Source organism: Ruminiclostridium papyrosolvens DSM 2782 (genome assembly GCF_029318685.1).
GTDB classification, from domain to species: Bacteria; Bacillota; Clostridia; order Acetivibrionales; family DSM-1351; genus Ruminiclostridium; species Ruminiclostridium papyrosolvens.
In genome coordinates, this window is record NZ_CP119677.1 from 1211099 (window position 1) to 1441784 (window position 230686).

Sequence of the window (230686 nt, forward strand, 5' to 3'; positions counted from 1 at the left end):
GAACCACAATTTCATTATTGCAATGTATTAACAGAATGGCATGAATACTGTGTACCCATTTGGGATGGTTATAAGAAACTATATGTATCTTTAGTACGTGCAGGTCATCCCATATCAAGTGCTTTAAAAGGATTTGTAGACTTAGTAGCAAAAAATATGTGCTGTACAAGCTACACTCAAGGAATTTCCGGTACTAGAAATGATTTGACTAAAAAATTAACGCAACAGCATAAGCTGATTTTAAAAAGGATAGCAGAAGGTATGACTGACGAACAGATAGCGCATGAATTAAATATATCGTTATCTACTGTCAGATTTCATACTCAGAATATTTTTAAAATCTTTAATGTGGGGACGAGGATTGAAGCTGTTCTAAAAGCAATAATTCAAAACGAGATTTTTATAAGTGATTTATATGGCTGATTCTACTAAAAGGTCTGGTGAAATCGAAGGCTTTGCGAAGGATTAGTCACTGATGCAAGCTTGCAGAAAATAGTACAAGGGGAGGTAGTTATGGCACTTATTATGGTTAACAATTTAGTTAAGGATTATAAGATTAATGTAAGAAAGAAAGGAATCTTAGGTGCAGTACAAGGTCTCCTTATGCCTGAGTATAAGATAAAACGGGCAGTAGATAATATCAGCTTTGAAATCGCAAAGGGAGATATGGTAGGTTTTATTGGTCCAAACGGTGCTGGAAAATCCACAACTATTAAGATGCTCGCTGGCATTCTATCACCTTCTTCAGGTGCAATAAGCGTAGGAGCCCTGTCACCATATAAAGACAGGAAAAAAAACGCTTCAAAAATTGGAGCAGTTTTTGGACAACGCACCCAATTGTGGTGGGATTTACCTGTTATAGATACTTTCGAATTATTGAAGTACATATACAAAATTCCAGAAAAAAGATACAAAGAAAACATGGATATATTTAACAGTATGCTGGGACTTAATGAATTTATATCCCAACCGGTGAGGCAACTGAGTCTTGGTCAGAGGATGAGGGCGGATATAGCAGCATCGCTAATACATGACCCAGAAATAGTTTTTTTTGACGAGCCGACAATTGGCCTTGATGTTGTTGCAAAGGAAAAGATAAGAGAATTTATAAAATGTGTTAACCAAGAAAAGAATATTACAATGCTCTTTACGACCCACGATATGCTGGATATAGAAAAAACCTGTAAGAGAATGATAATAATCGATATGGGTGTAATAATCTATGATGGTACCGCTGATCAGATAAAGAACCAGTATGGAAAATACAGAACCTTGGTTGTGGAGTTTAATCAACTATATAGGGATATTGAGCTGCCTTCAGGTGTACAACTTGCAGATCAACAGGGCAATAAGAAATGGCTCAGGTTTGATAAGGAAGAAGTACAAGTCTCTGGTTTGATAGCAGAGTTGACCTCTAAGTATGGGATACTTGACCTAACCATCAAAGAACCGGAAATAGAGGCTATAATAAGAGAAATTTATGAGGGAGGTATCAATATTAGTGAGAAAATATCTGGAGATTGCAAAAAAATCGTTTCAGAACAATATAGTGTACCGCGTTGATTACTTTGCCGGCGTGATTAATACACTATTAATGATATTTGTCAATATCGCTATCTGGAAAGCAATATATGAGGAAGAAGAAGTTCTCGGTGGTGTACAATTTAAGGTTGTTATGACCTATATTATACTGGGGTTTCTTATGCAGAGTATATTCATGATGGAAGAATACCTGATAGAAAGCAAAATAACCAGTGGCTTGATATCTTCCGACCTATTAAAACCTCTAAGTTTCAGGATAAATATATTTTCATACAATATAGGAGCTCTTGCTTTCAGGGTAATTATGCAGCTTACTCCGGCTTTAATTGTTTCAATTGTATTATTCAAGCTACTGTCACCATTTAACCTGAAGTCGGGAATCCTCTTTTGTATAAGTGCAATACTTGGATATCTTGTTTTGTACAGTATTAATTTTATTGTATGGTTAAGTTCTTTTTGGTTCTATTGGACATTTAGCATAGTAACTATAAAGGATGCAGTGATATCAATAATGTCAGGGGCGCTTTTTCCACTATGGTTTTTGCCAGAATGGCTACATACCTTTACTAAAATTACTCCCTTTGAATCAATTTATTTTGTACCAATATCCATTTATTTAGGACTACTGCCTTATGATGAGATAATATTCGGTATAGTGAAGCAGGTAATATGGTTAGCTTTGCTTACGATAGTCGGACACATAGTTTGGAAAATGGCGACAAAAAAACTAGTTGTACAAGGAGGTTGATTTTTATGCAGCAAAATAACTCTTTCAGTTCCATGATGGCATTGTTTTTCCGGTTCTCCAAATTAAATCTGAAATCAGCTTTGGAGTACAAGTTTGACAGGTTTTTTCTAGCTTTTGCAGTGTTCTGCAGGGAAATGGTGAGTATTATAGTCATATATCTTATCCTCACCAGGTTAATAAGAATAAAGGGTTGGGAAATGAATGAGATGTTTTTCCTATACAGCTTTTTATTCCTATCTTATAGCCTCTTCATTTTTCTTTTTACCGGAATACGGGACTTTGACAATATGGTCTACTCCGGCGAGCTTGACAGGTATCTTATAAGGCCCTTGGGATTGATGTACCAGATTGTTGCCTCCAGAGTAGATTATTGCGCAACAATAGGGCATGGGGTAGTTGGAGTAATACTTTTTATAAAGACAGCTTTTAATGTTGGAATTGACTGGAACTATAAAAATATAACATATTATATAGCGGCATTGGTCGGAGGTGCTATTATACAGGCTTCACTTTTTATGATTTCCTCCTGTTTTAGCTTCTGGGCTGTCAAGACGATCAACTTAAGGAATCTTATATTCTTTAATTCCAGAAGGTTTGCGGGATACCCAATAAGCTTTTATCCGGGAATCATACAGAAAATGCTCATTTTTATAGTTCCCTTCGCATTTGTAAGCTATTTCCCGGCACAATTTTTTCTTAGGAAACCTGATTTGTCTATGTTCTGGAGCGGCTATCTTTATATGACGCCAGTTGTAGGGGTTATTATGTTCGTACTTGTATATAGATTCTGGTTGTTTGGCCTTAAACACTATTCAAGCACCGGGAATTCTATGTTCTGATAATCAAAATTTTATTTTTGGGGTAAAAATATTATGAAAAAAAAATATACCAACCTAATAATACTTGGCCTATTTATTATTGCAGTAGCAGTATATCTTGTAATCAAATATGTAAGCTTCGACCAGATACTTTTTAGGGTCGGATACTATGACAGTAAAATCACAATAGCCAATACCGCAGATATCCATGGACACATGGTCTATGATAATGAAACCGGTACATATTATACCTTGGACGAGTTAAGTACCATTATGGGGCTTCCTCTTTTAAATTCATATGTAAAGGAGGAACGTGCAAAGGATAAAAACACTTTGCTTTTGGACTGCGGAGACATGTTCCATGGTACAAACGAAGCGAATATAGATCAGGGGAAAGGCGTTGTAGAATGTGTCAATTTAATGGACTATAATGCGATGGTGCCGGGAAACCATGATTTTAACTTCGGTTTTGACAGGCTGCTAGAGATAAAATCGCAGCTTAACTTTCCGATTCTTTCAGCTAATATATACAAGGATGGAAAGCAGGTATTTGATGAATATAAAATCTTTGAAGTCAATGGCAAAAAAATTGGTGTATTCGGACTTACAACTCCTTTTTCTTTAAATTTCGTTCACGATAATTCAGTTACGTTTGATGATCCCATTAAATGCGCAGCGAGAGTTGTTTCAAAATTAAAAGGTAAGGTTGATGCAATTGTATTACTCTCACATTTAGGAGACGATGTTGACAAAAACGTTATCCAAAAAGTTGACGGAATAGATCTGGTTTTATGTGGACATTACCACAACTTGTATAAAACTGCAAAGAAAGTTAATAACACATACATGGCTGAAGCAGGCAGTTTTTCTACGCATCTTGGAGTGGCCGAAATGTACTTCAAGGGAGGAAAAGTATCAAAAATTGATTGGAAAGTAGAGGCGACAACTGACCGTTCGAAGGAAGATTCTGAACTCAAAAAGGTTTCTGAAGCATATCGTACCAAAGCATTAAAAAGTGCCAAAATAAAAGTGGGAAGCTCAGATGTAGTCTTAAACGGAATAAGAACCCAGGTAAGGTCTAAGGAAACAAATCTTGCGAATTTATTGACTGATGCACTAAGAGAAGCCGGGGATGCGGATTTGACACTAATGAACGGAGGTGGAATAAGAGAGAGCCTGCCTAAAGGTGAATTAAACATGTATCAAATCGGTAAAATGCTGCCTTTTGTAAATTCCCTTGTGGTTGTTGAAATGAAGGGAGATATGATATATAAGGCTCTTGAAAGAGGGTTAAGGGGGTATCCTACAGTTTTTAACGGTGGATTCCTGCAGGTTTCAGGAATGAATTATGTAATAGATGCATCAAAGATGGCAGGGGAAAGACTTGTAAGCGTAACAAAGGACGGAGTTCCATTAGATAAAGAAAAGATTTACAAAGTTGCGACAAATGATTATCTGTTTTACGGAGGAGACGGGTATGAGGAAATTCAAAAATCTAAGCTGTTAGGCACATATGGGTTATTGAAAGATATATTGGGAGATTACATAAAAAGAAAAGGAACAGTCTCGCCCGAAGAGGAGGGCAGAATAAAAATTATTAATGAGCGCTACAAATAATTGTAGTTAGTAAGTAATATAGTAGCTTAATTTTTAAGGAGGATTCTCAAATGAATGATATTAAGGAAAGAGTAATGAAAGTTATTGCTAAAAGCGCATTACTAAATGCCGACAATGTTACAGAAAAATCATGGATTGGAAGGGATCATGGTATTGATTCAATAAGGCTGGTTGAGATGATTATAAATCTCGAAGACGAGTTTGATATTGAGGTGGACACCAGCTCACTCAGCCATCAGAACTTTGCTAACGTTGATTTAATAACAGAGTATGTCACAAGTAAGCTGGAATCGAGGTAACTGCCATGAATATTTATGATACTCTGGTTAAGTCTGAGTCTGAATATGGTATAAAGGCAGCTGTAACTGATTCGGCCGGTTTTACATATACTTATTCCGAGATCCTCAGTTATTCAAAGAAAATAGCCGAAAAGCTTCTTGACATTGGGCTGAAGCCGCGCAGCAAGGTTATTATATACCTGCAGGATTCTGTGGACGTTGTTGCGGCAATCTATGGGGTAAATATGGCAGGAATGGTATTTGTACCGGTATCGCCTCAAGCAAAGGATTTAAAGCTGCAGGAAATTATCAGGCACTGCGGTGCAGAAGCTATAATTACCAAGAGTGACTTAAGTGAATTCATAGCTGGAATCAATTCTTATACAATACCATCTGTAAAAAGCATCCTTTTTTGCAATGACAGTACAGAGGTGCGTAATAATGCCTGCAATCAAGCTGCATATTTTGTGAAAGATTGCGACCTACCTGAAATTTTTACGGCCTCAATATGGCTTAAGGACGAAATGGCTTCTATTTTCTATATGTCGGACAAGCATGGGAGGCCGAAGGGGATTATGCTGTCCTCGGGAAATATCCTTTCTAATATGGATGCAATTATCGAATACCTTAAAATGTCTGATAAAGACAATATACTTATTTTAAAGTCAATGGCATTAGTTGGCACTATGACAGGAGAGATAATTGCCGCTATTTCCGTAGGGGCTAAGATTGTAATTCTAAATGGTATCATTCATGCAGGCATCATACTTAAAGCAATACAGGATCATAATGTTACAGGCTTTTTTGCTGTACCGGTAATGCTTCACCAGATTGTTGAGTACAGAAGGAAAGAAAAATATTCTACATCCAGCTTAAGATATATCCAGACCGGGGCTGCAAAGCTAATAAAAGAAGATGTACAGCAGCTCTTGGACATGTACAAGGGGGTAGAATTCTATTATATTTACGGTCTTTCAGAGGCATCGCCGAGGGTGCTTCATTTAAAGCCCGAGGATATGTTGAGAAAAGCAGGTTCAGTAGGAAAACCGGTTAAATACTGTACTGTAGAGCTTCTTGATGCAAACGAAAATAAAGTCAAAGCGGGCGAAATAGGTGAAATCTACGTACAAGGCCCTAATGTTATGCTTGGTTATTACAACTCGCCTGAATTAACCAGTGAAGTTATTACTACTCATGGCTTAAAGACCGGCGACTTGGCATATATGGATGATGAGGGATACATATATTGGGAAGGTAGGGCTGACAATATGATAAACCAGGGAGGCTTTCACGTTTATCCTGCCGAGATAGAAAAAGTTATCCTAAAAAACGAAAAAGTGCAGTCCGTTAAAGTGGACGGAGTTCAGGATGATATATTAGGACATAAAATAAGGGCTACCGTTACACCCAAAGCTGGTTTTGGCATAAGCGAGGCAGAAATTTATGAATTTTGTTATACGCATATGGAAGGAGTAAAGATACCTAAAGTTATTGTGATAGCTAAGGTTTTATAAGGAAGTGAAAATAATGGGTAAATCATATTTGATAATTGCGAAAAATACAGGTCAAATGATGCTGGTTGATAAAATAATGCGTGATAACGGAATAAAGACCGAGATTGTTCCGGCCCCGCCAAGGCCAGGAATGGCATGTACAAAAGCTGTAAAAATCAGAGATTCCGATTTATCTTTGGGAAAGCAACTTTTATCAGGAAAAAAAGTTGAAGTACATAGTATAGTCGCTGAGGAGGCACTAATGCTAGGAGAGTTTCTTAATAGTAAATTGAATTATCTATAGCTACACATTAACACGGAGCGAATTTTCTTGATTAGAATAGGAGGCGTATGTCGTAATGGAGTTTAGAAGGAGTGACATTATAAACATATTATCCAAGGCTTTGGATGTGGATATTAATGTATTATCACAAATAGGAGATGATGAGGATATTGGTCAATATGGACTTGAGTCTATAAGGGGAATACAAGCAATGGTTTTGCTTGAAGATGAATTCGATATAGAGTTGATTGATGAAGATTTATTGTTTGAAAATATTAATACCATTAATAAAATTAAAAAAACTTTTGAAAAATATATCTAAATTTTTTTGTATTGAAGGTGGTGAATGAATGAAATCTTATCTTCACATGGAATATTCAGAAGTGGTTGATAAACTAAATAGTAATAAAAATAATGTACTGCCGACACTGAATATTTCTGTGCTTAGGAATATCACTTTAGAGCCAATTTTAGATACATTTCTAAGGTACTTTATGTTGGAAATAGGATATAAAGCTAATGTGATGTTCGGAGATTATGACAACATACTCCAAGAGGCGGTGGGCAAAAGACCTGACTTGCTAAATAATAATGTTGATTGCGTTTTAGTATTTTCACAATTAGAAACGCTTTCAAATATTATAAGTAGAAACTATTTACAATGCAGTCAAAGCGAAATTGAAAATGAGAAAGAGCGCATTGTAAACTACATGACACAAACCCTGAATGGAATTAGAGAACAAACACAAGCATTAATTTTATGGTGTGGATTTGAAGTGCCAATCTATCCATTAGCTGGAATTTTAGATAAACCCAATAGTATGTATCAAATAAGTACAATAAATTGGTTAAATAATCAACTAAATAAAGTCCTTTTTGGCAATACTAATGCCTACTATATTGACATAAATTTATGTATAGCTAGAGTGGGGGCAAGAAATTTCTACGATAAAAGATTTTGGTATATTGGACATGCACCTTACAGTAAAGAAGCGTGTAGAGAAATTAGTTATGAAATATTTAAACATATAAAAACTTCAAAAAGTAAATGTAAAAAATGTATTGTATTAGATTGTGATAATGTTCTTTGGGGTGGAATAGTTGGAGAAGACAGCTTGTTAGGTATAAAATTGGGGAAAGACTATCCGGGATTAGCATATCATGAGTTTCAGCAGGAAATATTAAATCTTTATAATAGAGGTACAATTCTTACTATTTGCAGCAAAAATAATGAGGAAGATGTCTGGGAAGTATTTGAGAATCATCCTTATATGGTCTTGAAACGAGAGCATATTTCCGCAAGTAGAATTAATTGGGATGATAAAGCAACAAATATTAGCTCGATATCAAAAGAGTTAAATATTAGTTTAGATAGTATTGTATTTGTAGATGATAGCCAACACGAAATTGAGATGGTTAATTATGCATTACCACAGGTCGAGACAATTCACTTACAAAAAAATAGAGCTTTTGAGTATAGAGATATACTTGCTTCTTGTGGACTGTTTGATATTTTGAGCATTACTAACGAGGACAAGCTTAGGGGACAAATGTATAGAACAGAAGCACAGCGAAACAAATTTGCACAAGAATTTACAGATATGGAATGTTATTACAACTCTTTAGAAATGGAAGTGTCCATTTATTTTTCAAACAGTTTCTATATTCCACGCATTGCACAACTTACTCAACGAACTAACCAATTTAATTTAACTACAAAAAGATATAGTGAAGATGACATCAAGATGCTTACCGAGAGCAAAGACTATGATGTGATATGTATTCAATTAAAAGATAGATTTGGCGATTTGGGGATTGTAGGTGCTAGTATTTTAAAATATGAGAACGACCAAGCATTAATCGACACTTTTTTACTTTCATGTAGAGCTTTAGGAAGAAAAATTGAATATGTTTTACTAATGGAGTGTATGAAATTATCCAAATTAAGAAGTAAAAAAGTTATTTTTGGACAGTACATCTCATCAAATAAAAATATGCAGGTAAAAGATTTCTATGAAAGCAAAGGATTTTCAACGATACAAAATAGTGAAGTATCTATTTACAAATATGATTTAGAGTCTTATACATACGAAATACCTAGTTTTTTCAAAAATATTACAACAGAAGTTGAATTATTATAATTGTATTGTAATAAATGGAGTATGTTAAGGGAGGTTATGTTCAAATGATATACTTGGATAATGCCGCGACTACTTACCCTAAGCCCGATAAGGTGTATAAGGAAATGGACAGGTGTATGCGTGAATATTGCGCAAATCCCGGTCGTGGTGGGCATTCAATGTCAATACAGTCAGGACAGGCTGTAATGGAAGCGCGTGAGAAAGTAAGCAAGTTCTTTAATATCAGTAATCCTATGCAAATATGTTTTACAAAAAATGCTACTGAGGCTTTGAATATAGCTATAAAGGGAAGCCTTAAAGCTGGAGACCATGTAATAACAACAAGCCTTGAACACAACTCTGTTATGAGACCACTTAAGCTGCTTGAAAGAAACCTTGGTGTTGAAGTCACAGTTGTCAGCGGTGATGTATTCGGTGAAATTGACCCTGATGATATACAAAAAAGCATCAAAAAAAACACCAGGCTAATAGTAGCTACCCTTTCATCAAATGTAAACGGAATACTTCTGCCTGCTAAGGATATTGGCAAAATAGCCGGTGAAAACGGGATAATGTACTTGCTTGATGGATCACAGGGGGCGGGAACAATAAACATTGATGTTGAGGATATGAATATAAGTATGTTGGCATTTCCAGGGCATAAAAGCTTGATGGGACCTGTTGGGACAGGGGGCTTGTATATCAGGGAAGGACTGAAAGTTAAATCTATCCTGCAAGGTGGAACTGGGAGTAATTCTGAGAATTTTACACAGCCTGAGTTCATGCCTGACCTTATGGAAAGCGGAACCTTGAACACACCGGGTATAGTGGGTCTGGGCTATGGTATTGACTTCATAAATAGCAAAGGCATTGAAAATATAAGAGCACATAAATACCAACTTGTTAAAATGCTCTTTGAAGGTGTCCGAGAACTAAAAAATGTAAAGCTGTACAGTAAAAATCATATAGAAAAAAATTCTGGTATTGTGGCACTTAATTTCGAGGGTGTACCCTCCAGTGAAATAAGCTATGTTTTGGACAAGGTCTATAACATAGGGACGAGGGCCGGTATGCACTGTGCTCCTATAGCACATGATACATTAGGTACATCAATTACAGGAGCAGTAAGGTGCAGTGTTGGCGTATTCAATACAGCTTCTGAAATAGAAGCAACAATAAATGCACTTAAAGAAATATCATTAAACGTAAACAAGCTGTAAACACTTCAAAAATATGCTAATTCCAAAAATATATTAACTCAAGGGGGGACAAAAGGACTTCCACTTACCAGATTGATAAGTTCAGGTGAAAAGTATCAAATTAGAGGGGGAATATAAAATGCCACAAATTGTAAATGAATTGACAAAGGAAAGACAATTGGTATTACTATGCTCGAGAGGAGTATTAAAGGAAGAGCACATAGAAGAAATTAAAACTATCATGGATGGAAATCTAGATTGGAAAGAGATATTGTACCAAGGGATAACCCACAGAACATTAAATATCATGTATTACCATTTAAAGAACCTCAGGCTTACGGACAAAATCGAAGAAGAAGTTCTCAAAGCCATGAAGACGCAGAGCAAGGTATATGCAATCAGGAATAAATCGTACTTTGAAGAGATAAAGGTTATCTTTGACAAACTGAATGAAAATGGTATTCGTTTAGCAATTCTGAAAGGAAATTTTCTGGCTTCCAAGGTGTATCCTTCAGTTGAGACCAGAACATTTAATGATCTTGATTTCCTCATAGATGTAAGGGATGGAGACAAAATAGTAAATATATTGGAAGAATTAGGTTATATTCAAGGTGAAGTAAATGAAAATGGAGATATTATACCTAGTACAAGAAAGCAAAAAATGCTTCAACAATTAGCCTCAAATGAACTTCAGGAATGCCTTAAAAAGACAGATAACCCATTCACACCAATGTTCCAAGTGGATTTAAACTTTGATGTACTCTGGAAAGGAAATTGTCCTTGCAAAATAGATACGCCTGAATTGCTTGAAAGAGCAATAGAAGTTGACATTGACGGTGCAAAGACACTTATTCTTGGTTATGAAGATTTCTTGATACAACTGGCATGCCATCTGTATAAGGAAGCTGCTTTGCTGCACTGGGTCAGTGATCTGAGAGATCTTAAAATATACAAGTTTGCAGATATATTAATGTTCGTTGAAAAATTCTCAGACAAGATCAACTGGGACAAGCTGGTGTCCTTTAGTAAAAGGGTAGGATGTGAAAGCATAGTTTATTACGCATTCTATTACGTAAATCTTATGTATGGACAAGTAATTCCAGAGGGCGTTATGAAAGCAATAGAGCCTGAAAGCAAGGAATATCTTGATGAGTACGGTATTGAGAATGAAAAGCCATCTAAATGGCAGTTTGATTTCTTTACCAGAATGTTTGAGACAAGCAGGGTATTGGATGTAAGTGAGGAGATGCTTTCAAACAAAAAAAGATTTTGGGATACAAAGAAACAGTCAACCTAATTTTATAAAGGGAGGATTTTGTGTGGATTACAGACAGGTTTTAAGGGATTTAATATTTAAAATTTCATATGAGGTTTCAGATGACTGCCGATGCCTTCTAAACAAAGCAGTTGAAATAGAAACAGATGAATCGTCGAAAATGATACTTGAAACAATTATAGAAAATGTAAGTATTGCAAGGGAATGCAAACAAGCTTTGTGCCAATCTCCAGGATATCTTACTACATACGTAACCTTTGGAGATGATTTCTTTATTTCGGATTTGGAGCAAATATTAAAGGAAGCTGTAATAGATGCAACAAAAGCAGGTTACTTGCGCCCAAGTATGGTTGACCCTCTTACACGTGTAAACAGTGGCGACAACAGCGGGCGTGGTGTGCCAAATATGGAGTACGAGTATAAGAAGGGTATTGATTACATCGAAATCATCCCAAGCATAAAGGGTTGCGGTATAGAATTGTACAATAAAGTTAAAGTATTCACTATTGCTGAAATAGGTGACAATTTTGAAGGCATCAAGAAATTCGTACTGGAATGTGTTGTTGAAGCCGGGGGTACAGCATGTCTACCATCTGCAATAGGTATAGGCATAGGTGGTCAGTTGGACGTTGCTGCAAAACTTAGCAGAAGAGCTATGAGTCTGAGAGGTTGGATGCAGAGGAGTGAGGACAAGCGCTTGGCACAACTGGAAGATGAGCTACTTGAGGCAATAAATTCGCTTAACATTGGTTCGGGTGGTACAGGCGGCAAAGTAACTACACTCGGAGTCAATATTGAGACTGCGGCCACCCATACAACACTCTGTCCTGTTGCAATCAATTTTCACTGCTGGGTTGCGCGAAGGGCGGGCATAAGGATATATAAGGACGGAAGAGTGGAAGAATTGAGCTTTATGTAATGAAAGGGGGGATTTACATGAAAACCTATTATTTGAAGACTCCTCTAAAAGATGAGGACATTGCAAAGCTTGAAGCTGGAGACACAGTCTATCTGAGCGGGAAACTATATACGGCAAGGGATATGGCTCATTATAAACTGAAAAAGCTCCTTGACAGTAATGGAAAATTTGATGAAGACCTTAATGGCCAGGCTATATTTCATGCAGGCCCAATCATTAGTGTAAATAGGGAAAGTGGGGAATATAAAGTAATTTCAATTGGTCCTACCAGTAGCATAAGAATGGATCCATACACTGACATGGTTGGTGAAATGGGTGTCAAAATACTCATAGGAAAAGGCGGTATGAGTGATTCGACTACTGAAGCGATGAAAAAGCACACTATGGTATATCTTCTTGCTGCCCATGGTTGTGCTGCTGTACACACTCAAAGGGTTACCAAGGTCACTCATCAGTACTGGATGGATAAAATAGGTATGCCTGAAGCCATGTGGGTCATGGAATGCGATAATCTTGGTCCACTGATTGTAGGTATTGACTCCAAAGGCAGAAATCTTTTTGAGGAAACAAGAAAAAATTCCAAAGACATGATTGAAGCTATAAGTAAGCAAACACATTGTAAAAGTAAATAGGTCCGTTATGGATAAGCATAATTATAAAACCAATACTCAAAAAGGTGTTTTAATAGTCTGTGAAGGAATCAGCGGTTCAGGAAAAAGTGAAAGTATTGCAAAGATATATAATCACCTAAGTGCGCAATACAATGTGCAAATTGTTGAGTGGAATTCAAATGAAAAAATCAGAAAAATTGTTAAAGCACTCTGCAATTTAAAAATGCTTACATCAACTATATACAGTATTTTGCAGTGGATTAGCTTTTGCATTGACTACTTTACAAGGATATTACCAGCTCTAAACAAGGGCAACATAGTTATAGCAGACAGGTATGTATACACAGCCTTAACCCGTGATATAGTTAACGGCTCAAGTGTGCTACCCGGTAAATACCTTTGTACCCTGGTAAGAAAGCCGGAGATGCTATTCTTCTATGACACAAATTGTGAATTGTGCTATGAAAGAATACTTACGAGAGGTAAGGCTTTATTTCATACAAATAAATACATTAAGCGCAACAAGCTTCTGAAAAACAAAAATTTGTATTATCTAATGAAGCTCAGGGGTGAATATATGAAGATTTTGCGAAAAAGTAACCTCCTTGGTCATACAAATGTTGTTATCATAAAAAATGATGAGGTTAATGTGATTAAAATGTTGGATCAATATTTAATGTTAAAATACGGAGATACCAATAAAAGTCAGGAACAGTTTATCAATAAATAGATAGAAATTATACAGTAAGGGGGAGTTAAAGTGTATAAAGTTTTAAAGCCATGTGCTGAAACATATAAATTAGCCGGCGAGGCGATAAAGAGGGGAAAGGTCATTGTTGTACCCACAGATGCAGTGTATGCAGTGGTCTGTGATGCTTTCAACAAGGAAGCTGTTGAGAGACTTAGAGAAATCCGAAAGAGTCCTCAAGATAAGCCGTTATCATTGATTATAGATAAAAAGGATATAGATAAATATTGTCATATAAAAAATGAAACTTATAAAAGTATTATCGATGCATTACTTCCGGGTAAAGTCAGTTTCCTTATAAATAAAAAAGGTGATATTTTTACAGATGCAGTTCCAAATAGTGATGCTATATGTGTTTTCTGGCAGGATAATGAGACTAAAGACGTTTATGAGGAAAGCGGCACTGTGCTTGCCATTTCATCGGCAAACAAGGCAGGGTTTCCTGAAGCTACCACGCTTGAGCAGGCCATAAGCTTTTTTGAAGATGAAGTTGAACTATTTATTGATAGTGGAGAGGAACGGGGCAACAAAGGCACAACGCAGTTGGATATAAGGAATGACAGCATCAGTATTATGAGGGAATCGCCAATGTTTCCGCTGGTTGAAATAAACAAGGTTCTGGATGCAAAAGGGATACCAGCCTTAAGGAAGGTATGATATGAGTTTCTATAACTATAATGGTGTATACATATTTTATGAAGTTACAGGAAATGGTGGAGAATGTGTACTACTTATCCACGGGTTAGGTTCATCTAGCAGGATTTATAGTAATATTTCAAAATATGATTTCTTTAGAAAGAATTACAATGTTTTGTTTATAGACCTTGTTGGATACGGTAACTCAGACAAACCGATGGAATTTGACTATTCCATCAAATCTCAAGCCGTAGCATGTCTTCATTTAATTGACTACTTAGGTATAAATACCACTCATATAATTGCACATTCAATGGGAGGAGTTGTAGCCCAGTATATATGCGAAAGTATGAAAGTAAAGTCATTTATTAATTGTGAGGGCAACCTTACCTTGGACGATTGCAAGCTATCAGCATCTATTTATAATATGGGGTATGAAGTTTTCAACCGGGGAGGCTTCAAATTCCTCAAAAAAAAATATCACACAATTCCATTTTATGAGAGTCTATGCATGACAAACGCTTATGTTATGTATGAGTCCTCAAAAAGTCTGGTAGAAGTATGTCAAACCGATAATATCCTTGAACGATTCATCATGCTTGACACTGGAAAAATGTATGTTTACGGTGAGCAAAACCTTGGAAAAAGGAAGTCTCAAGATTATCTGCGTGATACGGGCATACCAATAAAATATATTAAAAACAGTGGACATAATATGATAGAAGAAAACCCGCACAATTTTTATGAAACACTTATTAAGTATTTCTCCAATGCAAATTCTAAAGGGGGGAGAGTATGAAATTTATCATACCTGAATTAGAAACGTACATAAAAGACGGTGTGTTTTGCTTGTATTCAGCCATAGAAGACACATTAAGACATCAAAAATATGACTTATCGTGTGTTGATATATTTATGCTGTGCAATGGATTTAATGTCGTATACGAATCAGACTTGAATCGTATAGGATACAGCGGTCTTGACGATGTTATAGAAAATATGGCAAGAGAAAACCTTTTTAAAATAAATATGTGTTACATGCAGCAAGATAAGGATGAGCTTTTCCAAAAGGTTTGCAATGCGGTACTTGATAACAATGTTGTCATACTGTTTGTAGGAACTGCGAACTTGAATTACAGTAATGTCTTTAGGGAGATAAGCGATGAAAATAGAGGGCATTGTATTCTTATGTATGGTATAGACTCCGAACAAGGCATCGTGTATGTTGCGGACGCATATTTCAAAGATTCTTCAGGAAGGATGAAAAAATATCAAGGGCCTGCCTCAATTGAGGATATTAGGAAAAGCATTTTTGGATTTGTATGGTTTGATACTGATAAAACATCAAACCTTATAAGTAAGAAGATGGTTCTTGATACCACTATAAATAATTTGAAAGCCTTTATGGAAGGAGCTATGACAGGAAATAAATTTTTCGGAAATCTTGCTTTTAAAAGGTTTGTTGGCGACCTGAATAAATTGGAGGCCCTTGATGAAGATTCATTTGCAAAGACTTGTGAAAACATAAATTTCACTATTAAAATTAGGAGTGCAATGGTAATTATTGATAATATGATAAGCTTCATCAGAAATAATGCTAATTTCCAAATAGAAGGCTACGATACGGTGTTGGAATCACTTCAGACTCTGAGACGGGAATGGGACAAGCTTGCTCTTAATGTAACTAAAGCCGGTTTGACCAAGAGGAAAAGAATGATACCTGCTATATGCGAAATAGCAAATAATACAATACAGTTACAGGATAAGACATTTAGTAACTACTTGCAGTATCTTGAGAAAGTAAAGATTACGTGAGTTTGATGGAATTACAGAAAACATTACAAATATACAACGAGGCGAGAAAATAGCAAAATCTATGTGTGAAGTTTGAGTCAATAATAAATATAGAAAGGGTTTATTATGAAAAAAGTACTAGAACCAATGAAAGCATTTTATGGAATGAAGGACATGTTAGGAATTGAGGATCCTTATGGTGATTGTATGAGTATGTCCGATTTAGCTACACTAAACTATTTTGGTCTATGCGGTTTGGAAATTATATATAATTTTTACTTTGTCTATAACTTCGCGGATGATGATCGAAATCTTTTCGGATGCCCAGTATTTTGTATAGATACACTTTTATTTGATAAACGAGAAAATATATTGAAAGGCTTAGGAATAGATATTATAGAAAAACAGCCTAAAATGGATTTATTAGTTGAAAGTATAAGAGAATCCATAATGAATAATAGGCCCATTTTTCTTTTTGTGGATTTATTCTATCAGAAAGGAAGATTTTTTTATTATAATAACCGACATGCACCTCATGCTTGTCTTGTATATGGTTTCGATGATGAAAATCAAGTTGTATATACTATTGACGATTATAATGGATATAAGACTTACATAGTTTCCTATGATATGATTGTACAGTATTGCAAAGGTATATTTGAATATTGCAATTTTAGAAAAGATTCACTATACTTTCGTGAATACTGCTTTGAAGGTACTAATCTGAAGTTTGATGAAGAATATAATTCTAAAGTTCTGAGGAAATTTTTTAAAAATTCATTATCTAAAGCAGAAGAGCGATATAAAAGTTTAAATTTAATTAAAGTTCTTAGTGAGGATTTAGAAAGTTTTATAAATGTATCATCCTTTGAAGCAATCCTTTCCAGCGTAATATATAAAAGAGGTTCTGAATGCTTTATGATTAAAAATCTTTACCAATATGATACTTTTGATAAAAATATACAATCAGAAATTGATAGCAAACTAAATACAATTTTACAAAATTGGACACTCATTAGAAATACGGTTTGCCATTATAATTTGAATAAAAAAAACATGGATAAAAAATGCAACAAAATCAAGCAGATATTAGATACTATTTACGAGGACGAAACCACATATAGTGATTTATTATATAGCCAATTTAGGCAGTTTATCGGATAGGGTATTCAATATTCTTATGACGCGCTATCACTAGAAAGGACTTTTATTCAAATCTGCTAACTCAACAAGCAATAAAAAATGTAATGGATGTATTTGAAGAATACGGGTAGTGTTAACTAAGTTATGAAAAAATGATTTAAAAGTATAGCACATTGAAAAGTGAAGAATATACCCAGAAATTGTAATTTAAAGTAGTGATTTCCACATTTATTCCACGGTTCTTTTGCTAACAAGCCTCTTACGGCATGTGTGAAGGCATCACAAGCACACCCATTTTCAAACGAATGGATGATGCGCATGGCAAAACAGCCTAACATGCCGTAGCCTCATTAACAAGAGACTTTCGCGGCATAACGCTACTATACAGATTGCTTTGACAAGGTCAGTTGTTGTGATAATTCAATTAGTTTCTGCCACTTAGCAGGCATATTTGGCAGCTTATCAAGCTCAGGTATTGAGTTGAGCGGCTGCCAGTAGGTGTAAGGGTGAGGTCTTAAAAAGTTGTAGTAAGCCACGAATAATGCAACATGGGTTTTTGAGCCTTCTCTGCTTCCATAGCCGTTAGTTACTTGATAAGAGAACTTGAAGGTACGGTTAAAACGTTCAATAATCTGCTTTAGCCAGCGGTATTCAGTTGAAACAGGATCAGCGTTTGTAAGACCGATTACTTGGATTAGGTTAAAATCCATCCCCGTTTCGGAAAATAATTGTTGAGCGAGCTTGTAGGTGGTGTATCCATCAGCCGCGAATTTAAGAGTTTTTCCGGGGAACTGTTTAAACTTGCTGAAAGCCATACGCATAGCCAGAACGCAAGGACCTATGTCTCTGGTATAAGATATTTGATAGCCTAGAATAGACTTTTTTAGAGCATCCATGACAAACCAGACATAATGACGGTCACCTTTGACTTTAGTATAGGTTTCGTCAGCTGCAAGATGGTTTGAAGGCTTGTAATCAAAATTGTCAACGAAGGGTTTAGTTGATGCATTTGTGAATATTAAAATGCTTACGGTTTTTTTTAGCTCAAGTGTATGACCGCAGTGAGGGCAGATAAAGACAACGGGTTCATATTCAGCCAAAAGCTTTTTGTAATCGAAGCGATCAAAGTGCTTAATAATAGGAGCTTTGTCAACACTGTATTTGTTGTATTTGGGACTGGTAAAGTTGTTTTTAGGAGCATTAAGTGGTATGTTTTTCGCAATAAAAACAAGTAATTTATGTATTTGAGAAAGTAAAAATTGATTATATGCTATTAAAACTGTTATAATTGAGTTCACAATGACACTTTCCTTCATGGGATTTGTGATGTAGGAGTCTCAATTATACAGGAAAAGAGGGGGGCATTGTATTTTTATATCAAAAATTTCTGAATCCCTTGATAAATAGCATGTTCAATATAAACTAAGTGTAATTTAGTTTACACTAACCTATATAATGCCGGGGCTGGGCCATGAAAGCGGATACATTGCGGGACAAATGCTGCAAAGCCAGTATCATTGGCTTCCATGGTGTACCTTTGTGGAGGTTGACCCTTCATCAAGACTTTACGATACATTTGGGGGCTATGAGATTGCAGATGCGCAAAAACTCAGTCCCGAAGAACGTATAAGAAGGAACCGTATATACGATAATTATGTTGATAGTATATAAATAAAGCAATTAATACCCGTTGAAAGTAGGAGCTAAAATTGGATTATATTTGTTCTAAAATAAGATTGCCCCGTATCATCAGCGATGGCATGGTACTACAGAGAAACACAGAGGTAAAGGTTTGGGGATGGGCGCCTGCCGGAGAGGCTGTTACTGTATGCTTCATGAGTAAAGTCTACCATGCTTGTGCAGACGCAAACGGAGAGTGGTTTGTTATACTTGAAGCCGCAGAGGCAGGCGGACCCTATAACATGGATATTGAGAGTGCACAGTCCGGGGAAAAGCTGACTGTCAGGAATATTCTTCTGGGCGATGTCTGGCTTTGCTCAGGTCAGTCAAATATGGAAATGAAAATGGATTCTTTGAAGGATACATATCCGGAAGAAATCAGCAGTTGCAGCAATGATTCCATAAGGCATTTCTGCATTCCTGTCAGATATGACTTTGAAAATCCTCAAAAGGATTTGGAAGCAGGAAGCTGGGAGTCCGCTAACCCTGAAAAGATTTTGGATTTTACCGGAGTAGGCTATTTCTTTGCCTTAAAGCTGTTTGAAAAGTACCGGATTCCCATAGGCTTGATTAATGCCAGCTTGGGAGGTTCACCGGCAGAAGCCTGGCTCAGTGAAAATGCTTTAAAGGAGTTCCCGGAACATTATGAAGCAGCAAAACAGCTTAGTAACAGAGCTTATCTGTACAAAGTACTGAGCGAGGATCAGGCTTCCACCGAAGCTTGGTACGCTGATTTAAACAAAAAGGATAGGGGAATAGAAAACAGCAACACCTCATGGAAGACTATAAAAGTACCTTCATATTGGGAAGACGAGGGCTTGGGCAACTTCAACGGTGTGGTCTGGTTCAGGAAGGAAATCAATATTCCCTTTAATCCCGCAAATAAATCTGCAAGACTTGTACTTGGAAATATTGTTGATGAAGATATTGCCTACATAAATGATGTTGAGATAGGAACAACGCCAAATCAGTATATTAGCAGGAAGTATAATATTCAGGATGGACTGCTGAAGGAAGGTAAAAATACAATACTGCTCAGAGTGGTAAATACGTCCGGTAAAGGTGGATTTTACAAAGAAAAGCCCTACCAACTGGAAATCGGAGACAGCATTATTGATTTAGTGGGTGAATGGCAGTGTGTGATTGGTGCAAAAAGTAGTCCAATGCCGCCACAGGCCTTTGTTCAGTGGAGACCCTTGGGCTTGTACAACGGGATGCTTGCTCCTGTAACAAATTATGCATTAAAGGGTTTCACATGGTATCAAGGTGAAGCCAATACCAAGAATCCCGGAGAATATGAGAGCCTTTTAAAAGGATTGATTTCTGACTGGAGACAGAAATGGAATATGGGAGAACTGCCGTTTTTGTATGTTCAGCTGCCCAATTTTATGGAGGCCTCAGAAACACCTGTGGAAAGCGATTGGGCACAGGTGAGGGAAGCCCAGCGAAGGACACTGTCCGTATCTGGTACAGCAATGGCTGTGGCAATTGACCTTGGAGAATGGAATGATATCCATCCTGTAAATAAAAAGGATGTGGGAAACCGCTTGGCACTGGCAGCCATAAAAACTGTATATGGGGACGAAACCGTTGTTGCATTCGGACCAATGTATAAGTCCCACAGAATAGAAGGAAGCAAAATAATTATATCCTTCACTGATACAGGAAGCGGTTTGGTTGTTAAAAACGGAGAACATCCGGGAGCTTTTGCTATAGCAGGAGCAGACGGAGTATATGTCCGTGTTAATGCGGAGCTTATAGGTGATGATGTGGCAGTCTGGAGTGAAGCTATATCTCATCCGGTTTATGTAAGGTACGGCTGGGCCGATAATCCGGCAGATGCCAACCTGTATAACCGTGAAGGCTTGCCGGCGTCTCCTTTTACAACGGAATAGCTGATGCCGCAAAATTAATTTTTATTTTCTCAACATGTACTTCTGAGTATAAATTATATCAATGGAAGCTTGGGAGCAATCATTGATATAATTTTATACGGGAGTATCGGTGTTAAAAAGAAAAACTTCCTGTTTGCAGCAGACACTCCTTTTGTGACATCCTCTTTGACATTTTAAATTGTGTAAGGTAATATATTATTATAACCTGTAATACAGGTAGACAACTTACAGGTATTAAGAAATTTTTTGTAATTGAAAGGTGATATTAAATGCCAATTAAGAAGGTTACACGTCAAAGTGTAAGCGAACAGGTCTTTGAGCAGTTAAAGGAGCAGATTTTAAATAATGAGTGGCAGAAAGGAGAAAAAATCCCTTCTGAAAATGAATTGTCTGCATTACTGGGAGTAAGCCGTGTTACGGTACGGAATGCACTACAGAAACTGATATCCCTGGGCTTGATAGAAACAAGGTTTGGGGAAGGCTCATTTATCACCGATGCACTACCGGGAATAAGTATGAATTCATTAATACCAATCGCTTATTTAAAAGAAAACTCTCTGCAGGAGATTTTAGAATACAGAAGAGTAATGGAAGGCAATGTAGCTGAACTTGCCACAAAGAAAGCTTCTCCCGAAGACGTGGCAAAGCTTGAGGAGGCATATTTGGCTATGGATAAGGTTAAGGACGATTTGGAGCAGTTCTCCAAGGCAGATTTGAATTTTCATTTGCTCCTTGCCAATACAACTAAAAATTCTCTTATAATTCAAACCTTCTATATATTTAGTGATGTATTAAACAGGGCATTTTCTCAAATTGTTACAAAAAGGGGTAACAGTGCGGGAATCTATTATCACAAATTGCTGCTTGAAGCTGTTAAAGACGGTAATTCTCTTGAGGCAAAACGAATAATGGATGAACATATGGAAGACTTATACAATACTTTTGAAACTAATATGTAAGCAACCAAATACTTTATGTATGCCGAAAGGGATAGTTTGTCCGGCATAACGGGGGCAGGGAGGTTAATATGGATAAAATAAAACAAAAAAGCTCATCAGAGAGACTGCTCTGGGCACAGTTCGATGCACTCCAACTGGGTTCCGGCTGGGATGAGGAGGATATTAATAAACCTCAGATATTAATAGAAGATGCATTTGGAGACAGCCATCCGGGAAGTACTCATCTGAATCAGCTGACAGAACAGGCAAGAATCGGTGTCTACGAGGCAGGAGGCTGTCCTGCAAGGTTTCATACGACAGATATTTGCGATGGGTGTGCACAGGGACACAAGGGTATGAATTACGTACTGGCATCCCGTGAGGCTATTTGCGATATGGTTGAAGTGCAGGGAAGTATGGTTTCATGGGATGGGTTAATTTTATCCTCGTCCTGTGACAAATCTATTCCCGCTCACTTAAAGGCAGCTGCAAGACTTGATATTCCGGCTATTTTCATACCGGGGGGCAGTATGAGACCCGGCCCCAATATGACTACTTCATTGGCTGCAGGAGATATCTCTCTGAGGCAAAAACGAAAGGGAGAAATAAGCAGTCAGGAGATTCGTGATTACAAGCTGACAGGCTGCCCATCTGTAGGAGCATGTACTTTTCTGGGAACTGCCAGCACTATGCAGTGTATGGCGGAGGCTCTCGGAATGGCACTGCCGGGAAGCGCATTGGTTCCTGCAACCATGAGAGACATTCTGTCTTACTCAAGAAAGGCAGGCAGGAAAATCCTTGAGCTGGTTGAAAAAGGTATAACTCCTGACAGAATCATGACAAACAAGGCATTTGTAAATGCAATAATTGTCCATAGCGCAATCGGCGGTTCCACCAATGCAACACTGCATTTACCTGCTATTGCAAGGGAGCTTGGTATTATACTGACGCCGGATATGTTCGATGAAATAAACCATATGATTCCGCATTTAGGCAATATATTCCCAAGCGGAGAGCACCTTACAGAAGCCTTCTGGTTTGCGGGGGGAATACCAATGGTACAATTAATGCTCAAAGAATATCTGCATCTGGATGTAATGACTGTAACAGGAAAGACTTTGGGAGAAAACCTTGAAGATTTGGAAAGGGATAACTTTTTTGACAGAAATATCGGTTATCTTTCCAATTACGGTTTGAAGAGAGACGATGTTATTACACCTTTGAATGAAGTCAAGGAAAAGGGTTCTATCGCTGTCTTAAAAGGAAATATTGCACCGGATGGCTCAATAGTAAAGTATTCAGCTTGTACGGAAAGTATGCGTAAACACAAAGGTATTGCCAGAGTATACAATAGCGAGGAAGATGCCTACAGTGCAGTGGTGAATAATGAAATCAACCCCGGAGAAATTATAGTAATCCGCTATGAGGGCCCAAGAGGCAGCGGAATGCCTGAAATGTTGATGACGACAGAAGCTATCGTGTGCGACAAGCGGTTGAACGGCACGGTTTCTCTTGTGACAGACGGAAGGTTTTCAGGAGCCACACGGGGAGCGGCAATAGGACACGTTTCGCCGGAGGCTGCTGCAGGAGGGCCTTTGGGACTTGTTGAAACCGGAGACATTATAGAGTATGACATTGAAAACAGGAGTCTTAACGTTGTAGGTATACAGCAAAAGGAAATGCCTTTGGAGGAGATTCAGAGAATTTTTGACCAACGAGAAAAAAATAAGGAAGAAGTTCTTCCACCTGTAAGAAAAGGTTTACTGAAAAGATATACCGAATCCGCCCTTTCTGCTATGGAAGGTGCAGGCTACTAATAAAAAAAAGGAGATACAAAGATGAATTGTGAATACATTACCCCGGCAGTTACTATATTTGATGAAAATAAAAAAATTGATACCCAGTCACTCCATAATCTGTATGACCATCTGATAAAGGGTGGAGTTGACGGTATTTTGATTCTGGGAAGCATAGGAGAGTTTTTTGCAATTCCGGTGGAAAGCAAAAAGGAACTCATTCGATTTGCTGTTAAGGAAATCAACGGTAGGACAAAACTGCTGGTTGGAACTGCAAGCATGGATATAAACGAGACAATAGAGCTTTCCAAATATGCTTGCGAACAGGGTGCAGACGGTATAGTGGTGATTTCACCGTATTATTTCGGATTGAGCCAGGAAAGTGTTGAGGAGTATTACGACAAAGTAGCCGATGAATGCCCGGGTGACTTGTATCTGTATAGTTTTCCGGATCGTACAGGTTATGATATCTCTCCTGAGGTGACTTTAAATCTTTTGAGAAAACACAAAAATATTGTGGGATACAAGGATACTATACCGGGGATGGATCATACAAGGGAATTGATAAAATTAATCAAGCCGGAATTCCCGAATTTTAGAATCTACTCAGGATTTGATGACAACTTTGCTCATAATGTAATGTCAGGAGGGGACGGATGTATTGGCGGATTGTCAAATCTTGTTCCTGAAATTTGCAGTTCATGGGTAAAGGCTTTCAAAGAAAAAGATATAAGAACAATTTCAGATATTCAAAGGAAGATAGATTGTCTTATGGATATTTATCAAGTAGGAAAGCCTTTTGTTCCTTATATTAAAAAAGCACTGATGATTAAGGGTATCTCCGTAAAGGATTACTGTTCCTTCCCTTTGCCAATGGCAAATGAACAGGATATTTCAAAACTCAAAGCCATTATGGAAAAGTCAGGTTTAATCTAAGTTGCAAGCCTGTAAAAATAACACTTTTGCTCACACCGTGGGTATTTTGCTCTATTTATATGGTGAAGCAAATTTCGCAAAAGTTTAATTGACGTGATGGTTATAAATGGTATATAATTCAATTAAAATTTAATAATTAACGATATTGGTTTGCTCAAAATTATGAGTAACTAAGAGGGAATCAGGTGAAAATCCTGAACAGTCCTGCTGCCGTATGATGGAGCGGTTCTCTAAAAAAGCAAGAATTATTTTTGCTTATACATGCCACTGGGTGATTAGTCCGGGAAGGCGAGAACTTTGCTATGATATCTGAGTCGGAAGACCTGCCAGTATTTCTGCAGATGCCAAATATGCAGAGTACTATGACTTCACAGTGTATGAAGTGTGTAGTTTGTCAAAAGAGAAAACAGTATAAGACTATACGTTCTTTTTTACAAATAAAACCTTTATTACCAAAATAAATAAAGGTTTTATTTTTTTGGCAAATATTATTAAGTCGGAGGTTTATTATAATGAAACGTGTAAGAGTAAAGAACTACCTTGTTTGTCTTTTAATTGCGGTGTGCGCTATTTTTATTTTTCCTGCAAATGCATCTGCAATGCACATCATGGAAGGATATCTGGCACCGGGCTGGTGTATCAGCTGGGGAGTGCTTTGTATGCCATTTCTCCTGATTGGATTCTTCTCAATAAAAAAGAAAATCGAAATATCTTCAAAAAACCTGACTCTGTTAGCAATGTGCGGCGCTTTTGCTTTTGTGCTTTCAGCACTCAAGATGCCGTCAGTTACCGGAAGCTGTTCGCACCCAACAGGAGTGGGACTGGGCGCGGTTTTGTTCGGGCCAACTGCCATGTCCGTAATAGGAGCTATAATCCTGTTGTTTCAGGCTATTTTACTGGCACATGGAGGAATTACAACCTTAGGAGCAAATGTGTTTTCCATGGCTATAGTAGGGCCTTTGGTTTCTTTCGGAGTGTTCAAGCTATCTAAACGATTGGGTGCAAAAGCAGGACTTGCAGTATTTCTTGCAGCATTTTTCGGAGATTTGATGACATATGTGATAACTTCTGTGGAGCTTGCCATGGCATATCCTGACGCTACTGGAGGATTTATGGTCTCCCTCGGGAAGTTTATAAGTATTTTTGCTTTTACTCAAGTTCCGCTTGCTGTTTGTGAAGGACTTCTTACGGTAGTTATTTATAATGTTCTCGCAAAATACAGTGCAAAAGAGCTTAAGGCACTATCAGCAATTTATTAAAAAGGAGAGAATGTCATGAAATTATGGAAAAAGAATTTAATTTTGATAGCAGTAGTAGTAGTAATTCTTGCTGCACCGCCTATTTTTATAAAGAATGCTGAATTTGCGGGCGCAGACGGTCTTGCAGAAGAACAGATAACTAAAATAGCTCCTGACTACAAGCCATGGTTTGAATCACTATTTGAGCCTAAGAGCGGAGAAATAGAGTCACTGCTTTTTGCCTTGCAAGCTGCAATTGGCGCAGGAGTGGTAGGTTTTATACTTGGAAGAATGACTTCTGTTAAAGGAAAATCCGGAGCAGAAACATGATACTGATAGATAAATATGCATATGATTCAAAACTTGCCCATATCAGCCCCAAAGCAAAATTGATTTACACAATGTTCCCCTTATTATTATGTATTTCACTAAACTCATTTGTTGTAAGTGCAGCAACCATACTCGCTATGGCAGTTACTACGGTAGGGGTGGGAAAAATAAAGCTTTCGGCATATTTTAAGATGCTTTTTATCCCCTTTGGCTTCTTAATGGTTGGTACAATAACAATACTGATAAATCGGTTTGATTTAAATCATGTTTATTTGCTGGGTGTTAGAATCGGAAAATATGTTTACGGCATTGACCGGGTAACTCTTACAAATAGCTTGAAACTGGTACTCAACGCCCTTGGGGGAGTAAGCTGCATGTATTGCCTGTCCTTGAGCACCCCCATGACTGACCTGTTTCAGGTGCTTAGACAAACAAAGCTTCCGGCCGTTATTGTTACGCTTATGGAGTTGATATACAGATATATATTTGTGCTGCTGGATGAAATAGGGAGAATGAACGTAGCAAAAAATTCAAGACTGGGGAACTGTAATTTCAGAACTTCTTTGAAATCCACAAGTGAAATCATAAGTATGCTGTTCATACGTGCCTACAACCGCTCCGACAGGGTTTATGCGGCGCTTGAATCCAGAGGCTACAACGGACAATTTGTTACACTGGACGATGAATATATGAACGGCAAAAAGATGTATATGCTTTCAATCCTGTTATGCCTGTTGCTTTTAAGTGCAGGTCTTGCAGAAAGGCTTTTATTGTAGGAGGTAGCTCTATTGTACATAATTGAAACGAAGAATCTGAGTTATTCATATGACGGAGAACATCAAGCTCTGGAAAATGTCAGTATATCAATCAAAAAGGGTAAAACAACAGCAGTTTTGGGCGGAAACGGTGCGGGAAAGTCAACCTTGTTTTTGAACCTTAACGGTGTTTTGACACCTGACAACGGAAAAGTTTTTTTTGACGGCAGTGAGGTGGAATATAATAAAAAAGGTATAATTGAAATGAGAAAAAGGGTGGGTATAGTCTTTCAGGACCCAAATGATCAATTATTTTCCTCAAGTGTTAAAAAGGATATTTCCTTTGGAGCTATAAATCTTGGACTTGGTGTTGAGAAGGTCAGGGAAAGAGTTGAAAAGGCCGTTGTTCAAACAGGAATTGGGGAATATGTAGACAAGCCTACACATGCATTGAGCTTCGGGCAGAAAAAAAGGGTTGCCATAGCCGGGATTTTGGCTATGGAGCCTGATGTGATTATTCTGGATGAACCCACTGCGGGACTTGACTCCAAAGGGGCAAGTGATATTCTTAATCTGTTGACAAAGATAAAAGAAGAAACGGGAGTATCAGTTATATTGGCAACACATGAAATGGACATTGTTCCTTTATATTGCGACGACGTATTTGTCATGGACCATGGAAAAGTAGTTATGGGCGGAAATGTAAGAGAAGTACTTTCAAAACCAGAGCTTCTGAGGGAACATTCATTAAGGCTTCCAAGAATGGCACATCTGATGGAAATACTGAATCAGCGGGACAAGCTCAAGGTTGACACAACGGCAGCTACAATATCAGAAGCAAGGGCATCCATTTTAAGTCTTATAAACGGTGCAGGGTAAATATATGGAGGAATTTATTGTAAAAAACGGCAAGAGATTAAAGTGCGGATACACCACCGGAAGCTGTGCGGCAGCAGCCGTAAAGGCTTGTGCTGTAATGCTTTTAGGAAATACAACTGTTGATGAGGTTATAATTAATACTCCAAAGGGTATCCGACTAAATTTGCAAATAGGTGATATTTATAAACAGAAGGAAAGCATCAGCTGCTCAGTAAAAAAAGATGCAGGAGACGATCCTGATGTGACAAATGGTATCAAAATTTTTGCAAAGGTTGAAAAACTGGAAAAAGAAATATTGATTGAAGGCGGCAGTGGTGTTGGAAGAGTTACAAAATCAGGACTTCAATGTGCCGTTGGTGAGGCGGCCATAAATCCCGTACCAAGGCAGATGATACATGAGGTTTTAAGAGAGGTGTCCGGGACCTACGGGTATAAAGGTGGCTTTTGTATTGAAATATCAGCAGAAAATGGAGAAGAAATTGCAAAAAAAACCTTTAACCCAAGGCTTGGAATAACTGGTGGTATATCAATACTGGGGACTAGCGGGATAGTTGAGCCTATGAGTGAAAAGGCTTTAGTAGAGACTATTCATAAGGAAATTGATGTAAGAATTGCACAAAATAATAAATATTTTCTTATAACTCCCGGTAACTTTGGAAGGGATTTTGCACTGCAACGATTGGGGCTGGACATTGACAAAGGCTTAAAATGCTCCAATTATATAGGAGAAACTATTGATTATTCGGTTTATAATAATATTAAGAACATTTTACTTATAGGACATGCAGGTAAACTGTGCAAAATTGCCGGAGGTATTATGAATACCCATTCAAGGACAGCAGATTGCAGGTGTGAAATATTTGCGGCTCATGCAGCACTTTATGGTGCTTCCAAGGAGTGTATAAGTAAAATAATGCAGTCTATGACTACGGATGAAATAAATGTCATACTAAGAGAAGAAGGCCTTGAAGAGGCCGTTAATATCAGTATTCTTGAAAAAGTAAAGTTTCATCTTAATTATAGAGCAAACCATAAAGCCAATATAGAGGTTGTGATGTTTACGGATTTAAACAGACAACTGCAAGACAGAGTTTATTATCAGACCTCGGGTGCTGAAGATATGATTAAAGAATTATGTAAGGAATCAGAGAAGGGATAAATATATGAGGGGAATTTTATATGGAGTTGGAGTAGGGCCGGGAGATCCTAAAATGTTGACGCTTCAGGCGGTTGAAGTTCTGCAGATGGCAGATGTAATAGCTATACCAGATACAAAAGGCGAAAAAACTGCTATGAAAGTAGTGGGGGAATACATAAAGGACAAAGCGGTAGTATATTGTCCCATGCCCATGACAAGAGATACTGATTTACTTGAAAAGAGTCATGGCATAAGCTGTAGTTTGATAGAGGAGCAATTGTTAAAAGGTAGTAATGTAGCCTTCATTACATTGGGTGATCCCACAATTTATTCTACCTATATGAACATTCAGCGGATTATTGAGGATAAGGGCTATATTACACGGACAATACCCGGGGTTACTTCCTTTTGTGCTTCTGCGGGGGCACTGAATATTTCTTTGTGTGACAGAGGGGAAACTCTGCACATTATACCTGCATCCTACGGAGATACAGAAGAACTTCTGGATTTAAAGGGCACAAAAGTGCTGATGAAAAGCGGAAAAAGTCTTACTGATATAAAGGCTGCTTTGAAGAGGAAGGGTCTGTATCGTTATTCACTGATGGTAGAATGCTGCGGTATGGAAAATCAGAGAGTTTACAAAAGTCTTGATGAGGTATCTGATGATTCAAGTTACTTTTCAATTATAATAGTAAAGGATAAATAAGTATGGTGACATTTATAGGAGCAGGGCCCGGAGCCGTTGACCTGATTACGGTTAGGGGCAAAACACTGCTGGAGACAGCTGACATCGTTATTTATGCAGGCTCACTTGTGAATCCGGGCTTGCTTGATTACACTAAAAAAACATGTGAAATATTTAATAGTGCGGAAATGACATTGGAACAAGTGATAGCTGTTATGGAACGTGGAGAAAGAGAGCAAAAAAGCACTGTAAGGCTTCATACAGGAGACCCAAGTATATACGGTGCCATTCGTGAGCAGATGGATATGCTGATTGAACGAGGCATTGAATATACTGTAGTTCCGGGAGTCAGCTCTTTTTGCGGTGCGGCAGCTGCGTTAAAAGCAGAATACACATTGCCTGATGTAAGCCAGACTTTGATACTTACCAGAATGGAGGGACGCACTCCTGTCCCTGAAAGAGAAGAAATATCAAAACTGGCCTCACATAAGTCTTCCATGGCATTGTTCCTGAGTTCCTCATTGTTGGAGGAATTAAGCCGAAGGCTTGTAGCCGGAGGGTATGAAGCAAATACACCTGCAGCCATTGTATATAAGGCTACCTGGCCGGATGAAAAAATTGTACGGACATGCGTAGGAGAGCTTTATACAGCTGCAAAAGAAAATAATATCAACAAGACCGCATTAATACTTGTAGGAGATTTCCTTGGTTCGGAGTACTCAAGGTCAAAGCTGTATGATCCAACTTTTTCTCATGAATTCAGAGAGGCAGTCAAATAGTTATGAAGATAACTTTAGCAGCATTTACAAAACAAGGGGGCAAGCTGTGCCTGAATTTGCAGCAAAAGCTTAATACTCAGGGGTATGATGCTCGAGGTTACAGCAAGTATCAGCTGGAGGGAGCCCAAGTCTTGAAAGACAGTTTGGCGGAGTTTACCCGAAAGGCATTTGAGGTTAGTGACGCTATAGTTTTTATAGGGGCTGCGGGGATTGCCGTCAGGGCAATTGCACCCTTTGTAACCTCCAAGGACTGTGACCCTGCGGTACTGGTTATTGATGAAAGAGGCAAGTATGTGATTCCGATTTTATCAGGCCACATAGGCGGGGCAAACGAGTTAGCAAGTATTATAGCAAAAGTATTAAATGCACAAGCGGTGATTACGACGGCAACAGATATAAATGGGCGGTTTGCAGTTGATTCATGGGCAGTAAATGCAGGCTGTCAAATAATGAATATCAATATGATTAAAAAAGTGTCAGCTGCAATATTAAACGGAGAAAAGGTGGGGCTTCATTCGGATTTTCCCGTTGAAGGGAGTTTGCCTGATAATGTAATTATGTCAGACAGTACAAAGGTGGGAATTTGTATATCGGACAACTCAAAGCAGATTTTTTCAGAAACACTTCAGCTTATGCCCAAGCAATATGTTTTAGGTATTGGCTGCAGAAGAAATACAAAGTATTCTGAACTTTTGAATTTTGTGAATTTTATTCTTGATATAAACGGGATTTCACCCCATGCGATAGAAGCTATAGCTTCTATTGACTTAAAAAGTAATGAAAATGCAATATGTTCTTTAAGTGCTGATTGGAAAATTCCTTTTCATACATATTCGGCAAATGAGCTTGCAGAGCTTCCCGGGGATTTTTCAAAATCGGATTTTGTAAAAGAGATTACCGGAGTTGACAATGTTTGTGAACGGGCAGCAGTTAAGGCCAACAATGGAAGGCTTGTAGTTCCAAAATGCAGTTGGGACGGAATAACAGCGGCATTATCAAAAAAAGATTGGAGATGCAGATTTTGACTATTATATCAGCAAGTTTGGACTATAAATCGGCTGCCATTGATGTCCGTGAAAGATTCAGCTATACATCCACAAGAATCAGAGAAATACTTAGAAGTATAAAAGCCGTTGGGGGTGTTTCAGGAGCAGTACTTCTGTGTACCTGCAACAGAACCGAACTGTATATTTCAGGAGAAAACATTGATAATTTGAATCCTGCAATGCTTTTGTGTCAATTGTCGGGAGTGGAAGACCATAAATTATTAATGCCTTTATTCAGTATAAGATATGATTCAGAGTCCATATTTCACCTGATGGAAGTAGCTTGCGGACTTCAGTCAATGGTGCTTTTTGAGGACCAGATAATTACACAGGTAAAACACGCAGCTACTATTGCCCGGGAGGAGAAAACCATTGATTCAACCCTGGAGACCATGTTCAGGCTCAGTATTACAGCGGCAAAGAAAGCTAAAACGGAAATCAAAATAAAGGCAGTTCCTACTTCGGCAGCAGAAAGCGCAATATCAGAATTATCAAAAAAATATTGTTTTGCTGACAAAAGAGTTCTTGTAATAGGTAACGGCGAAATAGGACGATTGTGCTGCAAAAAGCTACTTGAACTTGGAGCAGATATAACAATCACACTCAGAAAGTATAAACACGGAGAAATAATTGTTCCAGTAGGCTGCAATACAATTTCATATGATGAAAGAGAAGAGTTTCTTGCTTGCTCAGATGTGGTTATAAGCGCAACGACAAGTCCTCACTTCACCATAACCCGTGATATGGTTGAAAAACATGAAAGAAAGCCTGAGCTATTTGTTGATTTGGCATTGCCCAGAGATATTGAGCCGGGTATTTCAAAAATTCCGGGAGTGGAAAGCTATAATCTTGACAGGTTCTACACCGATTTTTCGGTGCTTAATCATAAGGAAGTAATTAAAATCAAAGAGATAATATTTGGTTTTATTTTACAGTTTGAAAAATGGGAAAATTATCGTAAAGAGGCAGGGTTAATAAATTTTTAAAGAGTAATGGGAGGTTAACTTGAAACTATATGTTGTGGGCATAGGGCCGGGAGAGGATTGCCAGCTTACGGGAAAGGCAATCATGGCTATTGAGGAAAGTCAGCTGGTGGTTGGATATGACGTTTATATTGATTTAATAAAACATCTGCTGCCTGACAAGGAAACATTAACAACCCCCATGAAAAGAGAGGTTGACAGGTGTAAATTGGCCGTAGAAGCCGCTATAGCAGGGAAAAAAGTGGCGTTGATATCCTCTGGAGATGCAGGAATTTATGGTATGGCAGGTCTGATATATGAAGTTCTGGCGGAATATGAAGCAACTGACATACAGGTTGAAGTTATACCGGGAATCACCGCGGCTTCGTCTGCGGCCGCAGTACTTGGAGCACCTTTGACCCATGATTTTGCCGTTATATCCCTAAGTGATCTTCTCACACCTTGGGAGGTTATTGAAAAAAGGCTTAAACTTGCGGCTGAAGCGGGTTTTGCAATCTGCATATATAACCCCTCCAGCAAAAAACGAAGTGATTATCTTAAAAAAGCTTGCGAGATAATATTGTCGGTGGCAGACAGGGATACCCCCTGCGGATACGTACGGAATATAGGACGCGAGGGGCAGACCTCAAAAATATTGACTTTGGGAGAACTGGTAAAAGAGCAGGTGGACATGTTTACAACAGTTATTATCGGCAACAAAAATACCCGGGTAATAAATGACAGACTTGTAACTTCAAGAGGGTACAAAGGTATATGAAATCATTGAAAGGCGGAATACAGTTTGCATATGAAGGTACTTGTTTTTTCAGGAACAACTGAAGGCAGAGAAATATCACAATTCCTTGCAGATAAAGGAGCAGCCGTTACTGCCTGTGTTGCAACCGAATACGGAAATATGGTAATGCCTTCTGGCAGCGGGATAGAGGTAAGAACGGGGAGGCTGTCGGAAGAACAGATACTTCAAATGGTTCCGGATTATACATTTGTTATTGATGCAACCCATCCATATGCAGAACTGGTAACTAAAAATATTAAGTCTGCCTGCAACAGTGCAGATGTAGAATATATAAGGCTGCTGAGGCCGTCAATATCAGCCGGAAAAGTAATAGAAGTAAATGATACACAAGAAGCAGTAAAGTATTTGAATACGGTGGAGGGCAATATTCTTCTTACTACAGGCAGCAAGGAACTGGAGGCCTTTACAGGTGTGTCAGATTATGCTACCAGAATATTTGCAAGGGTACTGCCTAGTGCTGAGGTGGTAGATAAGTGCAATAAACTGGGTTTCAAAGGTAAAAACCTTATCTGTATGCAGGGGCCGTTTTCATATGAGATGAATACTGCCACTTTAAAGCAGATAAATGCAAAATATCTGGTAACTAAGGACACAGGCTCCGCAGGAGGTTTTCAGGAAAAAATTTCTGCGGCAGAAGCCCTCGGAGTTATCGTAATTCTTATATCCCGTAAGGCTGAAAGTGGCGGACTTACAATATCTCATTTAAAGACAGTAATTACGGAAAGACTTGGTTTACGTAATGAGACTCAACATGGAAGATTCCCTCTGTTTATTGAATTAACGGGAAAAAAGATTCTTGTTGTGGGAGGTGGAGAGATAGCAGCTCGCAGGGTAAAAACTCTGCTGAAATTCGGAGGGGATATTTTTCTGGTATCTCCCTATCTCACCCCGGAGCTTCAAGAAATGTTCAGCCAGAAGCTGTTTAATTACAGAAAAGGATATTATGAATCACGGGATATTCAAAATAAGTTTCTTGCGGTTACCGCTACAGATGACAGAGAAACTAACCATAAGGTATATCTGGATGCCAAGGAAAAGGGCATACAAATGAGTATAGCGGATTGCAGAGAGGAGTGCAGCTTCTACTTTCCTGCAATATTCGAATTTGATGATATAGTGGGGGGGCTGGTTTCCAAGAACGGAGATAATCACAGTCTTGTAAAATCTGTTGCGCAAAAGATTAGGAAAATCGGACAGGCTACACATTGAGGATTTCATCATAAGAAGGAAAGGCTATGGTATTTGACATGAAAAAAATCAGAATAGGCAGCAGGGACAGTAAGCTTGCAATTATACAATCCGAGATGGTAATGGCTGCAATCAGAGAATTTGACCCTGATATAGAGCTGGAATTGATTACAATGAAAACTACGGGAGATAAGATTCTGGACAAAACCCTTGATAAAATTGGTGGAAAAGGCCTTTTCGTCAAGGAGCTGGATTATGCACTATACAATAATGAGGTTGATATAACCGTACACAGCTATAAGGATATGCCTCTGGAAGATAATCCTGAGCTGCCTGTTGTAGCCGTGTCAAAGCGTGAGGACCCCAGAGATGCCTTTGTTTTGCCTCAAGGTGAAAATACAGAAAACAATGAACCTATAGGAAGTTCAAGTCAGAGAAGGCAGCTGCAGTTAAAAGCTTTATTTCCTAATCATAAAACAGCCCCAATTCGTGGAAATGTACAAACCCGCCTTAAAAAACTTGACAGCGGTGAGTTTTCAGCTATAGTACTTGCTGCTGCGGGCATTAAGAGACTTGGCCTTGAAAGTCGTATCAGCAGATATTTCTCAGTTGATGAAATTCTTCCGGCGGCAAGTCAGGGTATTATAGCTGTACAGGGCAGAGCCGGAGAGAACTTTGATTTTCTGAAGCTTTTCCATAGTGAGGAATCCCTATGTATTTCACATGCAGAAAGAACCTTCGTACGAGAAATGAATGGCGGTTGCAGTACACCAATCGCGGCTTATGCAACCATTGTAGAAAGTGAAATTATTCTCAAGGGCTTGTACCATAATGAAGCTACGGGGGAATCAAAGAAGGAATGTGTTTCAGGAAGCAGGCAAAATCCTGTGGAATTAGGCTATGAACTGGTAAAAAAGATGGAAAGCTGCAGAAGGATTTAAGGGGGGAGGCAGAGGTTATGAAACATGGATTTGTGGCATTAGTTGGCGCAGGGCCGGGAGATAAGGGGCTTATTACCTTAAGAGGAGCAGAACTTCTCTCTAAGGCTGATGTGGTAGTGTATGACAGACTGGTATCCCATGAAATTATAAAAATGATACCGCCTGAGGCGGAAAAAATAGATGTAGGAAAAGAGAATAAATTCCACCTTGTTAAACAGGAAGATATTAACCGGATACTCCTAAACAAGTCACTGGAAGGAAAAACTGTTATAAGGCTTAAAGGAGGAGACCCTTTTGTATTTGGGAGGGGAGGAGAAGAACTTGAGCTTTTACAGGAAAATGATATTCCCTTTGAGGTTGTTCCCGGAGTAACTTCAGCTGTGGCAGCACTGTGCTACGGAGGGATACCGGCTACCCACAGGGATTTTTGCTCTTCTATGCATATTATTACCGGACATGCCAGAGAGGGAGGACAGCTTTCTATTCCATTTAATGAATTAAAGGAATTAAACGGAACACTGGTTTTCCTCATGGGATTATCCCTACTTTCATATCTGATGAATGGGCTTTTAAATGCAGGTATGGATAAGGACATGCCCGCTGCAATAATAGAGAACGGTACAAGGCCTAACCAGAGAAAACTGGTAGCCACTGTGGGTACACTGGAGCAAAAGGCTTTGAAGATGGGAATAAAATCTCCTGCCATTATTGCTGTAGGTAAGGTTTGCACTCTCTCTGACAAATTCAACTGGTTCATGAAAAAGCCTCTCTTCGGTACAAAAGTACTCGTTACAAGACCTAAGGCGTCTTCAGGTACACTTGTGGAGAAGCTTCGCCAACTGGGTGCGGAGCCTTTAGAGTATCCCTGTATTGAGGTGGTACCAATACCTCAGAATGAAAAGCTTTGCAGTGTATGTGAAAAGCTAAGTGAATATGGCTGGATTTTATTTACCAGTAAAAACGGTATACAGATATTTTTTGATTACTTAAATTCCAAAGGGCTGGATGCAAGAGTTCTTGCAAACATAAAAATCGGTACGGTTGGAAGTCAGACAGCGAGAGCTCTAAAGGAAGTAGGGCTGATTTCGGATTTTACTCCTGAAATCTTTGACGGCAGCCATCTTGCACAGGGCGTTTCACAGCTTGTAGGAGAAAATGAAAAGGTTCTTATTTGTGATGCGGCAATAGCAAGTGACGATATTGTTAATATTTTCAATAACAATAATATAAAATTTGACCGGGTTCCCTTGTACCATACAAATTATATAAATGAGAACAGTGATGAAATCAGAAAAATGATTATTGATGGTGAACTGAAATATATAACTTTTACAAGTGCATCCACTGTAGAGGGTTTTATGGCATCTGTGAAAGATATTCCTTTAGGGAGTATGACGGCTGTTTGTATAGGAAATCAGACGGCGGAAGCAGCTAAAAAGTATAACCTGACATATGTAATATCTGAAAAATCTACAATTGATTCAATAACAGACAAGCTATTGGAAATAGGAGGCGGTAATATTAATGATTAACAGGCCAAGAAGATTGAGAACAGGTGAAGTGCTGCGAAAAGCAGTAAGAGAAACAAGACTGTCAACTGATTCACTTATTCAGCCTCTTTTCATAATAGAGGGTAATAATATAAAGAAGGAAATCAGTTCCCTGCCCGGACAGTACCATTATAGCCCCGATATGGTGGGGGAAGGGGTTGAAAATGCCCTGAAAGCAGGTGTAAAATCCGTACTTCTCTTTGGTCTCCCGGAGCATAAGGATGAAAAAGGTACGGAGGCATACAATGAAAACGGAGTATTACAACAGGGAATACGTGAAATAAAGCAGAGGTATCCACAGATGCAGGTAATAACGGATATTTGCATGTGTGAATACACATCTCACGGTCACTGCGGAATTTTGGAGGGTGAAAAGGTAGATAATGACAGAACTCTGCCCTATCTGGAAAAGATAGCTTTGTCCCATGCAAGGGCAGGAGCGGACATAGTAGCTCCGTCGGATATGATGGACGGCAGAATAAATGCCCTGAGGACGGCTCTGGATAAAAATGGATTCACAGACATTCCTGTCATGTCATATGCTGTAAAGTATGCCTCGTCATTTTATGGTCCCTTCCGTGAGGCAGCAGGCTCTACGCCTGCATTCGGAGACCGTAAAAGCTACCAGATGGATTATCATAACAGACGTGAAGCTGTAAAGGAAGCGCTGCTTGATGTTGAGGAAGGTGCGGATATATTGATGGTTAAGCCTGCACTGGCTTATCTGGATGTTATAAAGGAAGTCAGGGAAAAAACTAAGCTTCCTCTGGCAGCCTACAGTGTCAGCGGTGAATATGCCATGATAAAGGCTGCTGCCTCTCAGGGACTGATAGATGAATACGGTGTAATGTGTGAAAGTGCAGTCAGCATTTTCAGAGCCGGTGCAGATATACTTATAACCTATTTTGCTAAAGAAATTTCCGAAGCAATAAAGAAGGGGGATATTGGATGATATCAAGTAACGATTTGTTTGATAGAGCAAAAAAAGTCATTCCCGGTGGTGTTAACAGCCCCGTAAGAGCATTTCGTGCAGTGGGCTCAAACCCTTTATTTATAAGTCGTGCAAAAGGCTCAAAGCTTTATGATGTGGAAGAAAGAGAGTATATTGACTATGTCTGTTCATGGGGCCCTATGATTTTAGGCCATAGCAATGACCTTATACTGAAAAAGGTTGAAAAGGTATTGCATAACGGACTTAGTTTTGGAGCACCTGTTGAAACTGAGGTACAAATAGCAGAGTTGATAGTCTCCATGGTACCGGGAGTTGAAATGGTCAGAATGGTTAACAGCGGAACAGAAGCTGTTATGAGTGCTATCCGACTGGCGAGAGGCTTTACAAAACGGGACAAGATTATTAAGTTTGAGGGCTGCTACCACGGACACAGTGACAGTATGCTTGTAAAGGCAGGTTCAGGTGTACTGACTGCCGGAGTCCCTGATAGTCTGGGAGTACCACGGAACGTGGCAGGAGATACTTTAACTGCTGTTTACAATAATATTTCCAGTGTTCAACAGTTATTCGAGGAAAATAAGAATCAGATAGCAGCTGTAATTATAGAGCCTGTTGCAGCAAATATGGGAGTTATTCCTCCAAAAGAAGGTTTTTTGAAGGAATTGTCCGGTATTTGCCGTCAAAATTCCGCATTGCTTATTTTTGACGAGGTTATTACAGGTTTTCGTCTTGGAGCAGGGGGAGCACAGGAGTATTTCGGAGTTGAAGCTGACATTGTCACCTTCGGTAAAATAATAGGCGGTGGTATGCCTGTAGGGGCCTACGCAGGAAGAAAAGAAATAATGGAACATGTAGCTCCTTGCGGAGGTGTTTATCAGGCGGGAACCCTTTCCGGCAATCCCGTTGCAATGGCAGCAGGACTTGCACAGCTTGAGATTTTGAAAAGCAAGCCTGAAATATATGAAGACATTAATAAAAAGGCTGAAGTTTTAGGAAACGGACTTGAAAAAATAGTACAAAAATACAAGGCGCCAATTACATTGAACAGAGTTGGTTCTCTGCTTTGCGGGTTTTTCTCAAAAAACCCCGTTACCAACTATCAGGAGGCTAAACTAAGCAATACCAAGAATTATGCCGCTTATTTCAAGAGTATGCTAAGCAAAGGAATTTATCTTGCGCCGTCACAGTTTGAGGCCATGTTTGTAAGCTCCGCACATACTTATGAGGATATTGATGCTACCTTGAAATCGGCCGAAGAAACCTTGGTCGAAAATATTTCTTTAATGGAGGAACTAATATGAAGGCAATACTGATTCTTGCTCATGGAAGTCGTGAAACAAAAACTCTGGAGACTTTGCAAAAGATAACAGATATGACAAAAGCACAGCTTCCGGGAGTTATGATTGAAACTGCATATATGGAGTTTTGTGACATAAATCTGGAAAAAGGACTTGATATCCTTGTTAAAAATGGTGCTGATGATATAACAGTAGTACCGTATTTTCTTTTTGAAGGAATACATATCAGAGAGGATATACCCGGAGAGATAAAGGAATATCTTGAAAAACATCCCGGTATTAAAGTGAATTTAGGAAATACTCTGGGAGCTGACCCAAGACTTGCAGATGTTCTGGCAGACCGAATCAGAGAGGCATTATGAAAAAGAAACTGTATATAATCGGTGCCGGAACAGGCTCGGAGGATTTTTTGACACAGAGAGCCTTAAAGCTGATGAAAACCTGTGATGTTATATACAGTACTGCACACAGATTTTTATCCGGTTCAAAAAGGAAGGTTATAGAGTGCTCTGTGACAGAAATGCCACAGCTGATTGAGACTTCCCGAGGTCAGAATATCGCTTTGCTGGTTTCAGGAGATACAGGTTTTTTCAGTATTGCAGGAAGCCTGTCAGAAAAACTGGAGAATACAGTTGATATTGAAGTGATATGTGGTATAAGTAGTCTGCAATATTTTTGTTCAAAAACCGGAAACAGTTACGAAAATATAAAGGTTGTCAGTCTCCACGGACGGGAAAAAAGCATACTGGGGCTGATATCCTATAATCCAAAAGTCTTCGTGCTTACGGGAGGAGAAAATAAAGCCCATTCAATATGCAAAAGTCTTTCAGAACATGGCTTGACAGAGATAAAAGCAATCGTGGGAGAAAATTTGTCAATGCCTGAGGAGCGTATTGTAATGGGAACGGTGGAGGAATTGTCAGGATACACCTTTGGTAATCTCGCTGTTATGCTGTTGGAAAACCCTGATTATGTTAACTATTATATTCCACTTGTTGATGAGGATTTTCAACGTGGAGAGGTTCCGATGACAAAGGAAGAAGTACGTGCCGTCACTCTTGCAAAGCTGGCAATTGAACCCTGTGATACTGTGTTTGATATTGGAGCAGGAACAGGCTCAGTTGCCATTGAAATGGCAAGAAGAGCCTTTGACGGTAGCGTTTATGCTATTGAAAAGAATCCTGAGGCTCTGGAGCTGATAAGCAAAAACAGAGTTAAGCTTGGAGCCTATAATGTCAAGGTAGTTTCAGGTACTGCGCCGGATATATTTGAAGGACTTCCCGTACCTGACAAAGCATTTATAGGTGGAAGCAGCGGAAATATGGCTGATATTGTCCGACACCTTACAGAGGTAAATCCAGGAATACATATTGTAGCCAACGCAATTACTTTAGAAAGTCTCAATGCTGCCATTAATTCATTTGAAGAGAATGGTTTTGATGCGGAAGTGGTTTGTATTAATTCGTCTGTTTCCAAAAAGGTTGGAGGCTACCATATGATGAATGCAAACAACCCGGTATATATTATTACAGGAAAAAGCCTTTAGGGGGTGGCTATAATCGAGACAAGAAAAACTGCCAGAATTATGATAGCAGGAACAGGAAGCGGCTGCGGTAAAACCACTGTTACCTGCGGAATACTGAATGCACTGGTGGACAGAGGGGTTAGAACCTCTGCTTTTAAGTGCGGGCCTGACTATATCGACCCCATGTTTCACACTGAAATAACAGGTATCAAGTCCCGAAATCTGGACACATTTCTCTTGGGAGATAATAACCTGAAGTATCTTTTGGACAAAAATTCTGTCGGAAATGATATTTCTTTTATTGAAGGAGTTATGGGTTTTTATGACGGACTTGGAAATGATGGCAGGCATTCGTCTTATTCCATTAGCCGACTAACAGGGACACCTGTGGTATTAGTGGTTAACCCCAAGGGAATGGCTCTTTCCATAGCGGCAATAATAAACGGTTTCCGAGATTTTATGCCTGAAAACAATATTAAGGGTGTTATTATTAATTCAGTTTCACCCGGACTTTATCAGATGTACAAACCGATGATAGAGGAAAAGACCGGAATACGGGTATTGGGTTTTTTACCGCCTATGCCGGAGGCTGTTATTGAAAGCAGACATTTGGGGCTTGTTACAGCGGAAGAAATTAAAGATATCCGAAAAAAGCTGAATATAATGGCTAAAAATGCGGAGGAGTTTATTGATATTGACGCTCTTGTGGGACTGGCACAAACAGCAGGCGCTATGGAGTATGACAAGGTTTCCGTGCGAAAAAAATATAGCTGTAATATAGCTGTGGCAAAGGACAAAGCTTTTTGCTTCTACTATGAGGACAGCCTTGAGCTGCTGAGGGAAATGGGAGCGGAGCTTACATATTTTTCACCCCTTGAAGATAAAAGCTTACCTGAAAATATACAGGGTCTAATATTGGGGGGAGGCTATCCCGAGCTGTATGCAGAGAAATTAAGCTCTAATAAAACCATGCTAAAGAGCATAAAGGACACCCTTTCAGAAGGGTTGCCCACATATGCCGAGTGCGGAGGTTTTATGTATCTTCAGCAATCAATTTCAAATAAGCAGAACAACAAGTATCCTATGACAGGGGTTCTTGACGGAAACAGCACAATGTGTGAAAGACTGACCAGATTCGGTTATACAACTCTAATTGCAAAAGAAGACAATTTGTTTTGTAAAAAGGGTGAGAGTATTAATGCTCACGAATTTCATTACAGTGACAGTGATAACAACGGAAACGGTTTTGAGTCAGTAAAGCCGGAGGGCAAAAGAAAATGGAAATGCATTTTTGCATCAGATACTTTGTTTGCAGGATATCCTCACATACATTTTTATGGAAATACGAAGTTCGCAGAAAGCTTTTTGCAAAAATGCTGTAATTTTAGTAAACACATTTAGGAGATGATTTCTATGGCAAAACCAATTATGATTCAGGGAACCATGTCAAATGCGGGGAAAAGCCTGCTGACAGCGGGATTGTGCCGCATATTTGCACAGGATGGCTATAGGGTGGCACCTTTTAAATCACAGAATATGGCTCTGAATTCATATATTACGGCTGACGGTTCAGAAATGGGTCGAGCTCAGGTCGTACAGGCCGAAGCGGCAGGAAAGGCCCCTGATGTCAGAATGAATCCTATTTTACTAAAGCCTACAAGCGATAAGGGTTCACAGGTGATTGTAGAGGGAAAGTCAATAGGAAACATGACTGCTACAGAGTATTATGCCTACAAGCATAATTTGCTGCCCCAAATAAAAAGGGCTTATGAAAGCCTTTCAGAGGAAAATGATATTATAGTTATTGAAGGTGCAGGCAGTCCTGCCGAAATAAATTTAAAGCGTGATGATTTTGTAAACATGGGGCTGGCAAAGATGTTGAAAGCTCCGGTATTGATTGCAGGAGACATTGACAGGGGAGGGGTTTTTGCTTCTTTGTACGGAACGGTTATGCTGTTTGACGAAGAAGAGCGGAAACATGTCAAGGGTTCAATAATCAATAAATTCAGAGGAGATGTAGAGATTTTAAAGCCGGGCCTTGATATGCTCTGCGATTTGATACATGTTCCTGTTGTTGGTGTTGTACCATATCTTCAGGTTGATATTGACGATGAAGACAGTCTCACTGAAAGATTTTCCAGACAAGGTACCGTAGGCCTTATTGATATTGCGGTAATCAAACTTCCCAGAATCTCCAATTTTACTGACTTTAATGCACTTGAGCATATTGAATGTGCAAGTGTGAGATATGTATCAGGTGTCAGTGAGTTGGGAAACCCGGATTTGATAATTATTCCGGGCAGTAAGAATACCATGGGTGATTTGAAATGGATGAGAGAAAATGGACTGGAAGTATGTATCCAAAAGCACGCAGCAAAAAATAAGCCTGTATTCGGAATATGCGGAGGCTATCAGATGCTGTGTGAAAAGCTCAGTGACCCCTACGGTGTTGAGCACGGTGGGGAAATGAAGGGAATGGGGCTTTTAAAATCCGGAACTGTATTTGAAAAAGAAAAAACCCGGACAAGAGTTACAGGGGTTTTTGGTAAAGTAGAAGGAATATTCAAGGGCCTTAGCGGAAAAACCTTTGAAGGTTATGAAATACATATGGGTTATACTGCTTCTGAGGCAGGAAACGAAGGTAGTTCATCTCTTAGTAAACTGACTGAAATCAATGGTAATGAAAAGCCTGACGGTATGCAAAAGGGGAACATATACGGTACATATGTCCACGGAGTTTTTGACAGTGATGAAATACTTGCAGAGATTGCAGAGGCATTAATGAAGGATAAAGGTCTGGAATATGAGAAGCATACTTCCTTTAATTTAAAGGAGTATAAGGAAAAGCAGTATGATTTGTTGGCGGACGCTTTAAGAGAATCTCTTGATATGAAATATATTTACAAGGTTATTGAGGAAGGAATCTGACATGGAAATAATGAGACCAATGGAAATAGAAAATAAGAGCTTTGAGATTATCAGCCGTGAACTTGGAGACAGAGTTCTTGACAAGAATTGTGAGCCTGTAATAAAGAGAGTTATTCATACCACTGCTGATTTTGAATACGCAGACAGTCTGGTGTTTTCTGAGGGTGTCATAGAAAAGTCTGTGGAAATCTTAAAAGCAGGTGCTTGTATTGTCACAGATACTCAAATGGCCATGGCAGGAATAAATAAGGCTGCTGTTGCTCGCTGTGGTTGCGAAGTTATGTGCTTTATGTCAAATAGTGAAGTAGCGGAGCAGGCCTTGGCAGAGGGAACTACCAGAGCTGCCATATCCATGAGAAAGGCAGCTGAAATAGAAAAGCCCCTTGTTATAGTGGTCGGAAACGCCCCTACCGCATTAATTGAGCTTAATAATCTGATAAATGAAGATAAGGTTAAGCCTAAACTCATTGTTGGTGTTCCTGTGGGCTTTGTAAACGTTGTTGAATCAAAGGAATTGATAATGAAGCAGAATATTCCTTCTATAGTAGCCAGAGGGCGTAAGGGTGGCAGCAACGTGGCAGCAGCAATAGTTAATGCCTTACTGTATATGGCTTCTCCAAGAGATATTAATCAATAGGAGGCTATATGAAAATAATAATTGAAGTTGCCATTGGGTTTATGCTGGACATAATTTTTGGGGACCCTCCATGGCTGCCTCATCCAATAAGGCTGATAGGTTGGTTTATTTCAAAGGGTGAGAAGCTGCTAGGAAAGGCTTTTCCAAAATCACAAAAAGGCGAGTTTATGGCAGGAGCAGTTCTTGCCATATTAGTTACAGCAGGTACATTCATTATACCGTTTTTGCTATTGTATTTTCTAAGCAGGGTAAGTATATATGCTGAAGTGGCTGTTGCATCCCTGTTCTGTTATCAGATACTTGCAGCCAAAAGCTTAAAGACCGAGAGCATGAGGGTTTATTATCATCTCAAAAACCATGACATGGCAAACGCAAGGAAGTATTTATCGTGGATAGTGGGACGTGATACCCAAAACCTGACTGAAGAGGGGATAACCAAAGCTGCTGTTGAAACTGTTGCCGAAAATACCTCGGACGGAGTAATTGCACCTTTGATATTTCTGGTTATTGGAGGAGCACCTCTGGGGTTTTTATACAAGGCTGTTAATACAATGGATTCAATGATAGGTTACAAGAATGACAAATACCTTTACTTTGGCAGATTTGCAGCAAGGTTTGACGATGTTTTGAATTTTATCCCTGCCATTTTATCTGCATATATTATGATTGGGGCTAGTTTTGTCTGTGGCTTGGATTATAAAAATGCACTCATGATATACAGGAGGGATAAAAGAAATCATTCCAGTCCCAATAGTGCAAAGACAGAGGCTGTATGCGCAGGCGCACTGAATGTACAACTCGCAGGAGATGCATATTATTTTGGAAAGCTTGTAAAGAAGAAAACCATTGGCGATAATAACAGAAAAATAAAACCGGATGACATAAAAACAGCCAATAAGCTCATGTACGCAACTGCATTTATAGCATTTGTTATTCTATGCGGATGCAGGCTGGTTGTTTCAGGGGGAATTAAATGAAAAAGCTTGTTCATGGGGGAGATATTTATAGTAAAAAAAATTTACCGGAGAATTTAAAGCTAATTGATTTTTCGGCAAATATCAATCCTTTGGGATTGCCGGAGGGTGTAAAAAAGGCCATTATCAATGGTGTAGACGATTTTTGCAACTATCCTGATCCCTTATGCAGAGAATTGAAAAAGGAAATCTCAGATTATTTAAATGTACCGGAAGAGTATATAGCCTGTGGCAACGGAGCCGCTGATGTGGTATATAGAATTGCTTCTGCCATAAGGCCGCAAAAAGTACTTCTTACTGCACCTACTTTTTCTGAGTATGAAGATGCAGTAAAGCTGTTTGACAGTGATGTGGATTATTATTATCTATCAAAGGAAAAGAATTTTAGGCTTGAAATTGATATACTTGATAAAATAACTTCTGATATGGGGCTTATGTTTTTATGCAACCCCAATAATCCTACGGGTGTTCTTACAGATAAGGAAACTGTTTTAAAAATTGCTGAAAAGTGTAAGTCAACAAAGACTATTCTGGTAGTTGACGAATGTTTTATGGATTTTTTGGATAATCAACAGAAGTACAGTGTTATGGACAGTCTTGACACCTATAAGAACATAATTATCCTTAAAGCATTTACAAAAATATATGCTATGGCGGGAATCCGCTTGGGATACGGAATATGTTCCGATGCAAATGTCATAGAAGGGCTGAATAGGGCAGGCCAGCCTTGGAGTGTGTCTGTAGTTGCTCAGAAGTGTGGGATTGCTGCTCTCAAAGATACAGATTATATTAACAGAACAAGAGGACTAATTGAACATAACAGAATATTTTTGGTAAATAGTCTTATACAGCTTGGCTTTGAAGTTGTAAATTCAAAAGCAAACTATATTTTATTCAGAACAGAGGTAAAATCACTTCCTCATGAACTTGAAAAATTTGGCATATTGATACGTTCCTGCGGTAATTATAGAGGACTTGATGAAACATATTTCAGGATTGCCGTAAAATCAAAAGAAGATAATCAATATCTTATAAATTCTATAAAGAAAATCCTGTCGCCTTTACACTATTTATCACAATGTGGTAAAATTTAGTAAAGGCATTACTTTATCTTACTTTTTTCAAAAGGAGAAAATTACATATGTCGAAATTTGATAAATATTTTTTAATGAGTCCATCGGATGCGGCTGAATATGCAGCGGAAAAGCTCAGTATATTTTGCTGCGATTGTGAACTTGACAGTAAAGAAATAGGTGATGGAAATCTGAATTACGTATTTCGAGTATGGGACAAAAATTCTGATAAATCAGTGATAATAAAACAAGCTGGTTTTACTGCAAGAATTTCTGAGGATTTCAAGCTTTCGCCTGACAGAAACAGAATTGAGGCAGAAACTCTCAGATTTCAGGGGGATTTAGCGCCGGGCCTTGTACCGGTAGTATATAAATATGATGATACCTTGAGCTGCTGCTCTATGGAAGATTTGTCAGATTATACAATAATGAGACAAGCACTTCTTCAACATAAGATTTTTCCGAAATTTGCGGAACATATCACCACTTTTATGGTCAATACGCTACTCTTAACTTCAGACGTTTTTTTGAATCATCAGGAGAAAAAATCACTCGTAAAAAGCTATACAAACCCTGAGCTTTGTGAAATAACAGAGGATTTGGTGTACACGGAGCCTTTTAATGATTATAAGCATCGCAATGATGTTTTTTTGCCAAACCTTGATTGGGTAAAAAAAGAGCTTTATAACGATAATGAGCTGAAACTTGAGGTTGCAAAACTAAAGTTTGATTTTCTTACAAATGCACAAGCCTTAATTCATGGCGATTTGCACACCGGTTCTATCTTTGTAAATGAAAATTCAACAAAGATTATAGATCCTGAATTTGCATTTTATGGGCCTATGGGTTATGACGTCGGTAATATAATAGCAAACATGATATTTGCTTGGGTAAACGCAGATGCTACTATGGACAATGAGGAAGAGTGTATCAACTTCAAGAATTGGGTTGAGAATACCATTTGTGAAATTATTGATAAATTCAAAGCAAAATTCATGAAAGTATGGAAGGAAGAAGCCAAAGAGGTTCTGGCAAAAACTCCCGGATTTTCACAGTGGTATTTAAGTCAGGTAATACATGATACTGCAGCGGTTGCAGGGCTTGAACTATGCAGACGTATTGTGGGTATGGCACATGTTAAGGACATTACTTCCATAGAAAATGAAAGTGCAAGATTACGTGCAGAACGCATTTGCATAACTGTTGCAAAGGGTTACATAAAGAACCGTGAAAGCTATTTATTTGGAGAACAGTTTGTTAATACCTTAAAAGAGGTGGAATACGAATTCCCAAGATAGGAGAGGTTACTAATGACAAATACCACAAAGAATGTTTATGATTTGGAAACTGTTATGTTGGAGGATGCCACTAGTGAAATGGTAATTATAGACCAGACCTTACTTCCCTCCGAAACTGTTTTTTTAAGATTAAAAACTCAGAAAGAAATTTGGGAGGCCATATATAAGCTTCGTGTAAGAGGTGCTCCTGCGATAGGAGTTGCAGCGGCATACGGGATTTACCTTGGAGCCAAGGCCATAAAAGCTTTGGAGTATAAAGAATTTTATACTGACTTTATCAGTCTCAAAAAGTATCTTGCATCCTCCAGACCTACGGCGGTTAACCTGTTCTGGGCTCTTGACAGAATGGATGAATGTGTAAAAAGATACAAGGAAAAGACAGTGGAGGATATAAAGTTTGAGCTGTTGAAGGAAGCCCATAAAATTAAGGAAGAGGATACATGGGTGTGCAGAAGTATAGGCGAATACGGTCTTACACTTCTAAAGCCGGATATGGGTATTCTTACCCACTGCAATGCGGGACAGCTTGCCACGTCCAAATATGGTACTGCACTGGCACCGATATACGTTGGTCAGGAAAAGGGCTATAATTTGAAGGTTTTTGCGGATGAAACCAGACCTCTCCTTCAGGGAGCCAGATTAACCGCTTATGAATTAAATAAGGCTGGTGTGGATGTAACACTAATTTGTGATAATATGGCTTCTGCAGTTATGAAAAACGGATGGGTGCAAGGAGTCTTTGTGGGGTGCGACAGGGTTGCAGCTAATGGAGATACTGCAAACAAGATAGGAACTTCGGGGGTAGCCATATTGGCAAAAAACTATAATATTCCTTTCTATGTCTGTGCTCCGACTTCAACAATAGATTTGAATTGTGCTTCGGGGAAAGATATATGCATTGAGGAACGTAATCCAAAAGAGGTTACTGAAATGTGGTATGAAAAAAGAATGGCACCAAAGGATGTAAAGGTTTTTAATCCTGCTTTTGACGTTACAGATGAAAAATTCATTACCGGAATAATAACTGAGTATGGTATAGCTAAAGCTCCCTACAATGAATCACTAAAAGAAATATTTAAACGTAAAAGAGGTATGGTATAATGGCGGAGAAGAACAGCTCTAAATATCTTACCCATGAGGAAGCCGCACATGCCATAGTTGAAGTGGGAAAGAGAATGTACCTAAAAGGCTTTGTAGCTTCCAATGACGGTAACATAAGCATTAAGACAGGTGAAAATGAAATATTAACAACTCCTACGGGTGTTTCTAAAGGCTACATGACCCCCAAAATGCTGGTAAAAGTGGATTTAGAGGGACAGGTTATATCGGGCAGCACAAAACCTTCGTCAGAACTGAAAATGCACCTTCGTGTATATAGCGAGAATCCTGAAGTAATGGCTGTAACCCATGCACATCCTCCGGTAGCTACTTCCTTTGCAATTGCTGGGATTGAACTGGACAGGGCCATTTTGCCCGAAGCGGTAGTAAATCTGGGAACTGTACCCATAGCTCCCTATGCTACTCCGGGCAGTCAGGCTGTGCCTGACTCAATAGCACCCTATTGCAGGGAGTACAATGCGGTACTGCTGGCAAATCACGGAGCTGTAACCTGGGGGAAGGATGTGTTTGAGGCCTATCACCGACTTGAGTCTCTGGAGTACTATGCCACGGTATTAATGTATACCGGAAATATTATAGGAAAAGCCAATGAACTCAGTTCCAAGCAGATTTCACAGCTGGTTGAAATCCGACGTAAGCTTGGAATCAATACAGGTGGTACGCCAAAGGGAAAGGATTTGGAATATAAAATAGAAGATAATTCACCTGATGAATTTTTAATCCGTGATATAATTGAGCAGGTAACAAATACTGTGATGAAGAAGTATAAAAGCAAATAAAATTAAAGGGGCCTGAATTGTGAAGGATATTTCATTACAAGAAAAAGTAATAGGTATGGAAAAAAAGATGTGGGAAGCTTTTGCATCAGGTAATTCAGCTTCATTCGGAGAGATAGTTTCAGCAGATGCAATGATGATATGCGGAGGATTTAAAGAAATCGGCGCAGAATATGCAAGGATTGTGGAGAACGTAAACATAAGTAATTATGAGCTTAGTGAATTTGACGTAAAAGTAATTAACCCAAATGTGGTTTTAACTAACTACATTGTGAAAGTTGACTGTCAAGATTACACTTTGGCTGGGACATTCAGGGTTTCATCACTTTGGATAAATGAGGATGGTAACTGGAAAGTAGTATTTAATCAAGATTCAAATTTAGTATCTCAATAACATTTATCAATTTATACCGCAAGTTTTGGTAAATAAATCCGAACTGCGGTTTTTTTGTGCCTGCTGAGTAGCAACATGAGAAGCTTATGGAAATTTGACAACCGGAAAGGAGATATTTAAAATGGAAATCAAGGTTACCGATGAAATAAAAAAAGAAGATGAAGATATTGTATATAAAGGGTTATTAGAATATAATTCTGCTAGAATAGAAGATAAAAATCCGAAGGATTTAGGTGTTTATCTGCAAGATGAAACAGGAAAAACAGTTGCCGGACTAATCGGACATACACATGGTAATTGGGTGTTTATTAAATACTTATGGGTAAGCGAAGAACTAAGAAGATGTAATATTGGAAGCAATATTTTAAATCAAGCAGAACAAACAGCAAAAGAGAGAGGCTGCAAGTATTCTTTTTTGGATACTTTTAGTTTTCAAGCACCTGAGTTTTATAAAAAGCATGGTTACAAGGAAGTCTTTGTACTGGAGAATTTCCCTGTCACAGGAAGCCGTTATTATTTTACTAAAACCCTTTAAAATTTATGAGGTTATGAATATGAAACTTACATTAGTTCCACTTAAAGCAGAAAACATTGCAATGTTTAAACGAGATATGCAAGAGGCATTTCAATATGGATACGAAATCGAATGCGGGGCATCCCAGGAAATAATTTTACCGGAAAAGGACATAGATGATTCACTCAATGCCAAGGGTGCTGAAGCGTATCAGGTAATTATTGACGGTGAAGTTTCAGGCGGAGCAGTCATAACCGTTGATAACGCTACATATCATAATCATTTGGACTTTCTTTTTGTTAAAGTCGGATGTCAGGGAACTGGCGTTGGACAGGCAATTTGGAAGGCAATAGAAAATTTACACCCTGAAACAAAGGTATGGGAAACATGCACGCCTTATTTTGAAAAGAGGAATATTCATTTCTATGTCAATAAATGTGGCTTTCACATTGTTGAGTTTTATAACCCTCTCCACCGGGACCCCAATGTGCCGGAGAATTTGGGAGGAATGCCGGCTGATATAGGCAGTTATTTCTTTAGATTTAAAAAAAATATGATTTAGCCCATAACAGAGATTTTATCACCGGCTCAATGTAAACTGTACCAACCTTTGATTATAGTTGTACTCTCATCACTTGGATAATATCGCTTATCAGTACCATGCTCTCCAACAGCAAATACAGAAAAGCCAAGCAGCCAAGGCTCATTTTCAAAGGTTTGTCTATATGCTTCAAAGCAGTTAGCCTGTTCCATATTATTTGTAGTATTACTTTGATATGGATTCCATGGATGAACGGAAGCTTTAATGGTTTTTGGAAAGCCAAGTTCTCCAAGGAAAACAGGCTTATTCCACTTATTATGAAAGTTCTTTAATTCCTGTTTGACATTTTGATTTCTTGATAATATTTGGGTACTTTGTAATGAATTTACAAGATTCTTGACGGAATTTGTGTCTTTATCCGTAAGCTCAAAATATGCTGCTATAGAAATAAAGTCCAATTTAGAAAACAGCTTGTTATTTAGCTTGGCCTCATAGCTTTTAACCGAAGACGTATCCCACTTTGCTGTAATCCACCAACTGCTTCTGTAAGTTACTAATCCATTATAGTATTTTTTAACGAAATCTACAGTATCACACCAATATCCCTCTGCATATTCCATATGGTTAAAGCCTGTTCCTATATTCAACGCTTCTACATGATAAGGTACTGCCACATCATTTATTAATACTTTTAATACATTTGTTTTCCAATTCCAGAAGAAAGTATTTATGTCACCGGGATTCCACTCGGTTTCATATTTACTGCCATTTGCAATCCAAGGATATGGCTCTAATATTATATTAATATTCTTGTCTTTTAATTTTTTAATCAAGTCAATTGCTTTTCTTTCACTTTCTTTGTCAATGGTCATAGCAGATGAGGATAAATCCTTTATGTTTATCACAACCGGAACGTTTATGGTATTAAAGCCAAATTTACTAATTTCTCTTAAAGCCTCGTCAATTCGATAGTCTGTAGATAAATTTCCGGATTTGATTTTCACTGCAAAGTTTCTGTCTAATGTCCTGCCTTCAAGTTTATTCATATCATTGTTAACCAGATTTCCAATGCTGTTACTATTTCTAATAATAAAGAATGTACCGGTTAATATAATTATTAATATTATTGCTAAGACTATTTTATTATTCATTGTTTTCCTCTTTAAGTATGACCCAAAATTATGTAATTATTATATAACGAAATACAAATAAAATACCGGTTTAAACACATATATAGGAACTTAATCATGTAAAGCACAACCAGTAATGGAAATGCATTACTTATTAGTAACTTCTCTTTCATTGACAGAAAATAGTTTCATATTTATATTATGAGTGAGGCATGATAATTTTGTCCAGCTATATTATATAAAACATGAATTATACTTTGTTGCAATGGGAGATATTATAATGAATAAAAGAAACTTGGAAAGCTACGAGGCTTCTTACCTTGTTTTAATTACATTTATTGTTGTTCAATTGTTTTTGGTTTTTGTCAATATTTATATTACCCAAAAATTTTCTATTGATTTTTTCACTATAGTTGTTGTTGAATTAATTTCAATTCTATTTTCTTATTTTGCAGGAATTGTCCCGGCAGCAGTATTTTCAATTGTATATATTATGGGTTATATTGTGTATGCCGTTAATGGTAATAGTAATATTAATTTAGTAGGCTATATACTAATGTTCTTTGTTCCCTTGTCAACTGTTGTTGCCGGAAATATGAACAGAACAAGAAAGAAAGTAATAAATGATTTAATTAAGCTAAATGAACTGGAAGAAATGCAGCTAAAGATGGACCCGCATACGAACCTTGAAAATGAGATTGCTTTTAAAGAAGTCTTATCAAAACAGAGCAATCTGGCCTACAGATATCCTCAGTACAATTTTTCTGCAATTATGTTCCGTTTGGAATTTATTGATACTCTTAGAGCATTATTGGATGCGAAAGAGTTCAACTATTTATTGGAAAAGATAGCGGAAATTATCCAGAATTGTATCAGAGAAGAAGACTATAAATTTATTGTCAACAACAACAGATTTGTAATAATAACTCCATTGACCTCCAGTGAGGGAATTGCTCCGGCGAGAAGAAGAATACTGGAGGGGGTGGAACAGCTCAATATAAAGGATGAAAATGGAGAGGCCGTTAATATTGTTTTGAAGACTGGAGGAATAGACTATTCAAAGGACAAGCATGATATGTTCAAGGAATACAAAGGGGTGCTGCTTGCCTTGCAAAAGGCTACAGAGGTTGATATTTACAGTGAATATGCCAATTAAAATTGGAGTTTTCATATTAATATTTATGAATTTAAATAGTCCTATAGTCAATGCTGACAGTCAGAACTTAAAACAGTGTTTTTATATAGTATCTGAAAATAAGGACAGCAAGGATTTAAGTGAAGATTTGAAAGCTTTAGACAATATGAAAATTCCTGTTTTTGTAGTAATAAATCCAAATAGTAATATCCATAAGGAGATTATAGCAGTACTTGAAAGTCTCCAAAAGGAATCGAAATTAAGGATTCTCCTTGAGAATAATAATGGAATTGAAAAAAGTTATTTTGCTGTACAGGGCTATGCCAATAAGCTGAATCTATACGGATTATGTAACATACAAAAAAATAAGCTTTTATATATGGGACAAAATAATATTTCATTTAGTGCAATAAAAATAAAAAAAGACCCTTTGGAAACCATGTCAGAGGTTAACCTTGAAAAGGAGCAAAACCACAATTATGCATTGGTTATTAATGGAGACGAATTTAATATCAGTACTTTGCTTTTAGCCTGGAATGAACTTCAAGGATTAACCTTGGAAGTACCAGACTACAGATTTTATTTAGAAAGTCCTTCCTTGATTTATGTGATTTTTACTTATGTAGGCGATGTGACAGTTACTTTTTTTGCCATCAGTATAATTATATTTGTTTCAGCAATTATAATATTTAAGAAGTGGTCCCAAGAAATGTTTATAAATAGGGGAAAGTAAAATGCTTAATGTATATTATATTATTTTCATTGTATCAATATTTTCCATATGGACTTCAGTATTGATTAACATAATATTGGTTTTCGGCGCAATTGGATATGTTGCCCATGAAAGAAAAAACAAGGTTAATCTAGATAAATATAATGACAGGCTGCCGACTGTTACCATAATGATACCGGCTCATAATGAAGAAAAGGTTATAGCCTCTACATTGGAGAGAATTTTGGAATTAAATTATCCCCAGCATTTGATTCAAATAATTGTAATAAATGACAATTCTTCTGATGCTACAGGAGTTCAAATAAAAAAAGTACAGGATAATAGTCCCGAAAGAAGAATAAATGTAATCACTACCAATAAGGAAAACGGGGGCAGGGGAAAGGCACATGCTCTGAATCTTGCATTGAAACAAGCAAAAGGAGAATGGATTTGTATTTTTGATGCGGATGCCGCGCCGGAACGCAATACCCTCAAATTCCTTATTATAAAGAGCTTTGAGGACAAAAGATTTGCGGCGGTTTTTGGAAGAAATAAAGCCAGAAATAGAAATAGAAATTTTCTGACGAAATGTATAAACTTAGAGCTTATTGCTTCTCAGAGAATTGTAAACCCGGGTAAATGGTATCTGTTTAAGTTGGGGCAAATTCCCGGTACGAACTTTATAATCAACAGAACGATTCTGCAAAAGGTAGGAGGATGGGATTCCAGAGCTATTACGGAGGATACGGATTTGGGGTTCACAATAATGAAAAGGAATTATCTGATTGCATATGAAAGCAGAGCAGAGGCCTATCAACAGGAGCCGGAGAAACTCTCCGTATATGTCAAGCAAAGAACTAGATGGGCTAAGGGAAATCTGTACGTTGTTTTCAAGAATTTTCCAGATTTATTCTCAGGTCTGGCTTGGAGAATTAAATTTGATATTTTGTTCTATTGGATGACTTATATATGGTTTTTACTGTTTGTTTTAATTTCTGATGGGATTTTATTATTCAATATAGTTAGTGGAGTTATTGATTTCATATATCCGGGTTTGAATTTATTGGGACAAACCTCACTGGCTGTAAATTTTAACTTTAATTTGTCTTTCTTATTGATGTACGTAATATTTGTGCTGCAGATTAATGTGGGTTTGGCCAGTGATAAAGGTCAGAGTACCGCTGAAAATGTGTTAATTTCCTGTGTATCCTATTTTACGTACGCTCAGGTATTTATATTTATATCCTTGAAAGCAACATATTCCTATATTAGTGATCGTATTTTCAAAAGAGAAGCCAAATGGTACAAAACAGAAAGGTTTTAATTTTATGAAAAGCTATAAAAGATTCGTATTATTAACAATATCATTTATTTTTGCTATTACAGTTTTTTCAATATCAATGGTAAATACTTTAAAAGCTCAAGCCGTGAATTTGGATGCTGATACCTTCAGCTATAAATGGAAGGCTGACACTCTGGTAAGCACAAGCAAGCAAAGTGAAAAAAGCTTCTATATACCTCAGAATATGAGCTGTAATAATTTTGTTGTTGCTTTAAAGATAAAACAAAGCCAAACCCTTATTAAAGAAATATCTTCAATTTCAATTTTTATTAATAATAACAAGGCTTACTCAGTCATGCTGAATAAAATTGATGCTTCAGGAATAGTAACGGTGCGTGTTCCGGATTATTTAATATATAAGGGTAATAATACAATTGCCATTCAAGGCTTTTTAAAGTCAACCAGAGAAAAATGTGAATTTAATAATGATATAAATTGGGTTATTGTGGATAAAGATTCTTCTTTCAGCTTTAATTATACAAGAAAAGACAGTAATGATATAAAGAATATTTTTGAGGATACTTATTACTCAAATGGCTCAAAGGAAGAGGTAGACATAGCCTTGCCCGATAATTTAGCACAAGATAATTATTCCCAGATTTCCTCCATTTCTGCAATGCTTGGCTACATGCATAAGAATAAAGATACGGATGTAAACATAAAAACTCTCAAATATTCAGATTTAAAGGATATTAAAAGAGAGACAATAGTCATTGGTACAGCGGAGCAAATTAAAGCTTTAAATAGAGGATTACTCTCGCGAAAAGAATGGGAGGAGGCAGAAAAAAACGGATATATTGCTATAAGAAAAATAGGTACAAGAAATCATTTTATACTTATAACTTCAAATGAAGGGCAAATAGAAACACTATGCAGGATGTTACAAGCTAAATCATCCTTGTCACAATTAAAGGGAAAAGACTATGTTTTGAACAATAATAAAATAGTCATTAAAGAGAAGTTTAATACAAGGCCGACCCTAAGTTCCTTGGGCTATGAAAATGCATCTCAAATAGGCAATGGAACAAAGGAGTTTAATTATTATTTCACAATTCCTGCAAAAAAAACTTTAACTGAAAACAATATGTTTACCTTTGTATTTAATTATTCCTCATTAATAGACTATAAAAATGGTTATGTGACTGTCGCAATAAACGGAGAAAAATTCATGAGCAAGAGCTTGGTCAAAGGTAGTGTTCAAGATAAACTGGAATTTACTGTCCCTGAAAAATATTTTAACTATGCAGGCTTTAACATTTCTTTGAGGTTTAACTTAAAACCTGACGTTGAAAATTGCACAGCACAAAGCTATGGCGATATATGGATTGAAATTGACAGCTACAAGAGTAATTTTAATCTGGAATTAAAGGACAGAACAAAATATTCATTACTGAATTCTCAGGGACTGTTGCAGGATTCCAATGGAAATGTAGATGGAAGCATAACTGTTGATGATTTTAATAATTTATCTTTAGACAGCCTATGCCAAATAGCATCTTATCTGGGGCGGGTTTCGCAAGGAGTAAATAAGCTTAACATAAATGTGCCAAAGGATAATGCAAAAGCAGGTGCTATTTTCTGTTTGACATCAAGTTCAGTTATAAAAAAAGTGAATAGTAATTTGAGAATACCTATTTCAAATAATAATCAATTTGTTAATAGGGATTTGTTCATTCAAAATACACCTTCTTTAGGAGCAATAGAGTTATCACTAAAGGGAGAAGAGCTTGTAATTGCCGCTAATGATAAAAATCAGCTAAATAATACAATTCAAAATTATTCAAAAGCAATAGGTTCTTATGATACAGTACTGCTAAAGGATGGAAAAATAGTTGATACCTTCGGGGATACAAAAGCAATACCACGTGTTGAAGTAACTTTAAAAACAAACTATGAGATTATATTAGCGTTATTGCTATTGTTGAGTGCTTCCATTACTATTTTTATCTTGTATTTAAAAAAAGTGAAATAAGTTAAGTTATTCTTATTAGCACTTGTGCTTAAAAAACCTAATATTGGTAAAAAATTACAATATAATAATTTTGAAGGAGTACAAACAACATGGTAAAGATATTAAGCTTAAACATTGATGAAAACATTTTAAAAAAACGACAGAATTAATGTTTTCATTGACGAGGGGCCTGTAAAAGTTATTTCTCAGGCTTCTGACAGTCCGATTACTACCTTTGCAAGTTTTGGTGCACTAGGTAAAAAAATAGTTGCATCTCGGGAAGAAAAAAGGTTTTTACTAAATATAAGCTGCATCTTATATTTTTATTCCAATGGCAATGAAGTAAAAATGGTTGCAGATAATAATTTTACGTATATTGTGGCACATACACTCCAATTCTGGGAGAAAAAACTTGTGTCAGAGAGCTTTTTTCGGTGTCACAAGGGGTATCTGGTAAATATAAACAATGTATTAGAAGTAGTTCCTTACTTTAATTCAACCTTAGCATTAAAGTTTAAGGATAACAAAAATATTATTCCGGTAGGAAGAAAATATTTAAAGATGTTCAAGGAGGCAATAAGCTGGTAACCACCGGCTTATTTTTTTATACTCAAATTCTTGTACTTCATAACGCCAAATTTGCATTTCATCATTAACATCATATATGTTTTACAAAAACGCAGATAATGTTTTTGTACCAGATGATAAATTCATAAATCAATATGAAAAAATTAGATAAAAAAGGAGGAAATTACAATGCAGGATATTAAAGTAAAGAACCCTGATTCATTAGAAGTAGAAATAGAAGGTAGGGTATACGACCTAAGTAAAATACCGGAGTACAAGGACTTACTGGTTCAGAAGGAAGTTGCCAACGTGCTGAATCAATTAAGTCTCAAGGATATAACCGAGAATCTTTATCTTACGGTTGAATTGTTTTATGTTGCTTACAATGGTGTTGCAGGTGCGAGAGGGGGTACAATACAAGCGGAAATTGCATCTATTCAGAGTGACCTTGCCTTACTCTGTAATGAGTGCGTGGAGACAATGACAAGTTTTAATGAAGAAACAGGTAATATTCTAACCCTACTGTGTGATATGTACAGATGGCTTACACAAGGAAAGGAGAGCATAGCGATAAAAAAACTTGCTCATTGTTCCGAATCATCTTCAACAATGTCAGCTGCCGCAAACCGCCTGGCTGAAAAGTTCAAAGAACTGCAAATAAGATCAACCAAAGCGCGTTCAAATACTATTGAAGAAGAGGCAAGTGAGCAGGATAAGAAATTGGCAGCTGAAAAAGCTGAAAGAGAGCTGAAAGCAAAACAGGAAGCCGAAAAGGTAAATCAACAGGAGCTGGTGGCTCAAATCGGGGAAATGCAGCAGAGATATGACGAGGCAAAAGCAAGAGAAGAGAAGGAAGCTACAAAATCACTTGTACTGGGTATTACAACGGCCATCGCCAGTTGCGCAAGTGCGGGACTTGGTGCATTTGTAGCAGTAAAAAATCCTGTTTCTACAGCTATATCGGGTACTGTATCCAGTATGGAATTATCAAAGGCACAGAAGGAAGCAAATGATAAAAAAGCACTTTCAGATAAAGCACAGCAAGACTTGCTGACTGCCAAGGACGAGCAAACTAAGAAGAAAAACCGTGTAGACAGTCTTTCAACTGAAATAGCAGCATTAAATAAGCAAATATCAGAAAATGAGAAAAATCAGGATACTCTGGCAAAGCTTAAACAACAGCTTGAGACTAAAAACGGAGAACTTACAAAAGCAAAAGATGATATAAAAGCAGAAGACAGCAAGATTGAAGAACTTCAAAAAGTATCAAATAATTCTACAGCCGCCTATACGGCTGCAGCAACTTCACTTCAGAATTTGGCGAAAAGTACAGGACAAATGTCTCAGGCAGCTGCAAATGCAGAAGAATCCATCCACGCTGAAAAAATGAGCTATCTTAATCAGAAACTAAATCTTGAAAAACAAAAAAGAGAATCTCTTGTGGCATTGGCACAGTATGCAGAAACGGTAAAGAATTTAAAAGCCGATGAGAGTATGGCTACAGTATCCGTAAACTCTTTGCACGCTGCTGTTGAAGCACTGGGGAAAATCATTGCAACCCTTACAAATGCAAGTTTATTCTGGGACCAGATGTCGTCCTTTTGCAAAAAAATGACCGAGCAAAGTTTTCAGCAAACTATAAAGGACTTGACAGCACCGGATTCCGGCTTTAGTACCGAGGAAAGAATACAAGAATATAAATCACTACAGTTTATGAGAAAATTTTTGGGATATATGTGTCAATGGGTAGCCATAAATGGATTGTCCGGAGAATACTTGATTACTGCAGGTGAAGCACAAAAAAAAGCCGTGGAATACCTGAAACAGTCTCCTACGATTGAAGAAGCATTAAAAAAGGCGCCTGAACTGGCAAAAAACATGGAACTGATGTTAAACAAGAACTTACTGGAGTCTGGAAAAGTAATTGCTGACTTAGAACAGCAGAAATCACTAATTGAAAACAAAAAAAGTTAAGGCAGGCGGAGTATGGGTACAATTCAAAAAAACAACTTTATTACAGTAATTGAAGTATTGAAGAAATCAGTAGAGGAACTTAGACAACAAAAAAAAGAAGAAGCTACGAAGACAATACTGAGCATTTCGAAAGATATTCAATTCTTATTTGAGAGTTCTAAAAAACTAAAGGCATCAGCCGAGGAAGAACAACAGAAAATTTCTGATACTATCACTGAAATCATAAAAAGTGAAGCAGCTATCCGGGAAAGTTACCTCAGCACACAAAAAAGCATAGATGCTATAAATGTTTCTATCAGCACTAATTCCGTTAAAAAGGATGATTTATTAAAACAGATTGATTTATTCAGAAAAGAGTTAAGTGATGATGAGAGGCTGCTTAAAGAGCATCGTAGAAAGCTGGACGAACTTAATGACAGCTCTGCCATAAGTATTATAAGGTCAATTCTCTCTCTTGGACTGGACAGAGCCATTATGGGAGTTCAGTGTCTGATTAATAATGATGCCGGACGTATACAGGAACTGCAAAATAAAATTCAGAAATTTAAGGAACTACTCAATAATAATTCATCGGAAATACACAAAGCCGAAGAACTGTTAAAAAGCTTAGCTGAGAGTAAACAGGCATATGAAGTGAGTCTTGCCCAGCTTAGAGAAAAGGAAAATATCCTGAATACAAATGAGCAGTTATCCAGAAACAATCTGGCCTTTATTACAAATGCGGCACTTTTTTATGGCAGATTGTCTGTAATGCTGGTGCAAATAGACCATAGAATAGATGATGTTGTTGATATTGTGACCGAATTGGATGACAAGGTACCCAAAATAATTGATTTTGACAGCACCGGAAAGAGTCTGGTTTCTCTCAGAGAGGCAATGATTAAATACGATAAAGTTCTGGAGACCAGTGGTATGGCTTTAAAATAGTTTTTGTAACCCTATATATTTAAAGAAAGGATACGTGATGAGATATGGGTAAATTAATGAAAAAAATTGAGCAGGAAGTAAAAGGAGTATATATAACAAAAGAATGCTGTCAGGACCTTGTAAAGCAAAGATTCTCTGGACCACTAATTACAAAGTATTATGGTTACTGTCTGGCAGCAACGGGAAGATGGCTTGTTAATCCTAAAGATACAGAAAATGAAATAGCTGGTCAGAAATTTCAGGCAGAAACAATGAATTTGCAGAGCAGATATGAAGCATCAAGAATAGATGGTGATACATTCTTGGGGAAAGAATATCCTCGTGAATTGGGATTGCCTGTTAGAAAAGCAAATTATCAACTTACTTCAGAAAATCTTTATAACCAGATTATTTATCTAAAAGACAACATTCCGTTAACACAGGGCTATATGATGCTTTGTATAGGGGAAAAGCCAAACAAGTTTACACATGCCCTTGGCGTAATTATAAACGATGGGAATTACTATTTTTTTGATGCTAATGAGGGCTTTTGTTCAATGAAAGGTACAGAAACATTCTGGGGTTTTATTTATCACTACGTAACAAATCTGGATTACGGACTGTTAAAGCAAGGGTATACCCATTTTCTGGTTGCATTATATAACCATCAACCATCGTAATATACACCGGCTGTACGGGATGAGTCTGCGAAATAAAAGAGGTGAAAAACAAAATGCCGGGTGTCAAATTCAAATACCCTGACGAAACAAGTGTATTTCCAAAGCTTGTGTCGGCTATAAACGCTTTATGTGCTGAATATGGGAACAGCTGTATCTGTACCTCAGGATACAGAAGTCTGGAAAAACAAAAAATAATAAATGCACAAACACTGGCGAAAAGCAAAGACAACTACCAAAAGCCAAACGGGGCTGTTTACAACAAACAAGGCCAGTGTTTAGCAGCGGCATATGGCAAAAGCAATCACTGCTACTGTATTGCAATGGATATTTCGGATGTATGGTTTAAAGCACTTACTAATAAAGAAATAGAAAAATTCGGGCTGGTAAAGCCAATGAGCTATGAACCTTGGCACGTGCAATTGATTGAGCATACAGGACTTTCACTTTCACAGAAAGTTGCAATAAAGAAAAGTGTACTGGGGATAAAAAGGAGCTGAAAAAATGTATGGATGAATTTTACAGTTGGGATTATCTGAGTTCTTTTACGGGTATAGTTGCCTGTGTCACCCTGATTATACAGTTTACGAAGGTATCGATTGATAAAGTATGGAAAATACCTACAAGGTTTGTAGTTTGGATGTTATCCTATATACTGCTGGTTCTTGTAAGTTGGTTTACTACAGGAATAACTATAAATAAAATAATAATGAGTGCCTTAAATGCCATCGTAGTTACTTTGGCATCAATGGGTGCATATGAAGCGACTTTTAAAAAAGTTGATGAAAAAAGGTAGACAATAAAATACGGATTTGTATTATGTTAAATCTCTTGTAATAGCTGTTAAATGTTACAAGAGATTTTATTTTTCGTTTCTTTATGACAACTTTTATGTTAACAAATTGAATAATTATCATAAATTGACAGTAAAGGTTTTATATGCTAAACTTATTTCCGGGTTTAATAGATTAAACCATAATCTATTTATAAAATGCTTTTCAAAAAGGTATTAAGGTTGGTTTGGGCTAATTCCCGGATCAAGCTTTAAATACAAAATTTTTGTATTAAGGGAGGAATGTAAAATGAAAAAGTTTTTTGCTTGCTTGCTTGTATTGGCTATGATCGTATCGATTATACCAATAAATATCGCAAGTGCGGCAACAGGTGGGTATTATGCCACCGGAACCTACAGGAACGTCTTTGTTGAGACAGGAAGGACAGAGGCTCAGGTTCAAGACAAGTTGGCTGCTATGTACGATAAGTTTTTCAAAGGAGACACTAACAACCAAAGACTGTTTTATGAATCGGGAAGTGACGAGGCGTACATAAGGGATACCGGAAACGGTGACGTACGTTCGGAAGGTATGTCATACGGTTTGATGGTTTGTGTGCAAATGGACAAAAAGAAGGAATTTGATATGCTGTGGAAATGGGCTAGAAACCACATGTATCAGACCTCCGGTCAATTTAAGGGCTTTTTTGCATGGCAGTGTAACTATAGTGGCGGTATAATTGACGCTACTCCTGCTTCAGACGGAGATGAATACTTTGCTATGGCGCTTCTCTTTGCTGCACGCAGATGGGGCAACGGAACAGGTATATTCAACTATGAAGCAGAAGCACAGACTATATTGGATGCAATGCTGCACCAGTCAGATGACGGTGTTGGATATAATATGATAAATAAAAACGCAAATCAGGTGGTTTTCTGCCCAAGTGCAGGAAACTATGATTTTACAGATCCGTCCTATCATCTCCCTGCATTCTATGAATTATGGGCAATGTGGGGACCTGAAAGAGACAGGGCTACTTGGAGTACTGTAGCTGCCAAGAGCAGAGAATTTTTTAAGAAGTCTACTAATTCAACAACAGGACTGAATCCTGATTATGCTAATTTTGATGGTTCAGCAAAAGAAGTTTCATGGAGTTCAGGTCATGGAGATTTCAGATTTGACGCATGGAGAGCTGTTCAGAATTCTTGCGTAGACTATGCTTGGTGGCAAAAAGACAGTTGGCCTGCAACCACTTTTGCACCAAAAATTCAGGCTTTCTTTAAAAACCAAGGTTTATCCTCTTACGGTAACCAGTATACATTATCCGGTTCAAAGCTTAGCAGCGATCATTCTCCGGGATTGGTTGCTATGAATGCCGTAACATCTTTGGCGCAAGATGCAACAACTGCTAAGCCTTTTGTTGACGAATTATGGAATACTGCTGTTCCATCAGGTCAATACCGTTATTATGACGGCATGCTCTATATGCTTGGAATGCTTCATGTAAGCGGAAATTTCAAGATTTGGGGTGCAGAAACACCGGAACCTACTGTAACACGTGGTGATATTAACAATGATAAAACTATAGACTCTATAGACTTTGCATTGCTGAAATCTTATCTCTTGGGTAAGACAACTACATTGCCGAATATTGAAGCAGCCGACACAAATGGTGATGGAACTGTTGACGCAATGGATTTGGTCGCATTAAAGCAATATCTCTTAGGAATAATTAAAACGCTATAACACCTTGACATGTTATTTTTTTACAGGGCAGACCCCGTTATGGGTCTGCCCTGTAAATTTTGTGTAAAAACACCTTATTTGACAGACTTGGTGTAGTAAATTAAACTAAAAACTAGATTTAGTATAATTCACTACACTGAGGTAATATAATGGATGAAATAAAAATATTTGATGCAGAACTACGATTTATGAACATTATCTGGAACAATGAACCTATAAAAAGCACCGAGTTGGTTAGTATTGCAAGTGAAGAACTGGGATGGAAAAAATCAACTACATATACAGTCATAAGAAGGCTTTGCGAGAGAGGGATAATAAAAAATAAAAACACAAAAATAGAATCACTGGTAAAGCGAGAGCAGGTAATGAGGTACGAAACACAGGAGCATATAGAGAAGCTTTATTCAGGCTCTCTAAAGCTTTTTTTTACTACTTTTTTAAAAAGAAAAAAACTAAGCAAGGATGAAGTAGATGAGCTGAGAAAAATAGTTGATGAAAATAGTTAATTTATACAATTTCCTTATTATAGAACTCAGAGAAATTCATGGAATCATCAATATAAACTATTTCTCTGCTAAAATTATTTTTAAACAACACATTTTGAAAACTCTTTATTTTCTTAAACCTTGTTTCAATAAACGTGGAATTTACAAAAGAAGAGTCATTAAGATTTGTTCCGGCAAAGATTGAGTGGGAGAAGTTGCAGTTGTCCGACTTTGTGGTACTTAAATCTGTGCCGCTAAGGTCAGTAGAGGAAAAATTAATGCTTTTTAATTCAGATTTACAGAATACAGTACTATAAAGTTTAGCATTAGTATAGTGATTATTTGTTTGTTTAGTGTTCTCGAAAAAACAATGCTTAAGTTCACTAGTGGCAAAATCAGTGTCTTTTATGGTAGCTCCATGAAATTTTGCATTTACGCCCTTACTGGATATAAACGATGCATTGTCTATTTTTGTTGCAATAAAGTTGGTTTTATTAGTAACAGAGTAATCAAACTTTGTTTCCGATAACAAAGCATGGTTAAAATTTGCCCCCGTTAAATCTGTATTTGTGAAAACGGCTTTTTGGCAATTGGAAAAAGCAAATCTGGATCTTCTTAAATCTGCACCGTTAAAATTCCAGCCTGACAGATCGACACCCTCTAAAAATATCCCTCGTAAGCATGTCTGACTTAAATCGTACTTGTCACCAGATCTAGAAATTAATTCAATAATTCTAGATATAGCCTTTATAATTCTATCGTATTCTTCTGAAGTTGATATCCATTCACCAATCATCTGGTTTTTTTCCTCTTCAGTAATTTCTGAAATTGAAAGATTTTTTAGTTTCTGTGTAGAGTTTATTTTCCAATTTAGTGTTTTCTGAATCTGAATATTTCTATAATCATTGTTCCTGCTATTAACCTCATCCATATCAAAGAAGAAGTTTTCTGTTATTTCTTCCTTGGACATTCCAAGGTATAATAGCTTACTTGCCAGTTCGAATTGTTTTTCAAGTAAAGATTTACTTTCATCAAGTAAATATGGCAATGTTTTAGTGGGCATCTTTAACAAAGCGGCAAGACAGGTAGAAATAACATCGCTATTGTTATCAATTTTTAAGACATTTATCAGAAACTGAATAGAATTACTGTATTCACTTAGCGCTTGTATAGCAGACAATCGAATGGTGGTATCGGTGTTTCCCAATTCTTTAAGTAAATTTGAAACACGCTCCTTTTCGTTGTGCCTAATTTGATTAGAAAGACCTTCAGATTGTAATTTCAATGCCTTTGATGTATTTCTGGTTGTAATAATTAATGTTACAAAAGCGAGAATAATAGGTATAAACTGAATTAATAGGGAATAGATTCTTGAATCATACTCCTCCTTAAGCTTTTGAGTTTCTAGAAATATTTTCTCTTTTTCTATATCAGATTGCTGTACATTTTTTATAACAGGAGATATATTGAATGTACTTATATTAGCTTTACTATGGGGCAAACTGCACCCTGTAAGAAATACAAAAAGTACTATAATTAGGCTGGTTATTAGCATTCTTTTCTTAACCATTTAATCCCCCTTAATTGAAAAAATATACAAATTACTGCTATAATATTAGATATTACAACAATTAACTTTATAAGTAAATATTGCTGTATAAAATCTTAAATAAATAATAAATTATGTTAAAGTTTTCAGAAGTTATTGCAATTTAATTCATAAAAATTATTGGCAAATAAGGTGAATTTATGGGAATTGCTAAAATTGAAATATTAAATTATAAATCTATAAAAAAATGTAATATGGATTTGACTGACATAAATCTTTTAATAGGCGAAAATGGATGTGGTAAATCCAATATTTTAAGTGCTGTCAAATATTTTATCCAAAATTTAGGGTCTGATGAAGAAATAAATGATTGTGGCAATATTTTTGACATTAATAATCCATTCAGTAATTGTGTTAAAATAAGTATATATTTTGATATAAGTAAATTCAGATTGATTGCTTCAAATCAATTATTAAAAAACGAAGTTAAAAGATACAGAAGTTATTATCTTAAAATAATGAAATTATCTGTAAATAAACTATTAAAGGTATCTTTGACTAAAATAAAAGGCAAAAGGATTATATGGAATATACCTAGGGATGATAGAAAGATACTGAGTTCTATTTTTCCTGTCTATTTTCTAGATTCAAGAAGAATAGACTTATTTAATTGGTCTGAACTATGGCATTCTATAGGAGATTTGATAAAGCTAGATAATGATATACGTATCGAATTTCAAGAAGCTATTAGCAAGCATATGGATGAATGTAAAGATTCTAAATTCATATATACACTTAAAAATATTAATGACATTATCAAAACATCACCAGTACAGCTTTTACAATATTCACCTAAAGAATATTCTAATTCGCTTTTAAAAACATATTTGCAAGGAGATACATTTACTTATAAAACTAAAAAGCTTGCATATTTTTCCAATGGAACCAATGCATATAATTACACTATTTTTCTATTGGATATTCTGGAGCTGATTTCAAAGACAAAACTTAAAACGCCTACTATTGTACTAGATGAACCAGAATTAAGTCTGCATCATTCACTGATAGATAATCTTTCAAATAAGATATTTGAAAGCGGAAGTTATATAAAAACTATTGCTTCTACACATTCCCCAAGATTAGTTAAAAATGTTTTGCAAGATAGTGAGCAAAGAAAGCTAATTTATCATGTTAAATTTATTAATAGCTATTCAAAAATTAGTAAGATGAAGTTATTTACTGATATAAATTCACGTGAAAAGACCTTTATTACTGATGACCATTCAAATGCTTATTTTTCTAAAATTCTCCTATGTGTGGAAGGAGAATCTGATTTGGCTTTTTTCAGCAATAAATATATTAGGGATATTTATCCTATATTAAATTTTGTTGATATTTATAAATCCATGTCAAATAAAGTAATTGAAAACATAATACATCCACAAAAACGAAAATATTCAACTACTTGTATTACTCTATTAGATATGGATAAAATACTTAATTTTGATATTAAAAAATCAAAATTTAAACTCAACTCATTTTTCAAAAAAAGCGGTGAGGCTTACAAATACCAACTTTCTTATAATAGTGCTCCGCTTAATTACTTATATAAAAGAATAAGCGGGATTGTTAATAAAAGTCATATAAGTTATGATGATAAGTGGGGATTCTGTGATGATGCGCATTATATTACATTAGTAAAGTTGCTCAAAGAATACTTTGCAAGTCAATCAATCTTTATCAATGCTACTACGATTGAAGGAATGATTGTAAACAAGGATAATTTGCAGATTTTTACAGACTTTTATTTGAAAAAATTAAGTGACAGTGAGTTAATAAAATTTCACAGTATATATGATTCTTTTATAACTGTTACTGAAAAGTGCAATTTTTTAAGGCTTTTATGCAATGGGAAATCTGATACCATCTTAAATACTGACAAATTAAAATTACCCAAAACTGAAACTAAAAACATTGAAATATTGAGAAAAAGAAAGACTGACGGATGGATGAGTGAGTTTATTGAGTATTACCTGGAAAAACTGATTGAGCGAACAGGATTGGTATTCAGTAACTTTAAGGAGTACAAATCTCTGGTAAATAAGTATCCCGATTTAAAAAATTTTATAACGAATGAATTTAAAGTAGATTTTAAAGAACTTAACAGCTTAATACAATTGATTGAATTAAATAGTGGTGTTATAATATAATTGCTTAGGTAAAACTGGTAGCAAATCTATTAATTGTATATAATTAATAGGCCCTTGAGCGGGCGTGAGAACCCGATAAAACCAAGGGAACTTTATTACAAATTGATCATATGTTACATTGTTTACTATACTGTTATCTATGTATTGCACGCGTGCGCCGCACGCGTGCCGAGTCGCAAAGCGAATATTTAAGAGAGTACCAGTTTTTATTTAAGCTAAACTAGGGTGTTTATGAGAATTTATAAAGAAGAATATTTTTATAATAGTATATTACAATGTAATAAACAAAAAGTATTAAATGGTCTGGAAGCTAAAAGCGAGGCTTACTTTAAATACGAAATTCCAAAAGCAAATAATAAAAAAAGGACAATATCTGCACTTGATAAAGACAGTTTAATTTACGAGTTGCAGTCAAATTTATATAAGAACTTTTTTTCATTTCAGCCCATACCGGTATGTGTTAAAGGTTTCGTAAAAGGAAATAGCTATTTAGACTTTTTGAATGCCCATATTTACGATAATTATTCAACATATTTTGTTAGATTGGATATAAGAGACTTCTTTGATTCAATTAGCAAAGAGACGATGATTTCAACCCTACAGGAATTTATTAACATTGAAGATGTTATAAATGTCATTTATGATATTTGTACACTTGAAGATAAGCTCCCACAGGGAGCAGTTACTTCTCCTTTGTTATCCAATTTGGTTTTAAGAAGAATTGATCAAAGAGTAACACTATATTGCCAAAGCTTAGGCGTAGCCTATACTAGATATGCAGATGATTTGTTGTTTTCGAGCAATGAAATAGATTTTAGCCAGCAGAAATGGTTTGTTAAAAAGATAAAATACATATTAGGCAGTATAGATTTAAAAATTAACTACAATAAAATAAAGTATGGCAAAGATTTAATTTCCATAAATGGATATGTTGTTAATAGTAACGTTAATTTATCTAGGAAAAAGCTCTATAATTTAACATCGGTATTATACTTTTTCAATAAAAATAAAGGTAAATATAAAAAGGTATACAAAGTTGACAATAAAATATTTATGAATACCAATTGGTTGCACGACTTAAATACATATCTAAAAAACTCAACTTCAACAAATTTAGAATTTGTAAGTGTACATAAATTACAGAATTTTCTTATAGGGTATCGGGCTTATTTAATATCATGCATAAGTTATTCTAGTGAAAACAAAGTTAATCAATATAGTAGTAAAATAAAGCACATTGAGAGTATTATTAATAAACTTTTAGAGTTAAATCAATGAAATAATTTACCTTGACACTTAATACTTTAGAGTGATAAACTAGGTTATTATAAATTAAAAAAAGGCAGGAGCTAATATGTTAAATTTTCGGTTTATAAAACTGAATAATGGGTACAATATTTAGCACTTGTGGCTATGAGATAAAATCATAGGTGCAAGTGCTAAGACTTGTACCTGTGTGATACTGTAATAGTGAGAATCACATTGGTAGATTATAGACAAATTTACATGTGGTTCTTTTTTATATACAGAAGGGGCGTGGTAATATTTGGCATAAAGATAATGCCTGCATGAAAACACAAGAATTATAATTGAATTTAATGGCGATGACGAAGAGAAGTAACGCAACTTATCGTTCTCAGTGAGTGGGAGATAGTGTGAAACCCATAAAGTGAATTTGCGTGAATAACACTTTAGCAGCTGCAATCTGAACACCGCACAAGTAGTATTGTGTGATAAGTAGGAGAGCCGCAGGCTGTGCGAAAAACAGCAAGGTTTTTTGAACCGTTGAGTGACTGTTAGTCAGTAATTCAGGTGGTACCGCGGACATTATGTGTTCGTCCTGGACTTTTAAGTTTTGGATGAGCATTTTTTTATGCTCAAATATTGATTTTAAGGAGAATACTTATGAACACATCAAACATATATCGTAACAGAACAATGGACAAAATCAGCGAAAGCGACGTTGGCTGGGGATTAAAAATAGCAGGCTGGGTTGAGAATATCAGGGATCACGGAGGAGTTTCCTTTATAGATCTCAGAGATATGTATGGGGTAATGCAGGTTGTAATGCGAGACAAAGAGCTTTTAGCCGGAATCAACAAGGAAGACTGTATATGCGTTGAGGGTAAAATTGAAATACGTGACGAAGAAACATATAATCCTAAAATCCCTACAGGAACAATTGAAATGGAAGCACAATCCGTTGAAGTGCTTGGCAAGGTATACAAACAGCTGCCTTTTGAAATAATGACTTCAAAGGAAATAAGAGAAGACTTACGTCTTAAATACCGCTATCTTGACCTGCGTAATAAGAAAGTAAAGGACAATATAATTTTCAGATCAGAAGTTATCAGCTTTTTAAGACAAAAGATGACTGATATGGGCTTTCTGGAAATCCAGACTCCTATTCTCTGTGCGTCATCACCTGAGGGTGCGAGAGATTATATAGTACCCTCCCGTAAATATAAAGGAAAGTTCTATGCACTTCCACAGGCTCCTCAGCAATACAAGCAGCTTTTAATGGTATCGGGTTTTGACAAGTATTTTCAGATTGCACCCTGCTTCCGTGATGAGGATGCCCGTGCTGACCGCTCACCGGGAGAGTTTTACCAGCTTGACTTTGAAATGAGCTTTGCCACACAGGAAGATGTATTCCGCACAGGTGAAGAAGTTCTGACAGCTGCATTTAAGAAGTTTGCCCCGGAAGGCAGTTTTGTAACAGAGGCACCATATCCCATAATATGCTATAAGCAGGCAATGCTTGAATTCGGAACAGATAAACCGGATTTGAGGAATCCTCTCAGAATAGTAGATGTAACTGATTTCTTCCAGAGATGTACCTTTAAACCTTTCCACAACAAAACAGTTCGTGCAATCAAGGTACATGCTGAAATGTCAAAAGGATTTCATGAAAAATTATTAGAGTTTGCCGTGTCAATCGGGATGGGTGGTCTGGGATATCTGGAAGTAAATGACGATATGACATATAAAGGGCCTATAGACAAGTTTATTCCCGACGACATGAAGGGCGAGATTGCACAAATTGCGGGGTTGAATCAGGGAGATACAATATTCTTTATAGCAGATACAGAAGACCGTGCAGCGCTTTTGGCAGGACAGATTCGTACAGAACTTGGCAATCGTCTTGATATTTGTGAAAAAAATGCATATCGTTTCTGCTTTGTTAATGATTTCCCTATGTTCGAGTATGACAAAGAAGAAGAGAAGATTATATTTACACATAATCCCTTCTCAATGCCACAAGGTGGACTGGAGGCACTTAACAGCAAAAATCCTCTGGAGATTCTTGCATATCAGTATGATATAGTTTGTAACGGCATTGAGCTGTCTTCAGGTGCGGTCAGAAACCATAACTTGGATATAATGGTCAGAGCTTTTGAAATTGCAGGTTATACGGAAGAAGACCTTCAGCAGAAGTTTGGCGCATTGTACAATGCATTTCAGTATGGTGCTCCTCCTCATGCCGGAATGGCTCCTGGGGTTGACCGAATGATTATGCTGCTGAGAAACGAGGAAAATATCAGAGAGGTTATTCCATTCCCGCTCAATGGTAACGCTCAGGATATGATGTGCTGTGCTCCTAATGAAGTAACAGAAAAACAGCTTCGTGAAGTCCATATAAAAATAAGATAATAATTATTTGAGATATAAAAGTATAGCATTAATAAATGGGACTTTTAATTACCCCGTTTATTAATGCTATTTACTTACCTTGTTTAATCTGCCTTTATAATAGAGTATATTATGTAGAGAAAAGCTTTAAATGGTGTATTGCAGTCACTTTTAAACCACATTCTGAAAGCACCTACAAGGCCTGAGGTATAAAATTCAAGGACATATACGTTGGTAAAGTCTGTTTGGCTGGATGAGTAGTTTGTCAGCAGACCTTTAATAAGCTTCTGCAACTTTTTTTCAAAACCTGTATTGCTGCTGTCACTAAAAAATCTTTCTAGAAAGTCCTGGTACTCTTCGAACAAAGCTACTACTTTTTCGAGTAAAGTATCCTTAGAATTATTTTCTGAATCATTAATCAGATTATATAATTGATATTCAATATCAGACAATACTTTGTTTTCAAGACAATCAAGAGCATCATATATATCTTGAAAGTAATCATAGAAGGTAATTCGATTGTATCCTGCGGTATCTGTAATCTTTTTAATCGTAATTTTTTCTATATCATGATTTCTATATAATTTCCAGAATGCATCCAATAAAATTCCCAGTGTAAATTGTCTACTTTTTGACACATTAATCATACTTTACCTCAAAAACATACATTTGGTACTTTATTGTATGTTGAAATAGCACTCAACTGTTTTATTCTATTTATATAACATATTATGAAGGATTTGTAAAATGGAAACAAAAAGGGATAAAAATGGTACATATATAATTTTGGCCGTTTGCCTGCTTTGTGCGATATTTTTTCTAATGACTATGGCACAAAGTAATAGTGTTCCTGCAAATGGGGGGTTAAGTCCCAAGGATTTATCAGTCAATGCTATAAAGTACACTAAAACACTTTTTGATGATTCCAAAGTACATACTATTGATATTCAAGTTGATAATCGAATATGGAATAACATGATAGAAAATGCCACATATGAAAAATATATTCCTTGTACGATGGTTATAGATGGTGTCAGGATTAAAGAAGTTGGGATAAGGCCTAAAGGCGATACATCCTTAAAACATGTAATGGACATGAATTCTCAAAACTTCAGTTTTAAGGTTGAATTTGATCACTATAAAAAACAGAGTTTTGACGGACTTGATAAAATGATACTAAATAGCTGTTCTCAGGATACAACCTATATGAAGGATTACTTGGCGCAGCATATGATGAATTATATGGGAATAGCAGCTCCGTTGTCCAGCTATGTAAGTATAACATTAAACGGAAAGGCTTTTGGCTTTTATCTGGCTATGGAAGCTGTAGAAAAATCTTTCTGTGTGAGAAATTACGGCGTCATTGATGGAAAGCTGTATAAGCCTGATGCACTTGAGCTGCCCAAATATGACTATATAAAAATTATGGGCAGCGAGACGGAAGACGGTCAATCGGCAGTTGAGTATATGGCAAATGTTATGTCAGGCAATGCCTATAAAGGCCTTGACAGCAGCACAAGGGTTGACATGCTGGGGGATATGGCAAAAGTACTTATTCATTCAAATGAAATTAACACAGATGCCACAGGTTTGGCATATATTGATAATAATCCTAAGAGCTATAAAGCCATTTTGAAATCAGGAGTCTTCACTGTAGATGAAAGTGACGAAGGAAGATTGATTAAATCAATACAAAAGCTGAACAGCGGTAAAGATTTTGATAACACAGTGGATGTTGACTCTGTAATAAAGTACTTCGTAGTCCATAACTTTGTGGATAATTGTGATGGGTATACAAGTATCTTTTCACATAACTATTATCTTTTTGAGCGTGCCGGTAAATTGTCAATGATACCTTGGGACTATAACTTGGCGTTTGGTTCCTTTGCAGTTGATCCGGGAAATTCATCTTCCAACCTGTTCGGTAATTATATAAAAACAACAGATGCTCGATATGGAATGAGTTCTACCAAAAGTATGGTTAATTACCCTATTGATACACCTGTATTTAATGCTGATTTGGATAAAAGACCTATGATGAATGAGATACTTACAAAAAGTAAGTATTCAGATAAGTATCATCAGTATTTTAAAAAATTTATTACTGACTATTTTAGCAGCGGCTACTTTGACACGTTTTATGAAACCACTGTTGAAATGATATCTCCATATATCCAAAATGATAAGAAGGGGTTTTTTACATACAATCAGTTTGTGGAGGGGGTTAGTGATTTAAATAAATTCTGCAAGCTCAGAGCCAAAAGTGTTCAGGCACAGTTAAACAACATTTTACCGTCTACCTTAAAAGGACAAAAAGAGCACCCCGAAACACTTATTGATACACACAATTTGGATATGACCAAAACAATTACAATGTATTCTTTATTGGGAATTACCAACAAAGATATGGATGGGGTATTAAAAATACTTTTGAATTACCTTTCGGAAGAATACAAAACAGACGGTAAAATTGATCTCACCAAATTTAAGTCATCAGAGGATATTATATACCTGAAAAAAATCTTTGGAGTATTGGGGCCAATCGCTTACGAGGTTTCAAAAAGTGTCAGAGCATCAGATAATATTCAAGTAAATACAGGCTTATCAAAAGTTTTGATAATTATGTCCTCAATTGCAATAATCATATTTTCCATATTACTAAGCAGGTATTCACGTGTAAAGTATAAAAAAAGAAGAGCAAGGAGGGGGAGATTTGAAATTACGCCATGAATACAAGATATTTCTTAATTATTCAGACTATCTTACCGTTCGCTCACGATTAAGAGCAGTAATACCTCATGATAACCACGTTGATGAAACAGGTGAATATAAAATAAGAAGTCTGTATTTTGATAACATGTACAACAAGGCGTTATACGAGAAAATAAGCGGAGTTAGTATACGGGAGAAATTCAGAATTCGCTGCTACAACGACAATTATGACTTTATAAAACTTGAGAAGAAAAGCAAAATAAACGGAATGTGCAGTAAGGTATCGGAAACAGTCACAAAAGAAGAAGTAAGGCGTATAATTCAGGGGGACACAGAATGGATGCTTAATTCTGACAGGCAACTTGTTTCAGAGTTATATACAAAAATGAAAACAGAACAACTAAGGCCCAAAGTGATTGTGGATTATAACCGTGAGCCCTTTGTATATTCAGCAGGAAATGTGAGAATTACATTGGACAGGAATGTAAGGACAAGTATAAATAGTGTGGATATGCTTAATCCCAATGTTCCTACAGTTCTGGCAGAAGGTCAGACAATAATTTTGGAGGTCAAATATGATAATTACAAACCCACCATGATTTCAGACATAGTCATGGTTCAGGACAGGCTTGTATCTTCCTTTTCAAAATATGTAGCCTGCAGAAAATTCGGATAAACACATCTAGGGGGTAAAATAAAGTGGACAGTATCTTAAATTCGAGTTTTATAAAGAATGCCACAGCGGTAAGCGGTTTTGATATGTTTTTAGGAATTATAGTTTCATTTTTAATAGGATTTTTTATTTATATGGTTTACAAAAAGACATTTTCGGGGGTAATGTTTTCAGCAAATTTCGGGCTATCGTTAATAGGAATGGCAATGATAACATGTGCGGTTATACTGGCAGTTTCCAGCAATGTAGTACTTTCCCTCGGTATGTTGGGCACACTTTCAATAGTTAGATTCAGGACGGCACTAAAAGACCCCTTCGACATAGTCTTTTTATTTTGGGCAATTACATCAGGAATAATCGTTGGTGCCGGAATGATACCCCTTGCAGTTGTAACAAGTCTTCTAATGGGTATCGTTATGACTGTTTTTGTTAACAGAAAAAGCAGGACCACACCCTATATAATAGTAATTAATTGTGAAAACTCAAATGTTGAAGACGGCGTAATTGATTTAATTGAATCAAAATCGGCAAAGTCAACTATTAAAGGTAAGACGGTATCCAAAACAGGTATGGAGCTTACGGTGGAAGTTCAGTTAAAAGACGGATACAGCAAATTTGTTAATGATATAATTGAGATTGAGGGTGTTGTAAATGCCGTTATGGTCAGTTATAACGGAGAATACATGGGGTAATACACTACAATATGAAAGGAGATTCAATCATTGGCAAACAATATTATGACTGAATCAAATATGAAAAACAAAAATAATAAGATTTTAATAAATACTATATTTCTTCTGATATTGGGTCTTGCATTTGCAGGTCTGGTTCTGTTAATTAAGTCCGGTACTATAAATGGTTTTGACAGTACCGTTTATGATTTTTTGAGAAGTCTTAAATCACATACAACAAAAAAGATTGTTAAGTTTCTGGGAAATATAGGTGATCCACAGGTGAATCTTTATTTGGGATTGGCAACAGCAGCACTTGGTATTGTAGTTTTTGCTAACAAGGAAGGGTATTCCAGGTATATATCATATTCTGCTGCAATACTTGTTGTATCCTTTTTAAACCCTTTGCTAAAGGACATTTTTAACCGACCACACCCTGATGTGGAAGTGGACAAATTCTCCTTCCCGAGCAGCCATGCTGCAATGGCATTTATTTTTTATCTGGTGCTTTATCTTGTAATTAATAAACGTATTAAAATAAAAGCAGGCAGAATTTCACTTTTGGCTTTTTGTATAATAATGCCTCTGATAATCGGGTTTAGCCGTGTTTATCTTCAAAACCATTATGCAAGTGATATCATTGGAGGATATGTAGAGGCCGGAATAGTATTTACAATTGCGATGCTTTCCAACAGCATATATGAGAGTTTTACAGCAAAAAAATAATTTAAGTAAATAAAAAAGATTCTTCTTTACGTTAAAATCCTAAAGAAGAATTTTTTTATGTATCAATATTACACAAATATGAACTTTTTCTTAATATTTAACGTCAAAATTGATAATAATTACTAGTGTGTTATAATTGTTTAAAGAAAAAATAAGGAAAAAGCTGCTATATTATACTCGGCTGAAAGCGAGGAGAAGTACTAAATGTCAAAGAAGTTATTATCAATAATTGTTCCGGTTTATAATGAACAGGAAGTAATAAATGAAACCTTTAAAAGGCTTTCCGGAGTGTTTGAAAACTATTTTATGGATGTTGAGTACATTTTTATAAATGACGGAAGTAAGGATAATACATATTTAGAACTCAGAGAAATTGCCTTGGCAAATCCGTGTGTGCGGGTAATAAATTTTGCAAGAAATTTCGGACATCAGATAGCTATTACCGCAGGGATGGATTATGCAAAGGGAGACGCTGTAGTAATAATAGATGCAGACTTGCAGGACCCGCCTGAAGTTATTCTTCAAATGGTGGAGCAATGGGAGCAGGGCTTTGAAGTGGTATATGGAAAAAGGCTTCAAAGAGAAGGGGAAACCTTCTTTAAAAAGTTTACTGCCAAAATGTTCTACCGTTTCCTTGACAGTATGACAGATGTCAAGCTACCTGTTGACGTAGGTGATTTCAGGCTTATTGACAGAAAAGTATGCGATGCAATGAAATGTCTCCCGGAGCGTTCAAGATATGTTAGAGGCTTGGTGAGTTGGGTCGGCTTCAAACAGACAAGTGTAGAGTACAGACGTGAAAAGAGATTTGCAGGCGAAACAAAGTATCCCCTTAAAAAGATGCTCAAGCTGGCAGGAGACGGAATATTTTCATTTTCGTATAAACCCTTGAAGCTTGCAACATTTGCAGGAATGCTTGTTTCTATAATAAGCTTTATATATCTGATTGTTGTTTTGATACAGAGATTTGTAAAAAACGATATTGCCTCAGGCTGGGCTTCATCAATGGCGGTATCCCTGTTCTTAAACGGTGTGATGCTGATAGTCATAGGCATTATGGGGGAATATGTCGGTAGGATATACGAAGAAGTAAAAGCCCGTCCATTATATATTGTAGGCGAGTTATTAGGATTTCAGGATGGGACTGAGAGGAAAAGCGAAATAAAATGAAATTAAAAAACAGAGATGCATTAAATAAGACAATAATAATCCTACTGACAGCCTTTACAGCATATTTATTATATCTGAACTTTTTGTACTCTGTATATAATAATGCGTTTATATTTGCGTTGATGGTAATCCCGGCGGTACTAATAGTTTACTTGGTTTCATACAAGATAAATATATCACCGCTGGTATTTTTTGTGGTAATATTCCTCTTGGCATTTGCGGCTAAAGGTTTAGTCGCAATTACATCTGATGCACTGCCTATATCCGATTTTAACACATTCTATAATTGTGCCGTAAAGCTCAATAGCGGAGACAAGTCCTTCGGACATGGCTTTTATTTTAAGTCATTTCCATATCAGACAGGGCCGGTTATATACTATGCCATGATTATGAAATTATTTGGTACGGGGCTTCTGCCTTTGAAGCTTGTAAATTGCTTCTTTATGGCAGGCTCCAATTCCCTTATTTATCTTATTGCCAGAAAAATATCAAATGATTATACAGCAAGATTTGTGGCTTTATTGTATCTTTTGTATCCTGCGCCATATTTCCTGACTCCTGTACTTACAAATCAGCATTTTGCTGCATGTATGTTTATGCTTTCCATATATCTGCTTCTTGAAACCCGCATAAATTTTGCAATAAGAAGCGTTGCGTCCGGCATTTTTCTTTCCTTTGGTGATGCTGTCAGACCTCTTGGTGTGGTTATACTGGGAGGTGTTGTGATTTGGGCAGTTACACAATCCATAAGAGAAAAAAAGCTTATACGTATTGTTGCCGCAGTGGTTATGATTGCAGCATATTTCCTTATGAGTTTTACTTTTTCAAGCATAGTAAAAAAGGCGGACATAAACCCTGAAGGCTTGAGCAATAACTATCCTTTGTGGAAGTTTGTGGTGGGCTTCAATTACGAAACCAAGGGCTCATTCTCTTATCCTGACCAGTACAAAATATTTTATATACAGGATTTTAAACAGAGAAATGAAGTATCAAAGAAGGTGATCAAAGAACGCATATCCATAAGTCCGGGGAAAATGCTTGATTTGATTAATACAAAACAGGAGATTATGTGGAGTTATTTTGATACCATGAAGTGGGGCTTTTATAATAAGGAAAACAATACTCTTGTGGCTTCTGAAACCATGAAAAAATACGAACTCCCTATTCTCAAAATAGAAAAAATGTATTACGTCCTTGTATTTATACTCATGCTTGCAGGTTTATGCTTAACCCTCACACGGAAAAAAACAGGTACAGGCATTATGCTGATAGCTTCAATAATCTGCTGCTATTTTGCAGCTCATGCTTTGATTGAAATACAGGTCAGATACAGGTATTTTGCCATGATGCTTGTATTTGTTCTTGCAGCAAAGGGAAGTGAGCTGTTGATGACAGGTTTTTATGAATACAGAAAAAAATACAGACTGTCAGCCTGACAAAAAGGACAATTCATTATATAATATAAAAAAGTAATATCAATAATGTGTAAATAATATGCCGGAAATGGAGATATAATTCATGCAACAGTACCTAGATTTATGTAAACATATACTAAATAACGGTATTAAAAAGGAAGACAGAACAGGAACGGGAACTATAAGCACTTTTGGATACCAGATGAGATTTGATCTTCAAAAGGGATTTCCATTATTAACAACTAAAAAACTTCATTTAAAGTCAATAATACATGAACTGCTCTGGTTTATAAGCGGAGAAACAAACATAAAGTATTTAAAGGAAAACGGAGTTTCTATATGGGATGAGTGGGCAGATGAAAATGGCGACCTTGGCCCAGTATACGGACATCAATGGAGGTCTTGGAGTACACCGGACGGAAGAAGCATTGACCAGCTCAAGGGAGTTCTTGAGCAAATAAAGAACAATCCTGATTCCAGAAGATTAATAGTAAGCTCATGGAATGTATCAGATATAGAAAAAATGGCTTTGCCCCCATGTCATTGTTTTTATCAGTTTTATGTGATTAACGGGACACTTTCCTGTATGTTGTACCAGAGAAGTGCTGACGTTTTTATTGGTGTGCCCTTTAACATAGCATCATACGCATTGTTTACAATGATGATAGCTCAAAGCTGCGGACTCAAAGCCGGCGAATTTGTCCATACTCTGGGGGATGCGCACATTTATCTGAATCATATTGAACAGGTAAATCTGCAATTGAGCCGTGATACAAGGGCTTTGCCAAAAATGAATATTAATCCCGACGTAAAGGACTTATTTGACTTTAAATACAGTGATTTTACATTAACAGATTATGACCCACATCCAAATATTAAAGGAGCGGTGGCTGTATGATATCAATGATATGGGCTATGGGCCGTAACAATGCCCTTGGCTGTAAGAACAGAATGCCTTGGCACATACCGGCTGATTTTGCATACTTTAAAAGAATTACTATGGGAAAAACCGTCATTATGGGAAGAAAAACTTTTGACTCTCTGGGCAAACCCTTACCGGGCAGAAAAAACATAGTAATTACAAGAGCTACAGACTATAGTCCGGAGGGCTGTACTACGGTTCATTCAATAAAAAAAGCCATGGAGTACATAGGTGAAGAGGAAGCTTTTATAATTGGTGGAGCTGAAATATACAAAGAATTTCTTCCTAGTGCAGACAGACTGTATTTAACTCTGATAGAAAAAGAGTTTGAAGCAGATGTTTTTTTTCCTGAAATTGACTACAGCCAATGGAAACAGATATCAGGAGAGCTTGGCACCAAGGATGAAAAAAATCCATATGAATATAAGTGGCTTGTATATGAAAGAATAAAATAATAGGGGAAATAAGGATGTATAAAAATGTTGACAGAGTGAAGATATTTTGTTATCATATTTATGCAAAACAAGAAGAAGTTTTTCCACTTCTCACCTGAGCGGACAAGATTTGCCGGGTCAATATCGGTTTTAAACATATTTATATGTAATGGCTGAGATTTGAGATTATTAGTGGATACTTGCTTCTATCCACTTTTTTTATTGTTTAAATATTATATGGACTTGAAGAGAATCTTCTTGCCTATTAAATGCGGAGGTGTCAGTTATTAGCAAAAATGAATTAATGATCAATGAGGATATAAGGGATAAAGAAGTTAGACTTATCGATGCTGATGGTACTATGCTTGGTATATTAGCAATTAACGAAGCCCAAAAACTTGCCAATTCAAAAAATCTTGACCTGGTAAAGATCGCTCCACAAGGAGTACCGCCTGTCTGTAAGATAATGGACTACGGTAAATATATGTTCGAGCTTGCCAAGAAAGAGAAAGAAGCAAGGAAAAATCAGAAGATCATAAGCATAAAGGAAGTTAGAGTTTCCCCTTCTATAGAAGACCATGATTTTGAATTCAAAGTTAAGAATGCATATAAGTTCTTAAAGGATGGAGATAAGGTCAAGGTTTCCGTTAAATTTAGGGGAAGAGAAATGCATTACACCTCAATAGGCAACGAAATTCTAGGCAAGTTTGAAGAAGCAGTAAAAGATGTTGGAACAGTTGAGAAAAGACCAAAACTTGAAGGCAAAAGTATGATAATGATACTTAATCCAAAGCAGTAGGATAGGAGGAGAATGATATGCCAAAGTTAAAGACACATAGTGCATCTAAAAAGAGATTTAGAGTTACAGCTACAGGTAAGATCAAAAGAGGTCAGGCTTGGAGAAACCATAGACTTGTATCAAAGTCAAGAAAAGCTAAAAAGCATCATAGATTAGGTGCATACGTTTCAGCTGCACAAGAAGCTACTATCAAAAAACTTATTCCATATAAATAAGAAGGAGGACGAAGGTTTATGGCAAGAGTTAAAGGTGCGGTTAGAACCCGTGCAAGACATAAAAAGATATTAAAGCTTGCAAAAGGATATTTTGGTGCAAAGAGCAAGCTCTACAGAATGGCAAACCAAGCCGTAATGAAATCTTTGAATTACGCTTTCAATGACAGAAGAGCTAAGAAGAGAGATTTCAGAAAGCTTTGGATCGCAAGAATAAATGCTGCTGCAAGAATTAACGGTTTATCATATAGCAAATTCATCAGCGGTTTGAAGAAGTCAGGAATAGAACTTAACAGAAAAGTTCTTGCTGATTTGGCAGTAAACGATGCGGCTGCATTTGCTAAGCTTGCTGAAACTGCAAAAGCTGCTAAATAATAAATTTGACATATGCAGTAAATTTAGAATATAAGGAGTCCTCGTTGAGGCTCCTTTATTTGATTTCATACAATACCGGACAGTTTTCCTGAAAGGAGAAGGACAGATGGACAGAGTAGTTTTTCTAGTGGATATGAACGCATTTTTTATAAGCTGTGAAATGTCCAGAAACTCTGAACTGGCAGGAAAACCCGCTGCTGTAGCGGGTAATCCCAAAACCAGAACCGGGATAATTCTTGCTGCAAACTATGAAGCAAGAAAATTTGGGGTTAAAACTACTATGGTTATTCATCAGGCTCTGAAGCTTTGCCCTGATATGTTGCTTGTTCCGCCGGAGCACAGGTACTATGAAAAAAAGTCCATGGAAGTTATGGAGATACTTGCAAGATTTTCTCCGATTATAGAACAAAACAGTATAGATGAAGCGTGGCTGGATATGTCCGGTACAGAGACACTCTTTGGAAGCCCTGTAGAAGCTGCACAACAGATAATGGATGCAATAAATGACGAGTTGGGCTTATGGTGTTCTATAGGAATTTCTCAAAACAAGCTTTTGTCAAAAATAGCATCTGAAATTAAGAAGCCAATGGGAATAACCGAACTCTGGCAGAAAGACATTCAAACTAAATTGTGGCCTTTAAAAGTAACCGACCTGTACGGAATAGGTAAACAGACTGGACTGAAGCTTAGCAATTTAGGGATAAAGACTATAGGTGAACTGGCAAACTATAATTCACAGGCTTTGGTCAGTTTCCTTGGCAGACAGGGGCTGGAGCTTCAAAGAATGGCAAACGGGATTGATGAGTCAGCAGTTACGCCTCATGTGTCAGGTGAAATGAAGTCCATCGGGCGATCAACGACACTTTCGTCAGATATAACAGATATTGATGAAGTGAAGACGACCTTTATTGAAATGTGCGAAGAAGTCGGCTACGAAGCCCGTAAAAACAATAAAAAGGGACGTACTATTCAAATAACCATAAAGTACTCGGATTTTAAGACAATAACAAGACAAACAAGCATAGAGCCTACTTATCTCACAAAAGACATATATGAGACAGGTTTCTCTGTCTTAAATAAAAACTGGAACAGTTTAATGCCTGTCCGTTTAATAGGAATAAGCATCAGTGGCTTTGAAAATGACAGCCTTTCAGGACAAATGTCACTATTTGATACAATTGAATTTTGTGACAGTTCATCCCGAAAAGAAGAAAAGCTTGAAAAAGCCATTGATTCAATAAGAAGTAGATTAGGAACAAACTCTATTGGCAGGGCCATACAAATTAAGAACCCTAAAATAAAGTAATTATTTTTTTGATATAGGATTGTTTTTCAGCATAAGCCTCTGTTTTTTAAAAATGAACTTAGTGAGCGTAATTAAATCCTGAGGAGAGATATAAATAAAATTCATACCCACTTCGTGCTTCTTGTTTTCCACACTTGTTGAACGGATCACCTGTGCCAGCACCCGTATTTGTCCCATACTTTCAAGGTCGATGGAAATATCCGATATCATGCCGGAGTCAAAGGAATTATCCATAATCAGGCATATACCGCTTCCGCTGATGTTTTTGGTTAATGCATTCTTTAACTCATTTGAAGGTATTTCTTTAAATTCCGGCTTTTCCCCGATTAAGGGCTGGTCATCAACAGTAACATATTTACATTCCAAAACAGTATTGAGTCTGTAGTTCATTCTTCTTTGTATTTTTTTAAATTCACTGGTTATTAACGCATCAAAGGCTTCCAAATATCCTAATTTTTTATATTTTTTTACAGTGGCATTAAAGTGCATCAGTTCTTGTCTGTGACTTAAAAAGTACACAACAATGTTCAGCCCGGCAGAAAGATACTTGTAACGACCCTCACTCATTGGTGCAGCAATAGTTATGTTTTTTTCGTCTGCCACATCCAGCAACTGGCTGATATAGCTGGATGTCTGTGAGGGAAAACTTTTTATGTACTCTGGTATTTCAATTTCTAATTTGGTCCCGATTATAATGTCGTTTGCATTCATTAGAGTTCTCCGTAATAATTCATATTTAATTTTATAGTTGATATTTTTATTATATTCTAAATATTATAAATTTTAAACACTAAAGAATGATTTTCTGGAGAGTGGACACGGTATTAAATGTGAGATATAATTATCACTGGTATTATGGATGGATAATTTTATAATAGCGGAAGTGATGGATATGAAGAGATATTTTACAGGCAACAAATATGAAACTACAGAAAATAAGCGAAATATATTTGACAAGCTTTTTCTCAATTCGAGATGGTATTTTGTTTACGGCTATGGAAAAGTAGTTTTAAAAGGAAGAAACCTTGCTGTAAAGAATAAATATGATACAGAAGAGTGGGCGGATTCCAGCTATACTATAGTTGAATGTATTGAAAAGAGCGGTGGTAGACTTTTTATTGATGGTATGGATAATATTACAAAGCATGATGGGCCTGTTGTGTTTGTAAGTAACCACATGAGCACATTGGAAACTTTTGTATTTCCTTGTATAATTGCACCGTTGAAGGAAGTTACCTATGTTGTAAAGGATTCTCTTGTAACAATGCCAATATTCGGGCCTATTATGAGAAGCAGAAACCCTATAGTCGTTTCCAGAAAGAACTCAAGACAGGATTTACTAAATGTTATAAACAAGGGCAAGGAAATATTGGCTGAGGGAAGGTCCATTGTTTTATTTCCTGAAGGAACAAGACAGGAGCAATTCAGTCCTGAAAAGTTTAATTCACTGGGTATAAAGCTTGCAAAAGAGGCAGGCGTACCAGTAATACCTGTTGCAATAAAAACTGATTTTTGGGGAAATGGCAAGCTTATAAAGGATATTGGACCAATCCATAGAAAAGAACCCGTATGTATGTCTTTTGGCGAACCCATAACCATAACGGGGAACGGTAAGGCAGAACATAAGCAGATAATAGAGTTTATTACTGAAAAAACGAATGAATTTAAAAGCATCAAAATTTGAATAAATTCTCATTTTAGTCTTGTAAAATAAATTATTTACTAGTAAAATAATATAATGAGATTCGGGGTGTAGCGAAGCTTGGTATCGCGCTTGGTTCGGGACTAAGAGGCCGGAGGTTCAAATCCTCTCACTCCGACCATAAAAGGACTTGCTGATATATGTTGGCAAGTCCTTTTTATATTTTACTCACTCCTTAGTGCTTCAACAGCATCCTTTCTGGAAGCCATTTTGGCAGGAATATGACCACCAATTATAGTAAGAACTGTACTTAGTAGGACAAGCAGTAATGCATGAAGTATTTGCAGCTGGGCCACACCTTTGAGCTCTGTCATATTATATATAATCTTATTTATAGGTATCGTTAATAAATATGCAATTACTATACCAAGTATGCCTGAGAATACACCTATAATGCAGGTTTCGGCATCAAATACCCGGGAAATATCCTTTTTCCTTGCACCAAGCGAACGCAGTATGCCTATTTCCTTTGTACGTTCCAGTACTGAAGTGTAAGTGATAATACTTATCATAATCAGGCTTACCACAAGAGAAATTGAAGCAAACGCTAAAAGCACGATAGTAATACCGCGCATAATTCCTCCTGTCATCTGAGACATAGTTCCGGCAAGGTCGGTATAAAATATTTTATTATCGAGAGACTTGCCTTCATTATATGCATCCAGATAAGCCGTAACAGCATCCTTATCACTGAAATTGTCCGGATAAACCATTATCATAAATGGGGAGGCAGTTCCGCCCAGATATGCTAGGAACATAGATTTTTCGGTTTTATCCATATTCTGCATGGTAATGACATTTTTACTGCTGTCCGTCTGCTCTTTTACGATGTCGGAATCTTTAGAGCTGTTAATTACCAACTGGGTCAGTTTATCACTGTAAGCAATACCGGGAGCAAGAATTCCGATTTTAACGGTTTGCTTCTTTCTTACTACCCCTGTAATAGTAACGGGAATACTTTTTTTAGAAGAATACATGGCTTCATAATTATCGCCCGGAAGATATGTGCCGAACTCGGTTTTAACATAATAATCATTGTTTGATATTATCTTAAACTCGGTACCTACAATGTCATCAAAATTAATAGATTTTTTATTGTCGGTTAGAAAGCCCAGACCTTTTAGTATAGTATAGTTTATACGGTTTTTAGAATCTACTACAAGTACCATATCAGTAGGCTTGTCGGGATATTTACCTGCCATAAGCTCATAATTTTTCGAAAGATATGACTGGTCATCTTTTTTTAACTGCTGTGGATAAGACGAAAGGCCAACTCCTTCCATACTGGACGTGTTTGCTTTTTCCTTCAGGGCTTCCAGAGGGTTAAACAACGACACGGGGGAGGCTTTTCCGTTAATTTTACGCACCAGATTAATTCCTACTATTCGGGCATAGCCTATACTGCTACAAATTTTAGGATTAATTTTACCGATATATTCCAGATATTCCTCGGTAAAAATATTTCTATGATTAAATATGCTTTTTGACGAATCATACAAGTATACCTTGTCTGAAGCAGCATATTCAGCATTTCCGGTACTTGTTTTCTTTGTTTCACTTTTGAATGATTTTATATTTTCCGAATTCATATGAGAGGGAGTTTGCGTCAGTATTATGGGAAATTCAGCGAGGGCATCACTCTGAAATTTGTCAATCTGTTTCTTGAAACCTGCAGACAGGCTCAGAATAACCGCTATACCAATTATTCCAATACTTGAAGCCAATGAGGTAAGAAAAGCTCTCCACTTTTTTGTTTTAATATTGTTAAATGACAGTTTAAGGGCCGTAAAAAAGCTCATGCTGGTTTTTTTTAGGTGAAATCCGGCTGACGATTGAAGAGGCTCACAGGGATTACTGTCGGAAATAATTTTACCGTCTTTAAAATTAATGATTCTGTCGGCGTATTTTTCAGCAATAGCAGGATTGTGCGTTACCATAATAACCAGACGATTTTGAGATATATTTTTTATTAAGTCCATAATTTGAATACTTGTTTCTGAATCTAAAGCGCCTGTAGGCTCATCGCATAAAAGAATTTCAGGGTCATTGGAAAGCGCTCGGGCAATTGCCACACGCTGCATTTGACCACCTGACAGTTGGTTTGGCTTTTTATGAAGATGTTCCTTGAGGCCAACTTTATTCAATACCTCCAGAGATTTTTTCCTTTTTTCTTCCTGGGGAATTCCACTTAAGGTCATACCCAGTTCCACATTATCAATAATACTCAGATGGTTAATCAGGTTGTAGCTCTGAAATACAAAGCCTATGGAATTGTTTCGGTATGCGTCCCATTCTTTTTCCGTAAATTGGGATGTGTTTTTACCCCTTATACTCATTTCACCTGAATCGTATCTGTCCAGTCCTCCGAGAATATTTAAAAAAGTTGTTTTGCCTGACCCGCTTGTGCCCAAAATTGCAACGAACTCTTTTTTCCGAAAGCACACACTTATTTCTGACAGTGCTATAGTGTCCACATTTCCCACATGATAGGTTTTACTGATTCTAATTAATTCCAGCATAAGTCTTTGCTCCGATTTTATAAGAATACCTATAATATATAAGAGTATTTTGGTCAAATGCTGAAAAGATATTCAGTCAAATTTTAACGGAATAATAATAAATTCTTATTATTGTATAAATACTATAAAAGAATTATAAAAATGTATTACCATATGTACTTTGTTCTGCTATAATATTTTTTGGTACTCGAAAGATTATTTTGGTAAAAATCGGCTTTTAGCTGTATAGAATAACCGAGTTCTTTTTTTTTGCTATTTATAAATATTAGATATATCGGAGGAAAAAATGAGTGTTAAACTGTCGGATGCGTTATTGAAGAGTGTTGAGAAACCATCTAGATATACAGGAAATGAATGGAACAGCGTCATAAAAGACCCTAAAAGTGTAGACATACGTTTTGCATTTTGCTTTCCCGACTCTTACGAAGTAGGCATGTCCCATCTGGGTATGAAAATCCTATACCATTTGTTAAATGATAGAGATGACTGCTATTGTGAAAGGGTATTTGCCCCTTGGACGGATATGGAAGAGAAGATGAGGCAGAACAATATCCCGCTATATGGACTTGAATCTAAAAACCCAATCAGGGATTTTGATTTTGTAGGCTTTACACTTCAATATGAAATGAGCTTTACAAATATAATAAATATGCTTGATTTGGCAGGTATACCTCTGACCTCGGACAAAAGAAGTGACAGTGATTCATTTGTTTGTGCAGGAGGCCCCTGCGCATATAATCCTGAACCGTTAGCTGACATAATTGATTTCTTTATGATGGGCGAAGGTGAAGAAATAATCAACGAAGTAATGGATGCATATGCAAAATGGAAAGGAACAGGGCGTAACAGACAGGAATTTCTTGAAGATATAGTCAAAATAGAAGGTATATATGTCCCGGCATTTTATGATGTTTCATATAATGAGGACGGCACTATAAGAAGTTTTGAGCCTAAGAAGCCGGATTATCCCGTAAAAATTAAAAAGAGAATAATAAAAGATATGGACAAGGCTTATTTTCCTGAAAAAATTATTGTTCCATATACTGATATAGTACATGACAGAATAATGCTCGAAGTGTTCAGAGGCTGTACAAGAGGATGCAGATTCTGTCAGGCAGGATTTATATACAGACCCGTACGTGAAAAGAGTCACAAGAGGTTGATTGAGATAGCTAATAAGCTTGAGGAAAGCTCCGGATATGAGGAAATTTCTCTAACATCACTTAGTACAAGCGATTATACAGAGCTTCACGAACTGACAACAGGATTACTTGATGAAATGGAAGAGAAAAAAGTAAATTTATCTTTGCCTTCATTGAGAATTGATTCCTTTTCTCTCGATTTAATGGAAAAAGCCCAGAAGGTAAGGAAAAGCGGACTTACATTTGCTCCCGAAGCAGGATCTCAGAGACTAAGAGATGTAATAAACAAGGGTGTAACAGAAGAAGATTTGTTAAATGCTGTATCTATGGCATTTAATGGAGGCTGGAACGGTGTAAAGCTGTATTTTATGCTTGGTTTGCCTACTGAGACCATGGAGGATGTAGAGGGAATTGCAGATTTGGCGTACAAGGTAGTAAACGCTTATAAAACCGTTCCAAGGGAAAAGAAAGGAAAATTCCTCAATGTTACCGTAAGTACATCATCCTTTGTGCCAAAGGCCTTTACGCCATTTCAATGGGAGCCTCAGGATACCAGAGAAAACCTCAATGAAAAGCAAATGCTTTTAAAAAGCAAAATTCGCTCAAAGCAGGTAACTTATAATTATCATGAAAATCGTCTGAGCCTTCTGGAAGCAGTGTTTGCGAGAGGAGACAGAAAGACCTGTAAAGTGCTTCTGAAAGCATGGGAAATGGGCTGCAAATTTGACAGTTGGGGTGAACACTTCAAGTTTGATGTTTGGATGAAAGCTTTTGAAGAATGTGGAGTTGACCCATATTTTTATGCAACACGAAGAAGAGATTATGAAGAGCTGTTGCCTTGGGATCATATTGATATAGGAGTTTCCAAAAAATATCTTATAAGCGAATCTAAAAAGGCGCTGGAAGAAAAAATTACACCCAATTGCCGTGTAAACTGCGGTGGCTGCGGTGCTACAATATTTGATAGCGGTGTTTGTGGAGGTAATTAAATTGACTATTATACGTGTAAAGTTCAGGCGTGGCGATGAAGTAAAATTCATTTCTCACCTTGACCTCATGAAGGTATTTGAAAGGGCCATAAGAAGGGCAAGACTTCCCATAGCCTATTCTCAGGGCTTTAATCCTCACCCAGGCATGGTTTTTGGTCTGCCCTTGGGGGTGGGAGTTACAAGTGAAGCTGAGTACGGTGATTTCGAAATTACCGATGATGAAATGTCAGCGCAGGAATTTGCAGACAGGCTGAATTTACAGCTCCCTAAAGGAGTTGAAGTTCTTGCCGCCAAAAAGAAGGCGTCCAAGCAAAATATAATGGCTACCATAGCGGCGTCAGAGTATATTGTAATTGTTGGTACTCCTGTAGAATGTAACCAAAAGACCTTGAAAGTGTCTATTGACAAATATTTATCACAAAAAGAAATTGTCGTTAAGAAAAGAACAAAAAACGGGGTAAAGGATACCGATATCAGAGACATGATATTTGATTTGAATTTTGAGCTTCAGCCTTGTGGAGACTTCAACATAATTAGATTTACGGCTCTTGTCAGTGCAGGAAGTAAAGCGAATTTAAAGCCTGACCTTCTGATTGAGTCTTTATGCGGATATCTTGGATTTGAATACGAGATTGACAGGATTCATAGAACAAAGCTTTTTGTAAGGTCACAGGATCAGCTTCTGGATCCTATGGAAGAAGTAGTTTGAGGTGATTAGATGGTTAATGAGATTATAGTAGATGTTAGTCCGGGTGAAATTAGAGTTGGTATTCTGGAAGATAAGGAACTGGCTGAAATTCATATAGAAAGAACAAGTCATCAGGGGCTTGTAGGCAATATATACAGGGGGAAAGTAAGCAGTGTGCTGCCCGGTATGCAGGCCGCCTTTATTGATATTGGTTATGAAAAAAACGCATTTTTGTATGTGGGTGATGCCATTCCCAAAAAAGAATACTCCGATGATGAAACAGAAGTTTCCAGTAACTACGAGGAATACAATATTACTGATATCCTCAAAGTAGGACAGGAGATAACGGTACAGGTTATAAAAGAGCCTATCGGCACAAAGGGACCCAGAGTTTCAACTCATATAACTTTACCTGGAAGAAATCTTGTTTTGCTCCCAAATGCAGATTATATAGGAATATCCCGAAGGATTGAAAACGATACGGAAAGGCAGAAGCTAAAGAAAATAGCCGAAAAACTAAAGCCCCAAAACATGGGCTTGATTGTCAGAACCGTATCTGAGGGAAAAGAAGAAGCTGACTTTGTAGAGGATGTTTCTTTCCTTTTAAAGCTTTGGGCAAAAATAAAGGAAAGTGAAAATAAAGGCCCTGTTCCAAGGTGTATCCATAAGGATATAAACCTTATATACAGGTCTGTGAGAGATTTGTTCACATGGGATGTAAACAAATTTATTATTAATAATGAAAAAGAGTACTTAAAAGTACTTGAACTTGTGGAAATGATATCTCCGCTGCTCAAAAGCAGAGTAGAACTGTTCCAGAAGGATTACAATATTTTTGACTACTACCAGATAGAAACAAAAATCGAGCGGGCCCTATCCAGAAAGGTCTGGCTGAAATGCGGCGGATATATAATTATAGATAAAACAGAGGCTCTTACAGTAATTGATGTTAATACAGGTAAGTTTGTAGGAGAAAGTAATCTTGAGGAAACAGTACTTAAAACCAATGTTGAAGCAACAAGAGAGATAGCAAAACAGCTTCGGTTAAGAGACATAGGCGGTATTGTAATAATAGATTTTATTGACATGAACAACTCAGAGCATCAGCAACTGGTTTTGGATTCCCTGAAACAAAGCTTAAAGAGTGACAGAACAAAGACAATAGTACTGGGAATGACCGAACTTGGCCTTGTTGAGATGACCAGAAAGAAGATAAGGCAGGAGCTGTCAACCGTTATGAGCTGCGATTGTCCTGTATGTGACGGGGCAGGAAGAGTTTATACCGGAGAAACCAATGCCATGAATATACTCAGAGAGGTAAGGGAGCATATAAATTGTACTTCAGTAAAGAAATTCAAGCTGGAAGTACATCCTTCCGTGGCTCCTGTAATTGAAGATAATATTGAAAGATTTTTAAGGAATTTCACGGATAATAAGGACAAAAAAGTAAAAGTTACTGCCGTAAGTGATATAAGACCCGCAGGCTACAGAATTAAAGACGTTGACATGGATTAGTCCTTGTGCTAAAATATATCGGTAGCCGCACGGCCAAGGCTCCCAAAATATAATTCATTTGAATTATTGCCTGTGATGAATACTCCTGTTGATGTAGTATATACGTCATAAAGCCGGCGAGATTGATATTAGGAGGTGTATATATGTACGCAATTATTATGACTGGTGGAAAACAGTACAAAGTTCAGGAAGGCGATGTAGTTTTCATAGAAAAGCTCGCTGCTGAAGAAGGATCTTCAGTAACTTTTGATAAGGTTTTAGCTGTATCAAAGGACGGAAATGTTAGCTTTGGTGCTCCTGTTCTCGAATCAGCTTCTGTAAGCGGAAAGGTTCTCAATCACGGAAAAGGTGAAAAGATTATCGTTTTCAAATACAAAGCAAAGAAGAACATAAGAAACAAAAAGGGACACAGACAACCATATACAAAGGTTCAAATCGAAAAGATCAATGCTTAATTAAGGATAACAGTTAAATGATTAAAATTAATATAGGCAAGGATTCAGCAGGTACTATCAGTATGTTTGTAGTAAAAGGACATGCAGGGTTTGCCGAAGAAGGCAGTGACATTGTATGTTCAGCCATTTCCGCAATCGCTTATACTGCGGTAGGAGCTATTGAAGAGTTGATTGGTCTGAAAGGCTTTTTTAAACAGAAGGATGGGTTTATGTCATGCAAACTTGACATGGAGTTGTCTTCTGAAAAGAGGCATGATGCCAATGTAATCATGGCTACAGCGGAAATTGGATTCAAACAAATAGAATTTGCTTATCCCGACTATGTGAAGGTATTGGATGAGGAGGTGTAATCTCATGATAAAGGTTAATTTACAACTTTTTGCTCATAAAAAGGGTGTTGGTAGTTCAAGAAACGGACGTGACAGTGCAGCTAAAAGACTCGGTGTCAAAAGAGCTGACGGTCAATTCGTTCTCGCAGGAAACATTCTTGTTCGTCAAAGAGGTACAAAGGTTCATCCCGGTGTAAACGTAGGAATAGGTAAGGACGATACCTTGTTTGCATTAAAGGATGGAAAAGTTAAGTTTGCAAGACTTGGCAGAGATAAGAAGCAGGTTATGATAGTTACTGCTGCTGAGTAATAACAAAAAATTATCGCATTAAAAAAGGTAGAAAATGTGATACGCATTTTCTACCTTTTTAGCGTATAATAAAAGTTATTTTTTACATAAATTATTTGTTTCGGGTTAAAATAAACAGAGTTCTGGATTTGATAAAAAAGAATATTTGTTTTATGGAGAGAAGATAAATGTTTACAGATAGCGCTAAAATATATGTTAAGGCCGGTAATGGAGGAAACGGAATGGTTTCATTCCACCGTGAAAAGTACATAGCGGCCGGAGGCCCTGACGGGGGAGATGGCGGAAAAGGCGGAGATGTTATTTTTGTAGTCGATGAAGGACTTAATACTCTTATTGACTTCAGATACAAAAAGAACTTCAAGGCAGAGGCAGGACAGGATGGAGGTCCGTCAAACTGTTCCGGAAAAAACGGGGAAGATCTTATAATAAAGGTTCCTCTTGGCACCATGGTAAAGGACGAAACAACAGATATGGTACTTGTTGATTTGATAAAGCCCGGTCAAACATGTGTTATAGCAAAAGGCGGAAAGGGCGGAAAAGGCAATCAGCATTTTGCCACTCCCACAAGACAGGTGCCGAATTTTGCAAAAAGCGGTGATCTCGGTGATGAATACAGCTTGATTCTTGAAATGAAGATGATAGCTGATGTTGGACTTTTGGGATATCCCAACGTTGGTAAGTCCACAATACTGTCAATGGTTTCTGCTGCCAAGCCCAAAATTGCAAACTACCACTTTACAACTTTGGTTCCAAACCTTGGAGTTGTGCAGATAGAACAGGGAAAGAGCTTTGTAATTGCTGATATCCCGGGGCTTATTGAAGGAGCACATGAAGGTGTTGGACTTGGTCATGAATTTTTAAGGCATGTTGAAAGGACAAAACTACTTGTACATGTTGTAGATGTATCAGGAGTTGAGGGCAGGGATGCAGTAGAGGATTTTGATACCATAAACGCAGAACTGCAAAAATATAACGAGGTTTTGTCTACAAGGCCGCAGATTGTTGTCGCAAATAAAATGGATATACCCGGTGCAGAGGAAAACTACAAGGTTTTCAAGGAAACACTTGAAAAAAGAGGCTACAAAGTATTCGGAGTGTCTGCCGCAACAAATAAAGGGCTGAAAGAACTAATGTATGCTGTAGCAGATACATTAAAAAGTCTCCCTGACACTATTCTTCTTGATGAAACAAAGAATGAAGAGGTTGTATACAGAGCTAAGGAAGAGAAGCCTTTTGAAGTACGAATTGAAGACGGTGTATATGTAGTTGAGGGTAAGTGGCTGAGGAAGGTTATTGGTTCTACCAATATCACTAATTATGAGTCATTGCAATATTTCCAGAGAGCTCTTAAGAAAAAAGGTGTTATTACGGCACTTGAAGAGATGGGAATAGAGGAAGGCGACACAGTCAGAATTTATGATACCGAGTTTGATTATAGCAGATAGTAAGATTATGCATGGATATTTTCTATGCGGACATGGAGGGTGCAATGCTTACAGGTAAACAAAGAAGCTATTTAAGGTCCCTTGCAAATAATCTTCAACCTATTTTTCAGGTTGGAAAAGGCGGAGTAAGTGACAATATGATAAAGCAATTTTCAGATGCACTGGAGGCCAGAGAACTGATAAAGGCAACTGTCCTGAAAAATGCAGAATGTGATACAAAAACCATATGTGAAGAGATTGCAGAGCAGACAAATTCCCAAGTAGTTCAGGTTATCGGGAGTAAATTTGTTTTGTACAGGCCATCTGAAAAGAATTCCGTAATAGAGCTGCCATAGGGCGGCTTTTTAATTTATTGAGAAAATATGTAATAAATTTATACCATTGTGAATAATATAATAAGTATTTCGTTGAAAAAACTTATTAAAATTTTCAGGAGGGTATATGAAAGAAAACTACGCTACACAAAATCACACTTATGAATGTCTTGATAAATCATCAATAGAAAAACTCAACGACAAGGCACTGCTTGAAAAAGCTAAAGCTACATATAAATTTCTAAAGCTAAATGAGATTTACCTAAAAAATATTAGAGATGATTATGGAAAACAAAAAATAGCCCAGTTGAGAGTTCAGTTTATTCGTCATCAACTGGACCTGCTTATAAGAGAGTGTTTTGTCAGGGGGTTAAAACACGGATTAAGTAATTACTACTAAAAAGTCAGATGTTATTTTCCAAAGTTATCGCTACCTGTATCAGTAAGGGCTGATAATATTCTACTATACAATTTTTCTGAATTCTGAGCCCAGTTATCGCAGATTTTATTAGCGTCATTGCGGCTTCCAACAGACATTTTTAAATCTATATAGGTAAAGCTTCCTTCACAAATTCTTAAACTAACGATATACTCATTTTCTTTTACGGCGACAAAGTCTGACTGTATATTTATTTCATTTTTTTTGCTTTTTTTATATTTAATCAGAGCCTCATCAATTCTGGCTTTTATGCCGGCAGGAATTAATGAAGTAAAGTACTCCAGACTTTGTTTTCCGGCAGGAGAAATACTATATGACAGTTTTTCATCAGCGTCTATTTTGGCAAGAAACTTTCCCTCACATAGCTCATCAAGATATTGTTGAAGAAAAATATAATTCATCAGCTTATTTTCCAAAATAATTTTTGTTATAAGCAAATTGGTTACCGGTGACTCCAGGTTATGAATAATATATAATAATATCAGCTTGTTTTCGGCAAGTTCTCTGCTGTTTTCAATAGAACTCATAAAATACCTCCGTTCTTAGCTGTAATTTAGCTTTGAAATAATTCCCTTAAATATATTAAAATTATACCATAAAGGCTTATGGTTTACTATATTACCCCAAAAAGACTTTTTTTGCGGTCAAATTTGAGGTTTATTTCCCGTGTACCACCTTTATAGTTAATGATATAATATTTAAATAAGGCTTAAGCGGAAAAGGAGATATACGTGTCAGATAATTTATATAAAGAACTGGAAACAATAATATATGGCATGGGAGGAACCTTCTTTGGAACATCGCAAGTAGTTGAGCATTTACCTGAGAGATTACAAAGGTATCCTACTGCCATAACCTTCGGTGTCAGACTGTCGGATGCAATAATAGACGAGATAGGGGATATACCTACCTTTACTTATTTTAACCACTATAGATCTGTAAATGCCTTAATAGACCAGATATCACTGAGATTGGTGCTGTGTCTTCAGGCACATGGTAATAGGGCATATTCTATTGCTGCTTCACAAAGCATACCTACTTCGCCAATACCTTACAGCGGAATGTTTCCACATAAAACAGGTGCCGTTTTAGCAGGCTTGGGCTGGATAGGCAAAAACGGTTTATTTATTCATAAGGAATACGGCCCAAGAGTGAGACTTGGAACTGTTCTTACTGATATGGCGATTCCTTTTGAAAATAATATATTACAGAATAAGTGCTCGTCGTGCAACAGGTGTGTTAAAGCATGTCCTGCTCTTGCCCTTACAGGAAATCTTTGGGAGGTTGGGAAAGAAAGAGGGCATGTTGTAGATGCAAAAGCATGCTCCGAATATATGAGCACGAAATTAAAGCATATAGGCAGGGGTTCTGTGTGCGGTATTTGTGTAAAGGTATGTCCCAGCGGGGGAAGTAAGGCCTGACGGCAGTATAAAGAGATTTAAGAAAAAAATGTCACTGTGAATATATCTTCACGTTGACTGTGTAAAATACGTATACAGGGTGGGTTACATGTCTATAGATAGGAAAAAAGTTGAAGAGCACATCAGAGGTCTTTTGATTGCTATAGGAGAAGACCCCGACAGGGAGGGACTTAAAGAGACACCCTCACGTGTTGCTCGTATGTACGAGGAGATTTTTGAAGGAATCAGCTATACAAATGACGACATTGCTGATATGTACAATAAAACCTTTGAAGATGATTTGGTGATACCTAAAGACAATAAGGAAATGGTATTAGTTAAGGATATAGATATTTTCAGTTATTGTGAACATCACATGGCACTTATGTACAATATGAAGGTTGCGGTTGCTTATGTACCCAACGGCAAAATACTGGGCCTTAGCAAAATAGCCAGAATTGCCGACATGGTGGGAAAACGCCTTCAGCTGCAGGAAAGAATAGGTTCTGATATAGCTGAAATTATGCAAAAGATTACTGATTCAGAGGACGTTGCTATAATTATTGAAGGGCAGCACGCTTGCATGACTGCCAGAGGAATTAAAAATACAGGCTCTCGGACTACGACTACTACGTTTCGGGGAAAATTTAACACAGATTCAAATCTTACAAAAAGACTGATGATTTTATATAAGTAATTATACAGGGGACAACATGGAAAGTGTACAAAGAATAATAGACCATCCACAATTTAAAAAGTATATGGAGTTGAATTCTCAGGCAGAGAAGGACCGTAAATTTTGCCGACATGATATTCAACATTCATTGGATGTTGCAAGAGTTGCCTATATTATTGCACTTGAAAACAAATATAACCTTGACAAAGAAATAATTTATATAACTGCACTCCTCCATGATATCGCCAAATGGAAGCAATACAGACAAAAGGCGGACCATGCTGTCGAGGGGGCAGTTCTGGCTCAAGAAATTCTTGTTGATTTAAATTTAAGTAAAGATGACGCTGCAATGATTTTAGATGCAATTGCAAAACACCGTAAAAAGGAAGGACACAGTACCCCTCTAAGTAAGGTCTTATATGCGGGTGATAAATCTTGTCGCCAGTGTGTAAACTGCAATATGGTAGAGGAATGTAACCGGTTTATAAACGGGAGCACACCCGTACTCAATTACTAAATGATTAAGGATGAAACAATATGACAGCTGGATGTTTTAAAATTGGGAGAAGTACATGGGAATGGGGCAAGAAGACTTATATAATGGGTATTCTCAATATTACACCGGATTCATTTTCAGACGGAGGCAGTTACACTAACACGGAAATGGCACTTAATAAGGCATTACTAATGCAAGAAGAAGGTGCAGATATAATTGACGTTGGGGGAGAAACTACGAAGCCCGGTGCAATACCTGTGTCCGCTGAAATTGAAAAGCAGAGGATACTACCTGTCATAGAAGCTTTGTCAAAAGAGCTTACCCTGCCTGTTTCTGTAGATACCTACAGGGCAGACACAGCAGAACTTGCCATAAAGGCAGGTGCAGATATGATAAATGACATCTGGGGGCTTAAATATGACTCCCTCATGGCTCCAACAATAGCTGAGTATGGGGTACCTGTATGTATAATGCACAACAGAACTAACGGGACAGATTACGGACAAGACCTTATAGGACAAATATTGAGGGAGCTTGAGGAAAGTATATTAATAGCAAAAAAAGCAGGTATAAAGGACGATAAAATAATCATCGACCCCGGTATAGGCTTTGCAAAGACCTGGGAGCAAAACTTAGAGATAATGGGTAAGCTTGAGGTTTTTAGGACCCTTGGTTATCCCGTGCTTTTAGGGACCTCAAGAAAGTCCTTTATAGGCAAGGTACTGGACCTTGAAGTTTATGACAGGCTTGAAGGTACACTGGCCACAACTGCAACAGGGATTGCAAAAGGTGTCGATATAGTGAGAGTTCACGACGTTTTACAAAATGCAAGAGCAGCAAAAATAACTGATAGTATGGTGAGGTAAATGGATAAAATAATTATAGAAGACTTGGAAGTGTATGCTTACCACGGGGTAGCAGAAGAGGAGAAAAAACTGGGGCAGATGTTTCTGGTTTCGTTGGAAATATCGGCAGATTTAAGTACCGCTGCCCAAAATCAGGATTTAAGTGCTACTTTAAACTACGCAGAGGTATGCCGGGTTGTTGGGGATGTTGTAAGTTCAGACAAATATGATTTAATTGAAACCGTTGCATATAAAATTCTTGAGGGTATATTTATTAACTTTCAAAAGGCGGTATCAGTAAAAATACTGCTGAAAAAACCTTGGGCTCCAATGGGATATCATCTTAAGTATGCAGGAGTGCAGCTTGAGCGTACAAGAGGCGAAATAGATGTGTAATAATGCAGTCACTGCATATATAGGGTTAGGCTCAAATATAGGGGACAGGGAATACCAGTTAAACCGGGCGGTTGAACTTCTGAAGATAACTGAGAAAACTCAGGTTACGTTGGTGTCCTCTTATTATAATACTGCTCCGGTAGGATATGAGCAGCAACCGGATTTTTTGAATGCAGTGGTTGAAATAAGGACATCCCTGTCAGCAAGAGAGCTTCTTTCAGTTTGCTCAGGAATAGAAAAGGAGCTCAAAAGAGAGAGAATAATACACTGGGGGCCAAGAACCATTGATCTTGATATACTACTTTACGGATGTAATATCATCAATGACACTGATTTGGTAATTCCTCATCCAAGGATGCATGAAAGACGATTTGTACTGGAGCCTTTAAATGAAATTGCGCCTTTAGTATTGCATCCGGTTTTTAATAAAACAATAAATGAGATATTGGAGGGCTTTTATGAGTAAAAAGGGTTTGGTACACATATATACAGGCGATGGAAAGGGCAAGACTACAGCTGCAATAGGCCTTGGAGTGAGGGCCTGCGGAGATACTATGAAGGTTCTGATGGTTCAGTTTTTAAAAAGCAGAGATACCTGCGAACTTCATTCTCTAAAGAAGTTGGAGCCGGAGTTTACTGTAATAAGAGGTTTCAGCTGCAATAAGTTTGTCCGGAATATGACTGAGGAAGAAAAAGAAGCAGCACGTAAAGAGGCTGACGAAATATTTCAAAATGTAAAAAATCTAATTTTACAAAATAATTATGATTTGGTTATTATGGATGAGATTATAGGAGTTCTGAATAATGGGTTTATCAGTGAGGATGATGTTATAGCTATGATAAATGATAAACCCCAAGAAACAGAACTTGTATTAACCGGGAGAAATGCCGGAAAGCGTCTGATAGAAGCTGCCGACTATGTATCTGAAATAAAAGCCGTAAAACATCCGTATCAAAAAGGCATTTCAGCCCGAAAGGGAATTGAATTTTAGGGTAACAGTTACTTTTGCAAGGTTTTACGGTACATATTCATGTATTCGTGGGCTGATTTTTCCCAACTGAAATCTGAACGCATACCTCTTTGAACAAGAAGGCTCCAGATATCTTTTTTGTTGTAATAAAAATCTACCGCGCGCCTGATTGTGTCCAGCATATCGTGGGCATTGTAATTTGTAAAAGTAAAACCGTTACCTTCCCCCGTAGTCTCGTTGTATGAAAAGACGGTATCATTAAGACCGCCGGTTTCACGGACTATGGGAACAGCTCCATAGCGGAAACTGAAAATCTGGCCAAGACCGCAGGGCTCAAACAAGGAAGGCATAAGAAACATATCAGATGCTGCATAAATTCTCTGAGCCAGAGTATCACTAAAGGTTATATTTGCTGAAACCTTGTCCTTATGCCAATATGCTGCATTCTCAAAAATGTATTTGTAATGCTCATCGCCTTTACCCAAAATGATAAGCTGAATATCCATTTGCAGAATTTCTTCAAGCACACGTTCAATAAGGTCAAACCCTTTTTGAGAGGTGAGTCTTGAAATAATACTGATTACAGGTACTTCCGGCTTTATTGGGAGGCCTAAATCCTGTTGCAGTCTTCGTTTGTTTTCGTACTTTTGTGATATTTTGTCAGCCGAGTACGTAGCATACAATCTGGCATCATTTTCAGGGTTATTTCTTTCGTAATCTATACCGTTCAAAATTCCGTATAAATCATTTGAACGACTGATTAATACACCATTTAATCCCTCACCGTAAAAGTTATTTTTTATTTCATCAGCGTAAGTAGGGCTTACAGTACTTATTGAGTCCGAATAAACAAGGCCGGCTTTCAAAAAGTTTACACTTCCGTTAAATTCAATTCCTTCTGAGGTAAAGTAGCTCCAATCCAACCCAAGCAGGTTTGAAAGCACTTCTTTAGGGAAGATACCCTGATATTTGAGATTGTGTATGGTAAATATGGTTTTAATATTTTTATAAAAGGGATTACTTTTGTATGCGGCTTTTAATAGAAGACTTACAACTCCCGTCTGCCAATCATTACAATGTATAATATCAGCCTTGAACCCTATAAAAGGAAGCAATTCTAATAGTGCCTTGCTGAAAAAAGTAAACTGTTCTGCCTGATCAAAATCCCCATAGAGTTCCGGCCTGTTAAAGTAATATTCATTATCAAGAAAATAATATGTTATTCCGTCATATTTTAATCTAAAAATACCGCAATACTGATGTCTCCAGGATACATCTGCATAAATGAAGCCCAGATATTCCATTTGTGACTTATACTCCTCAGAGATTGCGTTGTATTTAGGCATTACTACACGAATATCACAGCCCAGTTTTGACAGAGCTTTTGGAAGAGAACCGGCAACATCGCCAAGGCCTCCGGTTTTTGCAAAAGGGAATACTTCTGAAGAAGCAAACAAAATATTTATGTTATTCACCTTGTTACCTCCTGTAAATGCTAGTGGTATAAATTTTCCAGATACTTAAAGTCTAACAGAAAATGTTTCAACCTACAACAAACAGGGAATAAAGTAATCATAAAAATGTTGATTGACACAATAAGGAGGTTAGATTATTCTTGTATTAAATATTTTGACAGTAATATGAACGGAGGGTAGTAAAATGCAATTCAAAACAAGAGGTACATGTTCAAGTCAGATAAGTTTTGATATTGAAGAAGGAAAATTAAAAAATGTTCGGTTTAGCAAAGGATGTTCAGGAAATCTTCAGGGCATCAGTTCTCTGGTTGAGGGTATGCCGGCAGATGAAGTAATTGCAAAGTTAAAAGGGATTGACTGTCAGGGAAAAGGTACTTCCTGTCCTGACCAGTTGGCTTGTGCCATTGAATCGGTCTTAAAAACACAGCAGGCAGTATGATATAAATTTAAATTATCATAAACCTATCTATCAATTTTAAATGTAAAGTCGTATAATGTTAATAATAGGTTTTTATTATCCATTATTTATAATCTAAATTACATACTTTATGAAGGAGGCTTTAACAATGGATTTAAAGGATTTACTCAAAAAGAATAAAAAGAAATCAACTAAAAAGCAGGCTGCTAAAAATGTTGCAATAGGTGCTGGAATAGGAACAGCAGTAGGTGTAGCCGCCGGAGTACTTTTAGCTCCCAAATCAGGAAAAGAAACAAGGGATGATATAGCTAAAGTAACAAAGGACACACTGGATAATGTTAAGGATGGCTTGAATACTGCAAAAGAGAAGATAGAAGATCTTATAAAAAAGGAAAAGGATTGCTGCTGTTGTACTGAAAACGAAGCTGCTGAAGAATGTGTATGCACTGAGGAAGAAAAGGCTGAATAAAAGCTTTTATACACGAAAGGAAGTTTACATATGTCTATTACTTTAGACCTGAGTGTTGTGGCATGGTTCATATTATTTTGTATAGCTGTTATAATAGGGGTACTTTTAATAATCGTTTTAAGAAATTGCTTAAAGATTACTGATAGGGTTAACAAAATTCTAGATGACAATGCTGACTCAGTGGGAAAGACACTGGAAGTTTTACCTAGCACTGTGGCAAATATAGATGAGCTGGCAAAAAGTGCAAAAGGGACTTTAGATAAAGCTACTTCAGTAGTAACAACAGTTGAGGATTCGGTATCTGAGACCATAGATTCGTTTTCTTTTAATGCTGAAAACATATTGAATATTATTAATATTGCAAGTTCTGTAGTTAAATCTATTATCAGTTCATTTTCTTCAAAGCACTAGTTCTGGCACAATGACTTTTAAGGGCACTCAAAGAAATATTTTTGAGTGCCCTTTATTATTAAACTAATAACTAATTTATTGTAAAAGCAAGTATTGTGTGATATTATTTACTTACAAATTCCTACCAATTAGTTGCATATTTTTACTAAAGAATTCAAATAACGTTACGAGGTGAAATACTGTGGATGGAAACATAAGGCTAAGTGCTACAGTTATAAGTTGTATGGGCAGCAGCTCAAACAAAGACGATTTTTATTTCAACGGCAGCTTCTCGAATTGCCATAATACACAGAGTATTCAGTGTTCTTTTGAAAAATCCTCAAGTAACTTCGTTTTTGCTGTTTCAGATTCTATGGGAGTTGATAATGGTGAAACGGATAGTATATCTGCTGTAAGAGAAATAAAAAGATATCACGAAACTGCCAAAAAGCAGCATTTTTCTCTTGAAGCTATTACCGAAAAAATATATGAGGCAGTTCAGCTTTCCAGTAATTTAATATATAGTAAATCCGTTATATCCAGCCAGAACAACCCAATATTAACAGGCTTTTCTTCGTTAATTATTGAAAACAACAGGGCTGTGATAATGAACCTTGGTAATAATGGCGCTTTTCTGTTCAGACACGGACTTCAAAAAGATATTTTTTCAAATGGCGAAAGCAGAAAAAACGAAAAGCTTAAATCACTTGGGATAACCCCAAACACCACAGAGTTATATAATGATACCGATAAGATTCTAAAAATAGCAGAGCAGGAATCTAAAACAAAAATAAAGCTATCCTCCAGCATAAATATAGAAGAAGGCGATGTCATTCTCCTATGCAGTGACGGAATTTTAAACAATTTAAACAGAAGCAGGATTGAAGCAGTTATTGATTCGGGCTTAGACCCTCAAAAAATGGCCAGTGTTCTTTTTCAGGAAGCATTCAAGAACGATATGGATGAAAGCTTAACACTTATGGTTGCTAAAGTTGAAGAGATAAGAAACATATCTTATGTACCTGTTCGAAAAATGGAAACCTTTGATATGGATGAAGATGAGGACGAAGACGAAATGTCCGATGAGCCGGACAAAAGCCATAATGCTGTTAACTATATATTGGGATTTATATGTGTTTTGATAATATCAGGAGTTTTATTTATGGGCTATCTCATAATTAGCAGCAAGGGCCTGTTTGCTTCTGACGGTAAGCAGGGGAATCCCACACAGTCAACCCAGACGGCAGCAAATACCACAGGCACACCGTTAGCTGCTGCAAATAGTACCGCAACAGCTTCGAACTCTCAATCGGTACCATCTAAAGATAGCGATAGTAAGGACATTGACAATAATGACAGTGACAGTAAGGTCAGCGATAAAAACGTTGATGATGGCAAGGTCTCGGATACAAAAACAGAACCTGTAAAACCTTCTAAACCTTCGGTTACAAAGTCTGAAACTAAACCCTCTAAAACTTCTGGCACTAAGTCAGAAACTGAACCATCCAAACCTTCCGGCACAAAGTCAGAAACTAATGAATATACGGTACACGTGGTTCAAAAAGGAGAGACTCTAAGCTCTATTAGCACCAAATATTACGGAACACCGTCAAAGTATACTGAAATATTAAAATTTAACAATATGAAAAATCCAAACAGCATTAACATTGGTGATGAATTGAAAATACCAAAAACAAAATAATGCATGAAATAAGAGGGAACAACCTGCGGTATAGGTTGCTCCCTTATTTTTTTATGTTAAAAAGGTTACAAAGCTGTTGGTTGTAAAATTATCCATACGAAAATAAAATAGTTATATAAAATATGGAACTTGAAAAATTTTATTGCGTCTAAGTTTTTGGTAGGATTTACATGCATTAAAATCAAATAAAAAACAAGAGGTGATTGTATTGAAAAAATTTATTTCAATGTTATTGGTGGTTGCTATATTAGCTGCTTTTATGATTCCTGTAATGGCAGCCGATAGTTCAACACAGGTAGACAAAGAGCTGCAAAACGCTATTAAGTTTGTAAAATCAAAGATTGACATTCCAAAAGAGTGCACTAAATTCAATTACAATATTTACAACAGAAATGACCAAATTGTATGGAGTCTTGGCTGGACTGATACGGAGTCACAAAAGAGTATTAATGTACAGGTAAATGAAGACAATTTTATATCATCCTACAATTCCTATGATAACCTGCAAAATGATAGTAAAAAAATACCTAAGTTCTCAAAAGAACAGGCAAATAAAGTAGCAGACGATTTTATAAACCATATGGATTCTACACTTCCGGGTAAGTTCAAACTTAATGACACAACTGCTAATGATTATAACGGAGGATATAGTGTTAACTATATCAGACAAGAAAACGGTATTAAGTTTAAGACTAACTTTATTAACGTAATAGTTAATTCGTATACCGGAAAAGTAACGGGGTATACATGTAATTACTCAAAAAACACAAAGTTTGAAGATGCTTCAAAGATAATAAGTCTCAATCAGGCTCAAAAGGCATTTGCTGAAAAACTTGGACTCAAACTTGTATACAAGGTTAAAACTGAGAAAGATAAGCCTGTAACATATCTTGTATATGTTCCAAAGACAACCAATAAGTACATAGATGCTATTACAGGAGACATTGAAACTTCAAATAGCAGAATGTATGAATACGGTGAGAGTGCCCTGGCAGAGAAAATGGCTGTGATGGATGCTGCAGGAGTAGTTTCCAATATTGCGCTTACCCCTGACGAACTGGATGCGGTAAACGGTATATCCAACCTTATTACAAAGGATGAAGCTGACAAGAAATTGCGCTCGATAGGCAACTTGAATCTTGACAGTTCATATAAATTGACAAATTCCTACTTAGGAAAAGATTGGAGAAACAGCAATTCACTTGCATGGACTTTGTCCTATTCTAAAGTATTGGACGAAAGTAAGAAGCTGACAAAATCAGTTCAGATTACTATAGATGCAAGAACAGGAGCGTTTATAGAATTCTGGAGCGATAATATGGCATCAGCAGGTGCTGTTCCTCAAAAGTCAGCAGAACAGGCAAAAGCAATATGTGACGAAGCATTAAAAACACTTTTGCCGGATGTTTATGCAAAAGTTAAATATGATAATTCTAATGTAACAAAGGATTCAAAGCTTGAAAACTCATATTCCTTCAGATATGTAAGAAACGAAAACGGATTGGAGTGTCCTGATAACTATATCTCTATTTCCTATGATAATCTGTTAGGAGAGATAAGAAGTTTTTATACTTACTGGGGAAAGGATTTGAAGTTTGCTGATCCTAAAAATGTAATATCGGTTGAAGAAGCAAATAAGGTATTGTTTAACAAAATTGGGTATGGAATACAATATATACCCGGTGATTCCGATTCAGATGATGATGTAAACATGGATTATAAACTTGGTGTATTAAATACTAAAAATGCTGTTCTGGGATATTTTTCAGACAGTTCAAAACCATGTAATATCAGTGCTGTTAACGGAGACATTCTGGATAATTCCGGTGAGGTATACAAAGACAACAAGATTGCTGACTATTTAGATATAAATGGAGTAAAAGCAGCTGATAAGGTAAGAGTATTGACACAGATGGGTATAAGATACGTTGAGGATGACCTTAAACCGACTAATTCACTGTTGCAAAAGGATTATTTTATTCTGCTTTCAAGATTGAACGATTTTTATTACATTGACAGATCAAGTAATGATGACAAAATGATTGAAAATATGTACAGCCAATTGATTAATCAAGGTATTATAACAAAGGAGGATAAAGCTCCGCTTTCAGTGATTACCAGAGAGGATGCAGCCAAGTATTTTATCAAATTCAAGGGTTTAAGTGATGTTGCTGAATTAAAAGGCATTTACAAAAGCAGTTTCAAAGATGCAAATAAAATAAACCCAAATCTTGTAGGATATGTGTGCCTTGCTACAGGGTTTAAAGCAATGAACGGCAGCAACGGAAACTTTATGCCAAAAAACAAAATGACAAGGTTGGATGGACTTATGACTATATACAACTTTTTGGCTGCTAAATAAATAAAAATACAAAAAAAAAGAGGGGACTGGCAAAATTGCCAGTCCCTTAAATAATAGGGATTTATCAAAAATATAGAAATAAGCATTAAAAATAACATGAATTAATACTCATGTTCATGTATAATTATACAACGATTAAAAACATAATTCAAGTAAAATTTTAATAATTTACCATAATAAATCACTAAAACAAAAATTACCAGAAAATGTAACAAATACTTTCTATTTTTATTTGACTATATTCTTTATGAAAGATAAAATTAAGGAAAATACATAAAATAAATACATGGAGGTATATAAAAAATGCTTACACACATTGTTTTATTCAAATTAAATGACAAGAGTGAAGAAACCATTCTAAAAACAAAAAACCTATTGCTTGGATTAAAGGAACAAATACCTTGTTTGAAATTTATAGAAGTTGGAGTAGACATTGTTCATTCTGAAAGGTCATATGATATAGCACTTTACACCAAGTTTGATTCAATGGCGGACATGGAGACGTATCAGGTTCATCCTGCACATCTTAAAGTCCTTGAGCATATAAAGCTTGTTAAGGAAGCAGCTGTTGCCATAGACTATGAAAGTTAAACAACTGCTGATTAATTAACTGATTAATTATGGGAGAAAAGAAATGAAAAAATATATTGCAACAGTTTTAGCATTGACAATTACTGCAGCGGTTGCTACAGGATGCGGGGTGAACAAATACTACTCGGGAAATAAGCATGCAAACTCAACAAACAGTACACCAGTAACTACTGCTACTCCTTCAAAGGCAGCTGTAGCTACACAAGCTCAAGCTGATAACTCTCAAAAACCCGAACCGATAAAAATTGACTATAATAAGGTTAAGCCCAACGAAGCGGGGCAAATAATGGTTGTTATGTTTCATAACTTTGTGGAAACATACCCAAAGGGGAAAAACGAATACACAACAACTTTTGCAGAATTTGAAAGCTTGCTGGACGAACTATACCAAAAAAATTACAGGCTCGTAAGCCTTGAAGACATGTTAAACAATAATATAGACGTCCCGGCAGGTTGTATTCCTATGGTTTTCACTTTTGACGACGGGACAGCAGGTCAATTTAATCTTGTTGAGCAGGACGGACAGCTTAAAGCAAACCCAAAGTCAGCGGTTGGTATAATGGAGGCATTTAACAGTAAACATCCTGATTTCGGATTGAAAGGTACATTCTATGTGAACCTTGGAGCAGAAACTTTTAAGGGTGGGGGGACAGTTCAGGATAGACTAAAATATTTGATTGATAAGGGTTTTGAAATAGGAAATCATACCAAGAGCCACGTATCATTGCCTGGTGTTAAAACTGCGGCAAAAATGCTTGAGGAAGTCGGGGGAAATCAGAAATTAATGGAAGAGTATGTACCCGGATACAAGTTTAAAGCATTTTCATTGCCATTCGGAAATGCGTCAAAGAGTTTAAAGGACTATGTTATTCAGGGTAACTACCAAGGTACGGAGTATAAACATAACTCCATAGTACTCGTAGGTGCAAATCCATCTCCATCACCCGTTTCGCCAAAGTTCAATCCTTTTGCTGTTCCAAGAGTAAGGTCTACGGGACAGGAGAAGGTGGACTGTGACCTTGCATGGTGGCTCAATGCCATGGAAAAAGGAAGTTCACAATATGTTAGTGACGGTAATGAGGCTACAGTGGTAGTCCCTGAATCAAAAAAGCAAAATGTTGATACTGCAAAACTAAACGGCAAGCAGTTGATTACCTACTAAAAGAATAGAATAGCTATAATTGATAAAAGCTGTCGGGCATTATGTCCGGCAGCTTTTTGCATGGAATAGGGTATAAAATTTGACTTGCCAAACCATACTTTATATAAATATTTATTACTTTATTTCCCTTGCTATATAAGCGATTAACTGGGCAAATACCCTTGATTTCCTTAGGGTTATGTATCTTAGCCAACTATAGACCAGATTTACAATAAAATACCAAATGTAGTATAATAGATGTAAATATATGGATAATATCTGCTGCTGTGTCACATAGAGAAGGAGTGAATAATTAATGGGTCAAAAACAAGTAAGAAAGATACAAACAGATATAGACGTAAAAAGAAAATCTGTAAAACAAGTGGTGCTTCATTTAAAGAAAAAGATTACTTCCGAATATATGGGGAGTGAGTATATAAAGGAATGGCTATTACAAATAGAAGAAATACTTGCAAAGGATGAATTTGATGTAAAGGAATATATTAAAGCAAGAAAGGAGCTGAATGACATAATAGAAAGAACCCTGGACGAGCAAATGAGGTTTAAACTCAGGGATTCATGGTTTAGTTTGGGTAGAGCGCTGGAAAAGAAGGTGAAAATTAACTAAACATATCAGTACTAAAGATAAATCGGAGGTGAAAATGTTTAGAAAAAGACGCAAATTAATTGCTCGCAAGGAAATGGAAGTAATAGACGTAATTAAAAGGGATATAGAAACGGAGTTATTAAAAAAAGGAGTACGTGTATCGTGTATGAATTTAAACATAAATTCGGACAGAATATCCATGAATATCTTACTTAACAGCAGCAGAAGGCTGGCATAGCCTATTATTGATATCGACAAATCGAAGTAGTAGGGGACAAGACAAGTTCTTTATTGACATAATATTGGAACTATAATATAATCTAATTTACAAATTAAACAAGCGCTTTCACTCATTACCGGATGAGTGACTATAAGGCATTCAAGACTTAATCGTAGGTACGGTGTTTCGACACTATAAGATTTAGTTTTGGATGCCTATTTTGTTGGAAAGGAAGAAGTATGGATATTAAAGTGTACGAACAATTACCAGAGGATACAAAATACATCCGCAGAAACGTGTTTATTGAGGAGCAAGGATTTGAAAACGAATTTGATGATATTGATGATATGTCTACACATATTTTGATATATGAATCATCTGATCCCGTTGCTACTTGCAGGCTTTATTATAATGATGAAAGGCAAAACTATGTCATAGGACGTATTGCAGTTCTGAAGAAATTTAGAGGGAAGAATTATGGAGATGAGTTGATTAAAATGGCAGAACAAGAAATTGTAAAAATGCAAGGGAAAACTGTCCATTTAGCAGCACAAGTCAGAGTATCTGCGTTTTATAAGAAAAATGGTTATATTGCATTGGACGAAGTTCATATTGATGAAGGATGCATGTCCTTCAAAGCAAGATGCTGCAGATGTAATTTATATAGTGCTAGGTTAATATGGATCTTCTGCTTTTGAATGAGCAAAAGCCTGAATGTAGTCTTTTGATAAAATGCACATAATACTGTATGATATATTTAACAACCTATGGAGAAATACGATGAATAGTAAAAAAATGCTGGCGGAGTCGCTAGAGAAACTGCTGATGAAAAAGAACCTTGATGACATTCCGGTCAGTGAAATTGTAGTAGGAACATCTCTCTCCCGTAAGACCTTCTACCGTCACTTTAGAGATAAATATGACCTTGCAAGCTGGTACTTTGCCCAATTTTACGAAGCCAGTTTTGGTCGTATAACGACTGGACTTACTTGGGAGGAGGCATTATTGCACTATCTCGACATTTATCAGGAAAAATATATTGTCTTAAAAAATGCTTATGCAAGCCGTGATGTTAACGGCCTTCGTGCTTATGATATTTCAGTTACGAAAAAAACATATGAGAAATATTTGACAATTAAGGGTGCTGATATCAATTCAGAGACAATGCGCTTTGCAATAGATATAGCTTCTTGTGGTGGTACTGACATGGTTATCAAGTGGCTGCTTAGCGGAATGAAAATGGAAAAGGGCAAACTGGTCTGCTTACTTAAACAAACTTTACCAAACGATATTTTAAAATATATTGATTGATAGAAAGTCACAAAATGACACATATGTGACTTTTTGTGACTTTACCTTTACTGATTCCTCTATTACAATTAAATAAAACTAAATTATGCAAAAGTTATGAAAGGAAGAAGTAGGTCAGTTTTAATCATTCAGAGAGCATCTGGTTGGTGAGAAGGTGCAGATGAACTGGTTCGAATACATCCTGGAGCTGCTACCTGAATTGATAGTAGGGTCTGATGGGTACGCCCGATACAGCGTGTGAGTGTCTTTGCACTCGATGAGGGGAATTTTGTGAAGAATTTCCGAGTCAGAGGTGGTATCGCAATGTCTGCCCTCTGTTCCAATTGGAGCAGGGGGTATTTATATTTTAAGCATTTGGAAAAGGAGATGTTATAATGAAAATTTACGATGAACTTGTAGCCCGTGGCTTAATTGCCCAAGTTACCGACGAAGAAGAAATTAGAGAACTTATTAATAGTGGCAAAGCAACATTTTATATCGGATTCGATCCAACTGCGGATTCTTTGCATGTTGGCCATTTTATGGCACTATGCCTTATGAAACGCTTGCAGATGGCTGGAAACAAACCTGTAGTCCTTTTAGGCGGCGGAACTGGCTACATCGGTGACCCGTCCGGCCGTACTGACTTGCGTTCTATGATGACACCTGAGACAATTCAGCATAATTGCGATTGCTTTAAGAAACAGATGGAAAGATTCATTGAATTCGGTGATGACAAGGCAATTATGGTTAACAATGCAGACTGGCTCTTAAAGCTGAATTACATTGAATTACTTCGTGATGTAGGAGCTCACTTCTCTGTAAATAATATGTTACGTGCAGAATGTTATAAGCAGAGAATGGAAAAGGGTCTGTCTTTCTTGGAACTCAACTATATGATTATGCAATCCTACGATTTCTATTATCTATATCAGAATTATGGCTGTAATATGCAGTTTGGTGGCAACGACCAATGGTCTAATATGTTGGGCGGTACTGAACTAATTCGCCGTAAGTTAGGCAAAGATGCCTATGCAATGACTATTACACTATTAATGAATTCTGAAGGGAATAAGATGGGAAAGACTGCAAAAGGTGCTGTGTGGCTTGATCCCAATAAAACCACACCTTTTGAATTCTACCAGTATTGGCGTAATGTTGGTGATGCTGATGTTCTAAAGTGCATACGTATGCTTACCTTCTTGCCACTTGAACAGATTGATGCAATGGACAAATGGAAAGGTAGTCAACTAAATGAAGCTAAGGAAATTCTGGCGTATGAACTGACTAAGTTGATTCATGATGAAGAAGAAGCCCAAAAAGCAAAGGACGCTTCTCATGCTCTCTTTGCAGCTGGAACTGATGATTCACACATGCCAACTACTGAAATTGAAGTAGAGCATCTTGTCGATGGTGTTATAGGTATTTTGGATTTGATCACGGCGTGTAGATTAACGGCTTCTAAGAGTGAAGCAAGACGTCTGATTCAACAGGGCGGTATATTTATTAATGATGCAAAAGTTGAATCCATTGATTGTAATATTACTTCGAAACAATTGAAAAACGGTGTTAAAATACGTAAAGGAAAGAAAACTTACCATAAGGTTTTGATAAAGTAAAGAATTAATGATAAATATTATAAGGTTTAGAAAACATTGAAATATCCAATTTACTATGCTTAATATGCCGAATAGGCAATTTGCAGTTATTTTAACTGAATATAACAGACCAGTCCACGTTGTTAGCAACACATGGTTTTTTGGATGAGAAGCATACTGCGGCGAAAATATTTATTTGTTTCGCCGCCCTAAAACTGCAGATTAGCGAATATAATCCATATTTGGTTTAGTATAGTTAATAAGCATTTTTATACGAATATAGATTAATCGCCTTTGTAAGAGGGCTATTTTTGGCAAAGAATAATGTTATGTATACCTTGTTAACCTTAGAAATTTTAGAAAACACAAAATTTGGGAAACTCCCATTTATCCTAAACGTCCTTGATACATAATTGATAATTTGCCATAAACCTTCTCCAAATTTCGTATTGGCATAGTCCATTTTTTCACAGGCTCTATCTTTACAAATTATTGATTAATCTTAATAGGGATAAACGTATTCGTTTTCTGGTTTTATTGTATTTTCTACTTTGTCAGCTTTAATTGCAGGAGTTTTTTGACCTTTATAATCAATTGCCTTTATAGTACCGGTTACTTTTATCCAGCTATCTTTTTTCAGCTCAGATGCTTTTACGTATTGGCACAATAATCCCATTGGCTGTAGGTCGGCGGTACAACATGCCATCATCAGCCTTGCCGGAACAAACTCGTTTTCTCTTAATTCTTTATCCTTAAAAACAAACCCTATAATCTCAATTTTTTTGCCTTCATATTTACTCATGTTGGTGTAGATTTCCTCTATCCATTGTACAAAATTATTATCCCTTACAAAAATAGTATCGTCTTGAAGCTTTAAAGCACTGTCCGTTGTATCAGGAACTGTTTGTACAAAATCTGTTGTGGAGGAACTTTGGCTGTTGTCTGTATTTGTTAATGTAACATCGCCAAAAGCCATAGAAGTTGAGTTCATTGATTTTGCGGGAAGTGAAAATGCCATGAAGAGGGGTAACAGAAAAAACAAATATGGTGTTAAGCTGACTTTCCTTCTGGGCTTAAAAATGTCCCGGCATAGGAATAATGAAATAATAACCATTACTACGATGCAAAATTTAACATATGGCACAATACGAGGATTCACATAGAGCTGAATCTTTCCAGTATGTATGATTATAAAGAAAAATAATGCAAACCCTAATAGAATAAATATTTTTAACACGGCATCAAGGTTTACCCTGTTTGAGCGAGATATGAGCATAAGAAATCATCCTCCGTAAAATAATACTGAAATTAATAGAAAAAATGAAAGAACAATTAAGGCCAATACAAATATAACAAAAACCAAATTTATGACAAACTGTTTTTTAAAGTTTCCAAGCAGCATCAGAAGGTTTTTTACATCAAGCATTGGCCCAACTATCATAAAGCCCATCACTGCCCCCATAGGAAACTGATTAACAAAGGTTCTGGCAATAAAGGCGTCCGAGGTTGAGCAAACGGACAGCAAAAATGCTGATAACATCATGATAATCAACGAAACTATATTACCGCCGCCTATATTTGATAATATGTCTTTAGGTAGTAATGTCTGTACCATACCGGATAAAAATGCACCTATAATGAGAAATCGCCCTACTTCAAAAAATTCTGCACCTGCATGTCTGAAAATTGCATCAACTTTTCCTGTAAAGCCGTTAGTAACAGTACTGTCCCCACAATAACCACATCGGCACATAATGCTATCTAAGCTATTTAAGGTTACTGACTTTTCCTCTGAGAAAAATAAAAAGGTCATTCCAACAGCTAAAGCAATAAAAATACCCAGAAACAGCCTGAAAAATACGATTGAAGGCTGTCCGGGAAAAGCATAAAATGTCGAGGCTATAACAAGGGGATTAACAATTGGAGCAGCAAGCATAAAGGTCAGTGCCGTGGGAAGGGGAACTCCCTTTTTTACAAGCCTTGCAGCTATTGGAACAATCGCACAGTCACACACAGGGAAGAGAAAGCCTGCAAAGATTGCAACTATAAAGCCAATTCCGTTTTTCTTGGGAAAAAATTTAACGATTCTTTCATTTGAAACAAAAACCTGTATGATTGATGAAATAATAACACCAAAAAGTATAAAGGGGAAAGCCTGAATTAAAATACTCAAGAAGACGGTATTAATCACTTGAAACCGTGAGAGGTCAATAGCTGCCAACTTAAAATCTAACGTCATTAAAACAGTATGGGTAAAGTATCCGACAACCAAAAAGAAAAATACCGCAAATAATATATCGGAAGGTTTTCTCTGTTTTATGAGTTTATGCTCCTTATGCTCTAAGGAGGAGTTTCTGACGATTTCCGCCGTTTTATTGATTGCTTTAAGCGTTCTTTCCACATTAGTTAACTGTGTTTTTGAATACCCTTCTGAATTATTCAGAATAATTGTATCAGAATTAGAGATTTGCTCAATAAGAATTGACCCCATATTGTTCATAAAAACGTCAAAGGTTGCAGCATCAATCATATGTACTATTGTTCCTATAACACAGTTCTTCCTGATGCTGCGCTCATTAAGTATATTTAAAAGGTCTTCAAGCTTTTCCATTCCATTATGCTCAATAATAATTCTTTGTGGCAGATGTTTTTTGATAACCTCACTGATATAATTGCTGTCAAAGCTGCTATTCTTAACTACGCTCTTTAAATATACATTTTTTCCCTCTATAATCTGATTATCAATTTCTATTTCTCCTGTTTCACATTGAAGGATTACAATCCTGCCTTTTGAAAGTCTGTAACTTTCAAGTAGCTCATTTATAAAAGTAGTTTTACCTGAGCCCAAAAAACCTGTAACTATGTCTATTTGTGTTTTCATAAAATAAACTCCTCTTAGGCTTTAACCTGAAACAGATTATAAAGTTCATCTTTTTTTAAGTTTTTTCCGATAATACACAAGCTCCCTGTGTAATTGGCTTTTGTGTTTTTTATATCAAATTCTCCGGGAACATAATCAAACTGAACCCATTTATTCTGAGCTAACTGCAGTATACCCTTAGCCCTTAATATTGCTCCGAAAAGCTTTTCATTTTCCAGAGCCTTAATTTTTGTATTTAATTCTTTTTCCTCAAATATTTTAGGTGTTTCTATTCCCCAGACATCAAAGACCTCGCTTGCACTGTGATTATGGGAGTGTTCATGGTGACAACCGCATTTACAGTCTTTGTGATGAACATGTGTGTCAGTTAGTTGATGTACTAAGGAAACCGATGTATCCTGCTCAGCTACAGATATGATATGCTCTGAAGGAAGAGCTTCCCAAGGTGTTGTTATAATATTTGCACTAGGATTTGATTCACGAATAGAAGCTGCAATAGCTTCCAGCTTCTTGTTATCTACCTTCTGAGACCTGCTTAAAATAATAGTTTTGGCATGATTAATCTGGTTTTCAAAGAATTCACCAAAGTTTAATTTATACATTTGGTACTTTAATGCATCTACAACGGCTATTAGCATGTTTATTGTTAATATTTCTTGTAGTTTTGGTGTATCGCAAGCTTTTATAACATCCGACAATTTACCTACCCCTGAAGGCTCAATAATAATCCTGTCAGGCGTATATTTCATAATGACTTCTTGGATTGCTCTGGTAAAGTCTCCGACAAGGGTACAGCAAATGCAGCCGGAATTAATTTCCCTGACTTCGATGCCGCTATTTTTAAGAACACTGCCATCAATACCCACTTCTCCAAATTCGTTTTCAATTATCACAACTTTTTCAGTATGTAATTTTTCTTCCAGCATCTTTTTTATAAGTGTGGTTTTGCCTGCACCTAAAAACCCTGAAATTATATCAACTTTTGATTTCATTATCTAATCCTCCATGGGCTAAAAGGTTTGCATAATTTAGACAAACCTTTTTATAATTCTATTATAAATTAATGAAATTTATTATTATTTTGCTTTAAAAGCTTAAGCATTTAAAAAATGCAAATGCAAATGGTTTGCATTTGCATAAAATTATACACCTTTTTTTGAAATAAAAAAACATTTCCGCAAAAAAATATATTTTTATATAAAGTTAAATAGAAAATGCTTTATACCATATTCTGTTATAATATATTGTGAAAAAGAATACTGTTTAGGAGAATGACTTATGCTTAAATATGAAGAAAAATTTCATTTTGATAAGAACTATAAAAAGTTGCAGAACGGTGGTTTTGTACATAAAGCAATTGCGCTTGTATGGGGAATAACAGGATATGTTCTGCTGTATTATCTTTTTAAATATATATTCAATTGTATTGGGGATTTTCAGCCTTGGAATAACTTCAAGATATTGCTTAACATTGGTGACGTGAAATTAATAAAAAGTGATTTGGCATACTTTGTATGGGGACTTATTATAGCCTGTTATGGCACAATAAGATTATCAAAAATTACATCTCAAAATCACAGTGCAAAAAATAAAGAAAACAGTATCCCCCACAAACTGCTGACGACGGGCTACTATACAAAAGTTCGGCATCCCATGTATGGAACATTTATCATTCTAGAGGCAGGTTTTCTGCTTTCACTTCGTTCATTTACCGGAATGATAATTGCACTGATAGTGGTTATGGTTCAATACGTAAATGCCGGTTTTGAAGAAAAAAAACGGCTCATCCCAATCTTTGGAGAAGAGTATAATCAGTACACAAAAAAAGTCAGCCACAGGTTGTTGACAAGGCCTGAGATTATAGTCTTAATATTAGCTTTACTACTGAGTGGGGCGGGATTCATTAATTAACCTTAAAAATAATTAGCTTATTCTTATAATGCATTGATATATTCATCCCGGAAAAGATAGCGACTTAGCATCTGTATCAGCTCTTTTATTATAGCTGCTTTATCATAGGGGATTTCATAAAACTGTACTTCATGTATGACAGCCTCAATGCATGTCTGCAGTATAAAACTGACTGTATCAAGGTTTGTTATTCTTAAATAATTCTCATATTTCTGCAACAATAAAAGTATTTTTTCTGTTGCAATGGCACGGTAATTATCATCCAATTTTCGAAATTCTGCATTTTGATAGGACAAGGAAGTTATTTCTCTCTGAAAATTGGTCATATATGTGTGTCCCTCCATAATCAGATTTACATATCGCTCTAGTAGCACAATAGGAGAATCAGAGGGAGAAAGAACTTCAGGCGTAATCTGACTGAGAATTTTCGTGTATAAGTCACCTACCAGCTCATCATAGATAGCTTTCTTATCAGAAAAATAGTTGTATAGAGTTCCAATAGAAATACTGGCGCTTTTGGCAATTTCGTTGGTACTTACATTATGGTATCCTTTTTCTGAAAAAAGTTTTATTGCCACATTTTTGATTTTTTCTTTTTTTTCTTGACTGCGCTTTTGTACAGGCTTACGTACTTCTCTTTCCATTTATAGTTTACCTTTCTAATTATCATGAAATATTTATTGTTGATAGTGTAGCATAGTACTATTAAAAAATAAATGAGTAATAACTCATATTTTTGTTGACAAGGCAGTTAGCCAATGCTAACATAAAACATGAGTACTAGCTCATGTTACTAAAATAATGGAGGTTTTATATGAGTTTTATTAATTTTAGTCATGTTACAAGGGAATATAAATCAGGGGTAAATGTAATAAAAGCATTGGATAATGTAAGTCTTTCCATTGATAGTGGCCACTTTACTGTTATTTTGGGGCCATCTGGTTCGGGAAAATCAACATTACTAAACTTACTTGGGGGAATGGATTATGTTAGTTCCGGGGAAATCCAGGTGGGAAAACGTCAGGTTTCTAGTTTGAATGAAAAGGAAATGACTATATACAGAAGGGAGGATATTGGATTTGTTTTTCAGTTTTACAACCTGATTCCAAACCTTACGGCTTTTGAAAATGTAGATATTTCCTCTAAGCTTTCAAAATCCCCAATACAAGCAAATGATGCGTTACAGGCTGTTGGTTTAAGTTCAAGGGCAAATAATCTGCCGGCTCAGATGTCCGGTGGTGAATTACAAAGAGTCTCAATTGCCAGAGCACTTTGCAAGAATCCAAAACTCTTACTTTGTGATGAACCTACAGCTGCACTAGACAGCCAGAATGGAAAAATGATATTGATAATCCTTCAGTCAATGGCAAAGAAATATGGTAAATCTGTTGTACTTGTCACACATAATGCAGCAATAGCACCCACAGCAGATAGATTAATCCGATTGAAGGATGGTAAAGTGCAAGAAATTGTAGATAATACCAATCCGTTATCAATGGAGGAGGTGGAGTTGTGATGAAGTATCTGAACAAGAAATTTATCAGAGACATAAAAATCTTGTGGCCACAATTCTTATCTGTCCTAATAATGGCAATGATATCAGTTACAATCTATTCGGGAATGAGTGTTGTGTGGACGGGGATGAACCAGTCTTATGAAGAGTATGCAAAGGATAGCCATTTGTCAGATGCATTTGTATCGGGAAGTAACATTAGCGAGAAACAGATGGGCAAAATACGTAATCTGAATTATGTAAATAAAGCAGAGCCTTCCATGGCAATAAAGGTATTGGTTAATAAAACAGAAGAGGAGTCAGATATTCTAATCAATACATTTTCATCAAATACTTTAAAAGTTATGAATCCTGTTATAAGAAGCGGGAAACCCTTAGCTTCCGGGGATGGAATATGGCTTGATGAGGATTATGCCAATACCCACGCATTAAAAGCAGGGGATAAATTAAAAATATACATAGGGAATACACACAGGGATATTAAGATTAATGGAACAGCGTTGCAGTCTGAAAACATTTTCTTTATTACTTCACCTACCGAAAGTATCCCGAATCACCTACAGCATGGATATGCATATATCAGTGAAACCTTCGCAAAAGAGCTATTTGGTGAGGTAGTATATAATCAGGCAAGAGTACAGGTGAAGCCATCCTATAACTTATCGAAAGAACAATTTCGAGATGACATGTCTGATATATTGGGTGCTGACATGTATTCTTCAACATTGAAGGAAGACAAGATTTCCATAGCGCAGGTACGGGATGAACAGGCTCAGATAAAAAAGATGGCAATTCTTTTCTCCGCAGTTTTTATACTGTTATCTATTTTATCAATGTATACAACAATGAGCCGGCTTGTCAATAATCAAATTGTTCAGATAGGTACGATGAAATCACTTGGTTATTCTAACAGTCAAATCTATTTTCATTATGGATTATATGGGTTTTTGGTTGCATTAATTGGAAGTATAGGAGGTATGTTGACCGGATATTTTGCAATTGCAAAAATGATTATGGGAATCAAACAATCAACTTTGACCTTGCCCCAATGGAATAAAGTAGTAGGCATAGATTGTTTAATCCTTATTCTGATTATCATCTTTATATGTACTATTTCTTCGTTGCTGACAGTGAGAAAAGTAACAAAAACTGTTCCGGCATTAACTATTCGCGGAATATTAGAAAATAAGGTTGAAAGTACAAAAGAGCTGAAAAAATCAAGAATGTCTTATAAGTGGCTGTGGACTTTTCGTGCAATTAAAGTACATCCGGTGCGTTACTTTATGGCTGTAATCGCTGTTATAGGAAGTATTGTGCTTATGGTTGCAGGTGTAGGAATATGGGATTCTCTATCCGATTCTTATAGTCAGGTATTTGAAAGACAATATGATTATCAATATGCAGGCAATATACAGGGACAGTCATATGAGCAGGTGAGAGCTGCTTTTGGCAAATACAGTGTACAGCTTGCAAAAGTTGATTCGGCAACCTTTTCATATAAAAATAAAGAAAAGGAAGGCGTGTTTTTAGCTTTGGATGCCGGGCATCAAATTAATTTATTTGAACACGGAACCGGGAAGAGGATTGATTTGTATCAGCAGGATGCAGTAATCACCTACAAGATGGCACAACTATTAAATATAAAAAACGGTGATGTTCTGGGCTATACAATTAGTAATACATCAGAGCTGAAGAAGATAAAAATTACTGCAATTGCGGATGCAAAATTACCACAGGGAATTTTTGTAGCAAAGAATAAGAGTGATGAATTTATACCTAATACAATTTATTTTGAAGATTCAGATGGATATTCCTTTGCAAAAGACCAGCCTTATATAAGTGGTCTTATATCCATTGACCAACAAAAAAATAATATGGATGATATGATGGAAAGTGTTCATTCTATTATGTACATTCTGATATTTGCTTCACTGGTATTAAGTGCAGTTATTTTATATAGTCTTGGTATTCTAACGTTTATCGAACGGTATCGTGAATATGCAACAATGAAAGTTCTGGGATTTTATGAAAAGGAGATTGTTGGTATGGTGTTTATTGAATGCTGTCTCAATCTTATTCCCGGATTGTTGATTGGTATTCCGCTGAGTATTCAATTTTTAAAGGTTTATGTAAATGTAGTTTCTATGGATAATATGGAATGGACTCCATATGTTTCAACGTTACATTTTGGAGTTATTTTAGGGGTGGTAATTATGTTTTCAGTTTTCATTAGCTTATTAGTTTGTGAAAGAATAAAAAGGGTTAATATGGTAGAAGCTTTGAAATCAGTAGAATAGTTCGCCGGAAACTGTGTTTCGTACAATCTATGGAATTGATGCACATAATAAAGCCCATTGGAAGGCATTTTAGCTTCTCAATGGGCTTTGAAATTACTAGACATGTTTTTTAGCTATTGAGACATGGCGATATTTGTCACTCCATTAACGACTTCTCCCATATTATTCATTTGATTACACATTATTTCAATATTATCAGTAGAGAGCGCTGAAATAACTGTAAAGGCTGTACGTTTAGCTACATTATGGGGTAAAAGAAAATATTTTTCAAAATGGTGACATACTATTTGATAATATTGACTGTATTGAGATGCTATAGCTTTTCCTTCTTCCATCAGAAAAACAGAACCAACCTTAGTTTTTTTGATTAACTTCATAGCACATAGTGTTTGCAGCATGGTGTGAACACTTGGCTTTGATATGCCGAGATTTTTTGCAATATCCACACATCTGATTCCTGTATTACATATGTCAAGATGATATATGGTAATCAGATATTTGATTTGAGAGGCAGTTAATGTTTGCTTTTTTTTAGTCACTATTTACCTCCGAATAAGAGTGCTTTCTACTTTTTTTATGACAGATGTCATTGAGTGGGCAGCTTAAACACTCGCAGCCGCAGGAGGATTATATAGTTTTTCCTCCTTACGGCTTAGGGTTTAAGCTTTAACATAGTCTTATGCTCTTATATTTGCTTTGTTTTTCAAGGTGTTGGGATCTTTATAAGGTTTAAGCAACATATACAGCATCAGTGTAACAAGGATAAATGCAGCAATTGCACCGATTATGCTGCCGTGACCTGTGAAAAGTGTTCCCAACTGATAGATAATAAGTGATACCACGTAGGCAAAAACGCACTGATAACTTATAGCAAAGAATGTCCATTTTGCACTGTTCATCTCCCGTTTGATAGCTCCGATAGCTGCGAAACATGGAGCACACAAAAGATTGAATACAAGGAAGGAATAGGCAGCAAGAGGAGTAAATACTTCACGCATGTTGGTCCATATCTGCCAGCCGTTTTCAGCTACTTCATCAAAGCCGCCGAATAGTACACCAAAAGTACCTACAACATTTTCTTTTGCGATAAGTCCTGTTATTGAGGCAACTGCACCTTGCCAGTGACCCCAGCCGAGAGGTTTAAATATCCATGCAATTGCGGAACCGATGGCGGCAAGGATACTCTTATTCATATCGACCATGCCAAAAGAACCGTTTTTCCAGCCGAAGTTAGAGGTGAACCAAACGAAGATAGTAGCAAGCAGAATAATTGTTCCGGCCTTTTTAATAAAGGACCAACCACGTTCCCACATGGAACGTAATAAATTTCCAACAGTCGGTAAGTGGTAGGCGGGAAGTTCCATAACAAATGGGGCAGGGTCTCCTCTGAACATTGTCATCTTTTTCAGCATGATACCTGAAAAGATAATAGCAGCAATACCAACAAAGTAAGCACTTGGAGCAACCCACCATGCACCTCCAAATAATGCACCTGCAATAAGAGCAATGATTGGGAGCTTTGCACCACAGGGGATGAAAGTAGTTGTAATTATGGTCATTTTACGGTCTCGGTCATTCTCAATTGTTCGGGAAGCCATGATACCCGGAACACCGCATCCTGTGCCGATGAGCATTGGTATAAAAGATTTTCCTGAAAGACCGAATTTCCTGAAAATTCTGTCCATAACAAAAGCAATACGTGCCATATATCCGCATGCTTCAAGGAAGGCAAGTAAGAGGAATAGAACCAGCATCTGGGGAACAAAGCCAAGAACTGAACCAACACCTGCAACAATACCATTCAGTATAAGTCCCTGTAACCAGTCGGCACAGTTTATACTTTCCAGCCAGTCCCCCAGCAATTTTGGAATACCGGGAACCCACACTCCGTAACTGGCCGGTTCGGGTTCTTCCATTGCGGCTACAGACATATATTTCTCATATGTAACCGGAATTTTTTCTTCAACCTTACCGTCATCATCATAAATATAGGCGGTTGTTGTTAAATCCTTTGCTTTATCGGCTTGAAGGCCGGAATCTTTTGCAGCGGACTCAAATGCACTCTTGATTGCGCCGGGCTCAGCATATTCTTCAACAGCTTGTTCATATGCCGAAGAGCCTACTCCCAACAGGCGCCAGCCGTCACTGAATAAACCGTCGTTGACCCAATTTGTAGCCCATGTACCTACAGTAGTAATAGAAAGAAAATACACTATAAACATGATGGTGCCAAAAATTGGAAGAGCTGCCCAGCGATTAGTTACAACCTTATCTATTTTGTCCGAGGTTGAAAGCTTTCCGGCATTCTTTTTCTTGTAGCAGCCCTTGAGTATGGATGCTATATAGATATATCTCTCGTTGGTAATTATGCTTTCAGAGTCATCATCCAATTCTGCCTCCGCCGCTTTAATATCTTGCTCAATGTGGCTGAATACTGATTTGTCAAGGTTAAGCTGAGCCAACACCTTTTCATCACGCTCAAAAATCTTAATAGCATACCATCTCTGCTGCTCGGCAGGCATATTGTGTACCGCAGCTTCCTCAATATGGGCAAGGGCATGCTCAACAACGCCGTTAAAGCTATGCATCGGAACAGTCTTTGTTGATTTAGCTGCCTCTATGGTTGCCTCAGCCGCTTCCATAATCCCGGTGCCTTTAAGAGCCGAAATTTCAACAACCTTACAGCCAAGCTGACGGGAAAGTTCTCCCACGTTAATCTTGTCACCGTTTTTATTTATGACATCCATCATATTTATTGCAACTACCACCGGTATACCAAGCTCAGTTAATTGGGTGGTTAGATAAAGGTTACGCTCAAGGTTGGTACCGTCTATAATGTTCAGTATAGCGTCGGGGCGTTCCTTTATAAGATAATTACGTGCCACTACTTCCTCCAGTGTATACGGTGACAGAGAGTAGATACCCGGTAAATCCATAATTATTACATCATTATGCTTTTTTAGCTTACCTTCTTTTTTCTCAACAGTTACACCGGGCCAGTTTCCCACGAACTGATTGGAACCTGTCAATGCATTGAACAGAGTTGTTTTACCACAATTCGGATTGCCTGCAAGTGCAATCTTAATTCCCATGTTATGCTCCTCCTTTTTTATGTTAGCGTCTGCTAACCGTGTTTTCAAAAAAAATAGGGTATACCCTAAAAAACTTACTCAACTTCAATCATTTCCGCATCGGATTTGCGGATGGAAAGTTCGTACCCTCTAACATTGATTTCAACCGGATCTCCAAGAGGTGCTACCTTACGAATATGAACGTCAACACCTTTGGTAATACCCATATCCATGATTCGACGTTTAAGTGCACCTTCACCGTGGAGCTTTACAACTTTAAGAGTTTCTCCGACCTTTGCCTGTTTCAGTGTTTTCATATTTATATCCTCCTTACATAAAATACGGATAACTAAATCATTATTTTAGAAGCCATTTCCTTACTGATTGCTACACGAGCTTCCTTTACATTAACTATTACATTTCCTCCAATGGTAGAAATGATAGTTACATTCCCACCAGGGACAAACCCAAGATTCTCAAGATGTTTTTTTACTTCAGGATTTCCGCCGACTTTTTTTATCAAATTTTCTTCTCCGGCATTTGCTAATGTTAACGGCATCATATGTCATCCTTTCTTATTCACTTATTACTTTAGTTAGCTTCAACTAACTAAAGCACTTAAAAAATGGTTAGTCGATGCTAACCGAATATAGAATACTGCTTTATGATTTATTTGTCAATAGGTTTATTTAAAATTTTAACGCCGTGGCATGAGTTTTAAGTTTTTATCATTCCAAAATGATATTGACAATCTTTATCAGTTAGGTTATACTAACTTTGCAAGTTAGCATAACCTAACTGGTTTGTTAATATATTAAAAAAGAGGTTACTATATATGACACTGAATAAGTTAATTACAGGTACGGCTGCGGTTATAACAAAAGTCGGTGGTGAAGGTGTTTTACGCTGCAGATTGCTTGATATGGGAATCATACCTAAAACCAAAGTGGTCAAAACCAAGGTTGCTCCTTTAGGTGATCCTATAGAAATACGGATTCGGGATTATACTCTTACAATTCGTATGGAGGATGCTGAGAAGATTGAAGTTAAGCAGTTAGTCGGGGAGGACTGATGGTATATGATATTTGCATTGGTAGGAAATCAAAACTGCGGTAAAACAACTCTGTTTAATCAGCTGACAGGATCAAATCAGCATGTCGGAAATTTCCCCGGTGTGACTGTGGACCAAAAAGTAGGCGAGATACATAATCAAAAGAACGTATCAGTGGTGGACTTACCGGGGATATATTCTATTCGTCCGTATACCAACGAAGAAATCGTAACTCGGGATTTTATTCTTAACAATAAACCTGATGGTATTATAAATATTGTCGACGCTACTAATATTGAACGAAATCTGTACCTGACGTTACAGCTTATCGAAATGGGCATACCTATGGTACTGGCCTTAAACATGATGGATGAGGTACGAGGAAATGGAGGAACAATTGATATCGGCAAAATGTCAGGTAAACTGGGGATACCAATTGTGCCTATAAGTGCTTCTAAAAACGAAGGAATAGATGAACTGATAGACAAAATTATATCTACTTCAAAAAACAAGATATACCCCAACAAAATTGATTTTTGCGAGTCAGGTCCTGTTCACAGGTGCATACATGCCGTATCGCATCTTGTAGAAGATCACGCAGAAAACTGTGGGATGTCATCCAGATTTGCAGCAACTAAAATAATTGAAGGCGATTCAGATATTATTTCAAAGTTGGAACTTAATCAAAATGAACTTGAAATGATAGAGCACAGTATTGTTGAGATGGAAACTGAACATGATATGGACAGAAATGCTGCTCTTGCTGATATGAGATATAGTTTTATTGAGAAAGTGTGTGAAAACACAGTTGTAAAGTGCAAGGAAAGCAAGGAACATGTCAGAAGTGTTAAGATAGATAACGTTCTAACCAATAAATTCCTGGCTATCCCTATTTTTCTGGGAATTATGTTCACCATCTTCTGGCTTACCTTCAATATAATCGGAGCTTCATTAAGCGACCTTCTTGCTTTGGGTATTACTGCTCTGACAGATATTGTCGATGCCGGATTGACCAAATACGGCATAAACCCCATAGTTCATAGTCTTGTAATAGATGGAGTATTTGCAGGAGTGGGAAGTGTTTTGAGTTTTCTGCCACTGATTGTTACATTGTTTTTCTTCCTCTCTATACTTGAGGATACGGGGTATATGGCACGAGTAGCGTTTGTTATGGATAAGCTTATGCGTAAAATAGGCTTGTCAGGCAGAAGCTTTGTACCGATGCTTATTGGTTTTGGGTGCACTGTTCCGGCAGTAATGGCAACACGAACACTGCCATCTGACAGAGATAGAAAAATGACTATAATGCTGACACCGTTTATGAGCTGTTCTGCTAAGATTCCAATATATGCAGTATTTACCGCTGCTTTTTTTGCCCGTTATCAGGCACTTGTGATGATTGGACTTTATGTCACCGGTATATTAACAGGAATTCTGGTAGCACTTATTTCCAACAGAACTGCATTTCGTGGAAAACCTGTTCCTTTTGTTATGGAACTTCCGAATTACCGTTTCCCTTCTGCCAAGAGTGTAGTGCTTCTAATGTGGGATAAGGCAAGAGACTTTATACAGAAGGCATTTACTGTTATATTTATTGCAACTGTAATTATATGGTTTTTACAGACCTTTGACAGCAGGCTGAATGTAGTTTCAGACAGCGCAAACAGTCTTCTTGCCATGGTAGGAAAGCTGATTGCACCGATTTTTACTCCTTTGGGGTTTGATGACTGGCGTGTTTCTACTGCACTGATTACGGGATTTACTGCCAAAGAGGCAGTTATAAGTACCATGAGCGTATTAACAGGTACAACCATTGATAACTTGAACACTACTTTGAGTTCATTATTTTCACCACTTACGGCAGTGAGCTTTTTGGTATTTACATTGCTGTATACACCGTGTATTGCAGCTGTAGCAGCAATCAGAAGAGAGCTGAACTCACGGCTTCAGACGGTTGCAATAGTTGTGTTACAATGCGGTGTTGCCTGGGGAGCAGCATTTATAATATATAAACTGTGCAGTCTGATTTTTTGAGGTGAGTCTATGAAATTTCTGGATTATATACTTATAGCATTAGTATTAATATGGCTTGTAGCTGCTTTTCGTCATATGATAATTCTGAAGAAGCAGGGGAAAAGCCTATGCTGCGGAAGTTGTGGCTCAAGTTGTAAAAAATGTAATGTTAAACAGAAAAGTTAAAGTTTCTCTATTAAAAAAGAGTGCTTAAATGAAAGGTTGCCAAAAATACCTCGGTTGACTTTTTTGTTAAAATCATGTAATATACCAAACAGAACATGTCATGAAGATATGGAATCGGGCAAGGAGCCTTAAAAAAATATTATGTTTGATGTTAGATATAAACTAGCTTAAAGCTAAAGTGAAAAGATGCCAAGAAGGTATGAAGTTATGCAGAAGCATATTCATTATTTCTTGGCTTTTTTGTGTGCAAAAATAAAAAATTTAAAGGGAGAGCAAAATGAACTTTAGAAAGTTTGCAGCAGCATTAATTATTTGTGCCATTACTGTTACCGGGCTTTCAGCATGTGGTGGCAATAAAGAAACATCTTCAAGAGAAAATAGAATTAAAAATAGCGAAATAGTTGTAGCGATAGGTTCGGAGCCCGAGTCGGGGTTTGATTCCACTACGGGGGGGCATGGCTCGATAACAAAGGTGCTTTTTTCCACACTATTCAAAAGAGACAAGAAGCTAGGATGGGAAAACGATTTGGCTGCCGGATACAAAGTATCCGATGACAAGCTGACGTGGACGGTTACTCTCAGAGCTGCCAAGTTTACTGACGGAACTTCAGTAAAAGCTGAGGACGTTGTTTATACATATGAAACAGCTAAAAAAGCAGGTGCTGATATTGATTTAACTATGATTGAAAGCATTAAGGAAGTTGATGCTAAGACGGTTGCCTTTAAATTAACCAGACCTTATTCACCTTTTCTTGAGAGGCTTGCTTACCTTGGAATAGTACCAAAACATGCACATGATGACAGCTTCAAGGACAATCCGGTTGGTTCGGGCCCATACAAGTTTCTACAATGGGATAAGGGACAACAGGTTATTGTAGAAGCAAACGATAAGTATTACGGAGAAACTCCCAAAATCAAAAAGCTTACAATGGTGTTCATGGAAACAGATGCAGCTTTTGCAGCTGTCAAAAATGGGGATGTGGATGCAGCACAAATAAATGGTACTTTGGCTAAACAAAACGTTGAGGGCACTCAAATAGTTGATATACCAAGCATTGAATGTTATGGAATTTGCTTTCCCATGATACCCAATGAGGGAAAGAAAGCAAAAGACGGTGCTGTAATGGGTAATAATGTTACCAGTGACATTTCTATCAGAAAAGCACTTAATACTGCGGTTGACAGAGAAAAAATAGTAAAAGGCGTGTTGAACGGCTATGGCAGCGTTTCTACAACCGGACTTGAAAAGATGCCGTGGCTAAATGAGGAAACTGTGTTAACAGCTAAGGAATATGCCAATGTGGAGGCCGCAAAAAAAATACTGGCTGAAGGCGGTTGGTCAGACAGCGATAAGGATGGCATAGCAGAAAAAGACGGAAAGAAAGCAGCCTTTGATTTACTTTATACTGATGGTGTATACAGACAGGAAATGGCCCTTGAGTTTGTCAATGTGGCAAAAGAAATAGGAATTCAAGTTAATTTAAAAAAGACCACATGGGATACTATTTTGCCTGACATCCATCAGCAAGCGGTATTCTATGGCTTCGGCTCAGGTGATCCGTCCGAATTGTATAACCTCTATTACGGCGGAATTGCCGGAGGCTCAGTAGCCTGGGATAATTCCGGCTGCTATGACAATACAGTAGTTAATGAAAACATAGACAAGGCACTTGCTGCTAAAAATGAAGCAGAAGCTATTACATACTGGAAAGCACTGCAATATAAGGCTTCAGCTAAGGAAGATGCTCCTTATTGCTGGCTTGCAAATGCAAACCACGTATATCTTGCTGCTAAAGGTTTTTCTTTTGGCAATCCAACAGTACAGCCTCATGGAGGAAGAATATTCGATAATGTAGCTGAGTGGTCATGGCAGTAAAGGTTATTTACTGACAGCTTGGACAGAGGAGGAGAAAAGTGGCAAAAAGTAATAGTATAGGAAGGTTCCTGACAAAAAAGATTATAAAATTCATTACACTTTTGGTAGCGGTTTGTCTGGTTACCTTTATACTTATGGAATTATCTCCCATAGATCCGGTTACAGCTTATGTTGGTGCAAGTACAAAAGTAGGAGCAGAGCAAAGAGCCTTGATAGCAGAGCATTGGGGGCTGAACAAGCCCCCTGTTGAACGCTTCTTGGCATGGTTTTCGTCAATACTTCAGGGGGACTGGGGAACGTCTATGATTTATAGACGCCCTGTTCTTGAGGTGATAGGACAAAAGTTTTTGTCTTCACTTGCTCTAATGGGTATAGCTTGGATTTTATCAGGGGTTGTGGGTTTTGTTCTGGGAATAGTAGCAGGCGCAAATGAAGGAAAAACAATAGACAAGATTATTCATACCTATTGCTATATATTAATCTCAACGCCTACTTTCTGGCTGGGAATATTATTCGTTATGATATTTGCTGTCTCACTGGGATGGTTTCCTGTTGCATTAAGCGTTCCAATTGGAACTGTTGCAAAGAATGTAAGCTTAGCTGATAAAATCAGCCATATTATTTTACCTGCCCTTACACTCAGCCTGATAGGAATATCTAATATATGTATGCATACAAGACAGAAGGTTATAGAGATATTTACAACGGATTATGTATTATTTGCAAAAGCACGTGGTGAGAACAAGAAAAGTATCATATTCAATCATGTTGTAAAAAATGTTTCATTGCCTGCAATCACTCTTCAATTTCTGTCTTTTAGCGAATTGTTCGGAGGAGCAATATTTGTTGAACAGGTGTTTTCTTATCCCGGACTTGGACGAGCCGTGGTTCAGGCTGGTTTGAAGGGTGATTTACCACTGCTTATGGGGATTGTTATTATCAGCCTGTTATTTGTGTATACAGGCAATACTATAGCAGATTTATTATACAGAGTAATTGATCCTAGAATCCGGGAGGCGCAGAGGGGTTGATGGAAAGAACAGACAATATTGAAATTACAGATAAGTCGGCACGGTTAACATTTGGAGTAAGAGAACGGATTATTGCATCCACAGCTGCTTTTGGAATACTCCTGGCAGTGGTGCTGATTGCAGGAAATCTGATAAATACAGACTCCCTGAGAGTAAATTTAGGAAACATATTTGCTTCGCCAAATACGGAGCATCCTTTTGGTACTGACTGGGTAGGCAGAGATATGCTGCTTAGAACAGTAAAGGGATTAAGTTTGAGTATGAAAATTGGTATGTTATGCTCTCTAAGCAGCGGATTTATTGCGTTGCTTCTGGGGGTAGCAGGACCAATGTTGGGCGGCAAAGTGGATTATGTCATCTCGTGGCTCATTGACTTAGTATTATCAGTACCTCATACATTAGTTGTAATATTGATTTCAATAGCTGTGGGTGGAGGACTAAAAGGTATTGTAATAGGAGTTACCCTTACACACTGGACTTCCCTGACCCGTGTAATCAGGGCGGAAGTAATGCAAATAAGGGAACTTGAATATACAAAGATTTCAAGACAATTTGGCAAAAGCAGTTTTTATATAGCCAAGGAACATATTTTGCCACACGTAATCCCACAGCTTGTGGTTGGAATTGTTTTGGTGTTTCCACATGCAATTTTACATGAAGCATCAATAACCTTCTTAGGCTTCGGATTACCTCCCCATGAACCTGCAATAGGTGTCATACTGTCGGAATCAATGAAGTATCTGACCTCAGGAAAATGGTGGTTGGCGTTTTTTCCGGGACTTAGCTTGGTTTTGATATCCATGATGGTAGACTGCATAGGCAAGAATATAGAAAAGCTGATAAATCCAAAGACTGCGTACAAGTAGGAGAATGAAATGGATAAAAAACCGATTTTGCAGGTAAGCAATCTGGGAGTGTCTTTTTCACAATATACAAAGGGACTTCGAAGACAAAATTTAAAGGTAATAACTAATCTTGATATAGAATTGTACCAGGGCAAAATATTGGCAGTAGTCGGTTCCAGCGGTTCGGGGAAAAGCCTGCTGGCTCATGCCATACTTGATATTTTGCCGGACAATGCCGTTACAGAAGGGGAAATAACCTATAAAGGCAAGCTTCTGACTAAAGAAGAACAGAAAAAGTTACGGGGTAAAGAAATAGTTCTCATACCACAATCTGTAAACTACCTGGACCCATTACAGCAGGTAGGAAAACAGGTAGGTATATCTGTAGCGGATAAGAAAAAGAAAGATAGTATTGTTTCAAATTTATTCAGTAAATATGGACTTGGAAAGAAAGTTGAAAGCTATTATCCTTTTCAATTATCGGGAGGAATGGTCAGAAAAGTGCTGCTGTCTACGGCACTGGCCTCTGATGCAAAAGTAATTATTGCAGATGAACCGACACCGGGGCTTGATGAAGAGGCATTAAGTGAAGTTCTAAAGGATTTCAGAGAGTTTGCTGATAAGGGCTGTGCAATACTTATGATTACTCATGATATACAGGCAGCTCTTAAAATTGCAGACAGTATTGCAATTTTTTATGCAGGGACAACTCTGGAAGTTGCAAGCGTATCTGATTTTGACAGAACAGGAGAAAAGCTGAGACACCCCTACACAAAGGCATTGAACAGAGCGTTGCCAAATAATGAGTTTGTGCCGTTGGAAGGTTCTCAGCCCTTGCCCAACGAGCTTCCAAACTGCTGCCTTTTTTGGGACAGATGCCAGAAAAAAGGAGTAAGGTGCGGCGAAGAAAAACCGGATTTTCAGGAAATCCGAGGTGGAAAGGTAAGATGCTTTTATGCGACTTAGAGCAGAGAAAATAAATTTTAAATATAACAAGGAAAAAAATATTCTAAAGGATGTTGATTTTTATGTTGAGAGTGGCGAAATCGTGGGCTTGGTAGCACCCAGCGGTTATGGAAAAACCACTCTTGCAAAAATTCTGGCAGGATATGAAAAGCCTCAAAGCGGAAAGGTTATATTGGAAGGCTGCCAACGCAAAAAAAGAGATTACAATCCTGTACAATTGATTTTCCAGCATCCTGAGAGAGCTGTAAATCCCTTGTGGAAAATGAGCAAAATCCTTAGTGAGTCAGGTGAACCCTCCAAAGAATTAATGGATGCTATGGGAATTAAAGAAGGATGGCTGAACAGATGGCCTACAGAATTATCCGGGGGAGAACTTCAAAGGTTCTGTGTACTTCGTGTATTAAATCAAAAGACCAAATTTATAATTGCCGATGAGATGACTACAATGCTCGATGCAATTACACAGGCACAGATATGGAGAATTGTTCTTAATTATGCCGGAGAAAATAATATTGGTGTAGTTGTTATAAGCCATGAACAAGCTTTAGTTGCCAAAACTTGTGAGAGAGTAATTGATTTAGGAAGGAGGTGAGCGCGTATGTGCGGACCTAACAGCGACAGTTTGATAACTGAAATTGTTGTCGCAGCTGTCAGTAATGAGAAGTTCTTTGAAAGCATGACAACCGAAGAAAAAGTTAAGTCGGTAGCAGAATTGTATAAGTTGTTACAGCATGCAATTGAAGAGCATGAGCACCATTAAAAAAGTCGTAATGCCTATAAAATTTTATTGACTTAAATTTTGGCGTTATGATATATTAATCTAGTAAATAAAGTCATGAAGACTTTTGAATGATTAATATATTTGTGTTTTGTTATTATAAACCTTGGGATGAACCCAAAAAAGAAGCTAAAGAACTAGCTCTTTTTTGGGTTTAATTTTTTCGAAATTCACTGTTTATTGAAAGGGTGGTTTTACTATGCATATTCCGGATAATTATTTAAGTCCGTCAACCTGTGCGGCTATGGGGGCAGCTATGGTTCCGGTGTGGACAATAGCAGTAAAGAAGGTGAAAGAGGAAGTATCAAAAGTAAAAATACCATTGTTGGGAATAGGAGCAGCTTTTTCATTTCTAATGATGATGTTTAATGTACCGCTCCCCGGAGGAACAACAGGTCATGCAGTAGGAGGAACCTTGATTGCCATACTGCTGGGACCATTTTCAGCCTGTATTTCGGTTACAGTCGCATTGCTTATTCAGGCATTAATGTTTGGCGATGGAGGAATACTCGCCTTTGGTGCAAATTGTTTTAATATGGCCTTTGTGCTTCCATTTATCGGTTATTTTATTTATAAATTCATTAAAGACAGGGTAAAGTCGGAAAAAGGCGAGTATATCGGAATTATACTTGCTTCATATTTTGGTATAAATATTGCGGCTTTATGTGCGGCAATAGAATTTGGCATACAGCCGGTATTATTCAAAAATCCGGCAGGTCAGCCTTTGTACAGCCCGTATGCTTTAGGAGTTTCAATACCTGCAATGACAATACCCCATCTGCTGGTTGCCGGTATAGTGGAAGCCTTATTTACTGTTGTAATATTTGCATTCATTAAGAAGGTATCTCCCGGTACAATATATGAAGGAGCTAAAAAAAAGACAAAAGCTATTTATGGCTTGATAATTGCATTAATCTGCCTTACGCCCCTTGGACTTCTTGCTACGGGAACAGCTTGGGGTGAATGGGGTGCGGACGAAATAAAGGATGTATTAACCGGAGGAAAATCCCTTGGATTTGTACCTGAGGGAATGAAAAACGGGTTTAATTTTGAGTCAATTATGCCAGACTATACTATAGGTGGGCTGCCTGAGATTGCCGGATATATTTTATCTGCTGTAGCAGGTGTTGCAATCTTGATTATTTTGTTTAAAATTATAGGTAGTATTAAGAAAAGCAAACCCGGGAGCAATAATGAATAATACACAGGACTTAGCAGGCGGAAATATGCCTGAATGGTTATTAACTGAAAATGTATATGTACCTAAATCTGATAAGGATACTTTTATAAACAAAAGTATCCTGTCTTTGTTGAGCCTGATTTCAAGAATCAGAAGTCAAGGGGGATATAATAAAGAAACGCTCAAAGTAAGTGCAGTTTTGAAAGTCGCATTAACTTTTTTTCTTATATTATTTTTATCACTATCACGCAGCTTCACATTTATAGTAATTGTAAACGTATATCTTCTGTCAGTATTAAGCATGATGAGGGCGGAAGATATTATTAAAATTCTGAAGGCTGGTTTTGTTGTTGCTGCATTTACATTTGTAATACTATTGCCGGCAGCTTTTTGGGGAAACTATTACAGCATAAAAATGATTACTCCCAAAGTTTTTGCAACAGTTATGGCTGTTAATATTATTTCACACTCAACGAAATGGAACAATATCACTAACGCACTGAAGGCTTTTTTCATACCGGACATATTTATACTGGTTTTGGATATAACAATAAAATATATTCTTCTTTTGGGAGAATTTTCACTGAATATGCTATATGCGTTAAAACTCAGGTCAGTAGGTAAAAACAGCAGCAAATACACGGCATTATCGGGAATTGTGGGGATAATGTTCATTAAATCAAAAGAAATGTCCGAAGATATGTACAGTGCTATGGAGTGCAGGGGCTTCACCGGAGAATACAAGGTCAATAGAAGGTTTAAAATCACTTTTTATGATATTATATATATTGCAATTAATACTATAATAGCTTTTCTATTTTTCTATATAAAATGAAATGTATAAATCAGTTTGGTATATATCCAGTAGCAGAGAGGTAAATTCTAATGATTGAGTTATCCAAGGTAACATATTCATATTCGGGTATCCCGGCATTAAATGATATAAGCTTAAATATAACAAAGGGTGAAGCAATAGCCTTGATGGGCCCCAACGGAAGCGGTAAATCCACTGTATTAAAGCTTATCAACGGTATAATATCTCCTAACAGAGGCAGTTACAGGTTCAATTCTGAAGAAATAACCCATAAAAAGCTTCAGGATGCAGAGTTTGCAAAAAGTTTTCACCAGAAAATTGGTTTTGTATTTCAGAACTCTGACACTCAGCTTTTTTGTGCAGATGTATATGATGAAATAGCCTTTGGCCCACGACAAATGGGCTTGAGCGAGAGTGAAACTGACAAAAGGGTCAATGATTGTCTGGATTTATTGAATATTCAGGATTTTAAGCACAGACCACCATATCAATTAAGCGGAGGAGAAAAGCGAAAGGTTGCTGTTGCTTGTGTGCTGTCACTGAATCCGGAAGTACTTGTACTGGATGAACCCATGAACGGCCTTGACCCAAGAACTCAGAGATGGCTGGTAGAATTCCTTGTAAAGCTGAATAAAGCAGGCAAAACATTAATTACATCAACTCATAATCTTGAACTTGTACAGGAAATTTCGTCCAGAGCCATATTATTTGATGAAAATCATAAAATAGCGGCAGATATGCCAACCGCTGAACTTTTGGAGAATATTGATTTGTTAAAAAGTGTAAATCTTGTTGATGAATATTATCACAGTCACGACGGGAAAGACCACAGGCATTTCCATATTCATAATCACAGCTTATAAGGCTTGGCATATGGAAGTTATTTAAATAAAGAGGGTAAGCTATAGGTCGGCATAAATGACTTGAAGCTTAGGCTCTTTTTTAATATCTTTTTGTAATAAGTACAATGCTAGGGTAAAATACTTTTAGCAGATAGGATTTATTTTATGAGTTAAAGAAACAGCATGGCTGACAAATATATGAAACACAGGTATAATTGAAATAAATAGTAAATAATCCTGTAATAAGATATTATTTGCTCAGTGGTAATTATAACAGGTAATAATTAAAATTTATCTAATGGAGTGGGCTGCAAATTGGATGAGACTTTAAAAAGTAAAATTAAATACTTTGAGAATATTCCTGCTGTTCCGAATAAAGACAGGATATTATCAAGACTGGGCTATCGGAACGGTGTTACTGAGCTAAAGGCAAGTGACTTATCCTTAATAGAGGACTGTATTAAACAGGGAACTTATCTTTGTCAACCGTCGGGAGCTTATATAAATATACCTATAAAGGAAAAGAGCGTATCCGGAGTTGTGCTGGACAACAACATTAGCTTAATGAGTGAAAGTCTGTCAAAGCTTTTAAAAGATAGTCACAGCGTTATTCTTATGGCAGCCACTGTAGGACATGAAGTATCAAAAAAAGTTTTTACTGAAATAGAAAAAGGCAATGCATCAGCGGGACTGATTCTTGACTCGGTTGCATCCCAAACTGCAGATGCTGCACTTGACTGGCTTGTTCAGATGCTGAACAAAATGCTTATAAGAGAAGGTAAAAAACTAACTAAACATAGATACAGTCCAGGTTTTGGGGATTTGCCGCTTTTATATCAGAAAGATATTTTTGAAGCTCTGGAGCTTTTCAGGCTCAATATGGCGCTTACCGAAAAGTTTATGCTTATTCCTGAAAAATCGGTTATTGCCATTGCCGGAGTAGAGGATAAAGGAGAATTGAATATATAATGGATAAAGTGCAATTTAAAAAACTTGTTTCACAAAAAATACAAATACTTGATGGTGCCACCGGGACTGAACTCCAAAAAAGAGGAATGCCCACAGGTGTTTGTCCTGAACAGTGGGTGATAGAAAACCCTAATGCAATAAAGGAAATTCAGAAGGCTTATATAGATGCAGGCTCAAACATAATTTATACTTGTACCTTTGGTGGAAACAGGGTAAAACTTGAGGAGTTCGGGCTGGGCGAAAGAACCTTTGAAATTAATCAGAGGCTTGCACAGCTTTCCAAAGAAACAGCAGCAGGAAAATGTCTGGTTGCAGGTGATTTAGCTTCCACGGGAAGATTTATTAAGCCTCTTGGTGATATGTCTTTTGAAGCATGTGTGGACATATATAAGGAACAGGTACAGGGGCTGCTGGCAGGGGGAGTTGACTTATTTGTTATAGAGACAATGTTGGATATACAGGAAGCCAGAGCTGCCCTATTAGCTGTCAAAGAGAGCTGTGACTTACCTGTGTGTGTAAGCATGAGTTTTGACGAAAGTATGAGGACACTTACGGGGACTGACCCGGTTACTGCCCTAATAACTCTTCAAAGTCTTGGTGCTGATGCAGTGGGCTGTAATTGCTCTACAGGGCCTGAACATATGGTGGAAATAATAACCAGAATGAAACCATACGCCAGAGTACCTCTTATGGCTAAACCAAATGCAGGCCTGCCAAAGCTTGTGAATAATGTAACTGTTTTTGACATGGGCCCTGAAGAGTTTGGCTCTTTTGCAGAAAACTTTATACAAGCAGGTGTAAATATCATTGGGGGTTGCTGCGGAACTTCGCCGGAGTATATAAAGGAGCTTTACCGGAACTGCGGAGATTTAAAACCACGACATTTTGAGTATAGTGAATATAGTGCAATAACATCATCCGCCAAAACGGTGTTTTTTGGTATTAATAAACCTGTTGCAATTGTTGGAGAGAGGATTAACCCAACTGGTAAGAAAAAACTGCAGGCAGAGCTAAAGGAAGGCTCAACTAACGAAATAAGAAGATTTGCACTTGAACAGATGGAAAAAGGTGCTGATATTCTGGATGTAAATGTAGGTATGCCCGGCATAGATGAGAAGGAAGTAATGCTAAATACAGTAAGACTGCTGGGGAGTGTTTGTGATGCTCCGTTGTGTCTGGATTCTTCATCTCCTGAGGTGCTTGAGGCTGCATTACGAATCTATCCCGGACGTGCTCTTATAAATTCAATATCTCAGGAAAAAGTAAAACTTGATAAATTATTGCCGGTAGCCGCAAAATATGGGGCAATGTTCATACTCCTTCCGTTAAATGATGAGGGAGTTCCCGAAAAGGCTATACAGAGACAGGTTATAGTTCAAGAGGTGTTCAATCAGGCTTCTGATTATGGCTATAAAAAAAGTGATATTGTGGTAGACGGACTTGTTATGACTGTTTCCTCAAATCAGGAGGCAGCACTGGAAACCTTGAAGCTTATACAATGGTGCAGAGAGGAATTCGGATGTGGAACCATTGTGGGACTTTCCAATGTATCTTTCGGTTTGCCTGAAAGAGGTTGGGTGAACGCCGCATTTTTGTCAATGGCTATTGCTAAGGGACTTACAATGGCAATTGCAAATCCCTCCAGTGATTTGCTTATGTGCATTAAAATGGCCTGTGATGTTATTATGACAAATGACGTAAACAGCAGAAATTACATTTCATATTTTAGCAGCATGGATAAGCCTGTTAAGGATGGAAATGAAAAAAAGGAAGCTGAGAAAAAAACCTGTGACAAAATTTTTGACGCAGTTTTAAATGGTGACAATGAAGGTATTGATAAGCTTATAGAAAAGGCAATAGCAGAAAAAACACCACCTCAGGATATTGTTGATATATATTTGATTCCTGCAATTAATCAGGTAGGAAAGCTATTTGATGAAAAGAAATATTTTCTCCCTCAGCTTATTCAAAGTGCTGAAACAATGAAGTCCGGCTTTACATTTTTAGAGCCTCTGCTAAAACAAAAAGGTGAAAAAGAAGAGAAAGAAGATATTGTTGTTGTTATAGCTACAGTAAAAGGAGATATTCATGATATAGGGAAAAACATAGTCGGATTAATGCTTCGAAACTATGGTTTCAAAGTACATGACCTTGGAAAGGACGTAAGTGCAGAGAGAATTATAGACGAAGCGAAGAAATTAAAGGCTCATATAGTAGGTCTTTCTGCCTTAATGACTACCACAATGGTAGAAATGGAGGAAGTGATTAAACTTGCAAAAGAGAAAAATGTAGGCTGTAAGTTTATGATTGGCGGAGCAGTAGTAGATGACGATTATGCAAAAACCATTGGAGCAGACGGATATTCGAAAGATGCCTATGAGGCAGTAAAGCTTGCAAAAAAACTTTCAATTAAACAAGCTGCAGAATGTAATTAATTATATGAACCTATACTACATCTATTAGTAAAAAATATCAAAAAAGATAAAATTTACATGACAAATTGCACGTAATATTATATAGTTGATATTAGAAACTATATGTGAGAAACTAAATATGTAAAAACTAAATATGAAAAACAGGTGTCGGTTGTGTTGAAAATACTGAACATGAACCGGTGAAAAGGGAAGTTGGGTTTAAAATCCCACGCGGTCCCGCCGCTGTAAAAGAGGAGTTTCTTTCAAAGTACCACTGGAAACGGGAAGGTGAAAGGAATAATGATGCTTGAGCCAGAAGACCTGCCTGTTATTTTGTACCATAGACTCTACGAACGATAGGGGGTGTACTTAATTGGTTGATTCCATGAGCCTGAAAAAGGATAATCCGAATGGTAAGCTGTCTGAAAAGGAAAAAAAGCTTGTAAGGATTCTTCGGGGGATTGACTATGGTGAAGTTAAAATTATTGTACAGGGTAATCAGCCTGTACGGATTGAAGAACTCACAAAGTCAATTAAGCTTTAGAAGTTGACGGATTATTATCTTAAAATTCATATGTTATTTTGCGCTTTATACCATATTTATTAATTTGAAAATGGGATAGCGAATGCAGAAATGTCGACAACTGCACGGTGCTGATCGAAAAACGGAAGCATTACCTCACAAAAAAAGAGGTAGTGTTTTTTTTATTGCTCCGTGGAAGATTTTTTGTAAAAGGGAGTGATATATCTGAAGGCAGAAAATTGCAGTCAGAAAATCCAATCTCAAGAGTCTTTAAAGTCAGAAAGCAGGGATTTAGAACTAGCCGGACGGCAAAAAGACTTATGCAGAGAATATATTAAGCTTTATAAGAAGAAAAGTGATGAGCAGCTTTATCAGTACCTTCGTGACATTGCTGACGAGCTTGGCAGGGTGCCAAAAAAGTCAGAGGTTCCGGCTTTCGGGTATATCAAGTCCCGTCTGGGAAAATGGCCGAGAATTCTGGAGGATGCAGGAATCAAGCCTGTTCGAAAAAAACTGCTTGAAGAAATAGAACCAGAGTAACTCTGGATAACAAACGTACCTACGTGGTGTAATGTTGATTGCGATGAACCATTGGCCGGTTAAGAAAACTAATGGAGGTAGAACAGTGAGAAAAAATTTCAAAAAAATATTATGTCTGGTTATGATGGCGGCTATTATTTGCACAATGCTTACAGGAATAGCATTTGCAGCAGATCCAATAACTGTAACAGTTAGAATTCAGGGCTACAGTGCAGGTGGAAACGGCGGCTCAATTTTAAATGAATATCAGGTAACACTTAACGATTCAACTGGCTTTACAGCATACGATGCGCTGAATAAGGCTTGCGGCGATAAAGCTATAAGCCATATTGCATTAGGAAGCGGTGCGAGTACATATGTATCCAGTATCGGAGGTCAGACAGAAGCATATTTTACACCTAATTCATCCTATTATTCGGGCTGGATGTTCAGGGTATGGAGGGGGGCTTCTCCTACAACCGATGAACTTCCTTCCTATAGCTGTGGAGCTTATACAATGCAGAATGGTGATAAAATGACCTGGTATTATGCAATTCCGGCGGAGTCTTTCTATACCTGTATGAGCAACTACACAAGTATACAATCCTCATATAATGAGGGGAGTTCTTTTAATGTAAATGTAAAGGCTCAGAAATTTACGGATATATATAATTGGATACTTACAGGCTTTAACGACCTTTCAGGGGCAACTGTTAAGCTTGTAAGAGCCTCAGATGGTGCGCTTATGGCAAGCGGTACTACAGGCACAAATGGTAATGTATCAATAAATGTGCCTCAGGTAACTGAGAATACCCCATGCTATTTATATGTAGATAACAAGTTTTTTACTACGGGAGCTTTAAACACCGGACTGCAATATGTCCACTCTTGGAGTAAAAGTGTAACTATTAATAATGTACCATAAAAATTAAGACTTAAACGACTGGCCAATGGGGAGCAGTAAAATTTTGAATATATATTAGTTTAGGAGGGCAAAATGTTTAAAAAAATTAGTTCATTAGTACTTTTACTTTGCATATTAATGAGTTCCTTCACGGGAATAAATTCTGTGTTCGCATACGACAATCCGTCTGATTTTAAAGTTAACTTTACGGAGATAAATACTAATCAAAAAGATACTTTTCCTGTTACAAGGCAAACAATTGCAGAAGCATTAGATAAAGCAACGGACAAACTCATTGAAAAGTTTGATGACTCCGGCTTCAACTATCAGAAACACTGGATGGCAATAGCCATTAATGGGCTTGGCAAAAAAGTTCCCGTCTCTTATTTGAATGATATTAATGGAGGAGACCTGCCGGCAGCAAATTCAGGACAATATGGAAAGTATATTCTTGGAATTCTTGCAGCAGGCGGAGACCCCACAAATATCAACGGAAAAAACCTTCTGGCAGAATTGTGTAATTTGAGAGATATGAAAAATGTTAATACCGAGGGAGGCATTTATACTACACCTTTCGGGCTTTTGGCTTTGGATGCGGTTAACTATGAAATTCCGGCCGACGCAGGTTTTACAAGAGATGATATTATTAATAAGCTTATTACACTGGCAAATCCCACAGGGGGAGAAGATGGAGTTGGTTTTGTTTTAACTGCATTGGGAAAATACTATAACGTGAACCCTGAAGTTAAAACAGCCGTAGACAAGGTTGTTACAGCATGGGCAGAAAGACAAGGCGAGGATGGAGGCTTTGGGGCCGGAGCCTGGTCTGCGGAGAATAATGTAAATACGGCTGCGCAGGTATTGATGGGGTTGTGTTTTAACGGAAAAGACCCCCAATCAGAACAATTTACCAAGGCAAAGGGAAATCTTATAAGCTTTATTTTGAGCCTGCAAAATGAGGATGGTACTTTTAACTGGCAAAAAAGTAATGCAGGAAGCCTTTCAATGGCTACAGAACAGGCTACCTATGCATTGGATGAATATCTAAGACAGCTGAATGGCGAGAAAAGCATATATGATTTTACAGAAAAAGTTCTTGAACCCATTGATATTACAGCACCGGAGATATCAACCGATTTGTCGGATAAATCTGTTAATGCATCTGTACTGACCTTTACGGCAGGTGCAAGCGATACGGTTGACGGGCCCGTTGTGCCTGTTGTCAAGCTTGGCAACAATGAGGTTGAAGGAATAAACGGAACCTACAAGGTTGACTTAAACGAGGGCTTAAATACAATAACCGTTAGTGCGTCAGATTCATCAGAGAATAAAAGTGAGAAGAGTTTTGCAATAGTTTATAATCCAAAAACACAGGAAATTCCGGACGGAGATAAGCCTAAAGTTGAAATCCCTTCAGATAATGATGATTATAAAGTTAACATAACCTCGGAGGACGGTAGCAGGGAAATTACTGTAGAAATCCCTGATAGCAAGTCCTCAAAGGTTTTGGCTGATTTACCTTTAAACAGCAGCCTGCCTGAAATAGTTGCAGTCAAGGGAAATGTTACGGCTTTGTTTCCAAAAGGAATAAAGGTAACCTCCGGAAATACATCACAAATTGAGCTGATAACATCAAAAGATACTGCCAATAATGATATAAAGAATAAAGTTAATGATATTATCCCGTCAGGGAAGAAGCTTGATTCAATCCTTCAGGCTTTTACAATGGGAGATAGTGCAGGAATAGAATTTGACGGTTATGTTGCTTTGACCTTCAAAGGAATGCAGGGGAAGGAAGCTGCATATATTCAAAGCGGAAAAATTCACCCTATTCAAAAATATGAAAGTGATTCCGCAGGATTGGCCGGAGATAAAAGTGAGTATGCCTATGACAGCGGAAGTGATTTGATTGTAAAAACAAAGCACTTTACTGACTATATTGCTTACTCGGCAAGTGCTGTTAAAGCTCCGGATAATGGTGAAACAAAGAAATATATAACATTGTCAGTGGACAAGCTTACCATTAATAAGGGTAATGTCATTTCACCTGTACAAGTGGAACTTCAATCAGGAGACACGGCATGGACATTATTAAAAAGAGAATTAGATAAACGGAACATAAGCTGTAAATACAGATGGACGGAAGCATATGGAAGCGTGTATATACAGTCAATAGACGGTGACGGAGAATTTGACCACGGCAGCGGCAGTGGGTGGATGTACAATGTTAATGGATGGTATCCTGATTATGGTGCAACTAAATATGTCCTTAAAGCAGGAGATACGCTTCAATGGAGATATACTACAAATTTAGGTGCAGATTTGGGAGAGGACTTAGGCAAGTGGGAAAATCCGGGAGGAACAACAACTTCAGGAGAAAAGACCACTGATACTTCCCAAAAGGATAAAACACAAAATAAAGAAGCAGAAGAAAAAACAAAAACCGATAACATTGATTTGAATAAAATCTATAAGGACGCAGATTCTGTCTCTTCATGGGCATATAAAGCAGTCGGATTTGCTGCACAGAAAGGTTTTGCAGGAGGAAATAAGGGCAATTTTAACCCTAAGGCTAACATTACAAGAGCTGAATTTACAAAGATAATGGTTTCTGTTCTTGGACTGGATATTAAGGCTAAAAATGTAATCAAGTTCAATGATGTCAATGAGGAAAATTGGTTTTATCCGTATGTTAATGCCGCATATAAAGCCGGAATTGTTTCGGGAAGCGGTAATAAATTTAACCCAAATGAAAAAATTACCCGGGAGCAAATGGCAGCAATCATTATCAAAGCATTAGGAGTTAAGCCAATCAAGCCGACTACTGCGATAAAAGATATTAATGAAGTAACTGCCTGCTTTAAAGAGGACGTTGAAACAGTTACAGCACTTGGATTATTGGTGGGAGATAAGGGACAATTTAATCCAAAAGGGTTAGCAACAAGAGAAATGGCAGCAGTAGTTGCCTTGAAGGTATATGAGTATAGAAATGGTGAATACAGCCAGAAAGCAGAAGTAAAGAAGTATATTGAAGAAACCGGGGCTTTGATGCAAAAAACAGTTTCAAACCCTGCTGTCGGCAGTATAGGGGGCGAGTGGACAGTTTTGTCCCTTGCCCGTTCGGGTATCAAGGTACCTGACAGCTACTATGCTAAGTATTACTCAAATGTAGAAAAGAAGCTTAAAGAAACATCCGGAAAGCTGCACAATACAAAATACACTGAATATGACAGGGTGATTCTGGCACTGGGCTCAATCGGAAAGGATGTTACCAAGGTTTACGGCTATGACCTGACAAAACCTCTGGCTGACTTCAATACCCTATTAAAGCAAGGGCTGAATGGGCCTGTTTGGGCATTAATTGCTCTTGACAGTAAGGGTTATCAAATACCTGTTGACAAGGAGGTTGCAGTACAAACTACCAGAGAGAAACTGGTTGAATACATATTATCAAAGGAAATCAAAGGTGGCGGCTGGTCATTGACTTCAGAGGCTCCTGCTGATACAGATATTACGGCTATGGCTCTGCAAGCACTTTCCGGATACCGTGATAATGAGAAGGTTGCGGCGGCTGTCCAAAGAGCACTTAGTTTCCTGTCAGCTGCACAGCAAAAGGATGGCAGCTATATAAGCACATGGAGTAATGAGGCAAGCAGTGAAAGTCTTTCTCAAGTTATAGTAGCTCTTACTTCACTGAACATAGACCCCAAAAAGGACAAAAGGTTTATAAAAAACGGTAATGACACGCTGACTGCTTTACTGGCATTCTATGCAGAGGGTGGAGGCTTCAAACATACTTTAAAAGGAGAACTTGACCCCATGGCTACTGACCAGGGAATGTATGCACTTGTTGCCTATGAGCGTTTTTCTAACGGTCAAAAGTCCCTTTACGACATGGTTGATGTAAAAAAGTAATTTTGAATAACCGGGGAGTTGTTGCAAATGAAAAATAAACGTTGGTTATTAGCTATACTGATACTTAGCATTTTAACAGTTGCGTTTTTTTGTAACGGAAACTATCAGAAAAGTACCACAAAAATTAATGAAGACAGCATTGAAACTCAGGCTGTAGCTGATAAAACTGTTTGTACCCAGAGTACGGAAATACGTCAAAATGATAAAAAAACACAAATTGAAACTGAAAAAAAACCAGAAGAAGTTATAAATAGAAAGGAAGCTGCTTCTTCTAAAAAGTTGAACACTGATGCTGCCACAAAATCAGTAGAGAATAAGACTGACAAATCAGTTTCGGATACTAAAAGCAAAAAGGACAAATACCTTACTGACCCGGTACCCAAGGGAAAACCTAAGCCAGTTGAATGGCAGTCTGCCAGAATTAATAAGGAGAAGAACTTAACCTGTACTTTATCTGTAACCTGCAAAACAATATTGGAAAATATGGATAAATTCAACAAAGATAAGCTTGAGGTACTTCCGTCGGACGGTACTATTTATAAAACCCGAAAAGTAATCTTCCATGAGGGGGAATCGGTGTTTGATGTACTGCTGAGAGAAATGAAAAATAACAAAATCCATATGGAATTTGAGATGACACCCATATACAACAGCAATTACATTGAGGGTATACATAATTTATATGAATTTGACTGCGGAGAGCTGAGCGGTTGGATGTACAAGGTTAATGGCTGGTTTCCAAACTATGGTTGCAGCAGGTATTTGCTAAAGGATGGAGATGTAATTGAATGGATTTATACCTGTGATTTGGGCCGAGACATAGGAGGAGGAATGAACGTGGGAGGTATAAAGCAATGAAGGATGCATTTTCAACCTTTCATCCCATTGTTAATTTTGCATATTTCACTGGGGTAATTCTTTTCGGCATGTTTTTTTTGCATCCCATACTGCTTGGAATTGCCATGATAAGTGCCTTTACATATTCGGTAATGCTAAACGGTAAAAGAACCATAAGGATAAACTTATTCTACATGATACCTATGATGCTGTTAATGTCGTTATTAAATCCTGCATTTAATCATGAGGGAAAGACAATACTTTTTTATCTGAAAAATGGTAATCCAATTACACTTGAATCCATACTTTATGGAATAGCAGCAGCCTGCATGTTCGTTACGGTAATATTATGGTTTTCATGTTATAACGCAGTGATGACCTCGGACAAATTTATTTATTTATTCGGCAGAATCATACCGTCATTATCATTGATTTTATCAATGGTTCTCAGGTTTGTGCCCCGATATGCGGCACAGATAAAAGTAATATCAAAGGCTCAAAAATGCATTGGAAGGGATGTTTCACAGGGAAATATCCTCAGAAGAGCAAAAAATGGAATACACATAGTATCTATTATGACTACCTGGGCATTGGAAAATGCTATAGAAACTGCGGATTCTATGAGGTCACGAGGATACGGACTGCCAAACCGCACCAGCTTTTCACTCTTTTGCTTCGATAATCGTGATAAAGCAGTGCTTACGGTTATCATGGGATTAGTAACTATTGTGCTGGCAGGAAGTGCAGCAGGAGAAAACACAATGCGCTTTTTCCCTTCAATAAAGGCGGCAAAGGTTTCCTTTTCAGCTATTATTGTCTATTGTGCTTATTTAATATTATGTATACTGCCTGCTTTCATAAATATTATGGAGGGTGTCAAATGGAGACATATAGAATCAAAAATTTGAGCTTTACATATCCTCAAAAGGATAAAGCTGCTCTTTCAAATATTGACCTAAGTATTGACAGTGGAGAGCTTATAACCATATGCGGTAAGTCCGGCTGCGGAAAAACCACCCTGCTGAGGCATCTAAAAACTGTCTTAACGCCCCATGGTATGCGAAAAGGGGAAATTCATTTTAACGGTAGGCCAATTGAAGCAATCGACCAGCGTATTCAGGCCACTCAGATAGGATATGTACTCCAAAATCCTGACAATCAAATTGTGACTGACAAGGTATGGCATGAGCTTGCTTTTGGGCTTGAAAGTCTGGGCTGTGACAATAAAACAATTCGTTTGCGTGTAGCTGAAATGGCAAACTTTTTTGGAATACAGACTTGGTTTCATAAAAATGTTACAGAGCTTTCAGGAGGGCAGAAACAGCTGCTGAATCTTGCAGCAATTATGGCTATGCAGCCGTTAGTGCTAATTCTTGATGAGCCTACATCTCAGCTAGACCCAATTGCAGCAATGGATTTTATAGAAACGGTGAAAAAAATAAATCGGGAATTAGGCACGACAGTTATTATGACAGAGCATCGGCTGGAGGAGATTATTCCTATGTCCGACAGGATTGTGGTAATGGACGAGGGGCGTATTATTACAGATGGTTCACCGCAAAGTGTGGGAGAAAAACTAAGCAAGATGGAGCATCCCATGTTTTTTGCTATGACTTCACCAATGCAGATTTATGCGGAGGTAAAAAATAATATGGCCTGTCCGGTGACAGTAAGGGAGGGGCGCAAATGGCTTGATGCCGTCACAGGAGACAGAGTTGTTGAAAACTTGCATCACAGTGTTCCTGACATCAAGGTCTCCGGTGATATGGCAATTGAAATGAAGGATGTATGGTTCAGATATGAAAAAAACGCTCAGGACATTATCAAAGGTCTGTCATTGGAAGTTAAACAAGGACAGTTTTTTTGTATAGTTGGAGGCAACGGTTCGGGAAAAACTACTGCATTATCTCTTATCAGCGGAATGTATAAACCCCATAGAGGAAAAATACTCATAGGCGGAAAAAATCTTGCAAAAATGAATACGGAGGAAAGGTATAAAAACAATTTGGGAGTTCTGCCTCAAAGTCCCCAGTCACTATTTGTAAAAAAAACAGTTGAACTGGATTTATATGAAATGTTGTCTGACGAAAATAAAGTAAACAAAATTATTGAACTTACCCAACTTGAGGAGCTTCGCAAAATGCATCCTTATGACCTTAGCGGAGGGGAGCAGCAGAGAGCAGCTCTTGCAAAAATACTCCTTCTTGAGCCTAAAATATTGCTGCTTGATGAGCCTACAAAAGGTCTTGACGGATGTTTTAAGGACACTTTTGCGGAGCTGTTAAAAAAACTGACTGTACAAGGTGTAACAGTTGTTATGGTGTCTCATGATATTGAGTTTTGTGCCAGATATGCAGATACCTGTGCAATGTTTTTTGATGGAAGTATAATAACGTCAAATACCGCAAAAAAATTTTTTGCGGGAAACAGCTTTTATACTACTGCGGCGAATCGTATGGCACGGCATATATGCAGTGATGCAGTAACAGTAGAGGATGTGATTAAGCTATGCCAGAGCATAAGCCGACAGACAAGCGCATGAGCCGCCGCACATTATTGGCAGCAATACTTATTCTATTTATAATTCCGGGAACCATTCTGTTTGGAGTGTTTTTCCTCAATGACAGAAAGTATTACTTTATCAGTCTCTTAATAATAATGTATACAATGCTGCCTTTTGTTATGGTATTTGAAAACAGGAAGCCTCAAGCACGGGAACTGATTATTATTGCTGTGTTGGCTGCCATTGCTGTTGCAGGACGTGCCGCTTTTTTTATGCTGCCTCAGTTTAAACCCGTAGTTGCAGTTGTAATAATTGCGGGGGTGTGCTTTGGCGGGGAAGCAGGTTTTCTTGTGGGTGCGGTTGCAGGATTTGTATCTAACTTCTTTTTTGGTCAGGGGCCTTGGACGCCATGGCAAATGTTTTGTTTCGGGATTATTGGATTTGTGGCAGGTATTCTGTATAAAAAGGGCATTCTAAAAAAAACAAGGCTCTCTTTATGCATTTTTGGAGGGTTGGCAACCTTTATTATTTATGGAGGTATTATTAATATAGGCTCACTGTTAATGTTTACATCTCAATTTTCATGGAAGGCCTTATTTGCCACTTATATTTCGGGCTTTTGGTTTGATATTGTACATGCAATTGCTACAGCTTTTTTCTTGTACATTATTTCTCAGACTATGATTGAAAAATTGGACAGAATCAAAATCAAGTATGGGCTTATTGAGGACGTGAATTGAAAAAGTTTTTTAAACGCAGTTGACTTTTGTGTAAAAATAATGTAATATACCCAAAAGACATGCTATGAAAGCATGAAATTAGGCAAGTAGCCTTTGTGAAAAATATATACACTGTGATTCTATGTGTGTTATATTTTTGTTAGTTGTAAGTTAGCTTAAACCAGAGTAAATAGTGCCAAGAAGGTATGAATTTATGCAGAAGCATATTCATAATTTCTTGGTTTTTTTGTGCTGAAAAAAAGAATTAGGAGGAAAATTATGATTAATGAAGAACAATTTTGGGAACAATGCGCAAAATTTCACGGGCATGTATGTGGAGGATTAACAATAGGTTATAAGGCTGCACTTTATGCAATAAAGTTACTTGAATTAACGTTCTCAGAAGATGAAAATGTAGTATGTATTTCTGAAAATGATGCATGCGGAGTTGATGCTATTCAGGTTATACTTGGATGCAGTGTGGGTAAAGGTAATTTATTATTCCATATGAGAGGAAAACAAGCTTTTTCTTTTATAGACAGAAGCAGCGGCAAATCGGTTCGCTTGGTTTTAAAGGACAGACCCAAAGGTATGACAAGAGAAGAATCCTTTGATTATATGCAAGGAAAATTGCCGGAAGAGCTGTTTGACATTACTGATGTAAAAGTCCAGATACCGGAACGGGCAAGAATTTTTCATTCTATTAATTGCGAATGCTGCGGAGAAGCAACTTCTGAAAATATGATTAGGGTACAAGAGGGAAAACATTTGTGTCTGGATTGCTGTTCAAATTATAACAGATTTGATTTATAGGTTAGTTAAATAACATAAGTTATGAGGGGTAAAATGAAAACAAAATTTAATAATTTTATAGTATTGACAATGTTTGTGATAATTATAGTTACATCTTTTGCAGGATGCGGAAATAGTGGGTTGAAGGAAGCCGAGAAATCTCATGTAAAAACTCGAATTGTAGTTGATGCTTTAAAAAGAAAAGTAGAAATACCGGAAAAAGTAGATCGAGTTGTACCTTTGGCGAATGCACTCAGAATGATGTGCTATGCACAGGCGCAGGAACTTGTTGTTGGAGTTGAAAAAGGTGAAAAAGAAAAGACTTTGGTAAAGGCCTATAACTGGGTGAATTATGATGTATGGAAGGGTCTGCCGGTGGTTGGTGAAGGAGGAAGCGGCGGCTACACTCCTTATGTTGAAGAAATTTTAAAAGTAAATCCTGATGTTATAATATGTGCTTATGCAAAGGAGGATGCAGAAAAACTTCAGGAGAAAACAGGTATCCCTGTAGTTGCTATCAATTCAGGAAATCTATTTGAAGATGATTACGATGAGTCCTTAAGAATTATCGGAGAGGTATGTCATAAGGAAGACCGCTGCAAAGAAGTAATTAAATATATACAGACAATTCAGGATGATTTGAACAACAGGACGAAAGATATAAAGGATGAAGACAAGCCATCTGTATATTCCGGTGCAGTATCTTTCAAGGGAGGACATGGCATTGAAGGTACATATCAGAACTTCCCGCCGTTTATGGCCATTAATGCTAAAAACGTATTCAAAGCCAAGGGCAAATCTTCAAAAGGTGTTGTTATTGACCCTGAATTAGTTCTGGAAATGAACCCTGATATTATTTTTCTTGATCCCAATAACTTAAAGCTTGTAAACGAAGATTACAAAAACAATACAAAGTTTTATAAATCATTAAAAGCCGTACAGAATGGTAAAGTATATACAATGCTTGGCTATAATTGGTATTACACAAATGTAGAAATTGCTTTGGCTGATTGCTATTACGCAGCATCGGTTGTTTATCCGAAACAATTCTCTGATGTTGATCCAGTTAACAAAGCTAAAGAAATCTTTTCATTTATGTTAGGCTCTTCTGATTATTATAAACAGCTGGATAAAGAAGGCTTTGGGTTTGGAAAAATAACCATTGGAGAATAGGTCATGCGAAAATTGTTAAATACACAATCAACCTATGAAGCTGTCTCAAGGAAAAAGATAGTCTTTATTATAGCTCTTTTTGTTTTTATGCTTGCTATAGCCTTGATTGCGATAAGTGCAGGTTCTTCCGGGATTTCATTTATTGATGTAATAAAAACATTGTTAGGAATGGGAACAAAAAAATCAGAAATAGTAGTATTTGATATAAGGCTTCCACGTATTTATACAGCAATGCTGGTAGGAGGGATTCTTGCAATGGCAGGAGCTGTTATGCAAAGTATTTTACGCAATCAGCTCGCATCAGCTTCCACACTGGGTGTGTCACAGGGTGCTGCATTTGGAGCCACCGTGGCAATTATTGTATTTGGAGCAGGCACACAGAATTCTACTGCTGCTGCTAATGCAGTATCCATAAACAATCCATATATAGTTACAATGTGTGCTTTTATAGGAGGCTCAATTTCAGCAGGTGCAGTGCTGTTATTATCCAGAATTAAGAGAATCGGGCCTGAAGCATTGGTTTTATCAGGTGTGGCACTTAGTGCAATGTTTTCAGGAGGAACAACTCTCCTGCAATATTTTGCTGATGATGTTCAGGTGGCAGCAGTAGTTTTTTGGACGTTTGGAGATTTAGGCAGAACTAATCTCAGAGAGATTATTATACTTCTTTTTGTTTTTGTAATAGTGTTTGTTTATTTTATGTTTAACCGTTGGAACTATAATGCATTGAACAGTGGGCATCATACAGCGAAAAGTTTGGGGGTAAATGTTGAATTTGTAATTCTATGCAGTATGATTATTGCATCTCTTGCATCTGCGGCAGCAGTTGCGTTAGTGGGAATTATCAGTTTTATAGGTCTGGTTGCACCACATCTGCTTAGAATATTTATCGGAAATGACTACCGCTATTTGCTTCCGGCTTCAGCTGTGGCAGGTGCAGTACTTCTGCTGTTGGCGGATACGCTTGCAAGAGTTATTGTTTCACCGGTTATTTTGCCTATTGGAGCGATTACGAGCTTTATTGGCGGACCGATGTTTTTATATCTGCTCTTTAAGGGAGAATCAAAGCATGATTAAAATTAAGAATATATCCTTTGCTTACGACTCTAAAATAATTATAGATGAAATTTCCTTTGATATTGAGGATAATCAGTTTATTGCAATTTTAGGGAACAACGGTGCTGGGAAAAGTACATTGCTGAAATGCCTGAATGGAATATATCATGCCAAAGGCGGTGCAGTATATGTATCGGGCGAAGAAACATTATCAATGAATAGAAAAGATGCTGCAAAGAGGATTGCATATGTGGCTCAGAAAAATGAGGGCTCAAGAGTTACAGTTTTTGATACCGTGCTTCTGGGCAGAAAACCTTATATCAAATGGGATGCCACAAGGAATGATATTGATATTGTAAAGAATATTATCCGGCAAATGGAGCTTGAGTATATAGAACTGAGGTATATTGATGAAATAAGCGGCGGGGAATTACAAAAAGTTATGCTTGCCAGAGCGTTAGCGCAACAGCCAAAGTTTCTTTTATTGGATGAGCCTACAAGTAGTTTGGATCCAAGAAATCAATATGAAGTATTGCGTATTATCCGCAGAATTGCAAAAGAGTGGGGAATAGCCGTAGCCATTGTTATACATGACTTGAATCTGGCACTTCGTTATTGTGACAAATATCTGTTTCTTAAGGATGGGAATATTTTTTCATACGGCGGATTTGAGACTATGACACCTGAATGTCTTGAGGCAGTATATAAAATGCCGGTTGCAATTCAAGATTATCACGGGATTAAAGTAGTAATCCCAATTCCCGAAGATAAATTTGAAGGAGGCGAAGCAGTTTGAAGTTAGAGGAAATAAGAGAAAAATGGGTTATAAAAAATAATAATTCTGAAGCTGCAATGGCTATGTGGGATTCACAGGCGGAGGCAGAGTGTTATAATCAAATCCCATCATTTGAAAATAATCATTTTCTTAAATACATGGAAAGAAAAGGAATGCTAAAGCCATCTTGTGATGTTCTTGATATCGGATGTGGTGCAGGAGCTTATTCTATTGCAATTGCTGATCGTGTAAGAACTGTAACCGGAGTTGATATTTCATCTAAAATGATTGAACATGGTAAAAAGAAGGCATTAGAACTAAGGCTTGATAATATTAATCTATTTCAGGCGGACTGGAATCAGTTCTCTCTGGAGGATAACAGATATGACGCACATTTTGATTTAGTATTTGCACATATGACTCCGGCAGTATCAGATTCAGTGGCATTAGAGAAGATGAATGCAGCCAGTAAACGCTATTGTATTCTGTGTAAACCCACAAGGCGCAATGATCCTGTATACTTTGAAGTTGAGAGGTTGTTGGGAATTAAACGCACGAGTTCGGCGTTGGACGAGACGATAATCAATACATTTTCAATGCTTTGGCAGTTAGGATATTCACCGGAATTGACATACGAAAATCAAGTGTGGGATATAAATAGAACATACGAGGAAGCTTGTCAGTTCTATATAAATCGGGTAAAGCAAATAAAATTATTGGATAATAACGATATAGCAAAAGCCAAGGATTACTTAAAATGTATTGAAAAAAACGGCAGGATATCAGAGTGTATAAATACATTAATAACAACAATCTTTTGGGAAAAATAATTCTTTTCATTTGAATAAATTACTAAAATATTCGTATGGGCGTGCAACCTTTAAAGCAGTTAACCCATACAAATATCTTATATTACTTTTATGCTAAAGCAACGAACTTATAAAGGCTTTTGCTTTTTCAAGGGCCTTTTCTTCAGTTTCTCGTGCAGGGCCTCCAACCAGCTTTCTGCCGGAAACACATTTTTCCAGACTTATCTCAGTGTATACGTCCTCCTGAATTTTATCTGAAAAGCTTTTGAATTCATCCATTGACATATCATCAATAGCCTTGTTATTTTCAATACAATAAAGAACCATCTTTCCGATTATTTCATGGGCACTTCTAAAAGGTATACCCTTTTTTACAAGATAGTCTGCAATGTCTGTTGCATTTGTAAAACCACCCTGAGCAGCCTTGTACATATTAGCCTTGCGAACTTTCATGGTGTCAATCATATTTGAAAAAACAGGCAGACACATTTTTACGGTATCCACAGCATCAAATATTGCCTCTTTGTCCTCCTGCATATCCTTGTTGTATGCCAGAGGCAGGGATTTCATTACAGTGAGCAAAGTCATGAGACTTCCGTAAACTCTGCCTGTCTTACCCCTTGCAAGCTCCGCAACATCCGGGTTTTTCTTCTGGGGCATAATACTAGACCCTGTACTGTAGGCGTCATCCAGTTCAACAAAACTGAATTCATGTGAGGACCAGAGGATAATTTCTTCGCTTAATCTGCTGAGATGCATCATAAGTATTGATAAACCGGAAGCAAGTTCAATAGCAAAGTCTCTGTCGCTGACACCGTCAAGACTGTTTTGAGTAACATCGTCAAAGCCCAATTCCTGAGCAACCATGTACCTGTCCAGAGGGTAAGTAGTTCCTGCAAGAGCACCCGAGCCAAGAGGGAGTATGTTCAATCTGGAATAGCAGTCACAAAGTCTTTGGTAATCCCTTTTGAACATCTCGAAATAAGCCATCATATGATGAGCCAGTGTAATTGGCTGGGCTCTTTGCAGATGAGTGTAACCCGGCATAATAGTGTCAAGATTTGCTTCCGAAATCTTGACAAGAGTACCTAGAAAAACCGCAACCATTTCTTTTATTGCAGTTATTTCGTCTCTCAGATACATACGGATATCCAAAGCAACCTGATCATTTCTGCTTCTTCCTGTGTGGAGCTTCTTTCCTGTGTCTCCGATTCTTGATATGAGAATTTTTTCAATATTCATATGAATATCTTCAGCATCAATCTCAAAATCAATTTTTCCGGCTTCTATATCAATTAAAATATCTTTAAGAGTACTTTGAATCAGACTGCTTTCATCAGCAGAAATAATTCCGCATTTTCCAAGCATATTTGCGTGGGCGATGCTGCCCAGAATATCGTGCCTGTACATTCTGCTGTCAAAGCGTATGGAAGAGTTAAAATCATCCACCAGTTTGTCTGTTCCTTTTGCAAATCTACCGCCCCAAAGTTTCATAATTATACACCTCAATTAAAGTAGGATTAAAAATCTAAAATATTAAACAAGGGCATACCTGCATAATCAAGAGGTCTTTTGAAACCCAATGGTCTACCGGTATGCCTTGTTCTATGTGAATATTCTTTTATTACAAAATATTCTTAATTCTATTTGATATCTTTGTTTTGCAGCATTTGAGCCCTAACCTTCATCGGAAGACCAAAGAGGTTAATAAAGCCTTCTGCATCCTTTTGATTGTAAACTTCGTCTTTACTGAAGGTAGCAATTTCTTCACTGTACAGGGAGTATTCTGATTTAGCGCCTGCAGGCATACAATTACCTTTGTAAAGCTTCAGTCTTACAGTACCTGTAACAGTTTCCTGAGTCTTGTCAACAAAAGCTGACAAGGATTCACGAAGAGGAGTGTACCACTGTCCGAAGTATACGAGTTCTGCAAATCTTTGTGCAATAACGTCCTTGTAATGGAGAGTATCTCTGTCAAGACAAAGCAGCTCAAGCTCTCTGTGAGCAGCATATAAGACTGTTCCCGCAGGGGTTTCATAAACACCTCTTGACTTCATACCTACAAGTCTGTTTTCAACCATGTCAACAATACCTACACCATTTTCTCCTGCAAGCTTGTTGAGAACATCCATCATTTCAAGAGGACTGTATTCAACGCCGTTAACCTTTTTAGGAATACCCTTCTCGAAATAAATCTCAACATAGGTAGGTACGTCAGGAGCTTTTTCAGGAGAAACCATCAGTTTTAAAAGCTTTTCGTACTGCGGTTCGTTCCAAGGATCTTCCAAATCGGAGCCTTCATGACTTAAATGCCAAAGGTTTCTGTCCATGCTGTAGTTATCTTTTTTTGTTACGGGAATAGGAATATTTCTTGCTTCAGCATAATCTATGGCATCTTCTCTTGACTTAATATCCCAGATTCTCCAAGGTGCAATTATTTTAAGATGTGGAGCCAAAGCCTTTACTGTAAGCTCAAACCTTACCTGATCGTTACCCTTGCCGGTAGCTCCGTGGCAGATAGCCGTACAGCCTTCTTTAATAGCTATTTCAACCATTCTCTTTGCTATAATAGGCCTTGCAAAAGATGTTCCAAGAAGATATTTTCCTTCGTAAATTGCACCTGCTTTTAAAGTAGGATATATAAAATCGGTTATAAATTCTTCTTTTAAATCCTCTATGTAAAGTTTTGATGCACCGGTTTTGATTGCTTTCTCATTTAATGGTTCAAGTTCTTCGCCCTGTCCCACATCTCCTGCCATGGCAATAACTTCATAACCGTAGTTTTCTTTAAGCCACGGAATAATTATGGAGGTGTCAAGTCCACCTGAATATGCTAATAAAACCTTTTCCTTACTCATTTCAACCACCCTTTCCGCTGATTCTCCAGCAATAAAAACGAATATAAATGCAGATTTATTTCCCTTAAACAACATATTAAAAGTATGCTAAAATATATATGATTTGATTTAGTCAGTAAAAATCAATGTTCTAAGAAACAGCATTTTTGCTGACCTGTAGCTTGGGTTTATTATACAACAAACTGTATAAATATGCAATACTCATCTATAATTATACAAAAATTTATTAACAATATTAGTTTTGCGGAGGATATTTATTGTGATAATAATGGGGATTGACCCTGGATTTGCAATTACAGGCTATGGTGTTGTAAAATATGAAGGGAACAAATTTTCGGTTTTGGATTACAGCGCCATTACTACCGGGGCGTCTATGAAGTTCTCGGACAGACTTCTGGTACTGTATAACGAACTTGAAAAGCTGATAGATAAGTACAAGCCTGACGCAATATCCATAGAAGAACTGTTCTTCAATAAGAATATTAAGACTGCACTTACGGTAGGACATGGCAGAGGAGTAGCTGTACTTGCCGCCGCCAAATCCGGAATAGATATATTTGAATACACTCCCCTACAGGTTAAACAATCAGTTGTTGGCTACGGCAGGGCTGAGAAAGCACAGATACAGCAGATGGTTAAGGCTATATTGAATCTTCCGGCAATCCCAAAGCCCGATGATGTAGCAGATGCTCTGGCTGTGGCAATATGCCACGGAAACTCTCACAGAATGGGTACATTGTTGGGAAATGGAAGGTTCTAAAAATTATTTTTTGGAGAATAAAGAATGTTTGCATACATAAAAGGAACGGTGGAAGTAAAAAACAACGACAGTATAATAGTAGAAGCCGGTGGAATAGGGTATAGAATATTTACCGCACTTTCTACAATAAATAATTTGGGACAAACCGGTACAACCGTAAAGATTTTTACTCACTATTATGTCAGGGAAGATATTGCAGCCCTCTACGGCTTCGGTACAATGGAAGAGCTTTCAATGTTTGAGATGCTTCTGGCAGTTTCAGGGGTAGGGCCAAAGGCAGCAATATCTCTGATTTCAACGCTGTCGCCATCAAGGTTTGCCTTGGCTGTAGTCTCTCAGGATACAAAGTCACTGACAAAAGCTCAGGGTATAGGAATGAAAATGGCTCAGCGAATTATACTGGAGCTAAAGGACAAAATATCAAAAGAGCAGCTTACAGCCTCTATTCCGACGGCCGGCTCGGAAAACAGCTTTGCTCCCGGAGATTCTGTGCTGTCGGAGGCTGTTAGTGCTTTGATGGTTCTGGGGTACGGCTCGGTTGAAGCATCCGGAATTATAACGGGTATTTATGAAGATGGAATGAGTGTAGAAGATTTAATAAAGAAGGCACTTAAATCCCTTTCAAGATAACTTCCCTTATTAAAGGAAGTTATTGATGAGAGATGAAGTTTCAATATATTTTGGCAGCCGTAGCTAACGGCTCATGGAGGCTAATATGACGGATTTAACTGATGAGAGGCTTGTTGAGGCAGGTAACCGTTCTGATGATTTTGACGAGGTTAGTTTAAGGCCCAAAAGGTTCGATGAGTACATAGGACAGTCCAAGGCCAAGGGTAACCTGACAGTATTTATAGAGGCAGCAAAAAGAAGGAAAGAGGCACTGGATCATGTTTTACTTTATGGCCCTCCGGGACTGGGTAAGACTACTCTGGCAAGCATAATTTCATTGGAGATGGGTGTAAACTTAAGAATTACATCCGGGCCGGCAATAGAAAAAGCCGGTGACTTGGCTGCTATACTTACAAACCTTGGTACTCACGATGTATTGTTTATAGATGAAATACACAGGCTCAACAGAAGTGTGGAAGAAATCCTTTACCCTGCTATGGAAGACTATGCTTTGGATATAATTATCGGCAAGGGGCCAAGCGCCAGATCAATAAGACTGGATCTTCCTAAGTTCACCCTGATAGGTGCCACTACAAGAGCCGGGCTTTTGACTGCACCGCTGAGAGACAGGTTTGGTGTAATAAATAAGCTGGAAATGTATACTTCCGAAGAACTAAAGGAAATTGTAATACGTTCAGCAGGGATTCTTAATATCGGACTGGATCAAGAGGGTGCTTATGAGATTGCCAGAAGATCAAGAGGAACCCCCAGAATTGCAAACAGACTGCTAAAAAGAGTACGTGATTTTGCACAGGTAAAAGGAAGTGGTGTAATAGAGCTTGAACTGGCAAAACATGCCTTAGATGCACTTGAGGTTGATGAGATAGGATTGGACGGTGTCGACAGAAATATGCTCCTGAGCATAATCAATAAATTCGGAGGCGGCCCGGTAGGGCTGGATACACTGGCAGCTTCAATAGGGGAAGAATCAGGTACTATTGAGGATGTGTACGAGCCATATCTTATACAATTAGGATTTATAAATAAAACACCAAGGGGAAGAATGGCTACAAAAAATGCTTATGCGCATTTTGGATTGGAGTATGACGGGTAAGCAAAGCCGGAGTATATAATATAGAAGAAAGAGTGATAACACAATGAAAGTACTATTGCACATGTGTTGTGGGCCATGTTCTACGTACCCTGTACAGGAACTTATGAATGAAGGTATTGACATACAGGGGTATTTTTACAATCCCAATATACATCCTATAGAAGAGCATAAAAAACGCAGGGAAAATGTTGAAAAGTTCAGCAAAATAAAAAATATTCCTGTAATATATGATGATGATTTCAGACAGTCTGAATGGGAAGAAATGAAGGATATGGGTGAAGCCAGATGTTTTCACTGTTATAGCGTAAGACTTGAAAATGCGGCAAAACTCGCTGTAGAGCAAGGGTGTGACGGATTTTCAACAACTCTGCTTGTAAGCCCGTACCAGAAGCATGATTTAATAAAAGAACTTGGTGAAAAATACGCAGCACAGTACGGAACTGCATTTTTATACAGAGATTTCAGACCCGGATTCAGGCAGGGACAGCAGTTGGCAAGAGACATGGAATTATATCGTCAAAAATACTGCGGGTGTATTCTCTCCCTTCCTGTGAAATAGGTTTGAGCCAATTTTACCCAATATTTTGCCAGAATTTTTACAATGAGGTTACATTTGCTTTAAAATGTCCAAAATTTTACCCTTTATTGTCAAAATAAAGATATAATAGTATTGAATAAAATAATGGTAAACTATGAGGTGACAGAAGACACATGATGAAAAAAACGTATTTAAAGAGAATGCTGGCATGTATTTTGGGATGTTTTTTGGTATTAATACCTCAGTTTTCTGTGTTTGCAGCACAGACGCTGACTATGGATTATGATGGGAAGAAAGTGAAATATTCTGATGCCGTTTACAAAATCACAGTTGACGGTAAGGAATTAAAAACAGATTTTCCCGGTATTATATTTAATAAAGTTACAATGCTTCCAGTCAGAGCAGTGTTTGAAAATTTGGGCGGCAAGGTTTTATGGAGCAGTAAAACACAGCTTATGGATGTTTCTTATAATGGATTAAAGCTCCAATTTAAAAATAATGACACAAATGCAAAAATTGACGGAAAGACCTATAAACTTACAACGCAGGCTAAAAAAATTAACGACAGACTTATAATACCTGTTGATTTCATAAAAAATATAAAAGGTATTTCTGCTACGGTAGACATTAAGAGCAAATCTATAAATATAAAAACACTAAAAGTTATTCCTCCTAAAGGTGATAATCAGAATGTAACCCCTGAAAAGCCTACTGAACCGGTAAAGGAAAAGCCCACTGATGAACCCCAAAAATCACTTGTAAAGAAAGTGTTTAATTCCTACCTTACATATATAGGCAATCAAGACAGGGTATACTTTGCTTTCAAAGGTATTGCATTAACAAGTACAAGTTCTACTATAAAAAAATATTTTGCCGAAAATTATGATAAGGAAAACGGAAAATATACTATTACAGTACCTGCAACAGCAAAGTTGCAACTTGCAGAAAGCACATATAAAATTGATGACGACTATGTTGATTCTATAATCATTTCACAGGATAAGAAAACCTTGGCTACCAAATTTGATTTTATTGTCAAAAAAGAGTTTACATTTTTCACTTCATATAATAAAGATTTAAAACAAACAGAAGTAAATCTTCTCACACCAGCAAAAGAAGGGGAAAGGCTGGTTGTTATAGATGCGGGACATGGAGGTGTTGACCCGGGTGCTTCAGGTGGTTCTATCAACGAAAAGAATGTAAATCTGGATATTGCTCTAAAACTGGAAAAATTATTGAAGGCTAAAAAGATAAATACCTTTATGTTAAGACAGGATGATACATTTGTAGGTCTTTACGACAGACCGTATATAGCAAATGCTTTAAATGCAACACTGTTTTTAAGTATACATAATAATTCATTCGATAGAAGTACTGCAAACGGTACTGAAACCCTGTATTATCCTGAAAAAGCAGGAGATAAATCATTTACAGGTCAAAAATTTGCTCAATTAATCCAGAATTCACTTATGAGCAGATTGGATACATATAATAGAAAAACTGTCTCAAGACCCGGCTTAGTTGTTCTCAAATATGCACATATGCCTTCTAGCCTGGCAGAAATCGGATTCCTGACAAATCCAGGTGACTTGCAAAGGCTTACTAATCAGAGTTTTCAGCAAAAGACTGCCGAGGCATTATGTGACGCCATAATCAAGGGGCTTGAACAAATAAATAAAGAACAGGAAAGTAAGAAAGAAGAAGCTAAGAAAGAAGAAGCTAAGAAAGAAGAAGCTAAGAAAGAAGAAGCCCGACAAACAGAAGATAATGAGCAAGAAAATAAGGAAGTACAAATTAACCAAAAATAAACTATAAAATTACCAACATTTATGGGAAATAATAATTTTTGTGTATATAGTCTATAATTACCATATATTTCAAATTATTTGAAGGAGGACTATATATGAAAAAAATTATTAGTATTATGTTGGTAATTTTGCTTTTATCGACAGGATGCTCTTTTATTGGTCACAAAGAAAAGCAGGAGCCCGGTGTTCAGGTGGCAAAGCAAACCCTTAATTCTTCTGCAACAAATACAGCTCAGAGTTCTAAAACAGCTGCTTCCGCCACAGCCAGCAGTTCAAAGGGAATGGCAATGGCGGAAGGCACGTCAGCTCCCACGACAACAAGTTCTATGGTAAGCGGTAATTATTCCGGCAGCCAGATTAACAATCTTGTTATAGATAACGGGGCAGGTAAAGGTATGGTTCCTGCTTCTGATAAAACCAATCTTCTTATAACTTTATACTACAAAAACAAAAAGGGATTACTTGTACCTGTTACAAGAACAGTGAAAAAACAGGAAGGTCTTGCAAAAGCAGCAATCCTTGGTCTTGTAAATGAAGCTGTAACCAGAGAAAAGCTGGATTACTACGGACTTTACCCCGTACTGCCCAAAGGCACAAAGGTAAAAGGCATAAATATTAAGGACAAGGTAGCAGTAATTGACTTTTCCAAGGAGTTTTTAAACTTGTCAGGTAAGCAGGAAGAACAAGAGGCTGTAGCTTCCATTGTGTATACACTGACTGGTTTCTCAACAGTATCAGACGTCAGATTTAGGGTTGAAGGGAAGGAAATAACAACTCTTGAAAATGGATTGGACTTATCAGCTCTCCGAAATAGAAGCAATACATTAATTAATTCAAGTGATACTCAAATTAAGGACGGTTGTGTGAAATGTGACTTATACTACGTATCAGATGACAGCAATAATCACAATTATCTTGTACCTGTATCTGTACAGATACCCCAGAGTGACCCTAACGGCATACCTGAACTAATATTTAACGAATTGAGTAAAAAGCCAAATGATACAACATACTTTACATCTATTCCGGAGGGTACAAAGCTTTTATCCTTTGACAAACAGGGAAGCACTGCTGTTCTGGACTTTTCGAGTCAGATTTCAAATTATGGCGGTTCAGAAAAAGAGGATAGTCTTCTAAACCAAATATATTATACAATGAGCCAGATGAAAGGAATACACAAAATAAAACTCCTTATAAACGGTAAGGAAAAGCCTCTGCCGGAGGGCACAGAAGTGGCTTCAGCAAAGAGTGTTCCTGTAACCATTAACAAGGTAATAGATAACTAAATTTATGTAAAGTATACAAAACATATAACATTAATGTTAATTATTTATCTAAATATGCGGATGATTTTTTAGGATATTTGGGTTATTATTATTTTGTTTTTAAGATATGGAGGTAATATGTTGAGGCATGACGGAAGAAGCAATACACAATTGAGGCCGGTCAGGATTCTGAGAAATTACATTAAACATGCGGAGGGGTCAGTTCTCATAGAAGTTGGAGATACTAAAGTGATATGCACGGCTTCTGTTGAGGAGAGGATTCCTCCTTTCAAAAAGGATTCAGGAGAAGGTTGGATAACTGCTGAATATTCTATGCTTCCCAGAGCTACAGCTGTAAGGAATCAAAGAGATATTTCAAAATTAAAGCTTAATGGAAGAAGTTCTGAAATTCAGAGACTTATTGGAAGGTCACTGAGAACTATAGTTGACTTAAAACTCTTGGGTGAGAGAACCATAACCGTAGACTGTGATGTGATTCAGGCTGATGGCGGAACCAGAACCGCTTCTATTACAGGCGGATATGTTGCATTGGCAGATGCGTGCAGGACACTTGTTAAAAACGGTTTAATTTCAAAAACGCCGATTATAGGAATTGTGGCTGCAACAAGCGTAGGAATTGTTAATGGTGAGGAACTTTTAGACCTGTGCTATATCGAGGATAGTAATGCAGAGGTTGACATGAACGTCATAATGACGGATAAAGGTGAATTCATTGAATTACAGGCTACCGGTGAAAAATCAAGCTTTAGTAAGAAACAGCTTGATAAACTTCTAAATTTGGCTGAATCCGGAATACACGAGTTGATAAAGGCTCAGAATGAGGTCATATGGAAAGATTAATTGTTGCTACAAAAAATAAGGGAAAAATAGTTGAAATCAAGCAGGTGTTATCAGGACTGCCACTCGAGGTTATATCAATGAATGAAGCAGGTATTGATATTGATGTAGTCGAGGATGGAGTGACTTTTGAAGAAAATTCTCTGAAAAAGGCTCTTGAAATAAATAAAGTGTCAAAAAGCATGGTTTTGGCGGATGATTCAGGTTTGGAAGTTGACTTTCTGGACGGAGCTCCGGGAATTTATTCAGCCAGATTTGGAGGACCTGAAGCAAGTGATGCCGATAGAAATAAAAAGTTATTGGAAATGTTAAAGGACGTACCTTTTGAAAAGAGAACTGCAAGGTTTGTATGTGCAATAGCGGTAGTATTTCCCGATGGCAGGCACTTTGTAGTCAGGGGAACCTGTGAGGGATTTGTAGATTTCGAATGTAAAGGCAGTAATGGCTTTGGTTACGACCCCCTTTTCTTTGTACAGCAATTTGATAAGACTATGGCTGAAATAGATGCGGATTTGAAAAACAAAATGAGCCATCGTGCAAAGGCGTTGGCATTAATGCAGGAAAAATTACAGAAATACTTATAATAATCGTTTTAGCAGGTTTTGCTGTATGGGGGAATGTCGGTAATGAAAGTACTTGTTATGAGTGATACTCACGGGTATCTCAACAATGCAATGAGGGCAATAGACAATAATCCGGATGTTGATATGATAATTCATCTGGGAGACTATTGCAGGGATGTAGCAGATCTTGAACAGCTATATCCGGATAAAAAGTTTGAGTATGTTTACGGAAACAGTGACTTTGGAGTTGGATTGGTTGAGGCTGAAAAGACTTTGGAAATTGAGGGCAGGAGAATATTTTTGACTCATGGTCATAAATACTCGGTAAAGTGGGACCTAGACCGTATAATTGCAAAGGCGGAGGTTGAAAATGCGCATATTGCTCTTTATGGGCATACTCATGTAGCATTGATTGACCAAACTTGTGATTGTATGGTTCTAAATCCGGGTAGCATAAGTGAATCCAGAAGTAATTTATCTGAGTCCTATGCAATTTTGGATATAACACCTGAAAAAGTAGATGCTGAATTCTTTTATATTTAGCTGAAAGTGAACATAAAAAACATTTAAAAAATTAATAATAAAATGTTGACAAAAGATAATGTACCTTGTATAATAGTAAAAGTCAGCTGGGGGACACGTCCTAAAGGCTGAGAAAACAAGGTGTTGCGGGTGTAGTTCAATGGTAGAACATCAGCCTTCCAAGCTGATTGCGCGGGTTCGATTCCCGCTACCCGCTCCAATATGTGCCCATAGCTCAGCTGGATAGAGCAACGGCCTTCTAAGCCGTAGGTCTTGGGTTCGAATCCCCATGGGCACGCCATATTTAAAAGACATTAGATTACTACAGCTTATCTGTAGCCCATCTAATGTCTTTTGCTTTATATTGAGAACGAATACCACACGTTTTACGTGTGGTTATGACTGGTTGATGTTTTCAATATGCTCATTATAGGAAGTTGCTTCTCATATTTTAATTTTTTATCGCATTTATAAAGTAGACATTAATAACTGCAGAGAAATCAACAATTTCTCTGCAGTATCTTTTTTCTTTTATTTGGTTTTAAAAACTGCGGTGCCATAAGGAGGCAGATTGATTTTACTGTCTACCAAGAATCTTTGACCTATTACTGGTTCCCAATTATAAGGTATATAAAAAACTTCAGGTTTAGGATTATGGTTTAATATAAAGATATATTTTCCGTTCTTGGACGTTCTATTTGTTATTTCAACTCCTTTAGGAGTCTGAAGTATTGGTTGTATATTTGACTTTTTGACAACATAGCATATAAATTCCTTCATAATGTCATTTCCCAACTCTGTTCCTACATAGTATGTGATGCCTTGCTTATAAATGTTTTGTGTAATAGCTGGGGTGTCCTTGTAATAATCTTCAGCATAAAAAGCTAGTGCCTCTGCTCCGTCAAGAGTTATAATATCAGCCCATTTGCTTACTTGCTCCACTTTATCAAAAAGTTCCGAGGAGAACCAACGTATACTTTGAGAGACATCATTCAGACAATCATATTCCGATATTTTTATCCCCGCTATTGGAGCTAAATCTCCGGGGAGTATCTTTGGTATCACAGTATTGTTCCAATTTTTAACTCCTGAACGCATAGTCAGAATTAAATGCCCACCGTCCGATACATATTTTTCAAGCTTTGAAGTCAGATCAGGTTTGCTGAGGAATAGAAGCGGGACCACTAAAAGCTTATATTTCATAAAATCTTGCTCATCGGATACCATGTCAACGGGTATATTTGCTTCATAGAAGGCTTTATAGTATCCTAATAAATGGTTGATATAATTGAGATCATAATGATGGGGCTGAATTTGAAACGCCCATTCCTGATCATAGCTGAATAGTATACCCACATCTGAATCAGGCAATCCACCTTTAAACATCTCCATAACAGGACTTAATTCTCCGATGGTCTGTTTGATTTCCTCATAACGCCTTTCTGGTTCTCCGTGATGAGGAAGAATACCATGCCAGTATTCTTCTGTTCCAAACAGGCATGACCTCCAGCGAAAATATACGATTGTATCCGCTCCATGGGCAATGGACTGATATGTCCAGAGTGCCAGCTGGCCTGGCCTAGGCGTGGGACTCATTGTTTCCCAGCCGGAAGGTCCTGACTGCTGCTCCATAATCCAAAATGGTTTTTGCTTCATTCCTCTCATTAAATCAAGAGTGGCGGCTAAACTATGCTTATGAGAGAGCATTTCTATGCTCTTTTTAAAATACATGGGATATTGGTCATGTGAAATAAAATCCAGGTCTTTAGACAGATCGAAATAGTTGGTCTTATCAAAAAAACCCATAAAATTATGAGTAACAAAGTGATGGGGACACTCTTTACGTACTATGTTTAACTGATGCTTCTGAAAATCCACTATGAGGTCAGAGGAAAATCTTTTCCAATCAAGCAGGAGAGAAGGATTATGGGAATTTGGGGTGCGCAGGGGTACTGGAATCTGATCAAAGCTAGAGTAGGTCTGACTCCAGAAAGTAGTTCCCCATGTGTTATTTAAATTATCTATTGTTGTATATTTATTTTGCAGCCATTGATGAAAGGCGGTGCGACAAGAGTCACACATACATAGCTGCTGATGGCTGTTTCCAAACTCATTGTCAATTTGCCAGCCTACAACATCAGGATTATTGCTGAAATGTTTTGCCATGGAGGCAACAAACCGTTTAATATGGTTTCTATAGACCTGATTGGATTGACAGTTGTGATGCCGTCCTCCAAAGCTCAGCCTTATGCCTTCTTGGTTTACAGGCAAAATCTCAGGATTTTTCTCTATAATCCAGATAGGTGGGGTAGCTGTAGGAGTACCTAAAACCGTCTTAATTCCTTCTTTGCCTAAAGTGGCGATAGCTTTGTCCAGCCAACTAAAGTCATAGGTACCTTCTTCAGGTTCCATTTTTGCCCAAGAAAACTCTGCCAGCCGGACAACTTCTATTCCGGCTTCCTTCATAAGCTTTGCGTCAACTGTCCATCTTTCTTCTGGCCAATGCTCAGGGTAATAATCAACACCGAATTTCATTAGTATATTCCTCCTTAAAAATAAAAATATTATCGCAATTTATATGCCTTATTTATAAGACTTTTCATCCCTTTATTAAAAAAATCACCAATTACTTTGTTGGAACAATTGAAAAACAATCAAAAATTTGCAGCGAAGCCGATTAATTTAATTTATTTTTTCGACTTGGAGGCGATTTCTTTAGTACCCATTACTTGAGGTAATCATGAACCTATAAAACACTTTAGTGTTGCAGTGATGATTGAAAATATAAATATGCATGTAGAACATCCCAAATACGTGAAAAGCAAGACAACAAATTAGAAGACAGCAAGCACTTATTTACTAATTTGTTGTTATGGCGTCGTGATGCATAAATAATGCCTTACGTGAGTACATTTCAACAAGTGCTTATAGCAATACAGATTACTATAGCATACATATTTAAAATATAGCCGGTGGTCTATTTTCATGCAAAACTTTTACTTACTTATAAAATAGTTATTATTTAATTTTTAATCTGTTTATACTAGAATTAGATTTTTGATTAGGTTTTTCTAATTCAGATAAATAATATATATTATTTATTATTATACATTTACATAAAATATAATTAATACATATAAATCTAACTAAAATGTTTAAATAACCAACTTATCAACGAAAAACCTTTACTTTGATATAGAAGTTTGTTTTTTAAACATTTTGGTTTAATATTATTGTATATATTGCTGAATTTTAAATTTATAATGTACACAAGTTGGTCAAGTTTCACAAAAATATGAGGAGGTTATATTTAAATGAAGAAGATTTTTACTGTACCTGTTGCTGCAATTCTAGCTGCAAGCCTTCTATTGGGAGGATGTGGAGGGCAAAGTGGAAAAACTAATCCGTCCGACCAGTCATCTTCCGCTGAAAAAGAGAAGATGGTCTTGGCTACCGTATCGGATCCTAGAAGTAAAGCAATTCTGGAGATGATCGATAAGAAGATCAAAACCTATGATCCTGACAACAAATTTAATGTAGAAATCCAGATGGAAACGTATGAGGTTGAGCAGTATAAAACCAAGATTACAACCCTAATGGCATCTAATTCTCAGCCAGATATCTTCTACACCTATGAGGCTGGCTTTATGAAGCCGTTTGTAGATGGTGGCAAGATATACCCCATAAGTGATACACTAGAAAAGGATACTGAATGGAAGGATAGGTTTCAAGATGGTGTATTCAAACCGTTGAGTTTTGATGGTAAAATCTATGGGATTCCTTTGACAAAGCAGCTTAGTGTTATGTTTTATAATAAAAAGCTGTTTAATGAGGCTGGAATAGCCGGTGCTCCAAAAACTTATGATGAGTTCCTAAAGGATATTGACGCCTTCAAAAAGAAAAATATTATTCCTGTCAGTCTTCCATCACAGAGGGCATGGTTAGCCGGAGAATTAATGCAGCAATTGACAAACGGTGTGGGAGGAGAAGACTTATATAACAAGATTTGTGACGGTACGGCTAAATGGGATGATCCCCGGTTTATTGAGGCCGCTACTCTGTTCTCAGATCTTGTAAAAAAAGACTCCTTCCAAAAGGGTTTCCTTGGAATGTCTCAGGATGAAGGACGTGATCAATTTAGAAATGAAAAGGCTGCCATGTTCTATACTATTTCGTCAGATTTTGAAGCTTTGACAGCAGAAGATTCTCCTGTAGGAAAGAATCTAGATTTCTTTATGCTTCCTCCTGTAAAGACTGAAAATGGTGCACTCAATGTAGGCTCAATAGGTAATACCTTTGCCATAAGCATGACGGCAAAGAATATCCCGGCTGCAGCGGCACTTATTAAAACTTTTTCAGACAAAGATATGCAGGAAAATATTGCGTACACAGCTAAGCAGTTTATTGTTACAAAGCAGAAACTGGATGAGACGAAAATGGCTCCTTTGGCGATCAAGTTCATTAATGCTACAAGCGATATAAAGGTTCTCACGCCGTGGTTTGACAGAATTTTTGGATCAGGAGAGGGTACTGAGTTTAATAATACTGCAGTAGCCATTGCTGCAGGAAAAGATCCTGCGGATCAGATGAAGAAACTGCAGAAATTTGCGGAAGATAATAAGAACAGATAATAAATTAGTCTAAATGCGAAACTGCCGCAACGGTTGTTTGGTGTGAATTTAGTTTCCAATAAACTCCGTTTATAGCGGCAGTCTAGCAAAAAATCAAGGAGTGAAGCAATGAATAATGTTTTGAGTAACAAAAAATATATTGCTATATTTGTTCTGCCAGCATTCATTTTTTATACAGTATTTGTACTTTTTCCAATTGGCTATAATGTGTATCTCAGCTTTTTCAGAACAAATCTCATGGGCAATTCGACCTTCATTGGAATAACAAACTATATTAATTTGATTAACGATCAGTTTTTTGTAATGGCCTTTAAAAACAATATCTTTTTGATGATTGGTTCTCTGCTGGCACATTTGCCGCTTGCTCTATTTTTTGCAAATGCTCTTTTTCAAAAAATAAAGGGAAGCAAGATTTTTCAATATGTGTTTTTTCTGCCTACAGTCATATGTGGTGTTGCTGTAGGTATGATGTTTAACTTTGTATATAACTCCGAATTCGGTATAGTAAACAAAATTCTTGACATTATTAATCTTGGCAATCTAAAAATGGGATGGTTGAATAATGAAAAAACCGTAATGTATGCATTGATCTTTGTAATTATGTGGAGGTTTGTCGGCTACCATATGGTTATTCAGTTAGCTGCAATGAAGTCTATCCCGGAAAGCCTTTATGAGAGCGCATCTCTCGAAGGTGCCACCCGTTGGCAACAGTTCCGAAACATAACTTTTCCACTTATCAGAAATATACTTAAGATCGATACCATACTTATTATTACGGGCTCCATAAAGTATTATGATCTGGTTGCTGTTATGACTAAAGGTGGTCCTAATCATGCCAGCGAAGTTATGTCTACTTATATGTTTTATCAGGGATTTAGAACGATGAAATTCGGCTATGCTAGTGCTATAGGAATAATTCTTCTGATTTTATGCCTTTTAGTTATTATGGGAGTGAATTATTTTGCAAAGACCGAGGATTACGAATATTAATACTCTTTGGTAAAGGAGAAGAACGTGAAAAAAAATAAAATCTCAATTAGTACGAATATTACATTTGCTGTACTTGTTCTATTTGCTTTGTTATGTATATATCCTATTTTCTGGCTGATTTTAAATTCTTTTAAAGACAATAGTGAAATTTTTACCAACCCATGGGGATTACCTAAAACAATTTCCTTTGTAAATTATATTAGAGCTATTGAAGTAGGAAACGTAGGAATTAACTTTCTCAATTCTGTTTTTATCACAGTGGTATCCGTGTTTGTGGCTGTACTGCTTAGCTGCATGGCTTCTTATGGCATTGTGAGAATGAAATGGAAGATGTCTCGTTTTGTGTACTTTTTGTTTCTTATAGGTATGAGTATTCCTTCCTATTCGGCTATTGTGCCGCTGTTTAATATGTTTAATAAAATGGGAATTATTAATAAATATCCGGCTATTATAATACCTCACATTGCTTTTGCACTTCCAATATCAATCTTTATCTTGTCAGGATTTTTCTCTAGCATATTAAAGGAAATGGAGGAGGCTGCTATCATCGATGGATGCAGTATTATGGGAACTTTTTTCAAAATTATTATTCCCATCAGTATTTCATCTATCGTGACGGTCACGGTAATAAATTTTATTAATATATGGAACGACCTTTTGTTTCCACAGATATTTTTGTCTGATAAGAATATGATGCCTCTTCCTGTGGGTCTGACTGCTTTTAGTGATCTTTACAGCACGGATTACTCGGGAATGATAGCGGCTGTTGTATTTACTATCATACCTACCATTGTCGTATACATATTCCTTCATAACAAAATCATGGAAGGTATGACTGCAGGGGCTGTTAAAGGCTAATTAAAGGAACAGCAGTCACACAAAACTAATTAATTAAAAGTCACCTAAAATCATATAAATACGTGGTTTTAGGTAATTTTTATTCAGAAACCGATGAAGTGACGAAAATTATTCATATTCCAACGGTGTAATTTAGAAACTGCTATAGTTTTGTTATTATAGAATAAATTGACATGCAATAAGCAGGGAGAGCCTTGCATTGCTAATCAGACAGGATGTATAATTGTTATGTAAAGTTATTCTTGGTCCATTATGCTAGAAGATAGGTTTCATGACTACAATCACAAAACAAATAGGGGAAGTGTGCTGATGAAGCTTTTAATAGTTGACGACGATCTCATGATAAGAAAAGGTCTTTTGTCATTGGATTGGAAGTCAATAGATATAACGTTGTGCGGAGCGGTTCAGAATGGAAATGAAGCGCTGGAAATAGCCAGACAGGTAAAACCGGACATTATTCTGTCTGACATCAGTATGCCAGCGATGGATGGCATTAGTCTTTCTCGTGAGCTTCTTGGACAAAACTCGGATTGCATAGTGATATTTCTGAGCGGTTATAGCGATTTTAAGTATGCAAAAGCAGCATTGTCCATGGGGGTATTTGATTATATACTAAAACCTACATCACCGGAAGAGATATTTGATTGTGTTCAGAGAGCCAGGGTGCGAATACTTAAGGAACGCAGCGAAAGAGTATCGCTGCATATCATGAGGACTGAGCTAGAGGTACATAAGATGGTTGGAAATCAAGAAATAAGAGGCTGTGAAGAAGTCTCAAATTCACGAAACTCTGAGGGCGTGGTAGATAAAATAATGAAATATATAGAAAGCAACTACATGAATGATATTTCACTTATAACCCTGTCCGAAGAGATACATTTGAATTCTATTTATATAAGCCGCATTCTAAAAAGGAGCACAGGCTATACCTTCCTTGAAATCATCACTGCTGTGCGTATGGTAAAGGCGGCGGAACTGCTGAGGAACTCTGGTTTTACCATAGCACAGGTATCCGAGTCTGTAGGGATAAACGACCAAAGGTATTTTAGTCAAGTGTTTAAAAAAATATTCAACCTCACTCCAAGAGAATTCAGGAATCTGAATAATGAAGATATTAAGCAGGATGTCTTTGACAAATTAAAAAAATGGATTGAATGTTAGCCTATGAGAAGATTGAATTATTATATTAATAGCATATTTAGAAAGAGTATCAGCGGTAAGTTTGTCATTAGCATGACAGTATTAATCGTACTGTCTGTGTTTCTTGTGGGATACGGATCTTTTCAGGTTGCGGGGGATGTTGTTGAAAGAGAAACCCGAAATTATGTAGAGGATATTCTTCTGCAGACCGGAAAAAATATAGAAATGAGTCTTAAGAATGTATCGGATATTGTGTTCTATCTTCAGATAAATTCAGTACTACAGAGATCCATTACTCATGCGAAAGACAATGAAGAAGGCTTAGAAGCAATTCAAACCAGGGAAAACATCCGTAATACAATTTATCACTCTGTTCTTTACAATGATGAGATTGAGGCAGTGGAGCTGATTTCTGATTCGGGCAAGGTATTCGAGATTAATAAAACATTGGAAGAGCACTTTCTGAACCGAACAGGCAAAAAGGAAATATATGATGCTAAGGGCAGCAAACTGTGGGTGGCTACTGATCCTATAACGAGGACCTTTGCAATAGCTGCGGCAGTAAACAGCCTGAGAACTCAGAAGCCTCTGGGTTATATCAATTTCTACATCAAGGAAAGCTATATTAACAATATATTTTCCCAAATGAAGTTTTCAAATTCAGGAGAAATGTTCATAATGAACAGAGATGGGATAATTATCTCCCATAACGATAAATATCTGTTGAATACGAAGATAAAACAGGACTATACCAAAGGAATATTCAATGGTAATAATAGAGGGTTTTTTCACTGTAAGATTAATAATGAGGAAAGCTATGTAGCTTATCTGTACTTGAAGGAGCAGTCCTGGTATATTGTTTCCATAATTCCGGCTATTAAATACAGTCAGAAACTGTTACTAGTAAGGTTAGCTATTATTATCATAGGTATTTGCGTAGTTGTTACAGCGATTTTTGCCGCTATTTTTATAACCAATAGGATATCAAGACCCATTAAAAAGCTAAAGGTAGCTATGAAGCAGTTTGGGGAAGGGGATATGTCTGTAAACTGCAGTGTCGAATCACAGGATGAAATAGGGCAGCTTAGCAGGGACTTTAATAAAATGGTTCAAAATATTAATGAGCTTATCCAGAGAGTATATGATGAAACACTTTTAAAACAGCAGGCAGAGCTTAAGTCGCTGCGCATGCAAATTAACCCGCATTTTTTTTATAATACACTGGAAACAATCAATTGGATGGCTAGAATAAATGGCGTGACAGAAATTGGGGTAGTGGCTAAGGCAATGGGAGAGCTTATGCGACTAACGATAGGAGGTTCTGATTTTATTAAGATTTGTGATGAGCTTAAGTCAGTAAGCAATTATATAAGTATACAGAAGTATCGGTATGATGATAAATTATCCGTTTCTATGGATATTAATGAAGAACTCTATGAACTCTATATCCCCAAACTTATACTTCAGCCTATTATAGAAAATTCAATAGTACATGGTATTTTAAATAAAGCCAGTGGTGGACACATTGAGATTAGGGGAAGATTAATAAGCGACATAGTTGAGTTTACAGTCAATGACAATGGTGTAGGAATTCATCCAGAGCGTTTGAAAGACATTCTTGAAAATAAATTTGATACTTTTGAAGATGATCATACGCATGTGGGTGTAAACAATGTAGACAGACGACTAAAAATATACTATGGAGAGAAGTATGGAGTTCAAATAAAAAGCAGGGTAGGCGTAGGAACGGATGTAATCATTCGTTTTCCCGGCCTTAAATTTTTACCTGATGATAACACCAGATAATTATACTGACTGGAGTAAATTAACAAGATATTAGAGTTAAGTTATAATCACGTTAGCGAACAACTCGATAACGAATATAATATTTTATAAAAATCTTTATGGTAACTAATGCAGTATTGCATAATAATAACGCAATTTCTTACTTTATTATTCGTGAATATCACACCTGCAATTAAGAAAATACCTGTCAGGAACTTACAATATACTGTTTCTTACAGATGTGATCGTCAGCGGGTAACGTTTTATATGTGTATAAAAATTAATCCCTAAGGTTATTACATTTAATGTTTTGAGGCTTTTAGTGTCTTACACTTTAAATTTGGCAAAACTATCAATTCACACATCTGTATGAACTGAGGATTAATTCTATTTTATAAATTAGAAAGACAAACTATTAAAAGTCAACAAAAAGACCTGATGAATCAGGAAGATTGTACCTTGATAATGATATATAGTGGTTTGCCTTATTGTACATACGAAGTACCCTTCATGGGTCAACATCTAACTTATTCGCAAACTGTTTATAAGATAGAGGCATCAGTCTTTCAAGTTCGAGGTCTATGCCTCAAGGAAGGTACATGACACTCTATCTAATGAAACAAATTATACAGCTAAAAACCGTATAAATATACAATTATTAAGGGTTATAGGTTACCTTAATCAACCTAAATATATTATATAAAGGATGAACTTATTATGAAAATTACAAAGATTGATGTTATGCTGTTGGAAGGGGAAGGTAATCCATCTTGGCGTCCTATTGTATGTCGCATCTATACGGATGAGGGTATTTATGGAGATGGTGAGGCCGCCATCGCTTATGCTGTGGGTGCACCTGCGGCTTACGGAATGGTTAAAGACTTGGGTAAAATGATTATAGGTATGGATCCGCTGGATAATGAGGTTATATGGGACATTATGTACCGAAATACATTCTGGGGTCAAAACGGGGGGGCAATAGTTTTCTCAGGTATCAGTGCTTTGGATATTGCGCTTTGGGACATCAAAGCCAAATATTTCGGTGTTCCGCTATATAAGCTGCTTGGAGGTAAAAAACGAAGTAAACTTCGCACTTACGCAAGCCAATTGCAGTTCGGCTGGAGCGACCACTATGAGATAGCTGCAAAAACAGAGGATTATGTGGCTAATGCTAAAAAGGCTGTTGCGGAAGGATACGATGCTATCAAAATAGACTTTTTTATGTTTAATAAAGATGGGGAACGTTTCCAGAATGATTTGGAGTCAGTAACACTGTTGAAGCCTTATTATGTTAATCTGATTGAGGAACGCCTTTCAGCAGTTCGAGAGGCAATTGGACCGGATGTAGATATTATTATGGAAAACCACTCTTTTCTTGATACCAATTCTGCCATTCAGCTTGGTTTGATAGCACAGAAGTATAAAATTTTCTTTTTTGAAGAACCAAATACCCCAACACCTAAAACAACTAAATTCATTTGTGATAAGCTTCAGATGCCTATCGCTCACGGAGAACGTATCTATTCACGCTGGGAGTTTGCACCCTATTTTGAAAACCAATCGGTTCAACTCATTCAGCCAGACATCGGGAACTGCGGCGGTGTGACAGAGGCTAAAAAGATTTGTGATATGGCGCATGTCTATGACATATCAGTTCAGGCACATGTATGTGCAAGCCCTATTTCTACCGCTGTAGCATTGCACCTGGAAGCAGTTATACCCAATTTTTGCATCCATGAGCACCATGTATTCAATCTGCACCAGTATAATAAGAATTTTGGAAAATACGACTTGCAGCCGGTGAATGGTTATTTTAATGTACCTGAGACACCCGGAATCGGAAACGAGCTTTCTGATTTGTGCTTTGAGCAATATATTGAAAAAACCACCATTAAGTAGAGGTATTACTTAAGCAATAAGTTAATGTCTCTTACTAAATACCCACTATTTTAGGTATTAGGGAGGAGTTTTTACAAGGCCGAGATAAACAAAACGGTTCAGCGTAGCATTGAGCATCGCTGAACCGTTTTGTTGTAACTAAAAAATTTATTTTAAAATATAACAATATTAATAAAGTAGACAAAATCAAGGGGATGACAAATAATACTTAATTTCGTATAATAAAAAAAGATATACATTATCTTTCTGTATGATCATAGATATTTTCCAATACTATTATGTATGAAAGACTTTTTTAGAAATATATAAAAAAGTATTTTTAAAAAGTACTTTGAGGAAATAATTGATATATTATTCCAAAAAATTAAATTGAGAAAATATGTAATCATATAGAATGGATTTATACTCTAAACTATGAGTAAACTTTTCGCTGATAGAGAAGGGTTGAAGTATGGTGACTACAGTATGGATTCGATGTTTTTCTACAACTATATTTTACTAGATGGTAAATACAAAATGGAAGAAAAAAAAATAAAGCGGTCGGTAGAAAAACCGAAAATAAACCGAGTTTCAGTTGTTGAGCAGATATGTTCACTAGTCAAGCAGGATATAGCTAATGGCGTATGGAATCCAGGAGACAAGTTGCCGACGGAAGCGAAGTTTTCAGAGATATTTGGGGTTAATCGTTTGAGTGTACGAATGGCCTTGCAAAAGCTTAGTACACTGGGTATTATTGAAACACGTGTAGGTGAGGGCTCATTTGTGAGAACATTTTCTTTGCGTCCGTTTTTAAGTGAGATTGCTGTTTTTTATGATGACGATGACAAATATAATGATGTACAGCAGCTTAGAAATTTTCTTGAAGGTGAATGTATGAATCTTGCGATACTGTATGCATCACAGGAAGAAAAGGATGAACTGAAAGAGGTGCTTGAACAGTACCATGAGAGTTTTAAAGAGTATAAAAAGGATATAGATAATGCTGAAAGTCTTGAGAAAATGGTAGACGCTGATTTTGAATTTCATTGTCAAGTGGTAAAAATGAGCCATAACAAATTGTATAATGATATTTATTATATAGTTCACCAACTTATTCGCCGACATATTACCAAATTGATTAGTACTCGAGCACATCGCAGAAGAGAAGCAGATATCTCTGATGACACACATGAGCGAATTTATCAAGGAATTATAACGGCGGATCGTGAAACAGTGAGAAAAGCCAGAGAGGAAGTTCTGGGAATAATTCCTATTCAAGGAGTGGATCTTTAGTAAAAGGTATGATTAAGGATAATACTCCTAATATAGCTTCTGCCTGAAATAGTTAAAAAGACAGGAGAGCACAAAAACTGAGATTCAATTGCCTGAGTTTGCAGAGAAAATTATTTTTCTTATAAAATGTGAATACGGAAAGATACTACCATGCGATAAAACAAATAGTTTATGATATAAAACATGAATATTGTAGATTATGCATAATCACAAATGGTGACTTTGAAACGAATGAAGTTGTACCGGCTTTGTATGTGAAAAATTTACCTTTTCCTTTAAAATGAGCCGCCGGAAACTCTTGCAAATAATGTTGGAAGCAATTGTTTTGTATCAGCCCTTTTATTGAGAATAATTCAAATTGTCATAAATGTCAGAGTGTCGTATTGTAAAGTTCGTATTATTATTGTGATTTATAATATCGAGAAGTCTTCTGATTTCTTGTACCTCGTATTTCTTCATGTGAGGTGATGCCAGTATCTCTAAAATGATTTCAGAGGGGTCAACTTTAACTTTTATTCCTTCCTGTGGGAGATTTTCCAGTCCAAAATGAAATCTTTGGCTGACTTTGTTCGCAAGGATAGTTTCATTTTGACAAGAGGGAACAGTGGTTGATTCTTTTCCTTCCTTATAAAGAATAATTCTGAATTCATTTTCGAAAATAAATTCTTTTCTTTTATTTTTAAAAGGAAGAAGCTCGTTATAAATGTAGTCGGTATCGTTTTCTTTGTCAAAGTCAATATAGTTTACCTGAGACATTGTCATTTTGTAACCATGGGGAATAACCAATGAATTAGAAAGCCTTTGTGTTGTTGTATTGACTGCAATTCCAAAGCCTGCTTTCGCATACAATTCCCACATTGCCGCAGATTCAGTATCATTGATGTGCCAGCAGCTTATTGCAGCCTTTTTTCTTTTTTCATTGAAAATCTTTTGGAATTCGGTTATTACATCGGTTTTATTCTTGACAGTGCCGTAATCCCTGAAGTTCTCTATCATACTTTGAAAGGTCTGCTTTGGGATTGCGCCTTCATATTTGTCTTTGAAAGTATCAGCGCGGGCAAAATATAATTCACCGTTAATTAGTGTCAGAAATTTTATTAAGTCGTAGTATCTCCACAGTTTTTGAGCTTTCACTTTACCCTCCAAAAAGCATTTGTATATTCATATAATTCCAATAACGAGCATTATAGATACATATAAAATAAAAGGCACAAATTGTAAATTGAGTATGAATTAGCAATTTACAATTTGCACCCTTATTAATCTAATCAATGAAGTAGAGTGTTCTTATTTAAATCAAAGGTAGAAAGTGACAAATTTAATGGTAAAGAAATCACAAACTACAATGTCATCAGTTTCAGCCTGCCTTAAAACAAGATAGTTGGCACCTACGGCCAGAAGTTTTCCGAATTTATCTACAAGAGTCCCGGTTCCTATAAGAAATTCTACTCTAACGGTTTTACCTATCTGTGTTCTTAGAAACCCGTTCATAAACTCAATGCTTTGAGTTGTCATGGGCTGGGGTTCGGTTGTAGGCGTAATGGGTGACAATGGATTCAACTGCTGATTCATATTCTGTGGTTGTGACATTGGCTGGTTTGGTGTCATAAACGGTACAGTCTGACCAACCGTTGAATTTCCCATTGGAAAGGCTGTAGAGCCAAAAGGGCCACCAGTAGGTATTCCGGTAGGAAAACTTTCCGGATTTATCATATTGTTATTTTGACGGTCGTCAAAATAGCAATCCGGTATGTTGTAATATGGAGTATGTGAGCTTTTCATAATTTAGTCTTCCTTTCTTTAAAATACATTAATTTAGGTACTTGCATACTTTTGAGTGGGGATATAATAACAGTGCTGTTTTAGCCTTGTCAAATATGTTCCGTTTTCACCGGGAGGAAAAAAGGATACACATGTAGGTTTAAACGGATTGAAATACCATAATGAGTTTGCTACAGCACCAAGAGTGTTGCCGGACATAGCCCAATCTGCAATGTCATAATGTATTTGTAAAGGAGTCATATTATATATATTTTGGGGGTTGTATTGGCCATTTACGACTTCCATTACACATGTAAACTGTCGTGGTTGGTATATTGCAGCTCTGATGTCACCATGAACCAATTTGAAAAACTCTCCATATGGAACATTTACCCGGTTCATAACTACAGAGGCAACCCCTTTCATACCGTCGTACCCTTCACCATCGGCTTCACAGCGTAGTAATCTTGCAAGCAGTTCTCGGTCTGATAATGGCATATTAAATCACCTTAAAATAATTTTTTCTATTCACATTAATAGTATATTAAGATGAAGTGTTTAATGTTACATAATATTGAAGGATAATTAATTAAGAACTTATGTATTGTGTTGTATTGTAGTGGGATTTTAAGAAAGGAAATTACTTATGTAAATTATATACGTTAATTAATTTCTGAAAAAAGAGAAAACAAAAGCCGGTTTGACCCGGCTTTATTTTATGCTATTTCAGAAACAAAGTGTTCTACAATTCCACGTGTAAAATGTGAGGCGGCTTCTTCAATAAATTTGGGGAAGTTTATGTTTGCATGCTCGTCTGCTTTGTCGGAAATAACACGGAATATAATATAATCTATACCATGTTCATAACAAACCTGTGCTACGGCTGCACCTTCCATCTCAATACACTTTAGATTTTCTATTTCCCGTGTAAGGCTTAGAACCTTGCTGCTGTCCGCAACGAATTGGTCCCCGCTTGCCACTGTGCCTGTTACAATAGTAGGAGTACAGATATTAAACTCTTTTAAAATACTTTGGCTAACATCTGTATTCATGCAGCTGGACACATAAAACTCTGCAGATTTTTTACCCAGTGACACCATATGAGAAGGAGCAACAAATGTTCCAACTCCCAAAAGAGGTATTTCGAATTTACTGAATCCCGGCAAGGGACTTGCATCCATATCGTGCTGCACCAGCTTGTCCGCAACAACTATATCGCCTATTTTTAAGTTTTTGTCAGCCCCACCGGCAACGCCTGTAAAAAGAACAATGTCAACATTGAAGGTTTCTATAAGTGTAGTAACGGTTGAACCTGCTGCAACCTTGCCGCACTTTGCAAAAACCAGAACAACATCTTTACCAAATAGTTTGCCGATGTAATATTCACGCATAGCGATAGTTTTTGTTTCGTTTATCAGCATGCTCTCTGCCAACAGCTTTATTTCCTGTTCCATAGCTCCGATTATTCCTATAAGCATAATAACCCTCCTGCTTTATATAATTTAAAAGGCCTGCAGACATAAAGTGCCTACAGACCTATTATACTGGAAAAATTATTCAATTTAAACTACCAATTCCACTAATTAGCTTTGCAATATTTCTCCGTCTGTACTTATTGTTACAATACTCCATGGCAGCATTTTTCCTGAATTAATCAAGGCGGTTTTAACTGCACTTACAATACCTCCACAGCAAGGAACTTCCATTCGGAGAACTTTTACACTGTTTATATTGTTGTTTGCAATAATTGCAGTAAGCTTTTCAGAATAATCACCTTCATCCAACTTAGGACATCCTATAATAGTAATTCTGTTTTTCATAAAATCCTTGTGAATGTTTGCATATGCGTATGCAGTACAATCGGCTGCAATCAGCAGGTCACAGTTGTCAAAGTAGGGTGCATTAACGGGAACCAGTTTGATTTGACATGGCCACTGCATAAGCTCTGACACCGCAGGAGCAGAAGGTGCAGACTCTTTAGCTTCCGATGTGGGAGTTTTCTTTATTGCCATTGCTCTTGAACCGGGACAGCCGCCATGTACGTGATGGTGTACAGGAGGAGTAGATGCGGCAGCTTTCATTTCTATGTTCTTCTTAACGAGTTCTTCATCGTATGCATCTGCTTCACGTTCCTCGATAGTTATAGCATTTGTAGGACACTCGGGTAGGCAATTTCCCAGACCGTCACAGTAGCTGTCTGATATAAGTTTTGCCTTGCCGTTTTCTATAACCAGCGCACCTTCATGACAGGCTGTTACACATAAGCCGCATCCATTGCATTTTTCTTCATCTATTCTTATAATATTTCTCTTCATAATAACACTCCTTAAATATATATTTTATTTGTTTATCGTTTATATGATTATGTAATGATTATAAGGTATAATTATATTAAATTCGGTATCTGGAGATACAAAAGGAGGAAATATGAGATTAAACCAGGAGAAATTTAAGAATATAACAGAAGTTCTTCTCAAATGCGAACTCTTTGAGAACTTTGACAATAAACAGATTATATCAATTATTGAATGCTTTAGCCCAAAGATATATAGCTTTAACAAGGGTGATTATATAGTAATGGCAGGGAGCAGGTATCAAGGGCTGGGGATTTTGCTTGAGGGCAACGGAGTCATAACTAAAGAAAATGCGGCAGGGAATCGTGTAATGATGAATCACATTAAGCCGGGAAGTATTTTTGGTGAGGTTATTGCATTTTCCGGTACGGAAAAATGGCCTTCTAACGTTCAGGCACAAACCAATTGCCAAGTAATGTTTATAGAAAACGAAATGATAATAAATCAATGCAGTGATGCTTGCTCTCATCATTCACAGCTTATAAGGAATCTTTTAAAAAGCGTTTCAACAAGGGCAATTATGCTTAACAGAAGAGTTGAATATCTTTCAATGAAAGGAATTAACTCAAAGATTGCCTGTTTTTTGCTTGAATACATGGATAAGTCAGGCAGCAATACTTTCAGACTTCCCGTGAATAGAAATGAAATGGCAGAATTTCTCAATATATCAAGACCTTCCTTATCAAGAGAAATGGGAGCAATGCGGGACATGGGTATCATTGAATTTCACAAGGAAGCTGTAAAAATAATTGACGCTGATAAATTAAAGACTATGATTGAAGTATAATTTTTATATGGAAAATGTTGAAATTATAATATTAATATGATATCATTTAGATATCATATTAATATTTATTTTTATTTATTCGGGGAGGCTGATGACTGTGAAAGAGATTGAGGGAAAAACCACTTCAGGTGGAAAGATACTTTTAGGTGCATTTTTACTACTTATTTTAAGTGCAGTTATTTTTGGAATTGGTGTATACAAAGAATTTAATGTTTTAATTGTACTGGGAATTGTTTTATGTGTTGTATTTATATTTATTCTTCCCGGATTTTTTACTATTCAGCCTAATCAGGCTATGGTATTAATTCTTTTTGGAAAGTATACGGGAACTATAAAGAAGGAAGGCTGGCACTGGGCTAATCCTTTTTATTCAAAGAAAAAGATTTCATTAAGGTCAAGAAATATCAACGGTGAAAAAATAAAGGTCAACGATGAAATGGGTAATCCAATTGAAATAGCAGCAGTAATTGTATGGAGAGTTGAAAATACCGTTGAGGCCATATTTGATGTTGATAATTATGTTGACTATGTAAATGTTCAGAGTGAGTCTGCTTTGAGACATTTGGCAGGAATGTATCCATATGACAATACCGAAGATACTCATACAATCTCTTTGAGAGGAAGCACCGATGAGGTTGCAGAAGCACTTAAAAACGAACTTCAGCAAAGACTTGGAAAGGCAGGTGTAATTGTTGAAGAAGCAAGACTTTCTCATTTGGCATATGCACCTGAAATAGCTGCAGCAATGCTTCAAAGACAGCAGGCGGCTGCCATAATTGCAGCAAGACAAAAAATTGTTGAGGGTGCTGTTGGAATGGTTCAAATGGCTCTTACCAAGCTAAGTGAAAATGAAATAGTGGAGCTTGATGAGGAAAGAAAGGCTGCAATGGTCAGTAACTTATTAGTGGTACTATGTGGTGAGAGAAATACGCAACCGGTTATAAACACCGGAACATTGCATAACTAAAAAGGCGATGGTATTATGGCGGAAAAAAAGACACTTTTACTTAGGCTCAGTCCCAAAATGTGGGAAGAAATATCTAAGTGGGCTGATGATGAATTCAGGTCAGTAAATGGCCAAATAGAGTATCTGATAAGTGAAGCACTTCGTAAGCGAAATAAATCAGCCCCAATAACTGATTCCCACAAGGAAGAAGCGGACGGGTGATTTAATCGAGAAAAGACACGGCATAATCAAAAAATGCCGGGTCTTTTCCTGTTTAAGAATTTCTCTTATAAACTTTTACATTTCTTAATAAATAGTTAAATATTTTATGCTATAATGTAGATTATGTTGCAGCAAAATATAAACAATATATTATGAAAGGAAGTTTGATTTGGACAAAGACATGAAAATAGGTATTTGTGGTGGTACCTTCGATCCTGTCCATGTTGCACATCTGGCAGTTGCCGAATTGGTCAGGGAAGAATTTGCACTGGATAAAGTATTATTTATACCGTCAGGAAAACCGCCGCACAAAGACCTTGCTTCAGTAACTGACCCTAATCACAGACTAAAAATGGTACAGTGTGCAGTCAGTAGCAATCCAAACTTTGAAGCGGTTTCTATTGAGGTAGAACGCCGGGGATACACATATACGGTAGATACACTTAAACAGCTGCAAGAGCTTTACCCTAAAGGCACGGAGTTTTATTATATAATTGGTGCTGATGTAGTAATGGACCTTCTCAAATGGAAAAGTTCGGAGGAAGTATTTGCACTGACAAATTTTATAGCATTAATGCGACCGGGATTCCAAGACGAAGAGTTTAAGACACGCTTAGCTTATTTAAAGAAGGAGTATGGCGCTAAAATTACGGGGTTTGAAGCACCCTTAATTGAAATTTCTTCAACCCTTATCAGAGATAGATTAAAAAATGGTAAATCTGTTAAATATTTTATAACTGAGCCTGTTGAAGGATATATAAAGGAAAACAAATTGTATATTTAAGAGGATAGAAAATGAATTTTAGTGAAATGGATATACTGTTAAAAAAGTCCCTGAAACCGGGAAGGTACATTCATTCTGTTAATACTATGAAAGTCGCTGTTGAATTGGCTGAACATTATGGTGAGGATGTAGAAAAAGCCAAAGTTGCAGGCCTTTTGCATGATTGTGCTAAGAACTTTGATGATAGAGAAACAAAGAGGTACTGTATTGAAAATCATATAGAACTCAGCCCTCTTGAGGAAAAGCAGTTATTCCTCATGCATGGAGCAGTAGGAGCTGTAGTGGCAAGACAAAAGTACTGTGTGGAGGACCCGGACATACTAAATGCAATTAAGTACCATACTACCGGCTTTGCGGGAATGAGTACTATGGATAAAATAATATTTTTGGCTGATTACATTGAGCCTGGGAGAATCCACGGAGATGTACAGGAAACACGGAGTTTGGCATTCATTGATTTGAATCTTGCTTTAATAAGTGCTTTTAATAATGTACTGAAATACGTTATTAGCCAAAATGGTTTAATTCATCCATTTACTATTGAAGCTAGAAACTATATATTATTAATGACACAAAAAACCTATGAAAACTAGTTTTGGAGATAAAAAAATGAATAAATTTCTTAAATTTATATTTTACGCAGTAGGAACATTTTTGCTGCTGTTTTCATCAATTATAGTAGGAGCAAATTTTTATAAAGATTCAGGCGTTTTTGACAAAAAAGTTGTTGAAGTAAAAAAGCAACCCGTTAAGCCTGCACCTGCATCAAAAACCCCCGGCAAAATAATAATAGACAGTAAACCTGTTGAGGAGACTACTAAAGACAAGGCGGAAACTACAAAGAAGAGCGGAAAGACCACGGTACTGGTTCTTAACTGTACAGGCAAAAAAGGCCTTGCAGGAGAGGTTAAATCTATGCTTGTGGCACAGGGGTTTGAGGCTAGTGCCGAAACGGGCAAAATTCAAAATGCTTCTCAGATAATTGTAAGGAAGAAAGGCGTAAAGGCAGGTGCAATAAGCAACATGTTGAAAATATCTAAGGTGTCAGAAGAAATACAGGCTGAACCTAATTATGATATTACAATAGTACTTGGAAATGATTATAATCCTTAATATAAAACAATCAGAAGATGAGGTGCAAAAATATTGGATTCAAAAACATTAGTAGACAGAATTGTTGCGGCTATGGAAGATAAAAAGGCAAAGGATATAAGCATAATTGATATTCATAGTATTACTGTTATTGCCGATTATTTTGTTATATGCAGTGGTACATCCTCTACTCATATAAAGGCTATAGCTGATGAAGTAGATTTCAAACTGGCTGAAATGGGGCTGGAGGCACACCACAAGGAAGGTTACGATTCTGCAAAATGGATATTACTTGACTATGCTGATGTTGTAATTCATGTTTTCCATCAGGAAGACAGAGGGTTCTACAATTTGGAAAGGTTATGGTCTGATGGGGAAATGACTAGTATTAGATATTGAACATTGTAATAAGTTATGCTTTAATATATTGAGAAAAGCATTAATTAGGCTTTTCTTATTTTGTGCTGTTTTGGACAAATAAAATAAACATTTAAATTTATTTAATATTTAATATAAAAGGATAGGATATTTAGTTATCCTGACCTGGAAACGGAGATAAAATGATTAGTGCAAACGGTGTCTCTCTAAGGTATGGGGGACGTGCTTTATTTGAAAATGTAAACATAAAATTTACACAGGGAAACTGTTATGGATTGATAGGTGCCAATGGTGCAGGAAAGTCAACCTTTCTAAAGATACTTTCCGGTGAAATTGAGCCAAATAAGGGTGATATTTCAATTTCTACCGGTGAGAGAATGGCTGTTTTAAAACAGGATCATTACGCATACGATGAATTTGAAGTTATTAAAACAGTAATGATGGGCCACAAAAGACTCATTGAAATTATGGATGAAAAAGAAGTACTTTACGCAAAGTCCGATTTTACTGAGGAAGAAGGAATAAGGCTTTCAGAATTAGAAGGAGAGTTTGCGGAGCTTAACGGATGGGAAGCAGAATCTGACGCTGCAACGCTATTAAACGGACTAAATATTACGGAAGAGCACCACTACAAGCTAATGAAGGATCTTGACGGTAATCAGAAGGTAAGAGTGCTTTTGGCTCAGGCTCTTTTTGGAAATCCTGATATACTATTATTAGACGAGCCTACCAACCATCTTGATATCGCATCAATCACATGGCTTGAAAACTTTCTTGCCAATTTTGAAAATATAGTTATTGTAGTATCTCATGACAGACACTTTTTGAATCAGGTTTGTACGCATATTGCTGACATTGACTTTGGAAAAATACAGTTATATGTAGGAAACTACGATTTCTGGTATCAGTCAAGTCAGTTGGCTCTTCAACAGGCAAAGGATGCAAACAAAAAGACTGAATCAAGAATAAAGGAATTACAGGAATTTATTCAAAGGTTTAGTGCAAATGCTTCAAAATCAAAACAAGCAACTTCACGTAAGAAGTTATTGGATAAATTAACACTTGAAGATATAAAACCTTCATCAAGAAAGTATCCTTTCGTGGACTTCAAGCCTGAGAGAGAGGCTGGAAATGACTTGCTTATGGTTAACGGGCTTTCAAAAGAGATTGAAGGTGAAAAGCTTCTCAATGACTTTAACCTTATAGTAAATAAGGGTGATAAGATAGCATTTGTCGGAACATACGGAAATGCAAAAACTACATTATTTAAAATTCTCATGGGCGAGACGGAACCTGACAGTGGAGATTTTAAATGGGGTATAACTACGTCACAGGCTTATTTCCCAACAGACAACTCTGAATTTTTTGACGGTGTTGACTTGAATTTGGTGGATTGGTTGAGACAATACTCAAAGGATCAGACTGAAACCTTCTTAAGAGGGTGGCTTGGCAGAATGCTGTTCTCAGGGGAAGAGGCTTTGAAAAAGGCTTCAGTACTATCAGGAGGAGAAAAAGTTCGTTGTATGCTATCAAAGATGATGCTCTCAGGTGCAAATGTACTTGTTCTGGATGAGCCTACCAACCATCTGGATTTGGAATCTATTACTGCGCTGAATAACGGTCTGATTAATTATAAGGGAACAATTCTCTTTACTTCTCATGACCATGAATTTGTTCAGACAATAGCCAACAGAATAGTTGAGATTACTCCAAAAGGAATTATAGACAGACAAATGACATATGATGAATATCTTGAAAATGAGGATATTGCAGCATTAAGAAAAGAACTGTGGTCTTAATAATTAAATAGGAAATTATTATAATACAAATAAATGTCCAAGGGTGAACTCAGCCTTTGGATATTTTTTTACATTAAATACATTAACAGCCTATTTTGTATTGTAATGTAAAATAAAAGCGATTATAATCAAATTATAAGAAAAATTAATAGATGAAATGGTGATGTTAATGCGATACATTAAGGATTTAAAGCCATACAATAAATTCTGGGGAAACTGCATTGTAAATATGTTTCTTTCTATACTAACAAAAGTTGATTCCAGCTATGATCCCCTTGCATATTTGAATTATTATGAGTATACCTACTATCCTGATGAAATTTTCCATTTGGACTATACTAAAGAGTACTACAACTTTTTCGGAGATAATATTTTCAATTATGAAACATTTTATTTTAAAGATAAGAATAACTTTTTGCAGGAATTTAAAGATATTCTTATGAATAACTTATATGCAACATTAAACGTTGATTTATATTACTGGAATAGTGCAGGGTATTATTTTAATAAAATACATACATCTCATTTAGCTTTTGTTACTGGTTTTGACGAAGAAAAAGATGTCTTTTATGCATACGAAGATGATGTAAACTTGTCTTATGAAATAAGAGAGATTCCCACCAGCGAAGTAATTCAGGCCTATAATTCACCACGCAAACGTTTTAAAGGAGATTATAGAATTCTTTCCTTTAAAAATGACTTTATACCGCCATTTGAAATAGATATCAAGCAGTTCATAAAATGTACGGAACAGCTTATTTATAATTTAGATATGCTTTTTGATAATAGGGAAGTAGTAGATAAAAAACTTATTCTGGAAGACTCCTCAAAAATTTATTTTTACAGTAATGAGTTTACTAAGATATCAAACAGGCTAAAAGGGAACAAGCTGTTACTCTGTGCACTCAAGGATAAAGGACTATTGGATGAACACATAACCGATGAGTTAAATAGCGCATGGGAGGAGAACTGTACCACATGGAAAAATATTCAGGGTGTATATCTTAAACATTGTCTGAGAAATAACTTTGCAGAACTAGATAGTATAGAAGATAAGATTGCAGATGCTTTTATGAGTGAAAAGGAAATTTGGGAAGAAGTTATTGAAAACCTAAAAAAGCCGGATTAATAGATTTTTATAAAATCTATTAATCCGGCTTTTTGTTTATATATTTATGTACTTAACCAACATTTTCAACATATCTCTTTATTTTTTTAGTTGTAGTTTTTACAAACTCTTCTTCACGAATAGTAAAGTCCTTTATTCGCTTATAAAGCGGCATTAGCTTGTTTATCTCCTTTATTTCCCCATGAATAACCTTGTGTATTTCATCAGTTGAAACAATATTAAGATTAAGCTTAGCCTTTATCTCATCAACGTCAGGTAAAATCTGTGCATTAACTTCAGTTTCGCCGGTTTCTTCATCAAATCTGCCCCAAACAAGACTCTCCTTTACAAACCTGCTCTTTGAAAGATATGCTTCAACTTCTTCAGGGAAGATGTTTTTACCGTTCTTTGTAACAATGACGTTTTTCTTTCTTCCTGTAATATAAAGATAGCCTTCATCATCAATATATCCTAAGTCACCGGTATATAGTCGTCCGTTTTTTAATACATTTCGTGTTGCTGACGGATTTTCGAAATAACCCATCATTACGCAATCGCCTGATATAACAAATTCTCCAATACCATCCTCACCGATATTCTCTAGCTGAACATCTACACCTGCAAGTGGCTTTCCGGCGGAATCATGTCTGAAACCCCGGTCGTTGTTTACTGCGACTATAGGTGAAAACTCAGTAAGTCCATATCCTTGGACAATTCTTATACCCATAGCACATAAATCATTTGAAACATCCGGATTTACCGCAGCAGCACCGGAAATAACCAGTCTTACTCTGCCTCCAAAGGTGTTGAGAACCTGCTTGAATAATTTTTTGCGTATATCTATTTTTAAGAAATTATATAAAAAATTGCTTATTTCAATTGCAGTATTAAATTTGACTTTACCCATCCGTGTTTTGGATGCCTGCTTTGCTATCTTCTTATGCATGTTTTCAAGAATCAGAGGAACCAACATAAGGATTGTAGGTTTTGTCTCCTGCAAGTTCTTAACTATATGCTTTAGCCCCTCATTAAATGACATACAACATCCGCTGTACATCATTACCAAAAAACCTGCGGTACATTCATAGGTGTGGTGAAGCGGCAAAATAGAAAGAACACTATCGTTCTCGTCAATGTAGAGCATTGATACAACAGCTCTTACGTTGGAGGCAAGGTTCTTGCTTGACAGCATAACCCCTTTAGCCAAATCTGTTGTCCCTGACGTAAAAATAAGGGCACACATGGCATCCGGGTCTATCTTTGCATCCACATAACTTCTGTTGCCTTTTTTCATTAACTCTTTGCCCTTTTCAATCAAACATGAATAGGATAAAAATCCATCTGCTACCTCTTCTGTTTGATCAATGTCTATGTAATATTCAACCCCTGAATTCTGGGATAATTTCAACATATCACTGCGGTATTTTGATGAAAAAACAATTGCACTGACACCAGCTCGTGAAATAAGATTTTCAACCTCATTAAAAGGAAGCTCCTTATCTAAAGGGACTACAACACCCACTCCCCCTGTTATTGTCAGGTAAGAGGTACACCATTGTGCGCTGTTCTGGGACAAAATAGCAATCTTTTTGTCTTTTAAGCCTAAACTTATCAATGCCGTACCAAAAGCGTCTATATCGCTTTTGAGTTCAGTATATGTCTTTCCGTAGTACTCGTCATTTTTATCCTTAATGTAAAATGCATTTCTATCTCCGAATAATTTTGCACTTTGAACCATGAGATCTTTGAGATCAGTGATTTTCCTAGTCTGGTAAATCGGTTCGGTTCTCATTGACTACACTCCTTTTAAAAAAGCCAATAGTATTTTTCAGTTACCACTGCATACAAACATATACTATAATATAAGTATATTTAAATTAAATCAATATATGAGGCAAATAAAAACATAAAAAGTCATATTATTAATTGAAGTTTCTTAATTTATATTTTCTCTTTCTGGATATTTTTCTTAATATAAATCTTAAAATAAAAAAGCAAATTACTAAAATAACTCCGATTACAATGTATTTAAAGAGGCTGGTGCTTGTTATGCCCTTTACATAGTCCTTTGATTTGGATTTTAGTGTTTGTTCAACGGTTCTTGATGAAACGATATCTACTTTTCCCAGGGATACGCCTTCCCTTGTATACTCAATACTCCCAAGCACTGTCCCTTTTTTAACAGGAGCTTTTACATCCTGCCTGATATTAATTTTTTTATCAAGCTGCCATTGGGTTTTATCATTAGGTAAAAGTGCCTCAATTACTCCGTTGGTTATAAGATCAACCTTGTCTCCGTCAGCGGCATCCTTTACGGTGATTTCCTGAATCTTTGTGGAACGGTCAATAATCATCTGTCTTGAATAGTTTTCGTAGCCTGCCTTTAAAAGGGTTTTTGTAAAATCAAATACACTTCTGTTGGGTTTATTATTTACACCAAGTACAACGGAAATCAATTCAAGGCCATCCTTATTTACCGCACTGGAAATAAAATTTGCACCTGCTCTTGAGGTGGAGCCAGTTTTTAGGCCTGTAATAGTATACTGGTTTCTGTCGTCACCTGTTTCAGGTCCATACTTAAAGGATTTTCCCAGTAGTTTATTAGTGTTGTTAAGAATATTCCATGTTTTATGCTTATTTGTGGCAGGCAGCGTGCTAAGCTGCTTTTGGCCTATGATTTCACGAAATAAAGGGTATTTTAAACACTCTTTTGCAATAAGTGCCAAATCTCTTGCAGAGGAAAAGTGGTCTGCGTCCTTTTCATATTCATCAATTCCGCAGGGATTTGTAAAAGTTGTATTTTTTGCTCCTGCATCTGCAGCAAACTTATTCATTTCAGCTAAAAACTTAGTTTTATCATTAAAAAGGTTCTCGGAGATTATGTTGGCAGTCTCATTTGCCGAAACTATCAAAAGAGCGTGAAGCAGATTATTTAAAGACATCTGTTCTCCGGGCATGATACCGATATTCATACCGCCTACGCCTATATCGCTAACCGCCTCATTACTGGCAGTCATCATCTGGTCCAGTTTACCTTCCTTAAGAGCTACTAAAGCAGTTGCTATTTTGGTAGTGCTGGCAGGACGCCATTTCAGATCCGGCTTATATTCGTACAAAACACTTCCTGTTTTTGCATCCATTAATATGTATGAGGCAGCATCAATGTCGAGATTTGCACAAAATGCAGGTGTGACTTGAAATAGTAAAATAAATGATACGATTAGTGTTGCCAGTACTTTCTTCATAACTCCTCCTGTGAATAAGTAGATATATTATAAGTATAAAGCAAGAATTCACTTTTTTAAACTTTTTTATAAGATTTATTTAAATAATATGGTAAAATGTTAAAATATATAATATAATATCTATGAATCATTTCTGTTTTTTCTTATTTCTTTTCACAGTATAGATTATAAAGATAAATTTTCAAAGTATTATTGGTTGGCAGATGTGGAAATAAATTTATAAATTTACACGGTTTTTTCTTATTTATTCCAAAAACATTTTATTTTTTTAAAACTTAACATAATTGGAGGTACTCTATGGAAATATCTGTTTTAGGCAAAAAGATATTTTTAAGTAAAATTCATGTAGTGTGTATTATTGCAGTTCTGGTATTAGGTGCGGGCGTTTTAGGTTTTATACTAAAGCAGGTTTATCATCCCCTTGAAATACCAATTCTTGAAGAAAAAAATACCTCAATGGTATCAAAGGAGGCAGAGCCTTCTAAAGAACAGGCAGAGGAAGAAAAAGTCCCCGATATAAAAGTTTATGTTACAGGTTGTGTAAACAAACCGGGAGTTGTAACAATAAAGAAGGGGCAAATCATTGAAGATGCCATAAAAAACGCCGGTGGTGCTACAAAACAAGCTGATCTTGATAATATAAATCTTGCATACCCTTTAAATGAAAATACTATGTTAAGAGTTAAAGCTAAGGGAACTGAAAAAGCAGCAAGTACAGGTAAAACAGGGAATCAGCCTCAAGCAGTAAAAACTGCCGATGGGAGTACTTCAAACAACAGCGGTGTTGATATTATAAATGACAGCTTGGGAGCTGATATGGGAGAGAAAGAGAGCAATTCTTCCGATGGCTCAAAAAATAAACTACTGAATATCAACAAAGCATCTCAGGCAGAGCTTGAAGGGCTTCCCAATGTAGGCCCGTCAACTGCAAAAGCTATCATAGAATACAGAGAGCAAAAGGGTAGTTTTGCAAAGCTGACTGATATTATGAAAATAACGGGAATTAAGCAAAAGACCTTTGACAGAATAAAAAATTACATATGCATTGATTGATTATTATAGAAACACAAAACAAGAAACCGGCCATTTTCAGCCGGTTCAAAATAATTTAAAGGAGGAAAATATAATTTAATCCATGCACTTATTATATTATTATACTTAGCTATTTCAAATAGTATTAATATACGATTTTCTTACAATAAAGAACCAAAATGATATGCAATATTAACAATTACTTGACATATAACGGCATAATAAACACTAAAAAGGATATATAAACTAGTAGTCCTGACAATGCCGGCAGTACGAAACCTAAAAGTAATAGTTTTAAATATCTCTTTCTTCTGTCTCTCTTATAACGTATAACCCTCTTGTTTCTCAATCTTGCCCTCCTGCTTTATATTATGTATTAATGATACTAATAGTTATATTATTTACATATAATAGTAAATTTAATATTAAATTCAAACATTTTATGAAGTATTGACATATAAAAACAGTAAGGAATATAATAAATAAATAGATATTTTAATATCGACAAAGGCGTTGACGAGAAGAGTAAGTAAAAGCTGGGGTTTCAGAGATTGGATATTATTAGCTGAAAGTATCCAAACCTGCACTTTACCGAAGACCACCTCCGAGCTGTATCGGTGATAACGTTATAATCAGCGTAAATTTACGCACTGAGTAAAAAAGTAGGGTGGAACCGCGAGATAACTCTCGTCCTTATATGAGGACGGGAGTTTTTTATGTCTAAAACTATTGCCAGAAGGAGGTTTTTGTTCATGATAAAGATAACATTAAAAGACGGTATTATAAAAAAATATCAGGAGGGCGTCACAGTCCGTGAAGTTGCAGAGAGCATAAGTGCAGGACTGGCCAGAGCAGCATTAGCCGGAGAAGTTGACGGCAGAGTAACGGAACTTGATTCTAAACTGGAAAGCAATTGCAGGTTAAATCTTTTAACCTTTGATGATGAAGGAGGAAGGCTTGTTTACAGACACACCGCCTCCCATGTGTTGGCTCAGGCTGTGAAAAGACTATACCCTGATGTAAAGCTGGCAATAGGACCGGCAATAGATTCAGGATATTATTATGATTTTGAGAGAGAAAAACCATTTTCCATAGATGAACTTGAGAGTATTGAAAAGGAAATGGAGAAAATAATAAAAGAGGATTTAAAGCTGGAGCGATTCTCTCTTCCAAGAAACGAGGCAATAAAGTTCATGGAAGAAAAGGCAGAATCCTATAAGGTAGAGCTTATAAAGGATCTTCCGGAAGGCGAAGAAATATCCTTTTATAAACAAGGCGACTTTACAGACCTTTGTGCAGGGCCTCATTTATCCGGGACAGTAAAATTAAAGGCCATAAAATTACTTTCTGTTGCGGGTGCTTATTGGAGAGGCAATGAGAAGAATAAAATGCTCCAGAGAATATATGGCACAGCCTTCCCAAAGAAAAGTCAGCTTGATGAATACCTTTTCAGAATGGAAGAGGCAAAAAAGCGTGACCACAGAAAGCTGGGAAGGGAGCTGGATTTATTTGATATACTGGACGAAGGCCCCGGCTTCCCGTTCTTTATGCCAAAAGGTATGGTGCTTCGCAATCTTCTTGAAGATTTCTGGCGTTCCGAGCACAAAAAAGCCGGCTATCAGGAGATTAAAACACCTGTTATACTGAACAAGGAACTCTGGTTGAGATCAGGACACTGGGATACTTATAAAGAGAATATGTATACAGTTGATATTGATGAACAGGAGTATGCCATAAAACCCATGAACTGTCCCGGAGGAATTCTTGTATTTAAACGTAAACTTCATTCCTACAGGGATTTACCCCAAAGAATGGGTGAGTTGGGGTTGGTACACAGGCATGAGCTTTCAGGGGCACTACACGGATTGATGAGAGTAAGGTGCTTTACACAGGATGATGCACACATTTTTATGACACCTGAACAGATAACTGATGAAATTGTTGGTGTTATAAATTTAATTGATGACTTTTACAAAGTTTTTGGTTTCAAATATAATGTAGAATTATCCACAAGACCGGAAAATTCAATTGGTTCTGATGAAATGTGGGAATTATCTACACAGGGACTTAGAAAAGCATTGGATTTAAAAGGTATTAAGTACACTGTGAATGAAGGCGACGGAGCTTTCTACGGGCCTAAGATAGATTTTCATCTGGAGGATTCCATAGGCCGTACATGGCAATGCGGAACTATTCAGCTGGATATGAACCTTCCGGAAAGATTTGACTTAAGTTATATTGGCCCGGACGGTGAAAAGCACAGGCCTGTTATGATTCACAGAGTTGTTTTCGGAAGCATAGAAAGATTTATAGCCATTTTAACAGAGCATTTTGCAGGTGCGTTTCCGGCATGGCTGAGTCCCGTTCAGGTTAAAATACTGCCTTTGGTTGACAAACATCACGATTATGCTTTTGAGGTTAAAAAGCTTCTGGAAGCTGAAAATGTCAGGGTTGAGGTAGACAGCAGAAACGAAAAGATAGGTTATAAGATTCGTGAGGCTCAGATGGATAAGACCCCATATATGCTCGTAATCGGAGACAAGGAATTAGAGGGCAGGCTGGTTTCGGTAAGGTCAAGGAGAGACGGTGACTTAGGCGCTATTTCACCTGAACAGTTTGCAGAAAAAATATTGGATGAAATAAAAAATAAGCTGAAATAAGCAGTTAATAATAAACGGAGGCAAAAAAATGATTAAGGTTACATTAAAGGACGGAAGCAGTAAGGAATATCAGAGCGGTATAACAATCAAAGAAGTTGCTGAAAGCATCAGTGCAGGGCTTGCAAGAGCAGCTCTTGCAGGAGAAGTTGACGGAAGGGTTAAGGAACTGGATTTCAAGTTGGAGAACGACTGTGCATTGAGCCTTTTGACATTTGCTGATGAAGGAGGAAGACTTGCGTACAGACACACTGCATCACATGTTCTTGCACAAGCTGTAAAAAGGTTATTCCCAAATATCAAGCTTGCAATAGGTCCGGCTATAGAAAACGGCTTCTATTATGACTTTGATACTGAAAAGAACTTTGCACCGGAGGATTTGGCAAAGATTGAAAAGGAAATGGAGAAAATCATTAAAGAAGATATTTCTCTTGAACGATTTACATTGCCAAGAGAAGAGGCAATCAAATTTATGGAAGACAAGGGCGAACCCTACAAGGTTGAGCTAATAAAGGATTTACCCGAAGGCGAGGAAATATCTTTTTACAAACAGGGTGACTTTGTTGACCTTTGTGCCGGCCCCCATCTTCTGTCAACAGGAAAGCTCAAGGCTGTAAAGCTTATGAGTGCTGCAGGTGCTTACTGGAGAGGCAATGAAAAAAACAAGATGCTCCAGAGAATTTATGGTACAGCCTTCCCTAAAAAGAGTGAACTGGAAGAATATGTAACAAAACTTGAAGAGGCAAAGAAAAGAGACCATAACAAACTGGGAAGAGAACTTGAACTATTCACTACAGTTGAAGAAATAGGACAGGGGCTACCTTTACTAATGCCAAAAGGAGCCAGAATTGTTCAGACTCTGCAAAGGTTTGTTGAGGACGAAGAAGAGAGAAGAGGCTATGTGCTGACAAAGACTCCATTTATGGCAAAGAGTGACTTATATAAGCTATCAGGACACTGGCAGCACTATAAGGACGGAATGTTCCTGCTGGGAGATGAGGAAAAGGACGAGGAAGTAATGGCATTAAGGCCTATGACCTGTCCCTTCCAGTTTATGATATATAACACAAAGCTGCACAGCTACCGTGATTTGCCTATAAGATACGGCGAAACTTCCACCCTGTTCAGAAACGAGGCATCAGGGGAAATGCACGGTCTTATACGTGTTCGTCAGTTTACAATTTCAGAGGGACACTTGGTTTGTACTCCTGAACAGTTAGAAGACGAGTTCAAGGGAGTTGTTGACCTGATTAAATTTATGATGGAGACTTTGGGAATAGAGGAGGATGTAACCTACAGATTCTCAAAATGGGACCCTAAGAACAAGGAAAAATATATCGGAAACGAAGAAGACTGGGAAAATGTTCAGGGACAGATGAGAACTATTCTGGATCACTTGAAGCTTGATTACAAAGAAGCAGAAGGTGAAGCAGCTTTCTACGGACCAAAGCTTGACATCCAGTGCAAGAATGTTCACGGAAAGGAAGATACCATTATTACAGTGCAGGTTGACTTTGCTCTTGCAGAGAGACTTAGCATGGTTTACGTTGATAAAAACAATGAAAAGAAGCATCCATATATAATTCACAGAACATCAATAGGCTGTTATGAAAGAACACTTGCAATGCTTATTGAAAAATACGCAGGAGCGTTCCCTACCTGGCTATGTCCTGTTCAGGCAAAGATTCTTCCTTTGGTTGACAAGCATCATGATTTTGCGCAGAAGGTTGCACAAATGCTCAGAGACAAGGGAGTAAAGGTTGAAGTTGACACTAGAAATGAGAAGATTGGCTACAAGATTAGAGAAGCCCAAATGGAGAAAATACCTTACATGCTTGTAATAGGTGACAAGGAAATGGAAAGCAATGCTGTTTCGGTACGTTCCAGAAAAGAAGGCGATCTGGGAGCAATGTCAGCAGAACAGTTTGTTGACAAAATAGTTGAAGAAATCAGAACCCGTGCAAAATAATTGAGCTATATAAAAAAACAAGGTGTGAATACGATTTATGTAGTGAACCCCAAATATTAGACAGTTTATTCAAGCAACTTCTAGGGACTGGATTCGGTATTGTACTGGACTCAGTCCTTTTAGTTTGCACTTAATTCTTTTGTTATTGTAATAGTCTATGTAATCATCTAGTTCCCTGTGAAAATGCTCTATTGAATTGAACTCTTGCAAATAGAGCAATTCTGATTTTAGTAGGCCAAAGAAATTCTCCATTACAGAATTATCTAAACAATTTCCTTTGCGTGACATACTCTGGATAATGCCTTTCTGTTGAAGTCGGTGTTGATATTGTTTCATTTGATACTGCCATCCCTGATCTGAATGGAAAATTAACCTTGTATTATCAGGTATCTTTTTAAATGCTTTATCAAGCATATCCATAATTTGGTGGAACGTTGGTCTCTCCGATACGTTGTAACTCACAATTTCACCATTGAATAGATCAAGTATTGGCGAAAGGTATAACTTTGTCCCGAAAAGTGAAAATTCAGTAACATCAGTAACCCATTTCTGATTAGGCTTATCTGCTTTAAAATCACGTTTCAGAACATTTTCTGCCACCTTGCCTACTTCTCCTTTATAAGAACGGTATTTACGTATCCTTACCTGGCACTTAATATTGCACTCTTTCATTAGCTTTAAGACGGTCTTATGGTTGATGCCATACCCTCTATTGCGCAGTTCCATAGTGATTCTGCGATAACCATATCTACCCTTATTTGCGTGATATATTTCCTTAATTACTTCTTTAACTTCTATATATTTATCAGGCTTACTCATCTGTTTTAAATAATAGTAATATGTACTTCTAGGAAGACCTGCAATCTGGAGTAGATCCATCAGTTTAAATTTATGCCTTAATTCGCTGATGGTAATTACTTTTTCCCATTCTCTCGGACAATTCTTTCCTGAACTAAGGCATTCAATTTTTTTAGATATTCATTCTCCATACGAAGTCTTTGAACTTCTGATATTAGGTCTTCTTCTACTTGATTGGCAGACTGTATTTTACCTGTTGAGTTTTCTTTTATTTTCCTATCAGATTGCATATTTTTCTTTCGACCACGATTATTTCTATAGAGAGCCTGTGGTCCCTCCTCATAATATAAGCGCTCCCAGTTAGCAACAGTAGTGCCGTTAGGTATTCCAAACAGGGCAGCTGTTACAAAAAGTGATAAATTCTTCTCATGCATATATTCTACGACATGTTGTTTGAATTCTCCAGAGTATGTTCCATGTTTTAAAATTATTCCTTCTACCCCAAACTGTTCATAACTCTTAACCCAACGTCGAACTAGTGTTTCTCCACATCCTAGTTGTTTCCCAATAGAATTACAGGACATATGGTTTTCAACAACCTCTAAAACTGCTTTCATTCGTTGTTCGTGAGTAAATTTTGTCATAAAAAACTACACCTCCAAATGTAAGTTTATTTCGTCTAACATTTGGGGTGCAGTTCATTACAGGTGTTCATACCTTGTTTTTATTTATAATAAAAATAGTATTATCTTGGGTTAAGTCTTAGTTCCATCCAGTCAAAGCCTATCCAATCGTTTTGACCGGCAGTTGAAGTATTTACTATTGTAACTCTGTTGTTTCTTCTAAAATTAGGTACATTAAAGGTTAGTTCTCTCCAGTTGTCAAACATTCTTCCGGCAGGTACTCCATGCTGCAAAGGCACAGGGCCGTTATGAACAACAGTACCGTTTATTGTAATTCTGGCAGAATAGCGGTTAACAGGCACATTTGAATGGTCATCAAGAACCGACCTTATAATAATTTGTGCTCTCTGGTTTCCCGGTACAACTAAAAAAGCAGGAGAATCAAAAGTCCATGTTCCCTGATTACCCGTATAAAGTATATCAGCATTTCTGCTTGGATTCCCATAATTTGGGTAGCCTGTTAGCTGTTTAAATAGTACTATATTTGTAGTGACAGGATTATTGCTTAAAGCCGGCGGTGGATCACCGGGGCGTCTGCCGGTGTAGTCATCTGTATACTGGTAAGTATCATACTGAGATTGTACAGAATAATATGGTTGTTCCTGCATTATTTCTGGCTGCTGGCTTACGAAAGGATATCTGATATTATACATAAATCCTCCTCCTATAATATTATATTTACATAATATTCGATAATTTGTTTTATGTTACCACGCTATAAATTATATAGTTTTCAAGTTTTTTAAAGGATAAGGTTTAAATTGAATTCATAAAGGTAATAAGATAAAATTAACTTATAGGCTTGCTTTGGATTTAATTTCATTAGTCAAGTATACATAAAGTTGATATTATTATTTCGAGGGTTAATTTATATTTAGAGGTGACATATGCAAAAAAGAATGACAGGTAATTTACTTAAAACAGTAACTGCGGTTTTGATTGCAGGGAATATGGTTTTGGGCTCAGCTTCTGTTCAGGCGGCTGGAGTAAGTGATTTGAGCAAAAGTTCAACGTATGCCAAAGAAGCCATTCGATGGATGGCAAACAATAGTATCATTAGCGGTGATAAGCAAGGAAACTTTTATCCGCGTCAAAGCATAACAAGAGCTGAACTTGTAACTCTGCTGGTAAAGGCTTTAAACATTGATACTTCCAATCTCCCTTCTGCAGCTACTTTTTCCGATGTACCTGCAAGTCATTGGGCTTTCAAGTATGTTGAAGCTGCCAACAGGGCGGGTATTACAAGTGGTACGGGAAACGGTAAGTTCGGCATTGGCAGCCTTACTACAAGAGAACAGATTACAACAATGCTTTTAAACTATCTTTCAGTATCAAAGGAAGCTATTGTAGCTGAGCTCGGCTTGGATGATCTTTTAAAATTCAAGGATTCAGGAAAAATGTCTGATTGGGCAAAACCGTCAATCAAGTTTGCAGTTTCAAATAATATTATGAGCGGAGTAAGTGCTGATTCATTTTCTCCCACAGGAAAAGCGACAAAAGAACAGATAGCTGTTATTTTATACAAGTTTTTGAATTCAAAAACTAGTATTGAGCAAAATGCAGCAACACTAAAGAAAGTGGTTGTTACTTACAATAATGACCTGATTAAACTTAAAACACCGGCTAAAGTTATTGATAATGACATAATGCTTCCGGCAGAGGTTTTTTCAAAAACAGGGGCAAAGGTTGATTTTGACAATCAGGCAGGGACAGTAACCATTAAGAGTCTGACAGCTCAGGACAAAATGATTACTCTAAATGATGTACATGAGCAAATAGACGGAGCAGTTCTTGTTCCTGCGAAGGCAGTAGTTGAGGCGCTTGGTTTTACAATGGATTGGAATGATAAAATCAACCTTCTGAAAATTAAGGATAGTACTATTCCTAAAAATCCACAGTTGTACAATGCAATAAAGAGTATGCTGGATTATAAGGGTGAGTATGAAAACAACATGATAATCAATGCAAAAGAGTATAGCTCTAATATGAATATTGGAATGACGATGTCAATAAAAGGCGCTGTAAACGGTAATAATTCAACATCAAACTCCAAGATTACAATTTCAATTGACGGGGAACAGGAAGATTTAATGGATTATCAAACCATAAATATCGGAGACAAGATATACGTAAAAAATCCGGATACGGGTTCATGGGAAACTTACACCAGAAGTCAGGCAGAAGATGAAGGTATCCTGTATACTGATATTGAAGCTGATAGAAATGAAAGCCTTAGAGTGTTGGACGTTTATGGAAAAATGAACATAACTGATGAAGGAAAAACATTACTAAATGGAGAAGAAGTATCAAAATATCAGGTTAGGCTGAACATGGAATTACTGCAGGGGCTGACGTCAGCAAATATGCTGGAATATGGCTTAGGACTTGAAGATATATACAATAATGGCCTTGATACAAAAATGTATATATATGTAAATTCTCAAGGACAGCTGGTAAAGCAGTCCATTGTTATCTATGGCTCAATGGTTAAGGATGGTACTAAAGCAGATATTAATATGACCGTCAATAGCATGTATACCAATATCGGAAAAGAAATAGAGATTGTAAGTCCCATAAAATAGTATAATTGTATTAAAAATATTATGGAACTTTTTTCATTCCTTGGAGTCAAATAAACTAAAGCAGTTTACAATTACTAAAATATGGAGTGAGAAAACATGGGATTTAAATCAAAATTAATTTGTGTATCAGTAACCGCCGCTATGCTTCTGTCAATGACTGTATCAAGTATTGCCGCTGTGAGCGGGTTTAATGATTTAAAGGAAGTAGAGGCAAAGGAGAAAATACTAGCGTTAAAGGATAAAGGAATTGTAACCGGTACAGGCAAAGGAAATTTCTCTCCCAATACTCAGGTTACTGCGGTTCAAGGAGTACAACTCATAGTAAATGCATTTAACCTGAACCTGAATTTTGTAAAATTTGCAAAGGAGCCCAAGGCCACCGACTATTTTATAAAGGCGGACAATAATGCATGGTACGCCAAAGGATTAATTATTGCAGCAGTAAATAGCATGCAGTTGCCCGGTGACCTTGAGCCGACTAAAAAATGGACAAGGGAAGAGTTTACTCACTGGTTGATTCAGACTATGGAGAATCACTATTACCTTCCTACTGTTAAAATTGCATACAGGGAGATTGCCGATAATAAAGACATCACACCTGAATTTGAAGGTCAGATACAAAGAGCAATTTTATATAAGGTTGTCAGTTTAGACAGTAAAGGACAGTTTAAGCCAAAAGCGGAAATAACACGTGCAGAGGCTGCAGAAGAGATATTTAATGCTCTTGAATATATTGATTCACATGCTGTTAATAAGCCACAGCAATAAGATATTAAACTAAAGGATATAAATATAATGAAGAGGGTCTTTTAAAAACTATAAAAGCTCTCTTTTTTTCTTGACAAAATATATCAGAGTGATATAATCCAATGTATCACTCTGATATATTTTAGGAGGTTAAAATGAAAAACAGTAAGACCAAATATGCTGTATTGGGAGTAATAAGTCTATTAGGCCCCATGTCAGGCTATGATATAAAGATGTTTTGCGATAAGGCTATATCTTTTTTCTGGAACGAGAATTTTGGACACTTATACCCTGTACTTGCCCAGTTGGAGTCCAATGGTTTAATATGCAGAAGTGATTTGGAGGAAGGTACAAGGAAGAAGTCGTACGTTATAACGGAAAAAGGACGTATAGAGCTTGAAGAATGGCTTGTAGGGCCGGTAGAGTATCAACCTGAGAGATCGGAATTATTACTTAAATTGTCCTTTGGAAACCAAATGCAGGGGAAAGATATTATTTCGATGTTGGAAGCAACCAAAGCAAGGAATCAGCTAAAGTTTGACCGCTTAAACAATATATACGACCAATATATAAATAATGACGAGGCAATGAAAAAACCCCAGTATCCATACTGGATTGTAACTCTTCGATACGGGATTACCTCACTGGAGGCATCATTGAAATGGTGTGATGACACAATTGAGTTCTTAAACAAATATAATGGGGGAAAATAGGATGAAAATATCAGAAGGACTGGCCATGTTGGAGTTGAAGTCAAATGTTCCAAATGTAGAAGGAATAATGTATCCCGTAATCATATGGGATGAAAAGGAGCTTGTATTAATAGACACGGGTTTGCCCGGACAGGGAACCACCATTTTAGACCTTATTGAAAAAGAAGGGGTGTCACCTCAAAAACTGACAAAGATTATAATTACACACCACGACATGGACCACGTCGGCGGTCTAACAGAAATAATTAAAAAAGTTGAGGCCGTTAGCGGTAAAAAGGTGGAAGTTTTGTCTCACGAAACTGAAAAGCCTTATATTCAGGGGGACTTAATGCCCTTGAAGTTTACAAAGGATAAGTTGGATGAACTGAAAAAACAGATGGAGGCTCTGTCAGCAGAAAAACGCCAGCAATATCAAAGCTTGTTTTCCTCCAATAAACCCGTTGTGACTGAAACGCTGTCGGATAACCAGCAGCTTCCTTACTGTGGAGGTATGACAATAATACATACACCTGGTCACACAAAAGGACACATATGTGTTTACCTGAACAGGTACAAAACGCTGGTAGCAGGAGACAGTATGAACTTTGAAATCAATTCAGAAGGTGAACTGAGACTTACAGGGCCTAACCCCCATTTTACGTATAATATGAATGAAGCTGTAGAGTCAATGGGAAAGTTCAGAGCATGCAATATTCATGAAATAATCTGTTATCACTGCGGTAAGATGGGGAATAATGTGACAGAGCAAATAAACGAACTTTTGAAATAGTAGTAACTTTCCAAAAATAAAAGGAGCCTTTATGCATAACAACTTTAACAATGCTTATCCTGCTGACAAGAAAGAAATGTATAAACTATTAGCTTCACAAATGAAAGCACTTCTTGAGGGAGAAACAAATACTACAGCAAACCTGGCAAATGCTTCAGCATTAATAAATGAAGCACTTAGTGGAATTAACTGGGCCGGGTTTTACCTTATGGATAATGAAGAGCTTGTACTTGGCCCGTTTCAGGGAAAGGTAGCATGTGTGCGCATTCCTGTAGGAAGAGGTGTTTGCGGTACGGCAGTAAAGGAAAATGCAACTCAATTGGTTATGGATGTTCACAATTTTCCGGGACATATTGCTTGTGACAGTGCGTCTAAATCAGAGCTGGTAATACCCCTTCGCCATGAAGGCGTGGCAATGGGTGTTCTGGATATTGACAGTCCACAAATAGGCAGGTTTGACAATACGGACGCCGAGGAACTTGAAAAAATAGCACGTATTATTGAGGAAGCTTGCCAGTGGAAAGGCAATAGGTAAAGTGTTGTAAGCATGAACTTGTAGCATAGTAGTTAATAAAACCTTGGTACAAGTTCATGCACATGTATATTATTTGTTTGTTTTCCAAGAGCCTTCTTCCGTACAAACTGACTTCAAACCGTTTTCAGTAGTTATTTTTGAACCTACTGCATGTCTCTCGTGGTTGTATACGCAGAATGGGTCTTTTCCTGCATTTCCAGTACCTTTATTTGTTGCTTTCCTTATTTCATTTTCCTGACTTATGTTATCAACGGAGATACTGTCTTGTTGTTTTCTATTCTGCATAGTATCAAATCCTTTCGTTTGTTTGCTAATAAAGCCTTCTATATAAATATGTGTAAAAATAATCAAAATGATTCCATGAAAAATCAGGCAGGATAAATGTTATGAAAATTTAACTTTATCATCATACTTTTTTAATTAATTATCAGTACAATGTTTATGCAGGGATATTTAGGGTATATATATTTTGAAAGGGGTGTGTAGCTTTGTTGGATTCCAGAAAGTGTTTGGAGATTTATGAATTTTGTCAGAGTCAGTATAAAAAACTTGAGAAAAAGACCGGATATTATAGTCCTAAGCATGATAAGGTTGTCATGGAACTTGCGTCAAAAGAGTTTCAGATGAGTGAGGCTACCATTAATAATGCCTTTGATTTAGCTGCTCAAACATTAAGCAAAAACAATAAAAGCAAGTCTGAAAAAATAATTAGAAACAAGCTTATCCACGGAATTTTCTAATCAATATATAAAACATATAAAAAATTAAGGCATGGGCATTAAAAGTCTGTGCTTTTTTTATATATATAAAAAACAGATATAGAGTAAAATTGTATCAATTACAAAATAATTACATTATTACAATGTTATTATCAATTATTGAGAATAATTGGTTTGTAGGATATAATCTATCTAAGATTATACTTAGTTAGTACAATCTATAATTGGGGGGTGTATTATGTATCACTTTTATACAACGGTTTTTTTGGTAGGGGTTTTTTACACCATTATTTCTTTAATTATAAGTGGTATATCAGGAGTCTTTCATGCAAATGGGGACTTTGGCGGCTCCCATATGCACGGACATGGAGGAGACTGCGGGCATATACCGGGACATGTTCATGCCGATGGGGGAAGCATCGATGGAAGTCACTCGCTGGATGGGTCTCAAGGTGTTGAAGGGACTGATATGTCAAGCAGCATTCTTTCGTGGCTGGGATTGTTATTCAATCCGCTGATAGCAGTTTCTTTCCTGACAGTTTTTGGGGGAATAGGAATTACCAGTACTAAATTCTTCAGTTGGAATTGGATTGTGGTATTAATAGCAGCATTAGGTTCTGGCATAATTATTTCAACAATTCTATACAACTTGGTTGCAAAGCCTCTTTACAGGAGTGAAAATTCTTCTGGTGTTTCAAGAGAAGAACTTTTGGGAATTCAGGCAGAGGTGACAACTGACATTATTGAAAATGGCTTTGGTACTATCAAGTACACTGTTAATTCAATTAAGTATACCGCACCTGCAAGACATGTTGAAAATAAACTTGTAAAACAAGGTGAAAAGGTATTTATATGTAAAATAGAGAATAATACATTCTTTATTAGTGAGTTGTCAAAAGTAATAATTTAGAAAACAGCTTTTATTATCCAAATAAATTAAAACTTTATATGGATAATTAAAGGTTGAAATATATAAATCACAAAGGAGTGTTAAAATGTTGGATTCAGTTTATTTTGTGCCGGGAGTAATAATAGTTGTACTATTTATATTGATTCTTACCTTTGTTTCAATGTACAAGAAGGTGCCTCAGGACAAAGCTTTGGTAGTAACGGGATTCAGAGGAAGAAGAGTTATAACCGGCGGCGGTGGGATTGTAATTCCTATGCTTGAAAGAACAGACATCATTTCACTGGAAAACATGCAGATAGACATCAGAATTGATGGGGCTTTGACATCTCAGGGAGTTGGCATAGTAGCTGATGGAGTTGCGGTAGTTAAAGTTAAGTCCGACAAGGAGTCCATCCTGTCGGCTGCCGAACAGTTCAATACTTCAAAGGGACTTGACTACATGCTGGGGATAATAGCTAAAACTACTCAGCAGGTTCTGGAAGGTAAGCTCCGTGAAATAGTTTCAAAAATGACTGTAGAAGAAATATACAAAGACAGGGAAACCTTTGCATCACACGTTCAAGGTGTTGCAGCAACAGAGCTTCAAAACATGGGGCTTGAATTGAAGGTTCTTACTATTAAGGATATAGCAGATAAAAACGGTTATTTGGAAGCTCTCGGAAAACCTAGAATTGCTGAAGTAAAGAGAGATGCTCAGATAGCAGAAGCAAATGCAACAAAGGAAACGAAGGTTAAAACCGCTGAGGCTAACAGAGAGGGTGAAGCAGCCAGAATTCAGGCTGAAACTCAGATAGCTGAGGCAAACAAGAATAAGGAGCTGAAGGTTCAGTCTTATAACAAGGATCAGCAGACAGCTAAGGCAGAAGCTGACCTGGCATACGATATTAAAGCCAATATCGTAAAGAAGGAAGTTGCAGAAACTGCAATGCAGGTAGAAATTGTTAAGAAACAAAAGGAAATTGAACTTGCAGAGCAGGAAGCAATGAGAAGAGAAAAGGAACTGGAAGCTACTGTAAAGAAGCAGGCTGATGCTGAAAACTATCAGGCTACAAAGGTAGCTGATGCCAGCAAGTATAGAGAGGTTGCAGCAGCTGAAGCAAGATCACGTGCCATTGAGATGGAAGGTGAAGCTAAAGCTAAAGCTAAGAGAGCAGAAGGTATGGCGGAAGTTGAAATCATTAAAGCAAAGGGTGAAGCTGAGGCTCTTGCAATGGCAAAAAAGGCTGAAGCCTTTAAAATGTACAATGATGCAGCCGTTACACAGATGATTATAGAAAAACTTCCTGAAATAGCAAATGCGGTAGCTAGTCCGCTTTCAAAGACTGAGAAGATAGTTATAGTAGATAATGGGGGACAAGGAAAAGGTGCCTCCAAGGTAACAGGATATGTAACAGATATAATAGCTCAATTACCTGAAACCGTGGAAGCACTTACCGGAATGAACGTACTGGATTTTCTTAAAAAGAATACAGTTCAGGCCCAGAATGAAAACATTGAGGAAGACGTAGAATAGAGTAAGATAAAAACAGCCCTTGCATATTATTTTGCAAAGGGCTGTTTTTTTGTACAAAAAACAACAATATGTAAATTTTACATATTTTATATTGTAATAATGCACATAATATTTTAGTATATATAGTCAAGATTCAGCAATTAAATGAAAATATTACATTTTCATGGCTGAAATTGACATGCATATTATATCTGGTTTACAATTTAAATGTCTCAAAATATGAATAGTAGAGGTGTAATATGTTTAAAAACCTAAAGATAGCGCATAAAATAATTAATCTATCCGTTGTTTTGCTTTTGCTTATAGTTATTGTAGGTTTTACAGGGTACTATTTTATTAATAGCTCCCATATAGGAGTGGGAAGTATGTACCAAGACAGGTTAATGCCCATAGATTGGTTAAGCGACAGTATAAGTAAAACAAGTGAAAATGAGAACTATATACTCTATTTAATATTGTACGGCAATGATAGTCAGTTACAAAAACAGTTTGTTAAAAATATTGAAAATAATTCAAAAATAATAGACGATAATTGGGAAAAATACAAAAAAACAAAGTTGGACAAATTTGAGTCCGATAGTATTGCTGTATTTGAGAAAAACAAAAGTGATTTCAGGGCTGCCAGGGATAAAATCATAGCCGCAGCCTGTGAGGGCAATCGAGAAAAAGCCCTTGAGCTGCTAAATAGTAATGTTAGTTATTTACGAGGTGAGCAAAAAACACTGGACGATTTAGCTGAATACTGCAGAAATGTTGCAAATAACATCAATACACAGAATAATAAGGATTTTATATTTGCATTGGAAATCATGATTTCATTAATCGTTTTTGCTCTGATAATAGGATTGGTGTTTAGTATACTGATTGCAAAGGGGATAATCAAGCCTATAGAAGTACTTAAGAAAGAACTTAACTTATTAGTTGAAACAGGGGGAGATCTCACTCAAAGGATAGATATTAAGCGCAAAGATGAGGTAGGACAGCTTGCAGAATCCGTTAATCAATTTTTGGCTAATCTGAGAACTATTGTAAGCGGTATAATTAAAGAATCCTCAGTTGTTGAGAACTCCATAGCCTTGGTAGAACAGAAAATGGAGGATTTAGATGCATTTGTTGAAAATGTGTCAGCGACTACCGAAGAAATTTCTGCCGGCATGGAAGAAACTGCTGCTGCAACTGAACAAGTAAATGCATCATCACAGGATATTGAATCCGTAATAGAAGTAATGAATGAAAAGGCACAGAAGGGTTCAACGGAAGCACAAGAGATAGGAAATAGAGCCATTAGATTAAGAGACAGTTCAATAATGTCGGAAAAAACAGCATATGATATTTACGAAAGCACAACAAATAAATTATTAACTGCATTAGAGAATTCAAAAGCAGTAGAACATATTAATGTTTTAACCGGAACAATATTGCAAATATCCGAGCAGACTAATCTTCTCGCACTAAATGCGGCAATAGAAGCAGCAAGAGCAGGAGAGGCAGGAAAAGGCTTTGCAGTTGTAGCCGACGAAATCAGAAAACTGGCTGAGGAATCCAAGACAGCAGTAAATGAGATACAAAGGGTTACAAAGGAAGTTATTTCTGCAGTTTCAGACCTTTCTGAAGGCTCCAGAACAGTATTGGATTTTCTTGATACTACAGTAAGACCTGACTATGCTAGTATGGTGAAAACAGGAGAATATTATAACAATGATGCGGCATTTGTTTTTGAACTTATTTCTGATTTTAGTGCAACATCACAAGAACTCGCAGCTTCAGCAGAAGGAATAATTCGTGCTATTAATGACGTAACCAAAACAGTAAATGAGGGTGCGGCGGGAACACAAAGTATAGCTGAGCAGAATATTGAAATTGTTGACATGGTAAATAGGGTTAAAACTGAAATGGAAATTAGCAACAGAAGTACTCAGAAACTAAAGGAAATTGTCGGCAAATTTACAGTATAGATTTCTATGGACTAAAGCCATTATTATAAGTTATACTAGTTCTTGCGCATAGTATATTTTTTATCAGAGGTACAAAATGAGTATATTAAATGTAGAGAATGTAAGTCATGGCTTTGGAGCCAGAAAAATATTGGAAGAAGTTTCTTTCAGGCTGTTAAAGGGAGAGCATGTAGGACTTGTCGGTGCTAATGGTGAAGGAAAATCCACTTTTTTAAATATTATAACCGGAAAGCTTATGCCTGATGAGGGCAAGGTGGAATGGTGCAACAGAATAACAACGGGATATCTTGACCAACATACGGTTCTTACCCCGGGAAAGACTATCAGAGAAGCACTTCGAGAAGCTTTTCAGTATATGTTTGATTTAGAAAAAGAAATGCTGGAGATATACGAAAAAATGGGTGATGCTTCAGAGAGTGAAATTAACTCAATGATGGAAGACGTAGGGGATATACAGAACGTACTGGAGCATAACGGCTTCTATGTATTGGATTCTAAGATAGAAGAAGTGGCAAACGGTCTGGGGCTTGGGGATATAGGTCTTGAAACAGATGTAGCAAACCTGAGCGGAGGACAGAGGGCAAAGGTACTTCTTACAAAACTGCTTCTGCAAAGCCCTATGATATTAATACTGGACGAGCCTACCAACTTTTTGGATGAAAATCATATTAACTGGCTGAAGAACTATTTGAAAAACTACGAAAATGCATTCATCCTTGTTTCACATGACATTCCGTTTTTGAATGAGGTTGTAAATGTAATTTATCATGTTGAGAATGCTGTGCTTACAAGATATGCAGGAAATTATGATGAATTCCAGAGAATGTATCAATTGGCAAAACAGCAGACTCAGCAGGCGTATGAGAAGCAACAGAAGGAAATTGAGAAGCTTGAGGATTTTATAGCCAGAAATAAGGCCCGAGTGGCAACAACAAATATGGCAAAGAGCAGGCAGAAAAAGCTGGACAAGATGGATATTATCGAGAAGGTTAAGGAAAAGGCTAAACCGATTTTTAAGTTTAGAGAGGCAAGGGCTCCGGGTAGGTACATTTTCCAGACTGAAAACCTTGTAATCGGCTATGAAGAGCCTTTGTCAAGTCAGCTGAATATCTCCTTGGAGAGAGGCCAAAAAGTAGCTGTAAAGGGAGTAAACGGTCTTGGTAAATCTACGCTGATGAAAACCCTTTTAGGCGTACAAAAGCCATTTTCAGGAGGCGTAAAGCTGGATGATTATCTGTACCCGGGTTACTTTGAACAAGAATCTGAACGTTATAACACTAATACTGCATTAGAAGAGGTGTGGAACGATTATCCCGGTATGAGCAATGCTGAGGTACGAGGGGCTTTGGCCAAATGCGGCTTGACTACGGAGCACATAACAAGTCAGATGATGGTACTGAGCGGAGGAGAAAACGCAAAAGTCAGACTGTGTAAGCTAATGTTGAAGGATGTTAACTGGCTTATACTGGATGAGCCTACAAACCATCTGGACGTTGATGCAAAAGATGAGCTAAAAAGAGCATTGAGAGAGTTTAAAGGCACAGTACTGTTGGTATGCCACGAACCTGAATTCTATGAGGATTGGGTTACTGATGTGTGGAATGTTGAGGAATGGACAACAAAAATAGTATAAATGTTTCATGTGTTTGAAGTAAAAGCACTTATCTTTTTTTAAGATAAGTGCTTTTTTGACCAGTAAAACTATTGACTTTTAAAAACTGATTTGATACTATAAATACAGTTAAACGTTTCGCGAATGAAGGTGATTATATCTCTGCTACAATGAAGGATGTTGCCAGGAAATCCGGGCTATCAATAGCAACAATTTCAAAATATATAAATGGCGGCAATGTTCTGGAAGAAAATCGTGTTGTTATTGACAAAGCAATAAAAGAGTTGGGTTTTGAAGTTAATGAGATTGCAAGAGGGCTAAAAACTAATAAAACAATGACAATCGGACTATTAATTCCAAGCCTTGAGAATATATTTTTTACAAGTATAGTTTCAAATATAGAAAGTATTTTAATTAAAAATGGGTATAGTACCATAATTTGTGACTATAAGGAAGATAAAAGCCTTGAGAAACAAAAGCTTGATTTTTTAGTTAAAAAAATGGTGGATGGGATTATTACTATGCCGATGGGATGTGATTTAGAGGTTATCAATTCGGTTATTAACAGAAATATTCCGGTTGTACTTATTGATAGGGCTCTCAAGGGCGTAGAGTGTGATACAGTATTGGTAGATAATCTGAATGCTTCTTATAATGCAGTGGAACAATTGATAATACTGGGTCATAAAAGAATTGGGATTATCTGTGGACCGGAGGATATATACACGGCTCAGGAACGTCTGAAGGGTTATGAAAGAGTACATGAAGATTATGATATGACCATAGAGAGCGAACTTATAAAAAAAGGTGATTATCAGGTAGAAAGCGGATATAGGCTTCTGTTGGAATTAATAGAAATGGAGGAACCTCCAACTGCTGTTCTGGTTACAAACTATGAAATGACTCTCGGTGCCGTAATGGCTATAAACGAAAGTGATATAAAAGTACCGGACGATATATCCATTATAGGTTTTGATAATTTACAGCTGGCAAAAGTAGTAAAGCCTCCATTATCCATAGTAATTCAGCCTGTTAAGCAAATTGGTGAAGTAGCGGCAAACATGATATTAAGACGGCTAAAAGGTGACAATTCAAATTTTCCGTCAATGATTAGGCTTAAAACAGAGTTGATGTTAAAGGATTCTATAAAAAAGGTAGAAAATTAGTTAAATAAATTGTTTTATTAAAAGTATACGAGAAGTGAATGTATTTTACTTCTCAAATATTTTAAAGTAAAGCGAAACGTTTAGCTGAAAAAACATAGAAGTGCAAATAACGTAACGGGGTAAACAATATGGAAAAACTATTACTGGGAATTGATATAGGAACCTCTGCCTGTAAAGTAGCAGTATTTAACCTTCAAGGTAAAGTATTATCACAATCTTCAAAGGAGTATAGGGTATATTATCCTCATTCAGGGTTTGTAGAGCAAAACCCGAATGAATGGTGGGAAAGTGTATGCACTGCGATTAAAGAGACAATTGCTTCTTCCAAAATAAACCCGAGTCAAATAGCAGGAATAGGTATTGACGGGCAGAGCTGGTCTGCTATACCCATAGACAAGAAGGGTAATGTTCTTTGCAATACACCAATATGGATGGATACAAGAGCAGATGATATATGTAAAGAGACTATAAATAGAATTGGATTTGACAGAATTTTTATGTTAAGTGGTAATTCATTTGAACCTACATATTCAACACCTAAAATACTTTGGTTTAAGAAAAACATGCCGGATGTTTACAACTCAACATATAAGTTTTTACAAAGCAACAGTTTTATAGCTTTCAAACTGACAGGTCAAATATCTCAGGATTTATCACAGGGTTATGGTATACATTCTTTTAATATGAAAGAGGGCAAATGGGATGATAGCTTTTGTGAGGAGCTAGGATTTGATAGGGATAAGCTTCCGGAGATTTTTCAATGTCATGATGTAATTGGTGAAGTAACGGGTGTGGCTGCTGCTCAAACCGGGTTAGTTAAGGGTACTCCTGTTGTTGCCGGTGGATTGGATGCATCTTGTGGAACTCTTGGTGCCGGAGTTATAAAAGTGGGTCAAACTCAGGAACAAGGAGGGCAAGCCGGAGGAATGAGTATATGTCTGGATTCGGCAATTGCACATCAGAAGCTTATTTTAAGCTTCCACGTTATACCAGAACTTTGGCTTTTGCAGGGAGGAACTGTTGGCGGAGGCGGAGCGATAAAGTGGTTTAAACAGGAACTTGGGGCTTTTGAGGAAATAGAAGCCAAGGCAAAGGGGTCAAATCCCTTTAAAGTTATGGATGAAGAAGCTGAAAAAATACCTGTGGGATCAGATGGGTTGATATTTTTACCGTACATGGCTGGAGAAAGGTCTCCGTTATGGGACAAGAAAGCAAAGGGAGTTTTTTTCGGACTGGGTTATAACAAAACCAGAGCTCATATTATCAGAGCTATTATGGAAGGTTGTGCATTTGCATTACAGCACAATCTGAAAACAGCAGAGGAAATTGGTGTTGGCACAGATAAGCTGGTCGCAATGGGGGGAGCTGCCAACAGCAGACTCTGGACGCAAATGAAGGCTGACATAACGGGTAAAACCATCAATGTTCCAACTTCAGATACAGCTACAACACTGGGAGCTGCAATTCTGGCTGGTGTCGGAACAGGATTGTATAAAAGCTTTGATCAGGCGGTAGAAAATACCATTGTAATTACACGTACACATGAACCTGATTTGCAGGCTCATGCCAGATATAAAAATAATTACGAGATTTACCTTGAACTATATGAAAAACTGAAGGACACAATGCAGAAAGTTTAAGGTGCCAGTTGGAAATTCTTAAATAATTGACAGCGTGAGAACGCATAAAAGGAGGTAACGATGAAAGCAGGAGTATTACATGCAAAAGATGATATTCGTTATGAGGAGATAGCTACCCCTGTGGCTTTAAAGGGAGAAGTTCTGGTAAAGGTGATGGCTACCGGTATATGTGGATCAGATCTTCCCAGAGTTCTTGGTGATGGAGCACATTTTTTCCCGATAGTGCTGGGTCATGAGTTTTCAGGAGAAGTAGCAGAAATAGGCGAAGGGGTGACTTCAGTAAAGGTCGGCGACAGAGTTGCCGGTGTACCCTTAGTTCCATGTCTGAAGTGTGATGACTGCCAGAAAGGTGATTATTCACTATGTAAGCACTATAGCTTTATTGGCTCAAGAGAGCAGGGAAGCTTTTCTGAATATGTGAAAATGCCTGAAAAAAATGTTGTAAAGTTTGATGATAGTGTACCTTTTGAGCAGGGAGCATTTTTTGAGCCTGCCACAGTAGCGCTTCACGGTTTACTTTGTGCTGATTATCGGGCAGGAGAAGATGTTGCCATCCTTGGTGGTGGAACGGTAGGCATGTTTACGGCACAGTGGGCAAAAATATTTGGTGCAAAAAGAGTATTTGTGTTTGATATTGATAATGACAGATTAGCACTTGCAAAAAGATTGGGTGCTGATGAGACTATTAATACTCTTGATAAGGATTTTAGACAGCAAATAGACAGGCTTACTAATAATAAGGGGTTTGGCTTTGTCTATGAAACCGCAGGTGTTGACGTAACGATGAAGCTGGCTTTTGAAATAGCAGGAAATAAGGCTTCTGTATGTTTTATTGGTACACCGACTAAGGATTTGGTATTTACTCCAAAACTATTTGAAAATATGAATAGAAAAGAGTTTAAGCTTACCGGCTCATGGATGTCATACAGTGCACCATTTCCGGGTAAAGAGTGGGCTCTTACGGCGCATTACTTTTCAACCGGAGCACTGCAGTTTGATTCCAGTTTTATATTCAAAAAAGTTCCTCTTAGTAATATTAAGGACGCTTTTGATATGTTCAAGGTTCCCGGAACTGTTAAGGGAAAAGTGCTTATAGTTAATGACTAAGTAAAATAAACAGATTTTCTGAATTTAGGGGGGTAGTAACAATGACAGATTTGCATCCATTGAAGGAATTAGTTGCAAAGCAGAAACAGGGAGTACCTGTTGGAGTATATTCTGCCTGCAGCGCAAATGAATACGTTATTGAGGCAGCTATGGAGAGAGCTTTAAAATCAGGTAGCTATGTATTAATCGAAGCAACCGCAAATCAGGTTAATCAGTTTGGGGGCTACACCGGTATGAAACCGGCAGATTTTAAAGAATTTGTATATGATATTGCCAGGAAAGTTCAATTTCCTGTAGATAAAATAATACTTGGCGGGGATCATCTGGGACCACTTACATGGAAAAATGAAAAATCTGATACAGCAATGGAAAAATCCTGTGAATTATTAAAACAGTATGTCTCGGCAGGCTTTACAAAAATACATATTGATACAAGTATGCACCTTGCAGATGATAATATCAACGAGAAGCTGGATACAGGTGTTATTGCTGAAAGAGGAGCTTTACTGTGCAAAGTTGCCGAAGAGGCATATGCGGAACTTGTTGAAAGAGATAAAAATACCGTGCAGCCTGTATATGTTGTGGGAAGTGAAGTACCTATTCCCGGAGGAAGTCAGGAAGAGGACGAAGGCATCCTTGTTACAAAGGTTAGCGATTTTGAAACAACCGTAGCAACCTTTAAACAGGCATTTTATAAGCTGGGGCTTCAGAAGGCTTGGGACAATGTTATTGCTGTTGTAGTTCAGCCGGGTGTTGAATTTGGTGATGAGACTATTCATGAATATAACCGTGAAGCAGCTAAGGAATTATGCCAGGCACTTAAGAAATATCCTAACCTTGTTTTTGAGGGCCATTCCACCGATTATCAGACTCGAACAGGACTCAGAGAAATGGTTGAGGACGGAATAGCTATTTTAAAGGTAGGCCCTGCATTAACTTTTGCATTGAGAGAGGGACTGTTTGCTCTTAGCTTGATTGAAGAAGAAATGTTCAGATACAATCCTGATATTCATCTATCAAACCTTGTTAATGCATTTGATGAGGCTATGCTTCAAAATCCCGATAATTGGAGGAAGCATTACCATGGCAATGGAGAGAAGCTCAGGTTTGCCAGAAAATACAGTTTCTCTGACAGATGCAGATACTATCTGCCCGATCCTAATGTACAGAAATCAATTGAGAGGATGTTACAAAACCTTAATACGGCAACAATACCACTATCCTTATTAAGTGAATACTTGCCTATTCAATACAGTAAAGTCAGAAATGGCAAACTATCCAACGATCCTATAAGTCTATTAAAAGACAGAGTTGTAAACTGTATTGATGACTATTTATATGCTACAGAAGCAAAATGTTTTGTTTAAAAACAGTTTTTATACCCGAAATATGAGAATTGCCGAATTATTAAGATAAATAATATAAAATAAAAAGGAGATGTATTTTATGAGTAATGATATTATAAATCCAAGTTTAGTGCCTCAGAGAGTATTACGTGGAGGAGACAAGATGCCCGGTATTGGTATGGGCACTTTTGGTTCAGACAGATTCTCTGCCGAAGACATTGCAGCTGCCGTAAAAGGTGCCGCTGAGGTGGGTTTCAGATTGTTTGACTGTGCATCAGTTTATGGAAATGAACATTTAATCGGAGATGTTTTTCAAGATATTATGAAGTCAGGTATAAGCAGGGAAGAACTTTTTATTACTTCTAAGGTTTGGAATGATATGCATGGAAAAGGGGATGTTTTACTATCCTGTGCAAAAACCTTAAAGGATTTAAAACTTGACTACATAGACTTATATTTTGTACACTGGCCTTTCAGAAACTTCCATCCAAAGGGAGCTGCCCCTGATTACCATAATAAGGATGCAAGACCATTCTCAATTGAACAGTATATGGAAACATGGTACCAGATGGAAAGGTTACAGAAAGCAGGTTATGTTAAACATATAGGAGCATCAAATATGACTGTACCTAAATTAAAGGAATTGATTAAGTACTGTACAATCATGCCTTCAGCTATTGAAATGGAGCTTCATCCATGCTTCCAACAGCCTGAGCAATTCAAATTTGTTCTCGAACATGGCATACAGCCGATTGGATTTTGCCCTATAGGTTCTCCAACCAGACCGGATCGTGATAAAACTTCTGAGGATTATGTTGATATTCAGGAACCTGTAATTGTTGAGATAGCTAAAGCGCACAATGTTCATCCTGCTGTTATTTGTATCAAATGGGCTGTACAGAGAGGCCAGACTCCAATCCCATTCTCAATTTTTAGAAACGAATATGCAAGTAATCTTCGTTGTGCAGTTGAAGATCCATTAACTGAAGAAGAAATGAAAAAAATTGAAAGTGTTGATAAAAACTGTAGATTAATAAAAGGACAAGTATTCCTCTGGGATGGAGCAAAGGATTGGACGGATTTATGGGATTTGAACGGAGAAATAACAAAATAACTACGACGTTAAATACGGATTTGGAGGTTTTATGTTAAAAGGAATTCCTTCTATTTTAACCCCTGAACTACTCAAGACACTTATGGAGATGGGGCATAGTGATGAAATAGTAATAGCAGATGGAAATTTCCCGTCAGGTACCTTTGGGAAAAAGGTGATTAGGCTGGATGGACATGGAGTACCAGAGGTGTTGGATGCAATACTAAAGTTCTTCCCCCTTGATCCTTATGTTGAAAAGCCTGTGGCATTAATGGAAGTAGTACCCGGAGATGCTGTAGAAACACCAATATGGGAAGTTTATAAAGAAATAATTAACAAACACGAACCCATAAACAATAAAATAGGTAATATTGAAAGATTTGCTTTCTATGAAAGGGCAAAAAGTGCGTATGCAGTAATTGCAACAAGTGAAGCAGCACTCTATGCAAATATTATTTTAAAAAAAGGTGTAGTAATAGAGAAGTAATAATACAAATAGTACCACATTATGTCTATACAGAGATAATGTGGTACTAAGACTATCAATGATGGCAGTTGAACCTAATGGATGGAAACTGGAGGTTAATGTGGAGTTATTAGCGCACATTAAAAAAGTATATTTTAATAAAGACAACCTTAGTGATGCCGATATGCAAATATCCAGAAAAATATCTGTTTTTGAAGGGTGTACTGCCAGAAGCATACTTACTTTGACAAGCGGTGCGTTTTTGGTGGGTTTTGCAAAATTTCTTGGTGCAAGTAATCAGATTTCAGGAATTATTTCTGCAATACCGGTATTAGCAGGGATAGTAATGGCATTCTCACCGATAGTTTTTGAAAAAATGGAAAACAGAAAGTTTATTACATGTTTGTTTTGCTTTATCGGCAGACTTTTACTGGGCATGATGATTATAATACCGTTTATAAAAGTATCCCGTGTATTTCAGCTCTCTATATTGATTTCAGTATTTTTTATTGCTAATTTACTCTTAGCTTTTACGTCACCTGCTTCGCAAACCTGGATTCTGGACATAACCCCTGAGAAAATAAGAGGGGTCTATTTTGGACGAAGGGAATCAATTGTATTGGGTACAGTCACAATTATTACTCTTGTAATGGGACAAGTACTTGATAGGTATGAAAAACGTGGAGATATGTTAATCGGATTTGCTATACTATACATATTTGTAATCTTTTCTGCAATAGCTAATTTTATTATGTTTTCAAATATTAAAGAACCTTGCAATAAGTTAGCAAAAAATAAAGTATCATTTAAAAACATATTTAAAATACCTTTAAAAAATAATGTTTATATGATAGTCGTTTTACTGATGGCATTATGGAATATAGGTTTTCAGCTTGCAGCTCCATTTACCTCTGTTTATATGGTTTCACATTTGAAGCTGGGGTATAGCTTGATAACAATAATGACTGTGCTTGCGTCATTTACAAGTGTACTCTCGGTAAGATTGTGGGGAAGACTGGCAGATAAAAAATCTTGGTTATACTTAATAAAATTGATGGTTGTTATTCAGATTCTATGCTTTTTTATATGGTTTTTTATCAATAGAAATACACTGTTTTTGTTACCAATAGCTCATATATTAAGCGGGGCAGCCATAGCCGGAATAAATATTTCCATAAACAATATTCAATATAGTTTTTCACCGAAAGAAAGTAAGACTATATACATGGGCTTTTCTTCCGCAGTTAACGGAATATTTGGGTTTTGCGGCACTTTGGCAGGAGCATATTTTGTTAAGGATGCAGATTCTTTATATTTTAAAGTTGCTGGTTTTACTATTGAAAATATGCAAATGATATTTCTCACAGCCGGAGTAGTACTAACGGGATGTTTAATTGTAATTCGAATACTAAAGAAGTATGAAGACTATGCAACTATTCAAGCATAAGTTTTTGTTTACGGTGTAACATACAAAATAAATAAAATTATGTTACCTTTTTATGTTGACAGTGATATACTTATATAAAAATATCAAAATAAATTGACAGGGTTTAAAAAAATGAGAAAAAAATACTTTAATCATTTAATAACATTGCTCAAGGATATTTCAATAAAAAATAAGATTTTTATTTTTTACATAATAATATTAGGAATTTCCCTAAGTATTTTTACTTTGCTTACTATCAGTATATCCAATAAGGCAATAACCGAAAAAGCCAAGAAAAATGCTGAACGTGAGCTGACGCTTATTGATAAGAATCTCATGAACCTCACCAGAAATTTCGAGGACTATGTAAGAATATTATCTACAGAAAACAGATTGCAAAATCAGCTTGAATTTGTAAGAAGTAATAGCTTGAATTCAATTGAAAATATAGATGTTGAAAAAACATTAAAAGAAGTAATCAGTAATATCGTAGAACCTAATACCAAGATGGTTGCTGCAAGTATCATGTCTTCAAAAAACATACTCTTTGACATAGGTTATGCAGATAAGTCAAGCGTATATTCCCAATTCAATAACCCTATGATTAACAAGGTGATTGAAACAAAAAGACCTGTTTGGACAAATCTGTTTAAATTAAAGTATCGTTATGGTTCTGATGAAAATGTTTTTGCGATTGCAAAATCTATTATCGGAAGAAATACAGGAAGCAGGCTGGGAATAGCAATACTTTATATTAAGGAAACTGATATTGCTTCAATATATTTAGATAATATATTAAATGAAAGTGATAAGTTTTTTATACTGGACAGTAAAAATAACATTATATCAACTCAGGATAAATGTGATTTATATCAAAAATTTGATGAAAATAAATATTTGGGTAGATATAAACTCAATAAATTATCGAATAATGGTAGTCTTGTATCAAATATAGATGGTAGACAAGTATTGGTGACCTTACATAAATTTGATAAGCTTGACTGGAAGATTATCAGTACCACTCCCATGGATGAAATAACCAGCGAGAATAAAGGAATAACAAGACTCATTATTATTATCGGCGTTGCATGCTTGGTGTTTGCTTTTGTAGCATCATATCTGTTGTCTTACACAATATCCAAGCCTATTTTAAAGTTGGTTAAAATTATGAAGGAAATAAAACAGGGAAATTTAGGACTGAGAGCTGATTTTAATGCTAATGATGAGATTGGAATGCTGGGAGACGGTTTTAACAGTCTAATGGATAGAATTAATAAACTATTGGAGCAAATTTACACTGAACAAAGGTTAAAGCGTGAAAGTGAATTCAGGCTTCTGCAATCGCAGATTAAGCCACATTTTCTTTATAATACCATTGAAACAATTATCTCATTTATAAAACTTGATTTAAAGGAAAATGCCATAATGTCAGCAAAGTATCTTGCCGGATTTTATAGAATTTCACTAAGTAAAGGCAATGACATTATAACAATAAATGATGAAATGCTTCTTATAAATAACTATTTATCCATACAAAAGTTAAGGTACGTAGAATATATGGATTATCAATTGCAATTTGATGAGGAAATATTAAGATATCAAATACCAAAGTTAACTTTACAGCCCCTTGTAGAGAATTCCATTTACCATGGCTTGAAGCAGAAAGAGGACAAAGGCACACTGGTGATTAAAGGGTATAAGTATAAGGATTGTATTAATATTGATGTTTATGATGATGGAATAGGAATGACTCAGGACAAAATTGAGAGTATACTTCGTGGTTCGTCAGAAAATAATAAGTCACCAGATTTTGGAGTTAGTAGCGTGGATTCAAGATTAAAGTTATTATATGGAAAGGAATACGGATTAAAGATAGAAAGCTTAGTTGGACAATACACCAAAGTCACTGTCAGACTGCCGGCTACAGAATTGTAAAGGAGTTAATGAATATGCTCAAGGTTATGATTGTAGATGATGAGTTTTATTTTAGAGAGGCACTAAAAATATCACTGTTATGGGGCAAACTAGGATTTGAAATATGCGGTGAAGCGAAAAACGGAAAAGAAGCTCTGCAGAAAATAGAGGAGTTGAATCCCGATATAACCATTGTAGACATAAATATGCCAATAATGGATGGTTTGGAGTTTGCCCAAAAAGTAAAGGAAAAAGAGATTAAGACTAAAATTCTAATTTTAACCGGACATAGCGAATTTAGTTATGCTAAACAAGCAGTTTCATTAGGAGTATGCAACTATATACTGAAACCGGTAAATGAAGATGAACTGACAAATTGTTTATGTGAAATGAAAGCAGATATAGAAAAGGAAGCAAATATTAAAGTTGAGGTAGAAAAGTTAAAGGAACAGGTTAAAGAAAACATTCCATTACTTAAAGAAAAATTTTTAAATGACTTAGTACAAGGAAACTCAGTAATAAAGTCAGAGGAAGTTTTCAAAAAGATAAAATATCTCAAAATGAATATGCTTTCCGAATATTATCAAGTAGCGGTAATTGAAATTGACTATGATGAAAAACGGGAATGGACTGATGACGAAAAGCAGCTTTGGATATTTGCCATAAAAAATATTACAGAAGAAATACTACAGGAGCATTTTGAATTAGAAATGTGCTACGATAGTAATGATCGACTATGTGTTATATTGTGTTTAAACGGAGATGAAGACGACTCTTTAATAGAACATAAGTTTGAGAAAATCAGGATAGTAGTTGACAGATATTTTAATTTCTCCATTTCAATAGGTATTGGTAATAGAAAACGTGATATATTTGATGTTGCCAGTTCATATAAAGAAGCTATTATCGCTTTAAAAAATAAGCTTACCGTTGGCAGAAATAAAGTAATACTATATAGTTTAGTCGATGATTTGGAGCTAAAGCTGAATTTATTCACTGCTGAACACAGAAGCCAGTTGTTATTAAGTATGCGGACTGGAAATAGTGAAGAAATCAAAATCATGCTGACGAATATATTCAAAGATGTTCGGGGTAAGAATATTCACTATGAAATACTGCTTGTAGTTTGTGTTGAAATTGTGTCTGTATGTATGGAAATAATTGCTGAAATGGGCATTAGTTTTAAAGATATTTATCCTAAAAACGAGTTAAATGTACTTGAAGAAATTCAGTTAAAACAGTCTATAGATGAAATGGAAGCTTGGATAAATGGGATATTCACAGATGCTGTTGAATATATCAAAAGGAACAAGAATACCAAAGCATCACAGCTGATTGAAAAAGTCAAAAAATATATTTTGGATAACTATCATGATGACGAGCTTGATATTAATAAAATGGCAAAAAGTCTTTTTGTAAATTACGGGCATCTTTGTTTTATATTCAAAAGAGAAACAGGTATTACAATAAATGAGTATCTTACCAAATTCAGAATTAAGAAAGCTAAAGAACTTATTGACAGCGGAAATCAACTGGTTGTAGGTGTGGCAAAAAAGGTTGGTTATGCTGATGCTAACTACTTTGGAAAGTGTTTTAAGAAATATTACGGGCTTGCTCCCAGTAAATACATAGAAAATGTGAGTCATAAGAAAGATTAAAAAGAATAGTTAAAAGTAAAAATAGCGATTAAAAATCAATCAAATTTTTAATCGCTATTTCTTATCCATCCAGGTTTAGTCTATTTGAACATTGGTAATTTAACAGTTAAATTTCCTTATTGCCATAAAATTTTCTCTTCAATGGAGGGATGAAAATATATATCATTTAAACATAATACACAATCTTTCGAAAGAGATATGTAAATCAATACAAAAAGTTTTTAGGAGGTAGTAATATGATTAAATTGAAAAAAGTTGCAGTATTTGCTCTTTCAGCGGCAATGGTTACTTCATTGGCAGCTTGCGGAGGCGGAAATACAGCATCAGACAGTTCAGTATCATCTTCAACAGCATCAACTTCAAAAGCATCTGTTCAATCAGGTGAAAAGGTTAAGCTGAAATTCCTCTCTTTAAGTGCTGATGATAACAGAAACAAAATCAGAGAAAATTACATAAAAACAAATATCGCAAAAGAAATGCCAAATGTAGAAGTTGAATACGATTTGGGCGGCGGTGGAGATGATTACGCCAATAAGTTAAAAGCTTATAACGCTTCAGGAGATATGCCGGATGTATGGTTCTCCGAGCAGAATCTTTCATCTGTAGTAATTTCAGCAGGAAATGCATTGGACTTAGCATCATATGTCAAAAATACCGGCTTCGATAAGAAATTTGCTATGAAAGAAGTTATAACACCGGATGCAGATGGTAAGTTATATTGTGTACAATCCGGTTCAGATCAGTACTTTACTCCAAGATTGTGGTACCACAAGGATATTTTTACAAAGAATAATCTTCAGGTACCAAAGACTTTTGATGAATTGGTTAAAGTTTGTGAGACTTTGAAGTCAAAAGGAATTACGCCTATTTCTATAGTTGGTAAGGGTGGATGGACTCCTAATCTTCACATGCTTCAGACTATGATAATGGCTGAAGATCCACAGGTTGCAGTTGATCTGGCAAATAATAAGACCGATTTCAGCAATCCTGTTGTTAAAAATGCATTGGGAAGAATTCAGAAACTTGTAAAAGCCGGTGCATTTGCTCAGGGTGTTACAAATATAGATTATGGTCCTGCAGTTGAAATGTATACTTCAAACAAAGCGGCTATGCTGGCTATGTTTACATGGGAACTTCCAAATCTTGAGAAAGCTAGTCCTGATACTGACTTTATGGTATGGCCTGCAGCAAAAGACGGAGTTGATGCAAATGCATCTATCCAATTCTGGGGTGCACCATTAAGCGGATATTTAGTAGCGGCTAAAACAAAGAATCCTGAAGTGGCTGCTCAGTTCGCAATGTTCTGTGCAACTCAGGACGCTCTGTTCTATAATACTGATAATAAGGCTCCAACAGCACTTGAGACTGGTGTTAAAATTGAAGGTATGTCAGAATTGGCAAAGAAGAACCTTGATCAATTCAATAATGCTAAGTTAAAGATACCTTCATTATGGTCGGCAATATACAGTACAAAGATGTCGGCAGAAATAACCACTCTTGACAGCAACCTTCTTACAGGTGATTATTCACCGGATGAATTTATTAAAGCTATCAATCCTATATGGGCTAAAAACTTTAGTAAATAAATCTGGTAGAAATGAATGGTTAAACAATACATATCCCTATATGAAATTCAACTTCATATAGGGATATTATTAAATAAGGTGATAATATGAATAAAAACTATAATAGTAAACTTGCAATTTTTATATTTGCTTTTCCAACTTTAATCTTATTTACAGCTTTTGTTGTATATCCTATTTTCCCTGAAATAATTATAAGTTTTCAAAATAATGACGGCTTTAGAAATATGGGATTTGTGGGTTTTGATAATTATGTAAGTATTCTTACTTCTGCTTCCTTCTGGAAAGCAAATATGAATACATTGATAATTGTAATAATCTCAACTTGCATAGGACTTCCTATTTCATTATTCCTTGCATTATTAGTAGACAGACAAACAGAAGGTGTAAGAAGATTTTTCAAATTCAGTAGTGTATTCCCGGCAGTACTTTCAGTTACCGTAATAGGTCAGATGTGGATTGCAATTTATAACCCTCAATGGGGATTAATTGATAGTGTATTAAGAGCAATTGGATTAAACAACCTTGCATTGGGATGGCTGTCCGACAAAAGGACAGTTGTAGTTTCAATTACTGTAGCCTTCCTTTGGCAGTACATTGGCTTAAACGCATTGCTTTTCTATACCGGTATTAAATCCATACCAAAGACTTACTATGAAGCAGCAACAATAGACGGAGCATCTTTCCTGAAAACGAGTATAAAAATAACAATACCTCTTTTACAGGATGTTACCAAATACTTATTAGTAGTATCAGTACTTGGATGTATGTCCCAGTTTGCACATGTTAGAATAATGACAGCAGGAGGGCCGGGTGATGCATCAAGAACAGTCATCTACGAATTGTACCATAGGGCATTTTCGGCTTCTGATTACGGACAGGGATGTGCAATTGCAGTTATCTTTATAATTGAATGTCTTGTGTTAACATGTTTAATTAACAAATTTGTTGCAAAAGAAAAAATTGAATTCTAATAGAGGGTGGTGAAGCAGTAATGAAACAAAAAGTTTTAAACATGACAAATAAGGTAGTACTGATATTTATAGGAATAACATTTCTTTTCCCATTATACTGGATGTTAAATTTATCATTCAAATCAAAAAGTGAGGTGTATGATAATGCCTTTGGCCTTCCAAAGAAATGGATTTTTAACAACTATGGAGATGCATTGGAAAAATTTAACTTTTCTAGATACTTGTCAAACAGTGTGATTTATTCTGTAAGTACAATTATTATTACAATTATTTTAGGCAGTATGTTTGCATACTGTGTAAGCAGAATGAACTGGAGATTTAAGAATACCGCTTTGACATATGTTTCACTTGGGCTGATCATACCGGTTCAGGTTGTAATCATACCGCTTCTTATAATGGTTAAAAATATGGGACTGAAGGGAACTCATCTGGGACTGATACTTCCATATTCGGCTTTTGCACTATCTTCATGTATTTTAATGCTTTATGCATTTTTCAGAACCTTACCAAGGGAGCTTGAAGAAGCGGCATGCATTGATGGATGCAATATATACCAAACATTTTTCAGAATAATACTCCCGACAATCAAACCTGCAATGGCTACTCAATTTACACTTATATTTATGAATACGTATAACGAGTTCTTTTTAGCGTTTATTTTAGGTGCTGATGATAAAATCAGATCTTTACCGGTAGGCTTACTTAACTTCTTTGTAAGTATAGGAGTATCTCACTGGGGACAGATTGGCGCAGCTATGGTAATAACCAGTATTCCTACTGTTCTAATTTATATTTTAGGAAATGAGCAATTAGAGAATGCCCTAACGGCAGGAGCAATTTTAAAATAGTTGAAGTAAAAGGAAAAGGGAAAAAAATTATGCATAAAGTTTTATCAGAATACCTCTTCTCAGATATGATAATAAGATACTTAACAAATGAAGAAGGAAATATAGGCTTTGAGATTTTGCCTGCCTCCCTGAAAGACAAAGCAGCTGCCTCAAAAAAGTATAATATTGATCCACTTGTACAGGTTTTTATAAGAGGTGATGATTTTTCAGGGGGGTTTGCAAATGGGCACACAATGAGAAATGGACAACAAACCTTTCTGCTTCGATATGAATCCCAGAAAGTTGAAAAAATAGAAAACACTCAGGTTATTACCACTATACTGAAAAGTGAACAGGGCTATGTTGCCAGGCATGTACTTACTTATCACAATGGGTTAAAAGCTTTTGAACTGAAAACTGTACTTGCTAATAAATCCGATAAAGCTATTTGTTTGGAGATGCTGTCCAGTTTCTCAGTTGGTGGGCTGACTCCTTTTATAGAAGGTGAAGCACCTGAAAGTATGAATATTCACAGAATACGCAGTTGTTGGAGTAATGAAGGAAGACTTATAACAGAGTCCGTTGAGGACCTGCAGCTTGAGCCGTCATGGTCAGGTCATGGTGTAAGAACAGAAAAATTTGGTCAGATCGGCTCTATGCCCGTCAGAAAATTTTTCCCATTTCTGGCGGTGGAAGATACAGTTACACATGTGGTTTGGGCTGCACAGCTGGCCTGTGCCTCATCGTGGCAGATGGAAATGTATAGAAGGGATGATGCGCTGTGTATATCCGGCGGACTTGCAGACTTTGATTTTGGGCACTGGATGAAGGTACTGGAACCGGGAACCGAATTTGAGACACCTTCTGCATTTATAACCGTCGGTATCGGAAATGTAGACGAAGTATCACAAAGACTGCTTACAATACACAAGTACAACGTTAACAAGATAAACAAGTTTGACAGGCTTCCGGTTTTATTCAATGAATTCTGTACTACTTGGGGAAATCCTTCACATGATAATATCAAAAAAATTGTAGATATTATCAAAGAAAAAGAGGTTGATTATTTTGTTATTGACTCAGGGTGGTTTGCTGATAAAGAAAATGGCTGGGATGGTACACACGGGGATTGGATAGTAAGTCCTGAGGTATTTCCACATGGTCTTCAGGAGACTGTTAGGATAATCCGGGAGGCGGGAATGATTCCGGGAATTTGGTTTGAGTTTGAAAACTGTGGATATCTGTCAAAAGCGTATAAAGACCATAAACACCTTCTAACGAGAAATGGAGATGTAATAACTTCAGGACTCAGGAAGTTTTGGGATATGACCGACCCGTGGGTTATTGATTACCTAAGTGATAAAGTCATATCAATGCTAAAGCAATATGGTTTCAAATATTTAAAGGTTGACTATAATGAAACAATCGGTATAGGTTGTGACGGGTATGAGTCCCTTGGAGAGGGGCTAAGACAAAAGATTCTTGCTTCACAGGAATTCTTCAGGAGAATTAGGGAGGAAATCCCTGACATTATTATAGAAAACTGCTCTTCGGGAGGGCATAGACTTGAGCCTTCAATGATGTCATTATGTGAAATGGCATCGTTTTCAGATGCACATGAGTGTGATGAAATACCGGTTGTGGCAGCTAATCTTCATAGAGTAATAAATCCATGCCAATCACAGATATGGGCGGTATTGCGGAAAAAAGACAGTAAAAAGAGAGTGGTATATTCTATTGCTAATACCTTTTTGGGAGTAATGTGCTTATCCGGTGATATATATGATTTGGATAAAGAGCAATGGAATACAGTTGAAGAGGGAATCAGTTTCTACAGAGCTGTTTCAGATATTATATTAAATGGAACAACTTACTTTTTCGGTTCAAAACTTAAAAGTTACAGAAATCCTAAAGGATGGATGGGCATCCTAAGAAAGTCTGAAGATGAAAAGGAAGTACTTGCTTTGATATATACGTTCCACGGAAATTTCCCTGATACTGTGGAAATTCCTATAGGTGATAATTATGAAATTTGCAATACATACTGTGCTTTCGAAAATAATGTTTTACTCATAAATGGAAGTCTTTGTATCAATATGAAGGAAGAATTTGAAGCAGTAGCTGTTCATTTAAAATTATCCAAGTGATAATAATGAATTGTGGTAAATGCATTAACTTTTACACAAAAAAATCAACGGTATTCAAACATATCAATGGTTTGTTGCCGAAATAGTTGCTCTAAATTAGTAATGGTTCATCTCAGCATTTTTGCCGTCACACACATTCACCATCCATGGTTCATAGTGTGCTAAACCCGACATCGTGTCGTGTTTCCAGCAAAAAAACTTCGATTTACCAACTAAATTTATGCTACTATTTCTAACCCAACTTTCCATTGATATGTTGAACACCTATATTTCAACTTGTAAAGATGAGTAAGTAACTCAACAATACAACAGCCTATTTACAGGAGTGATAAAAATGGATTCTACAAACAAATGTTCTTCAACGGTTGTTCATATTATGCCAATGACTGAAAATATCATAAGAGTTGTATATTCCAAAAATAAAGAAAAACCAAAGAACAGTATTCTTATTGCGGAAGATTTCATACCTATGGATAATTTGGCAACGGATAACTACTTATCTGAGGATAATTGCATTTTGTTTAAAAACAAACAAGGCGAGGTTATCTTAAAGGAAACAGGACACAGCTTAACTGAAAAAGAGGTTCTTGCATATTATGTAGACGGCGAGCCTGTCATCAAGTACAAGCATACAGCAAATGGTGATGTAGCTTATATCGAAAATGCAAGGCGTAAGTCTGCGGGTAAATCCTATGAGGGGAAGCTTGTTTTTTCCATAACAGAAAAAGAAGCTATCTATGGTTTGGGTCAGCATGAAAATGGAGTTTACAACTATAATGGCAAGAAGGAATACCTGTTCCAAGCAAATATGAAAATATCAATTCCATTTATACTATCATCCCAAAATTATGGAATACTGATTGATACGGAAAGTGCTGTAATTTTTGAAAGCAAGGAAGGAGAAGTAACATTCTCAATTGATACAACCGATAAGCTTTCTTACTATGTTATTATAGGAAAAAATTTCGAGGAAATCATTAAAGAGTTAAGAAACCTGACAGGAAGAGCACCAATGCTTCCAAGATGGGCTTATGGATATGTTCAATCAAAGGAGAGATATTATTCTTCTGAAGAGCTTATAGATACTGTGTTAAAGTTTAGAAATTCAGGTATCCCTATAGATTGTATTGTACAGGATTGGTTTTCCTGGGAAGAAGGTTTATGGGGAGAGAAGAGAGCAGATAAAAAGAGATATCCGGATATTAAAAGGCTGGTGGACAGACTTCATAAAGAACAGGTAAAACTTATGGTTTCCATTTGGCCCAATATGGCTGAGGGTGGAACCAACCTCCGTGAGTTTAAGGAAAAAGGACTTTTATTGCCAAATACTACTACCTATGATGCCTATAGCGAAGAAGCAAGAGCTGTTTACTGGAAGCAATGTGAAGAAGATTGGTTTTCCGCAGGAGTGGATGCATGGTGGTGTGATAATGCCGAACCTTTTTCCGATGCGGACTGGAATGGAGAGGAAAAAAGACCGGAAGAACTGCGTTACCAATTGATTGCAGACGAATCCAAAAAGTCCATGGATTGGACACGTCTTAATTCATATGGGCTTTTACATTCAAAAGGTATTTACGAAAACTGGAGAAAAACCAAAAATGGAAAACGTGTTACAAATCTTACGCGTTCATCCTATATATCAGGTCAAAGATATGGAACGGTTTCATGGTCAGGAGATATCAGCGCAAAATGGTCTGTTTTAAGAAAGCAGATTACTGAGGGGATTAAATTTTCAATGAGCGGCATGCCCTATTGGACATTGGATATCGGTGCGTTTTTTACAGTAAAGGACAAATGGGAAAACAGGGGATGTAATTGCAATGGAAATACCAATAAGCTGTGGTTCTGGGACGGGGATTATAATGACGGTGTAGAAGATTTGGGATATAAGGAGCTTTATGTAAGATGGTTTCAATATGGTGCTTTTTTACCTATGTTCCGCTCACATGGCACTGATACACCCAGGGAACCATGGAATTTCGGCAAACCGGGAGATATTTTTTATGAAACAATACTTAAATTTATAAAACTACGCTACCAGTTGCTTCCTTATATATATTCAATGGCAGGAGATGTAAATCAAAATAATTCAACAATCCTTCGCAGCTTAATGTTTGATTTTGCAGAAGACGAAAATGTTAAAGAGCTCAGCGACAGCTTTATGTTTGGTAAGGCATTCCTTGTTTGTCCGGTTACAGAGCCCATGTACTATGAAGTAAATAACGTGCCTGTATCAAAGGCTGAAAAAACAAAAAATGTTTATTTACCTAAAGGCGCTTGGTGGTATGACTTCTGGACAAATACTTTGCATGAAGGAGGACAGACTCTAGTGTGCAGAGCGACATTGGATGTGATGCCGTTGTTTGTTAAGGCAGGTTCAATTGTACCGATATCTGAACCCCTTATGTATGCAGACGAAAAAAAAGGGGAGATATCCGAAATTATTATTTACAGCGGAGAGGATGGAGAGTTTACCTTGTATAATGATGATGGGGACAACTACTCCTATGAAAAAGGAAACTATTCAACAATTGATTTACTGTACAGGGATAATGAAAAAACATTGACGTTTGGAATGGCTTGCGGTGAATTTAAATATCAGGAAAACTTTAAAATTAAATTCATTAAAAGCGGAGAAAATCCTAAAACAGTTGAGTTTATATATAAAGGAATAGAAGAAACAATTAAGTTTTAATTTACGATAATATCATTATTCATCAACTGCTTACCATAAAACGGTACACTAAGTCGACAAAATCGGTCAAATACCCGATTTTTAACCTTCTGTAGTATGGTCTATAGGCAGCAATGGCGAAACAATACCTGTGACAAGCGGAAAATATGATGCTAAAATAGGTAAGGTAGATGGGGACATATGCCGTAACATATGTGGAAAAGACATTTGAAGACACATATAAGACCAAATGGGCCGATTTCATGACTATGCTTATGAAGCCTTTTGTACTTAAGTCAAGTGAAACAGCTGCCTTTGACGATGTTAAACCGGAAGATTATTATTTACAAGATATATAATAAGTAACTACTGAGTTATTCATATCTGACAGAAGCTATCCCGGAATCGTAATTACGGTTCCGGGACAGCCCTTTTTATGGACTTTGCCTGCTG

Annotated in this window: 220 protein-coding genes, 3 tRNA genes, 2 riboswitches and 1 other annotated feature (1 of these 226 only partly in view); of the genes, 193 read left to right on the forward strand and 30 right to left on the reverse strand. The window is 36.9% G+C overall.

The genetic code is table 11. From position 1 onward, the window contains the following. From P0092_RS05315 to P0092_RS05405, 19 genes are all read left to right on the forward strand, one after another. Positions 1–423, forward strand: the 3' portion of a protein-coding gene (locus P0092_RS05315) for a response regulator transcription factor (RefSeq protein ID WP_004616951.1). 225 nt of this gene lie to the left of the window's left edge; only the last 423 of its 648 coding nucleotides appear in the window; the start codon falls outside the window, past its left edge; it ends in the stop codon at positions 421–423. Positions 424–513: 90 nt separating this feature from the next. Continuing rightward, on the forward strand, positions 514–1563 hold the full coding sequence (locus P0092_RS05320; protein WP_004616953.1) for an ABC transporter ATP-binding protein: 1050 nt from the start codon (positions 514–516) through the stop codon (positions 1561–1563). Next, positions 1502–2290: an ABC transporter permease gene (locus tag P0092_RS05325; RefSeq protein ID WP_004616955.1), complete on the forward strand. Its 789-nt coding sequence runs from the start codon at positions 1502–1504 to the stop codon at positions 2288–2290. Before P0092_RS05320 ends, P0092_RS05325 begins: the two co-directional genes overlap by 62 nt. A 5-nt stretch (positions 2291–2295) precedes the next feature. Next, positions 2296–3129, forward strand: coding sequence for an ABC transporter permease (locus P0092_RS05330; protein ID WP_004616957.1), 834 nt, complete (start codon positions 2296–2298; stop codon positions 3127–3129). A gap of 33 nt (positions 3130–3162) precedes the next feature. Next, positions 3163–4725 (forward strand): bifunctional metallophosphatase/5'-nucleotidase, encoded by a 1563-nt coding sequence (locus P0092_RS05335; protein WP_004616959.1) that lies wholly within the window; start codon positions 3163–3165, stop codon positions 4723–4725. 50 nt (positions 4726–4775) lie between these two features. Then, the gene (locus tag P0092_RS05340) at positions 4776–5024 is read left to right on the forward strand and encodes an acyl carrier protein (RefSeq protein ID WP_004616961.1); all 249 of its coding nucleotides are present in this window, start codon (positions 4776–4778) and stop codon (positions 5022–5024) included. A 5-nt stretch (positions 5025–5029) separates the two neighbouring features. Next, positions 5030–6517, forward strand: coding sequence for a class I adenylate-forming enzyme family protein (locus tag P0092_RS05345; RefSeq protein WP_004616963.1), 1488 nt, complete (start codon positions 5030–5032; stop codon positions 6515–6517). Between the two features lie 13 nt (positions 6518–6530). After that, complete coding sequence (locus P0092_RS05350) at positions 6531–6800, forward strand: putative Se/S carrier protein (RefSeq protein ID WP_004616964.1); 270 nt, start codon at positions 6531–6533, stop codon at positions 6798–6800. A gap of 55 nt (positions 6801–6855) precedes the next feature. Then, positions 6856–7101 carry a phosphopantetheine-binding protein gene (locus tag P0092_RS05355; RefSeq protein WP_276187096.1) on the forward strand — a complete coding sequence of 82 codons (246 nt, stop codon included), beginning with the start codon at positions 6856–6858 and terminating at the stop codon, positions 7099–7101. A gap of 28 nt (positions 7102–7129) precedes the next feature. Further along, positions 7130–8920 (forward strand): HAD-IIIC family phosphatase, encoded by a 1791-nt coding sequence (locus P0092_RS05360; RefSeq protein ID WP_004616966.1) that lies wholly within the window; start codon positions 7130–7132, stop codon positions 8918–8920. A 44-nt stretch (positions 8921–8964) separates the two neighbouring features. Beyond that, entirely contained in the window at positions 8965–10119 is a 1155-nt protein-coding gene (locus tag P0092_RS05365) for an aminotransferase class V-fold PLP-dependent enzyme (RefSeq protein WP_004616967.1), read from the forward strand. 118 nt (positions 10120–10237) lie between these two features. Then, on the forward strand, positions 10238–11395 hold the full coding sequence (locus P0092_RS05370; protein WP_004616968.1) for a nucleotidyltransferase domain-containing protein: 1158 nt from the start codon (positions 10238–10240) through the stop codon (positions 11393–11395). A gap of 22 nt (positions 11396–11417) precedes the next feature. Beyond that, positions 11418–12293 carry a fumarate hydratase gene (locus P0092_RS05375; protein WP_004616969.1) on the forward strand — a complete coding sequence of 292 codons (876 nt, stop codon included), beginning with the start codon at positions 11418–11420 and terminating at the stop codon, positions 12291–12293. A 17-nt stretch (positions 12294–12310) separates the two neighbouring features. After that, entirely contained in the window at positions 12311–12925 is a 615-nt protein-coding gene (locus P0092_RS05380; protein WP_004616970.1) for a FumA C-terminus/TtdB family hydratase beta subunit, read from the forward strand. A gap of 7 nt (positions 12926–12932) precedes the next feature. Further along, complete coding sequence (locus P0092_RS05385) at positions 12933–13634, forward strand: dTMP kinase (RefSeq protein WP_004616971.1); 702 nt, start codon at positions 12933–12935, stop codon at positions 13632–13634. Between the two features lie 30 nt (positions 13635–13664). Further along, positions 13665–14309 (forward strand): L-threonylcarbamoyladenylate synthase, encoded by a 645-nt coding sequence (locus P0092_RS05390; protein ID WP_004616972.1) that lies wholly within the window; start codon positions 13665–13667, stop codon positions 14307–14309. A 1-nt stretch (position 14310) separates the two neighbouring features. Beyond that, entirely contained in the window at positions 14311–15087 is a 777-nt protein-coding gene (locus tag P0092_RS05395; protein WP_004616973.1) for an alpha/beta hydrolase, read from the forward strand. Next, entirely contained in the window at positions 15084–16103 is a 1020-nt protein-coding gene (locus P0092_RS05400) for a BtrH N-terminal domain-containing protein (protein ID WP_004616974.1), read from the forward strand. The genes P0092_RS05395 and P0092_RS05400 overlap by 4 nt, the downstream gene beginning before the upstream one ends. A 105-nt stretch (positions 16104–16208) precedes the next feature. Beyond that, positions 16209–17246, forward strand: a complete 1038-nt coding sequence (locus P0092_RS05405; RefSeq protein WP_004616975.1) for a cysteine peptidase family C39 domain-containing protein — start codon at positions 16209–16211, stop codon at positions 17244–17246. Between the two features lie 359 nt (positions 17247–17605). On the opposite strand, the gene P0092_RS05410 is transcribed toward P0092_RS05405, so the two are convergent. After that, positions 17606–18523: a DDE-type integrase/transposase/recombinase gene (locus P0092_RS05410; protein WP_004616976.1), complete on the reverse strand. Its 918-nt coding sequence runs from the start codon at positions 18521–18523 to the stop codon at positions 17606–17608. A 157-nt stretch (positions 18524–18680) separates the two neighbouring features. Here P0092_RS05410 and P0092_RS05415 point away from each other — a divergent pair, with 157 nt between their 5' ends. The 33 genes from P0092_RS05415 to P0092_RS05575 all read left to right on the forward strand — a co-directional run bounded on the left by P0092_RS05415 (position 18681) and on the right by P0092_RS05575 (position 50828). After that, the gene (locus P0092_RS05415; protein WP_004616977.1) at positions 18681–18896 is read left to right on the forward strand and encodes a hypothetical protein; all 216 of its coding nucleotides are present in this window, start codon (positions 18681–18683) and stop codon (positions 18894–18896) included. A gap of 38 nt (positions 18897–18934) precedes the next feature. After that, entirely contained in the window at positions 18935–20800 is a 1866-nt protein-coding gene (locus P0092_RS05420; protein ID WP_004616978.1) for a sialate O-acetylesterase, read from the forward strand. 269 nt (positions 20801–21069) lie between these two features. Beyond that, positions 21070–21759 carry a FadR/GntR family transcriptional regulator gene (locus tag P0092_RS05425; protein ID WP_004616979.1) on the forward strand — a complete coding sequence of 230 codons (690 nt, stop codon included), beginning with the start codon at positions 21070–21072 and terminating at the stop codon, positions 21757–21759. A 68-nt stretch (positions 21760–21827) separates the two neighbouring features. Beyond that, the gene (gene ilvD / locus P0092_RS05430; protein WP_004616980.1) at positions 21828–23555 is read left to right on the forward strand and encodes a dihydroxy-acid dehydratase; all 1728 of its coding nucleotides are present in this window, start codon (positions 21828–21830) and stop codon (positions 23553–23555) included. Between the two features lie 21 nt (positions 23556–23576). Next, positions 23577–24470, forward strand: a complete 894-nt coding sequence (locus P0092_RS05435; RefSeq protein WP_004616981.1) for a dihydrodipicolinate synthase family protein — start codon at positions 23577–23579, stop codon at positions 24468–24470. Positions 24471–24599: 129 nt separating this feature from the next. Then, positions 24600–24815: riboswitch (cobalamin riboswitch) on the forward strand. A gap of 167 nt (positions 24816–24982) precedes the next feature. Next, the gene (locus P0092_RS05440) at positions 24983–25729 is read left to right on the forward strand and encodes an energy-coupling factor ABC transporter permease (protein ID WP_004616982.1); all 747 of its coding nucleotides are present in this window, start codon (positions 24983–24985) and stop codon (positions 25727–25729) included. A gap of 15 nt (positions 25730–25744) precedes the next feature. Continuing rightward, on the forward strand, positions 25745–26038 hold the full coding sequence (locus tag P0092_RS05445; RefSeq protein ID WP_004616983.1) for an energy-coupling factor ABC transporter substrate-binding protein: 294 nt from the start codon (positions 25745–25747) through the stop codon (positions 26036–26038). Then, a complete protein-coding gene (cbiQ, locus tag P0092_RS05450; protein WP_004616984.1) occupies positions 26035–26814 on the forward strand; it encodes a cobalt ECF transporter T component CbiQ in 780 nt (259 codons plus the stop codon). Before P0092_RS05445 ends, cbiQ begins: the two co-directional genes overlap by 4 nt. Positions 26815–26826: 12 nt before the next feature. Further along, complete coding sequence (locus P0092_RS05455; RefSeq protein ID WP_004616985.1) at positions 26827–27672, forward strand: ATP-binding cassette domain-containing protein; 846 nt, start codon at positions 26827–26829, stop codon at positions 27670–27672. A gap of 4 nt (positions 27673–27676) precedes the next feature. Continuing rightward, entirely contained in the window at positions 27677–28831 is a 1155-nt protein-coding gene (cbiD, locus tag P0092_RS05460) for a cobalt-precorrin-5B (C(1))-methyltransferase CbiD (protein ID WP_004616986.1), read from the forward strand. 4 nt (positions 28832–28835) lie between these two features. Further along, positions 28836–29516 (forward strand): precorrin-2 C(20)-methyltransferase, encoded by a 681-nt coding sequence (gene cobI, locus P0092_RS05465; RefSeq protein WP_004616987.1) that lies wholly within the window; start codon positions 28836–28838, stop codon positions 29514–29516. A gap of 2 nt (positions 29517–29518) precedes the next feature. Beyond that, on the forward strand, positions 29519–30274 hold the full coding sequence (gene cobM, locus P0092_RS05470) for a precorrin-4 C(11)-methyltransferase (protein ID WP_004616988.1): 756 nt from the start codon (positions 29519–29521) through the stop codon (positions 30272–30274). A 2-nt stretch (positions 30275–30276) separates the two neighbouring features. After that, positions 30277–31299 (forward strand): cobalt-precorrin 5A hydrolase, encoded by a 1023-nt coding sequence (locus P0092_RS05475; protein ID WP_004616989.1) that lies wholly within the window; start codon positions 30277–30279, stop codon positions 31297–31299. Next, complete coding sequence (gene hemA / locus P0092_RS05480) at positions 31287–32306, forward strand: glutamyl-tRNA reductase (RefSeq protein WP_422784820.1); 1020 nt, start codon at positions 31287–31289, stop codon at positions 32304–32306. Before P0092_RS05475 ends, hemA begins: the two co-directional genes overlap by 13 nt. Before the next feature lie 19 nt (positions 32307–32325). Beyond that, a complete protein-coding gene (gene cobJ / locus P0092_RS05485; protein WP_276187098.1) occupies positions 32326–33060 on the forward strand; it encodes a precorrin-3B C(17)-methyltransferase in 735 nt (244 codons plus the stop codon). 30 nt (positions 33061–33090) lie between these two features. Beyond that, the gene (cobK, locus tag P0092_RS05490; RefSeq protein ID WP_242831714.1) at positions 33091–34308 is read left to right on the forward strand and encodes a precorrin-6A reductase; all 1218 of its coding nucleotides are present in this window, start codon (positions 33091–33093) and stop codon (positions 34306–34308) included. A 38-nt stretch (positions 34309–34346) separates the two neighbouring features. Continuing rightward, on the forward strand, positions 34347–35228 hold the full coding sequence (hemC, locus tag P0092_RS05495) for a hydroxymethylbilane synthase (protein ID WP_040758334.1): 882 nt from the start codon (positions 34347–34349) through the stop codon (positions 35226–35228). Between the two features lie 17 nt (positions 35229–35245). Next, on the forward strand, positions 35246–36760 hold the full coding sequence (cobA, locus tag P0092_RS05500; RefSeq protein ID WP_004616994.1) for a uroporphyrinogen-III C-methyltransferase: 1515 nt from the start codon (positions 35246–35248) through the stop codon (positions 36758–36760). After that, positions 36753–37730 (forward strand): porphobilinogen synthase, encoded by a 978-nt coding sequence (hemB, locus tag P0092_RS05505; protein ID WP_004616995.1) that lies wholly within the window; start codon positions 36753–36755, stop codon positions 37728–37730. The genes cobA and hemB overlap by 8 nt, the downstream gene beginning before the upstream one ends. Then, the gene (gene hemL / locus P0092_RS05510) at positions 37727–39031 is read left to right on the forward strand and encodes a glutamate-1-semialdehyde 2,1-aminomutase (RefSeq protein WP_004616996.1); all 1305 of its coding nucleotides are present in this window, start codon (positions 37727–37729) and stop codon (positions 39029–39031) included. Before hemB ends, hemL begins: the two co-directional genes overlap by 4 nt. Then, a complete protein-coding gene (locus tag P0092_RS05515) occupies positions 39028–39390 on the forward strand; it encodes a sirohydrochlorin chelatase (RefSeq protein ID WP_004616997.1) in 363 nt (120 codons plus the stop codon). The genes hemL and P0092_RS05515 overlap by 4 nt, the downstream gene beginning before the upstream one ends. Continuing rightward, positions 39387–40574: a bifunctional cobalt-precorrin-7 (C(5))-methyltransferase/cobalt-precorrin-6B (C(15))-methyltransferase gene (locus P0092_RS05520; protein ID WP_004616998.1), complete on the forward strand. Its 1188-nt coding sequence runs from the start codon at positions 39387–39389 to the stop codon at positions 40572–40574. The genes P0092_RS05515 and P0092_RS05520 overlap by 4 nt, the downstream gene beginning before the upstream one ends. Before the next feature lie 39 nt (positions 40575–40613). Continuing rightward, positions 40614–41954 carry a cobyrinic acid a,c-diamide synthase CobB gene (locus P0092_RS05525; protein WP_051131991.1) on the forward strand — a complete coding sequence of 447 codons (1341 nt, stop codon included), beginning with the start codon at positions 40614–40616 and terminating at the stop codon, positions 41952–41954. 12 nt (positions 41955–41966) lie between these two features. Next, the gene (locus tag P0092_RS05530; protein WP_004617000.1) at positions 41967–43481 is read left to right on the forward strand and encodes a cobyric acid synthase; all 1515 of its coding nucleotides are present in this window, start codon (positions 41967–41969) and stop codon (positions 43479–43481) included. Between the two features lies 1 nt (position 43482). Beyond that, positions 43483–44118: a precorrin-8X methylmutase gene (locus P0092_RS05535; protein ID WP_004617001.1), complete on the forward strand. Its 636-nt coding sequence runs from the start codon at positions 43483–43485 to the stop codon at positions 44116–44118. An 8-nt stretch (positions 44119–44126) separates the two neighbouring features. Further along, positions 44127–45095 (forward strand): adenosylcobinamide-phosphate synthase CbiB, encoded by a 969-nt coding sequence (gene cbiB / locus P0092_RS05540; protein ID WP_004617002.1) that lies wholly within the window; start codon positions 44127–44129, stop codon positions 45093–45095. Continuing rightward, a complete protein-coding gene (locus P0092_RS05545) occupies positions 45092–46186 on the forward strand; it encodes a pyridoxal phosphate-dependent aminotransferase (protein WP_004617003.1) in 1095 nt (364 codons plus the stop codon). The genes cbiB and P0092_RS05545 overlap by 4 nt, the downstream gene beginning before the upstream one ends. A gap of 47 nt (positions 46187–46233) precedes the next feature. Continuing rightward, positions 46234–47463: an S-methyl-5-thioribose kinase gene (gene mtnK, locus P0092_RS05550; protein WP_004617004.1), complete on the forward strand. Its 1230-nt coding sequence runs from the start codon at positions 46234–46236 to the stop codon at positions 47461–47463. A gap of 12 nt (positions 47464–47475) precedes the next feature. Next, on the forward strand, positions 47476–48564 hold the full coding sequence (gene mtnA, locus P0092_RS05555; RefSeq protein ID WP_004617005.1) for an S-methyl-5-thioribose-1-phosphate isomerase: 1089 nt from the start codon (positions 47476–47478) through the stop codon (positions 48562–48564). Then, positions 48564–49361 carry a class II aldolase/adducin family protein gene (locus P0092_RS05560; RefSeq protein WP_004617006.1) on the forward strand — a complete coding sequence of 266 codons (798 nt, stop codon included), beginning with the start codon at positions 48564–48566 and terminating at the stop codon, positions 49359–49361. Before mtnA ends, P0092_RS05560 begins: the two co-directional genes overlap by 1 nt. A 19-nt stretch (positions 49362–49380) precedes the next feature. Continuing rightward, entirely contained in the window at positions 49381–49752 is a 372-nt protein-coding gene (locus P0092_RS05565) for a nuclear transport factor 2 family protein (RefSeq protein ID WP_004617007.1), read from the forward strand. A 121-nt stretch (positions 49753–49873) separates the two neighbouring features. Further along, a complete protein-coding gene (locus P0092_RS05570; RefSeq protein ID WP_004617008.1) occupies positions 49874–50287 on the forward strand; it encodes a GNAT family N-acetyltransferase in 414 nt (137 codons plus the stop codon). Positions 50288–50306: 19 nt separating this feature from the next. Next, positions 50307–50828 (forward strand): GNAT family N-acetyltransferase, encoded by a 522-nt coding sequence (locus P0092_RS05575; RefSeq protein WP_004617009.1) that lies wholly within the window; start codon positions 50307–50309, stop codon positions 50826–50828. Between the two features lie 26 nt (positions 50829–50854). Here the strand turns inward: P0092_RS05575 and P0092_RS05580 are convergent, their stop codons facing one another. After that, a complete protein-coding gene (locus P0092_RS05580) occupies positions 50855–51958 on the reverse strand; it encodes a glycoside hydrolase family 113 (RefSeq protein ID WP_004617010.1) in 1104 nt (367 codons plus the stop codon). A 259-nt stretch (positions 51959–52217) separates the two neighbouring features. Here P0092_RS05580 and P0092_RS05585 point away from each other — a divergent pair, with 259 nt between their 5' ends. From P0092_RS05585 to P0092_RS05640, 12 genes are all read left to right on the forward strand, one after another. Beyond that, a complete protein-coding gene (locus P0092_RS05585) occupies positions 52218–53093 on the forward strand; it encodes a diguanylate cyclase domain-containing protein (protein ID WP_004617011.1) in 876 nt (291 codons plus the stop codon). Between the two features lie 25 nt (positions 53094–53118). Further along, on the forward strand, positions 53119–53805 hold the full coding sequence (locus tag P0092_RS05590) for a hypothetical protein (protein ID WP_276187101.1): 687 nt from the start codon (positions 53119–53121) through the stop codon (positions 53803–53805). Position 53806: 1 nt separating this feature from the next. Further along, positions 53807–55108: a glycosyltransferase family 2 protein gene (locus tag P0092_RS05595; RefSeq protein ID WP_004617013.1), complete on the forward strand. Its 1302-nt coding sequence runs from the start codon at positions 53807–53809 to the stop codon at positions 55106–55108. A 4-nt stretch (positions 55109–55112) separates the two neighbouring features. Beyond that, positions 55113–57098 carry a cellulose biosynthesis cyclic di-GMP-binding regulatory protein BcsB gene (locus P0092_RS05600; RefSeq protein WP_004617014.1) on the forward strand — a complete coding sequence of 662 codons (1986 nt, stop codon included), beginning with the start codon at positions 55113–55115 and terminating at the stop codon, positions 57096–57098. A gap of 243 nt (positions 57099–57341) precedes the next feature. Then, positions 57342–57665 (forward strand): LytTR family DNA-binding domain-containing protein, encoded by a 324-nt coding sequence (locus tag P0092_RS05605; RefSeq protein WP_276187217.1) that lies wholly within the window; start codon positions 57342–57344, stop codon positions 57663–57665. Between the two features lie 168 nt (positions 57666–57833). Beyond that, complete coding sequence (locus P0092_RS05610) at positions 57834–59618, forward strand: coiled-coil domain-containing protein (RefSeq protein ID WP_004617015.1); 1785 nt, start codon at positions 57834–57836, stop codon at positions 59616–59618. 12 nt (positions 59619–59630) lie between these two features. Continuing rightward, positions 59631–60545 carry a coiled-coil domain-containing protein gene (locus P0092_RS05615; RefSeq protein ID WP_004617016.1) on the forward strand — a complete coding sequence of 305 codons (915 nt, stop codon included), beginning with the start codon at positions 59631–59633 and terminating at the stop codon, positions 60543–60545. Between the two features lie 56 nt (positions 60546–60601). Next, positions 60602–61204, forward strand: a complete 603-nt coding sequence (locus P0092_RS05620; RefSeq protein WP_131451608.1) for a hypothetical protein — start codon at positions 60602–60604, stop codon at positions 61202–61204. Between the two features lie 53 nt (positions 61205–61257). Continuing rightward, entirely contained in the window at positions 61258–61701 is a 444-nt protein-coding gene (locus tag P0092_RS05625; RefSeq protein WP_004617018.1) for a D-alanyl-D-alanine carboxypeptidase family protein, read from the forward strand. Positions 61702–61709: 8 nt separating this feature from the next. Then, a complete protein-coding gene (locus P0092_RS05630) occupies positions 61710–61997 on the forward strand; it encodes a hypothetical protein (protein WP_004617019.1) in 288 nt (95 codons plus the stop codon). A 286-nt stretch (positions 61998–62283) separates the two neighbouring features. Further along, positions 62284–63720 carry a glycosyl hydrolase family 8 gene (locus P0092_RS05635; RefSeq protein WP_004617020.1) on the forward strand — a complete coding sequence of 479 codons (1437 nt, stop codon included), beginning with the start codon at positions 62284–62286 and terminating at the stop codon, positions 63718–63720. Positions 63721–63869: 149 nt separating this feature from the next. Continuing rightward, positions 63870–64226, forward strand: coding sequence for a BlaI/MecI/CopY family transcriptional regulator (locus P0092_RS05640; RefSeq protein ID WP_004617021.1), 357 nt, complete (start codon positions 63870–63872; stop codon positions 64224–64226). Position 64227: 1 nt separating this feature from the next. On the opposite strand, the gene P0092_RS05645 is transcribed toward P0092_RS05640, so the two are convergent. Then, positions 64228–65775: a pentapeptide repeat-containing protein gene (locus P0092_RS05645; RefSeq protein ID WP_004617022.1), complete on the reverse strand. Its 1548-nt coding sequence runs from the start codon at positions 65773–65775 to the stop codon at positions 64228–64230. A gap of 179 nt (positions 65776–65954) precedes the next feature. Here P0092_RS05645 and P0092_RS05650 point away from each other — a divergent pair, with 179 nt between their 5' ends. The 3 genes from P0092_RS05650 (at position 65955) to aspS (ending at position 71618) form a co-directional block, all read left to right on the forward strand. Continuing rightward, positions 65955–67964, forward strand: a complete 2010-nt coding sequence (locus tag P0092_RS05650; RefSeq protein WP_004617023.1) for a retron Eco8 family effector endonuclease — start codon at positions 65955–65957, stop codon at positions 67962–67964. Positions 67965–68195: 231 nt separating this feature from the next. Next, a complete protein-coding gene (locus tag P0092_RS05655; protein ID WP_004617024.1) occupies positions 68196–69242 on the forward strand; it encodes a reverse transcriptase family protein in 1047 nt (348 codons plus the stop codon). A gap of 627 nt (positions 69243–69869) precedes the next feature. Further along, positions 69870–71618 carry an aspartate--tRNA ligase gene (gene aspS, locus P0092_RS05660; protein WP_004617025.1) on the forward strand — a complete coding sequence of 583 codons (1749 nt, stop codon included), beginning with the start codon at positions 69870–69872 and terminating at the stop codon, positions 71616–71618. A gap of 83 nt (positions 71619–71701) precedes the next feature. On the opposite strand, the gene P0092_RS05665 is transcribed toward aspS, so the two are convergent. Then, the gene (locus P0092_RS05665) at positions 71702–72244 is read right to left on the reverse strand and encodes a TetR/AcrR family transcriptional regulator C-terminal domain-containing protein (RefSeq protein WP_004617026.1); all 543 of its coding nucleotides are present in this window, start codon (positions 72242–72244) and stop codon (positions 71702–71704) included. A gap of 100 nt (positions 72245–72344) precedes the next feature. Between P0092_RS05665 and P0092_RS05670 the strand changes: the two genes are divergently transcribed. From P0092_RS05670 to dinB, 12 genes are all read left to right on the forward strand, one after another. Beyond that, positions 72345–74327, forward strand: coding sequence for a CotH kinase family protein (locus P0092_RS05670; RefSeq protein ID WP_004617027.1), 1983 nt, complete (start codon positions 72345–72347; stop codon positions 74325–74327). After that, the gene (locus P0092_RS05675) at positions 74311–74985 is read left to right on the forward strand and encodes a polyphosphate polymerase domain-containing protein (protein ID WP_004617028.1); all 675 of its coding nucleotides are present in this window, start codon (positions 74311–74313) and stop codon (positions 74983–74985) included. Before P0092_RS05670 ends, P0092_RS05675 begins: the two co-directional genes overlap by 17 nt. A gap of 23 nt (positions 74986–75008) precedes the next feature. After that, the gene (locus P0092_RS05680) at positions 75009–75674 is read left to right on the forward strand and encodes a DUF4956 domain-containing protein (protein WP_004617029.1); all 666 of its coding nucleotides are present in this window, start codon (positions 75009–75011) and stop codon (positions 75672–75674) included. A 30-nt stretch (positions 75675–75704) separates the two neighbouring features. After that, the gene (locus P0092_RS05685; protein ID WP_004617030.1) at positions 75705–76379 is read left to right on the forward strand and encodes a phosphatase PAP2 family protein; all 675 of its coding nucleotides are present in this window, start codon (positions 75705–75707) and stop codon (positions 76377–76379) included. A gap of 204 nt (positions 76380–76583) precedes the next feature. Continuing rightward, the gene (locus P0092_RS05690; RefSeq protein ID WP_004617031.1) at positions 76584–77549 is read left to right on the forward strand and encodes a glycosyltransferase family 2 protein; all 966 of its coding nucleotides are present in this window, start codon (positions 76584–76586) and stop codon (positions 77547–77549) included. Continuing rightward, positions 77546–78985: a glycosyltransferase family 39 protein gene (locus P0092_RS05695; protein WP_004617032.1), complete on the forward strand. Its 1440-nt coding sequence runs from the start codon at positions 77546–77548 to the stop codon at positions 78983–78985. The genes P0092_RS05690 and P0092_RS05695 overlap by 4 nt, the downstream gene beginning before the upstream one ends. A gap of 82 nt (positions 78986–79067) precedes the next feature. After that, positions 79068–79862, forward strand: a complete 795-nt coding sequence (locus tag P0092_RS05700) for a thymidylate synthase (RefSeq protein ID WP_276187102.1) — start codon at positions 79068–79070, stop codon at positions 79860–79862. Beyond that, positions 79859–80341, forward strand: a complete 483-nt coding sequence (locus P0092_RS05705; RefSeq protein ID WP_004617034.1) for a dihydrofolate reductase — start codon at positions 79859–79861, stop codon at positions 80339–80341. The genes P0092_RS05700 and P0092_RS05705 overlap by 4 nt, the downstream gene beginning before the upstream one ends. 283 nt (positions 80342–80624) lie before the next feature. Continuing rightward, positions 80625–81119 carry a translation initiation factor IF-3 gene (gene infC, locus P0092_RS05710; protein ID WP_040758285.1) on the forward strand — a complete coding sequence of 165 codons (495 nt, stop codon included), beginning with the start codon at positions 80625–80627 and terminating at the stop codon, positions 81117–81119. 17 nt (positions 81120–81136) lie between these two features. Continuing rightward, complete coding sequence (gene rpmI, locus P0092_RS05715) at positions 81137–81334, forward strand: 50S ribosomal protein L35 (protein ID WP_004617036.1); 198 nt, start codon at positions 81137–81139, stop codon at positions 81332–81334. A gap of 18 nt (positions 81335–81352) precedes the next feature. After that, positions 81353–81706 carry a 50S ribosomal protein L20 gene (rplT, locus tag P0092_RS05720; RefSeq protein ID WP_004617037.1) on the forward strand — a complete coding sequence of 118 codons (354 nt, stop codon included), beginning with the start codon at positions 81353–81355 and terminating at the stop codon, positions 81704–81706. A gap of 106 nt (positions 81707–81812) precedes the next feature. Next, positions 81813–83012, forward strand: coding sequence for a DNA polymerase IV (gene dinB, locus P0092_RS05725; RefSeq protein ID WP_004617038.1), 1200 nt, complete (start codon positions 81813–81815; stop codon positions 83010–83012). Here dinB and P0092_RS05730 read toward each other — a convergent pair whose 3' ends face one another. Further along, the gene (locus tag P0092_RS05730) at positions 83013–83723 is read right to left on the reverse strand and encodes a flagellar brake protein (RefSeq protein WP_004617039.1); all 711 of its coding nucleotides are present in this window, start codon (positions 83721–83723) and stop codon (positions 83013–83015) included. 181 nt (positions 83724–83904) lie between these two features. Here P0092_RS05730 and P0092_RS05735 point away from each other — a divergent pair, with 181 nt between their 5' ends. Next, on the forward strand, positions 83905–84696 hold the full coding sequence (locus P0092_RS05735) for a lysophospholipid acyltransferase family protein (RefSeq protein WP_004617040.1): 792 nt from the start codon (positions 83905–83907) through the stop codon (positions 84694–84696). A 62-nt stretch (positions 84697–84758) separates the two neighbouring features. Further along, a tRNA-Pro gene (locus tag P0092_RS05740) sits at positions 84759–84835 on the forward strand. A 43-nt stretch (positions 84836–84878) separates the two neighbouring features. On the opposite strand, the gene P0092_RS05745 is transcribed toward P0092_RS05740, so the two are convergent. Continuing rightward, positions 84879–87233, reverse strand: coding sequence for an ABC transporter ATP-binding protein/permease (locus P0092_RS05745; RefSeq protein ID WP_004617041.1), 2355 nt, complete (start codon positions 87231–87233; stop codon positions 84879–84881). A 286-nt stretch (positions 87234–87519) separates the two neighbouring features. Here P0092_RS05745 and P0092_RS05750 point away from each other — a divergent pair, with 286 nt between their 5' ends. The 9 genes from P0092_RS05750 (at position 87520) to P0092_RS05790 (ending at position 94820) form a co-directional block, all read left to right on the forward strand. Beyond that, positions 87520–89364: a TIGR03960 family B12-binding radical SAM protein gene (locus P0092_RS05750; protein WP_004617042.1), complete on the forward strand. Its 1845-nt coding sequence runs from the start codon at positions 87520–87522 to the stop codon at positions 89362–89364. Between the two features lies 1 nt (position 89365). After that, positions 89366–90073, forward strand: a complete 708-nt coding sequence (locus tag P0092_RS05755; protein WP_040758287.1) for a TIGR03936 family radical SAM-associated protein — start codon at positions 89366–89368, stop codon at positions 90071–90073. A gap of 9 nt (positions 90074–90082) precedes the next feature. Continuing rightward, positions 90083–91567 (forward strand): Rne/Rng family ribonuclease, encoded by a 1485-nt coding sequence (locus P0092_RS05760; protein ID WP_004617044.1) that lies wholly within the window; start codon positions 90083–90085, stop codon positions 91565–91567. Between the two features lie 143 nt (positions 91568–91710). Continuing rightward, positions 91711–92022, forward strand: a complete 312-nt coding sequence (rplU, locus tag P0092_RS05765) for a 50S ribosomal protein L21 (RefSeq protein ID WP_004617045.1) — start codon at positions 91711–91713, stop codon at positions 92020–92022. A gap of 17 nt (positions 92023–92039) precedes the next feature. Continuing rightward, the gene (locus P0092_RS05770) at positions 92040–92372 is read left to right on the forward strand and encodes a ribosomal-processing cysteine protease Prp (protein ID WP_004617046.1); all 333 of its coding nucleotides are present in this window, start codon (positions 92040–92042) and stop codon (positions 92370–92372) included. A 4-nt stretch (positions 92373–92376) separates the two neighbouring features. Next, positions 92377–92661: a 50S ribosomal protein L27 gene (rpmA, locus tag P0092_RS05775; RefSeq protein ID WP_004617047.1), complete on the forward strand. Its 285-nt coding sequence runs from the start codon at positions 92377–92379 to the stop codon at positions 92659–92661. A gap of 167 nt (positions 92662–92828) precedes the next feature. Next, positions 92829–94106, forward strand: coding sequence for a GTPase ObgE (gene obgE, locus P0092_RS05780; RefSeq protein ID WP_004617048.1), 1278 nt, complete (start codon positions 92829–92831; stop codon positions 94104–94106). Positions 94107–94150: 44 nt separating this feature from the next. After that, positions 94151–94441: a ribosome assembly RNA-binding protein YhbY gene (gene yhbY / locus P0092_RS05785; protein WP_004617049.1), complete on the forward strand. Its 291-nt coding sequence runs from the start codon at positions 94151–94153 to the stop codon at positions 94439–94441. A gap of 106 nt (positions 94442–94547) precedes the next feature. Continuing rightward, entirely contained in the window at positions 94548–94820 is a 273-nt protein-coding gene (locus P0092_RS05790) for a hypothetical protein (protein WP_004617050.1), read from the forward strand. 11 nt (positions 94821–94831) lie between these two features. Here P0092_RS05790 and P0092_RS05795 read toward each other — a convergent pair whose 3' ends face one another. Continuing rightward, positions 94832–95386 carry a DUF4364 family protein gene (locus P0092_RS05795; RefSeq protein ID WP_004617051.1) on the reverse strand — a complete coding sequence of 185 codons (555 nt, stop codon included), beginning with the start codon at positions 95384–95386 and terminating at the stop codon, positions 94832–94834. A 204-nt stretch (positions 95387–95590) separates the two neighbouring features. Here P0092_RS05795 and P0092_RS05800 point away from each other — a divergent pair, with 204 nt between their 5' ends. The 7 genes from P0092_RS05800 to P0092_RS05830 all read left to right on the forward strand — a co-directional run bounded on the left by P0092_RS05800 (position 95591) and on the right by P0092_RS05830 (position 99664). Next, the gene (locus tag P0092_RS05800; RefSeq protein WP_004617052.1) at positions 95591–96280 is read left to right on the forward strand and encodes a 4Fe-4S double cluster binding domain-containing protein; all 690 of its coding nucleotides are present in this window, start codon (positions 95591–95593) and stop codon (positions 96278–96280) included. Between the two features lie 88 nt (positions 96281–96368). Further along, a complete protein-coding gene (folE, locus tag P0092_RS05805) occupies positions 96369–96956 on the forward strand; it encodes a GTP cyclohydrolase I FolE (RefSeq protein ID WP_276187103.1) in 588 nt (195 codons plus the stop codon). A gap of 16 nt (positions 96957–96972) precedes the next feature. Next, positions 96973–97452 (forward strand): HD domain-containing protein, encoded by a 480-nt coding sequence (locus P0092_RS05810; protein ID WP_004617054.1) that lies wholly within the window; start codon positions 96973–96975, stop codon positions 97450–97452. A gap of 20 nt (positions 97453–97472) precedes the next feature. Further along, a complete protein-coding gene (folP, locus tag P0092_RS05815) occupies positions 97473–98297 on the forward strand; it encodes a dihydropteroate synthase (protein WP_004617055.1) in 825 nt (274 codons plus the stop codon). Further along, positions 98298–98672, forward strand: a complete 375-nt coding sequence (folB, locus tag P0092_RS05820) for a dihydroneopterin aldolase (RefSeq protein ID WP_004617056.1) — start codon at positions 98298–98300, stop codon at positions 98670–98672. Continuing rightward, positions 98665–99138, forward strand: coding sequence for a 2-amino-4-hydroxy-6-hydroxymethyldihydropteridine diphosphokinase (gene folK / locus P0092_RS05825; RefSeq protein WP_004617057.1), 474 nt, complete (start codon positions 98665–98667; stop codon positions 99136–99138). The genes folB and folK overlap by 8 nt, the downstream gene beginning before the upstream one ends. Next, positions 99131–99664, forward strand: coding sequence for a cob(I)yrinic acid a,c-diamide adenosyltransferase (locus P0092_RS05830; protein ID WP_004617058.1), 534 nt, complete (start codon positions 99131–99133; stop codon positions 99662–99664). Before folK ends, P0092_RS05830 begins: the two co-directional genes overlap by 8 nt. Before the next feature lie 8 nt (positions 99665–99672). Here P0092_RS05830 and glgA read toward each other — a convergent pair whose 3' ends face one another. Beyond that, entirely contained in the window at positions 99673–101109 is a 1437-nt protein-coding gene (glgA, locus tag P0092_RS05835; RefSeq protein WP_199398933.1) for a glycogen synthase GlgA, read from the reverse strand. A 193-nt stretch (positions 101110–101302) separates the two neighbouring features. On the opposite strand from glgA, the gene P0092_RS05840 reads away from it, so the two are divergent. From P0092_RS05840 to tyrS, 12 genes are all read left to right on the forward strand, one after another. Continuing rightward, entirely contained in the window at positions 101303–101557 is a 255-nt protein-coding gene (locus P0092_RS05840) for a TIGR03905 family TSCPD domain-containing protein (protein WP_004617060.1), read from the forward strand. 127 nt (positions 101558–101684) lie between these two features. Continuing rightward, entirely contained in the window at positions 101685–102005 is a 321-nt protein-coding gene (locus P0092_RS05845; protein WP_004617061.1) for a YtxH domain-containing protein, read from the forward strand. A 30-nt stretch (positions 102006–102035) separates the two neighbouring features. After that, the gene (locus tag P0092_RS05850; RefSeq protein WP_004617062.1) at positions 102036–102416 is read left to right on the forward strand and encodes a hypothetical protein; all 381 of its coding nucleotides are present in this window, start codon (positions 102036–102038) and stop codon (positions 102414–102416) included. Between the two features lie 181 nt (positions 102417–102597). Further along, complete coding sequence (locus P0092_RS05855; RefSeq protein WP_004617063.1) at positions 102598–104097, forward strand: LysM peptidoglycan-binding domain-containing protein; 1500 nt, start codon at positions 102598–102600, stop codon at positions 104095–104097. 199 nt (positions 104098–104296) lie between these two features. After that, positions 104297–106459 (forward strand): DUF4901 domain-containing protein, encoded by a 2163-nt coding sequence (locus P0092_RS05860; RefSeq protein ID WP_242831715.1) that lies wholly within the window; start codon positions 104297–104299, stop codon positions 106457–106459. A 303-nt stretch (positions 106460–106762) separates the two neighbouring features. Further along, the gene (locus tag P0092_RS05865) at positions 106763–107050 is read left to right on the forward strand and encodes a Dabb family protein (protein WP_004617068.1); all 288 of its coding nucleotides are present in this window, start codon (positions 106763–106765) and stop codon (positions 107048–107050) included. Positions 107051–107093: 43 nt separating this feature from the next. Next, complete coding sequence (locus P0092_RS05870; RefSeq protein ID WP_004617070.1) at positions 107094–108212, forward strand: polysaccharide deacetylase family protein; 1119 nt, start codon at positions 107094–107096, stop codon at positions 108210–108212. Positions 108213–108507: 295 nt separating this feature from the next. Next, positions 108508–108819 (forward strand): hypothetical protein, encoded by a 312-nt coding sequence (locus P0092_RS05875; protein ID WP_004617072.1) that lies wholly within the window; start codon positions 108508–108510, stop codon positions 108817–108819. Between the two features lie 34 nt (positions 108820–108853). Further along, positions 108854–109036, forward strand: coding sequence for a hypothetical protein (locus P0092_RS05880; protein WP_004617074.1), 183 nt, complete (start codon positions 108854–108856; stop codon positions 109034–109036). A 221-nt stretch (positions 109037–109257) separates the two neighbouring features. Further along, complete coding sequence (locus P0092_RS05885; RefSeq protein ID WP_004617076.1) at positions 109258–109716, forward strand: GNAT family N-acetyltransferase; 459 nt, start codon at positions 109258–109260, stop codon at positions 109714–109716. An 82-nt stretch (positions 109717–109798) separates the two neighbouring features. Further along, positions 109799–110329 carry a TetR/AcrR family transcriptional regulator C-terminal domain-containing protein gene (locus P0092_RS05890; RefSeq protein ID WP_004617078.1) on the forward strand — a complete coding sequence of 177 codons (531 nt, stop codon included), beginning with the start codon at positions 109799–109801 and terminating at the stop codon, positions 110327–110329. 87 nt (positions 110330–110416) lie between these two features. Beyond that, positions 110417–110647: a binding site (T-box leader), on the forward strand. Positions 110648–110703: 56 nt separating this feature from the next. Continuing rightward, a complete protein-coding gene (gene tyrS / locus P0092_RS05895) occupies positions 110704–111927 on the forward strand; it encodes a tyrosine--tRNA ligase (RefSeq protein WP_004617081.1) in 1224 nt (407 codons plus the stop codon). A gap of 481 nt (positions 111928–112408) precedes the next feature. Here tyrS and P0092_RS05900 read toward each other — a convergent pair whose 3' ends face one another. From P0092_RS05900 to P0092_RS05910, 3 genes are read right to left on the reverse strand one after another with little or no spacing between them, the layout of a single operon-like run. Then, positions 112409–113182, reverse strand: a complete 774-nt coding sequence (locus P0092_RS05900) for a TIGR03943 family putative permease subunit (protein WP_004617084.1) — start codon at positions 113180–113182, stop codon at positions 112409–112411. Positions 113183–113188: 6 nt separating this feature from the next. Further along, positions 113189–114787, reverse strand: a complete 1599-nt coding sequence (locus tag P0092_RS05905; RefSeq protein ID WP_004617086.1) for a permease — start codon at positions 114785–114787, stop codon at positions 113189–113191. Between the two features lie 14 nt (positions 114788–114801). Beyond that, a complete protein-coding gene (locus P0092_RS05910) occupies positions 114802–115779 on the reverse strand; it encodes a CobW family GTP-binding protein (protein ID WP_004617088.1) in 978 nt (325 codons plus the stop codon). A 286-nt stretch (positions 115780–116065) separates the two neighbouring features. Here P0092_RS05910 and P0092_RS05915 point away from each other — a divergent pair, with 286 nt between their 5' ends. Next, a complete protein-coding gene (locus P0092_RS05915; protein ID WP_004617089.1) occupies positions 116066–116698 on the forward strand; it encodes a methyltransferase family protein in 633 nt (210 codons plus the stop codon). A 23-nt stretch (positions 116699–116721) separates the two neighbouring features. Here the strand turns inward: P0092_RS05915 and P0092_RS05920 are convergent, their stop codons facing one another. Then, positions 116722–117342, reverse strand: a complete 621-nt coding sequence (locus P0092_RS05920) for a TetR/AcrR family transcriptional regulator (protein ID WP_004617091.1) — start codon at positions 117340–117342, stop codon at positions 116722–116724. A gap of 170 nt (positions 117343–117512) precedes the next feature. On the opposite strand from P0092_RS05920, the gene P0092_RS05925 reads away from it, so the two are divergent. Beyond that, positions 117513–118214, forward strand: a complete 702-nt coding sequence (locus P0092_RS05925; protein WP_004617096.1) for an ABC transporter ATP-binding protein — start codon at positions 117513–117515, stop codon at positions 118212–118214. Next, positions 118214–120508 carry an ABC transporter permease gene (locus tag P0092_RS05930; protein WP_004617099.1) on the forward strand — a complete coding sequence of 765 codons (2295 nt, stop codon included), beginning with the start codon at positions 118214–118216 and terminating at the stop codon, positions 120506–120508. The genes P0092_RS05925 and P0092_RS05930 overlap by 1 nt, the downstream gene beginning before the upstream one ends. A 113-nt stretch (positions 120509–120621) precedes the next feature. On the opposite strand, the gene P0092_RS05935 is transcribed toward P0092_RS05930, so the two are convergent. The 4 genes from P0092_RS05935 to P0092_RS05950 all read right to left on the reverse strand — a co-directional run bounded on the left by P0092_RS05935 (position 120622) and on the right by P0092_RS05950 (position 124141). Beyond that, entirely contained in the window at positions 120622–121047 is a 426-nt protein-coding gene (locus tag P0092_RS05935) for a metal-dependent transcriptional regulator (protein WP_004617101.1), read from the reverse strand. A 138-nt stretch (positions 121048–121185) separates the two neighbouring features. Next, positions 121186–123600 carry a ferrous iron transport protein B gene (feoB, locus tag P0092_RS05940; RefSeq protein ID WP_004617103.1) on the reverse strand — a complete coding sequence of 805 codons (2415 nt, stop codon included), beginning with the start codon at positions 123598–123600 and terminating at the stop codon, positions 121186–121188. A 74-nt stretch (positions 123601–123674) separates the two neighbouring features. After that, positions 123675–123896: a FeoA family protein gene (locus P0092_RS05945; RefSeq protein WP_004617105.1), complete on the reverse strand. Its 222-nt coding sequence runs from the start codon at positions 123894–123896 to the stop codon at positions 123675–123677. 32 nt (positions 123897–123928) lie between these two features. Beyond that, complete coding sequence (locus P0092_RS05950; RefSeq protein ID WP_004617106.1) at positions 123929–124141, reverse strand: FeoA family protein; 213 nt, start codon at positions 124139–124141, stop codon at positions 123929–123931. Positions 124142–124414: 273 nt separating this feature from the next. Between P0092_RS05950 and P0092_RS05955 the strand changes: the two genes are divergently transcribed. From P0092_RS05955 to P0092_RS06080, 26 genes are all read left to right on the forward strand, one after another. Further along, positions 124415–124651, forward strand: a complete 237-nt coding sequence (locus P0092_RS05955; RefSeq protein WP_004617108.1) for a FeoA family protein — start codon at positions 124415–124417, stop codon at positions 124649–124651. A gap of 6 nt (positions 124652–124657) precedes the next feature. Then, positions 124658–126664, forward strand: a complete 2007-nt coding sequence (gene feoB / locus P0092_RS05960; protein WP_004617111.1) for a ferrous iron transport protein B — start codon at positions 124658–124660, stop codon at positions 126662–126664. A 442-nt stretch (positions 126665–127106) separates the two neighbouring features. Then, a complete protein-coding gene (locus P0092_RS05965) occupies positions 127107–128705 on the forward strand; it encodes an ABC transporter substrate-binding protein (protein ID WP_004617116.1) in 1599 nt (532 codons plus the stop codon). 38 nt (positions 128706–128743) lie between these two features. Next, a complete protein-coding gene (locus P0092_RS05970; protein WP_004617118.1) occupies positions 128744–129736 on the forward strand; it encodes an ABC transporter permease in 993 nt (330 codons plus the stop codon). Further along, complete coding sequence (locus P0092_RS05975; RefSeq protein WP_004617120.1) at positions 129736–130602, forward strand: ABC transporter permease; 867 nt, start codon at positions 129736–129738, stop codon at positions 130600–130602. The genes P0092_RS05970 and P0092_RS05975 overlap by 1 nt, the downstream gene beginning before the upstream one ends. Positions 130603–130611: 9 nt before the next feature. Next, positions 130612–131547, forward strand: coding sequence for an oligopeptide/dipeptide ABC transporter ATP-binding protein (locus P0092_RS05980; RefSeq protein ID WP_004617122.1), 936 nt, complete (start codon positions 130612–130614; stop codon positions 131545–131547). Continuing rightward, complete coding sequence (locus P0092_RS05985; protein WP_004617124.1) at positions 131537–132139, forward strand: ABC transporter ATP-binding protein; 603 nt, start codon at positions 131537–131539, stop codon at positions 132137–132139. Before P0092_RS05980 ends, P0092_RS05985 begins: the two co-directional genes overlap by 11 nt. Positions 132140–132145: 6 nt before the next feature. Further along, positions 132146–132307, forward strand: coding sequence for a hypothetical protein (locus P0092_RS05990; protein WP_004617126.1), 162 nt, complete (start codon positions 132146–132148; stop codon positions 132305–132307). 217 nt (positions 132308–132524) lie between these two features. Further along, on the forward strand, positions 132525–133526 hold the full coding sequence (gene cbiM / locus P0092_RS05995; RefSeq protein WP_004617127.1) for a cobalt transporter CbiM: 1002 nt from the start codon (positions 132525–132527) through the stop codon (positions 133524–133526). After that, complete coding sequence (locus P0092_RS06000; RefSeq protein WP_004617128.1) at positions 133519–134340, forward strand: energy-coupling factor transporter transmembrane component T; 822 nt, start codon at positions 133519–133521, stop codon at positions 134338–134340. Before cbiM ends, P0092_RS06000 begins: the two co-directional genes overlap by 8 nt. Positions 134341–134390: 50 nt before the next feature. Further along, positions 134391–135182, forward strand: a complete 792-nt coding sequence (locus P0092_RS06005) for an energy-coupling factor ABC transporter ATP-binding protein (protein WP_004617129.1) — start codon at positions 134391–134393, stop codon at positions 135180–135182. A gap of 294 nt (positions 135183–135476) precedes the next feature. Further along, the gene (locus tag P0092_RS06010; RefSeq protein ID WP_004617130.1) at positions 135477–136130 is read left to right on the forward strand and encodes a hypothetical protein; all 654 of its coding nucleotides are present in this window, start codon (positions 135477–135479) and stop codon (positions 136128–136130) included. Next, a complete protein-coding gene (locus P0092_RS06015) occupies positions 136130–138565 on the forward strand; it encodes a homocysteine S-methyltransferase family protein (protein WP_004617131.1) in 2436 nt (811 codons plus the stop codon). Before P0092_RS06010 ends, P0092_RS06015 begins: the two co-directional genes overlap by 1 nt. A 125-nt stretch (positions 138566–138690) precedes the next feature. Then, positions 138691–138887, forward strand: a riboswitch (cobalamin riboswitch). A gap of 30 nt (positions 138888–138917) precedes the next feature. Continuing rightward, positions 138918–139088: a DUF2292 domain-containing protein gene (locus tag P0092_RS06020; RefSeq protein WP_004617132.1), complete on the forward strand. Its 171-nt coding sequence runs from the start codon at positions 138918–138920 to the stop codon at positions 139086–139088. A 195-nt stretch (positions 139089–139283) separates the two neighbouring features. Next, positions 139284–139607, forward strand: a complete 324-nt coding sequence (locus P0092_RS06025) for a homing endonuclease associated repeat-containing protein (RefSeq protein ID WP_004617133.1) — start codon at positions 139284–139286, stop codon at positions 139605–139607. An 85-nt stretch (positions 139608–139692) separates the two neighbouring features. After that, entirely contained in the window at positions 139693–140511 is an 819-nt protein-coding gene (locus P0092_RS06030) for a DUF4430 domain-containing protein (RefSeq protein WP_004617134.1), read from the forward strand. 72 nt (positions 140512–140583) lie between these two features. Continuing rightward, complete coding sequence (locus P0092_RS06035; RefSeq protein ID WP_004617136.1) at positions 140584–144405, forward strand: S-layer homology domain-containing protein; 3822 nt, start codon at positions 140584–140586, stop codon at positions 144403–144405. Positions 144406–144432: 27 nt separating this feature from the next. After that, positions 144433–145263, forward strand: a complete 831-nt coding sequence (locus P0092_RS06040) for a DUF4430 domain-containing protein (RefSeq protein WP_004617141.1) — start codon at positions 144433–144435, stop codon at positions 145261–145263. Next, positions 145260–146150: an energy-coupling factor transporter transmembrane component T gene (locus P0092_RS06045; protein WP_004617143.1), complete on the forward strand. Its 891-nt coding sequence runs from the start codon at positions 145260–145262 to the stop codon at positions 146148–146150. The genes P0092_RS06040 and P0092_RS06045 overlap by 4 nt, the downstream gene beginning before the upstream one ends. Beyond that, positions 146123–147784 carry an ABC transporter ATP-binding protein gene (locus P0092_RS06050; protein WP_004617145.1) on the forward strand — a complete coding sequence of 554 codons (1662 nt, stop codon included), beginning with the start codon at positions 146123–146125 and terminating at the stop codon, positions 147782–147784. The genes P0092_RS06045 and P0092_RS06050 overlap by 28 nt, the downstream gene beginning before the upstream one ends. Continuing rightward, entirely contained in the window at positions 147751–148485 is a 735-nt protein-coding gene (locus P0092_RS06055; RefSeq protein WP_004617148.1) for an ECF transporter S component, read from the forward strand. Before P0092_RS06050 ends, P0092_RS06055 begins: the two co-directional genes overlap by 34 nt. A gap of 258 nt (positions 148486–148743) precedes the next feature. Further along, complete coding sequence (locus P0092_RS06060) at positions 148744–149277, forward strand: FmdE family protein (protein WP_004617149.1); 534 nt, start codon at positions 148744–148746, stop codon at positions 149275–149277. Positions 149278–149310: 33 nt separating this feature from the next. Beyond that, positions 149311–150429, forward strand: a complete 1119-nt coding sequence (locus P0092_RS06065; RefSeq protein WP_004617150.1) for an iron ABC transporter substrate-binding protein — start codon at positions 149311–149313, stop codon at positions 150427–150429. Between the two features lie 3 nt (positions 150430–150432). Continuing rightward, complete coding sequence (locus P0092_RS06070) at positions 150433–151506, forward strand: FecCD family ABC transporter permease (RefSeq protein WP_004617151.1); 1074 nt, start codon at positions 150433–150435, stop codon at positions 151504–151506. Next, positions 151499–152281, forward strand: coding sequence for an ABC transporter ATP-binding protein (locus tag P0092_RS06075; RefSeq protein WP_004617152.1), 783 nt, complete (start codon positions 151499–151501; stop codon positions 152279–152281). The genes P0092_RS06070 and P0092_RS06075 overlap by 8 nt, the downstream gene beginning before the upstream one ends. Next, positions 152278–153090 (forward strand): class I SAM-dependent methyltransferase, encoded by an 813-nt coding sequence (locus P0092_RS06080; RefSeq protein ID WP_004617153.1) that lies wholly within the window; start codon positions 152278–152280, stop codon positions 153088–153090. Before P0092_RS06075 ends, P0092_RS06080 begins: the two co-directional genes overlap by 4 nt. Positions 153091–153183: 93 nt before the next feature. On the opposite strand, the gene argH is transcribed toward P0092_RS06080, so the two are convergent. Both argH and P0092_RS06090 read right to left on the reverse strand, forming a co-directional pair. Continuing rightward, complete coding sequence (gene argH / locus P0092_RS06085; RefSeq protein WP_004617154.1) at positions 153184–154563, reverse strand: argininosuccinate lyase; 1380 nt, start codon at positions 154561–154563, stop codon at positions 153184–153186. Positions 154564–154712: 149 nt separating this feature from the next. Next, entirely contained in the window at positions 154713–155927 is a 1215-nt protein-coding gene (locus P0092_RS06090) for an argininosuccinate synthase (RefSeq protein WP_004617155.1), read from the reverse strand. A gap of 259 nt (positions 155928–156186) precedes the next feature. On the opposite strand from P0092_RS06090, the gene ruvC reads away from it, so the two are divergent. From ruvC to P0092_RS06145, 11 genes are all read left to right on the forward strand, one after another. Then, positions 156187–156687 (forward strand): crossover junction endodeoxyribonuclease RuvC, encoded by a 501-nt coding sequence (ruvC, locus tag P0092_RS06095; protein WP_004617156.1) that lies wholly within the window; start codon positions 156187–156189, stop codon positions 156685–156687. A 24-nt stretch (positions 156688–156711) separates the two neighbouring features. Further along, the gene (gene ruvA, locus P0092_RS06100) at positions 156712–157317 is read left to right on the forward strand and encodes a Holliday junction branch migration protein RuvA (protein WP_004617164.1); all 606 of its coding nucleotides are present in this window, start codon (positions 156712–156714) and stop codon (positions 157315–157317) included. An 85-nt stretch (positions 157318–157402) separates the two neighbouring features. Beyond that, entirely contained in the window at positions 157403–158410 is a 1008-nt protein-coding gene (gene ruvB, locus P0092_RS06105) for a Holliday junction branch migration DNA helicase RuvB (protein ID WP_004617166.1), read from the forward strand. A gap of 43 nt (positions 158411–158453) precedes the next feature. Further along, entirely contained in the window at positions 158454–158969 is a 516-nt protein-coding gene (locus P0092_RS06110; protein ID WP_004617168.1) for an epoxyqueuosine reductase QueH, read from the forward strand. A gap of 152 nt (positions 158970–159121) precedes the next feature. After that, positions 159122–160756, forward strand: a complete 1635-nt coding sequence (locus tag P0092_RS06115; protein ID WP_004617170.1) for an N-acetylmuramoyl-L-alanine amidase — start codon at positions 159122–159124, stop codon at positions 160754–160756. A 95-nt stretch (positions 160757–160851) separates the two neighbouring features. Continuing rightward, a complete protein-coding gene (locus tag P0092_RS06120; protein WP_004617172.1) occupies positions 160852–162042 on the forward strand; it encodes a GerMN domain-containing protein in 1191 nt (396 codons plus the stop codon). Between the two features lie 117 nt (positions 162043–162159). Next, positions 162160–162882, forward strand: coding sequence for a ribonuclease PH (gene rph, locus P0092_RS06125; protein WP_004617174.1), 723 nt, complete (start codon positions 162160–162162; stop codon positions 162880–162882). Further along, positions 162870–163463 (forward strand): XTP/dITP diphosphatase, encoded by a 594-nt coding sequence (locus P0092_RS06130; RefSeq protein ID WP_004617176.1) that lies wholly within the window; start codon positions 162870–162872, stop codon positions 163461–163463. Before rph ends, P0092_RS06130 begins: the two co-directional genes overlap by 13 nt. A 42-nt stretch (positions 163464–163505) precedes the next feature. Continuing rightward, positions 163506–163985, forward strand: coding sequence for a metallophosphoesterase (locus tag P0092_RS06135; protein WP_004617178.1), 480 nt, complete (start codon positions 163506–163508; stop codon positions 163983–163985). Between the two features lie 125 nt (positions 163986–164110). Further along, a tRNA-Gly gene (locus P0092_RS06140) sits at positions 164111–164184 on the forward strand. A 4-nt stretch (positions 164185–164188) separates the two neighbouring features. Beyond that, positions 164189–164265, forward strand: a tRNA-Arg gene (locus P0092_RS06145). 230 nt (positions 164266–164495) lie between these two features. Here P0092_RS06145 and P0092_RS06150 read toward each other — a convergent pair. Beyond that, positions 164496–166499: a beta-galactosidase gene (locus tag P0092_RS06150; RefSeq protein ID WP_004617179.1), complete on the reverse strand. Its 2004-nt coding sequence runs from the start codon at positions 166497–166499 to the stop codon at positions 164496–164498. A 779-nt stretch (positions 166500–167278) separates the two neighbouring features. Between P0092_RS06150 and P0092_RS06155 the strand changes: the two genes are divergently transcribed. The 7 genes from P0092_RS06155 (at position 167279) to P0092_RS06185 (ending at position 176539) form a co-directional block, all read left to right on the forward strand. Beyond that, positions 167279–168595 carry an ABC transporter substrate-binding protein gene (locus P0092_RS06155; RefSeq protein ID WP_004617181.1) on the forward strand — a complete coding sequence of 439 codons (1317 nt, stop codon included), beginning with the start codon at positions 167279–167281 and terminating at the stop codon, positions 168593–168595. A gap of 108 nt (positions 168596–168703) precedes the next feature. After that, positions 168704–169585 carry a carbohydrate ABC transporter permease gene (locus P0092_RS06160; protein ID WP_004617183.1) on the forward strand — a complete coding sequence of 294 codons (882 nt, stop codon included), beginning with the start codon at positions 168704–168706 and terminating at the stop codon, positions 169583–169585. Positions 169586–169609: 24 nt separating this feature from the next. Next, positions 169610–170443: a carbohydrate ABC transporter permease gene (locus P0092_RS06165; protein WP_004617185.1), complete on the forward strand. Its 834-nt coding sequence runs from the start codon at positions 169610–169612 to the stop codon at positions 170441–170443. A gap of 309 nt (positions 170444–170752) precedes the next feature. After that, on the forward strand, positions 170753–171604 hold the full coding sequence (locus tag P0092_RS06170; RefSeq protein ID WP_051131993.1) for a response regulator transcription factor: 852 nt from the start codon (positions 170753–170755) through the stop codon (positions 171602–171604). Positions 171605–171607: 3 nt separating this feature from the next. Continuing rightward, positions 171608–173389, forward strand: a complete 1782-nt coding sequence (locus P0092_RS06175) for a cache domain-containing sensor histidine kinase (protein ID WP_004617197.1) — start codon at positions 171608–171610, stop codon at positions 173387–173389. A gap of 696 nt (positions 173390–174085) precedes the next feature. Beyond that, complete coding sequence (locus tag P0092_RS06180; RefSeq protein WP_004617199.1) at positions 174086–175267, forward strand: mandelate racemase/muconate lactonizing enzyme family protein; 1182 nt, start codon at positions 174086–174088, stop codon at positions 175265–175267. Between the two features lie 414 nt (positions 175268–175681). Further along, a complete protein-coding gene (locus P0092_RS06185) occupies positions 175682–176539 on the forward strand; it encodes a FadR/GntR family transcriptional regulator (protein WP_004617202.1) in 858 nt (285 codons plus the stop codon). Between the two features lie 339 nt (positions 176540–176878). Here the strand turns inward: P0092_RS06185 and P0092_RS06190 are convergent, their stop codons facing one another. The 5 genes from P0092_RS06190 to P0092_RS06210 form a co-directional block, all read right to left on the reverse strand. After that, positions 176879–177673 carry a DUF2971 domain-containing protein gene (locus P0092_RS06190; RefSeq protein ID WP_004617204.1) on the reverse strand — a complete coding sequence of 265 codons (795 nt, stop codon included), beginning with the start codon at positions 177671–177673 and terminating at the stop codon, positions 176879–176881. Positions 177674–177835: 162 nt separating this feature from the next. Beyond that, positions 177836–178321 carry a hypothetical protein gene (locus P0092_RS06195; RefSeq protein ID WP_004617205.1) on the reverse strand — a complete coding sequence of 162 codons (486 nt, stop codon included), beginning with the start codon at positions 178319–178321 and terminating at the stop codon, positions 177836–177838. Positions 178322–178354: 33 nt separating this feature from the next. Then, a complete protein-coding gene (locus tag P0092_RS06200; RefSeq protein ID WP_004617206.1) occupies positions 178355–178798 on the reverse strand; it encodes a cell wall hydrolase in 444 nt (147 codons plus the stop codon). A gap of 218 nt (positions 178799–179016) precedes the next feature. Further along, entirely contained in the window at positions 179017–179778 is a 762-nt protein-coding gene (locus tag P0092_RS06205; RefSeq protein WP_004617207.1) for a 5'-methylthioadenosine/adenosylhomocysteine nucleosidase, read from the reverse strand. Between the two features lie 105 nt (positions 179779–179883). Beyond that, positions 179884–180615, reverse strand: coding sequence for an ATP-binding protein (locus P0092_RS06210; protein WP_004617208.1), 732 nt, complete (start codon positions 180613–180615; stop codon positions 179884–179886). 112 nt (positions 180616–180727) lie between these two features. On the opposite strand from P0092_RS06210, the gene P0092_RS06215 reads away from it, so the two are divergent. From P0092_RS06215 to P0092_RS06255, 9 genes are all read left to right on the forward strand, one after another. Beyond that, complete coding sequence (locus tag P0092_RS06215; protein WP_004617209.1) at positions 180728–181441, forward strand: Crp/Fnr family transcriptional regulator; 714 nt, start codon at positions 180728–180730, stop codon at positions 181439–181441. A gap of 97 nt (positions 181442–181538) precedes the next feature. Further along, a complete protein-coding gene (locus tag P0092_RS06220; protein ID WP_004617210.1) occupies positions 181539–182408 on the forward strand; it encodes an SPFH domain-containing protein in 870 nt (289 codons plus the stop codon). 15 nt (positions 182409–182423) lie between these two features. Continuing rightward, complete coding sequence (locus P0092_RS06225; RefSeq protein WP_004617211.1) at positions 182424–182609, forward strand: type II toxin-antitoxin system antitoxin; 186 nt, start codon at positions 182424–182426, stop codon at positions 182607–182609. Positions 182610–182778: 169 nt separating this feature from the next. Next, positions 182779–183393 carry a nicotinate-nucleotide adenylyltransferase gene (nadD, locus tag P0092_RS06230; protein ID WP_040758300.1) on the forward strand — a complete coding sequence of 205 codons (615 nt, stop codon included), beginning with the start codon at positions 182779–182781 and terminating at the stop codon, positions 183391–183393. 11 nt (positions 183394–183404) lie between these two features. Further along, positions 183405–183986, forward strand: coding sequence for a bis(5'-nucleosyl)-tetraphosphatase (symmetrical) YqeK (gene yqeK / locus P0092_RS06235; protein ID WP_004617215.1), 582 nt, complete (start codon positions 183405–183407; stop codon positions 183984–183986). Between the two features lie 16 nt (positions 183987–184002). Then, the gene (locus P0092_RS06240) at positions 184003–184506 is read left to right on the forward strand and encodes a LytR C-terminal domain-containing protein (RefSeq protein WP_004617217.1); all 504 of its coding nucleotides are present in this window, start codon (positions 184003–184005) and stop codon (positions 184504–184506) included. A 33-nt stretch (positions 184507–184539) separates the two neighbouring features. Beyond that, positions 184540–184884 (forward strand): ribosome silencing factor, encoded by a 345-nt coding sequence (gene rsfS / locus P0092_RS06245; RefSeq protein ID WP_004617219.1) that lies wholly within the window; start codon positions 184540–184542, stop codon positions 184882–184884. A 161-nt stretch (positions 184885–185045) separates the two neighbouring features. Beyond that, the gene (locus tag P0092_RS06250; protein WP_004617221.1) at positions 185046–186662 is read left to right on the forward strand and encodes an ABC-F family ATP-binding cassette domain-containing protein; all 1617 of its coding nucleotides are present in this window, start codon (positions 185046–185048) and stop codon (positions 186660–186662) included. A gap of 169 nt (positions 186663–186831) precedes the next feature. Continuing rightward, positions 186832–187791 carry a hypothetical protein gene (locus tag P0092_RS06255; RefSeq protein ID WP_040758302.1) on the forward strand — a complete coding sequence of 320 codons (960 nt, stop codon included), beginning with the start codon at positions 186832–186834 and terminating at the stop codon, positions 187789–187791. Between the two features lie 52 nt (positions 187792–187843). Here the strand turns inward: P0092_RS06255 and P0092_RS06260 are convergent, their stop codons facing one another. After that, positions 187844–189562: an AMP-dependent synthetase/ligase gene (locus P0092_RS06260; RefSeq protein ID WP_004617224.1), complete on the reverse strand. Its 1719-nt coding sequence runs from the start codon at positions 189560–189562 to the stop codon at positions 187844–187846. A gap of 130 nt (positions 189563–189692) precedes the next feature. Beyond that, positions 189693–191015 carry a serine hydrolase gene (locus tag P0092_RS06265; protein ID WP_004617226.1) on the reverse strand — a complete coding sequence of 441 codons (1323 nt, stop codon included), beginning with the start codon at positions 191013–191015 and terminating at the stop codon, positions 189693–189695. A 297-nt stretch (positions 191016–191312) separates the two neighbouring features. Between P0092_RS06265 and P0092_RS06270 the strand changes: the two genes are divergently transcribed. After that, complete coding sequence (locus P0092_RS06270) at positions 191313–192068, forward strand: helix-hairpin-helix domain-containing protein (RefSeq protein ID WP_004617227.1); 756 nt, start codon at positions 191313–191315, stop codon at positions 192066–192068. A 178-nt stretch (positions 192069–192246) separates the two neighbouring features. Here the strand turns inward: P0092_RS06270 and P0092_RS06275 are convergent, their stop codons facing one another. Further along, complete coding sequence (locus tag P0092_RS06275) at positions 192247–192396, reverse strand: hypothetical protein (protein WP_158498407.1); 150 nt, start codon at positions 192394–192396, stop codon at positions 192247–192249. Positions 192397–192799: 403 nt separating this feature from the next. On the opposite strand from P0092_RS06275, the gene thrS (P0092_RS06280) reads away from it, so the two are divergent. Further along, a complete protein-coding gene (thrS, locus tag P0092_RS06280; protein ID WP_004617228.1) occupies positions 192800–194707 on the forward strand; it encodes a threonine--tRNA ligase in 1908 nt (635 codons plus the stop codon). A gap of 28 nt (positions 194708–194735) precedes the next feature. Beyond that, the gene (thrS, locus tag P0092_RS06285) at positions 194736–196673 is read left to right on the forward strand and encodes a threonine--tRNA ligase (protein WP_004617229.1); all 1938 of its coding nucleotides are present in this window, start codon (positions 194736–194738) and stop codon (positions 196671–196673) included. Between the two features lie 69 nt (positions 196674–196742). Here thrS (P0092_RS06285) and P0092_RS06290 read toward each other — a convergent pair. Together P0092_RS06290 and P0092_RS06295 are read right to left on the reverse strand one after the other, a co-directional pair. Then, a protein-coding gene (locus tag P0092_RS06290) for an IS3 family transposase (protein ID WP_086024841.1) occupies positions 196743–198115 on the reverse strand; the annotation gives its coding sequence in 2 pieces (ribosomal slippage) (positions 196743–197638 and positions 197638–198115; 1374 coding nt in all). Between the two features lie 101 nt (positions 198116–198216). Continuing rightward, positions 198217–198807, reverse strand: a complete 591-nt coding sequence (locus P0092_RS06295; protein ID WP_004617232.1) for a hypothetical protein — start codon at positions 198805–198807, stop codon at positions 198217–198219. 234 nt (positions 198808–199041) lie between these two features. Here P0092_RS06295 and P0092_RS06300 point away from each other — a divergent pair, with 234 nt between their 5' ends. The 5 genes from P0092_RS06300 (at position 199042) to P0092_RS06320 (ending at position 203500) form a co-directional block, all read left to right on the forward strand. Then, positions 199042–200736 (forward strand): S-layer homology domain-containing protein, encoded by a 1695-nt coding sequence (locus P0092_RS06300; protein ID WP_004617234.1) that lies wholly within the window; start codon positions 199042–199044, stop codon positions 200734–200736. Between the two features lie 96 nt (positions 200737–200832). Then, the gene (locus P0092_RS06305; protein ID WP_004617236.1) at positions 200833–201504 is read left to right on the forward strand and encodes an S-layer homology domain-containing protein; all 672 of its coding nucleotides are present in this window, start codon (positions 200833–200835) and stop codon (positions 201502–201504) included. 134 nt (positions 201505–201638) lie between these two features. Then, positions 201639–202196: a PadR family transcriptional regulator gene (locus P0092_RS06310; RefSeq protein WP_004617237.1), complete on the forward strand. Its 558-nt coding sequence runs from the start codon at positions 201639–201641 to the stop codon at positions 202194–202196. Between the two features lies 1 nt (position 202197). Continuing rightward, entirely contained in the window at positions 202198–202965 is a 768-nt protein-coding gene (locus tag P0092_RS06315; protein WP_004617239.1) for an MBL fold metallo-hydrolase, read from the forward strand. A gap of 31 nt (positions 202966–202996) precedes the next feature. After that, positions 202997–203500: a GAF domain-containing protein gene (locus tag P0092_RS06320; protein ID WP_004617241.1), complete on the forward strand. Its 504-nt coding sequence runs from the start codon at positions 202997–202999 to the stop codon at positions 203498–203500. 69 nt (positions 203501–203569) lie between these two features. Here P0092_RS06320 and P0092_RS06325 read toward each other — a convergent pair whose 3' ends face one another. After that, positions 203570–203785 (reverse strand): hypothetical protein, encoded by a 216-nt coding sequence (locus P0092_RS06325; protein WP_004617243.1) that lies wholly within the window; start codon positions 203783–203785, stop codon positions 203570–203572. Positions 203786–203988: 203 nt separating this feature from the next. On the opposite strand from P0092_RS06325, the gene P0092_RS06330 reads away from it, so the two are divergent. The 20 genes from P0092_RS06330 to P0092_RS06425 all read left to right on the forward strand — a co-directional run bounded on the left by P0092_RS06330 (position 203989) and on the right by P0092_RS06425 (position 230592). Then, positions 203989–204240, forward strand: coding sequence for a hypothetical protein (locus P0092_RS06330; RefSeq protein WP_004617244.1), 252 nt, complete (start codon positions 203989–203991; stop codon positions 204238–204240). Between the two features lie 217 nt (positions 204241–204457). Further along, on the forward strand, positions 204458–205129 hold the full coding sequence (locus P0092_RS06335) for an NfeD family membrane protein (protein WP_004617246.1): 672 nt from the start codon (positions 204458–204460) through the stop codon (positions 205127–205129). Positions 205130–205214: 85 nt separating this feature from the next. Further along, complete coding sequence (locus P0092_RS06340; RefSeq protein ID WP_004617247.1) at positions 205215–206642, forward strand: flotillin family protein; 1428 nt, start codon at positions 205215–205217, stop codon at positions 206640–206642. 239 nt (positions 206643–206881) lie between these two features. Continuing rightward, on the forward strand, positions 206882–208597 hold the full coding sequence (locus P0092_RS06345; protein ID WP_276187105.1) for a methyl-accepting chemotaxis protein: 1716 nt from the start codon (positions 206882–206884) through the stop codon (positions 208595–208597). Between the two features lie 76 nt (positions 208598–208673). Further along, a complete protein-coding gene (locus P0092_RS06350; protein WP_004617249.1) occupies positions 208674–210230 on the forward strand; it encodes an ABC-F family ATP-binding cassette domain-containing protein in 1557 nt (518 codons plus the stop codon). A 149-nt stretch (positions 210231–210379) separates the two neighbouring features. After that, on the forward strand, positions 210380–211375 hold the full coding sequence (locus tag P0092_RS06355) for a LacI family DNA-binding transcriptional regulator (protein ID WP_004617250.1): 996 nt from the start codon (positions 210380–210382) through the stop codon (positions 211373–211375). 128 nt (positions 211376–211503) lie between these two features. Continuing rightward, entirely contained in the window at positions 211504–213015 is a 1512-nt protein-coding gene (locus P0092_RS06360; RefSeq protein WP_004617251.1) for a xylulokinase, read from the forward strand. 60 nt (positions 213016–213075) lie between these two features. Further along, a complete protein-coding gene (locus tag P0092_RS06365; RefSeq protein WP_004617252.1) occupies positions 213076–214122 on the forward strand; it encodes a galactitol-1-phosphate 5-dehydrogenase in 1047 nt (348 codons plus the stop codon). 41 nt (positions 214123–214163) lie between these two features. Next, positions 214164–215489 carry a class II D-tagatose-bisphosphate aldolase non-catalytic subunit gene (locus P0092_RS06370; RefSeq protein ID WP_004617259.1) on the forward strand — a complete coding sequence of 442 codons (1326 nt, stop codon included), beginning with the start codon at positions 214164–214166 and terminating at the stop codon, positions 215487–215489. A 79-nt stretch (positions 215490–215568) separates the two neighbouring features. After that, complete coding sequence (locus tag P0092_RS06375; protein ID WP_004617267.1) at positions 215569–216582, forward strand: aldo/keto reductase; 1014 nt, start codon at positions 215569–215571, stop codon at positions 216580–216582. A gap of 31 nt (positions 216583–216613) precedes the next feature. Beyond that, a complete protein-coding gene (locus P0092_RS06380; protein ID WP_004617269.1) occupies positions 216614–217048 on the forward strand; it encodes an RbsD/FucU family protein in 435 nt (144 codons plus the stop codon). Positions 217049–217106: 58 nt separating this feature from the next. Next, on the forward strand, positions 217107–218474 hold the full coding sequence (locus tag P0092_RS06385; protein ID WP_338054765.1) for an MFS transporter: 1368 nt from the start codon (positions 217107–217109) through the stop codon (positions 218472–218474). Positions 218475–218699: 225 nt separating this feature from the next. After that, complete coding sequence (locus P0092_RS06390) at positions 218700–220388, forward strand: sensor histidine kinase (RefSeq protein ID WP_276187107.1); 1689 nt, start codon at positions 218700–218702, stop codon at positions 220386–220388. Between the two features lie 14 nt (positions 220389–220402). Next, complete coding sequence (locus P0092_RS06395) at positions 220403–222025, forward strand: response regulator (RefSeq protein ID WP_004617275.1); 1623 nt, start codon at positions 220403–220405, stop codon at positions 222023–222025. A 236-nt stretch (positions 222026–222261) separates the two neighbouring features. Then, positions 222262–223611: an ABC transporter substrate-binding protein gene (locus tag P0092_RS06400; protein WP_004617277.1), complete on the forward strand. Its 1350-nt coding sequence runs from the start codon at positions 222262–222264 to the stop codon at positions 223609–223611. Between the two features lie 86 nt (positions 223612–223697). Beyond that, positions 223698–224582, forward strand: a complete 885-nt coding sequence (locus P0092_RS06405) for a carbohydrate ABC transporter permease (RefSeq protein WP_004617280.1) — start codon at positions 223698–223700, stop codon at positions 224580–224582. Positions 224583–224602: 20 nt separating this feature from the next. Next, complete coding sequence (locus P0092_RS06410; RefSeq protein WP_004617281.1) at positions 224603–225430, forward strand: carbohydrate ABC transporter permease; 828 nt, start codon at positions 224603–224605, stop codon at positions 225428–225430. 29 nt (positions 225431–225459) lie between these two features. After that, positions 225460–227556, forward strand: coding sequence for a glycoside hydrolase family 36 protein (locus P0092_RS06415; RefSeq protein WP_004617282.1), 2097 nt, complete (start codon positions 225460–225462; stop codon positions 227554–227556). Positions 227557–227890: 334 nt separating this feature from the next. After that, the gene (locus P0092_RS06420; protein ID WP_004617283.1) at positions 227891–230254 is read left to right on the forward strand and encodes a glycoside hydrolase family 31 protein; all 2364 of its coding nucleotides are present in this window, start codon (positions 227891–227893) and stop codon (positions 230252–230254) included. A 170-nt stretch (positions 230255–230424) separates the two neighbouring features. Next, positions 230425–230592 carry a hypothetical protein gene (locus P0092_RS06425; RefSeq protein WP_004617284.1) on the forward strand — a complete coding sequence of 56 codons (168 nt, stop codon included), beginning with the start codon at positions 230425–230427 and terminating at the stop codon, positions 230590–230592. The last annotated feature ends 94 nt before the right edge of the window (positions 230593–230686 follow it).

What these genes read in the sequence shown, in the direction of transcription:
- cobK (WP_242831714.1), top strand. Translation starts at nt 33,091, where the DNA reads ATGAAGGTACTTGTTTTTTCAGGAACAACTGAAGGCAGAGAAATATCA.
- P0092_RS06170 (WP_051131993.1), top strand. Translation starts at nt 170,753, where the DNA reads ATGAAGCTTTTAATAGTTGACGACGATCTCATGATAAGAAAAGGTCTT.
- P0092_RS05320 (WP_004616953.1), top strand. Translation starts at nt 514, where the DNA reads ATGGCACTTATTATGGTTAACAATTTAGTTAAGGATTATAAGATTAAT.
- folP (WP_004617055.1), top strand. Translation starts at nt 97,473, where the DNA reads ATGACAGCTGGATGTTTTAAAATTGGGAGAAGTACATGGGAATGGGGC.
- thrS (WP_004617228.1), top strand. Translation starts at nt 192,800, where the DNA reads ATGATAAAGATAACATTAAAAGACGGTATTATAAAAAAATATCAGGAG.
- P0092_RS06360 (WP_004617251.1), top strand. Translation starts at nt 211,504, where the DNA reads ATGGAAAAACTATTACTGGGAATTGATATAGGAACCTCTGCCTGTAAA.
- rph (WP_004617174.1), top strand. Translation starts at nt 162,160, where the DNA reads ATGTTGAGGCATGACGGAAGAAGCAATACACAATTGAGGCCGGTCAGG.
- P0092_RS06195 (WP_004617205.1), bottom strand. Translation starts at nt 178,321, where the DNA reads ATGAAAAGCTCACATACTCCATATTACAACATACCGGATTGCTATTTT.
- P0092_RS05535 (WP_004617001.1), top strand. Translation starts at nt 43,483, where the DNA reads ATGGAAATAATGAGACCAATGGAAATAGAAAATAAGAGCTTTGAGATT.
- P0092_RS05425 (WP_004616979.1), top strand. Translation starts at nt 21,070, where the DNA reads ATGCCAATTAAGAAGGTTACACGTCAAAGTGTAAGCGAACAGGTCTTT.
- P0092_RS06335 (WP_004617246.1), top strand. Translation starts at nt 204,458, where the DNA reads ATGTATCACTTTTATACAACGGTTTTTTTGGTAGGGGTTTTTTACACC.
- P0092_RS05475 (WP_004616989.1), top strand. Translation starts at nt 30,277, where the DNA reads ATGAAGATAACTTTAGCAGCATTTACAAAACAAGGGGGCAAGCTGTGC.
- P0092_RS05900 (WP_004617084.1), bottom strand. Translation starts at nt 113,182, where the DNA reads ATGCTCATATCTCGCTCAAACAGGGTAAACCTTGATGCCGTGTTAAAA.
- cobI (WP_004616987.1), top strand. Translation starts at nt 28,836, where the DNA reads ATGAGGGGAATTTTATATGGAGTTGGAGTAGGGCCGGGAGATCCTAAA.
- cbiB (WP_004617002.1), top strand. Translation starts at nt 44,127, where the DNA reads ATGAAAATAATAATTGAAGTTGCCATTGGGTTTATGCTGGACATAATT.
- P0092_RS06410 (WP_004617281.1), top strand. Translation starts at nt 224,603, where the DNA reads ATGAAACAAAAAGTTTTAAACATGACAAATAAGGTAGTACTGATATTT.
- P0092_RS05990 (WP_004617126.1), top strand. Translation starts at nt 132,146, where the DNA reads ATGTGCGGACCTAACAGCGACAGTTTGATAACTGAAATTGTTGTCGCA.
- P0092_RS05405 (WP_004616975.1), top strand. Translation starts at nt 16,209, where the DNA reads ATGAAAAAAGTACTAGAACCAATGAAAGCATTTTATGGAATGAAGGAC.
- P0092_RS06415 (WP_004617282.1), top strand. Translation starts at nt 225,460, where the DNA reads ATGCATAAAGTTTTATCAGAATACCTCTTCTCAGATATGATAATAAGA.
- P0092_RS05770 (WP_004617046.1), top strand. Translation starts at nt 92,040, where the DNA reads ATGATTAAAATTAATATAGGCAAGGATTCAGCAGGTACTATCAGTATG.
- P0092_RS05640 (WP_004617021.1), top strand. Translation starts at nt 63,870, where the DNA reads ATGGATGAAATAAAAATATTTGATGCAGAACTACGATTTATGAACATT.
- P0092_RS06000 (WP_004617128.1), top strand. Translation starts at nt 133,519, where the DNA reads ATGAATAATACACAGGACTTAGCAGGCGGAAATATGCCTGAATGGTTA.
- P0092_RS05575 (WP_004617009.1), top strand. Translation starts at nt 50,307, where the DNA reads ATGAAACTTACATTAGTTCCACTTAAAGCAGAAAACATTGCAATGTTT.
- mtnA (WP_004617005.1), top strand. Translation starts at nt 47,476, where the DNA reads ATGACAAATACCACAAAGAATGTTTATGATTTGGAAACTGTTATGTTG.
- P0092_RS06420 (WP_004617283.1), top strand. Translation starts at nt 227,891, where the DNA reads ATGGATTCTACAAACAAATGTTCTTCAACGGTTGTTCATATTATGCCA.
- P0092_RS06375 (WP_004617267.1), top strand. Translation starts at nt 215,569, where the DNA reads ATGAGTAATGATATTATAAATCCAAGTTTAGTGCCTCAGAGAGTATTA.
- P0092_RS05690 (WP_004617031.1), top strand. Translation starts at nt 76,584, where the DNA reads ATGTCAAAGAAGTTATTATCAATAATTGTTCCGGTTTATAATGAACAG.
- aspS (WP_004617025.1), top strand. Translation starts at nt 69,870, where the DNA reads ATGAACACATCAAACATATATCGTAACAGAACAATGGACAAAATCAGC.
- rplT (WP_004617037.1), top strand. Translation starts at nt 81,353, where the DNA reads ATGGCAAGAGTTAAAGGTGCGGTTAGAACCCGTGCAAGACATAAAAAG.
- argH (WP_004617154.1), bottom strand. Translation starts at nt 154,563, where the DNA reads ATGAAACTTTGGGGCGGTAGATTTGCAAAAGGAACAGACAAACTGGTG.
- P0092_RS06345 (WP_276187105.1), top strand. Translation starts at nt 206,882, where the DNA reads ATGTTTAAAAACCTAAAGATAGCGCATAAAATAATTAATCTATCCGTT.
- folB (WP_004617056.1), top strand. Translation starts at nt 98,298, where the DNA reads ATGGATAAAATAATTATAGAAGACTTGGAAGTGTATGCTTACCACGGG.
- P0092_RS05885 (WP_004617076.1), top strand. Translation starts at nt 109,258, where the DNA reads ATGGATATTAAAGTGTACGAACAATTACCAGAGGATACAAAATACATC.
- P0092_RS05345 (WP_004616963.1), top strand. Translation starts at nt 5,030, where the DNA reads ATGAATATTTATGATACTCTGGTTAAGTCTGAGTCTGAATATGGTATA.
- P0092_RS05790 (WP_004617050.1), top strand. Translation starts at nt 94,548, where the DNA reads ATGAAAGAAAACTACGCTACACAAAATCACACTTATGAATGTCTTGAT.
- P0092_RS06250 (WP_004617221.1), top strand. Translation starts at nt 185,046, where the DNA reads ATGATTAGTGCAAACGGTGTCTCTCTAAGGTATGGGGGACGTGCTTTA.
- P0092_RS05590 (WP_276187101.1), top strand. Translation starts at nt 53,119, where the DNA reads ATGAATTTAAATAGTCCTATAGTCAATGCTGACAGTCAGAACTTAAAA.
- P0092_RS05705 (WP_004617034.1), top strand. Translation starts at nt 79,859, where the DNA reads ATGATATCAATGATATGGGCTATGGGCCGTAACAATGCCCTTGGCTGT.
- P0092_RS05880 (WP_004617074.1), top strand. Translation starts at nt 108,854, where the DNA reads ATGTTTAGAAAAAGACGCAAATTAATTGCTCGCAAGGAAATGGAAGTA.
- P0092_RS06405 (WP_004617280.1), top strand. Translation starts at nt 223,698, where the DNA reads ATGAATAAAAACTATAATAGTAAACTTGCAATTTTTATATTTGCTTTT.
- P0092_RS05890 (WP_004617078.1), top strand. Translation starts at nt 109,799, where the DNA reads ATGAATAGTAAAAAAATGCTGGCGGAGTCGCTAGAGAAACTGCTGATG.
- P0092_RS05840 (WP_004617060.1), top strand. Translation starts at nt 101,303, where the DNA reads ATGCAATTCAAAACAAGAGGTACATGTTCAAGTCAGATAAGTTTTGAT.
- P0092_RS06180 (WP_004617199.1), top strand. Translation starts at nt 174,086, where the DNA reads ATGAAAATTACAAAGATTGATGTTATGCTGTTGGAAGGGGAAGGTAAT.
- hemA (WP_422784820.1), top strand. Translation starts at nt 31,287, where the DNA reads ATGCAGATTTTGACTATTATATCAGCAAGTTTGGACTATAAATCGGCT.
- P0092_RS06045 (WP_004617143.1), top strand. Translation starts at nt 145,260, where the DNA reads ATGAAGGATGCATTTTCAACCTTTCATCCCATTGTTAATTTTGCATAT.
- P0092_RS06120 (WP_004617172.1), top strand. Translation starts at nt 160,852, where the DNA reads ATGAAAAAAATTATTAGTATTATGTTGGTAATTTTGCTTTTATCGACA.
- P0092_RS05865 (WP_004617068.1), top strand. Translation starts at nt 106,763, where the DNA reads ATGCTTACACACATTGTTTTATTCAAATTAAATGACAAGAGTGAAGAA.
- P0092_RS05620 (WP_131451608.1), top strand. Translation starts at nt 60,602, where the DNA reads ATGAAAAAAATTGAGCAGGAAGTAAAAGGAGTATATATAACAAAAGAA.
- feoB (WP_004617111.1), top strand. Translation starts at nt 124,658, where the DNA reads ATGATATTTGCATTGGTAGGAAATCAAAACTGCGGTAAAACAACTCTG.
- ruvA (WP_004617164.1), top strand. Translation starts at nt 156,712, where the DNA reads ATGTTTGCATACATAAAAGGAACGGTGGAAGTAAAAAACAACGACAGT.
- P0092_RS05515 (WP_004616997.1), top strand. Translation starts at nt 39,028, where the DNA reads ATGAAGGCAATACTGATTCTTGCTCATGGAAGTCGTGAAACAAAAACT.
- P0092_RS05645 (WP_004617022.1), bottom strand. Translation starts at nt 65,775, where the DNA reads ATGGTTAAGAAAAGAATGCTAATAACCAGCCTAATTATAGTACTTTTT.
- P0092_RS06225 (WP_004617211.1), top strand. Translation starts at nt 182,424, where the DNA reads ATGGCGGAAAAAAAGACACTTTTACTTAGGCTCAGTCCCAAAATGTGG.
- P0092_RS06005 (WP_004617129.1), top strand. Translation starts at nt 134,391, where the DNA reads ATGATTGAGTTATCCAAGGTAACATATTCATATTCGGGTATCCCGGCA.
- P0092_RS06315 (WP_004617239.1), top strand. Translation starts at nt 202,198, where the DNA reads ATGAAAATATCAGAAGGACTGGCCATGTTGGAGTTGAAGTCAAATGTT.
- feoB (WP_004617103.1), bottom strand. Translation starts at nt 123,600, where the DNA reads ATGGGAATTAAGATTGCACTTGCAGGCAATCCGAATTGTGGTAAAACA.
- P0092_RS05335 (WP_004616959.1), top strand. Translation starts at nt 3,163, where the DNA reads ATGAAAAAAAAATATACCAACCTAATAATACTTGGCCTATTTATTATT.
- P0092_RS06340 (WP_004617247.1), top strand. Translation starts at nt 205,215, where the DNA reads ATGTTGGATTCAGTTTATTTTGTGCCGGGAGTAATAATAGTTGTACTA.
- cbiD (WP_004616986.1), top strand. Translation starts at nt 27,677, where the DNA reads ATGGAGGAATTTATTGTAAAAAACGGCAAGAGATTAAAGTGCGGATAC.
- P0092_RS05545 (WP_004617003.1), top strand. Translation starts at nt 45,092, where the DNA reads ATGAAAAAGCTTGTTCATGGGGGAGATATTTATAGTAAAAAAAATTTA.
- P0092_RS06075 (WP_004617152.1), top strand. Translation starts at nt 151,499, where the DNA reads ATGATTAAAATTAAGAATATATCCTTTGCTTACGACTCTAAAATAATT.
- P0092_RS05810 (WP_004617054.1), top strand. Translation starts at nt 96,973, where the DNA reads ATGGAAAGTGTACAAAGAATAATAGACCATCCACAATTTAAAAAGTAT.
- P0092_RS05910 (WP_004617088.1), bottom strand. Translation starts at nt 115,779, where the DNA reads ATGAAATCAAAAGTTGATATAATTTCAGGGTTTTTAGGTGCAGGCAAA.
- P0092_RS06135 (WP_004617178.1), top strand. Translation starts at nt 163,506, where the DNA reads ATGAAAGTACTTGTTATGAGTGATACTCACGGGTATCTCAACAATGCA.
- P0092_RS05695 (WP_004617032.1), top strand. Translation starts at nt 77,546, where the DNA reads ATGAAATTAAAAAACAGAGATGCATTAAATAAGACAATAATAATCCTA.
- P0092_RS05360 (WP_004616966.1), top strand. Translation starts at nt 7,130, where the DNA reads ATGAAATCTTATCTTCACATGGAATATTCAGAAGTGGTTGATAAACTA.
- P0092_RS05385 (WP_004616971.1), top strand. Translation starts at nt 12,933, where the DNA reads ATGGATAAGCATAATTATAAAACCAATACTCAAAAAGGTGTTTTAATA.
- P0092_RS05930 (WP_004617099.1), top strand. Translation starts at nt 118,214, where the DNA reads ATGAAGTATCTGAACAAGAAATTTATCAGAGACATAAAAATCTTGTGG.
- P0092_RS05350 (WP_004616964.1), top strand. Translation starts at nt 6,531, where the DNA reads ATGGGTAAATCATATTTGATAATTGCGAAAAATACAGGTCAAATGATG.
- P0092_RS06015 (WP_004617131.1), top strand. Translation starts at nt 136,130, where the DNA reads ATGGATAAAGTGCAATTTAAAAAACTTGTTTCACAAAAAATACAAATA.
- P0092_RS06200 (WP_004617206.1), bottom strand. Translation starts at nt 178,798, where the DNA reads ATGCCATTATCAGACCGAGAACTGCTTGCAAGATTACTACGCTGTGAA.
- P0092_RS05570 (WP_004617008.1), top strand. Translation starts at nt 49,874, where the DNA reads ATGGAAATCAAGGTTACCGATGAAATAAAAAAAGAAGATGAAGATATT.
- P0092_RS05400 (WP_004616974.1), top strand. Translation starts at nt 15,084, where the DNA reads ATGAAATTTATCATACCTGAATTAGAAACGTACATAAAAGACGGTGTG.
- thrS (WP_004617229.1), top strand. Translation starts at nt 194,736, where the DNA reads ATGATTAAGGTTACATTAAAGGACGGAAGCAGTAAGGAATATCAGAGC.
- P0092_RS06265 (WP_004617226.1), bottom strand. Translation starts at nt 191,015, where the DNA reads ATGAAGAAAGTACTGGCAACACTAATCGTATCATTTATTTTACTATTT.
- P0092_RS06090 (WP_004617155.1), bottom strand. Translation starts at nt 155,927, where the DNA reads ATGAGTAAGGAAAAGGTTTTATTAGCATATTCAGGTGGACTTGACACC.
- P0092_RS06205 (WP_004617207.1), bottom strand. Translation starts at nt 179,778, where the DNA reads ATGCTTATAGGAATAATCGGAGCTATGGAACAGGAAATAAAGCTGTTG.
- P0092_RS05955 (WP_004617108.1), top strand. Translation starts at nt 124,415, where the DNA reads ATGACACTGAATAAGTTAATTACAGGTACGGCTGCGGTTATAACAAAA.
- P0092_RS05650 (WP_004617023.1), top strand. Translation starts at nt 65,955, where the DNA reads ATGGGAATTGCTAAAATTGAAATATTAAATTATAAATCTATAAAAAAA.
- P0092_RS05330 (WP_004616957.1), top strand. Translation starts at nt 2,296, where the DNA reads ATGCAGCAAAATAACTCTTTCAGTTCCATGATGGCATTGTTTTTCCGG.
- P0092_RS06300 (WP_004617234.1), top strand. Translation starts at nt 199,042, where the DNA reads ATGCAAAAAAGAATGACAGGTAATTTACTTAAAACAGTAACTGCGGTT.
- cbiQ (WP_004616984.1), top strand. Translation starts at nt 26,035, where the DNA reads ATGATACTGATAGATAAATATGCATATGATTCAAAACTTGCCCATATC.
- obgE (WP_004617048.1), top strand. Translation starts at nt 92,829, where the DNA reads ATGTTTACAGATAGCGCTAAAATATATGTTAAGGCCGGTAATGGAGGA.
- P0092_RS06050 (WP_004617145.1), top strand. Translation starts at nt 146,123, where the DNA reads ATGGAGACATATAGAATCAAAAATTTGAGCTTTACATATCCTCAAAAG.
- hemB (WP_004616995.1), top strand. Translation starts at nt 36,753, where the DNA reads ATGATTAACAGGCCAAGAAGATTGAGAACAGGTGAAGTGCTGCGAAAA.
- rpmI (WP_004617036.1), top strand. Translation starts at nt 81,137, where the DNA reads ATGCCAAAGTTAAAGACACATAGTGCATCTAAAAAGAGATTTAGAGTT.
- P0092_RS05530 (WP_004617000.1), top strand. Translation starts at nt 41,967, where the DNA reads ATGGCAAAACCAATTATGATTCAGGGAACCATGTCAAATGCGGGGAAA.
- P0092_RS06295 (WP_004617232.1), bottom strand. Translation starts at nt 198,807, where the DNA reads ATGTATAATATCAGATATCCTTTCGTAAGCCAGCAGCCAGAAATAATG.
- P0092_RS05665 (WP_004617026.1), bottom strand. Translation starts at nt 72,244, where the DNA reads ATGATTAATGTGTCAAAAAGTAGACAATTTACACTGGGAATTTTATTG.
- P0092_RS06155 (WP_004617181.1), top strand. Translation starts at nt 167,279, where the DNA reads ATGAAGAAGATTTTTACTGTACCTGTTGCTGCAATTCTAGCTGCAAGC.
- rpmA (WP_004617047.1), top strand. Translation starts at nt 92,377, where the DNA reads ATGATAAAGGTTAATTTACAACTTTTTGCTCATAAAAAGGGTGTTGGT.
- P0092_RS05975 (WP_004617120.1), top strand. Translation starts at nt 129,736, where the DNA reads ATGGAAAGAACAGACAATATTGAAATTACAGATAAGTCGGCACGGTTA.
- P0092_RS05985 (WP_004617124.1), top strand. Translation starts at nt 131,537, where the DNA reads ATGCGACTTAGAGCAGAGAAAATAAATTTTAAATATAACAAGGAAAAA.
- P0092_RS05980 (WP_004617122.1), top strand. Translation starts at nt 130,612, where the DNA reads ATGGATAAAAAACCGATTTTGCAGGTAAGCAATCTGGGAGTGTCTTTT.
- P0092_RS05830 (WP_004617058.1), top strand. Translation starts at nt 99,131, where the DNA reads ATGAGTAAAAAGGGTTTGGTACACATATATACAGGCGATGGAAAGGGC.
- cobA (WP_004616994.1), top strand. Translation starts at nt 35,246, where the DNA reads ATGAAACATGGATTTGTGGCATTAGTTGGCGCAGGGCCGGGAGATAAG.
- P0092_RS05615 (WP_004617016.1), top strand. Translation starts at nt 59,631, where the DNA reads ATGGGTACAATTCAAAAAAACAACTTTATTACAGTAATTGAAGTATTG.
- P0092_RS05595 (WP_004617013.1), top strand. Translation starts at nt 53,807, where the DNA reads ATGCTTAATGTATATTATATTATTTTCATTGTATCAATATTTTCCATA.
- P0092_RS05395 (WP_004616973.1), top strand. Translation starts at nt 14,311, where the DNA reads ATGAGTTTCTATAACTATAATGGTGTATACATATTTTATGAAGTTACA.
- P0092_RS06400 (WP_004617277.1), top strand. Translation starts at nt 222,262, where the DNA reads ATGATTAAATTGAAAAAAGTTGCAGTATTTGCTCTTTCAGCGGCAATG.
- P0092_RS06305 (WP_004617236.1), top strand. Translation starts at nt 200,833, where the DNA reads ATGGGATTTAAATCAAAATTAATTTGTGTATCAGTAACCGCCGCTATG.
- P0092_RS06310 (WP_004617237.1), top strand. Translation starts at nt 201,639, where the DNA reads ATGAAAAACAGTAAGACCAAATATGCTGTATTGGGAGTAATAAGTCTA.
- P0092_RS05735 (WP_004617040.1), top strand. Translation starts at nt 83,905, where the DNA reads ATGAAGAGATATTTTACAGGCAACAAATATGAAACTACAGAAAATAAG.
- P0092_RS06355 (WP_004617250.1), top strand. Translation starts at nt 210,380, where the DNA reads ATGAAGGATGTTGCCAGGAAATCCGGGCTATCAATAGCAACAATTTCA.
- P0092_RS06350 (WP_004617249.1), top strand. Translation starts at nt 208,674, where the DNA reads ATGAGTATATTAAATGTAGAGAATGTAAGTCATGGCTTTGGAGCCAGA.
- cobM (WP_004616988.1), top strand. Translation starts at nt 29,519, where the DNA reads ATGGTGACATTTATAGGAGCAGGGCCCGGAGCCGTTGACCTGATTACG.
- P0092_RS06115 (WP_004617170.1), top strand. Translation starts at nt 159,122, where the DNA reads ATGATGAAAAAAACGTATTTAAAGAGAATGCTGGCATGTATTTTGGGA.
- P0092_RS05655 (WP_004617024.1), top strand. Translation starts at nt 68,196, where the DNA reads ATGAGAATTTATAAAGAAGAATATTTTTATAATAGTATATTACAATGT.
- P0092_RS06185 (WP_004617202.1), top strand. Translation starts at nt 175,682, where the DNA reads ATGAGTAAACTTTTCGCTGATAGAGAAGGGTTGAAGTATGGTGACTAC.
- dinB (WP_004617038.1), top strand. Translation starts at nt 81,813, where the DNA reads ATGGACAGAGTAGTTTTTCTAGTGGATATGAACGCATTTTTTATAAGC.
- P0092_RS05950 (WP_004617106.1), bottom strand. Translation starts at nt 124,141, where the DNA reads ATGATGCCGTTAACATTAGCAAATGCCGGAGAAGAAAATTTGATAAAA.
- P0092_RS06255 (WP_040758302.1), top strand. Translation starts at nt 186,832, where the DNA reads ATGCGATACATTAAGGATTTAAAGCCATACAATAAATTCTGGGGAAAC.
- P0092_RS05920 (WP_004617091.1), bottom strand. Translation starts at nt 117,342, where the DNA reads ATGGAAAGAGAAGTACGTAAGCCTGTACAAAAGCGCAGTCAAGAAAAA.
- P0092_RS05600 (WP_004617014.1), top strand. Translation starts at nt 55,113, where the DNA reads ATGAAAAGCTATAAAAGATTCGTATTATTAACAATATCATTTATTTTT.
- P0092_RS05580 (WP_004617010.1), bottom strand. Translation starts at nt 51,958, where the DNA reads ATGAATAATAAAATAGTCTTAGCAATAATATTAATAATTATATTAACC.
- P0092_RS05560 (WP_004617006.1), top strand. Translation starts at nt 48,564, where the DNA reads ATGGCGGAGAAGAACAGCTCTAAATATCTTACCCATGAGGAAGCCGCA.
- P0092_RS05625 (WP_004617018.1), top strand. Translation starts at nt 61,258, where the DNA reads ATGCCGGGTGTCAAATTCAAATACCCTGACGAAACAAGTGTATTTCCA.
- tyrS (WP_004617081.1), top strand. Translation starts at nt 110,704, where the DNA reads ATGAAAATTTACGATGAACTTGTAGCCCGTGGCTTAATTGCCCAAGTT.
- P0092_RS06040 (WP_004617141.1), top strand. Translation starts at nt 144,433, where the DNA reads ATGAAAAATAAACGTTGGTTATTAGCTATACTGATACTTAGCATTTTA.
- P0092_RS05915 (WP_004617089.1), top strand. Translation starts at nt 116,066, where the DNA reads ATGCTTAAATATGAAGAAAAATTTCATTTTGATAAGAACTATAAAAAG.
- P0092_RS06385 (WP_338054765.1), top strand. Translation starts at nt 217,107, where the DNA reads ATGATGGCAGTTGAACCTAATGGATGGAAACTGGAGGTTAATGTGGAG.
- hemL (WP_004616996.1), top strand. Translation starts at nt 37,727, where the DNA reads ATGATATCAAGTAACGATTTGTTTGATAGAGCAAAAAAAGTCATTCCC.
- P0092_RS05845 (WP_004617061.1), top strand. Translation starts at nt 101,685, where the DNA reads ATGGATTTAAAGGATTTACTCAAAAAGAATAAAAAGAAATCAACTAAA.
- P0092_RS06110 (WP_004617168.1), top strand. Translation starts at nt 158,454, where the DNA reads ATGAAAGTACTATTGCACATGTGTTGTGGGCCATGTTCTACGTACCCT.
- P0092_RS06060 (WP_004617149.1), top strand. Translation starts at nt 148,744, where the DNA reads ATGATTAATGAAGAACAATTTTGGGAACAATGCGCAAAATTTCACGGG.
- P0092_RS06425 (WP_004617284.1), top strand. Translation starts at nt 230,425, where the DNA reads ATGGGGACATATGCCGTAACATATGTGGAAAAGACATTTGAAGACACA.
- folE (WP_276187103.1), top strand. Translation starts at nt 96,369, where the DNA reads ATGTCTATAGATAGGAAAAAAGTTGAAGAGCACATCAGAGGTCTTTTG.
- P0092_RS06365 (WP_004617252.1), top strand. Translation starts at nt 213,076, where the DNA reads ATGAAAGCAGGAGTATTACATGCAAAAGATGATATTCGTTATGAGGAG.
- P0092_RS05380 (WP_004616970.1), top strand. Translation starts at nt 12,311, where the DNA reads ATGAAAACCTATTATTTGAAGACTCCTCTAAAAGATGAGGACATTGCA.
- P0092_RS06240 (WP_004617217.1), top strand. Translation starts at nt 184,003, where the DNA reads ATGAATAAATTTCTTAAATTTATATTTTACGCAGTAGGAACATTTTTG.
- P0092_RS05730 (WP_004617039.1), bottom strand. Translation starts at nt 83,723, where the DNA reads ATGAATGCAAACGACATTATAATCGGGACCAAATTAGAAATTGAAATA.
- P0092_RS05850 (WP_004617062.1), top strand. Translation starts at nt 102,036, where the DNA reads ATGTCTATTACTTTAGACCTGAGTGTTGTGGCATGGTTCATATTATTT.
- P0092_RS06270 (WP_004617227.1), top strand. Translation starts at nt 191,313, where the DNA reads ATGGAAATATCTGTTTTAGGCAAAAAGATATTTTTAAGTAAAATTCAT.
- P0092_RS05370 (WP_004616968.1), top strand. Translation starts at nt 10,238, where the DNA reads ATGCCACAAATTGTAAATGAATTGACAAAGGAAAGACAATTGGTATTA.
- P0092_RS05795 (WP_004617051.1), bottom strand. Translation starts at nt 95,386, where the DNA reads ATGAGTTCTATTGAAAACAGCAGAGAACTTGCCGAAAACAAGCTGATA.
- P0092_RS05520 (WP_004616998.1), top strand. Translation starts at nt 39,387, where the DNA reads ATGAAAAAGAAACTGTATATAATCGGTGCCGGAACAGGCTCGGAGGAT.
- P0092_RS06130 (WP_004617176.1), top strand. Translation starts at nt 162,870, where the DNA reads ATGGAAAGATTAATTGTTGCTACAAAAAATAAGGGAAAAATAGTTGAA.
- rplU (WP_004617045.1), top strand. Translation starts at nt 91,711, where the DNA reads ATGTACGCAATTATTATGACTGGTGGAAAACAGTACAAAGTTCAGGAA.
- P0092_RS05445 (WP_004616983.1), top strand. Translation starts at nt 25,745, where the DNA reads ATGAAATTATGGAAAAAGAATTTAATTTTGATAGCAGTAGTAGTAGTA.
- P0092_RS06260 (WP_004617224.1), bottom strand. Translation starts at nt 189,562, where the DNA reads ATGAGAACCGAACCGATTTACCAGACTAGGAAAATCACTGATCTCAAA.
- P0092_RS05630 (WP_004617019.1), top strand. Translation starts at nt 61,710, where the DNA reads ATGGATGAATTTTACAGTTGGGATTATCTGAGTTCTTTTACGGGTATA.
- yqeK (WP_004617215.1), top strand. Translation starts at nt 183,405, where the DNA reads ATGAATTTTAGTGAAATGGATATACTGTTAAAAAAGTCCCTGAAACCG.
- P0092_RS05870 (WP_004617070.1), top strand. Translation starts at nt 107,094, where the DNA reads ATGAAAAAATATATTGCAACAGTTTTAGCATTGACAATTACTGCAGCG.
- P0092_RS06035 (WP_004617136.1), top strand. Translation starts at nt 140,584, where the DNA reads ATGTTTAAAAAAATTAGTTCATTAGTACTTTTACTTTGCATATTAATG.
- P0092_RS05610 (WP_004617015.1), top strand. Translation starts at nt 57,834, where the DNA reads ATGCAGGATATTAAAGTAAAGAACCCTGATTCATTAGAAGTAGAAATA.
- P0092_RS05585 (WP_004617011.1), top strand. Translation starts at nt 52,218, where the DNA reads ATGAATAAAAGAAACTTGGAAAGCTACGAGGCTTCTTACCTTGTTTTA.
- P0092_RS05945 (WP_004617105.1), bottom strand. Translation starts at nt 123,896, where the DNA reads ATGAAAACACTGAAACAGGCAAAGGTCGGAGAAACTCTTAAAGTTGTA.
- P0092_RS05905 (WP_004617086.1), bottom strand. Translation starts at nt 114,787, where the DNA reads ATGAAAACACAAATAGACATAGTTACAGGTTTTTTGGGCTCAGGTAAA.
- P0092_RS05760 (WP_004617044.1), top strand. Translation starts at nt 90,083, where the DNA reads ATGGTTAATGAGATTATAGTAGATGTTAGTCCGGGTGAAATTAGAGTT.
- ilvD (WP_004616980.1), top strand. Translation starts at nt 21,828, where the DNA reads ATGGATAAAATAAAACAAAAAAGCTCATCAGAGAGACTGCTCTGGGCA.
- P0092_RS06380 (WP_004617269.1), top strand. Translation starts at nt 216,614, where the DNA reads ATGTTAAAAGGAATTCCTTCTATTTTAACCCCTGAACTACTCAAGACA.
- P0092_RS05415 (WP_004616977.1), top strand. Translation starts at nt 18,681, where the DNA reads ATGCCGGGGCTGGGCCATGAAAGCGGATACATTGCGGGACAAATGCTG.
- P0092_RS06150 (WP_004617179.1), bottom strand. Translation starts at nt 166,499, where the DNA reads ATGAAATTCGGTGTTGATTATTACCCTGAGCATTGGCCAGAAGAAAGA.
- infC (WP_040758285.1), top strand. Translation starts at nt 80,625, where the DNA reads ATGATCAATGAGGATATAAGGGATAAAGAAGTTAGACTTATCGATGCT.
- P0092_RS05750 (WP_004617042.1), top strand. Translation starts at nt 87,520, where the DNA reads ATGAGTGTTAAACTGTCGGATGCGTTATTGAAGAGTGTTGAGAAACCA.
- ruvB (WP_004617166.1), top strand. Translation starts at nt 157,403, where the DNA reads ATGACGGATTTAACTGATGAGAGGCTTGTTGAGGCAGGTAACCGTTCT.
- P0092_RS05670 (WP_004617027.1), top strand. Translation starts at nt 72,345, where the DNA reads ATGGAAACAAAAAGGGATAAAAATGGTACATATATAATTTTGGCCGTT.
- folK (WP_004617057.1), top strand. Translation starts at nt 98,665, where the DNA reads ATGTGTAATAATGCAGTCACTGCATATATAGGGTTAGGCTCAAATATA.
- P0092_RS06065 (WP_004617150.1), top strand. Translation starts at nt 149,311, where the DNA reads ATGAAAACAAAATTTAATAATTTTATAGTATTGACAATGTTTGTGATA.
- P0092_RS05700 (WP_276187102.1), top strand. Translation starts at nt 79,068, where the DNA reads ATGCAACAGTACCTAGATTTATGTAAACATATACTAAATAACGGTATT.
- P0092_RS05435 (WP_004616981.1), top strand. Translation starts at nt 23,577, where the DNA reads ATGAATTGTGAATACATTACCCCGGCAGTTACTATATTTGATGAAAAT.
- P0092_RS06215 (WP_004617209.1), top strand. Translation starts at nt 180,728, where the DNA reads ATGAGATTAAACCAGGAGAAATTTAAGAATATAACAGAAGTTCTTCTC.
- P0092_RS06395 (WP_004617275.1), top strand. Translation starts at nt 220,403, where the DNA reads ATGCTCAAGGTTATGATTGTAGATGATGAGTTTTATTTTAGAGAGGCA.
- yhbY (WP_004617049.1), top strand. Translation starts at nt 94,151, where the DNA reads ATGCTTACAGGTAAACAAAGAAGCTATTTAAGGTCCCTTGCAAATAAT.
- P0092_RS06055 (WP_004617148.1), top strand. Translation starts at nt 147,751, where the DNA reads ATGCCAGAGCATAAGCCGACAGACAAGCGCATGAGCCGCCGCACATTA.
- P0092_RS05635 (WP_004617020.1), top strand. Translation starts at nt 62,284, where the DNA reads ATGAAAAAGTTTTTTGCTTGCTTGCTTGTATTGGCTATGATCGTATCG.
- cbiM (WP_004617127.1), top strand. Translation starts at nt 132,525, where the DNA reads ATGCATATTCCGGATAATTATTTAAGTCCGTCAACCTGTGCGGCTATG.
- P0092_RS06210 (WP_004617208.1), bottom strand. Translation starts at nt 180,615, where the DNA reads ATGAAGAGAAATATTATAAGAATAGATGAAGAAAAATGCAATGGATGC.
- P0092_RS05340 (WP_004616961.1), top strand. Translation starts at nt 4,776, where the DNA reads ATGAATGATATTAAGGAAAGAGTAATGAAAGTTATTGCTAAAAGCGCA.
- P0092_RS05965 (WP_004617116.1), top strand. Translation starts at nt 127,107, where the DNA reads ATGAACTTTAGAAAGTTTGCAGCAGCATTAATTATTTGTGCCATTACT.
- P0092_RS05925 (WP_004617096.1), top strand. Translation starts at nt 117,513, where the DNA reads ATGAGTTTTATTAATTTTAGTCATGTTACAAGGGAATATAAATCAGGG.
- P0092_RS06070 (WP_004617151.1), top strand. Translation starts at nt 150,433, where the DNA reads ATGCGAAAATTGTTAAATACACAATCAACCTATGAAGCTGTCTCAAGG.
- P0092_RS05440 (WP_004616982.1), top strand. Translation starts at nt 24,983, where the DNA reads ATGAAACGTGTAAGAGTAAAGAACTACCTTGTTTGTCTTTTAATTGCG.
- P0092_RS06325 (WP_004617243.1), bottom strand. Translation starts at nt 203,785, where the DNA reads ATGCAGAATAGAAAACAACAAGACAGTATCTCCGTTGATAACATAAGT.
- P0092_RS05355 (WP_276187096.1), top strand. Translation starts at nt 6,856, where the DNA reads ATGGAGTTTAGAAGGAGTGACATTATAAACATATTATCCAAGGCTTTG.
- P0092_RS06370 (WP_004617259.1), top strand. Translation starts at nt 214,164, where the DNA reads ATGACAGATTTGCATCCATTGAAGGAATTAGTTGCAAAGCAGAAACAG.
- P0092_RS06160 (WP_004617183.1), top strand. Translation starts at nt 168,704, where the DNA reads ATGAATAATGTTTTGAGTAACAAAAAATATATTGCTATATTTGTTCTG.
- P0092_RS06175 (WP_004617197.1), top strand. Translation starts at nt 171,608, where the DNA reads ATGAGAAGATTGAATTATTATATTAATAGCATATTTAGAAAGAGTATC.
- P0092_RS05745 (WP_004617041.1), bottom strand. Translation starts at nt 87,233, where the DNA reads ATGCTGGAATTAATTAGAATCAGTAAAACCTATCATGTGGGAAATGTG.
- P0092_RS06320 (WP_004617241.1), top strand. Translation starts at nt 202,997, where the DNA reads ATGCATAACAACTTTAACAATGCTTATCCTGCTGACAAGAAAGAAATG.
- hemC (WP_040758334.1), top strand. Translation starts at nt 34,347, where the DNA reads ATGAAAAAAATCAGAATAGGCAGCAGGGACAGTAAGCTTGCAATTATA.
- P0092_RS05875 (WP_004617072.1), top strand. Translation starts at nt 108,508, where the DNA reads ATGGGTCAAAAACAAGTAAGAAAGATACAAACAGATATAGACGTAAAA.
- P0092_RS05525 (WP_051131991.1), top strand. Translation starts at nt 40,614, where the DNA reads ATGATAGCAGGAACAGGAAGCGGCTGCGGTAAAACCACTGTTACCTGC.
- P0092_RS05365 (WP_004616967.1), top strand. Translation starts at nt 8,965, where the DNA reads ATGATATACTTGGATAATGCCGCGACTACTTACCCTAAGCCCGATAAG.
- mtnK (WP_004617004.1), top strand. Translation starts at nt 46,234, where the DNA reads ATGTCGAAATTTGATAAATATTTTTTAATGAGTCCATCGGATGCGGCT.